This is a genomic window from Bacillus sp. SIMBA_026 (assembly GCF_046535335.1).
In the GTDB taxonomy this organism is placed as follows: Bacteria; Bacillota; Bacilli; order Bacillales; family Bacillaceae; genus Bacillus; species Bacillus velezensis.
The window spans coordinates 1,546,975-1,776,774 of the sequence record NZ_JAWRWX010000001.1; the positions used below are offsets into that span (position 1 = coordinate 1,546,975).

The 229,800-nt window shown below is 45.2% G+C and carries 250 protein-coding genes, 1 tRNA gene, 8 pseudogenes, 1 riboswitch and 1 other annotated feature (2 of these 261 cut by a window edge); of the genes and pseudogenes, 51 read left to right on the forward strand and 208 right to left on the reverse strand.

Annotation, left to right across the window (positions count from 1 at the left end; genetic code table 11):
• Positions 1–703, reverse strand: the 5' portion of a protein-coding gene (gene artP, locus SB847_RS07270; protein WP_082998722.1) for an arginine ABC transporter substrate-binding protein ArtP. 65 nt of this gene lie to the left of the window's left edge; the window shows 703 of its 768 coding nt (coding positions 1–703); the start codon lies at positions 701–703; its stop codon lies beyond the left edge, outside the window.
• A gap of 245 nt (positions 704–948) precedes the next feature.
• Entirely contained in the window at positions 949–1,386 is a 438-nt protein-coding gene (brxB, locus tag SB847_RS07275; RefSeq protein WP_003153223.1) for a bacilliredoxin BrxB, read from the reverse strand.
• Between the two features lie 178 nt (positions 1,387–1,564).
• On the opposite strand from brxB, the gene SB847_RS07280 reads away from it, so the two are divergent.
• A complete protein-coding gene (locus SB847_RS07280) occupies positions 1,565–2,461 on the forward strand; it encodes a YegS/Rv2252/BmrU family lipid kinase (RefSeq protein ID WP_410577496.1) in 897 nt (298 codons plus the stop codon).
• Between the two features lie 43 nt (positions 2,462–2,504).
• Here SB847_RS07280 and SB847_RS07285 read toward each other — a convergent pair whose 3' ends face one another.
• From SB847_RS07285 to SB847_RS07320, 8 genes are all read right to left on the reverse strand, one after another.
• Positions 2,505–3,767, reverse strand: coding sequence for a dihydrolipoamide acetyltransferase family protein (locus tag SB847_RS07285; RefSeq protein ID WP_410577498.1), 1,263 nt, complete (start codon positions 3,765–3,767; stop codon positions 2,505–2,507).
• 21 nt (positions 3,768–3,788) lie between these two features.
• Entirely contained in the window at positions 3,789–4,772 is a 984-nt protein-coding gene (bfmBAB, locus tag SB847_RS07290; RefSeq protein WP_032874088.1) for a 3-methyl-2-oxobutanoate dehydrogenase subunit beta, read from the reverse strand.
• A 12-nt stretch (positions 4,773–4,784) separates the two neighbouring features.
• A complete protein-coding gene (locus SB847_RS07295) occupies positions 4,785–5,777 on the reverse strand; it encodes a thiamine pyrophosphate-dependent dehydrogenase E1 component subunit alpha (RefSeq protein WP_032874085.1) in 993 nt (330 codons plus the stop codon).
• A gap of 22 nt (positions 5,778–5,799) precedes the next feature.
• Positions 5,800–7,221 carry a dihydrolipoyl dehydrogenase gene (gene lpdA / locus SB847_RS07300; RefSeq protein ID WP_410561547.1) on the reverse strand — a complete coding sequence of 474 codons (1,422 nt, stop codon included), beginning with the start codon at positions 7,219–7,221 and terminating at the stop codon, positions 5,800–5,802.
• Positions 7,211–8,326, reverse strand: a complete 1,116-nt coding sequence (gene buk / locus SB847_RS07305; RefSeq protein ID WP_014721483.1) for a butyrate kinase — start codon at positions 8,324–8,326, stop codon at positions 7,211–7,213. The genes lpdA and buk overlap by 11 nt, the downstream gene beginning before the upstream one ends.
• Positions 8,327–8,343: 17 nt before the next feature.
• Positions 8,344–9,438, reverse strand: coding sequence for a branched-chain amino acid dehydrogenase (gene bcd / locus SB847_RS07310; RefSeq protein ID WP_007612452.1), 1,095 nt, complete (start codon positions 9,436–9,438; stop codon positions 8,344–8,346).
• 13 nt (positions 9,439–9,451) lie between these two features.
• Positions 9,452–10,345, reverse strand: a complete 894-nt coding sequence (gene yqiS / locus SB847_RS07315; protein ID WP_015417787.1) for a phosphate butyryltransferase — start codon at positions 10,343–10,345, stop codon at positions 9,452–9,454.
• 122 nt (positions 10,346–10,467) lie between these two features.
• Positions 10,468–12,537 carry a sigma 54-interacting transcriptional regulator gene (locus SB847_RS07320; RefSeq protein WP_410561545.1) on the reverse strand — a complete coding sequence of 690 codons (2,070 nt, stop codon included), beginning with the start codon at positions 12,535–12,537 and terminating at the stop codon, positions 10,468–10,470.
• A 153-nt stretch (positions 12,538–12,690) separates the two neighbouring features.
• Here SB847_RS07320 and SB847_RS07325 point away from each other — a divergent pair, with 153 nt between their 5' ends.
• On the forward strand, positions 12,691–12,933 hold the full coding sequence (locus tag SB847_RS07325; protein ID WP_007408378.1) for a DUF2627 domain-containing protein: 243 nt from the start codon (positions 12,691–12,693) through the stop codon (positions 12,931–12,933).
• A gap of 28 nt (positions 12,934–12,961) precedes the next feature.
• Here the strand turns inward: SB847_RS07325 and prpB are convergent, their stop codons facing one another.
• The 10 genes from prpB to ytaF all read right to left on the reverse strand — a co-directional run bounded on the left by prpB (position 12,962) and on the right by ytaF (position 22,536).
• The gene (prpB, locus tag SB847_RS07330) at positions 12,962–13,867 is read right to left on the reverse strand and encodes a methylisocitrate lyase (protein WP_410561543.1); all 906 of its coding nucleotides are present in this window, start codon (positions 13,865–13,867) and stop codon (positions 12,962–12,964) included.
• Positions 13,868–13,885: 18 nt separating this feature from the next.
• Positions 13,886–15,313 carry a bifunctional 2-methylcitrate dehydratase/aconitate hydratase gene (locus tag SB847_RS07335; RefSeq protein ID WP_410561541.1) on the reverse strand — a complete coding sequence of 476 codons (1,428 nt, stop codon included), beginning with the start codon at positions 15,311–15,313 and terminating at the stop codon, positions 13,886–13,888.
• A 25-nt stretch (positions 15,314–15,338) separates the two neighbouring features.
• Positions 15,339–16,436, reverse strand: coding sequence for a citrate synthase (gene mmgD / locus SB847_RS07340; protein WP_410561539.1), 1,098 nt, complete (start codon positions 16,434–16,436; stop codon positions 15,339–15,341).
• A 23-nt stretch (positions 16,437–16,459) separates the two neighbouring features.
• The gene (locus tag SB847_RS07345; protein ID WP_105937532.1) at positions 16,460–17,593 is read right to left on the reverse strand and encodes an acyl-CoA dehydrogenase; all 1,134 of its coding nucleotides are present in this window, start codon (positions 17,591–17,593) and stop codon (positions 16,460–16,462) included.
• Positions 17,594–17,622: 29 nt separating this feature from the next.
• Positions 17,623–18,474: a 3-hydroxybutyryl-CoA dehydrogenase gene (locus SB847_RS07350; RefSeq protein ID WP_410561537.1), complete on the reverse strand. Its 852-nt coding sequence runs from the start codon at positions 18,472–18,474 to the stop codon at positions 17,623–17,625.
• 19 nt (positions 18,475–18,493) lie between these two features.
• On the reverse strand, positions 18,494–19,675 hold the full coding sequence (locus tag SB847_RS07355) for an acetyl-CoA C-acetyltransferase (protein ID WP_410561535.1): 1,182 nt from the start codon (positions 19,673–19,675) through the stop codon (positions 18,494–18,496).
• 140 nt (positions 19,676–19,815) lie between these two features.
• Positions 19,816–20,553, reverse strand: a complete 738-nt coding sequence (locus tag SB847_RS07360; RefSeq protein WP_045208214.1) for a glycerophosphodiester phosphodiesterase — start codon at positions 20,551–20,553, stop codon at positions 19,816–19,818.
• Positions 20,554–20,640: 87 nt separating this feature from the next.
• Complete coding sequence (locus SB847_RS07365) at positions 20,641–21,267, reverse strand: N-acetylmuramoyl-L-alanine amidase family protein (protein ID WP_410561533.1); 627 nt, start codon at positions 21,265–21,267, stop codon at positions 20,641–20,643.
• Between the two features lie 18 nt (positions 21,268–21,285).
• Complete coding sequence (locus tag SB847_RS07370) at positions 21,286–21,603, reverse strand: hypothetical protein (protein ID WP_014721488.1); 318 nt, start codon at positions 21,601–21,603, stop codon at positions 21,286–21,288.
• 309 nt (positions 21,604–21,912) lie between these two features.
• Positions 21,913–22,536: a sporulation membrane protein YtaF gene (gene ytaF / locus SB847_RS07375; RefSeq protein ID WP_017418120.1), complete on the reverse strand. Its 624-nt coding sequence runs from the start codon at positions 22,534–22,536 to the stop codon at positions 21,913–21,915.
• 146 nt (positions 22,537–22,682) lie between these two features.
• Between ytaF and SB847_RS07380 the strand changes: the two genes are divergently transcribed.
• The 6 genes from SB847_RS07380 to alr all read left to right on the forward strand — a co-directional run bounded on the left by SB847_RS07380 (position 22,683) and on the right by alr (position 26,993).
• Entirely contained in the window at positions 22,683–23,315 is a 633-nt protein-coding gene (locus tag SB847_RS07380; RefSeq protein ID WP_130570806.1) for a helix-turn-helix domain-containing protein, read from the forward strand.
• A gap of 296 nt (positions 23,316–23,611) precedes the next feature.
• Entirely contained in the window at positions 23,612–23,749 is a 138-nt protein-coding gene (locus SB847_RS07385) for a hypothetical protein (RefSeq protein WP_014470646.1), read from the forward strand.
• Between the two features lie 93 nt (positions 23,750–23,842).
• Positions 23,843–24,961 carry an NADH-dependent flavin oxidoreductase gene (locus tag SB847_RS07390; RefSeq protein WP_032863662.1) on the forward strand — a complete coding sequence of 373 codons (1,119 nt, stop codon included), beginning with the start codon at positions 23,843–23,845 and terminating at the stop codon, positions 24,959–24,961.
• 126 nt (positions 24,962–25,087) lie between these two features.
• Positions 25,088–25,300 carry a spore germination protein gene (locus SB847_RS07395; RefSeq protein WP_007408362.1) on the forward strand — a complete coding sequence of 71 codons (213 nt, stop codon included), beginning with the start codon at positions 25,088–25,090 and terminating at the stop codon, positions 25,298–25,300.
• A 125-nt stretch (positions 25,301–25,425) separates the two neighbouring features.
• On the forward strand, positions 25,426–25,638 hold the full coding sequence (locus SB847_RS07400; RefSeq protein WP_038459145.1) for a spore germination protein: 213 nt from the start codon (positions 25,426–25,428) through the stop codon (positions 25,636–25,638).
• Positions 25,639–25,811: 173 nt separating this feature from the next.
• Positions 25,812–26,993: an alanine racemase gene (gene alr / locus SB847_RS07405; RefSeq protein WP_017418123.1), complete on the forward strand. Its 1,182-nt coding sequence runs from the start codon at positions 25,812–25,814 to the stop codon at positions 26,991–26,993.
• Positions 26,994–27,140: 147 nt separating this feature from the next.
• Here the strand turns inward: alr and spo0A are convergent, their stop codons facing one another.
• The 26 genes from spo0A to SB847_RS07535 form a co-directional block, all read right to left on the reverse strand.
• Complete coding sequence (gene spo0A / locus SB847_RS07410) at positions 27,141–27,941, reverse strand: sporulation transcription factor Spo0A (RefSeq protein ID WP_003153177.1); 801 nt, start codon at positions 27,939–27,941, stop codon at positions 27,141–27,143.
• 280 nt (positions 27,942–28,221) lie between these two features.
• Positions 28,222–29,502, reverse strand: coding sequence for a SpoIVB peptidase (gene spoIVB, locus SB847_RS07415; RefSeq protein ID WP_007408360.1), 1,281 nt, complete (start codon positions 29,500–29,502; stop codon positions 28,222–28,224).
• A gap of 163 nt (positions 29,503–29,665) precedes the next feature.
• Positions 29,666–31,396 carry a DNA repair protein RecN gene (recN, locus tag SB847_RS07420; protein WP_410561530.1) on the reverse strand — a complete coding sequence of 577 codons (1,731 nt, stop codon included), beginning with the start codon at positions 31,394–31,396 and terminating at the stop codon, positions 29,666–29,668.
• A 31-nt stretch (positions 31,397–31,427) separates the two neighbouring features.
• Positions 31,428–31,877, reverse strand: coding sequence for a transcriptional regulator AhrC/ArgR (gene ahrC, locus SB847_RS07425; RefSeq protein ID WP_003153173.1), 450 nt, complete (start codon positions 31,875–31,877; stop codon positions 31,428–31,430).
• Between the two features lie 96 nt (positions 31,878–31,973).
• Positions 31,974–32,819 (reverse strand): TlyA family RNA methyltransferase, encoded by an 846-nt coding sequence (locus SB847_RS07430; protein WP_410561529.1) that lies wholly within the window; start codon positions 32,817–32,819, stop codon positions 31,974–31,976.
• The gene (gene dxs / locus SB847_RS07435; RefSeq protein ID WP_410561528.1) at positions 32,816–34,717 is read right to left on the reverse strand and encodes a 1-deoxy-D-xylulose-5-phosphate synthase; all 1,902 of its coding nucleotides are present in this window, start codon (positions 34,715–34,717) and stop codon (positions 32,816–32,818) included. Before dxs ends, SB847_RS07430 begins: the two co-directional genes overlap by 4 nt.
• Before the next feature lie 143 nt (positions 34,718–34,860).
• Positions 34,861–35,751, reverse strand: a complete 891-nt coding sequence (locus tag SB847_RS07440) for a polyprenyl synthetase family protein (protein WP_007408353.1) — start codon at positions 35,749–35,751, stop codon at positions 34,861–34,863.
• Positions 35,741–35,995, reverse strand: coding sequence for an exodeoxyribonuclease VII small subunit (locus SB847_RS07445; protein ID WP_007408352.1), 255 nt, complete (start codon positions 35,993–35,995; stop codon positions 35,741–35,743). Before SB847_RS07445 ends, SB847_RS07440 begins: the two co-directional genes overlap by 11 nt.
• Complete coding sequence (gene xseA, locus SB847_RS07450) at positions 35,992–37,338, reverse strand: exodeoxyribonuclease VII large subunit (RefSeq protein ID WP_015388015.1); 1,347 nt, start codon at positions 37,336–37,338, stop codon at positions 35,992–35,994. The genes SB847_RS07445 and xseA overlap by 4 nt, the downstream gene beginning before the upstream one ends.
• 123 nt (positions 37,339–37,461) lie before the next feature.
• Positions 37,462–38,313, reverse strand: a complete 852-nt coding sequence (gene folD / locus SB847_RS07455) for a bifunctional methylenetetrahydrofolate dehydrogenase/methenyltetrahydrofolate cyclohydrolase FolD (RefSeq protein WP_410561526.1) — start codon at positions 38,311–38,313, stop codon at positions 37,462–37,464.
• Positions 38,314–38,324: 11 nt separating this feature from the next.
• Positions 38,325–38,717, reverse strand: a complete 393-nt coding sequence (nusB, locus tag SB847_RS07460; protein ID WP_007408349.1) for a transcription antitermination factor NusB — start codon at positions 38,715–38,717, stop codon at positions 38,325–38,327.
• 264 nt (positions 38,718–38,981) lie between these two features.
• Positions 38,982–39,389, reverse strand: a complete 408-nt coding sequence (locus SB847_RS07465) for an Asp23/Gls24 family envelope stress response protein (protein WP_003153156.1) — start codon at positions 39,387–39,389, stop codon at positions 38,982–38,984.
• 21 nt (positions 39,390–39,410) lie between these two features.
• Positions 39,411–40,763, reverse strand: coding sequence for an acetyl-CoA carboxylase biotin carboxylase subunit (gene accC / locus SB847_RS07470; protein WP_007612508.1), 1,353 nt, complete (start codon positions 40,761–40,763; stop codon positions 39,411–39,413).
• 14 nt (positions 40,764–40,777) lie between these two features.
• A complete protein-coding gene (gene accB, locus SB847_RS07475) occupies positions 40,778–41,257 on the reverse strand; it encodes an acetyl-CoA carboxylase biotin carboxyl carrier protein (protein WP_007612510.1) in 480 nt (159 codons plus the stop codon).
• Positions 41,258–41,410: 153 nt separating this feature from the next.
• Complete coding sequence (locus SB847_RS07480; RefSeq protein WP_007408346.1) at positions 41,411–42,061, reverse strand: SpoIIIAH-like family protein; 651 nt, start codon at positions 42,059–42,061, stop codon at positions 41,411–41,413.
• A 3-nt stretch (positions 42,062–42,064) separates the two neighbouring features.
• Complete coding sequence (gene spoIIIAG, locus SB847_RS07485) at positions 42,065–42,757, reverse strand: stage III sporulation protein AG (RefSeq protein ID WP_014418358.1); 693 nt, start codon at positions 42,755–42,757, stop codon at positions 42,065–42,067.
• On the reverse strand, positions 42,750–43,370 hold the full coding sequence (gene spoIIIAF, locus SB847_RS07490) for a stage III sporulation protein AF (protein ID WP_003153146.1): 621 nt from the start codon (positions 43,368–43,370) through the stop codon (positions 42,750–42,752). Before spoIIIAF ends, spoIIIAG begins: the two co-directional genes overlap by 8 nt.
• Positions 43,371–43,386: 16 nt before the next feature.
• Positions 43,387–44,595, reverse strand: coding sequence for a stage III sporulation protein AE (spoIIIAE, locus tag SB847_RS07495; RefSeq protein WP_003153145.1), 1,209 nt, complete (start codon positions 44,593–44,595; stop codon positions 43,387–43,389).
• 32 nt (positions 44,596–44,627) lie between these two features.
• A complete protein-coding gene (gene spoIIIAD / locus SB847_RS07500) occupies positions 44,628–45,017 on the reverse strand; it encodes a stage III sporulation protein AD (protein ID WP_076982559.1) in 390 nt (129 codons plus the stop codon).
• A 12-nt stretch (positions 45,018–45,029) separates the two neighbouring features.
• Positions 45,030–45,236, reverse strand: a complete 207-nt coding sequence (gene spoIIIAC / locus SB847_RS07505; protein WP_003153142.1) for a stage III sporulation protein AC — start codon at positions 45,234–45,236, stop codon at positions 45,030–45,032.
• 22 nt (positions 45,237–45,258) lie between these two features.
• Entirely contained in the window at positions 45,259–45,774 is a 516-nt protein-coding gene (gene spoIIIAB, locus SB847_RS07510) for a stage III sporulation protein SpoIIIAB (protein ID WP_032874046.1), read from the reverse strand.
• Positions 45,768–46,691 carry a stage III sporulation protein AA gene (gene spoIIIAA, locus SB847_RS07515; RefSeq protein ID WP_012117969.1) on the reverse strand — a complete coding sequence of 308 codons (924 nt, stop codon included), beginning with the start codon at positions 46,689–46,691 and terminating at the stop codon, positions 45,768–45,770. Before spoIIIAA ends, spoIIIAB begins: the two co-directional genes overlap by 7 nt.
• A 77-nt stretch (positions 46,692–46,768) precedes the next feature.
• On the reverse strand, positions 46,769–47,050 hold the full coding sequence (locus SB847_RS07520; protein ID WP_003153124.1) for a YqhV family protein: 282 nt from the start codon (positions 47,048–47,050) through the stop codon (positions 46,769–46,771).
• 147 nt (positions 47,051–47,197) lie between these two features.
• On the reverse strand, positions 47,198–47,755 hold the full coding sequence (gene efp / locus SB847_RS07525; RefSeq protein ID WP_003153123.1) for an elongation factor P: 558 nt from the start codon (positions 47,753–47,755) through the stop codon (positions 47,198–47,200).
• 24 nt (positions 47,756–47,779) lie between these two features.
• Positions 47,780–48,841, reverse strand: a complete 1,062-nt coding sequence (locus SB847_RS07530; protein WP_032874041.1) for a M24 family metallopeptidase — start codon at positions 48,839–48,841, stop codon at positions 47,780–47,782.
• Positions 48,842–48,972: 131 nt separating this feature from the next.
• The gene (locus SB847_RS07535; RefSeq protein WP_410561522.1) at positions 48,973–49,503 is read right to left on the reverse strand and encodes a YqhR family membrane protein; all 531 of its coding nucleotides are present in this window, start codon (positions 49,501–49,503) and stop codon (positions 48,973–48,975) included.
• Between the two features lie 221 nt (positions 49,504–49,724).
• Between SB847_RS07535 and SB847_RS07540 the strand changes: the two genes are divergently transcribed.
• The gene (locus SB847_RS07540; protein ID WP_007408341.1) at positions 49,725–50,681 is read left to right on the forward strand and encodes a DUF1385 domain-containing protein; all 957 of its coding nucleotides are present in this window, start codon (positions 49,725–49,727) and stop codon (positions 50,679–50,681) included.
• 34 nt (positions 50,682–50,715) lie between these two features.
• Positions 50,716–51,111, forward strand: coding sequence for an SA1362 family protein (locus SB847_RS07545; RefSeq protein ID WP_007408340.1), 396 nt, complete (start codon positions 50,716–50,718; stop codon positions 51,109–51,111).
• Here SB847_RS07545 and SB847_RS07550 read toward each other — a convergent pair.
• From SB847_RS07550 to SB847_RS07560, 3 genes are all read right to left on the reverse strand, one after another.
• Entirely contained in the window at positions 51,108–51,983 is an 876-nt protein-coding gene (locus SB847_RS07550; protein WP_410561519.1) for a patatin-like phospholipase family protein, read from the reverse strand. The genes SB847_RS07545 and SB847_RS07550 overlap by 4 nt on opposite strands.
• Before the next feature lie 114 nt (positions 51,984–52,097).
• Positions 52,098–52,526 (reverse strand): transcriptional regulator MntR, encoded by a 429-nt coding sequence (gene mntR / locus SB847_RS07555; RefSeq protein ID WP_007408338.1) that lies wholly within the window; start codon positions 52,524–52,526, stop codon positions 52,098–52,100.
• 100 nt (positions 52,527–52,626) lie between these two features.
• Positions 52,627–53,463, reverse strand: coding sequence for a lipoate--protein ligase family protein (locus SB847_RS07560; RefSeq protein ID WP_003153114.1), 837 nt, complete (start codon positions 53,461–53,463; stop codon positions 52,627–52,629).
• 192 nt (positions 53,464–53,655) lie between these two features.
• Between SB847_RS07560 and SB847_RS07565 the strand changes: the two genes are divergently transcribed.
• The gene (locus SB847_RS07565; RefSeq protein ID WP_007408335.1) at positions 53,656–54,036 is read left to right on the forward strand and encodes a rhodanese-like domain-containing protein; all 381 of its coding nucleotides are present in this window, start codon (positions 53,656–53,658) and stop codon (positions 54,034–54,036) included.
• A gap of 51 nt (positions 54,037–54,087) precedes the next feature.
• Here SB847_RS07565 and gcvPB read toward each other — a convergent pair whose 3' ends face one another.
• Genes gcvPB through gcvT form a run of 3 tightly spaced genes read right to left on the reverse strand, consistent with a single transcriptional unit; the run spans position 54,088 to position 58,017 of the window.
• Positions 54,088–55,563 carry an aminomethyl-transferring glycine dehydrogenase subunit GcvPB gene (gene gcvPB, locus SB847_RS07570; RefSeq protein WP_410577500.1) on the reverse strand — a complete coding sequence of 492 codons (1,476 nt, stop codon included), beginning with the start codon at positions 55,561–55,563 and terminating at the stop codon, positions 54,088–54,090.
• Complete coding sequence (gcvPA, locus tag SB847_RS07575) at positions 55,556–56,902, reverse strand: aminomethyl-transferring glycine dehydrogenase subunit GcvPA (protein WP_410577502.1); 1,347 nt, start codon at positions 56,900–56,902, stop codon at positions 55,556–55,558. Before gcvPA ends, gcvPB begins: the two co-directional genes overlap by 8 nt.
• A 14-nt stretch (positions 56,903–56,916) precedes the next feature.
• Positions 56,917–58,017, reverse strand: a complete 1,101-nt coding sequence (gcvT, locus tag SB847_RS07580; protein ID WP_012117974.1) for a glycine cleavage system aminomethyltransferase GcvT — start codon at positions 58,015–58,017, stop codon at positions 56,917–56,919.
• 178 nt (positions 58,018–58,195) lie between these two features.
• Positions 58,196–58,296, reverse strand: a riboswitch (glycine riboswitch).
• Between the two features lie 144 nt (positions 58,297–58,440).
• On the opposite strand from gcvT, the gene SB847_RS07585 reads away from it, so the two are divergent.
• From SB847_RS07585 to sinR, 4 genes are all read left to right on the forward strand, one after another.
• Positions 58,441–60,111, forward strand: coding sequence for a DEAD/DEAH box helicase (locus SB847_RS07585; protein ID WP_410577503.1), 1,671 nt, complete (start codon positions 58,441–58,443; stop codon positions 60,109–60,111).
• A 21-nt stretch (positions 60,112–60,132) separates the two neighbouring features.
• Positions 60,133–60,927, forward strand: a complete 795-nt coding sequence (locus SB847_RS07590; RefSeq protein ID WP_014418368.1) for a YqhG family protein — start codon at positions 60,133–60,135, stop codon at positions 60,925–60,927.
• Positions 60,928–61,103: 176 nt separating this feature from the next.
• A complete protein-coding gene (sinI, locus tag SB847_RS07595) occupies positions 61,104–61,277 on the forward strand; it encodes an anti-repressor SinI (protein WP_007612543.1) in 174 nt (57 codons plus the stop codon).
• 33 nt (positions 61,278–61,310) lie between these two features.
• Positions 61,311–61,646 carry a transcriptional regulator SinR gene (gene sinR, locus SB847_RS07600; protein ID WP_003153104.1) on the forward strand — a complete coding sequence of 112 codons (336 nt, stop codon included), beginning with the start codon at positions 61,311–61,313 and terminating at the stop codon, positions 61,644–61,646.
• A 47-nt stretch (positions 61,647–61,693) separates the two neighbouring features.
• On the opposite strand, the gene tasA is transcribed toward sinR, so the two are convergent.
• The 3 genes from tasA to tapA all read right to left on the reverse strand — a co-directional run bounded on the left by tasA (position 61,694) and on the right by tapA (position 63,771).
• Complete coding sequence (tasA, locus tag SB847_RS07605; protein WP_044802563.1) at positions 61,694–62,479, reverse strand: biofilm matrix protein TasA; 786 nt, start codon at positions 62,477–62,479, stop codon at positions 61,694–61,696.
• A gap of 64 nt (positions 62,480–62,543) precedes the next feature.
• Positions 62,544–63,128, reverse strand: coding sequence for a signal peptidase I SipW (gene sipW / locus SB847_RS07610; protein ID WP_015240205.1), 585 nt, complete (start codon positions 63,126–63,128; stop codon positions 62,544–62,546).
• On the reverse strand, positions 63,100–63,771 hold the full coding sequence (tapA, locus tag SB847_RS07615) for an amyloid fiber anchoring/assembly protein TapA (RefSeq protein WP_375004235.1): 672 nt from the start codon (positions 63,769–63,771) through the stop codon (positions 63,100–63,102). Before tapA ends, sipW begins: the two co-directional genes overlap by 29 nt.
• 258 nt (positions 63,772–64,029) lie before the next feature.
• Between tapA and SB847_RS07620 the strand changes: the two genes are divergently transcribed.
• Complete coding sequence (locus SB847_RS07620) at positions 64,030–64,359, forward strand: DUF3889 domain-containing protein (RefSeq protein ID WP_410561511.1); 330 nt, start codon at positions 64,030–64,032, stop codon at positions 64,357–64,359.
• Between the two features lie 40 nt (positions 64,360–64,399).
• On the opposite strand, the gene SB847_RS07625 is transcribed toward SB847_RS07620, so the two are convergent.
• The 9 genes from SB847_RS07625 to SB847_RS07665 form a co-directional block, all read right to left on the reverse strand.
• Positions 64,400–64,579 carry a YqzE family protein gene (locus SB847_RS07625; protein WP_410561510.1) on the reverse strand — a complete coding sequence of 60 codons (180 nt, stop codon included), beginning with the start codon at positions 64,577–64,579 and terminating at the stop codon, positions 64,400–64,402.
• 56 nt (positions 64,580–64,635) lie between these two features.
• Entirely contained in the window at positions 64,636–65,013 is a 378-nt protein-coding gene (comGG, locus tag SB847_RS07630; protein WP_410561509.1) for a competence type IV pilus minor pilin ComGG, read from the reverse strand.
• Positions 65,014–65,409: a competence type IV pilus minor pilin ComGF gene (comGF, locus tag SB847_RS07635; RefSeq protein ID WP_410561507.1), complete on the reverse strand. Its 396-nt coding sequence runs from the start codon at positions 65,407–65,409 to the stop codon at positions 65,014–65,016.
• Positions 65,410–65,422: 13 nt separating this feature from the next.
• Positions 65,423–65,737 (reverse strand): competence type IV pilus minor pilin ComGE, encoded by a 315-nt coding sequence (gene comGE, locus SB847_RS07640; protein WP_174738084.1) that lies wholly within the window; start codon positions 65,735–65,737, stop codon positions 65,423–65,425.
• A complete protein-coding gene (gene comGD / locus SB847_RS07645; protein WP_410561505.1) occupies positions 65,721–66,158 on the reverse strand; it encodes a competence type IV pilus minor pilin ComGD in 438 nt (145 codons plus the stop codon). The genes comGE and comGD overlap by 17 nt, the downstream gene beginning before the upstream one ends.
• The gene (gene comGC / locus SB847_RS07650) at positions 66,148–66,456 is read right to left on the reverse strand and encodes a competence type IV pilus major pilin ComGC (protein WP_410561503.1); all 309 of its coding nucleotides are present in this window, start codon (positions 66,454–66,456) and stop codon (positions 66,148–66,150) included. Before comGC ends, comGD begins: the two co-directional genes overlap by 11 nt.
• Positions 66,457–66,460: 4 nt before the next feature.
• A complete protein-coding gene (gene comGB, locus SB847_RS07655) occupies positions 66,461–67,498 on the reverse strand; it encodes a competence type IV pilus assembly protein ComGB (protein ID WP_410577504.1) in 1,038 nt (345 codons plus the stop codon).
• Positions 67,485–68,555 carry a competence type IV pilus ATPase ComGA gene (gene comGA, locus SB847_RS07660; RefSeq protein WP_310527547.1) on the reverse strand — a complete coding sequence of 357 codons (1,071 nt, stop codon included), beginning with the start codon at positions 68,553–68,555 and terminating at the stop codon, positions 67,485–67,487. The genes comGB and comGA overlap by 14 nt, the downstream gene beginning before the upstream one ends.
• Before the next feature lie 196 nt (positions 68,556–68,751).
• A complete protein-coding gene (locus SB847_RS07665; RefSeq protein WP_032874012.1) occupies positions 68,752–69,702 on the reverse strand; it encodes a magnesium transporter CorA family protein in 951 nt (316 codons plus the stop codon).
• Positions 69,703–69,847: 145 nt separating this feature from the next.
• On the opposite strand from SB847_RS07665, the gene SB847_RS07670 reads away from it, so the two are divergent.
• Positions 69,848–71,149: a hemolysin family protein gene (locus SB847_RS07670; protein WP_346987923.1), complete on the forward strand. Its 1,302-nt coding sequence runs from the start codon at positions 69,848–69,850 to the stop codon at positions 71,147–71,149.
• A 37-nt stretch (positions 71,150–71,186) separates the two neighbouring features.
• Here SB847_RS07670 and SB847_RS07675 read toward each other — a convergent pair whose 3' ends face one another.
• On the reverse strand, positions 71,187–72,017 hold the full coding sequence (locus tag SB847_RS07675; protein ID WP_038459190.1) for an STAS domain-containing protein: 831 nt from the start codon (positions 72,015–72,017) through the stop codon (positions 71,187–71,189).
• A gap of 71 nt (positions 72,018–72,088) precedes the next feature.
• Here SB847_RS07675 and SB847_RS07680 point away from each other — a divergent pair.
• A tRNA-Gln gene (locus tag SB847_RS07680) sits at positions 72,089–72,159 on the forward strand.
• Between the two features lie 63 nt (positions 72,160–72,222).
• Here the strand turns inward: SB847_RS07680 and SB847_RS07685 are convergent.
• Positions 72,223–72,603, reverse strand: a complete 381-nt coding sequence (locus SB847_RS07685) for a Spx/MgsR family RNA polymerase-binding regulatory protein (protein WP_003153079.1) — start codon at positions 72,601–72,603, stop codon at positions 72,223–72,225.
• A 236-nt stretch (positions 72,604–72,839) separates the two neighbouring features.
• Here SB847_RS07685 and SB847_RS07690 point away from each other — a divergent pair, with 236 nt between their 5' ends.
• Positions 72,840–73,085 (forward strand): DUF2626 domain-containing protein, encoded by a 246-nt coding sequence (locus SB847_RS07690; RefSeq protein ID WP_003153078.1) that lies wholly within the window; start codon positions 72,840–72,842, stop codon positions 73,083–73,085.
• A 38-nt stretch (positions 73,086–73,123) separates the two neighbouring features.
• On the opposite strand, the gene SB847_RS07695 is transcribed toward SB847_RS07690, so the two are convergent.
• Positions 73,124–73,762, reverse strand: coding sequence for an MBL fold metallo-hydrolase (locus tag SB847_RS07695; protein ID WP_044802556.1), 639 nt, complete (start codon positions 73,760–73,762; stop codon positions 73,124–73,126).
• A gap of 154 nt (positions 73,763–73,916) precedes the next feature.
• On the opposite strand from SB847_RS07695, the gene SB847_RS07700 reads away from it, so the two are divergent.
• On the forward strand, positions 73,917–74,090 hold the full coding sequence (locus SB847_RS07700) for a DUF2759 domain-containing protein (protein ID WP_003153076.1): 174 nt from the start codon (positions 73,917–73,919) through the stop codon (positions 74,088–74,090).
• 33 nt (positions 74,091–74,123) lie between these two features.
• On the opposite strand, the gene SB847_RS07705 is transcribed toward SB847_RS07700, so the two are convergent.
• The 5 genes from SB847_RS07705 to SB847_RS07725 all read right to left on the reverse strand — a co-directional run bounded on the left by SB847_RS07705 (position 74,124) and on the right by SB847_RS07725 (position 77,969).
• Positions 74,124–74,438 (reverse strand): MTH1187 family thiamine-binding protein, encoded by a 315-nt coding sequence (locus SB847_RS07705; protein ID WP_003153073.1) that lies wholly within the window; start codon positions 74,436–74,438, stop codon positions 74,124–74,126.
• Positions 74,439–74,443: 5 nt separating this feature from the next.
• On the reverse strand, positions 74,444–75,481 hold the full coding sequence (locus SB847_RS07710; protein WP_410561498.1) for a YqgU-like beta propeller domain-containing protein: 1,038 nt from the start codon (positions 75,479–75,481) through the stop codon (positions 74,444–74,446).
• A 72-nt stretch (positions 75,482–75,553) separates the two neighbouring features.
• On the reverse strand, positions 75,554–76,681 hold the full coding sequence (locus SB847_RS07715) for a M14 family metallopeptidase (RefSeq protein ID WP_410577505.1): 1,128 nt from the start codon (positions 76,679–76,681) through the stop codon (positions 75,554–75,556).
• Between the two features lie 81 nt (positions 76,682–76,762).
• On the reverse strand, positions 76,763–77,725 hold the full coding sequence (gene glcK / locus SB847_RS07720; RefSeq protein ID WP_410577506.1) for a glucose kinase GlcK: 963 nt from the start codon (positions 77,723–77,725) through the stop codon (positions 76,763–76,765).
• A gap of 34 nt (positions 77,726–77,759) precedes the next feature.
• The gene (locus SB847_RS07725) at positions 77,760–77,969 is read right to left on the reverse strand and encodes a YqgQ family protein (RefSeq protein WP_007612586.1); all 210 of its coding nucleotides are present in this window, start codon (positions 77,967–77,969) and stop codon (positions 77,760–77,762) included.
• 197 nt (positions 77,970–78,166) lie between these two features.
• Here SB847_RS07725 and nhaC point away from each other — a divergent pair, with 197 nt between their 5' ends.
• Positions 78,167–79,531, forward strand: coding sequence for a Na+/H+ antiporter NhaC (nhaC, locus tag SB847_RS07730; protein ID WP_308825945.1), 1,365 nt, complete (start codon positions 78,167–78,169; stop codon positions 79,529–79,531).
• Between the two features lie 75 nt (positions 79,532–79,606).
• On the opposite strand, the gene SB847_RS07735 is transcribed toward nhaC, so the two are convergent.
• The 3 genes from SB847_RS07735 to rpmG form a co-directional block, all read right to left on the reverse strand.
• On the reverse strand, positions 79,607–79,780 hold the full coding sequence (locus tag SB847_RS07735) for a hypothetical protein (protein ID WP_007408311.1): 174 nt from the start codon (positions 79,778–79,780) through the stop codon (positions 79,607–79,609).
• A gap of 70 nt (positions 79,781–79,850) precedes the next feature.
• Positions 79,851–80,405, reverse strand: coding sequence for a 5-formyltetrahydrofolate cyclo-ligase (locus tag SB847_RS07740; RefSeq protein ID WP_088461127.1), 555 nt, complete (start codon positions 80,403–80,405; stop codon positions 79,851–79,853).
• A gap of 78 nt (positions 80,406–80,483) precedes the next feature.
• The gene (gene rpmG, locus SB847_RS07745; protein ID WP_003153056.1) at positions 80,484–80,633 is read right to left on the reverse strand and encodes a 50S ribosomal protein L33; all 150 of its coding nucleotides are present in this window, start codon (positions 80,631–80,633) and stop codon (positions 80,484–80,486) included.
• A 346-nt stretch (positions 80,634–80,979) separates the two neighbouring features.
• Between rpmG and SB847_RS07750 the strand changes: the two genes are divergently transcribed.
• Both SB847_RS07750 and SB847_RS07755 read left to right on the forward strand, forming a co-directional pair.
• A complete protein-coding gene (locus SB847_RS07750; protein ID WP_003153047.1) occupies positions 80,980–81,333 on the forward strand; it encodes a hypothetical protein in 354 nt (117 codons plus the stop codon).
• Positions 81,330–81,794, forward strand: a complete 465-nt coding sequence (locus SB847_RS07755) for an endolytic transglycosylase MltG (RefSeq protein ID WP_007408308.1) — start codon at positions 81,330–81,332, stop codon at positions 81,792–81,794. The genes SB847_RS07750 and SB847_RS07755 overlap by 4 nt, the downstream gene beginning before the upstream one ends.
• A 99-nt stretch (positions 81,795–81,893) precedes the next feature.
• On the opposite strand, the gene pstB (SB847_RS07760) is transcribed toward SB847_RS07755, so the two are convergent.
• From pstB (SB847_RS07760) to SB847_RS07800, 9 genes are all read right to left on the reverse strand, one after another.
• Positions 81,894–82,676, reverse strand: coding sequence for a phosphate ABC transporter ATP-binding protein PstB (gene pstB, locus SB847_RS07760; protein ID WP_003153040.1), 783 nt, complete (start codon positions 82,674–82,676; stop codon positions 81,894–81,896).
• An 11-nt stretch (positions 82,677–82,687) separates the two neighbouring features.
• A complete protein-coding gene (pstB, locus tag SB847_RS07765) occupies positions 82,688–83,494 on the reverse strand; it encodes a phosphate ABC transporter ATP-binding protein PstB (protein WP_410561492.1) in 807 nt (268 codons plus the stop codon).
• An 18-nt stretch (positions 83,495–83,512) separates the two neighbouring features.
• Positions 83,513–84,397, reverse strand: coding sequence for a phosphate ABC transporter permease PstA (pstA, locus tag SB847_RS07770; RefSeq protein ID WP_007612597.1), 885 nt, complete (start codon positions 84,395–84,397; stop codon positions 83,513–83,515).
• Positions 84,397–85,326, reverse strand: a complete 930-nt coding sequence (pstC, locus tag SB847_RS07775) for a phosphate ABC transporter permease subunit PstC (RefSeq protein ID WP_012117997.1) — start codon at positions 85,324–85,326, stop codon at positions 84,397–84,399. The genes pstA and pstC overlap by 1 nt, the downstream gene beginning before the upstream one ends.
• 48 nt (positions 85,327–85,374) lie before the next feature.
• Positions 85,375–86,277: a phosphate ABC transporter substrate-binding protein gene (locus SB847_RS07780; RefSeq protein WP_410561490.1), complete on the reverse strand. Its 903-nt coding sequence runs from the start codon at positions 86,275–86,277 to the stop codon at positions 85,375–85,377.
• 155 nt (positions 86,278–86,432) lie between these two features.
• Complete coding sequence (gene pbpA / locus SB847_RS07785; protein ID WP_032873993.1) at positions 86,433–88,580, reverse strand: penicillin-binding protein 2A; 2,148 nt, start codon at positions 88,578–88,580, stop codon at positions 86,433–86,435.
• 101 nt (positions 88,581–88,681) lie between these two features.
• On the reverse strand, positions 88,682–89,971 hold the full coding sequence (locus tag SB847_RS07790; protein WP_007612614.1) for an MFS transporter: 1,290 nt from the start codon (positions 89,969–89,971) through the stop codon (positions 88,682–88,684).
• A gap of 119 nt (positions 89,972–90,090) precedes the next feature.
• Positions 90,091–90,696, reverse strand: a complete 606-nt coding sequence (gene sodA, locus SB847_RS07795) for a superoxide dismutase SodA (protein ID WP_003153025.1) — start codon at positions 90,694–90,696, stop codon at positions 90,091–90,093.
• Between the two features lie 165 nt (positions 90,697–90,861).
• The gene (locus tag SB847_RS07800) at positions 90,862–91,344 is read right to left on the reverse strand and encodes a DUF456 domain-containing protein (RefSeq protein ID WP_015387996.1); all 483 of its coding nucleotides are present in this window, start codon (positions 91,342–91,344) and stop codon (positions 90,862–90,864) included.
• A gap of 158 nt (positions 91,345–91,502) precedes the next feature.
• On the opposite strand from SB847_RS07800, the gene SB847_RS07805 reads away from it, so the two are divergent.
• From SB847_RS07805 to ispG, 3 genes are all read left to right on the forward strand, one after another.
• Positions 91,503–92,267, forward strand: a complete 765-nt coding sequence (locus SB847_RS07805) for a DUF1189 domain-containing protein (protein WP_014418394.1) — start codon at positions 91,503–91,505, stop codon at positions 92,265–92,267.
• A gap of 92 nt (positions 92,268–92,359) precedes the next feature.
• Positions 92,360–92,662 carry a LysM peptidoglycan-binding domain-containing protein gene (locus SB847_RS07810; protein WP_025285006.1) on the forward strand — a complete coding sequence of 101 codons (303 nt, stop codon included), beginning with the start codon at positions 92,360–92,362 and terminating at the stop codon, positions 92,660–92,662.
• 132 nt (positions 92,663–92,794) lie between these two features.
• Positions 92,795–93,907, forward strand: a complete 1,113-nt coding sequence (ispG, locus tag SB847_RS07815) for a flavodoxin-dependent (E)-4-hydroxy-3-methylbut-2-enyl-diphosphate synthase (RefSeq protein ID WP_410563141.1) — start codon at positions 92,795–92,797, stop codon at positions 93,905–93,907.
• Between the two features lie 33 nt (positions 93,908–93,940).
• Here ispG and SB847_RS07820 read toward each other — a convergent pair whose 3' ends face one another.
• On the reverse strand, positions 93,941–94,318 hold the full coding sequence (locus SB847_RS07820) for a DUF308 domain-containing protein (RefSeq protein ID WP_087920773.1): 378 nt from the start codon (positions 94,316–94,318) through the stop codon (positions 93,941–93,943).
• Between the two features lie 133 nt (positions 94,319–94,451).
• On the opposite strand from SB847_RS07820, the gene SB847_RS07825 reads away from it, so the two are divergent.
• Positions 94,452–95,033, forward strand: coding sequence for a hypothetical protein (locus tag SB847_RS07825; protein ID WP_007612626.1), 582 nt, complete (start codon positions 94,452–94,454; stop codon positions 95,031–95,033).
• Between the two features lie 30 nt (positions 95,034–95,063).
• Here the strand turns inward: SB847_RS07825 and zur are convergent, their stop codons facing one another.
• Positions 95,064–95,474, reverse strand: coding sequence for a zinc uptake transcriptional repressor Zur (gene zur / locus SB847_RS07830; protein ID WP_007612627.1), 411 nt, complete (start codon positions 95,472–95,474; stop codon positions 95,064–95,066).
• Positions 95,475–95,597: 123 nt separating this feature from the next.
• A complete protein-coding gene (locus tag SB847_RS07835; RefSeq protein WP_007408296.1) occupies positions 95,598–96,479 on the reverse strand; it encodes a YitT family protein in 882 nt (293 codons plus the stop codon).
• A 118-nt stretch (positions 96,480–96,597) separates the two neighbouring features.
• Here SB847_RS07835 and SB847_RS07840 point away from each other — a divergent pair, with 118 nt between their 5' ends.
• Positions 96,598–96,852, forward strand: a complete 255-nt coding sequence (locus SB847_RS07840) for a DUF2624 domain-containing protein (protein ID WP_003153013.1) — start codon at positions 96,598–96,600, stop codon at positions 96,850–96,852.
• Between the two features lie 32 nt (positions 96,853–96,884).
• On the opposite strand, the gene SB847_RS07845 is transcribed toward SB847_RS07840, so the two are convergent.
• Both SB847_RS07845 and SB847_RS07850 read right to left on the reverse strand, forming a co-directional pair.
• Positions 96,885–97,778, reverse strand: a complete 894-nt coding sequence (locus SB847_RS07845) for a deoxyribonuclease IV (protein ID WP_038459221.1) — start codon at positions 97,776–97,778, stop codon at positions 96,885–96,887.
• Positions 97,779–97,789: 11 nt separating this feature from the next.
• Positions 97,790–99,106 carry a DEAD/DEAH box helicase gene (locus SB847_RS07850; protein WP_038459223.1) on the reverse strand — a complete coding sequence of 439 codons (1,317 nt, stop codon included), beginning with the start codon at positions 99,104–99,106 and terminating at the stop codon, positions 97,790–97,792.
• Positions 99,107–99,271: 165 nt separating this feature from the next.
• Between SB847_RS07850 and vrrA the strand changes: the two genes are divergently transcribed.
• Positions 99,272–99,967 carry a VrrA/YqfQ family protein gene (gene vrrA / locus SB847_RS07855; RefSeq protein ID WP_410561484.1) on the forward strand — a complete coding sequence of 232 codons (696 nt, stop codon included), beginning with the start codon at positions 99,272–99,274 and terminating at the stop codon, positions 99,965–99,967.
• Positions 99,968–100,089: 122 nt separating this feature from the next.
• On the forward strand, positions 100,090–101,034 hold the full coding sequence (locus SB847_RS07860; protein WP_029326068.1) for a 4-hydroxy-3-methylbut-2-enyl diphosphate reductase: 945 nt from the start codon (positions 100,090–100,092) through the stop codon (positions 101,032–101,034).
• Between the two features lie 19 nt (positions 101,035–101,053).
• On the opposite strand, the gene SB847_RS07865 is transcribed toward SB847_RS07860, so the two are convergent.
• The 25 genes and pseudogenes from SB847_RS07865 to rpsU form a co-directional block, all read right to left on the reverse strand.
• Positions 101,054–102,175, reverse strand: coding sequence for a Nif3-like dinuclear metal center hexameric protein (locus SB847_RS07865; protein WP_406528189.1), 1,122 nt, complete (start codon positions 102,173–102,175; stop codon positions 101,054–101,056).
• Complete coding sequence (locus SB847_RS07870) at positions 102,168–102,872, reverse strand: tRNA (adenine(22)-N(1))-methyltransferase (protein ID WP_410563139.1); 705 nt, start codon at positions 102,870–102,872, stop codon at positions 102,168–102,170. The genes SB847_RS07865 and SB847_RS07870 overlap by 8 nt, the downstream gene beginning before the upstream one ends.
• A gap of 125 nt (positions 102,873–102,997) precedes the next feature.
• Positions 102,998–103,360 carry a cytochrome c550 gene (gene cccA / locus SB847_RS07875; RefSeq protein WP_003152999.1) on the reverse strand — a complete coding sequence of 121 codons (363 nt, stop codon included), beginning with the start codon at positions 103,358–103,360 and terminating at the stop codon, positions 102,998–103,000.
• A 349-nt stretch (positions 103,361–103,709) separates the two neighbouring features.
• A complete protein-coding gene (rpoD, locus tag SB847_RS07880; protein ID WP_003152998.1) occupies positions 103,710–104,831 on the reverse strand; it encodes an RNA polymerase sigma factor RpoD in 1,122 nt (373 codons plus the stop codon).
• Positions 104,832–105,023: 192 nt separating this feature from the next.
• The gene (dnaG, locus tag SB847_RS07885) at positions 105,024–106,835 is read right to left on the reverse strand and encodes a DNA primase (protein ID WP_410561481.1); all 1,812 of its coding nucleotides are present in this window, start codon (positions 106,833–106,835) and stop codon (positions 105,024–105,026) included.
• Between the two features lie 21 nt (positions 106,836–106,856).
• Positions 106,857–107,363, reverse strand: coding sequence for a YaiI/YqxD family protein (locus tag SB847_RS07890; RefSeq protein ID WP_007612647.1), 507 nt, complete (start codon positions 107,361–107,363; stop codon positions 106,857–106,859).
• A gap of 255 nt (positions 107,364–107,618) precedes the next feature.
• Positions 107,619–108,431 (reverse strand): pyruvate, water dikinase regulatory protein, encoded by an 813-nt coding sequence (locus SB847_RS07895; RefSeq protein ID WP_003152991.1) that lies wholly within the window; start codon positions 108,429–108,431, stop codon positions 107,619–107,621.
• 25 nt (positions 108,432–108,456) lie between these two features.
• Positions 108,457–109,095, reverse strand: coding sequence for a transcriptional regulator CcpN (ccpN, locus tag SB847_RS07900; protein WP_014470676.1), 639 nt, complete (start codon positions 109,093–109,095; stop codon positions 108,457–108,459).
• Positions 109,096–109,195: 100 nt separating this feature from the next.
• On the reverse strand, positions 109,196–111,235 hold the full coding sequence (glyS, locus tag SB847_RS07905) for a glycine--tRNA ligase subunit beta (RefSeq protein ID WP_410561478.1): 2,040 nt from the start codon (positions 111,233–111,235) through the stop codon (positions 109,196–109,198).
• On the reverse strand, positions 111,228–112,115 hold the full coding sequence (gene glyQ / locus SB847_RS07910) for a glycine--tRNA ligase subunit alpha (protein ID WP_003152984.1): 888 nt from the start codon (positions 112,113–112,115) through the stop codon (positions 111,228–111,230). Before glyQ ends, glyS begins: the two co-directional genes overlap by 8 nt.
• A 301-nt stretch (positions 112,116–112,416) precedes the next feature.
• On the reverse strand, positions 112,417–113,184 hold the full coding sequence (recO, locus tag SB847_RS07915; RefSeq protein ID WP_410561477.1) for a DNA repair protein RecO: 768 nt from the start codon (positions 113,182–113,184) through the stop codon (positions 112,417–112,419).
• A gap of 36 nt (positions 113,185–113,220) precedes the next feature.
• Positions 113,221–113,364 carry a YqzL family protein gene (locus SB847_RS07920; RefSeq protein WP_007408286.1) on the reverse strand — a complete coding sequence of 48 codons (144 nt, stop codon included), beginning with the start codon at positions 113,362–113,364 and terminating at the stop codon, positions 113,221–113,223.
• A gap of 155 nt (positions 113,365–113,519) precedes the next feature.
• Positions 113,520–114,425 (reverse strand): GTPase Era, encoded by a 906-nt coding sequence (gene era / locus SB847_RS07925; RefSeq protein WP_007408285.1) that lies wholly within the window; start codon positions 114,423–114,425, stop codon positions 113,520–113,522.
• Positions 114,406–114,816: a cytidine deaminase gene (locus tag SB847_RS07930; protein WP_003152976.1), complete on the reverse strand. Its 411-nt coding sequence runs from the start codon at positions 114,814–114,816 to the stop codon at positions 114,406–114,408. Before SB847_RS07930 ends, era begins: the two co-directional genes overlap by 20 nt.
• A 123-nt stretch (positions 114,817–114,939) precedes the next feature.
• A complete protein-coding gene (locus SB847_RS07935; protein ID WP_224182218.1) occupies positions 114,940–115,314 on the reverse strand; it encodes a diacylglycerol kinase family protein in 375 nt (124 codons plus the stop codon).
• On the reverse strand, positions 115,295–115,768 hold the full coding sequence (gene ybeY, locus SB847_RS07940; RefSeq protein ID WP_410561474.1) for an rRNA maturation RNase YbeY: 474 nt from the start codon (positions 115,766–115,768) through the stop codon (positions 115,295–115,297). Before ybeY ends, SB847_RS07935 begins: the two co-directional genes overlap by 20 nt.
• Entirely contained in the window at positions 115,769–117,901 is a 2,133-nt protein-coding gene (locus SB847_RS07945) for an HD family phosphohydrolase (RefSeq protein WP_007408284.1), read from the reverse strand. It lies immediately after the preceding gene.
• Positions 117,902–117,981: 80 nt separating this feature from the next.
• Complete coding sequence (locus tag SB847_RS07950; protein WP_007408283.1) at positions 117,982–118,941, reverse strand: PhoH family protein; 960 nt, start codon at positions 118,939–118,941, stop codon at positions 117,982–117,984.
• Positions 118,905–120,129 (reverse strand): annotated as a pseudogene (gene yqfD / locus SB847_RS07955) (sporulation protein YqfD). The gene SB847_RS07950 and the pseudogene yqfD overlap by 37 nt, the downstream one beginning before the upstream one ends.
• A gap of 17 nt (positions 120,130–120,146) precedes the next feature.
• Complete coding sequence (yqfC, locus tag SB847_RS07960) at positions 120,147–120,428, reverse strand: sporulation protein YqfC (protein WP_308825952.1); 282 nt, start codon at positions 120,426–120,428, stop codon at positions 120,147–120,149.
• A gap of 56 nt (positions 120,429–120,484) precedes the next feature.
• Positions 120,485–120,919, reverse strand: a complete 435-nt coding sequence (locus tag SB847_RS07965; RefSeq protein ID WP_130570779.1) for a hypothetical protein — start codon at positions 120,917–120,919, stop codon at positions 120,485–120,487.
• A 27-nt stretch (positions 120,920–120,946) separates the two neighbouring features.
• Complete coding sequence (floA, locus tag SB847_RS07970; RefSeq protein WP_014418409.1) at positions 120,947–121,939, reverse strand: flotillin-like protein FloA; 993 nt, start codon at positions 121,937–121,939, stop codon at positions 120,947–120,949.
• A gap of 24 nt (positions 121,940–121,963) precedes the next feature.
• Positions 121,964–123,280, reverse strand: a complete 1,317-nt coding sequence (locus SB847_RS07975) for an NfeD family protein (protein WP_410561470.1) — start codon at positions 123,278–123,280, stop codon at positions 121,964–121,966.
• A gap of 122 nt (positions 123,281–123,402) precedes the next feature.
• On the reverse strand, positions 123,403–123,849 hold the full coding sequence (locus SB847_RS07980; RefSeq protein WP_410561468.1) for a GatB/YqeY domain-containing protein: 447 nt from the start codon (positions 123,847–123,849) through the stop codon (positions 123,403–123,405).
• 14 nt (positions 123,850–123,863) lie between these two features.
• On the reverse strand, positions 123,864–124,037 hold the full coding sequence (gene rpsU, locus SB847_RS07985; RefSeq protein ID WP_003152957.1) for a 30S ribosomal protein S21: 174 nt from the start codon (positions 124,035–124,037) through the stop codon (positions 123,864–123,866).
• 171 nt (positions 124,038–124,208) lie between these two features.
• Between rpsU and SB847_RS07990 the strand changes: the two genes are divergently transcribed.
• Entirely contained in the window at positions 124,209–125,135 is a 927-nt protein-coding gene (locus tag SB847_RS07990; RefSeq protein ID WP_007408277.1) for a Na/Pi symporter, read from the forward strand.
• A 39-nt stretch (positions 125,136–125,174) separates the two neighbouring features.
• On the opposite strand, the gene mtaB is transcribed toward SB847_RS07990, so the two are convergent.
• The 12 genes from mtaB to gpr all read right to left on the reverse strand — a co-directional run bounded on the left by mtaB (position 125,175) and on the right by gpr (position 139,095).
• Entirely contained in the window at positions 125,175–126,530 is a 1,356-nt protein-coding gene (gene mtaB, locus SB847_RS07995) for a tRNA (N(6)-L-threonylcarbamoyladenosine(37)-C(2))-methylthiotransferase MtaB (RefSeq protein WP_410561466.1), read from the reverse strand.
• Positions 126,530–127,300, reverse strand: coding sequence for a 16S rRNA (uracil(1498)-N(3))-methyltransferase (locus SB847_RS08000; protein ID WP_007408275.1), 771 nt, complete (start codon positions 127,298–127,300; stop codon positions 126,530–126,532). The genes mtaB and SB847_RS08000 overlap by 1 nt, the downstream gene beginning before the upstream one ends.
• 22 nt (positions 127,301–127,322) lie before the next feature.
• A complete protein-coding gene (gene prmA, locus SB847_RS08005) occupies positions 127,323–128,258 on the reverse strand; it encodes a 50S ribosomal protein L11 methyltransferase (protein WP_014418413.1) in 936 nt (311 codons plus the stop codon).
• A 23-nt stretch (positions 128,259–128,281) separates the two neighbouring features.
• The gene (gene dnaJ / locus SB847_RS08010; RefSeq protein ID WP_003152895.1) at positions 128,282–129,409 is read right to left on the reverse strand and encodes a molecular chaperone DnaJ; all 1,128 of its coding nucleotides are present in this window, start codon (positions 129,407–129,409) and stop codon (positions 128,282–128,284) included.
• A 186-nt stretch (positions 129,410–129,595) separates the two neighbouring features.
• Positions 129,596–131,434, reverse strand: a complete 1,839-nt coding sequence (dnaK, locus tag SB847_RS08015; RefSeq protein ID WP_007408273.1) for a molecular chaperone DnaK — start codon at positions 131,432–131,434, stop codon at positions 129,596–129,598.
• Positions 131,435–131,458: 24 nt separating this feature from the next.
• Positions 131,459–132,034: a nucleotide exchange factor GrpE gene (grpE, locus tag SB847_RS08020; protein ID WP_003152892.1), complete on the reverse strand. Its 576-nt coding sequence runs from the start codon at positions 132,032–132,034 to the stop codon at positions 131,459–131,461.
• A 59-nt stretch (positions 132,035–132,093) separates the two neighbouring features.
• Positions 132,094–133,125, reverse strand: coding sequence for a heat-inducible transcriptional repressor HrcA (gene hrcA / locus SB847_RS08025; protein WP_003152889.1), 1,032 nt, complete (start codon positions 133,123–133,125; stop codon positions 132,094–132,096).
• A gap of 80 nt (positions 133,126–133,205) precedes the next feature.
• Entirely contained in the window at positions 133,206–134,345 is a 1,140-nt protein-coding gene (gene hemW / locus SB847_RS08030; protein WP_038459254.1) for a radical SAM family heme chaperone HemW, read from the reverse strand.
• 59 nt (positions 134,346–134,404) lie between these two features.
• Positions 134,405–136,240 carry a translation elongation factor 4 gene (gene lepA / locus SB847_RS08035; protein ID WP_044802532.1) on the reverse strand — a complete coding sequence of 612 codons (1,836 nt, stop codon included), beginning with the start codon at positions 136,238–136,240 and terminating at the stop codon, positions 134,405–134,407.
• A 132-nt stretch (positions 136,241–136,372) separates the two neighbouring features.
• Positions 136,373–136,711 carry a YqxA family protein gene (locus SB847_RS08040; RefSeq protein ID WP_007408270.1) on the reverse strand — a complete coding sequence of 113 codons (339 nt, stop codon included), beginning with the start codon at positions 136,709–136,711 and terminating at the stop codon, positions 136,373–136,375.
• A 16-nt stretch (positions 136,712–136,727) separates the two neighbouring features.
• Positions 136,728–137,921 (reverse strand): stage II sporulation protein P, encoded by a 1,194-nt coding sequence (spoIIP, locus tag SB847_RS08045; protein ID WP_063094721.1) that lies wholly within the window; start codon positions 137,919–137,921, stop codon positions 136,728–136,730.
• A gap of 67 nt (positions 137,922–137,988) precedes the next feature.
• The gene (gpr, locus tag SB847_RS08050; protein ID WP_007408268.1) at positions 137,989–139,095 is read right to left on the reverse strand and encodes a GPR endopeptidase; all 1,107 of its coding nucleotides are present in this window, start codon (positions 139,093–139,095) and stop codon (positions 137,989–137,991) included.
• A 202-nt stretch (positions 139,096–139,297) separates the two neighbouring features.
• Here gpr and rpsT point away from each other — a divergent pair, with 202 nt between their 5' ends.
• The gene (rpsT, locus tag SB847_RS08055) at positions 139,298–139,564 is read left to right on the forward strand and encodes a 30S ribosomal protein S20 (protein ID WP_003152876.1); all 267 of its coding nucleotides are present in this window, start codon (positions 139,298–139,300) and stop codon (positions 139,562–139,564) included.
• A gap of 16 nt (positions 139,565–139,580) precedes the next feature.
• On the opposite strand, the pseudogene holA reads toward rpsT, so the two are convergent.
• Both holA and SB847_RS08065 read right to left on the reverse strand, forming a co-directional pair.
• Positions 139,581–140,622: pseudogene (holA, locus tag SB847_RS08060) on the reverse strand (DNA polymerase III subunit delta).
• Positions 140,623–140,661: 39 nt separating this feature from the next.
• A pseudogene (locus tag SB847_RS08065) lies at positions 140,662–140,813 on the reverse strand (hypothetical protein).
• Positions 140,814–140,853: 40 nt separating this feature from the next.
• Between SB847_RS08065 and SB847_RS08070 the strand changes: the two are divergent.
• The gene (locus tag SB847_RS08070) at positions 140,854–140,988 is read left to right on the forward strand and encodes a YqzM family protein (RefSeq protein WP_003152870.1); all 135 of its coding nucleotides are present in this window, start codon (positions 140,854–140,856) and stop codon (positions 140,986–140,988) included.
• A gap of 18 nt (positions 140,989–141,006) precedes the next feature.
• Here the strand turns inward: SB847_RS08070 and SB847_RS08075 are convergent, their stop codons facing one another.
• The 3 genes from SB847_RS08075 to SB847_RS08085 all read right to left on the reverse strand — a co-directional run bounded on the left by SB847_RS08075 (position 141,007) and on the right by SB847_RS08085 (position 144,609).
• Complete coding sequence (locus SB847_RS08075) at positions 141,007–143,358, reverse strand: DNA internalization-related competence protein ComEC/Rec2 (RefSeq protein WP_410561456.1); 2,352 nt, start codon at positions 143,356–143,358, stop codon at positions 141,007–141,009.
• Entirely contained in the window at positions 143,359–143,928 is a 570-nt protein-coding gene (locus tag SB847_RS08080) for a ComE operon protein 2 (protein WP_003152868.1), read from the reverse strand.
• A gap of 66 nt (positions 143,929–143,994) precedes the next feature.
• Positions 143,995–144,609 carry a helix-hairpin-helix domain-containing protein gene (locus tag SB847_RS08085; protein ID WP_007612692.1) on the reverse strand — a complete coding sequence of 205 codons (615 nt, stop codon included), beginning with the start codon at positions 144,607–144,609 and terminating at the stop codon, positions 143,995–143,997.
• A 58-nt stretch (positions 144,610–144,667) separates the two neighbouring features.
• Between SB847_RS08085 and comER the strand changes: the two genes are divergently transcribed.
• On the forward strand, positions 144,668–145,489 hold the full coding sequence (gene comER, locus SB847_RS08090; RefSeq protein ID WP_012118027.1) for a late competence protein ComER: 822 nt from the start codon (positions 144,668–144,670) through the stop codon (positions 145,487–145,489).
• Positions 145,490–145,557: 68 nt separating this feature from the next.
• Here the strand turns inward: comER and SB847_RS08095 are convergent, their stop codons facing one another.
• The 8 genes from SB847_RS08095 to SB847_RS08130 are packed head-to-tail and all read right to left on the reverse strand — an operon-like array spanning position 145,558 to position 150,563.
• Positions 145,558–146,295, reverse strand: a complete 738-nt coding sequence (locus tag SB847_RS08095; RefSeq protein ID WP_032873951.1) for a class I SAM-dependent DNA methyltransferase — start codon at positions 146,293–146,295, stop codon at positions 145,558–145,560.
• Positions 146,292–146,648, reverse strand: coding sequence for a ribosome silencing factor (rsfS, locus tag SB847_RS08100; protein WP_007408260.1), 357 nt, complete (start codon positions 146,646–146,648; stop codon positions 146,292–146,294). The genes SB847_RS08095 and rsfS overlap by 4 nt, the downstream gene beginning before the upstream one ends.
• A 17-nt stretch (positions 146,649–146,665) precedes the next feature.
• A complete protein-coding gene (yqeK, locus tag SB847_RS08105; protein ID WP_014418422.1) occupies positions 146,666–147,226 on the reverse strand; it encodes a bis(5'-nucleosyl)-tetraphosphatase (symmetrical) YqeK in 561 nt (186 codons plus the stop codon).
• Positions 147,216–147,785 carry a nicotinate-nucleotide adenylyltransferase gene (locus tag SB847_RS08110; protein WP_007408258.1) on the reverse strand — a complete coding sequence of 190 codons (570 nt, stop codon included), beginning with the start codon at positions 147,783–147,785 and terminating at the stop codon, positions 147,216–147,218. The genes yqeK and SB847_RS08110 overlap by 11 nt, the downstream gene beginning before the upstream one ends.
• A 10-nt stretch (positions 147,786–147,795) precedes the next feature.
• Complete coding sequence (yhbY, locus tag SB847_RS08115) at positions 147,796–148,086, reverse strand: ribosome assembly RNA-binding protein YhbY (protein ID WP_007408257.1); 291 nt, start codon at positions 148,084–148,086, stop codon at positions 147,796–147,798.
• Positions 148,080–148,922: a shikimate dehydrogenase gene (aroE, locus tag SB847_RS08120; protein ID WP_410561451.1), complete on the reverse strand. Its 843-nt coding sequence runs from the start codon at positions 148,920–148,922 to the stop codon at positions 148,080–148,082. Before aroE ends, yhbY begins: the two co-directional genes overlap by 7 nt.
• 19 nt (positions 148,923–148,941) lie before the next feature.
• Positions 148,942–150,042 carry a ribosome biogenesis GTPase YqeH gene (gene yqeH / locus SB847_RS08125; protein WP_033574151.1) on the reverse strand — a complete coding sequence of 367 codons (1,101 nt, stop codon included), beginning with the start codon at positions 150,040–150,042 and terminating at the stop codon, positions 148,942–148,944.
• 2 nt (positions 150,043–150,044) lie between these two features.
• Positions 150,045–150,563 carry a YqeG family HAD IIIA-type phosphatase gene (locus tag SB847_RS08130; RefSeq protein ID WP_007408254.1) on the reverse strand — a complete coding sequence of 173 codons (519 nt, stop codon included), beginning with the start codon at positions 150,561–150,563 and terminating at the stop codon, positions 150,045–150,047.
• Positions 150,564–150,920: 357 nt separating this feature from the next.
• Between SB847_RS08130 and sda the strand changes: the two genes are divergently transcribed.
• Entirely contained in the window at positions 150,921–151,061 is a 141-nt protein-coding gene (gene sda / locus SB847_RS08135; RefSeq protein ID WP_003152850.1) for a sporulation histidine kinase inhibitor Sda, read from the forward strand.
• Between the two features lie 132 nt (positions 151,062–151,193).
• Here sda and SB847_RS08140 read toward each other — a convergent pair whose 3' ends face one another.
• From SB847_RS08140 to SB847_RS08150, 3 genes are all read right to left on the reverse strand, one after another.
• On the reverse strand, positions 151,194–151,328 hold the full coding sequence (locus SB847_RS08140; protein WP_254894354.1) for a hypothetical protein: 135 nt from the start codon (positions 151,326–151,328) through the stop codon (positions 151,194–151,196).
• A gap of 75 nt (positions 151,329–151,403) precedes the next feature.
• Positions 151,404–152,135: an SGNH/GDSL hydrolase family protein gene (locus SB847_RS08145; RefSeq protein WP_410561447.1), complete on the reverse strand. Its 732-nt coding sequence runs from the start codon at positions 152,133–152,135 to the stop codon at positions 151,404–151,406.
• 69 nt (positions 152,136–152,204) lie between these two features.
• Entirely contained in the window at positions 152,205–152,939 is a 735-nt protein-coding gene (locus SB847_RS08150; protein ID WP_007612700.1) for a polysaccharide deacetylase family protein, read from the reverse strand.
• A gap of 234 nt (positions 152,940–153,173) precedes the next feature.
• Here SB847_RS08150 and SB847_RS08155 point away from each other — a divergent pair, with 234 nt between their 5' ends.
• Positions 153,174–153,800 (forward strand): TVP38/TMEM64 family protein, encoded by a 627-nt coding sequence (locus SB847_RS08155; RefSeq protein WP_012118035.1) that lies wholly within the window; start codon positions 153,174–153,176, stop codon positions 153,798–153,800.
• 38 nt (positions 153,801–153,838) lie between these two features.
• Here SB847_RS08155 and SB847_RS08160 read toward each other — a convergent pair whose 3' ends face one another.
• Together SB847_RS08160 and SB847_RS08165 are read right to left on the reverse strand one after the other, a co-directional pair.
• Positions 153,839–154,216, reverse strand: a complete 378-nt coding sequence (locus SB847_RS08160) for a GNAT family N-acetyltransferase (protein WP_410561445.1) — start codon at positions 154,214–154,216, stop codon at positions 153,839–153,841.
• Positions 154,182–155,438, reverse strand: a complete 1,257-nt coding sequence (locus SB847_RS08165; protein ID WP_410561443.1) for an MFS transporter — start codon at positions 155,436–155,438, stop codon at positions 154,182–154,184. The genes SB847_RS08160 and SB847_RS08165 overlap by 35 nt, the downstream gene beginning before the upstream one ends.
• 455 nt (positions 155,439–155,893) lie before the next feature.
• On the opposite strand from SB847_RS08165, the gene sigK reads away from it, so the two are divergent.
• A complete protein-coding gene (gene sigK, locus SB847_RS08170; RefSeq protein ID WP_170919558.1) occupies positions 155,894–156,619 on the forward strand; it encodes an RNA polymerase sporulation sigma factor SigK in 726 nt (241 codons plus the stop codon).
• A 49-nt stretch (positions 156,620–156,668) separates the two neighbouring features.
• Here the strand turns inward: sigK and SB847_RS08175 are convergent.
• The 6 genes and pseudogenes from SB847_RS08175 to SB847_RS08200 form a co-directional block, all read right to left on the reverse strand.
• Positions 156,669–156,866, reverse strand: a pseudogene (locus tag SB847_RS08175) (DUF2634 domain-containing protein); the annotation flags it as partial.
• A gap of 100 nt (positions 156,867–156,966) precedes the next feature.
• Positions 156,967–157,665 (reverse strand): aspartate/glutamate racemase family protein, encoded by a 699-nt coding sequence (locus SB847_RS08180; RefSeq protein ID WP_032873937.1) that lies wholly within the window; start codon positions 157,663–157,665, stop codon positions 156,967–156,969.
• 93 nt (positions 157,666–157,758) lie between these two features.
• Positions 157,759–158,025 carry a DUF2577 family protein gene (locus SB847_RS08185; protein ID WP_045555123.1) on the reverse strand — a complete coding sequence of 89 codons (267 nt, stop codon included), beginning with the start codon at positions 158,023–158,025 and terminating at the stop codon, positions 157,759–157,761.
• Between the two features lie 60 nt (positions 158,026–158,085).
• Positions 158,086–158,198: pseudogene (locus tag SB847_RS08190) on the reverse strand (recombinase family protein); the annotation flags it as partial.
• A 49-nt stretch (positions 158,199–158,247) separates the two neighbouring features.
• Positions 158,248–158,390: pseudogene (locus SB847_RS08195) on the reverse strand (class II fumarate hydratase); the annotation flags it as partial.
• Entirely contained in the window at positions 158,380–158,487 is a 108-nt protein-coding gene (locus SB847_RS08200) for a winged helix-turn-helix transcriptional regulator (protein ID WP_074534277.1), read from the reverse strand. The gene SB847_RS08200 and the pseudogene SB847_RS08195, both read right to left, overlap by 11 nt.
• 216 nt (positions 158,488–158,703) lie before the next feature.
• Between SB847_RS08200 and SB847_RS08205 the strand changes: the two genes are divergently transcribed.
• On the forward strand, positions 158,704–159,546 hold the full coding sequence (locus SB847_RS08205) for a sialate O-acetylesterase (RefSeq protein WP_410561441.1): 843 nt from the start codon (positions 158,704–158,706) through the stop codon (positions 159,544–159,546).
• Positions 159,543–160,070 (forward strand): PadR family transcriptional regulator, encoded by a 528-nt coding sequence (locus SB847_RS08210; RefSeq protein WP_410561440.1) that lies wholly within the window; start codon positions 159,543–159,545, stop codon positions 160,068–160,070. The genes SB847_RS08205 and SB847_RS08210 overlap by 4 nt, the downstream gene beginning before the upstream one ends.
• 289 nt (positions 160,071–160,359) lie before the next feature.
• On the opposite strand, the gene psiE is transcribed toward SB847_RS08210, so the two are convergent.
• From psiE to yrkP, 3 genes are read right to left on the reverse strand one after another with little or no spacing between them, the layout of a single operon-like run.
• A complete protein-coding gene (gene psiE, locus SB847_RS08215; protein WP_012118039.1) occupies positions 160,360–160,776 on the reverse strand; it encodes a phosphate-starvation-inducible protein PsiE in 417 nt (138 codons plus the stop codon).
• 45 nt (positions 160,777–160,821) lie between these two features.
• On the reverse strand, positions 160,822–162,120 hold the full coding sequence (yrkQ, locus tag SB847_RS08220) for a two-component system sensor histidine kinase YrkQ (protein ID WP_410561437.1): 1,299 nt from the start codon (positions 162,118–162,120) through the stop codon (positions 160,822–160,824).
• Complete coding sequence (gene yrkP, locus SB847_RS08225) at positions 162,107–162,802, reverse strand: two-component response regulator YrkP (RefSeq protein ID WP_015417875.1); 696 nt, start codon at positions 162,800–162,802, stop codon at positions 162,107–162,109. Before yrkP ends, yrkQ begins: the two co-directional genes overlap by 14 nt.
• A gap of 264 nt (positions 162,803–163,066) precedes the next feature.
• Between yrkP and SB847_RS08230 the strand changes: the two genes are divergently transcribed.
• Both SB847_RS08230 and SB847_RS08235 read left to right on the forward strand, forming a co-directional pair.
• Positions 163,067–164,284 (forward strand): DUF418 domain-containing protein, encoded by a 1,218-nt coding sequence (locus SB847_RS08230; RefSeq protein WP_285979225.1) that lies wholly within the window; start codon positions 163,067–163,069, stop codon positions 164,282–164,284.
• Between the two features lie 477 nt (positions 164,285–164,761).
• Positions 164,762–165,318 (forward strand): annotated as a pseudogene (locus SB847_RS08235) (GNAT family N-acetyltransferase).
• Positions 165,319–165,786: 468 nt separating this feature from the next.
• On the opposite strand, the gene SB847_RS08240 reads toward SB847_RS08235, so the two are convergent.
• From SB847_RS08240 to SB847_RS08280, 9 genes are all read right to left on the reverse strand, one after another.
• On the reverse strand, positions 165,787–166,323 hold the full coding sequence (locus SB847_RS08240; RefSeq protein WP_007612719.1) for an ATP-binding protein: 537 nt from the start codon (positions 166,321–166,323) through the stop codon (positions 165,787–165,789).
• Between the two features lie 197 nt (positions 166,324–166,520).
• Positions 166,521–166,706 carry a hypothetical protein gene (locus SB847_RS08245; protein ID WP_032874143.1) on the reverse strand — a complete coding sequence of 62 codons (186 nt, stop codon included), beginning with the start codon at positions 166,704–166,706 and terminating at the stop codon, positions 166,521–166,523.
• Between the two features lie 98 nt (positions 166,707–166,804).
• Positions 166,805–168,181: a Tet(L)/Tet(K)/Tet(45) family tetracycline efflux MFS transporter gene (gene tet, locus SB847_RS08250; protein WP_410577509.1), complete on the reverse strand. Its 1,377-nt coding sequence runs from the start codon at positions 168,179–168,181 to the stop codon at positions 166,805–166,807.
• A 33-nt stretch (positions 168,182–168,214) separates the two neighbouring features.
• A complete protein-coding gene (locus tag SB847_RS08255) occupies positions 168,215–168,277 on the reverse strand; it encodes a tetracycline resistance efflux system leader peptide (protein ID WP_134816631.1) in 63 nt (20 codons plus the stop codon).
• 428 nt (positions 168,278–168,705) lie between these two features.
• Positions 168,706–169,389: a hypothetical protein gene (locus SB847_RS08260; RefSeq protein WP_065180888.1), complete on the reverse strand. Its 684-nt coding sequence runs from the start codon at positions 169,387–169,389 to the stop codon at positions 168,706–168,708.
• Positions 169,390–169,939: 550 nt separating this feature from the next.
• Positions 169,940–170,413, reverse strand: a complete 474-nt coding sequence (locus SB847_RS08265) for an SMI1/KNR4 family protein (RefSeq protein WP_065180889.1) — start codon at positions 170,411–170,413, stop codon at positions 169,940–169,942.
• A gap of 21 nt (positions 170,414–170,434) precedes the next feature.
• Entirely contained in the window at positions 170,435–172,363 is a 1,929-nt protein-coding gene (locus tag SB847_RS08270; protein WP_410561431.1) for a T7SS effector LXG polymorphic toxin, read from the reverse strand.
• Between the two features lie 254 nt (positions 172,364–172,617).
• Positions 172,618–173,442, reverse strand: coding sequence for a hypothetical protein (locus SB847_RS08275; RefSeq protein ID WP_410561430.1), 825 nt, complete (start codon positions 173,440–173,442; stop codon positions 172,618–172,620).
• A 14-nt stretch (positions 173,443–173,456) separates the two neighbouring features.
• Positions 173,457–173,822, reverse strand: coding sequence for a hypothetical protein (locus tag SB847_RS08280; RefSeq protein ID WP_410561429.1), 366 nt, complete (start codon positions 173,820–173,822; stop codon positions 173,457–173,459).
• A gap of 681 nt (positions 173,823–174,503) precedes the next feature.
• Between SB847_RS08280 and SB847_RS08285 the strand changes: the two genes are divergently transcribed.
• Positions 174,504–174,725: a DUF2188 domain-containing protein gene (locus SB847_RS08285; RefSeq protein WP_065180893.1), complete on the forward strand. Its 222-nt coding sequence runs from the start codon at positions 174,504–174,506 to the stop codon at positions 174,723–174,725.
• A 472-nt stretch (positions 174,726–175,197) separates the two neighbouring features.
• Here the strand turns inward: SB847_RS08285 and SB847_RS08290 are convergent, their stop codons facing one another.
• From SB847_RS08290 to SB847_RS08330, 9 genes and pseudogenes are all read right to left on the reverse strand, one after another.
• The gene (locus tag SB847_RS08290; RefSeq protein ID WP_410561427.1) at positions 175,198–176,751 is read right to left on the reverse strand and encodes a hypothetical protein; all 1,554 of its coding nucleotides are present in this window, start codon (positions 176,749–176,751) and stop codon (positions 175,198–175,200) included.
• 12 nt (positions 176,752–176,763) lie between these two features.
• Positions 176,764–177,834 (reverse strand): hypothetical protein, encoded by a 1,071-nt coding sequence (locus tag SB847_RS08295; protein WP_410561425.1) that lies wholly within the window; start codon positions 177,832–177,834, stop codon positions 176,764–176,766.
• Positions 177,835–177,983: 149 nt separating this feature from the next.
• A complete protein-coding gene (locus SB847_RS08300) occupies positions 177,984–178,796 on the reverse strand; it encodes a hypothetical protein (RefSeq protein ID WP_410561423.1) in 813 nt (270 codons plus the stop codon).
• Positions 178,797–179,125: 329 nt separating this feature from the next.
• A complete protein-coding gene (locus SB847_RS08305; protein WP_410561422.1) occupies positions 179,126–179,374 on the reverse strand; it encodes a hypothetical protein in 249 nt (82 codons plus the stop codon).
• 205 nt (positions 179,375–179,579) lie between these two features.
• A complete protein-coding gene (gene satA, locus SB847_RS08310) occupies positions 179,580–180,101 on the reverse strand; it encodes a streptothricin N-acetyltransferase SatA (protein ID WP_029326061.1) in 522 nt (173 codons plus the stop codon).
• 161 nt (positions 180,102–180,262) lie between these two features.
• On the reverse strand, positions 180,263–180,763 hold the full coding sequence (locus tag SB847_RS08315; RefSeq protein ID WP_410561421.1) for a DinB family protein: 501 nt from the start codon (positions 180,761–180,763) through the stop codon (positions 180,263–180,265).
• Positions 180,764–180,980: 217 nt separating this feature from the next.
• The gene (locus SB847_RS08320; RefSeq protein WP_342496995.1) at positions 180,981–181,259 is read right to left on the reverse strand and encodes a DUF2651 family protein; all 279 of its coding nucleotides are present in this window, start codon (positions 181,257–181,259) and stop codon (positions 180,981–180,983) included.
• A 230-nt stretch (positions 181,260–181,489) separates the two neighbouring features.
• Positions 181,490–182,291: pseudogene (locus tag SB847_RS08325) on the reverse strand (HAD-IIB family hydrolase).
• A 32-nt stretch (positions 182,292–182,323) separates the two neighbouring features.
• Complete coding sequence (locus SB847_RS08330; protein WP_410561420.1) at positions 182,324–183,136, reverse strand: Cof-type HAD-IIB family hydrolase; 813 nt, start codon at positions 183,134–183,136, stop codon at positions 182,324–182,326.
• 236 nt (positions 183,137–183,372) lie between these two features.
• On the opposite strand from SB847_RS08330, the gene SB847_RS08335 reads away from it, so the two are divergent.
• Positions 183,373–184,098 carry a MurR/RpiR family transcriptional regulator gene (locus SB847_RS08335; RefSeq protein ID WP_410561419.1) on the forward strand — a complete coding sequence of 242 codons (726 nt, stop codon included), beginning with the start codon at positions 183,373–183,375 and terminating at the stop codon, positions 184,096–184,098.
• A gap of 95 nt (positions 184,099–184,193) precedes the next feature.
• On the opposite strand, the gene manA is transcribed toward SB847_RS08335, so the two are convergent.
• From manA to SB847_RS08365, 6 genes are all read right to left on the reverse strand, one after another.
• Positions 184,194–185,141, reverse strand: coding sequence for a mannose-6-phosphate isomerase, class I (gene manA / locus SB847_RS08340; RefSeq protein WP_410561417.1), 948 nt, complete (start codon positions 185,139–185,141; stop codon positions 184,194–184,196).
• Positions 185,142–185,155: 14 nt separating this feature from the next.
• On the reverse strand, positions 185,156–187,114 hold the full coding sequence (locus tag SB847_RS08345; RefSeq protein WP_410577511.1) for a fructose-specific PTS transporter subunit EIIC: 1,959 nt from the start codon (positions 187,112–187,114) through the stop codon (positions 185,156–185,158).
• A 152-nt stretch (positions 187,115–187,266) separates the two neighbouring features.
• A complete protein-coding gene (gene manR / locus SB847_RS08350; protein ID WP_308825970.1) occupies positions 187,267–189,219 on the reverse strand; it encodes a mannose transport/utilization transcriptional regulator ManR in 1,953 nt (650 codons plus the stop codon).
• Between the two features lie 229 nt (positions 189,220–189,448).
• Entirely contained in the window at positions 189,449–190,366 is a 918-nt protein-coding gene (locus SB847_RS08355; protein WP_130570758.1) for an MBL fold metallo-hydrolase, read from the reverse strand.
• Positions 190,367–190,412: 46 nt separating this feature from the next.
• On the reverse strand, positions 190,413–190,895 hold the full coding sequence (gene ybaK / locus SB847_RS08360; RefSeq protein WP_012118054.1) for a Cys-tRNA(Pro) deacylase: 483 nt from the start codon (positions 190,893–190,895) through the stop codon (positions 190,413–190,415).
• Positions 190,896–190,962: 67 nt separating this feature from the next.
• Positions 190,963–191,847, reverse strand: coding sequence for a LysR family transcriptional regulator (locus SB847_RS08365; protein ID WP_015240269.1), 885 nt, complete (start codon positions 191,845–191,847; stop codon positions 190,963–190,965).
• A gap of 124 nt (positions 191,848–191,971) precedes the next feature.
• Between SB847_RS08365 and SB847_RS08370 the strand changes: the two genes are divergently transcribed.
• Positions 191,972–193,180 (forward strand): MFS transporter, encoded by a 1,209-nt coding sequence (locus SB847_RS08370; RefSeq protein WP_310527652.1) that lies wholly within the window; start codon positions 191,972–191,974, stop codon positions 193,178–193,180.
• A 149-nt stretch (positions 193,181–193,329) separates the two neighbouring features.
• Here SB847_RS08370 and SB847_RS08375 read toward each other — a convergent pair whose 3' ends face one another.
• The 7 genes from SB847_RS08375 to SB847_RS08405 form a co-directional block, all read right to left on the reverse strand.
• Positions 193,330–196,491: a bifunctional cytochrome P450/NADPH--P450 reductase gene (locus SB847_RS08375; RefSeq protein ID WP_410577513.1), complete on the reverse strand. Its 3,162-nt coding sequence runs from the start codon at positions 196,489–196,491 to the stop codon at positions 193,330–193,332.
• A gap of 27 nt (positions 196,492–196,518) precedes the next feature.
• Positions 196,519–197,085: a TetR/AcrR family transcriptional regulator gene (locus SB847_RS08380; RefSeq protein WP_410561414.1), complete on the reverse strand. Its 567-nt coding sequence runs from the start codon at positions 197,083–197,085 to the stop codon at positions 196,519–196,521.
• Between the two features lie 209 nt (positions 197,086–197,294).
• The gene (locus tag SB847_RS08385; protein ID WP_007408228.1) at positions 197,295–197,834 is read right to left on the reverse strand and encodes a class I SAM-dependent methyltransferase; all 540 of its coding nucleotides are present in this window, start codon (positions 197,832–197,834) and stop codon (positions 197,295–197,297) included.
• A 172-nt stretch (positions 197,835–198,006) separates the two neighbouring features.
• Positions 198,007–198,162 (reverse strand): hypothetical protein, encoded by a 156-nt coding sequence (locus SB847_RS08390; RefSeq protein ID WP_007408227.1) that lies wholly within the window; start codon positions 198,160–198,162, stop codon positions 198,007–198,009.
• 172 nt (positions 198,163–198,334) lie between these two features.
• Complete coding sequence (locus SB847_RS08395) at positions 198,335–198,475, reverse strand: YrzI family small protein (protein ID WP_003152787.1); 141 nt, start codon at positions 198,473–198,475, stop codon at positions 198,335–198,337.
• A gap of 389 nt (positions 198,476–198,864) precedes the next feature.
• Positions 198,865–199,665 (reverse strand): formate/nitrite transporter family protein, encoded by an 801-nt coding sequence (locus tag SB847_RS08400; protein WP_007408225.1) that lies wholly within the window; start codon positions 199,663–199,665, stop codon positions 198,865–198,867.
• A gap of 266 nt (positions 199,666–199,931) precedes the next feature.
• The gene (locus SB847_RS08405) at positions 199,932–200,300 is read right to left on the reverse strand and encodes a Na-translocating system protein MpsC family protein (RefSeq protein ID WP_045208324.1); all 369 of its coding nucleotides are present in this window, start codon (positions 200,298–200,300) and stop codon (positions 199,932–199,934) included.
• A 306-nt stretch (positions 200,301–200,606) separates the two neighbouring features.
• On the opposite strand from SB847_RS08405, the gene fdhF reads away from it, so the two are divergent.
• Both fdhF and SB847_RS08415 read left to right on the forward strand, forming a co-directional pair.
• Positions 200,607–203,549, forward strand: a complete 2,943-nt coding sequence (gene fdhF, locus SB847_RS08410; RefSeq protein ID WP_087920802.1) for a formate dehydrogenase subunit alpha — start codon at positions 200,607–200,609, stop codon at positions 203,547–203,549.
• 17 nt (positions 203,550–203,566) lie between these two features.
• On the forward strand, positions 203,567–204,058 hold the full coding sequence (locus SB847_RS08415) for a helical membrane plugin domain-containing protein (protein ID WP_410561410.1): 492 nt from the start codon (positions 203,567–203,569) through the stop codon (positions 204,056–204,058).
• Between the two features lie 38 nt (positions 204,059–204,096).
• On the opposite strand, the gene SB847_RS08420 is transcribed toward SB847_RS08415, so the two are convergent.
• The 5 genes from SB847_RS08420 to SB847_RS08440 form a co-directional block, all read right to left on the reverse strand.
• On the reverse strand, positions 204,097–204,327 hold the full coding sequence (locus tag SB847_RS08420; protein ID WP_007408222.1) for a YrhC family protein: 231 nt from the start codon (positions 204,325–204,327) through the stop codon (positions 204,097–204,099).
• Between the two features lie 83 nt (positions 204,328–204,410).
• The gene (locus tag SB847_RS08425) at positions 204,411–205,553 is read right to left on the reverse strand and encodes a bifunctional cystathionine gamma-lyase/homocysteine desulfhydrase (protein WP_410561409.1); all 1,143 of its coding nucleotides are present in this window, start codon (positions 205,551–205,553) and stop codon (positions 204,411–204,413) included.
• A 1-nt stretch (position 205,554) separates the two neighbouring features.
• Positions 205,555–206,478: an O-acetylserine dependent cystathionine beta-synthase gene (locus SB847_RS08430; RefSeq protein ID WP_015387961.1), complete on the reverse strand. Its 924-nt coding sequence runs from the start codon at positions 206,476–206,478 to the stop codon at positions 205,555–205,557.
• A gap of 47 nt (positions 206,479–206,525) precedes the next feature.
• Entirely contained in the window at positions 206,526–207,221 is a 696-nt protein-coding gene (gene mtnN / locus SB847_RS08435) for a 5'-methylthioadenosine/S-adenosylhomocysteine nucleosidase (protein ID WP_007612774.1), read from the reverse strand.
• Positions 207,222–207,241: 20 nt separating this feature from the next.
• Complete coding sequence (locus SB847_RS08440) at positions 207,242–207,883, reverse strand: class I SAM-dependent methyltransferase (protein ID WP_044802506.1); 642 nt, start codon at positions 207,881–207,883, stop codon at positions 207,242–207,244.
• A 183-nt stretch (positions 207,884–208,066) separates the two neighbouring features.
• Between SB847_RS08440 and SB847_RS08445 the strand changes: the two genes are divergently transcribed.
• Positions 208,067–208,270 carry a YrzA family protein gene (locus SB847_RS08445; RefSeq protein ID WP_003152771.1) on the forward strand — a complete coding sequence of 68 codons (204 nt, stop codon included), beginning with the start codon at positions 208,067–208,069 and terminating at the stop codon, positions 208,268–208,270.
• 39 nt (positions 208,271–208,309) lie between these two features.
• On the opposite strand, the gene SB847_RS08450 is transcribed toward SB847_RS08445, so the two are convergent.
• The 13 genes from SB847_RS08450 to SB847_RS08510 form a co-directional block, all read right to left on the reverse strand.
• On the reverse strand, positions 208,310–209,026 hold the full coding sequence (locus SB847_RS08450) for a YrrS family protein (RefSeq protein WP_014418462.1): 717 nt from the start codon (positions 209,024–209,026) through the stop codon (positions 208,310–208,312).
• A 63-nt stretch (positions 209,027–209,089) separates the two neighbouring features.
• Positions 209,090–210,844, reverse strand: a complete 1,755-nt coding sequence (locus tag SB847_RS08455) for a peptidoglycan D,D-transpeptidase FtsI family protein (protein WP_044802505.1) — start codon at positions 210,842–210,844, stop codon at positions 209,090–209,092.
• 53 nt (positions 210,845–210,897) lie between these two features.
• Positions 210,898–211,371: a transcription elongation factor GreA gene (greA, locus tag SB847_RS08460; RefSeq protein WP_003152766.1), complete on the reverse strand. Its 474-nt coding sequence runs from the start codon at positions 211,369–211,371 to the stop codon at positions 210,898–210,900.
• 253 nt (positions 211,372–211,624) lie between these two features.
• Complete coding sequence (udk, locus tag SB847_RS08465) at positions 211,625–212,260, reverse strand: uridine kinase (RefSeq protein WP_003152763.1); 636 nt, start codon at positions 212,258–212,260, stop codon at positions 211,625–211,627.
• A 6-nt stretch (positions 212,261–212,266) separates the two neighbouring features.
• Entirely contained in the window at positions 212,267–213,535 is a 1,269-nt protein-coding gene (locus SB847_RS08470; protein WP_003152759.1) for a peptidase U32 family protein, read from the reverse strand.
• 17 nt (positions 213,536–213,552) lie between these two features.
• Positions 213,553–214,482: a peptidase U32 family protein gene (locus SB847_RS08475; RefSeq protein WP_410561406.1), complete on the reverse strand. Its 930-nt coding sequence runs from the start codon at positions 214,480–214,482 to the stop codon at positions 213,553–213,555.
• 6 nt (positions 214,483–214,488) lie between these two features.
• The gene (locus SB847_RS08480; RefSeq protein ID WP_007612793.1) at positions 214,489–215,142 is read right to left on the reverse strand and encodes an O-methyltransferase; all 654 of its coding nucleotides are present in this window, start codon (positions 215,140–215,142) and stop codon (positions 214,489–214,491) included.
• A gap of 151 nt (positions 215,143–215,293) precedes the next feature.
• A complete protein-coding gene (gene mltG / locus SB847_RS08485) occupies positions 215,294–216,385 on the reverse strand; it encodes an endolytic transglycosylase MltG (RefSeq protein WP_032873884.1) in 1,092 nt (363 codons plus the stop codon).
• Between the two features lie 110 nt (positions 216,386–216,495).
• On the reverse strand, positions 216,496–216,777 hold the full coding sequence (locus tag SB847_RS08490; protein WP_003152751.1) for a DUF1292 domain-containing protein: 282 nt from the start codon (positions 216,775–216,777) through the stop codon (positions 216,496–216,498).
• Between the two features lie 13 nt (positions 216,778–216,790).
• On the reverse strand, positions 216,791–217,207 hold the full coding sequence (gene ruvX / locus SB847_RS08495; RefSeq protein WP_003152750.1) for a Holliday junction resolvase RuvX: 417 nt from the start codon (positions 217,205–217,207) through the stop codon (positions 216,791–216,793).
• An 8-nt stretch (positions 217,208–217,215) separates the two neighbouring features.
• A complete protein-coding gene (locus SB847_RS08500) occupies positions 217,216–217,482 on the reverse strand; it encodes an IreB family regulatory phosphoprotein (protein ID WP_012118070.1) in 267 nt (88 codons plus the stop codon).
• A gap of 84 nt (positions 217,483–217,566) precedes the next feature.
• On the reverse strand, positions 217,567–220,203 hold the full coding sequence (gene alaS / locus SB847_RS08505; protein ID WP_410561403.1) for an alanine--tRNA ligase: 2,637 nt from the start codon (positions 220,201–220,203) through the stop codon (positions 217,567–217,569).
• 80 nt (positions 220,204–220,283) lie between these two features.
• Positions 220,284–220,491 (reverse strand) — a binding site (T-box leader).
• Between the two features lie 43 nt (positions 220,492–220,534).
• The gene (locus tag SB847_RS08510) at positions 220,535–221,596 is read right to left on the reverse strand and encodes an AI-2E family transporter (RefSeq protein WP_410561402.1); all 1,062 of its coding nucleotides are present in this window, start codon (positions 221,594–221,596) and stop codon (positions 220,535–220,537) included.
• Positions 221,597–221,816: 220 nt separating this feature from the next.
• Here SB847_RS08510 and SB847_RS08515 point away from each other — a divergent pair, with 220 nt between their 5' ends.
• From SB847_RS08515 to SB847_RS08530, 4 genes are read left to right on the forward strand one after another with little or no spacing between them, the layout of a single operon-like run.
• Positions 221,817–222,545 carry an amino acid ABC transporter ATP-binding protein gene (locus SB847_RS08515; RefSeq protein ID WP_045208339.1) on the forward strand — a complete coding sequence of 243 codons (729 nt, stop codon included), beginning with the start codon at positions 221,817–221,819 and terminating at the stop codon, positions 222,543–222,545.
• A gap of 20 nt (positions 222,546–222,565) precedes the next feature.
• The gene (locus SB847_RS08520) at positions 222,566–223,393 is read left to right on the forward strand and encodes a transporter substrate-binding domain-containing protein (protein ID WP_410561400.1); all 828 of its coding nucleotides are present in this window, start codon (positions 222,566–222,568) and stop codon (positions 223,391–223,393) included.
• Positions 223,394–223,449: 56 nt separating this feature from the next.
• On the forward strand, positions 223,450–224,100 hold the full coding sequence (locus tag SB847_RS08525; RefSeq protein ID WP_044801639.1) for an amino acid ABC transporter permease: 651 nt from the start codon (positions 223,450–223,452) through the stop codon (positions 224,098–224,100).
• An 18-nt stretch (positions 224,101–224,118) separates the two neighbouring features.
• Complete coding sequence (locus SB847_RS08530) at positions 224,119–224,775, forward strand: amino acid ABC transporter permease (protein ID WP_015417903.1); 657 nt, start codon at positions 224,119–224,121, stop codon at positions 224,773–224,775.
• Positions 224,776–224,810: 35 nt separating this feature from the next.
• Here SB847_RS08530 and SB847_RS08535 read toward each other — a convergent pair whose 3' ends face one another.
• The 6 genes from SB847_RS08535 to mnmA all read right to left on the reverse strand — a co-directional run.
• Positions 224,811–224,942, reverse strand: coding sequence for a YrzQ family protein (locus SB847_RS08535; RefSeq protein ID WP_003152741.1), 132 nt, complete (start codon positions 224,940–224,942; stop codon positions 224,811–224,813).
• A 21-nt stretch (positions 224,943–224,963) separates the two neighbouring features.
• A complete protein-coding gene (locus tag SB847_RS08540; RefSeq protein WP_003152738.1) occupies positions 224,964–225,155 on the reverse strand; it encodes a hypothetical protein in 192 nt (63 codons plus the stop codon).
• A gap of 12 nt (positions 225,156–225,167) precedes the next feature.
• A complete protein-coding gene (locus SB847_RS08545; RefSeq protein WP_410561398.1) occupies positions 225,168–225,623 on the reverse strand; it encodes a PRC-barrel domain-containing protein in 456 nt (151 codons plus the stop codon).
• A 117-nt stretch (positions 225,624–225,740) separates the two neighbouring features.
• Positions 225,741–228,119: an SF1B family DNA helicase RecD2 gene (gene recD2 / locus SB847_RS08550; protein ID WP_017418224.1), complete on the reverse strand. Its 2,379-nt coding sequence runs from the start codon at positions 228,117–228,119 to the stop codon at positions 225,741–225,743.
• A gap of 18 nt (positions 228,120–228,137) precedes the next feature.
• Positions 228,138–228,758 carry a tetratricopeptide repeat protein gene (locus SB847_RS08555; protein WP_088461189.1) on the reverse strand — a complete coding sequence of 207 codons (621 nt, stop codon included), beginning with the start codon at positions 228,756–228,758 and terminating at the stop codon, positions 228,138–228,140.
• An 87-nt stretch (positions 228,759–228,845) separates the two neighbouring features.
• Positions 228,846–229,800 carry the 3' portion of a tRNA 2-thiouridine(34) synthase MnmA gene (gene mnmA / locus SB847_RS08560; RefSeq protein WP_082998784.1) on the reverse strand. Its footprint extends 161 nt past the window's final position, so only the last 955 of its 1,116 coding nucleotides appear in the window; its start codon lies beyond the right edge, outside the window; the stop codon is at positions 228,846–228,848.

Below are 229,800 nucleotides of genomic sequence, written 5' to 3' on the forward strand. Positions count from 1 at the left end.
TCAGCGCTTTGTTGAACTTCGCTGTCAGATCACTGTCTTTGCGGAACGCAATCGCGGAACCCGATTCGTCTGATTTCGCATCTGCTGACGCAAAGCCCTGCAGATCTTGATTTGAACTGAAATAGCCTTGTGCTACGATGTCTTCGATAATCGCGGCATCAAAACGCCCGGATTTGATCTCTTCGGTTAAGTCTGAGATCCGGTTGCGGTCTTCGAGCTGAAAACCGTATTTCGAAGCGAGCTTCTTGCCTTTTTCCTCTTGAATGGAGCCGAGCTGAACACCGATGGTTTTGCCTTTCAGATCATTCAGGGATTTAATGCTGCTTCCCTTTTTCGTAACGATCATATTGTTAGCAGTATAATAAATATCAGAAAAATCAACTTGCTTTTTCCGTTCCGGCGTAGGTGTCATTCCAGATAAAATCATATCTACCTGCTTGGACTTCAAGGCTGTAATCAGGCTGTTGAAGTCCATGTCCTGCACCTCAACGTCATAGCCGGTCTTTTTGCCCAGAGCTTTTGCCAGATCAACGTCAAACCCGGTGATCTGATCGCCGTCTTTATATTCAAATGGTTTATAGTCAGCCGATGTACCCATAATCAGCTTGTTCTTTCCGCCTTCTGAGCCTGAATTGCCTGATCCGCAGGCGGACAGCGCAAAGGTGATACATGCGGCAGCTAATACCAACAGCCATTTCTTCATGATTCATTTCCCCCATATCTACTGATCTCTTAAATTTGAATATTTATTCGTTAACTTGTATTTTAAACACTTTTTAATTGTGATGCAATACTATTTTTGAAAAATATATTTTCCTTTCTGTGTTTATTATAGTCATTGTTTTTCAGATTAGTGACAGCTGAACACCGATGTATAAATATTTATATTTATACAGATTCCATATAAAAAAACCCCGCAAGCGCTTGGCTCCGGGGTTTTTCTTTCACTTATACTTCTTCACAATATTCTTCAAATGCTTCCTGCAGTTTTGTGACGACGGCCATCGGCTCATGGCCTTCAATTTCATGGCGTTCCACCATTTTCATGATTTTCCCGTCTTTTAAAATGGCAAATGACGGAGAGGACGGCGGATAGCCTTCAAAGTATTCTCTCGCTTTGGCTGTCGCTTCTTTATCCTGTCCGGCAAATACCGTCACAAGCTGATCCGGGCGTTTATCGTAATGTACGGAATGGTACGCGGCAGGCCTTGCAATACCGCCTGCGCATCCGCACACAGAGTTGACCATGACGAGTGTCGTTCCTTTTTTCGAAAGCGCTTCGTCCACTTCCTCAGCGGTTTTCAGCTCTGTATACCCGGCGGCCGTGATTTCCTGGCGGGCTTGACGCACGACATCATTCATAAATAAATTAAAATCCATATTCAACTGGGACCTCTCCTTTTTGATCATCTCTTCTTATGATAGCAAGGAACCTCCCTATCGGCAAATGACACCGCTCATATCCAATTGTTTTTTGTCCCTTTTATGTTCCCGATGTAAGTTTATGACCCTTTAAAAACGGGAAACTTGGTAAGGAGATTGTCTGAAATAAAGGAGCAGTCATATGAGCCAACGGAAAGCAGTTTTAATTTATAACGGAAACGCCGGTCAAAAGCAGATTGATAAAACGCTCGGCACGGTCATCCCCATTTTGGCCCAGTCAGCTGACGAACTTCTGATTAAACCGACCAAACATCAGGATGACGCCCGTCAGTATTGTGAAAATCTCGACAGTTCAGTTGACCATTTATATATTTTAGGCGGAGACGGCACTGTGCATCAATGCATCAACAGCATCAGCAAGCTTGATCACAGACCCGCTGTCGGCATTTTGCCGGGAGGAACGTGCAACGATTTCTCCCGGGCGCTCGGCATCCCGCAAAACCTCCAAAAGGCCGCTGAAGCGCTCGCGGCCGGACGTAAACGGATGATTGACGTCTGTAAAACGGATGACGGCTATTTTCTGAACTTCTGGGGCATCGGACTGATCACCGAAGCATCAAGCCATATCAATGAAACTGAAAAAGCATGGCTTGGTAAAATCAGCTACTTCACGAGCGCCTTGCGGACGATGACAAGTGCGAACCCGTTTCCTGTCAAATTGACGATTGACGGCGAGGTGAAAGAAGACGAAGCCGTAATGGTGCTTGTCATGAATGGGCATTATATCGGGACAAACAGAGTTCCCCTGCCTGATGCCAGCCTCCGGGACGGCTTAGCCGATGTGTTAATCTGCCGCAACACAAGCCTTGCCGCGCTGCGGGAGCTGATGACGATGGAGCAGGGTTCGTTTGATGATTTCAAAGGGGAGCTGTCCTATATTCAGGCCTCCAGGATTGAAATCGAAACCGGACGTGAAATGGACGCGGATACAGATGGCGAGGTATACGGAACAACACCTTGTACGATCGAAGTGAAAAAACATCATCTCACTATGCTTGTTCCCGAGGATTCACAATAAAAATAAAAAAGCTCCTTTTGCCGCCCGGGCAAAAGGAGTTTTTTTAATAGACGGAAGTATGTTCATCAATGTTTTCTAAGATCTCTTTGACGCGTCCTAGGAATCGGCCGCACACGAGCCCGTCGAGCACCCTGTGATCTAAAGACAGGCAAAGATTAACCATATCACGAACGGCGATCATCCCGTTATTCATGACAACCGGACGTTTGACGATAGATTCTACCTGAAGAATCGCCGCCTGCGGATGGTTGATAATGCCCATAGATTGAACTGAGCCGAAAGATCCCGTGTTATTGACGGTAAATGTGCCGCCCTGCATATCTTCCGCAGTAAGTTTTCCGTTTCTCACTTTTTTCGCAAGATCCGTTATTTCTCTGGCTATGCCTTTAATCGTTTTTTCATCAGCATGCTTAATAACCGGAACAAACAGCGAATCTTCCGTGGCAACGGCAATGGAGATGTTGATGTCTTTCTTTTGGACGATTTTGTCTCCCGCCCACATGCTGTTCATCTGCGGGAACTCTTTGAGAGCCTGCGCCGCCGCTTTTACAAAGAAAGCGAAAAATGTTAAATTAAAGCCTTCTTTCTGTTTAAATGAGTCTTTAATGCTGTTTCTGTACGCCGTCATGTTCGTGACGTCGACTTCCATCATCGTCCAGGCATGCGGAATTTCTGTTTTGCTTTTATGCATATTGGCGGCGATGGCTTTTCTGACGCCTGTAACCGGAATTTCAATATCACCGGCTGACAGAGCTGGTGCCGGCGCTTGTTTTTGCTGTTGTTTCGGCGCTTGTTGCGTTGTTTGAACGGCAGCCGGCGCCGGTGCTTCCGACTTCTGCTGTATTCCCGAATCAATGATTTTTTGAATGTCTTTTCGCGTAATTCTTCCGCCTGCACCCGTTCCTTCAACTTCTTCAAGCTGAATGCCGTGTTCTCCCGCTAATCTGAGCACGGCCGGCGAATAACGCGCTTTATTTGACTGGTCTTTACCTTGACGGTTTGCACCGGTGTCTGAAGGGGTATTCTGCTCTTCTTCCCGCTTCGGCGCCGCTTCGGTTTCCGTTTCTTCTGTTTCAATTTTGCAGATGATCTCGCCGACTGCAAGAGTCTGGCCTTCTTCTCCTACAAGTTCTGTAATCGTACCGGTAAAAGAAGACGGCACCTCCGCATTCACTTTATCTGTCATGACCTCCGCGATGGGGTCATATTTATTCACTTGATCACCGGGGGATACCAGCCACTTGCTGATCGTCCCTTCCGTCACGCTCTCTCCGAGCTGAGGCATAGCCATTTTTTCAATCGCCATGTCAAAAACCTCCTTACGTCTTTAAAACTCCGCTAATTCTCTCATCGCGGCTTCTGCTTTGTCAGGATTCATCATGAAGTATTTTTCCATTGCCGGCGCATAAGGCATTGCCGGAACATCAGGACCTGCAAGCCGCTTGATCGGCGCGTCTAAATCAAATAAGCAGTTTTCAGAAATAATGGCGGCGACCTCGCTCATAATACCGCCTTCTTTCGTATCTTCTGTGATCAGCAATACTTTTCCTGTTTTAGACGCGGCTTCAATGATGGCTTCTTTATCTAACGGATAAACCGTACGCAAGTCTAATACGTGTGCGGAAATTCCGTCTTTTTCAAGACGCTCGGCAGCCTGCAGAGCAAAATGGACGCATAATCCGTACGTAATGACAGTAATGTCGCTGCCTTCGCGTTTTACATCCGCCTTTCCGATCGGAAGGACGTAATCATCCGCAGGGACTTCGCCTTTAATCAGACGGTACGCCCTCTTATGTTCGAAAAACAGCACCGGATCTTCGTCACGGACTGCAGCTTTCAACAGCCCTTTTGCGTCATAAGGAGTTGAAGGCATGACAATTTTAAGGCCCGGCTGGTTGGCAAAAATGGCCTCCACAGATTGGGAATGATACAACGCGCCGTGCACGCCGCCGCCGTAAGGCGCTCTGATGACCATCGGACAGCTCCAATCATTGTTTGAACGGTAGCGTATTTTTGCCGCTTCTGAAATGATTTGGTTGACCGCAGGCAGAATGAAATCAGCAAACTGCATCTCGGCAATCGGGCGCATGCCGTACATCGCGGCGCCGATCCCGACACCGGCAATCGCTGATTCAGCAAGCGGCGTATCCATCACCCGCTCTTCTCCGAACTGTTCATAGAGACCCGCCGTGGCTTTAAACACGCCGCCTTTTCTCCCGACGTCTTCCCCGAGAACAAACACGCGCGGATCTCTTTCCATTTCTTCTTTCATTGCTGCATTAATACTGTCAATATAAGACATTACAGACATAAGTATTCCTCCCTACTTCGCATAAACGTGATCAAGCGTTGATTCAGGAGATGCGTATGGCGCTTTCTCCGCTTCGTCTGTCGCTTCGTTTACGATAGCCATGATGTCATCCAGCATGGTCTTTTCTTCTTCTTCACCTAGAAGCCCGGCTTCTTGCAAGTATGCTTTGTATAAAAGAAGCGGATCTTGTTTCTTCGCTTCTTCTACTTCTTCGCGTTCTCTGTAGCTGCTGTCGTCGTCATCGCTGGAATGCGGCGTCAAACGGTAGGAAACCGTTTCTATTAATGTAGGGCCTTCGCCTTTAGACGCCCGTTCGCGCGCTTCTTTTACGACTCGGTAAACTTCCAGCAGGTCGTTTCCGTCAACAGTGACTCCCGGCATGCCGTAGCCTGCCGCCCGGTCGGATATTTTCTCGCACGCCACCTGTTTGTCATACGGGACAGAAATGGCATACTTATTGTTTTCACACATGAAAATGACCGGCAGTTTATACACGGCGGCAAAGTTTGCCCCTTCGTGAAAATCCCCCTGGTTGGAAGATCCTTCTCCAAAGGTAACAAAAGAGACGATATCCTTTTTATCCATGCGTCCCGCAAGCGCGATTCCGACTGCATGAGGAACCTGCGTCGTAACAGGGGATGAGCCCGTTACGATTCTGTTTTCCTTTTGCCCGAAGTGGCCCGGCATCTGCCTTCCGCCTGAGTTCGGGTCAGCTGCTTTCGCAAAACCCGACATCATCAAATCCTTTGCAGTCATACCGAATGCAAGCACAACCCCTATATCTCTATAGTACGGAAGCACATAGTCGGTATCACGGTTTAAGGCATAGGCCGCGCCTACTTGTGCCGCTTCCTGTCCTTGACATGAAACAACGAACGGAATTTTGCCCGAGCGGTTTAAGAGCCACATTCTTTCGTCGATTTTTCTGGCTAACAGCATGGTTCTATACATTTCAACGGCTTCTTCGTCAGAGAGCCCTAATGCTTGATGGCGGTTTGTAGTCATTCAAACCCCTCCTTCTTTCCTTTTAAAAATGAATCGCGTTTCCGTCTGCGGCTAACGCAGCTTCTCCAATCGCTTCTGACAGCGACGGATGCGGATGTATGGATTGGCCGATTTCCCAAGGCGTCGCGTCGAGCACCTTGGCAAGCCCCGCTTCAGAGATCATATCGGTGACGTGCGGGCCGATCATATGAACACCGAGAATATCATCTGTATTCCGATCGGCGACGATTTTGACAAAGCCGTCGCTTTCTCCGTATACAAGAGCCTTTCCGATCGCCATGAACGGAAACTTCCCGATCTTCAGGTCATGCCCTTTTCGAAGAGCTTCCTCTTCTGTCAGACCGACGCTCGCCGCTTCCGGATTTGAATAAATACATTTCGGCACAAGAGCGGCATCAAGCGGAGCCGGATTAAGACCCGCCATATGCTCAACGGCAATGATGCCCTCACGGGAGGCCACATGCGCAAGCTGCAGCCCGCCGACAACATCACCGATCGCATAAATGTGCGATTCCTTCGTCTGCCCGGCTTCGTTCACGATGATAGAACCGTTTTCCGCTTCAATATCCGTGTTTTCAAGCCCGATCCCTTCAATGTTCGGCTGGCGGCCGATGGAAACAAGCATTTGTTCCGCGTGATACGTTTCTTTTTTTCCATTCTTTTCAGCGGCAATTGAAACGCCGTCCGCTTTTTCCAATGTATCCGGAAGCACTTTCGCACCCGTCACGATCTTAATTCCTTTTTTCGTTAACAGTTTTTCCATCTCGTTTGAAATATCACGGTCTTCCGTCGGCAAAATGCGGGCCGCATATTCAATCACAGTGATATTGACGCCGAAATCGTTCAGCATAGATGCCCATTCAATTCCGATGACACCGCCGCCGACGATCATCATGGAATGGGGCAGACGTTCAAGCTCTAACGCTTCATCTGATGTCAGAATATATGTACCGTCTGCTTCTAAACCCGGCAGCATTTTCGGCCTTGAACCGGTTGCGATAATCAATTGTTTCGGTATCAGCATGTCGTTTTCTTCACCATTTGCGTATTCGACGGAAACCGTACCGGGAAGAGGTGAGAAGATGGAAGGGCCGAGCATACGTCCGTACCCGTTGAATACATCAATCTTCCCCTTTTTCATCAAGTGGGCGACACCGCCGGCCAGCCGGTCAACGATTCCCTGCTTTCGTTTTTGCACGCTGTCAAAGCGGAGGGAGACACCTTCCGTTTCAATGCCGAATGCTGCCGCTTCCTTTGCGGTTCGGTACACTTCCGCGCTTCTTAACAGCGCCTTACTCGGGATACATCCTTTATGCAGGCATGTTCCGCCGAGCTTTTCTTTTTCTACAACGGCCGTTTTTAAGCCGAGCTGGGCCGCTCTGATGGCGGCTACATAACCGCCCGTGCCGCCGCCCAGAATGACCACATCATACTCAGTCGCCATTTGTTTTCACTCCTTCGCCGATCTGATATTGCTTTGACTGCTCCTCACCGGCTAAAACCCGAAGCGCGCCTTGCGCGAGAGATTGCAGTTCATTTTCTCCCGGGTACACCAGTACATCCGAAATCCAATCTATGTACGATCTGATGGCGGATACGAAACTTTTCCCGTACGCCAATCCGCCCGTCAGGACGATAATGTCTACTTTTCCTTTTAAAACGGCGCTTGCCGCCCCGATTTCTTTTGCTACTTGATAAGCCATTGCGTCATAAATGAGACGCGCGTTTTCATCTCCGGCCTGAATGCGTTTTTCCACCTTCACTGCGTCCGTTGTTCCCAGGTAGCCGGAGAGTCCGCCCGTGCCGACAAGTTTTTTCATCATATCGGCTTTTGAATACTTGCCGGAAAAACACATTTCCACCAAATCACCCGCCGGAACGGTTCCCGCGCGCTCCGGGCTGAAGGGTCCTTCTCCGTGAAGCCCGTTGTTGACATCCGTCACCCGTCCGCAATCATGGACACCGACTGTGGTGCCGCCGCCCATATGAGTGACGATCATCTTCATCTGTTCATACCGTTTGCCGAGGGACGCCGCCGCCTGACGGGCAACAGCTTTTTGGTTCAAAGCATGGAAAATGCTTTTCCGCTTGATTTCAGGCATTCCTGATACTTTAGCGAGCGGAGTCATCTCATCCACCACGACCGGATCGACGATATACGCGGGGATATTTAATCCGTCAGCTATTTCCCTGGCAATAATTCCGCCCAGATTAGAAGCATGCTGGCCGTTGTAGCCGTTTTTCAAATCAGTGATCATGGCGTCATTTACTTCATATGTGCCGCCCTCAATCGGTCTGAGCAGGCCGCCCCTGGCACAAACGGCATCGAACTTTGAAATGTTGATGCCCTGTTCGTGCAAAGACTCAAGAATGCTTATTTTTCGAAATTCGTATTGGTCGATAATGCTGTTAAATGTTTTCAGCTCTTCTTCGGGATGCCGCAGCGTCTTTTCAAAGATACAGCGTTCATTGTGAAAGACACCGATTTTCGTTGATGTTGAGCCTGGATTCAGAATGAGAATGCGTTTTTCCTTTTCGAACATTTTCATACCTCCAGATCAAATTCCTATCGTCTGCTTAATATACTTTGGCCGTTTTGCAGAAACTGGCTTCTTGAACGGCGCATGCGCTCAATTCGTTCCTCAGCCAGACGGTCAGCCGCTAAGTATGTCGGAATGCCGTCACGCGCGGAAATATCGAGCACCCGCTCAATGTTTGCATAGATGCCTTCAACCTTTTTCAAAGCCCGCTCAGCATTGTAGCCGTAAAGCTCATCGGCCACATTGATGACGCCGCCTGCATTGATGACATAATCCGGAGCGTACACGATTCCCATTTCATGAATGGTATCGCCGTGACGTGTTTCTTTCAGCTGGTTATTGGCCGCTCCCGCAATGACTTTCGCCTTCAGCTGTTTAATCGTGTCATCGTTAATGACGGCGCCGAGAGCACATGGGGCATAAATATCGCACGCCTGTGAGTAAATGTCGTCGGGATCAACTGCGCGGGCGCCGAAGTCCTCAACGGCACGTTTAACAGATTCTTTATTGATATCCGTTACGATTAAAGAAGCGCCTTCTTCGTGAAGGTGGCGGCATAGATTGTAAGCCACATTTCCCACGCCTTGCACGGCAATTGTTTTACCTTCCAGTGAATCAGTGCCAAACGCCGCTTTCGCTGCGGCTTTCATCCCTTTGTAGACGCCGTATGCCGTAACCGGGGACGGATTTCCTGATGAACCGAATGCCGGAGAAATTCCGGTTACATAGTCTGTTTCATCATGAATGATGTCCATATCTTCAACGGTGGTGCCGACGTCTTCCGCCGTAATATACCTTCCGTTTAAGCCTTGGATGTAGCGGCCGAACGCGCGGAACATTTCTTCATTTTTATCTTTGCGCGGGTCTCCGATAATAACCGTTTTCCCGCCGCCTAAGTTTAAACCGGCAGCCGCATTTTTATAAGTCATGCCTTTTGCGAGTCTTAGTGCATCTTCAATCGCCGCTTCTTCACTGTCATATGTCCACATTCTTGTTCCGCCGAGTGCTGGGCCGAGCGTCGTATCATGAATCGCGATGATCGCTTTTAATCCGGATTGTTCATCTTGGCAGAATACCAATTGTTCGTAATCATAAGTCTCCATATATTTAAAAATTTCCATAGGTTCGTTCCTCCTACTGTTCTTGTGATGCGCAAATCGCAAGCGCAATTGAATACAGTTTATTTTCTGCGGTATCCGCTCTGCTCGTTAATGCGATCGGCGCTTTTGCACCGGCGATGACGGCAGCAACATTTGCTTTCGCAAAATAAATCATTGACTTATAAAGCATATTTCCGGCCTCGATTGAAGGAACCAAGAGAATATCCGCCTGGCCCGCTACGCTTCCGGAAATCCCTTTTTGCAGCGCAGCCGCTTGGGATACGGCATTATCCAAAGCAAGCGGTCCGTCCGCAATGCAGCCGGTAATCTGTCCTCTGTTGCACATTTGGACGATCGCAGCCGCGTTCAGCGTCGCCTCCATTTTCGGATTAACCGTTTCAATAGCGGCAAGGACTGCGGCTTTCGGCATAGGGTTCCCTACTGAATGTGCGACGTGAACCGCATTTTGCAGAATATGCCCGAGCTCTTCAAGAGACGGGGCAATGTTCAGCGCTGAATCAGTCACATACATCAGCCGGTCATAGTCCGGCACCTCAAAAACGGCTACATGTGACAACACCCTTTTTGAACGAAGCCCTTCATGGCGGTTTAAAACCGATTTCAGAAGAGTTGAGCTCGGGAGATTCCCTTTCATTAAAACGTCCGCCTCTTGTTCACGCACTGCGCGCACTGCTTTTGCCGCAGATTCTTCGGGTGAATCAGCGTGGATGATTTCAGCATTGAACTTCGGCTCATTTGCCAGAAGCTCTTTCAGCTTTCCGCTGTCACCCGTCAGTAAAAATCGTGCCGACAAGTGTTCTGCCGCCATTTTGACGGCCTGGATCACTTCTTTATCTGCTGCGTGGGCCACTGCAATGGTTTTTGCGTTTTTTGCCGCGGCTTTTTCAACTAGGTCTCTCAGCTTCATTTTGTACCACCTTCCTTGTGCGAATCCGCTTTTAACAATGCAAGTTCCGTGCCAAATATGCGGGAGGGTTTATTCCGGCTTTTTTCAAGAAAACATGCAGCTGTTTGCGCTTTCTCTGCAATTTATTGCATGCCGTCATTTGCAAGGCCGTACTTGTCCATTTTGTAGTACAGGTTCCGAATGCTGACACCAAGCGCTTTTGCCGTTTTGGTTCGGTTGAATTTATGCTTTTCAAGCGTTTTTTGAATGACGTGCGCTTCAAATTTTTCAACAGCCTGAGACAGCTTTTCCCCTTCCACATCCGGAAAATCACTTTGGGTGCCGTTTTTTTCATTCAGCTCTGATTCAAAAACAGGCAGATGCTGCTGTTCGATCCGTTCCATGTGCGGCTCTAAAAATATCATTGCCCGTCCGAGAACATTTTCAAGCTCCCGGACGTTTCCCGGCCAGCTGTAGGCTGATAAAGCTCGCAGCGCGTTCGGCGTGAGCCCCTTTACATTGCGGCCGTAATCCTGATTGATTTTTTCAATGAGCCGAATGCTCAGCGCTTCAATATCTTCTTTGCGCTGCCGAAGCGGCGGGATTGAGATCGGATAGCGGTTAATCCGGTAATACAGGTCTTCACGGAACGCGCCTTCCGCCATGGCCTTTTCGATATTGACGTTTGTCGCTGCGATAATTCTGACATTGACAGAAATCGCTTTAGCGCCGCCGACTCTGATAATTTCTTTTTCTTGCAGAACTCTGAGCAGCTTTGCCTGGGTGCTTTGGGTCAGCTCTCCGATTTCATCTAAGAAAATGCTGCCGTTATTCGCTTCCTCAAAAAGTCCTTTTTTGCCTCCGCGCCTCGCGCCCGTAAACGCGCCTTCCTCATAGCCGAAAAGCTCGGATTCTAGCAGGGATTCAGACAAGGCCGCACAATTGACCCGAATGAACTTATTGTATTTTCGGTCGCTTTCATTATGGATGGCGTGGGCGAAAAGTTCTTTCCCTGTGCCGGATTCACCCCGCAGCAGAATCGTCGCCGGCGTTTTCGCCCCGAGCTTCGCCTGTTCAAGGGCGACGAGCATTTGTTCACTCGTGCCGATAATGTCATCAAACGTGTATTTCGCTTCAAGCGTGCGGATGATCTGGCGCGCCCGATTCAGCTCAGCAGTCAGCGTTTTAATTTCTGACACATCGTGAATGACGCCGACGCTGCCTTTTAAAATACCGTCCACAATAACGGGGGCAACATTTACGATGACATCCTTTTTATTGGGGCCGACCTTCATCCTCACACCCCGCACGGGCCGCCTTGTCCCCAATACTTTCAGGTGCATGCTTTCCCCTTCTGAGATATCGGTGGAAGCGGGTTTTCCGATGACTTCGCTTTCTGACAGCCCGGTCATTTTTGTATACGCTTTGTTGATTAACATTCCGATGCCGTTTTCATCAACGACAGAAATGGCCTCGTCTGATGATTGTATAATCGCTTCAAGCATGGTGCGGATTTGTTTTAAGTTCGTGACCTCTTCCGCCAGTTCAACTGCGTCGGTGATGTCTTTAAACACGCATAACGCGCCGAGAAGTTTTCCGCCTTCATCAATGATCGGCAGTCTTGTCGTGACAATCTGCAGGTGCTTTCCGAGAAGCTGCTTCTGGTTATATTCCGGCTCTCTCGTTTCCAGAATCCGCGGCAGCTTTGTGTTCGGCACTACATCTTTAATTGGGCGGCCGATGACATCCTCCCGTTTTTGGCCGACCATTTTTTCTGCCATCTGATTAAATAAAATGATCGTTTCGTTGACGCCTATAAATATCATGCCGTCGTGCGTTGAATTAAAAATCCGGTCATGCTTATACGTCTGCGACTTCAGCATTTGGATAAGCTGCTGTTTTTCCTCCATCAGCTGAAACACCATGTACGCCAATTTTCCCGGCATGACGATGGTTTGTTCTTTTTTTTCATGGAGCAGCTCATCCATGACCGCTTTATCGCCTGTTGTATGGATGATAATATCTATATCTTCAGTTATGTAGGGTTTCCAATCTGATGAGGTTGCAATTCCATATTTCCGGGCTTCTTGCAGCCCTTGCGCCTCCGGATCTTGATCAACCACCGCAATAATCCGGATCAGCTTTGTTTTCATCAAAATCTGTAGGAGCGCCGTGCCTCCTTTACCAGCACCTATAATCAGCACCTTCTGCATCCCGATACCCCTTTATATGAAAAAATTTGCACACCTGTATTTCCCGTTGCAATAATTTGCACAACCCCTATGTTACCACGTTTTGATCTCTTGACAAAATATTTTTTCGATTGGACAATAAAGGAAATCATATCGTAAAGGGGTTTTCTGAATATGAGCCGGCTTGTTGCGCTTTTGATTCTGGTCCTCCCCGGCGCTGTCGCGGCGCTCGGCATTAAGCTGATGAGAGATGCATTATTCGGGCATGCGTTTTCCCCGTTTCCGTCCCTTTTTCTTCAGGGGGCGGCCGGATTGGCGTTTTTTTTGTTCGGCCTTTATGTTCTGGCCGGGTTTATTCTGTACAGAGATCGGAAACGCAATCAAGTCAGCCCGCGGTTCAGGAAAAAAAAGCTGTAAAAAAAGCCCTTGCAAAAAAAGGGCTTTTTCAGTCGTCCGGCAGTATTGTTTTGGCAATGGATTGATCCAGTTCTTCATAGTCATCGTAAGCGATCGTTTCATATAATTCTTTTCTCGTCTGCATATCCGAAAGCCCCTCTTTTTGCGAGCCTTCTTCTTTCAGAAGGCGGAAAATACGCTCAAAAGCCTTGGCCGCCGTTCTGAGTGACGTGACCGGGTAAATGACCATCTGACAGCCCATATCGGAAAATTCATCAGCACTGTAATACGGCGTTTTTCCGAATTCAGTCATGTTTGCAAGAATCGGCACACTGATTTGTTTGGAAAACGCTCTGAATTCACTATCGGATTGGAGCGCTTCCGGAAAAACAGCGTCAGCACCCGCTTTTATATAAGCGGACGCCCTTTTTAATGCCCCCTCCAATCCTTCCTGCTGTCTGGCGTCTGTTCTCGCAACAACAAGAAGAGTCGGCGCGGCCCGCTTGACCGCTTGGATTTTTTGCGCCATTTCTTCAATCGGCACGAGCTGCTTCCCATTCAGATGTCCGCATTTTTTCGGCAGGCGCTGATCCTCCATCTGGACGGCGGCCGCGCGCGCTTCATACATTTCTTTCGCCGTCCGGGCGGCATTCAGCACTCCTCCGAAACCCGTGTCAATATCGACAAGGACGGGCAGATCAGACGAGCGGACCAGATCTTTAACCCGTTCAGCCATTTCCGCCGACGTGATGATCCCTAAATCGGGCAGCCCTCTGCTCGCCGTGTAAGCCGCGCCTGATAAATAAAGAGCCGAAAACCCCGTTTTTTTGGCGATAAGAGCGGCCATCGCATCGTGAGCGCCGGGGATCTGCAATAGATCAGGCGCTGCCATCAGCGTACGGAACCGCTCTGCAAGCTCCTCTTGAGACGACTGCTTGCTGACGATCCACGTCATGTTTGTCACCCTCCTATTTTATACGAGAAATAAGTCCATAAATTCACTAACGCTGAGCTTCTGCATTCGGCCGCTATGTTCGCAGGCCTCTTCGATTTTACGCTGCTGCTTCAATGAAAAATGAGTACTGATGTTTGCTGAAAACTTGGCAAGAATCTTCGGAACGGCTTCTTTTCTGCGGAACCGGTGCCCGAGCGGGTATTCACATTCAATCCGTCCCGTAGCCGTGCCGTCTGTAAAATGCACCTGTACGGCATTTGATATGGATCGCTTATTCGGGTCTAAATAATCTTTTGAGTACGCTTTGTGTTCCGTCACCTCCATTTTGCTCCGCAATGTATCAATTCGCGGGTCAGACGCCGTTTCCTCTTCATAATGATCCGCCGTGATATCTCCGAAAAGCAGCCCGATTGCCGTAATGTACTGGAGGCAGTGATCCCGGTCAGCCGGATTGTGAAGCGGCCCTTTTTTATCGATAATCCGGATTGCCGACTCATGCGTCATAATCGTGATCCTGTCAATGTCTTCGATGCGGTCTTTCACCTCCGGATGAAGCCTGACCGCGCATTCCGCCGCTGTCTGGGCATGGAATTCAGCCGGGTAGGATACTTTAAACAAAACATTCTCCATCACATAAGACCCAAGCGGGCGGGCAAGCTTTATTTCCTGCCGGTTAAATAATACGTCTTGAAATCCCCACCCAGATGCGGTCAGAGCTGTCGGGTACCCCATTTCACCTTTTTGCGCCATAAGGGCCAAATATACGCCTCTGCTCGTCGCGTCGCCGGCCGCCCATGATTTGCGTGATCCGGTATTCGGCGCATGACGGTACGTTCTGAGGCTTGAATTATCAATCCAGGCATGAGATACGGCGTTATTGATTTCCTCTTTTGAGCCGCCCAGCATTTGCGCGCAAACAGCCGCAGTCGCCACTTTCACAAACAGCACATGGTCAAGCCCCACTCTGTTTAAGCTGTTTTCCAAAGCGAGAATCCCTTGAATTTCGTGCGCTTTGATCATTGCGCAAAGCACATCGCGCACGATAAGCGGTTCTTTCCCTTCTGAAATCCGCACTCTGGATATATAATCCGCACAAGCCAATATGCCTCCGAGATTGTCAGACGGATGACCCCATTCCGCAGCAAGCCACGTATCATTATAATCGAGCCACCTGTTGATACAGCCGATATTAAAAGCAGCCGTGACCGGGTCTAAAACAAAAGGCGTGCCCGGGACTCTGCTGCCGTTGGGCACGGAGGTTCCCGGGACAATCGGGCCGAGCAGCTTTGTACATTCGGGATAGCTGAGCGCCAAAATTCCGCAGCCTATCGTATCAAGAAGCACATGTCCTGCCGTAGCGAAAGCTTCTGAACTGTCAATCTCCTGATGGAGCACGTAGTCAGAAATCTCTTCGATTACAGCGTCCATTCGGCGGGGTTCTGTCATGTTTTCATCTTCCTTTCTCATCTGTTTACAGGCGCGCTCCGGTATAGCGGACACGCGGGCGGAAAAGCCGGTTTCGGCTGTGCTGTTCAATGACGTGGGCACACAGGCCGACCGTGCGTGCGCTGAAGAATATAGGCGTGTACAGCGGTATTGGGATGCCGAGCATGTAATAGACCGGCGCTGCGTAGTAATCTAAATTCGGATAAAGGCCCTTTTTCTCCCGCATGACGGTTTCGCCGGCTTCACACATATTATAAAGACGGAAATCACCTGAAAGATCAGACAGCTTTTTTAACGCTTCTTTCATCATGAGCGCCCTCGGGTCCATTTTTTTCATGTAGACACGGTGGCCGAAACCCATGATTTTTTCTTTGTTTGCGAGTTTTTGAGTTAATAATTGTGTAAACCCGTCTGCATCCTTCGCTTCCTCAAGCATGTACATAACCGCTTCGTTCGCGCCGCCGTGAAGATTTCCCTTAAGCGAGGCGACGGCTCCGGTCAGAGCGCCGTAAATATCCGATTGCGTCGAAGCGATGACACGGGCCGTAAACGTTGAGTTCGGCAATTCATGCTCACTGTATAAAAGAAGCGACCGGTCGAAGATTTCTTCTTCCAAAGATGACGGCGTTTTTCCGGTAATCATATATAAAAAGTTTGCGCTGTATGATAAGGTTCCGACCGGCGCCAAAGGCTCCAGCCCGTTGATGACTCGATAGCTGTTGACCGTCAGATTCGGCATTTTGCCTATCAGTCCGCGTACACGGTGCTGATTTACAGAAGATGAACGGTCATCGATGTCCTTGTCAAAGCCTCCAAGCGCGGACAAACCCGTCCTCAGTCCGTCCATCGGGTGAGTATGTTCGGGCAGCAGACGGCATATGTGCAAGATTTCCTCGGGAAGGTGTCCGCCGCGCCGAACGTCTTCTTCAAGCGTTGCCTTCTCTTTCGCATCAGGAAGTCTGTCTTCCAATAAGAGATGAACAATGTCCATATAGCCGGCCGTTTTAGAAAGCTCAATCAGATCGTGGCCTTTGATTAAAATACTGCCCTGCTGTGTATCCAGGAAAGAAATCCCCGTTTCCACCGCAATGACGCCATCTAAACCGGGAGAATAAGATTCCATGGTTTCGCTCCTTTGCGCACTTTTTATTGAAGAAGATACTTAGAAATAATCAGCCTTTGAATCTCATTGGTTCCTTCATAAATTTGCGTAACTTTCGCATCCCGAAATAAACGCTCCGCGGGATACTCTTTCATATAGCCGTAACCGCCGTGAATCTGCACAGCCTCCACCGCCGCTTTCATCGCCGCATCGGACGCGAATTGCTTCGCCATAGATGCTTCTTTTCCGCACGGAAGCCCTCGCTGATACAGATCAGCAGCATGATAGACCAATAATTTGGCAGCTTCCGCATTCGTCGCCATGTCAGATAATTTAAATGAAACAGCCTGATTCGAAGCGATGGGTCTGCCGAACTGGCTGCGGGTTTTGGCGTACTCCACCGAGCAGCCGAGCGCCGCTTCAATAATCCCGAGCGCCTGAGCCGCTATGCCGATCCGTCCGACTTCAAGGTTTTTCATGGCGATTGAAAAGCCTTCGCCCTCTTCGCCGAGCCGGTTTTCAATCGGAATTTCCGCTTGGTCAAACTGTAATTCGACAGTATTGGAACCTAACAATCCGAGCTTTTTTTCTTTTTTTCCGATAGAAAAACCGGGTGTGTTTTTTTCAACGATAAACGCTGAAATCCCCTTTCTCCCCTTACCCGGATCGGTTATGGCGAATGTCAGATACAGATCTGCCGCTCCGCCGTTTGTAATAAAGATTTTTGAACCGTTCAGAATATATGAACCGCCTTTTCGCACGGCCGTTGTTTTCAGGCTTCCCGCATCAGATCCGGATTGAGGCTCAGTAAGCGCAAATGCCCCAATATATTCGCCCGCTGCCAGCTTCGGAATATACGTTTGTTTTTGGGCTTCTGTCCCGAAATGCAAAATCGGGATTGTCCCTACCGATGTGTGGACGGATAAAATGACGCCGACGGCCGCGCTGACTTTTGATATTTCATGAATCGCTAAAATGTAAGATGTTGTATCAGCACCCGCCCCGCCGTAAGCTTCCGGGACGGGAATGCCCATCAATCCCGCTTCGCCCATTTTTTTAATCAGCCGCTCCGGAAATTCATCTGTTGATTCCATGAGCTCAACCACCGGCGCGATTTCCTTGCGGGCAAAATCACGCACCATTTTTCTCATCATGATGTGCTCTTCTGTAAAATGCATGGCTGCCGTCTCCCCTCATGATCTTTACGTCATCTGCCGTACTCATAAAAACCGCGCCCGCTTTTTTTGCCGAGCCAGCCGGCGCTGACATATTTTCTGAGCAGAGGGCATGGGCGGTATTTCGGATCTCCGAGCCCCGCATAGAGAACCTCCATAATGGAAAGGCACGTATCCAGCCCGATGAAGTCAGCTAATGTTAAAGGACCCATCGGGTGCCGCATGCCGAGCTTCATCACCGCATCAATCGCTTCCTTTGAAGCTGCTCCTTCGTAAAGGCAATAAATGGCTTCGTTAATCATCGGCATTAATATGCGATTAGATATAAAGCCCGGGAAGTCATTGACTTCGACAGGGGTTTTATTCATCCGGACGGCAAGCTTCTTTACTGTTTCCGCCGTTTCTTCCGATGTGGCGAGTCCTCTGATGACCTCGACAAGCTCCATGACAGGAACCGGATTCATAAAATGCATGCCGATTACTTTTTCAGGCCTTTTTGTGGCCGCGGCAAGTTCTGTAATGGGAAGAGAAGACGTATTGCTTGCCAATACGGCATGAGGGGGACAGATTTTATCAAGTGTGTCAAACAATTCTGCTTTTGCTTTTTTGTTTTCGGCAATAGCTTCAATTATAAAATCAGCATCTTCCGCTTCTGTGAGTTCTGCCGGGGAAATACGGCTGAAAACGGCATCTGTCTCCTGCTGTGACTTCCGTCCTTTTGCCTGCTCTTTCTCCAGGTTTGTCTTTATGCGGTGAAGACCTTTTGTTACCGTTTCCGGCTCCCAATCGTATAACTTGACGGCAAACCCGGCTTCTGCAGCCGTCTGCGCGATGCCTGCTCCCATCTGACCCACACCTGCGACCATGATTGTTTTCATCTTCATCCGGCGCTCCCTCCTTTGATCAGTACACCTCAAGCAGGACGGCATCTCCTTGAGCCGCTCCGCTGCATATAGCAGCTACGCCTAAACCCCCTCCGCGACGCTTTAATTCGTATATTAAACTCATGATGATTCTCGCTCCGCTTGCGCCGATCGGGTGGCCGAACGCGATTGCCCCTCCGTTTACATTCACTTTTTCCCGGCTGAACCCGGCTATTTTTTCACTCACCAGCACGACGGACGCAAATGCTTCATTTACTTCAAACAAATCAATATCGTCAACGGACAGTCCGGTTTTTGTCAAGAGCCGGCTGATGGCCTCTCCCGGCGCGCTTGCCAGCTCGGACGCTTCCAGTCCGACTGACGCAAAGCCAAGTATCGCTGCGAGCGGCCTGACATGCTGCTTCGCGGCTTTTTCCTCTGACATCAGCACAAATGCTCCGGCCCCGTCATTTACACCGGGAGCGTTTCCGGCTGTAACCGTTCCGTCGGCTGTAAAAATTGGCTTGAGCGCTGCAAGCTGCTTAAGGCTCGTATCAGGACGCAGCCCCTCATCCGCTTCAACAGTATGCTGTTTACCCTTTTTGCCGATCCAGGTGACGGGGACAATTTCTTCACGCAATTTGCCCGCTTCAGCCGCCTCTGCCGCACGTTTCTGGCTCAAAAGAGCGTAATGATCCTGTTCATCCCGGGAAATGCCGTACTTTTTGGCCGCAGTGCTTCCGTGGACAGCCATATGCACCTGGTCGAACGCACAGGTCAGCCCGTCATGAACCATTAAATCCTGAAACACCCCGTCCCCCATCCTCACACCCCAGCGACCGGCCGGAATGGCGTACGGGATGTTGCTCATGCTTTCCATTCCGCCTGCAATCAGCACGTTCGCATCTTTCGCCCGAATCATTTGATCACAGATGGTAACGGCCCTGAGCCCTGATGCACAGACCTTATTAATGGTTTCAGCCGGAACGGACCACGGAAGCCCGGCATATCTTGCAGCCTGCCGTGCCGGAATCTGCCCGGCACCCGCCTGGACGACCATTCCCATCACCGCTCCTTCCGCTTCGCTTTCACTGATAGCGGCGCGCTTGATTGCTTCTTTTATGGCAATGCCGCCAAGCTCGGCTGCCTTTACCTCTTTTAATGCGCCGCCAAATTTTCCGAACGGCGTTCTTGCCGCACTGACGATAACCGTTTTTCCCACAATTTTGCCTCACTTTCAATAAGATAAAAGATAACGCTTACACAAAACGCCCTGTTACAATATATGAACCGGCTGACCGAGTTATGAGTGCACCGCCTTTTTCCCGCCCATAAAAAAAGAAGACTGTCTGAACAGTCTTCTCAGCTGCGGCATTCTTCTTTTATAGAAACAGCCAGCTTTGGATAATCGGTAAAAATTGCGTCTGCTCCCGCTTTCATCAGCTGCTTCATATCCTCAGGACGATTGACGGTGAACGGACGGAGCGCCGCTTGGTGTTTTGCAAGATGTTTGATCACTTCAGCGCTCACCGCCGGCGTACCGAGCTTCGGATGATAACCCGAAGCGGGAATGGCGGCAAGATACCGTTCAGGCCGGTACAGTACATCCATTGTCAGCACCGCCCGTTCAATTTCAGGTGCCAGGGCGTGGCAAACCGCGAGACTCTCATGATTAAATGAAGAAAAAATAACGCGCTTTTCCAGTCCGTAATATCTGACTTTTTTAATCACTTCTTCTTCCATTCCTTCGTAACGGAATACACTGTTTTTCAGCTCAATGTTTATCAGAAAATCAGCACGTTCCGCAAAACGCAGCACATCTGACAAAAGCGGAATTCTGACACCTTTAAAAGCATCTTTCCATTTTCCGGCGGCATCGGCGATTCTGATTTTGTCATACGCCGTATCTTTCACAAATCCTTTCAAAGACGTCGTGCGGTCGAGGGTTTCATCGTGAATGACCACGATCCGGCCGTCTTTTGTCATCTGTACATCAAGTTCGATTCCGTCAGCCCCGTCCTCAATCGCTTTTTTGAATGCAGGCATCGTATTTTCAGGGCAGTCGCCCGACGCCCCCCGGTGGGCAAAAATATTCGTCATATGTGTCACCTCAGGTGTTTGTCATCGGTTTTCTCTATTATAATCGTTATGCACACAAGGAGGGCGCTATTTACACATATTTTATCATTACTGTCCGCTGTAATAGGTTTCGATTCCGTTTACAACGGCGTCAGCGGCGTGCTCTTGGTCGTTATCGCTTTTCAGCTTGTCCGCATCTTGAGGATTTGTGATAAAACCTAATTCAGCCAGCACACTCGGCATCTTTGAATATGTAATGACATAAAAAGGAGCTTCTTTTACGCCTCTGTCCCTCATCCCTAAAGACGTGACAAGCTGCTGCTGGATGTCGGAAGCAAGCCTTTCGCTGTCTGCTCCTTCATATGTCGAATTAAAATACGTTTCCGTGCCCGATGCCGTTGAGACGGCTGAATTCGTATGGAGGCTGACGAATAAATCGGATTGGCTGGCGCTTGCTTTCGCCACCCGCTCGTCCAAACGTAAAAAAGTATCGTCAGTCCTTGAAGCTACAGGTTTTGCGCCTTCTGTCTCCAATTTGGCGATCACCTTGTTTGACACCGCTAAATTGATGTTTTTCTCAAGCAGTCCATTTCCGCCGGCCCCGCTGTCTTCTCCGCCATGTCCGGCATCGATATAAATGGTTTTCCCTTGCAAAGGTTCAGCTGCATAAGCAGACGGCGCAAGCAGAAGCAGAGCGGCACCGAAGGCAGCAGCGCTTTTTGTCAGTAAACCCACGTTTTTTCCTCCCCGTTTTCACATATCTGTTTCTTTTTTCAGTTCCTCAAGCCGTAATTGTCCGTTGCTCTCTTTTTTATAGGTGATTTGCACCGCCGTATGTTCAGGCAGAGACTGACATTCAAACCGCTTAGCGAAAGGCACCTTCACCTCTTGCCTTTCTCCGTCAATTTCGACCGCGATCGTATCGTTTCCAGCCGCTTTTATAAATGTTCCTTCCTGTGTAAATGACGGCGCCGCATCAGCCTCCGCGGTATACTCGCAGCCTGATAACAGCCATGCGGTGAAGATCAGAAGTATGACAGACTTCACACAGATCACCTCACGTTTTCTCATTCGGCTTTATCTTTGAACAGAATGGCCGATTTGTAAAGGGAGCCTCCATTCCTCCAGCGCTTTTCCATATTTGGAATGAAGGCTATCTGACCTGCTGTTTACCTGAACTTAGAAAGAAAACAAGCTGATCAGTCTATGAAAAAGGTTCTGTCTGAAGGCCGAATATGCAGAATTTAACGGAAACGGACGACTTTCTGTTCATTTTGAAAAAATATCAGATCGGCAAAAAAAAGAGAGCCGCGTCATGCGCTCTCCCGAATAGAAACATTCATATTTATTTTGAGCTTTTCATAAAATGAACGGGACAACTTAAAAGAGCAGCGTATTGGCAGCAATGATGAGAATAATCACTCCGCTCAGCACCGTGCTGAACTGTCCGACGTGAAAAGAACCGATGCGCAATGATGCGGCTTTTTTTCCAAGCGAGCAGCCGACCCATATGGTCAAAAAGCTTCCGACCGCCGCAGTGATGGAAATGGCAGCGGGAGAAAGCCCGATCAAACCCGCGCTTAATCCGTTGGTCAGCGCATTTGCGGATACGGCCACCCCGAGAACCATGGATTCCAATATACCGATTTCTCCCGAACCGTCGGCATCCGCTGCCTCCGGATTTTGCAGCAGACCGGCAAAACGGCCTTTTTTTCCTGACGCGCCAACACGCGCTGTTTTTCTCGGCACAGCCAGCAGAATGATGCGGATACCGATGACAGATAAAATAAACGCCGCCAGCAATACAGGAAGAAAGCCCGGTAAAACGGCTGAAATCCATTTGCCGAAATAAATTCCGATATAACTGAATACAAAACAGATAAAAGCGATCATCATATTCGACGCATGCGATATTTTGATTTTTCTGATGCCGTATGACATCCCCACTCCTAAATTATCAATGCTCGAGGACACTGCCAAACCTAAAATCAATAACCAAGCCATGTTCGTTTCTCTCCATTCTTTGATGTCTTTTCAACATGTTGTGCCGTTGAATCTACACTATCCTATTCAGCCGCACAGAAAAGGTACCTTTTCTGCAAAAATTATTGATTAATGATCATCATTCCGGCGGAAACGAGGTGACACCCTTGACAGAAAATAAAAATAAGACACTGGGGCCCCTTTTAAAATCACTGCTTGATAAGCACTCGCTCTCCATGAGAAAACTCGGCGCCTTAACAAATATTGATACGGCCACCATCTCCCGGATTATAAACGGCAAGCAGAAGGCCAATTTAAAGCATCTTCAGGAATTTTCAAAACATCTCCGCACTCCGCTGGAGGAATTGCTTGAGGCGTCAGGCATAGACATCGGCCATGAAAAAGAAGCGGCGCCGCAAGACCCGATGCACGCGATTCAGGATATGCTGAATATGGCCGAGATGTTTGATCAGCCTTTTTCCCGGGAGCAAATCGAGCGCGAACTGACCAGATATGAACAATATGCCAAAACCCAGCAGGGCCATCGCCTGATTTGCGATGAGTTTCAAAAGAAAATGGACAATGAAGAAAGCGTCGGCCCTTTTATTGATCATTTGAAAAACATGCATCATCGGTATATGGATGAATCAACACCGGCTGAAGACCGCGCGATTCTCGGGAGCGCGCTGCTGTATTATATTTTAGCGACCGACGTCATTCCGGATTACATGTTTCCGATCGGCTACCTGGATGACGCCATCGCCGTTCAAATCGCTTTGAACCGGCTGAAAAAAAAGTAAAGGCGCTTAAAAAAGCGCCCTTTTTGTGTTGAAAAATATGAAACACCGCATTACGGTTTTGTCAAAACAGAGACAGCTGTCATATGATACATCAACCTAACAAAAAGGAGGGTGTCTTCTATGGACAGCAACACAGTTGTGGCAGTGTGCGCTCTGTTAAGTGTTGTGATTCAGATCGGAACGATATTCGCCGCAGGAAAGTGGAAAAAAGAATAAATAAAAACAAATTGACGGTTTTTTCGCACAAGCGTATGCTTATAAATAACCTTGTGAAAGATAAGAAAGAAGATATGCATATGAAAAAAATCATTCTCCTCTTCGCCGCCGCTGTCATATTCAGCTCGATCGGCCATCAAATTTCAGGAGGATATAAAGATCCTGAAAAGGAACGGAGAAAACCGTTTCATTCGTTTAAATGGTTCAGCCGGTCATAACCTCAGGAAGAAGAACAAGCAAAATAATTGCACACAATTAAAACATAAGCTAGAATACGGACGAGTTAAACTCCTAAGGAAGAAGGCGAAATGATGAAGCAAACTTATAAACCGCTGTTTGAACCTTTTACGTTCGAAAGCGGCGTCACCATACCAAACCGTATTTCAGTCGCGCCGATGACACACTATTCATCAAATGATGACGGAACGATTTCCGACCGTGAATTAAGCTACATTACTCCCCGTTCAAAAGAAATGGGCATGGTCATTACGGCATGTGCAAACGTAACGCCGGACGGCAAAGCGTTTCCAGGCCAGCCCGGCATCTATGATGATTCTCACATTCCCGGCTTGAAAAAACTCGCTCAGGCGATCCAGTCTCAAGGAGCGAAAGCCGTTGTGCAGATTCACCACGGAGGATTGGAATGCCCTCCTGAACTCGTGCCAAACAACGACGTCGTCAGTCCGAGCGGCTCAGAAGAAGACGGGAGACAAACGTCCCGGGCTCTCACCGAACAAGAAATTGAGCACATCGTGAAAGCATTCGGCGAAGCGACACGCAGAGCGATTGAAGCCGGCTTTGACGGTGTTGAAATTCACGGGGCAAACGGGTACCTGATTCACCAATTTTATTCACCGAAAACAAACCGGCGCACAGACCGCTGGGGCGGAAGCGATGAAAAGCGCCTTGCGTTCCCGCTTGCAGTCGTTGACGCTGTCAAACAGGCAATTGATACACACGCTGAAAATCCATTCGTTCTCGGCTACCGTCTGTCACCGGAAGAGCCGGAAACACCGGGGCTTACAATGAAAGAAACATTCATGCTCGCCGACGCGCTTGCAGAAGAGAACTTGGATTATCTGCATATTTCACTGATGGATGTCAATTCCAAAGCCCGCCGCGGGGCGGATACTTCACGGACGCGGATGGATTTATTAAACGAACGCGTCGGTCATAAAGTGCCGCTGATGGCCGTCGGTTCCATCTATACCGCGGACGAAGCGCTTGCCGTATTAGAAAGCGGAATTCCGCTGGTGGCTCTGGGACGTGTCATTTTGATTAACCCCGAATGGGCGGTGCTGGTCAAAGAAGGCCGCGAACAGGAAATCGAAAAAGCCATTCAAGCATCTGAAATTGAGAAATACCGACTTCCTGAACCGTTATGGGAAATGATCCAGAATACAGGCGGCTGGGTGCCGTTTGAAAAGTAGACTAAAAAAACTGCCGGATGTCCGGCAGTTTTTTTGATTCACAAGTTTTTACCGCTTTGTTTACTTCTATTTCTTACACACAGCGTACATATAGTAAATAGATTAATAGAAAGGAGACCGTATATGATGGCTGGTTTTCCTATTACGATTAACAGTCTTTCCGGAAACGGGGTTGTCAATGTCGGCGGTGCGTTTTCGATAAGTCCTTTAACCGTATCAAAAACCGTCTACGGCTCAGGTGGGGGAAATACAGGGATGGTCCTGCAAATGAATCAATCCAGTACCTCTCAATCTTCAAGCTCTCAATACTCTGATCAAAATGTAACGAAAACACTATGACATCTCCATTCCCCTCCCTTTCCGGCTGGCAGCAGCCGGATTCTTTTTGCCGTTTTGTTTAATCTTATTCCATATTACAGCGTACATATAGTTAGTAGACTGTGAGAGAAAGGAGAAAAAATAGAATGAGCGGTTGCCCGATTACGATAAACAACGTATCAGGAAACGGAGTTGTCAATGTTGGCGGCGCCATATCCATCAGTCCGCTGACTGCATCAAAAACCGTTTTCGGTGCCGGAGGGGGAAATATCGGCATTGTCATTCAAAACAATGCTGTGAGCCACTCCAAAATGTTTGAACATCAATTTTCAGATCAGAATATTGTAAAGTCAATTTAAGGGCTGACAAGCAGCCCTTACTGCATAAATAAGCAGGCTCACTGATTTCCCGAAAACTAGATTTTTAAACATCAGCGATCACCTTCCCTTGTTTTGAATGATTTCAGTTCAAGATGAATAGAATGCAGATTGAAAGCGAGTACTGAATCTCATTAAGGAAAGAAGGAATCGTGATGAAAAAACTTTGCCGGGAAGTTTGGATTGAAGTTGACCTTGATGCGATAAAAAAGAACGTACGGGCGATCCGCCGCCATATTCCGAATACGTCTAAAATTATGGCCGTCGTAAAAGCCAACGCTTATGGCCACGGGTCTGTGGAAGTAGCGCGGCAGGCACTGGAAAGCGGGGCGAGCGAGCTCGCTGTCGCCAGCGTCGAAGAGGGAATTGTGTTACGGAGAGCGGGAATTACGGCACCTATTCTTGTGCTCGGCTTCACAGCTCTCAGCTGTGTGAAAAAATCTGCCGTTTGGAACATAACATTATCAGCGTTTCAGGTCAGCTGGATCAAAAAAGCGAATCGGATATTGGAAAAAGAAGCAGATTCGAAACGGCTGTCCATTCATATCAATGTGGATACCGGAATGGGCAGGCTGGGTGTGCGTACGGAAGAAGAACTTTTAGCAGTGGTGAAAGCGCTCAAGTCGAGTACATACCTGTCATGGGATGGCATCTTTACACATTTTTCAACAGCGGATGAACCGGACACTGAGCTGACGATGCTGCAGCACGAAAAGTTTATCAGCTTTCTCAGCTTTTTAAAAAATCAAGACATTACGCTGCCTACCGTGCATATGTGCAACACAGCCGCCGCTATCGCATTCCCGGAATTCAGCGCCGACATGATCCGTTTAGGCATTGGGTTATATGGTTTATATCCGTCCGCCTCGATAAAGGAACTGAACCTCGTGGATCTCACACCCGCACTAAGTTTAAAGGCGCGTATCGCTTATGTGAAAGCCATGGTGACAGATCCCCGGACCGTCAGTTATGGCGCCACATATATCGCCGAACCGGGTGAAATCATCGCGACGATTCCGATCGGCTATGCTGACGGTTACTCCCGCGCCCTGTCCAACCGCGGGTTTATTCTGCACCGCGGCAGACGGGTGCCGGTAGCGGGGAGAGTGACAATGGATATGATCATGGTCAGTTTAGGTGAGAATGAGGGCAAACAAGGAGAAGAAGTCGTCATCTACGGTAAACAACAAGGAGCCGAGATTTCCGTTGATGAAATTGCCGAAATGCTCGGTACGATCAGCTACGAAGTCTTATCTGTGTTAAGCCGCCGCGTCCCCCGCTTTTATTTCAGAGACGGCAAAATCATTAAAATATCAGCACCGGTATTATACGTGTAGACGTCATAGATCCCGCATTTATGTATAGAACAAGTAACGGCGTGAGTGATTCCCATTGTTTTCGTCAGCAAAATTTCAAAACGCCTTCTCTTCCGCGTTCATGCACGGAAAAGAAGGCGCGAAAAAGGCATTTAGCCAAAAGCTTTGTTACGAAGCTTTATGCTCCAATCTCAGCTTGTCAGCAACCATCGCGATGAATTCTGAATTGGTTGGTTTTGCTTTTGTCATGCTTACCGTATATCCGAACAGTGAAGAAATGGAATCAATATTTCCCCTGCTCCATGCGACTTCAATGGCGTGGCGGATGGCCCGTTCTACACGGCTTGCGGTCGTGTTGAATTTTTTGGCGATGTCGGGATAAAGGACTTTTGTGATGCTGCCGAGGAGTTCAATATCGTTATACACCATGGAAATGGCTTCACGCAAATAAAGATAGCCTTTGATATGGGCAGGCACACCGATCTCATGGATAATGCTTGTAATGCTGGCATCGAGATTTTTCCGCTTCGGCTCCGGCTGGCTGCGGATAATGCTGCTTTGCGCAGACGGCGCACGGTGTGTGACACTGCTGACATTTCCGCTTACCTGGCGGATATGGCCGACAAGGTTTTCCATATCAAACGGCTTCAGGATGAAATAGGACGCGCCTAAATCGACGGCTTTTTTCGTTACGTCTTCCTGACCGAATGCCGTCAGCATGATGACGTTCGGCTGCTTCTCGAGCTCTGATTCCCGCAGACGCTCCAAAACCGCAAGTCCGTCCAGATGCGGCATGATAATGTCTAAAACGAGCACATCGGGATTCTTATCTTTAAACAAAGAAAGACATTCCTGTCCGTTATAAGCAACGCCGATCACTTCCATATCATCCTGTCCCTCTATATATTCACTCAACAGGCTTACAAGCTCTCGATTATCATCAGCAACACAAACTTTAATTTTCTCCACGTTTCTTCCTCCCCCAATGTATTAACAGGACGCAACCCATTTGACTGCTATATGTTACATTCGACAAAACCACTACTTCCCCTTTTAAAAAATCCATATTTACCAATAATAGTGGTATATCTTTGTTATTCTAGCATTTTCTAGGTTTTTCGACTAAAAATTAAGTTTGACAAATCAGGAAACGTGAATTTGTCGAAAAATCTTCATGTCTTATTTTACATGAATCCCGGAAAGAAGTGAAGAACGCATCACATAAAAAAACTGCCGGATCATCCGGCAGTCAGCTTGCTTTGTCTTTCCCGTAAACATCAACACCCGCTTCAGACAGCATCCATTCGATATGAACGCCGTAGCCGCTTGTCGGATCATTGACAAATACGTGGGTTACGGCTCCGACGACCTTTCCGTTCTGGATGATCGGGCTTCCGCTCATCCCCTGAACGATTCCGCCGGTTCTTTTCAGCAGTTTCGGATCTGTCACTTTCAACACCATTCCCTTTGTCGCCGGGAATTTTTGCGGCGTGGTGCTGACGATTTCAATATCAAATTTCTCTACTTTATCGTTTTCAATAACCGTCAGCATTTGCGCAGGTCCTTTTTTTACTTCATTTGACAAAGCAATCGGAAGCGCTTTGTCGGAAATGTTGTTTTTAATCGGCTGATGCAGTGTCCCGAAAATGCCGAACGGGCTGTTGCGGTTAATATCGCCGATCGTTTTCCGTTCTGACGAAAACCTTGCCAGTTTTTCGCCGGGATTGCCGCCTTTTCCTTTTTCAATCGATGTTACAGTTGAACGGACGATTTCTCCGTCTTCTACAACAATCGGTTTTTTTGTATCCATATCAGAGATGACGTGGCCCAATGCGCCGTATTTTTTTGTTTTCGGTTCAAAAAATGTCATGGTGCCGATGCCGGCTGCCGAATCGCGGATATAAAGGCCGATTCGATATTTCCCCTCGGCTTCGTCCTTTGTCGGAATCAGCTTTGTTTTGATTTTTTGCTTATCGCGTTTCACCAATAAGTCCAAAGATTCACCGGTTTTGCCCGCTTTTTGAATAAACGGAGCGATGTCGCTCATTTTTTCAATTTTATGTCCGTTCATTTTAATAATGATGTCGCCAGATTCAATTCCCGCTTGTTCTCCCGGAGACTTTTTCCCATCCTTTGTCATCACCTGGTGAAAGCCGACGACCAAAACACCGACTGAATGCAGTTTTACACCGATGGACTGTCCGCCCGGAATGACCTTCAATTCTGGAAGGACACGCACTTTTGTTTTTTTAATGGGAAACCCGGCAAGATCATATACTACTTCTGACCGGCCTTGTGTTTGCCCTGTTATGTTTGCATGGCCGTGCTCTTCTTTCAGCGTAAAGGCTTCTGATAATTCGCCCTTTTCAGCGCTTATTGATGCATTGACCGGAACGGCCTGTGTCTGGTTTTCAAAGACGCTCATTTCTGACGGAATCAGTAAATATTCTTTAAACGGCTTAAAAAAGCCTACACTTAGTAAAGAAACAAGGAGAATTACACCTATTGCTTTCCTCATGTTATCGTGCATTCATTCCTTCACTCTCCTCGCTCCTATCCCACACCACTTTCTTTTTCTGCTACATCTATACTTTTGCCTTCCTGCGCTTGATTTATAACCGGCATACGAAGAAAAACATTGGATACACTGTTAGAGAAATGGAACAAAAAAATAAGCTGCCTGTATCAGCAGCTTATCCTGTCGTTTTTACCTGTCCGGCCTGTTTTAAAAGCTCTTGTGCATGCCGTTTTGTCAGATCGGTCACTTCAACGCCCGCAATCATGCGGCCGATTTCCGCTACCTTGTCCTGTTTGGAAAGCGACGTGACATGCGTTGTCGTCCGGCCGTCTTTGAATTCTTTTGCGATCAGAAGGTGCGTATCCGCCATGGCGGCAACCTGCGGCAGGTGTGTAATGCAGAGCACCTGTGAACCGGTCGATACTTTATGGATTTTTTCCGCAATGGCTTGGGCAACCCGCCCGCTTACACCGGTGTCCACTTCGTCAAAGATGATGGAGGTGACATCCTGCTGGGAAGAAAAAATACTCTTCATCGCCAGCATCACCCTTGAAAGCTCGCCTCCGGAAGCGACCTTTGACAGCGGTTTTAAAGGCTCACCGGTGTTTGTTGAAATTAAAAACTTCACAAGGTCAATCCCCTTTTGGGTAAGCTGCACGGGCTGCCCGTTGACAACCGGTGCTTCACTGGCTGACGGATCGGTTTTCACGAGAAATTCCGTATCAAACGTTGATTTGCCCATATACAGACTTTTTAATTCCTGATGAATCGCTTCTGCCAGTTTCTTAGCCCAAGCTTTTCTGATTTTTGATAAATTGGCGGCTTCTACGGCCACATCTTTGCCGACCGACTCCAATTCCCTCTTCAGCGCTTCAAGGTGGCTGTCGCGGTTCTCGATTTGATCGATTTCCTCTTCTATTTTGGAGCCGTATTCCAAAATGTCTTCTACCGTCGCTCCGTATTTGCGCTTCAGCTGTTTGATCTCATTTAAACGGGTTTCAATAAAATTCAGCCGTTCCGGGTCATATTCCAGATCATCTAACAGATTGCGCATCTGAAAGGTTGCATCCTCCAGCAGATAATAAGAACTTGACACACTTTCTGACAGCTTTTGCAGCGGTTCATTGATATCCGAAATATCTTCAAGCTGGGCAGAGGCCATTCCGACCCAGTCAAGCCCCCTCTGCTCGCTGCGGAGCGCATTATAGGCGTTTTGCAATGATTCATAAATTTTTTCAAAGTTGGATATCTGCTTCCGCTCTTCCTGAAGAAGGTCGTCTTCATTCAATTCAAGCTTCGCCGACTCGATTTCTTCAAGCTGAAATTGAATCAGGTCTAACCGATGCGCCATTTCCTGCTCGCTTTCTGACAGCTTCTTCACTTTTTTGAGCAGCTTCATATAACGCTCATAGCCTTCATGGTAAGCCTGAAGCGCGGATTCGGCCTCAGCGCCCGCAAACCTGTCCAAAAGCTCCAAGTGTTTGTCATCTTCCATTAACAGCTGGTTATCATGCTGTCCGTGAATATCTAATAAAAGTCTGCCGATTTCCCTTAAAGCCGCAATCGTCACTAATTTTCCGTTGACACGGCAGACGCTTTTTCCTCCGGCATTGATGTCCCTTCTCATGACAATCATGTCATCAGATGCGTCTATTCCCTGCTCACGGCATACATCAAAAACGGGATGACCGCTGTCCAAAAGAAACAGTCCTTCAAGCTCGGCCTTTGTTTCACCGTAACGGACAAATTCAGACGAGCCGCGGCCGCCGACTAATAGGGAAACGGCGTCTATAATAATTGACTTGCCGGCCCCTGTTTCTCCCGTCAGGACGGTGAGCCCCCGTTCAAACGAAATCGTCAGTTCCTCTATAATGGCAAAGTTTTTTATTGATAGTTCAGCTAACAAACAGCATTCCACCTTTTATCTGATAATTACGCTACAGCAGCTCCAAAAGACGGCTTTGAACGCCTTCCGTATCTTCAGGCGTTCTGCAGATGATTAAGATCGTGTCATCTCCGCAAATCGTGCCCATGATTTCTTCCCATTCGAGATTATCCATCAGAGCGCCGATTGCCTGAGCATTCCCCGGCATCGTTTTTAATACGATCATATGGCTTGCTGAGTCAATTTTTACGAACGCATCCATTAATGAACGCTTCAGTTTTGACAGCGGATTGAACCGCTGATCCGCCGGCAGGCTGTATTTGTAGGAGCCGTTGTTCGTCGGCACCTTTACGAGATGCAGCTCTTTAATGTCTCTGGAGACAGTCGCCTGAGTTACCTTATATCCTTCTTCTCTCAGCATGTCAACTAAGTCATCCTGCGTTTCAATCTCATGGCTTGTAATAAGCTCTCTGATTTTTATATGCCTTTGGCCTTTTGTCATGTAAGCACCTCTGTTTTCAAGCTGTTCTTGTCATTATGTTAACCGCTTCTTGATAAAAAGTACATGATGGCAGAAAAAAGGAATAATAGCCCCCTATTATTCCGGTACATCTGTCTTTTTGGCTTTTAATGTTTCATGTGCTTCGCGGACGGTACGGAGAATGTCTTCTTCCGGCAGTTCAGCGCCGTTTCCGTCTTCTCCGCCCCATTCCAAATGAAGCAGAAACTCAATATTGCCGTCTCCCCCTGTAATCGGTGAGAAGGACAGTCCTTTCACTGTATATCCTTCAGAAGCGGCAAATTGATTCATGCGGCGGAGAACGTCAGTATGAACGCCGGGATCTCTGACAATGCCTTTTTTTCCGACGGATTCCCGTCCGGCTTCAAATTGCGGCTTTACCAGTGCAATACAATCGCTCCCCGGTACAAGCAGCGTTTTTAAAACCGGCAGAATGAGGCGGAGTGAGATGAAAGAAACATCGATTGTCGCAAATTCCGGCAAACCCTCTGTGAAATCGGAAGGCTCGGAATAGCGGAAATTCGTCCGTTCCATGACGACGACCCTCTCGTCCTGTCTGAGCTTCCAAGCAAGCTGATTATAGCCGACATCCACTGCGTAGGACTGCTCGGCTCCGTTTTGGAGGGCGCAATCCGTGAATCCCCCTGTAGACGAGCCGATGTCAATCATCGTTTTGCCTTTTACCGAGACGGGAAACACTTCCAGGGCTTTTTCAAGCTTTAATCCGCCTCTGCTGACGTATTTAAGAGGGTTTCCTTTTACCGTTAACGGAAGATCCCGGGCGATTTTTTCACCCGGTTTGTCCAATCGGTTTTCATTTGAGTATACGATGCCCGCCATAATGGCGCGTTTCGCTTTTTCCCGCGTTTCCGCAAGGCCTTTTTCTACAAGAAGTACATCTAATCGTTCTTTTTTTGCTGTCATGATCCAATTCCTTTATGTGTCTTCGGCGGCATCAGCAGTTTTATCCGGTTCATAACCTCAGCCTTCGTGAGACCGATTTCTTCAAGCAGGGCGGTTACGCTGCCGTGTTCAATAAACCGGTCTGGGATGCCCATTCTGTCAATCGGTGTATGATACATGCCGAGGTCATGAGCGAATTCGAGAATCGTGCTGCCGAATCCGCCTTCAAGCACGGCTTCTTCTATCGTTAAAATCGGCAGACCTTCATTAAGAATGGCCTTCATCATTTGTTGATCAATCGGTTTTATGAACCGCGCATTCACGACACGCACGGACAGGCCTTCTTTTTGCAGTTCTTCAGCCGCTTCCAGCGCCATTTCAATGGTCGTACCGAATGTTAAAATGACCGCGTCTTTTCCGGGACGGAGCACTTCCCATGTTCCGATCGGAATGGTTTTCAGCTCTTTATCCATCTTTACGCCGAGTCCGTTTCCGCGCGGGAAGCGCATCGCAATCGGACCTTTCTCATAGGAAAGGGCTGTATTGACCATATGGCGGCCTTCATTTTCATCCTTCGGCATCATTAAAACGAGGTTCGGTATATGCCGCAAAAAGGCGATGTCAAAGACGCCTTGATGCGTCTCCCCGTCAGCGCCGACCAAACCGGCGCGGTCAATGCCGATAAATACATTCGCGTTTTGACGGCAGATGTCATGGACGACCTGATCGTACGCCCGCTGCAAAAAGGTCGAATAAATCGCAAGGAACGGCTTCATACCCTGAAGCGCCATTCCAGCCGCCATCGTCGCCGCATGCTGTTCTGCAATTCCGACGTCAAACATGCGCTCAGGAAATTCTTTCGCAAATCCTTCAAGCTTAGAGCCGACCGGCATAGCCGGTGTAATCGCGACAATTCTGTCATCCTCGCGCGCCAGCTCCTGCACGGTGCCGCTGACAAGTCCGCTCCATGAAGGCGCCGCGGCTTTCGGCTTGACGAAATCACCCGTATTGATTTTATAAGGACCCGTTCCGTGCCATGTGCCGATTGTGTCGGTCTCAGCCGGTTTATAGCCTTTGCCCTTTTTCGTAATGACATGTAACAGGACAGGACCTTTCGTTTTTTTGGCGTATTGCAGGTTTTCAAACAGTTCGTGGTAGGAATGACCGTCAACCGGGCCTAAATACGTAAAGCCCAGCTCTTCAAAAAACATGCCTGACACAAGCATATATTTTAAGCTGTCTTTTATCCGTTCAGCTGTGGCAGCCAATTTTCCGCCGACGGCCGGGATGCGCTTAAATAAATATTCAAGCTCGTCTTTTACCCATTGATATTTACCGGCCGTGCGAAGCCGTCCCAGCATAGAATGAATCGCCCCGACATTCGGCGCAATGCTCATCTCATTATCATTCAGGATGACGATCATGTCTTTTTTCTCATCACCGATATGGTTCAGCGCTTCAAGCGCCATTCCTCCGGTTAAAGCGCCGTCTCCGATAATCGGGATGATATATTCTTTCGATCCTTTAATATCACGGGCGGCAGCCATTCCCATCGCGCCTGAGAGCGAGGTTGAGCTGTGGCCTGTTTCCCATACGTCATGTTCGCTTTCGCTGCGTTTCGGGAAACCGCAAAGCCCTTTATATTGGCGCAAGGTTTCAAACTCCTTGCCGCGTCCGGTTAACAGTTTATGAACATAGGACTGATGTCCGACATCCCATAAAAATTTATCTTTCGGACTGTCAAATTCTTTGTGAAGCGCAATTGTCAGCTCGACAACCCCGAGGTTCGGCCCGATATGGCCGCCAGAGGCAGACAGCGATGTGATGAGGAAATTGCGGATCTCCTCACTCAGCTCTTCCAGCTGTTCAATTGACATCTTTTTAAGAAATGACGGGTCCTGTATTGATAAAAGATCCAAAGCGGATCAACTCACTTTCAGCATGAATTTCTGCAAATTAAACAGTGTCTTTTTGAAAAAAGAAAAAGACTCCCTTTGTATTTTCATCGAAACTGCTTACATTTTACCATAGGAGCGGCAGCCCCTTCAAATCAGGATCGTTTTTAATGATCTCTCGCCGCGATTAAATCACAGAGGTCATGCAGCAATTCTTTCTGAAGAGAAAGGCCGCTGATGATCTGTTTCGCCTCGCTGATATGATACGCAAGCTTTTCTTTCGCGCCTTCAAGCGTTAAAAGCGACGGATACGTTGATTTTTCGTTCGAGGTGTCTGAGCCGACCGGTTTGCCGATCCTCTCCTCATGCCCTTCAATATCAAGGATGTCGTCTCTGATTTGAAATCCGATGCCGATATGGCTGCTGAACAAACGGAGCTTTTCGACTTCATCCTCCGGCGCATCTGCCAAAATGGCGCCCGCCGTCACGGAAAAACCGAGGAGCTTGGCCGTTTTCCGCTCGTGGATGGATTCCAGCTCCTCAAGCGTTATCCGCTTTTGTTCCGCTTCCATGTCGGCAGCCTGCCCGCCGACCATTCCTTCCGTTCCCGCTGCACTGATCAGCTCATCGACGAGACGGAGCCGTTTTTCTGCTGAAACCGCCTCAGACACATGAGATGTGATCAATTTAAAGCTTTCTGTCAGAAGCCCGTCTCCGGCCAATACGGCTGCCGCTTCTCCGAAGACTTTATGGTTTGTGGGCTTTCCCCGGCGCAGATCATCATCGTCCATGCAAGGCAGATCATCATGTATTAAAGAATACGTATGAATCATTTCGACAGCGCATCCGACCGGAATCCCGTCTTTTTCATCTTTTCCGTAAGCATTCAGAACGGCTAAGACGACGAGGGGGCGCAGCCTCTTTCCGCCCGCTTCCAAAGAATACAGCATAGATTTTTTGAGGGTTTCCGGCATCGCAAGCCGTTCTGTATACAAAGAAAGCTGCTGCTCAATCAGTTGTTTGCGCGATGCTAAAAATGCGTCCAGTTTATTTGTCACCTTCGTCTTCCTCCTGAACGCTGAAAGGTGCAAGTTCTCCGTTATCTTTTAAAATAAAGTCCATTTGCTTTTCGACATGCTGAAGCTTTTCATGGCACATTTTTGAAAGGGCCATCCCTTCCTGAAAATAATTAATCGCCTGCTCCAGCGGCACGTCTCCTTCTTCAAGCTTTGCCACAATGCCTTCAAGGCCTTTCATCGCCTCTTCAAATGTCAGCTCTTCACTTTTTTTGGTTTCTGTCATTTTCGTTCGCCTCTCTTTTGCAATACTTCACACGTCAGAACGCCGTCTGTCATCTTTACTTCTAGCGTATCATTTTGTTCCACTTGATCAACGCTTTTGATCAGCTCTTTGTCTTTATAGGCCAGACTGTATCCTCTCTCCATCACCTGAAGGGGACTTAATGCATTCAGTTTACCAAGAACCGTCTGAAACTGCGAATGAAGCTGCTTCAGCTGGACATTCATGCTTCGGGCGAGCTGATTTGAGCGCTCCTCGTACCGTTTTTTCGCCTGTTTCAGCTGGGTTTCAGGGTGGAGCGCCGTTAATCTGTACGTATTCCGCTCCAGCTGCCTTTGTTTCATGTCCGTAAGCCCTGTGAGCTGTGATTGGAACTGCTGATACAAAAGGTCAAACTGCTGTTCTTTTTGGGTATACAATCGTTTCGGAAAACGGAACGCGTAGGATGACTGGAGCGATTGAACCCGTTCTTTTTTCTTGCTGATATGCTGCTGCATCGCTCTTGTCAGGCGGACTTCCGCCGTTTTTGTCCGTTCCATTAAGTCCGTCGTGTGGGGGACGGCGATTTCTGCCGCTCCTGTCGGCGTTGCCGCCCGGATATCCGCGACGAAATCACTGATTGTAAAATCTGTTTCATGTCCGACGGCTGATATAATCGGAATGGCGGAAGCAAAAATCGCCCGGGCCACGATTTCTTCGTTAAATGCCCACAATTCTTCGATCGAGCCCCCTCCCCTTCCGACGATCAGGACGTCACACATTTTTTGTGCATTGGCTTCTTCAATGCGCTTCACAATCGATCTGCTGGCATTTTCACCTTGAACGAGCGCGGGAAGCACAATGACTTTCACAAGGGGGTATCTTCTTTTGAGTGTGGTAATGACGTCTCTGACGGCTGCTCCCGTCGGTGACGTGACGACCCCGATCGTGGCCGGAAAAGCGGGGATGGCCTGCTTATGCCGGTCATCGAACAACCCTTCGCCGGCAAGTTTTTTCTTTAATTCTTCATATGCTAAGTAGAGCGCCCCCACACCGTCCGGCTGCATTTCTTTCGCGTACAGCTGATAGCTTCCGCTCGGTTCATAGACGGAGATGCCGCCTCTTACGATGACCTTCATTCCGTCTTCGGGCTTAAACGCAAGCCTCGAACTTTGCCTCTGAAACATGACGGCCTGCATGCGGGCATGCTCATCTTTTAATGTAAAATAAATGTGGCCTCTCGTATGAATTTTAACATTGGAGAGCTCACCCTTAATCCAAATGTCTTCAAGATGAGGGTCCACATCGAATTTTCGTTTAATGTATTTGGTCAGCGCGGAAACCGTGACATATGCCGCTTCACTCACATCCTGCACTCCTTTCATAAAGGCTTTTTGCCCTAAACTAAGAAAACCCGCTCTGGCTGAAAGGAGCCTTAAGAAGCGGGTATCGTGCTCATTGTCACACTTTTTGTGACTGTCTCCGGTTATCTATGATAACGTACGTCTGGCAGATTTAACAGTATTATGCGCAAGCATTGTGATGGTCATCGGACCTACTCCGCCCGGCACCGGCGTAATGAAAGATGCTTTTTCTTTCGCTCCATCAAACTGAACGTCTCCGCAGAGTTTTCCGTTTTCGAGACGGTTGACGCCGACATCAATGACAATGGCGCCCTCTTTGATTTGATCGGCTTTGATGAAGTTCGCTTTACCGACCGCTACCACAAGAATATCTGCTTTTTTCGTATGCTCAGACATATTTTTCGTGCGGGAATGGCAATATGTGACGGTCGCGTTTTCGTTCAGCAGCAGCTGGCCGACCGGTTTACCGACAATATTGCTTCGTCCGACTACAACAACTTCTTTGCCGGAAAGATCTACGTTCGTCTTTTTCAATAACTCGACAATTCCGTGCGGCGTGCATGGAAGAAATGTATCTTCGCCAAGCAGCATTTTCCCGACGTTGAGAGGGTGGAAACCGTCAACATCCTTATCAGGGGAGATCCGCTCGATTACGGCTTTTTCAGAAATATGATCCGGGAGCGGCAGCTGGACGAGAATGCCGTGGAATTCCGGATTTTGATTATACTGATCAATCACTGTTAAAAGCTCCGCCTCGGTTAAGCTTGAGTCAAAGCGGTCAAGCTTAAATTTCATTCCCATTGCTTCAGCGGCTTTTTTCTTGCCTGTCACATATGAAACAGAAGCGGGATCGTCTCCGATTAAAATGACCGCCAATCCAGGCACTACGCCTTGTGCTTTCAGCTCTTCTACTTCTTTTGCCAATTGTTCGCGTTTTTCTTTAGCCGTTTCTTTTCCGTCGATGATTGTTGCAGTCATTTTCTTTCCTCCTATGATTCGATATCAGTTTTAATGTTAGAAAGAACCCCGTTTACGAATTTTGCAGCTTTATCGTCGCCGAACCGTTTTGCCAGCTCGATCGCTTCGTTTAATGACACGTTAGCAGGAATGTCGTCAGAATAAACCATTTCATACACCGCCAGACGCAGGATCGCGCGGTCTACGTTTGCAATCCGGTCAAGCTTCCAATTGACGAGATGGCCGGAAATCATTTCATCAAGCTGAACCTGATGTTCGATCACTCCGTACACCAGCTGTTCAAAGAAGGCATCTGTTTTTTCACCATCAAGCGCGTGCTCAATGGCATCGTTCGGTGCAATATCGCTGACATCAATCTGAAAAAGTGCCTGCAAAGCTTTTTCTCTAGCTGTTCTTCTTTTCATTTTCTTTCTCCTTCAGATCCGCTTTATCCGCTTGTCGTTAAGCTTAAAGAGATCATAACATATTTTTTTCTCAATCGCATGTCGAAATTTAGGTTTTTTCACCCTAATGCCGAATATTTTCACAAACTGTATTAATTTCATTCGGATTTCACAGCATGAAGAAACTCGGCTGCCGTTTGTAAGCCGGCTTTCTTCATGCCTGAAATGACGGGAAACGTATAAAAAACCAAAGGGCTGCCCATCCCCTTGGTTTTTATACGCTCATTACATTTCTTCGTCGATTTCGACTTCTTGGGCTTTCGTGTCAAATTGAATGCCGACGATATGAATATTGATTTCATTAATGGTCAGAGACGTCATGTTTAATAAGGTTTGGCGGATATTCTCCTGAACGCTTGCCGCCACTTTCGGGATCGAGATCCCGAATTGAACGACGCAATAGACGTCGATGGTAATCCCGTCATCAGCTAAATCGACCTTTACGCCTTTGCCGTGATTGATTTTGCCGAAGCGTTCTACGACGCCCGTGGCGAAATTGCCGCGCATTTCAGCAACTCCTTCAACTTCGGAAGCGGCGATGCCGGCAATGACTTCAATGACCTCAGGAGCAATTTCAACCTTGCCTAAATGAGCCTCATCATGATCCATTTTAAGCACACTGTTGTCTTCCATTCAATTCACCTCCCGCAAAAATTATGAGCCCATTACATCATATGTTTCTAAAAACTTTGTATTAAACTCTCCGCTGACAAATGTTTCGTGTTCAAGCAGTTTCAAATGGAACGGAATCGTCGTTTCAATACCTTCAATCACGAATTCGCTCAGCGCGCGTTTCATCCGTGCGACTGCCTCATCACGCGTTGTTCCGTATGTGATGACTTTAGCAATCATACTGTCATAGTACGGCGGGATCGAGTAGCCGGGATATGCGGCTGAATCCACGCGTACACCGAGTCCGCCCGGCGGCAGGTACATGTTAATTTTACCGGGTGAAGGCATGAAGTTTTTCGCAGGATTTTCAGCGTTGATGCGGCATTCAATCGCCCAGCCGTTAAATTCAACGTCTTCCTGTCTGAGCGAAAGCTCCTGTCCGGATGCCACTTTGATCTGTTCTTTGATCAGATCCGTTCCCGTCACCATTTCTGTGACAGGGTGCTCTACTTGAATACGCGTGTTCATCTCCATGAAGTAGTAGCGCTGTTCTCTGTAGTCATAAATGAATTCTACTGTGCCGGCTCCCGTGTAACCGACAGCCTTCGCTGCTTTTACCGCTGCTTCACCCATCTGCTCCCTGATTTCAGAATCAAGCGCAGGTGACGGTGACTCTTCAAGAAGTTTTTGCAGACGTCTTTGGATAGAACAGTCACGCTCTCCGAGATGGATCGTGTTTCCGTAATTATCCGCAAGCACCTGAATTTCAACATGGCGGAAATCTTCTATGTACTTCTCGATGTACACACCCGGATTTCCGAATGCCGTAGCGGCTTCCTGCTGGGTAATCTCAATGCCTTTGATCAGTTCTTCTTCTGTGCGTGCGACCCGGATGCCTTTACCGCCTCCGCCCGCAGTGGCTTTTATAATGACAGGATACCCAATTTCACCTGCAAGCGAAACCGCTTCTTCTGTATTTTTTATGATTCCTTTTGAACCGGGCACAATCGGCACGCCCGCCAGCTGCATCGTGTCGCGCGCGATATCTTTTGTTCCCATTTTTGAAATGGCGTCAGCCGTAGGGCCGACAAACGTTACGTTTAATTCCTCGCACAGCTCGGCAAAGTCGGCGTTTTCAGCTAAAAACCCGTATCCCGGATGAATCGCATCCGTGCCGGTCAGCTTTGCGACGCTGACGATGTTCGTTACATTTAAATAGCTCTCTTTCGATGTTTTCGGCCCGATACAAAAAGCCTCATCGGCCATTTGGACATGCAGGGCGTCTTTATCTGCCTCAGAATAAACGGCTACAGTTTCAATGCCCATCTCTTTGCAGGCCCGGATGATTCTGACGGCGATTTCTCCTCGGTTGGCGATCAATAGCTTTTTAATCATAATAGCAGGTCTCCTTACTCAGCTTTTACAAGAAATAGAGGTTGTCCGTATTCGACCAGCTGGCCGTTTTCAACTAACACTTCAACGATTTCTCCTTTTACTTCGGCTTCAATCTCGTTAAAGAGTTTCATTGCTTCTACGATACAAACAACTGTATTTTCGCTCACTTTTGAACCTTGGTTTACGTAAGGGCCGGCTTCCGGCGATGAAGAAGCATAAAACGTTCCGACCATCGGAGACGTAATTTTGTGCAGGTTTTCGTCTTGTTTCGGCGCTTCCTGAGCAGGAGCGGCTTCACGCGCTTCCGGTTTTGCAGCCTGCGGAGCAGGTGCGTAAGCGGCGGGAACGGCTTGGGCTTGTCCCGTTACATTCACTGCCGGCGCTTCATTTTTTTTCAGTTTGAGGCTTACGCCTTCAATTTCGTAAACAAATTCGTCGATGGAAGATTCATCGATTCTTTTTATCAGTTCATGAATTTCGTTGATTTTTAACATCAGTTTCCACTCCTATGTATAAAAAATAGAAATTTATGGGTTGCTACTAAAAGTACATACTATGTTTATCTTACAGGAGCGCTTGTGTAAATTCAACACTGATCTAAAATGACATCAGAAAAGCCCGCAGCGGGTGCGGGCTTTTCAGGTCTCTTACTTTGTCGGTTCAAACGTGACGGCGACGTCTTTCATCGTCTTGATTTCTTTTTCCACCAGGTCAATGATAGCGGAAGCTTTTGCGTTTGAATGTTTGTCAGACATGACGGTAATGTTGATTTTGTCTCCTTCAGCATCCACGAGCGCATCTTTGTAGCCTTGTGTTTTAATCAGCGTTTCCAGCTGTTTTTCCGTCCCTTCAGCATTGCTTAGCGCCGTCATTTTATCGTAGGCTTCGCTTTTTTCCTTTGCGGTCGCATCATCGCTTGAAACAATGCTGTTTAACTGTTCCCTTTCTTTGCTTCTTGCGTCTTCAAGTTCCATACGGTATGCGGTAAATAAGTTTTCATCAGCTGTTTCTGTGGCGACCGATCCGTCTTTGTCCGATGCTTCGGCTGATGTTTCTTTATCCTCTTTTGTGCCTTTAGAATCTTTCGTTCCTTTTGTTCCGTCTTCTTTTTCCGTACCGCTTCCGCTCTTATCTTTCGTTTCAGGAGCCGGCGTTTTTTCAGTGGCGACTTCTCCGCTGCTTTTTTCGCTTTTCATCTGCACGGCATTTTTGCTTTCCGGCGACATAATATAATAAACACTTAATACCACGACGAGACTGAGCATTGTTAAAAGCCAAACCGTTTGTTTTTTCAGCATGATTTATGAATCCTCCTTGATTTTTTTAGGGGCAACCGCTACACGGTAGCTCGGAACATCAAGCACCCTTGTGACGGCATCAATGATGGTTTTTTTTATTTGAACGTTGTCCACTCCCTGAGCGACAACGAGTACACCGCGGATATCGGGCTTTTTCGTCTGGACGACGACCGGGGTTTCCTGGTCCCCGTTTCGAATCATGACAATTTGTTCTTCAGAGGTTTGATCGGTTACGCTTCTTTTGCCGCCTTCTTTATCGGTTTCTTCAGTGGTGGTGTCTTTTTTCGTTTTGTTTTTCTCAAACACTTTCAAAGATGTTGCGTCTACGTTTACGACAATTGAGACATCCTCCACGCCGATAATCGTTTCAAGGATTTCTTTCAGCTGGTTTTCATAGTCTCTTTCGTAATCATCGATTGTGGTTTTTGCGCTGCCGTCTTTCGATGCCTTAAAAACGGGTGCGCTTTTTTGCCCGCTTTTGTCTTCCGTTCGGCCGGACATGACGGTCTGCGCCGTTTGGTCCTTCCCGGTTTTCTCCGGTGAAGAGAACAGCTGGCTGACCAGCATAAAAGATACCCCGAGCACAAACACGAACAGAAAGTAATGATATTTTGTCAGTTTTGGTTTTTCTCCGTCTTTCGCCTGTCCGATCATCAGCTGTTTTTTGAGTATGGTCCATAGTCCGTTTTTATTCATGGCCGTTTTTCTCCCCGCCTTCCATATAAACCGTAATTTTCTCACTGCCGATTTCCCATATATCCGCAAGTTTTTCTTTGATGTCTGCGGCCTCTTTTTTGTCGGCTGCGCCTTCCGGTTCGTATTTGCGGTCTGTGCGGATGTCGATCGGTGCGACGGTTTGCACGGTTTTTTCAGAAGATGGGGCCATATACACGCTGATCGTTTTTACATCTTCTTCTGAACGAACCTGTTCTTCCGCTGTAAGGCGGATGTCGTCTATTTTGTATTCGTCATGACTGAACATCTCCTCCGCTTTCTTTTTTAGTTGGACAGCCATTTCTTCTAAAACATATGCGCGGTTTGATGCTTGTATTTCTTTTTTTTCTGATTTGATTTGATTTTTTATATCAGCGGATTGAGATTGCTCTTGTTTTGTCAAATAATCGAAGATGATTTCCGGGTCTGTTTTGAAAAGTTTGAATATCGGGTTGAGCATGACAATGATTAACAGCAGGCTGACAACCATCTTTGCATATTTTTGCATACTGGAGCTGGGCAGCAGCATGTCGATGACGATGGCGAATAAGATAAATAAAATAATGCTTGTCAGCCATTCTGTTAAAAAGCTCATATCCAATGGGCCTCCTTTATTTCATCATCATGGTGAGGTTGCCTGCTGTAATAATGACTGTGATGCTGAGGAAAAACATGAGAGAGACAATGGCGAGCGCCGCGAAAATATACAGTACGCTTCTGCTGATGACACCGAGACACGTAATGACGGGCCCGCCTCCGAGCGGCTGCAAAATAGCGGCCGCGAGCTTATAAATAAAAGCGAGCGAGAGCACTTTGATCGCCGGAAACGCGGAGATGCAGATCAAAATTCCGACTCCGAGGATTCCCACAGTGTTTTTTAATAGGAGCGAGGCGCTGATGACCGTATCCGTCGCATCCGTAAACATCCGGCCGAGCACGGGAATAAAATTGCCTGTTATAAATTTTGCAGTCCTGAGCGTAATCCCGTCCGTCACGGCAGCCGAAGCCCCCTGTACGGAGATGACGCCGAGAAACACGGTGAGGAATACGGCAAGCGCGCCGATCGCGATATTTCTGAGCAGATTGGCAAGCTGCGTGACTTTATATTGATCCGTCATCGTGCTGACGATACTTAAAATCGCTGACAGGAAGATAAGCGGCATGACGATGTTTTGAATGAGAAGGCCGCTCGTATTCATCAGAAATAAAATAACGGGGTGAAAAAAAGCTGCGGAGACGGCTCCCCCGGAAGACGCCAAAAGCGCGAGTAAAAGCGGGATGAGCGCGAGAATGAAGCTTGTCATCGTCTGGATCGCTTCACTGGCATAATTGACGGCAACATGAAAGCTGTTTAAAGCGAGAATAATCAGCACCATGTAGACGATTGCATAAGCCACTTTGCTGACGGTGCTCTGCTGGAACGCATTTTGCAGGAGCTGCAGAATGACACAAAAAATGGTAAGAAGAATCAAAGTTCCCAGAAGCTTTCCGTTTGCGAGCACTTCATGAAACAAGTATGAAAATAAAGCCTTCAGCCATGCCTCCGGTGAGAACGTTTTTTCACCGTTAATAAAGTCGATGATGCTTCCCTTTTGGCTTTCAGGCAGAAGACCGCCGTATTCTGTCATGATGTCGTCCCAAAACTTTCCGATGCCTTCTGTTTTCAGCGCTTCGGCCTGCTTTTTCGCCACTTCATCAGCGGATTCTTGGTGAACTGCGGTTTCCTGCGACGCACCGTCTGTTCCGGCAGCTTGTACACATTCAGTCTGAAAAAATAAGAGGATGAACAAAAAAGCTCCCGCCCACCGAAAGCGCTTCATTTTTTGTGCCCCCCTTTCCATTTTATTTATGATCATGAAGGAATAAGTCCGAGAATCGTTTCAATAATGACGGTGAGTATCGGCACGGCCATTACCAGTATCAAAATTTTTCCGGCCAGCTCTATTTTCGAAGCAATTGCTCCCTGGCCCGCATCCTTTGTAAGCTGCGCTCCGAATTCAGCGATGTAGGCGATGCCGATAATTTTTAAAATGGTTTCCACATAGACCATATTGACATTTGCATTGACGGCTATTTTTTCTATCATTCTGATAATGTCGTAAATCTGGTCGACGAGATAAAGAAAAATTACGCAGCCGCTGAAGACGACAATCATAAACGCGAAAGTCGGTTTCTGTTCTTTTACGATCAGGGAGAGAAATGTGGCGATCAGGCCTAAACCTACAATTTGAACAATCTCAATCTGTAAGCCCCCCTATCCTTGGAATAGAAACACAGCTTTGATCTTTTTGAACAGGTCATCGACAATCGTCGCCACCATAAATAAAATATAGATAAAGCCAAGCAGCGTCACCCATTGGGCGTATTCTTTTTTTCCCATTTGGTCAAGTATGGTGTGCAGAAACGCAACCACGATACCGACTCCGGCGATTTGAAAAATGACATTTACGTCGACTCCCATTTAATGTTTGCTCCCCTCATGTTTACATCAATAGAAGAATGAGTAACAGTCCGGCTAAAAATCCTAAGCTTTTCACCATTTTTTCATTTTTCGCCTGCGCCCGTCCGGCATCCGCTTCCGCCGCTTCCAAATGTGTAAGCGCAAGCTTGATATGTTTCTGCTGAGAAACACGGTCATGGAGCCCGAGCGTCTCTCCGAATTGCTTCAGCACATCATATTCGCTTTTTTTCATCGCCATGGAAGGCCAGTTATGTTTCAAGCTCTGTTCCCAAGCCGTTTTGGCGGAATCACTTCCCTGCTCAAGCCTTCTGCTGAAAGCTTGAAACAGTAACGATACAGGTTTGGAAAGCTGTGCGGCAATTTGTCCCGAGGCGGTATGCAGCGGTGTATGCCCGAACATGATTTCCGCTTCAAGCGATTGGAGCGCCGCGCGCAGCTGACGGATCTGCCTCGGCCTTTCAATATACATTTTGGCGATCTCAAACCCGGTCCAAGTCGTCGCTGTCAGAATAAACACGGCACCCAAAAGCTTCAGCATGTCATCACGCTTTCAGCATGCGGAACAGGTTCCCCGTCCTTTCCGTACATCCTGCTGATCGTTCCCGGACCGCGGCGCCTTGACAGTTCAACATACCGGTCAAACACGTTTTCCTCCCAAAGCATTTTCAGCGACGGCCTCTTTACCAAGTCTTTCATGTCCCACCCGTGCGCAGATACGATAACAGATACGCCCGCATGGAGCGCCTCCAGCAGCGCTTGTGAGTCTTCCATTCTCCCGATTTCATCCACAATTATGACATCAGGACTCATAGAGCGAATCATCATCATCAGCCCTTCCGCCTTCGGACAAGCATCAAGGACATCGATTCTGCGGCCGAAACTGTGCTGGGGAATGCCCCGCAGGCAGCCGGCAATTTCCGACCGTTCATCTACGATACCTGTCTTTTTCGCCGGGATGCGTTTTGATCCGGTGCTGGAAAGCCGGGCCAAATCACGAAGCAAGGTCGTTTTCCCTGTTTGCGGAGGCCCGATGATCAGCGTGTTCAGCCAGTTTTCTTTCCATAAGAAAGGAATGAGCGGTTCTGCGATCCCCAGCTTCTCCCGGGCGATTCGGATATTAAAAGAAGTAATATCCCGGAGTCCTTTGACGGCTCCGTTTTCGACGATGACTCTTCCGGCCAGCCCCACACGGTGGCCTCCTCTGATTGTGATGTATCCTTTTTTCAGCTCTTCTTCCAGCGTGTACATACTGTAATTGCTGAGCCGGCTGAGGATCAGCTGTGCGTCGCCGGCCGTGCACACATATGACAAATACAAAGGTTGTCCTTTTTGGATCAGTTCAACCGGCCTGTCGACGCGGATTCTGATTTCTTCTGTATCCCGCCTCGCTTCTTCGGGCACGGCGGAGATGGCATCTCTCAATAATTCAGGGAGAACCTCTGTAATTTCATTCAATAGAGTCTCCTCCTTTTTTACCGATTGGCTTCTTTAAAATGTATGATCCGGGACAGACTTTATGACACCCCGGCCCTCTATTTATGCACACCGGCCAAAATCAGCACCACTCCCGCAAAAATCAATATTAATTTTGCATATGAGAGCTGTCCGGCAATCTGATAAATGCCGATCGTCATCGTGATGATAAAGATCAGCGGCCCGACGATTGCCAAAATACTATTCACCACAACCGCTTTTCTGATGTCGTTTGTCAAAAGCATGATAATAGCGGCCGATAATTCAATGAGCGAGGACAAAACTCGTAAACCGGCCATCGTTAAAACAGTAGAATTGATTGAACCAAACAAAAATTTCATTGCAATCCCCCAACTTCAAGCATTTTGTTACACTATATGCTCTAGCTGACGGAAGTAGTCTCACTATTTTCATATAGAAGAAAGATTCTGATGCAGAACGCAAAAAAAGCCTGCCCCCTAAAAGGAGCAGACTCCGTATTTCTATAACTACGCTCTTGAGACGTAAGAACCGTCTGATGTATTTACAACTAGCGTATCGCCTTCGTTCACGAAAAACGGAACGTTTACGACAAGACCTGTTTCCGTTTTGGCAGGTTTTGTGCCGCCTGACGCCGTGTCGCCTTTAATTCCCGGCTCAGTTTCAACAACTTTCAGTTCAACTGTGTTAGGCAGTTCAATACCGAGCGTTTCAGACTGATACATCATGATGTGCACAGACATATTTTCCAGAAGATATTTTAATTCTTCTTCGATTTGGTTTTCGTTCAATTCAAGCTGTTCATATGAGCTTGTATCCATGAACACGTGCTGATCGCCGTTGGCATAAAGATACTGCATCGTTTTTGTTTCGATTTGAGCTTTCGCGACTTTTTCACCTGCACGGAATGTTTTCTCCTGAATAGCGCCCGTGCGCAGGTTACGCAATTTAGAACGGACAAATGCCGCTCCTTTTCCCGGCTTTACGTGCTGGAAGTCAACGACGCGCCAAATGCCGCCGTCTACTTCAATCGTTAGTCCTGTACGAAAATCGTTAACTGAAATCATGTTTGATGTCCTCCTATATTCCGATCACAAAATAATTAATTCTTTAGGGGAATGCGTAATTGTCCGGTTGCCGTCCTCAGTGATGATGATATCATCTTCGATTCTTGCGCCCCCAACATCCGGTATGTATATGCCCGGCTCGACCGTTACCGCCATGCCCGGCTCAAGAACGGCCGATGACCTGAAAGACAGCCCCGGTGATTCATGGACTTCCATTCCGAACCCGTGTCCTGTCGAATGGCCGAAATACTGTCCGTAGCCTTTTGCGGTGATGTGATCCCTCGTCAGGGCGTCCGCTTCTTTTCCCGTCATGCCGGGTTTAATATGCAGGACACCAAGCGCTTGGGCATCGTATACGACCTGATAAATCTCTTTCAGTTTATCACTTGGCTCTCCGACCGCGACGGTGCGTGTGATATCAGAACAATAGCCTTTATAATAAGCGCCGAAATCGAGCGTGACCAAGTCTCCCTTTTCAATCAATTTGCCGCTTGCCACTCCGTGGGGAAGGCTGGATCTGACTCCCGAGGCGACGATCATATCAAAGGAAGAGCCGTCTGCTCCTTGACGTCTCATATAAAATTCAAGCTCGTTTGCAACTGAAATCTCTGAGATGCCCGGTTTGATAAACGTCAGAATATGTTCAAACGCATCATCCGCAATCTTCGCAGCTTCCTCTAATATCTTAATCTCTTCACTTGACTTAATCAAGCGCAACTTTTCAACGGAATCCGCGACGGGAACCATCTCCGCTTCCTGCAGCACAGCTTGGTAGGATGCATATGTTCCGTACGTCATGCTGTTTTGCTCGAAGCCGAGTTTTTTAATGCCGTACTCAAGAATCGTATCCGCAGCCGTTTGGATTAAGCTTCCGCCGTGCTCGATAATGTCAAAACCCTTCACTTGCGTCTTCGCCTGCTCGGTGTAACGGAAATCCGTGATAAATGCCGCACGTTCTTTCGATATGACCGCAAGGCCTGACGAACCCGTAAATCCCGTCATATACTGCAGATTGGCGGAGCTTGTCACCAATATTCCGTCTATATCCAGCTGACCGAAAAGATTTCGCAATTTCTCAAGTTTCATTCCCTTTCTCCTCCTCGCCGATTCTTGACTGCCGCCTGACAACGCGGGAGCATCCCCGCTCGGTTTTCAGCATAAAAAATGTTCACTTCTCGTGAACATTTTACCATACCGGACAGGGATTATACACTTATTCACTTGTTGCCGAGCGCCCTTGCAAGCTTGTCTGACGTAAGTTCATTGTAGTTGAAGGAAATTGAGTAGCCGACAAACAAACCGTACAGAATGTAAAGGCAAAGCGTCGTCACGATTGTATCTGATTTCAATTCAGTGACGGATTTCACATCTTCGAAAATCGGATTGAATAAGAAAAAAACCGCACACCATAAAATGACGCCGTACACCATCCCCGGCCACATCGTTTTAAAACGCTTCAGGCAGACGAAATAAATAAACGCCCCGGCAATTGAAATTAATCCGATGATAACGATGCTGACCATCGTGCCGAGCCATTGTTTTTTCCATTCTCCGATCATAAACGGCTGAAGAATCATGTTGGGGCTGATCTCTGAAAAATGAAAGACATACCCGAGATAGCCGATCAAACTCCAAAATACACCGCCGGCAAATCCGATACCGCAAATTCTGCCGGTAAATGAAACAGGCTGCTGATCATCATCCTGCTTCTTTTTTTCTTCCTGTTCTGAATGTTGTTCGCTTGTCATCATGGCACCTCCAGTCATAGACTGCCCCAAAATTGAAAAGTCATAAAAAGCTGCGCCATATTTTCATTCAATGAGTAAATTCTAAAAAAACAGGGTATACTGCATGTAGAAAAAGCATTGATTTTCCGGCTGTCTAACTAGAGGTTTACCGAGGTTTCCTGTACAATAGAGTGAAAGGAAATGGTTAGTAAATCCTAAGAAAACAGGCAGGTTGATAAACAATGTCCAAACAAAAAACGCCCCCTGCATACGGCGGGCAGGCTGTCGTTGAAGGAGTCATGTTCGGCGGCAGAAAAAATTATGTTACCGCCATCCGCAGGAATGACGGAAGCATTGATTTTTTCAAGCTTCCGAGAGTGCCGAACGCCAAGCTTTCGGCTTTAAAAAAGATTCCTTTTTTGCGGGGAATCGTCGCCATCATTGAGGCGAGCGCCAACGGCACAAAGCATTTAAACTTTTCCAGCGAACGTTACGGGCTTGATCCTCAAGATGACGCCAAACTGGAGCAGGAAGATAAGAAGGGTTCGGGCTTATCGATGTTTTTCAGCCTGGCGGTGATCGGCGTTCTGTCGTTTTTGTTCAGCAAATTCGTTTTTACGCTCGTCCCGGTCTTCTTAGCGGAGCTTGTAAGACCCGTATTTTCCTCAGACGCCGCGCAGATCGGAATCGAAAGTCTGTTTAAGCTGATTCTGCTTCTCGGCTACATTTATTTTTTATCAATGACGCCGTTAATTAAAAGAGTGTTTCAATATCATGGAGCCGAACATAAGGTCATAAACTGTTATGAACAGAATTTGCCAATTACAATAGAAAATGTTCAGAAACAGTCACGGCTTCATTACCGTTGCGGTTCAAGCTTTATTTTATTTACGATCATTGTCGGCATGTTCATCTATTTACTCGTTCCGACAGATCCGCTTTGGGTGCGGATTTTAGACAGGATTGCGCTTATACCGGTCGTTCTCGGCATCTCCTTTGAAGTGCTCCAGCTGACGAACAGAGTGCGGAATATCCCCGTTTTGAAAGTGCTCGGTTATCCCGGCCTGTGGCTGCAGCTTTTAACGACAAAGGAACCGGCGGATGACCAGGTCGAGGTTGCCATAGAAAGCTTTAACGAGCTTCTCAGACTGGAAGACATTTCAGAACAGAGCGAAAAGCCGTCTCACAACGTAATCTGAACCGTTACCGTTATTATTTTGGAGGTGGGCAGTTATGAATCATCGTGTACAACCTTTTTTTGCTGTATTGATAGCGCTTGGCGCATTCGGTTTCATTTATGCGGCGGTAACCAACCCCGGGCAGATGATTTCAAGAGCGATCACCGTTATTATCGCAGGCATCATTATTTATTTTATCGTGAGGACGGTCCTGAACCGCCGCACCGGCCGTGACGGAACCGCTTTCAGAAAAGCGGCCAGACAATCGCGGCTCCGAATGAAGGAGCAAAAAGCGAAGCACCGCGCCGGACACAGAGGCCGGGTCAGCCATTTGCGGAGCGTGCCGAGCAGCAGCAGACCGAAGCCGATGATTCTTAAGAAAAAAAGCCAGACCCAGCTTACCGTCATAGAAGGTAAAAAGAATAAAAAGAAAAACAGAGCGCTTTTTTAATAGCTCCATTGCTTCAAAAATTGCTCTGTTCTGCTTTTTCCTAGCTCAATGAGAGCTAGTTTTTTTTGCGGTGTGAGATGAAACTCCGTCGCCATCACATGTTCCACCGGAATAAAAATAATATTCTGTTCGTACTTTGTCGCGATATGCCTGGCATCATGAGCGTCTTTCATCGTTTCAAACAAAGCCCCGAACAGCTCAAAAGCGTTGCGGATTGATTTTTTCGGGCGCTCTTTTTCGTTGGGCGAAAGCGAAATTCCGATGACCGGCCGTTTGCGTTCTTTTGAATACAGCCAAATCGGGAAATTGCTTAACACGCCGCCGTCAACGACCGTCGAGGTGCCTTTTTCGGTCTTCAGTTTTATCGGTTCAAAAAAATAAGGAATACTGCAGCTCATTCTGACGGCTCTGGCAACCGGGAACATCTCCGGATTTAATCCGTAGCGGGGAAGATCGTCAGGAAGCACGATCATCGTTCCGTTCGTCAGATCTGAAGCGATGAGACGGAGCGAGCCTTTTTTCAAATCGCCGAACGCGATGATGCCCTTCGCTTTTAATTTATCCGCAATCCATTTTTCCAGCATATCGCCTCTGTATAGTCCGAGGCGCCAATATATCGACACCCACCGCAGGATTTTCAGCGGGAGGAATGAGTATCTCTGATCAAGCAATTGCCTTCCGTCCACCTCATCTATGATCGAATGAACCTCTCTGCTCGTATAGCCCGCAGCGATTAATGCGGCAATAATTGCGCCGGCGCTTGTTCCGGCGAGCCTTTCAAAGCGAAAGCCCTTTTCTTCCAGCGCTTCATAAGCGCCGGCAAGCGCCACCCCTTTTATCCCCCCGCCCGAAAATACGCCGTCAATCTGCATAGCGCGCCCTCTCCCTTCCATCTCAAGGTGTATTATTATTTTAAGAAACGGCTGGGCGAAATAGACCAAAGAATGAAGACATTAAAAAAAGGGCGCCCCATTTCGGGCTGCCCTTTATTCACCGGGATTTTCGGTTTTTTTCTGTACGGATTTCAATTCTTTTTTCCGGCTTTCGTCATCTTCAAAATACTGAACGAGGTCGCCGATACGGTCAATACTGTTCCAGCTCAGATGATGTTCGATTCCTTCAACATCATTGTAAATCTTCTCTTCATCAACACCAATGATTCTTAAAAACTGCTCAAGCAATTCGTGTCTGTATACGAGCCGTTTGCCGATCTTTTTACCTTTTGACGTCAATACGAGCCCGCGATATTTTTCATAAATCAAATACTCGTCTTTATCTAGTTTTTGAACCATTTTCGTTACAGAGGAGGGGTGGACTGCCAAAGCTTCCGCGATATCAGAAACCCGTGCATATCCTTTTTCTTCTATCAGCATATAAATCTGTTCAATATAATCTTCCATACTTGGTGTTGTCATAAGTAACCCTCCCAAAAAGCACCTTAACTTTTATAAACCATTACAAGTTTACACTAACGGTCATGAAAAAACAAGGATGCTTCCGGTCTGTCAAGCCTTATCAGCGCTTATAATTCCATTCATCAGACGCGTATTTCGTCTCAGCCAGCTCATTGACAAATGCAAGCTCTTCAGACGTGAGTGTGTAAGGCTCAAGATGAATGTTCAGCCCTTCCTCAAAACCGGCTTTAAAAGCGATTCTGGCCTCATCCATCGTTACCCGTTTCGGCGCTAAGGCGTTGATGGCTACCGCTTTGTTTTTGAAATTCCGCTGCATGCGTTCACGGACTCTGTCGCTCGGATATAAAAACAGATCAAACAGCTTATCCTCATCAATGTCAAGCAGGATGGAACCGTGCTGAAGAATGACGCCTTTTTGGCGTGTCTGTGCGCTTCCGGCAACTTTCCGTCCTTCGACGACCAGTTCATACCACGAAGGCGCATCAAAGCAGACGGACGAGCGCGGATTTTTCAAGCTTTCTTTTTCTTTCTCCGTTCGCGGAATCGCAAAGCAGGCATCAAGTCCAAGGTTTCTGAATCCCTGCAGAATACCTTCTGAAATCACCCGGTACGCCTCTGTCACCGTGGCCGGCATTTCCGGGTGATCCTCTGAAACGATTACGCTGTATGTCAATTCTTTATCATGCAGAACACCCCGTCCGCCTGTCGGTCTTCTGACAAACCCGAGGCCGTGTTTATGTACTGCGTCAAAGTTAATTTCCTTCTTAATATTTTGAAAATACCCGACAGACAAAGTTGCCGGATTCCAGCCGTAAAAACGGATCACCGGAGGAATTTTTTTTTGGCTGTGCCAATATAAAAGCGCTTCATCCAGCGCCATGTTAAATGCCGGGCTTTCATTCCCTGAGTCAATAAACCGCCATGTTTCTTTTTCCATACACTGAACCCTTCTTTATCGTTTTAATAAAATCAGTTTAACAAACTGCCTTGAAAATGAAAAATATTTCGTTTCATTAAGGATGACAATCGCTTCATGCTTTACTATAATAGTATTTGTCCCAAAACGTCCGGTAAGCCTTGTTTTCAGGAAGCAGGGTTTTATTTTATAAGCTAAAGGAGTAGAATCGCATTGTCTAATATGATTGCTTTAATTATTGTTGCGGCGTTTATCGTTTATATGATCGTGTCGTATTTTTACCAGCAGCGTTTAATGAAAACACTTACGGAAGAGGAATTCCGCGCGGGCTACAGAAAAGCGCAGCTGATTGACGTCCGTGAACCGAATGAATTTGAAGGCGGCCATATTCTCGGCGCGCGCAACATTCCGCTGTCACAGCTGAAACAGCGCAAAAGTGAAATCCGTCCTGATAAACCCGTTTATCTGTACTGCCAAAACAATGTCCGCAGCGGACGCGCGGCACAGACGCTCCGCAAACACGGCTGTAAAGACATTTACAACCTGAAAGGCGGATTTAAAAAATGGGGCGGAAAAATTAAAGCAAAAAACTAATCATAAAAAAGAGCTGTCCGTTTTATACGGAAGCTCTTTTTTTACACCGTGTCAGCGGCTGACGTGAGGTGTATGTTCGTACTTTAAAACCGGCTTTCTTGCCGCCTTGGTTTCATCCATTCTTTTGACAACTGTTGTATGCGGCGCCTCCTGAACGATTTCAGGCGATTCCTCCACTTCCCGCGCAATTTGAATCATGGCATCTATAAACGCATCAAGCGTTTCCTTTGATTCCGTTTCCGTCGGTTCGATCATGATGCTTTCTTCAACATTGAGAGGAAAATACACAGTCGGCGGATGATAGCCGAAATCCAAAAGCCGTTTGGCAATATCAAGCGTTCGTACGCCGAGCTTTTTCTGCCTTCTTCCCGATAACACAAATTCATGCTTGCAATGACGGTCATACGGGAGATCATAATAAGGCGCGAGTCTTCTCATCATATAATTTGCATTTAAAACCGCGTGTTCGGTCACGGCTTTTAAGCCGTCAGGCCCCATGGAACGGATATACGTGTAGGCTCTGACATTAATGCCGAAGTTGCCGTAATAAGGTTTTACGCGCCCGATCGACTGCGGCCGGTCATAGTCAAAAGTCAAACGGCCCTCTTTTTTCGTGAGAACGGGTTTCGGCAGATACGGAATGAATTCTTTTTTCACTCCGACCGGCCCTGAGCCAGGTCCTCCCCCGCCGTGCGGCCCGGTAAATGTTTTATGCAGATTAAGGTGAACGACGTCAAATCCCATATCTCCCGGTCTTGCTTTACTTAAAACGGCATTTAAATTCGCTCCGTCATAATAAAGCTTTCCGCCGGCCTGATGGACGATTTCAGCCATTTCCGTAATGTTTTCCTCAAATAACCCGAGGGTGTTCGGATTCGTCAGCATCAGCGCCGCTGTTTCTTCATTTACCGCTCTTTTCAAATCTTCAATGTCAACCAGCCCGTGCTCATTTGACTTGACGGTAATCGTTTCAAAACCGGCGACCGTGGCGGATGCCGGATTCGTACCGTGGGCTGAATCAGGGACAATCACCTTCGTCCGTCCGAAGTCTCCCCGCGCTTCGTGATAGGCGCGGATCATCATCAGGCCGGTCCATTCGCCGTGAGCGCCCGCCGCAGGCTGCAGCGTCACCTCGTCCATGCCCGTAATCTCCTCCAAGTGTCCGCTTAAATCGTATAAAAGCTCAAGCGCCCCCTGAACAGTATCCTCGTCCTGAAGCGGATGAATCGCGGAAAAACCTGCGATCCGGGCGATTTTTTCATTTAATTTCGGATTGTATTTCATCGTACAGGAGCCGAGCGGATAAAAGCCTGAATCAACTCCGTGGTTTCTCCTAGAAAGAGCGGTATAATGCCGCATAATATCAAGCTCTGATACTTCCGGCAGCTTTGCGTCTTCATCGCGGATATAGCCACCGGGAAGAAGGCTTTCAAGCTCTGTTTCCGGCACATCAAGCTCCGGAAGGCTGTAACCGACACGCCCTTCGCGGGACATTTCAAAAATAAGCGCCTGATCTTGATTATTCATGTTGATCCCCCAATCCCGCAATAAGCGAATCGATCTCTTCTTTTGTTCTCAGCTCTGTGACGGCAATGAGCATATGCTGATTCAGTTCCGGATACGCAAGGCCTAAGTCATATCCGCCGATGATGCCGTCTTGCAGGAGCCGCCGGTTTGCTTCCTTGACGGGAAGATTCAGCCTGACGGCAAATTCATTAAATATCGGGCCATCAAATGCTACGTGTAAGCCGGCTTTTTCCGCTTGGCGTCTCGCGTAATCAGCTTTCAATATATTTTGGCGGGCCATGTCTTTGACGCCGTTTTTTCCGAGCGCCGTCATCGCGACTGAAGCCGCTAAAGCATTCAGCGCCTGATTTGAACAAATGTTAGACGTGGCTTTGTCTCTTCTGATATGCTGCTCGCGCGCCTGAAGAGTGAGAACAAAACCTCTTCGCCCGTTTTCATCCTCCGTTTGGCCGACAAGCCGGCCCGGCACCTTTCTCATCAGTTTTTTCGTTACTGCAAAATAGCCGCAATGCGGGCCGCCGAACGCCGCAGGTATGCCGAAAGGCTGCGCGTCCCCGACGACGATATCAGCTCCGTATGCCCCGGGCGGTCTCAAAATACCGAGCGCGAGCGGGTTTGAAGAAACAATCAGCTGGCTGTTTCCTTTATGTGCAAGCGGCTCAATGTCCTTTAACGGCTCGATTTGTCCGAAGAAGTTCGGATATTGGACGATCACGGCGGCCGTTTCATCACAAATGGCATGTTCCAATGCTTCAAGATCTGTGACGCCGTTTTTCGCAGGCACCTCTACAACCTCAATATATTGGCCCTTTGCGTATGTTTTCAAAACATCCCGCGATTCCGGATGAACGGCTGCGGAAATGACGATTTTTTTCTTTTTCGTATGGCCCGACGCAAGCATCGCCGCTTCCGCCAGCGCCGTTCCCCCGTCGTACATAGAGGAGTTTGCGATATCCATTCCCGTTAATTCACAGATCATCGTTTGAAATTCAAAAATCGCCTGCAGCTCTCCTTGTGAGATTTCAGGCTGGTAAGGCGTATATGCGGTGTAAAACTCTGATCGGGATATCACATGATCGACGATAACCGGCTGGTAGTGATCGTACACTCCTGCCCCCAGAAAAGATGCATATGTAACAGCGTCTTTATTTTTCGCCGCAAGCTTCGTCAGCTCTCTCGTCAGCTCAGTTTCTGACTTTGCTTGTTTAATTTGGTAGTCTTTTTGAAACCGTACATTTTCCGGAATATCGGCAAACAGTTCATCAATTGTTTCTGCGCCGATGGCTTTCAGCATTTCTTTTTTATCCTGTTCTGTCGCGGGCAAATATCGATGCTTCATATGACTCTCCTTTTTCAGCTCTGTTTTGGACGTTTATAAAACGGTGTGCGGACAATCTTCGCTTTTACCGTTTTTTTACGGATTTCCACTTCTACTTCCGTTCCGACTTCACTGAATTCCGTTTTGATTAAGGCAAGGCCGATATTTTTCTTTAAAGTCGGAGATTGCGTGCCTGTCGTGACTTCACCGATCGGAACACCGTCTTTTTTCACGGCGTACCCGTGTCTCGGAATCCCTTTTTCAATCATCTCAAGTCCGACCAGCTTTCGCGGGGCTCCTTTTTCTTTCTGTTCGCGCAATACTGATTTCCCGAAAAAATCGGAATCTTTCTTGTGTTTCACGGCAAATCCGATTCCGGCTTCAATCGGTGTAATATCTTTCGTCAATTCCTGACCGTATAAAGCAAGCTTCGCTTCAAATCTCAGCGTATCACGGGCGCCGAGGCCGCACGGAACGAGGCCTTCATGCTCTCCCGCTGCAAGTATCTCCTTAAATAGATGAACTGCATCTTCATTACGGCAATATAACTCAAACCCGTCTTCACCGGTATAGCCTGTTCTTGAAAGCAGGACTTGGCGTCCGGCAACGTCCGCCTTATCAATAAATGTAAACGGCTTTAAGGAGGACAAATCACATTCAGTCAGCTTCGCAAGAACCGACTGAGCATTCGGCCCCTGAACGGCAAGCAGTGAAATCCCGTCAGACTGATTCGTCAGCGTGACGTCGCCTTCCGTATGTTCCGTCAGCCAAGCGATGTCTTTTTCAATATTAGACGCGTTAATCACGAGCAGATAGCAGCTCTCGCTTTTCTGATAGATCAGCAAGTCATCGACCGTACCGCCGTCAGGATAACACATGGCGGTATAGAGCGCGTTTCCCGGCTTTAAATCGGCAACGTCATTTGTCATCATTTTTTGGAGAAAAGACAGGGCGTCTTTACCGGATACTTCGACTTCCCCCATATGGGACACATCAAACAGGCCCGCTTTTGTGCGGACGGCTTCATGCTCCTCTTTAATAGAAGAAAATTGAACCGGCAGCTCCCATCCTCCAAAATCAATCGTTTTTCCGCCGTATTCTTTATACACGTCATAAAGCGGTGTTCGTTTCAGCATCATCTTCCCCCTTCAGTCATTGGCGCATTGTAAAAACATATAAAAAAGGACAGAGAAACACCTCATGAAAATGAAGGTTTCTCTGTCCCGGCACCTGAAAGTTTACTTTATGAACATATCATAAAGACGTCCCCTTTGGTGGCCTGCTTCTTCTAAACGCAGACACTCTCCAGAGTTGCGTCGAGCAAGAGTTCTTTTGCCTGAGAGATTCACTCCGCAGTTTGCTCCTTCGGCGCCCGGACGCCCATCTTCCGTCCGAGTCTCTCCCCTTGCTGTCATCCGCTCATATTTACCAATTTTATGGACATACTAAAGCAATATCTTTTAGTGAAATCATTACTTATATCCTACCACCCTCACTTACGTCCGGCAACAAAAATTATGATAAATCAGTTTTTTAAAAGAAAGGCGGTTTTGTTACATATGACAGCAGAGATCATATTTGATGCAAACTGGCCGGGAGAGTTTTCTGAGCGGCTGAAAACGGACGGTCCCTGGTCAAATTGGGAGATGTACAAACTGTCGGCCGAAGTCCAGCAGACCCTTGCCATTCCTGAATTTGAAGGATTGAGGGCTCCTTTATACCTTCCCGATTTCACTCCGCTTCCCCATCAGCTTGAGGTCGCGCAGAAAGTCGTTGAAAAAATGAATGGCAAGGCAATTTTGGCTGATGAAGTGGGGCTCGGAAAAACGGTGGAAGCGGGCCTGATTTTAAAAGAATATATGATTCGCGGGCTGGCCAAAAAAATCCTGATTCTTGTGCCGGCATCACTCGTTTCCCAGTGGGTGAAAGAGCTTCAGGAGAAGTTTTTAATACCCGCTGTTGAACAGAAGAAAAGCTATGTGTGGGAACAGTGCGATATCGTCGTTTCTTCTATTGATACGGCCAAACGCTCGCCTCACAAAGACATTGTGCTTTCTATTCCGTATGATCTCGTCATTATTGACGAGGCGCACAAGCTCAAAAACAGCAAAACGAAAAATTATGAATTTGCGAGAAGTCTTGTGAAGAAATACTGCCTGCTTCTGACGGCGACACCGATTCAAAACCGGATCGAAGAAATCTTCAATTTAGTGTCACTGTTAAAACCCGGCCATTTAGGAAACGAAAGCGGATTTCAAGAAACCTTCAATCGGAAGGACGGGATTGACGCTCATGAGCATTTGAAAGAGCTCGTCAATAAGGTAATGATCCGCAACACGCGGAGCGACACCGGCCTTACATGGACGAAGCGCCATGTGGAAACAGTGCCGATCACCTTTTCACCGACGGAACAGGCGCTTTACGATGACATCGTCGCACTGAAAAACGGCACGGAAAAGCCCGCAAGCGCATTTTCCATTATGACGCTGCAAAGAGAGTGCTGTTCAAGCAGGGAAGCCGTGTATATGACGCTCAAAAAAATGCTTGACCAAAAAGACAAACAAGCGCCCGCATTCGATGATCAGACGATCGCTAATTTAATGGACCGCATTAATCAAGTCACGCAAAACTCAAAAGCGATTCAAGTTGTTGACTTGATCCAAAAGATTAATGATAAAGTCATTATTTTCACTGAATACAGGGCAACACAGATTTACCTGCAATGGTTCCTTCAGCAGAACGGCATAAGCTCCGTTCCGTTCAGAGGCGGATTTAAACGCGGAAAAAAAGACTGGATGAAGGACCTCTTCCGCGGCAAAGCGCAGGTGCTGATCGCTACAGAAGCCGGAGGCGAAGGGATCAACCTGCAATTCTGCAACCATATTATCAATTATGACCTCCCGTGGAACCCGATGCGGCTTGAACAAAGAATCGGAAGGATTCACAGACTCGGTCAGGAAAGAGATGTCCATATCTACAATATGGCGACAAAACACACGGTGGAAGAGCATATCTTAAAACTTCTGTATGACAAAATTCATTTATTTGAAAATGTCGTCGGAGAATTAGATGACATCTTAACCAAAATCAAAGTGAGCAATTTCGAAGACCATTTGCATGATATTTTATGCCATTCGCTGACAGAGGAAGAAATGAGAATCAAAATGGACAATCTCACCTCTTTTCTGTCGTACGGTACGGGAAAGCCCGCCAGAAAAAAAGGATCTTAATCTAAAAGGAGGAAGCGCGACATGAGACAGCAGGAGGTTCACGAATTTTTACTGCGATTTTTTGAAGCGAACCACTGTCCGATTACAGAACACGGGCCGGGTTTTATGACGGTTCAGTTGACGGTCGAGATGGACAAACAAATTATGAACCGCCCGTTTTATTGGCATTGGCGTGAAAAAACGGGCGGCGAACCGAACCCGATGAAGATTACGTTCATCACTGATAAAGAAACGGCTCCGGAGGATATGGACGGCGAATTTATTTACTTTGGAGCCCCGCGCCTCTTTCAAATCTTTCAAGCAGTTAAACAAAATGGGAGATTTACAAGAATATATGAGAAAATTGTATCAGCCGGAGCCAGAGTTCCGCTTCAGCCCTGGCTTGGATTAAATGTAGTGATTTCATACCAATCCGACATGAAAAAAGACAGACTTTTGTCTTTAGGCCTGCATCTTGTTTCTGGAACAATTATAGAAGGGTTTCAGCAGAAGCTTGCACCGCTTCCGCTGACCTCACAAATATCAGACTATTGCTTTACCATATCGCCGATGATTAAGCCGGAAAGCGGGATTAAAAGGATGGAGCATTACTTAAAAGACGCTGCCGCCAAAGAGCCGTCAGACTGGGCTGACAGCGCGATCGCCAGATGGAAAAAGGACCTCAGGCTGCTCGATCAGTTTTATGAGCAGACAGAGGAAAAACCTGAGGAATACCATTTGGAAAAACAAGCGCTGAAAGCCTTATATCAGCCGAAAATTCACATTCAGATCGAAAACGGCGGTTTATTTTTCCTGCAAAGTAATTTTTCTGGATAAGCGTTATCCATTCGACACCTTTCCCGTTTTTTCTGGAAATTCTATATTATAATAAAAGTATATAGAAAAAATTTCTGGCGTTTCGCATGCGATGAATCACTTCCAGACATGTAAAGAAAAGGTCATGGGCGGATTGGCTGAAATACATAAACAAGTATTTTAGGAGGAGAAAATGCATGAAAAATGCAAAAATGGAATTTTCGCAATTAGATAAGGAATGGGTTGAGCTGATATTAGAAGCCCAAAAAGCAAATATCAGCCTGGAAGAAATACGCAAATACCTGCTTTCGAATAAAAAGTCTTCTCAACATATCCAGGCAGCCAGAAGTCATACCGTAAATCCTTTCTGAATGTGCTATAATATCACAAGGAAGGTGATGACATTGATTGGCCAGCGTATTAAACAATACCGAAAAGAAAAAGGCTACTCACTATCAGAACTAGCTGAAAAAGCTGGGGTAGCGAAGTCTTATTTAAGCTCAATAGAACGAAATTTACAGACGAACCCCTCCATTCAATTTCTCGAAAAAGTCTCCGCTGTTCTGGACGTCTCGGTTCATACTTTACTTGATGAAAAACATGAAACCGAATACGATGGTCAATTAGATAGTGAATGGGAGAAATTAGTTCGCGATGCAATGACATCCGGGGTATCAAAAAAACAATTTCGTGAATTTTTAGATTATCAAAAATGGAGAAAAGCGCAAAAAGAGGAGTAGTGCCGCCATATGTGCACAACTCCTCTTTTAACTGTCCGACTTTCGGATTAGTTTTTATCCTCACTGTGAGCCTTTTCATTTTCCTTGACGTAACCGTCTTTATCCGTATGATCTTTCGTAATGGTCAAGCCGTTCCATTGCGTTGCTTCAAAAGAGAATTGAAGAGAAATCGCATTGCCTTGGAACTTGTTTTGCACACTTAATCCGTCCGCAGTTTTAGCGGTGTCATTTTTAAATTTGATTTCCATTCTCACCTGATCATAATCAGCAGGCGTTTTCGGAACTCCGTCGTACTCAGGAGCTGTTTTGCCGTTAATGGTTGCTACATTGACTTTTCCGCTCTCACTCAAGAATTTCGGATCAATGTGCTTGCTGATCGCTTCGGCAGCTGCTTTATCCTGTTTTGTTGACATTAAGTATAAGTCTTTCAGGCTGGCCGCCTTCAAAATGATATTTTTAGGATAGCCGTTGCCCCCTTCTTTGCCGACTGTCAGAACCGTAATTTCAAACTGGCTGAGGAAATCCTCCGCAGATTCATTTCCTTTCTTTGCTCCTTTAAAGTCAGTAAAATTCAAAGCCATCAGCACTTCTTTAATGGCAAGTGAACCGTTGTTTCTGAATTCGAAATCTTTCGTCAATTTATCGCCTGGTTTTAAGTTTGACAAATTGACATTGGCTGATTGTTCTTTAGCCGATAAATCAAGTGTTCCTGATGCAAATGTAGCGTCTGTCGACTTCACATCATTAAATGCGGCCCATGTGCCTCCTCCTACTAATGCTAAACCGAGTGCGGCTGAGGCAACGCCCAAGCTTAATTTCTTTTTCATACCCATGTTTGTACTCTCCCCTTACTTTTTAGTTTTGTTATCAAATCCTGTCGCCAGGTTGCAACCGTATTCATGTAGAGATGGTTCCCTTTTTCGCATGTTCTTCCAGCGCTTTCGTTTTCCGCTCAATATCGCGAAGGGCGCTGACAATGACTGTTATGGAGTAAATCAAAAGCATGACGCCGGGAACGATTAACAGAATCGCCGTTCCGATCGGCTGGCTGGCCAAATGGATGACATATCCGGCATACGGAAGCTGATATCCCGTATACTGGGCCGCCACTTTTTCAGCTTGAACGGGTGCGGCATCCGGGGCGGCATTATGATCCCCTTTTGTCTCAAACAGCAGGTTCCCGTCCTTTTTTGTGATCCCGATTATTCTGTGTGTGACGGCTGTTCCGTCATCTTGCGTAAAGGTGATCACATCCCCTTTTTCTAAGTCATTCACGTCGGAAATTTTCTTTACCGCTATGAGCGAACCCGTCTTAAATTCCGGGTCCATTGAACCCGACAGCACGGATTTCAGCGTGTAGCCGAAGATGGCCGGCTCACCCCCGGAAGCCCGGGTCGAAATCACCGTTAACGTCAGCACAATAATCAAGCTGAAGATGACGGCATACAAAATATTACTGATCAGTTTCAGCGTTTTTTTCATGTTCTTCCCCGCTTTCTTTTACCGGCTCTGCCGGCTCTTTCTCCGTTTTCTTTAGATCGGAAACGGTCGCCTGTTCCCGGCATTTGACGAGTTTCATTGGTTTTGACCACTCAAATTTTTCTTCGTCCGCCGGATACCCTTCAGGCTTGTAAACCTTGAATGCGTATATGCCCGGCTTCAAAGACCGCTTTGACTCAATTTTATAAATCGTTTTGCTTTTTTTATCAGTAATAAGCCCTTTATCCACAACATTGCCGTTTCGTAAAGGCTGCTGCGGAGAAGCGATTTTATGGAGCTCCCATTTCCAGTCAGAAACAGTCCGCTCTTTTCCCTTATTCTCCAGCTCGGCATAGAGCTGAAGCGGCGCACACACGGTGCCTGACGTATCAGTTTGATTTGTTATATGTAAATCACTTTGATCCCAGCGTTCGTCATAACGGCAATCGTCATCCGTATATTGAAAATCTCCGCACGTTTGAACCGGGAGACTGAAGCTTTTCACATCATTGAAGGAGGAACTTGTATCACCTGTGAACTGAGCACATATCGTCACAGACAGGCAAAAAATGAACGAAAGCCGTAAAAATAGCATCATCCGCCATCTCACCTTGCCCTTTTTTTCCATTCGCAACAATCGGAACATGCCTTACCCCCTGTAAAACTGTTAATAAATATGACAACCGTTCTCTTTAAAGAACCGTATGAACAAAGTATAATCAAGGATTATCGTCTTGAAAAATGTCAAATTCGGTCAAATTGTTCGTTTTTGAGAATGGTATCTTTCAAAAACATCGTTTTGCTTCAAATTACACACCTTTTTGGAATTTTTTCTAATAAAACGTGAGAAAATAACGAGGTGCCTAGCACAAAATGGAAAGTATATACAGCGAAAGGACGAAGAATGATGATCAAACAAAGTCTGATTTGCCTTTCTCTTCTTGTTTTCGGGGTTTCAGGAACAGCTCAGGCGGAAACGGTGCCTTATTATGCTGTTCACCATAAATCAAAATGGGAAAAGTTAGCAGAAAAAGAAGCTAAAAAAAGATATCCGCTCGCCCAAACGTTATTTATTCAAAAGGTGTGGGATCGGAAAAGAAAGGACGAAGCAGTCAAGCAATACCACTTGACATTGCGGGATGGCGCAAAAGAATTTGGTGTGTTTGTTACGATTTCTTTTAATCCCTACAGCCAAAAGGTAAATAAAATTGCCGTCATTGAGGAATACCAATAAGGCCCTCCTGTATCAGGAGGACCTTTCGGGTGATTCAACTTTATTTTTTCCGCTTCATCCACAGCTTAAAACTGTACGGCAATATTCCGAACCAGTGCTGAGAAGCCGGTACTTTCTTTTCTTTCCGCACTTCTTTTCGCTCTTTCCGTTCCTGTTTCGGCGTATCGAAATATTTAACGAATTGCTCTGTCATATATTTTACATAATCATTTGTTTTCACGGCTCTCACCTCATAGTGCTGTCTTTACTATGAAGTGTTGTCCCGCCGCCTCTTTTTTATACTTCCGTCCATTGAATCAGCTGTTTCTTCTTCTGATCGAACAAAAGGTGAGCCTCCCGTCTCGTGCCTGTCGTGGTTTCCGCCTGAATTGTAACCTGAACCGTTTCCCGGCGATCACTCCCGGTGATGTGGAAGGAAACAGTTCCGTACGGAAAACGCTGTGTACCAGCCCGGGCCTTTTTTCCCTGTGCCATATGGCGGCTTGACAGCAGCGCGCCGTTTTGGAGCAGGTTCTCTCCGATCCAGTACTCCCCGGCCTCTTTTGCAAATGTTTTTCGGGTGATGAAATCAGATGAAGTATAGCTGATGACAAGTAAAACTGCGGCAGAAACAAACAGAACCGCGGGATATATAAAACCGTCAGATTTGCACATTTAATCACCTTTAAAAGAGCTGTAAACCGGAATGACCGCCTGCTTCTTTTTACCTGCAACGCTTGAGATCTCTAATAAGATCAGACCGTTTTTCACATCAGCCGTTAATGATGCCGCGTTTTGCAGGATCGGCACGTGGCCTTTTCCGTTTACTCTTTTCCTTATCATCTTATGATAAATTTCAAAACGCACTTCTTCGCCTCCTGTTTTCCGGCATGCTAACGCCCGTCCGCCGTCCGCCGGCTTCACAATCTCAGCCTGTTTACATTCGTTCATGATCTGCTGAACGGCAATTTGATGCTCCCGGCTGTCTAATCCGCCGTTATCGGCCCGGTTTGATAAAAATAGATGTAAAATCGGGCCCAGGGTTCCTGATAGGAAAAGACAGACTGCCAAGGAGAACAAAACATTAAGAAGCGTAAAGCCAGTCTGTTTTGAGAATACTGAGGCACATTTCTTTTTCACCGCGGTCAGCCGCACACACTTTGTAATACTCACCATCCTCCTTCCACTTCACATCGGGAGACGGCGGCTTTTTTCCGGTCATCATATAAGTGCTGATATGTTTTTGAAGAAGCTGGTACGCTTCCTGGCGATCTTCTATTTTCAGACCATCTGTCAGCATGTCCGTCCAGACCGGAATGATAGACGTCATAAGGAACAGCCAAATGGCCATTGCTGATAGTGTTTCAATAGTAGAGAACCCCTTATTTCCGTTTAGCATGGACATTTCCGCTCCCTAAGTAAACTGTTATCTCATAGGTGAACCCGGCGCTCTTCAATTGAATCTTTCCTCCCGAATTCGGATGGCCTTTTTCGTTAAATTCAAGGCTCTCCGGTAAAGTCACAAGTGTAATATGAAGCGAATCAAAAGAACGCTCGACAATCCTTCCGCCTGACTGCAGTTTGTATTTATGCTCTTTTGGAAGAAAAGTGATTTTTGTTCTTTTATGTTCTGCGATAGCCGTTTCCTGAGCAAGCTGAATATCTTTTTGGAGCTGTTCTGTTTTTTGCCGCACGGCAAGGTGGGTGCAGACCGCCGGAACTGTCGTGAACAAAACCGTCAGCAGGACGGACGCCAGGCTTAACACAATCAGGCTTTCAAGAAGGGTAAACCCATTTTCTGTCCGCCTGTTATTGTTCAACTGTAACTTCTCCGCCACTAATTAAGATCTGTTTACCATTCGGGCAGGCTGTATTCTTTTTGATATACCCCTCTGATTGTAAATCGTTCATATCCGGCATTTTACCGTCATGATCGATTTCGTACGCCGTCACTTGGGCTTTCACCATATTCTGCAGTCCTTCACAGCCTTTATGCTGAATGCTTTGATTATGTTTTGTAACGTTAGGAATGGTAATTAAAAGCAGAATGGAAACGATAAATAAAACGATCAGCATTTCAATTAAAGTAAATCCATCTTGATTTTTCAGACGAAGCACTCCCTTACATTTGGTTCATCATCTGGTACATCGGCATCAGCATTGACATGTAGACAATTAAAATCATACCGGCCACAACACCGTAAATGACAGGCTGGAGAATGCCGGTATACTTCGCCGCGTTTTGTTCAAGACGCTCCATCATAAACTGGCTGTAAGTATAAAGTTCGCGGTGAAGCAGGCCGTTTGCCTGTCCGTGGCTGACTGCAGCCGCAAGATCTTTTTCATAACACGGATGCCCGGAAAGAGCGGATTCTATGGTTTCTCCGGCTTTCAGACGTGTAATGAGCATCTCTGCTTCTTCACGATAAAAAGGCAGAAAAGATTGTTCTTTAAAAGCTGTTAAGCTGTCATAGATAGAAAGGCCGGATTTCAGAAGACTGCTGAGCTGTAAAGAGAAAAAGTAGCTGTTAAAAAGAACGGCCGCTTTTCCTATGAGGGGTATTTTCACAACAATCAGCATTTTATCTTGCGGGGATTTTTTCTTACATAAGAACCAAACGTACAAAAACAAGCAGAAAGCGGCGGACAGCGCCAGTGCGCAGGCTTCATGAAAATGCCGAAAAAACGCAAAGATGAAAGCAGTCGCACCGGATGTATTCATATTCATTGATTGATAAATCCCAGAAAACTGCGGAATAATTAAACTTTGCAGGATATAAAACATGACACAGACGGAAGATATTAAAAACATCGGATACCGGAGCATTTTTTTGATTTGATTCGTCTGCATGAGCTTTCTCTGTAACAAGTCGCCGCTTTGTTTCATCGCCCCCGGCAATTCCCCGTGTTTCTCAGCGAAATAGCAGATAGAGACGGCTTCTTTATGAAAAGACAGTGCCTCAAGCACTTGGTAAAACGCATCACCTTCCCTCAGCCGGCGGATTCCGTCCGTCAGCTCTGCAAGCTGACGTTTATGCAGCTGGAGTTTCAGCAGTCTTAGCCCTTCAATCAGACTGTATCCTTTTTCCGTCATTTCACCGAGCCTTTTCAAAAAAGCCGCTTGATCCTTCAACGGCCAGGTTCGTTTAATCCGCTTCATGATACACCCACCGATCGTAATTGTCGGTCGTGACATAGCCGAGCGCGATTCCTTTTCTGATCAGCCTGCGGAGCGTCTGATATTGAAAATTGGCGTGCTCTCCCTTTGCTTCCTGAAAGCATTGGGTGAGGTTTTTCCCGTAGAGCAATTCATAAATGCCCGCACGGCGTGTCTCCCTGTACATCCGGCAGTACACGGAACAGTTTTCCTCTTTGCAGAACGGACATGTTAAATCAACCAGACGCTGAGCGGCAATGGCAATGACGGTTTGTTCAATTTCTGTCATGTTCACGCCGAACTCCAGCAGCCTGTATATGGCGCCCTTAGCATCTCTTGTATGCAGGCTTGAAAGAACGAGGTGTCCCGTCATGGCCGCGCGGACTGCGATTTCAGCCGTCTCGGCATCCCTGATTTCCCCTAAGATGATCATATCGGGATCATGTCTTAAAATCGCTTTTAAACCGGCGGAATATGTGACTCCGGCTTTTTCATTCACCTGAACTTGCAACACATCCTCATCTCTTGTTTCTACGGGGTCTTCAAGCGTGACAATACGCCGGTTGAAATGCCTTTTTGCATAGTTGACAAGCGAGTAAAGAGTGGTCGTTTTTCCAGATCCGGTGGGGCCGGTAAACAGAAGCAGGCCGTGCGAATGCTTCAGAAAGGACAATAATGCGGCGCCCGCCCCCCGAAATAAGGACAATTTATCCAGAGGGGGAATCTGCCGCTTAGGCAAAAGCCTGATGACAAGACTTTCATCATTCATTGTCGGCAAGGTTGACATTCTCAAATGAACGGTTTCCGCCGGAAGCGGCAGAGACAATGACCCGTTTTGCGGCTTACGTCTTTCTCCTATATCCATGGCCGATAAAAACTTAAAATGAGAAATAAGCCTTACGCATTCCTCTTTTTTTAAGACTCTTTTTTTCACAAGAGCATGGCCGATGCGAAAATGAATGAAAGCATCCTTTTCTCTCGGCACAATGTGTATATCTGAAGCCCTTGCCGTATAGGCCTCGTTTATGATGTTCCTGCTGTATGTTTCAATATTTTTCACAAGACTTCCCTCCTTCCGCACGTATTGTAAATCAGATACACAAAATCCGGCAAAGGAGAGATTATGCGTTTTACAGTGTGTAAAACGTAAAAAAATAAATAATAAGCCCCCTGACTTTGATTTACCGAATGAAATCGGGAACCATTCGGCCATTTTCAGCCAGCCATCAAAAAAAGCAGGCGTTTGCCTGCTCTTCTTAGCGTTTCTTTTCTTTCCGCAAATATTTTTTTTGATGCTCCCTCAAAATGTCCCCTGTCCAGCCTTTCTGCCGCAGATAAATATAAATCAGCAGGGTTGATACAATAATGAGCACGATGGAACAAATATACGCATATTTCCAATGAAGCTCCGGCATGTTATCAAAGTTCATCCCCCAGAGAGCTCCAAGCGCCGTCATCGGTGTAAAGAGAGTTGTAAAGATCGTCAAGGCTTTCACAATTTCATTTCCTCTTTGGGAGGTAATGACTTCCTCGGCGTGCAGCAGATTGCTCAATTCCTGATCAAACTCATTGATATATGTAATTCCTCTTTCCATCTTTTGATGAGCTCTCAGGTAATCTTTCTGCCTGTCATTTTTCGGGAGAAAAGCTTCTTTTAAAGCCATTTCCACTTTTTTAGCCCCCAGTGTAAGGCCTTTCCAAATGAACAGCTCATGGCGCAGTTTATGCACATTTTCCAAGATTCCTTTGCTGTTGTCATCATGAATCTGCCATTTCAGCGTCCGCTGCTTGACTTCAAATTCATCCAGTCCGATCAGATATGAATTCATCAGCTCTCCCAGCAGAACAAAAAAGCCTTCAATCGGATTTTCACAGGTTTGAATCTGCTGTGTGGCATGCTTTTCTTTTACACCGCGCAGCAGCGAAAAATCAAAATTAATTGTAAAAAAGAATTCTCTCGTAATATAAAAGTGAAATACGGTATGGTTTTTTTCATCATCTAATCCTTGATGATAGATTAAAGAACCGAAAACCGCTTCATTATTCTGATCATTTGTATCTGAGCGCAGAAAGTTTATATGATTTTCATGTTCAAACCACTTTTCGCATTGCGGCCAGTGATTGTGATGGATCATTTTTTTCGCTTCCGTTTTTTCATGCGGACCGAGCTGGTACCACAGCCAGTCCGCTCCCGAATGTACCTTCATCTCTTGTCATCCTCCAGTATCGCTTTCTTGTTTTATTACCGTAAATGAAGCAGGCTAAACCAGGTTCGATGTTTGAGCAGCTTTCTACAGTGGTATTATTCCGAAAAAAGGGAGGTGCAAGCCTTCCTTCGCGGAAGGCGTTACATTGTATATCATCAAACTATCTGCCATCGTACTATTTATTTTATTAACGGCGTGTTTTGTCGCCATAGAGTTTTCAATCGTTAAAGCAAGGCGCTCCCGCATTAATCAGCTCATTGAGGAAGATGTAAAAGGAGCAAAAGCAGCCAAGCATGTCATTACACACCTCGATGAATATTTATCGGCGTGCCAATTGGGTATCACCGTCACCGCTTTGGGAATCGGCTGGCTGGGTGAACCGACAGTCAAAGCAATGCTTCAGCCGTTGTTTTTAAAGACCGGAGTTCACGAAGCGGTTGCCCAAGTCCTGTCATTGATCATCGCCTTTCTGCTGGTTACATATGTGAATGTCGTCATCGGCGAACTCGCCCCGAAAAGTTTTGCTATCCAAAAAGCCGAGCGGATTACACTTTTGTCTGCCAGACCGATGATTTTGTTTTATAAGTTAATGTTTCCGTTCATCTGGCTGCTCAATCATTCCGCCCGCCTGATTACAGCCATGTTCGGCTTGAAGCCTGCTTCCGAACATGAAATGGCTTATACGGAAGAGGAATTGCGGGTGCTCCTTGCCGAAAGCTATCGAAGCGGCATGATCAAAAAAAGCGAGCTCCATTACGTAAATAACATTTTTACATTTGATAAGCGCACTGCCAAAGAAATTATGGTGCCCCGGAATGAAATGGTGAGCCTGCCGTTAGACAGCGGATCGGGACATATGCTCCGGGACATTATCAAAACAAATAAATATACCCGGTATCCTGTAGTAAAAGGAGATAAAGATCATGTAGTCGGCATCATCAATATAAAAGAAGTTTTATTCAGATTCCTGTCAGAAGGAGCGGCGTTTACAAAACACGAACTCAGCCCTTACATCCAGCCGGCAATCCATGTGATAGAGACGATTCCGATTTATCAATTATTCGTTAAAATGCAGCGGGAACACGCCCATATGGCTATTCTCATTGATGAGTACGGCGGAACCGCGGGATTAGTAACGGCGGAAGATATCATTGAAGAGATCGTCGGCGAAATCCGCGACGAATTTGATACGGACGAAACACCTTCCGTTCAAAAGCTTGGGAAGAACCGCTATCTCCTGAACGCCAAATTGCTGATCAGTGACGTCAATGATTTACTCGGAACAGAGATTACGGCTGATCAAGTCGATACACTCGGGGGCTGGTTTCTTACTCAGCATATTGACGCGAAGCCCGGGAGCACCATTGATTTTGAAGGCTACACATTTACGGTAAAAGAAATCGACAGCCATCATATCATTACGATTGAAGCTGACAAAGCTGAATAGCTGAGGGAGAAATCCCTCCCGGCCATTCAGCTTTTTATCATCTTAATGATTCTTTTACGATAAATCCGTTTTTTGCCAGTGCTTTCGCCAGACTCTGCTCCGTTTTCACCTGAGAAAAATCGATTCCGAGCTTCACGACGGTCTGCGCGATTTCCGGCCTGATGCCTGAGATTGTCGTTTCTATGCCAAGAAGTTTTGTGCTGTCAATCACTTTAAAAATCTGATAAGCGACCATCGTATCCACAATCGGCACACCTGATATATCTAAAAATAAATAAGAAAGACGGAGTGAAGAACATTGATCAAGCACCGATTCCAAAATCATTTTTGCCCGGTAGGTGTCAATTTCGCCGACGAGCGGCAAAATTCCAATACCGTCGGCAATCGGCATAATCGGCGCGCTTAGTTCGTTAATCATTTCTTTTTGGGCGTTTAATTGTGTAACCGTCACTTTATAATATTCCTCTGTAAATACTTCAATCATATGGTCAATTGCTTTGTTCAGCTTCTCTCCCCATTGGAATACCGCATTCGCCCCAGGCTTCTCAGACATCGTTTCACAGCATGTCTGTATGCGGTTCCAGACCAATCTCCGGAATTCTTTAAAGCTCGTGACGCTTTCATAGACCGGTACTTCATGGACGGCCCGGTCCCTTGCGAACTGAAGCGCCCATTTTGTCAGCTCCTCTTCCCCGCCGTCTTTTTCCGATAGAATGCCGGCAACGATTTCAATTAACAGACGGTGCTGCATTTCCGCTTTCTGATCATCTGAAGGCCGCCCCGATTTTGGTATGAGCAGCCACTGGCGTGTGATTTCACCTGATTCTTCAATTAAGGTTCGAGATAATGTTTCATTCAAATGTTTCACAGGTCTCCTCCATTCAAATTCCTTTGTATGTATAAATCGGCGCCTGACGCACATACTGTAATTACATCCGATGGGCTATAGCCAAGCGGTAAGGCAATGGACTTTGACTCCGTGATCGTTGGTTCGAATCCAGCTAGCCCAGTCCCGCAACCGCAAAAAACGAAGATTAGCTGATAAATTTGATCAGCGGATCTTCGTTTTTCTCTTATGATACAGATTGATGTACCGTTTTTTTCTTCGTCAGCTTCATCAGTTCCCCTGGATTGTATCCGATAACGAGCTTATTGCGATCGATCAGAATCGGACGCCGCAGCAGTTTCGGCTTCTCAGTCAAAAGCTTCAGCACTTCATTTACAGTCATTTCTTCAATGTTCAGGTTGAGATTTTTAAATGTTTGGCTTCTCGTCGCCAATATTTCATCAATTCCTTCGGTCGTTAATGATAGGATCTGCTTCAATTCATCAATTGTCGGTGTCTCCCTGAATAGATGGCGCTCTTGAAAGTCAACATTGTGGGCTTTTAACCAATGTTTCGTTTTTCGGCATGATGTGCAGCTCGGGTATGAATAAAAAATAAGTTCTTTCATTTTTAAAAATTCCTCCCTCGGATAATCCGTCTCTTTGTTAACATAAGTACCCTGAACTTTTTTTCATTAAACATATTTCAAAAAGATTTTTCGGATCTTTTTCAGAGAGCGGCATAAGATATAAAACACAGGGAAAGACATAAATTCCACAATAAATATAATCATGAAAATGTTTACATTTTGAGTGCCGATCTATTATAATAAACTTCAGATAGACTCTCGGGAGGGGATAAGGAATGAATCGCATGTTCCGGGTGTTAGGATTTTGGACGGGGATATTTGCAGTCATGTTTTTTTTAGGGGGCATGAAAGACGCTTCACTTTTGTTTTTTGGACAGACGATCTTTTTCGTATTTCTTTCTTATTTGAATCTGACTGAGCGGATGTATATTTATATTTTCGGAGCTTACTTAACCGTATTTTTCGCCGGATTTACATATTACTCTATTTTTATTATGACACCGGGCGGCGGAACCCACTGACAGAAAAAGACAGACCATTATGGTCTGTCTTTTTTCATTTACAGTGAAAAACCATTGATAAACGGGTTTCGCTCCTGCTCTGTCTGGATATCCGTTTCCGGCCCGTGCCCGCTTAATACAAGTGTATGTCCGGGAAGTGTGAGCAGTTTTTGATGAATGGAATCAAGCAATAAGTCCTGACTTCCGCCGTGTAAATCAGTTCGGCCGATGCCTCCCTGAAAAAGCACATCACCTGAAATCACCAGATCAGCGTCCTTCACATAATAAGAAACGCTTCCCGGTGAATGTCCCGGCGTGAACAATGTCTCCAAATGGAAAGGTCCGATGTCCAATATGCCGTCGCCTTCAATCAGCCGTTCGGCGGGCCGTGCCGTTACGGCGATGCCCCGCAATATGCCTGATCCGTTTAAGGAAGAGTCCTCCAGCCACTTTTCTTCATTTTTGTGAAGATATACGGGAACATCCCATCTGTCTCTTACTTCATCAAGCGCGCCGATATGGTCAAAATGAGCGTGCGTCAGTAAGATGGCCAGCGGCTTCAGATTGTTTTCTTTTATGTAATTGTTGATTTTGTCCGCTTCCCCGCCCGGATCAAAAATAAGACAGGACTGATCCTCACTGACAAGAAAATACGCGTTTGCCTGAATCGGACCGGCCGGCATTCGTCTCCATTTCACTTTCATCACCTCTTTATGTATATGCCCTTATTATGAAGGTTTTCTGCGGAAGATTCAATGAATGCGTCCGGGAAAACGCTATCGACAAACAAAATGAAAACGGTTAAAATGAAATGGAAAGATTTTCAGGTTCCAATGACAAAGGAGGAGCATCATGTTACTTGTTGTAATCTTCGGCCTTGTCGCATTATTAGCTGTATTAGGAGTCCTGCGGGCTGTCAGACAGAGAAATATCCTGGGATTTTTGTTAGCCGCCGCCACGCTGGGCGTGTTTGGCTGGTTTACCGTAATGACTGTTGTAACCAGCGGCTATCCGACTGCACATTAAAAGCCTGTATCCAATGGATACAGGCTTATTTTTTTATTGCTGCAAATGTTTGCTGACACTTTTGATTTTGCTCTCCAGCGTCGTTTCTTTATCACGTCTGTCATCAATGCGGATATTTGTCGCCACTCTGTGCAGCCCTTTTTGGAACGGGGCTTCGTGAATGTCCTGAATGACTGCGAATAAGTCGCTCAGCTCACCTTCAATCAACGTGTTCATCGGCGTAAGCTGAAATTTGATTTTGCCGGCAGCTTTGTAACCCTCCAAAATGTTTTGCACATCCGCTACGTACTCACTGACGCTAGGTGTTTTTGTTCCGATCGGAATGATTGTCACATCTGCAATTGCCATTTGGTTCAAACTCCTTTTTCATTTGTTATGATTGGTTCTGTCAGGCCTGTTTTCAGTGAAATCAGACGGTCATACGTAAAGCCGTATAAAGCGTATTCCCCGTTCGGAGAGATCTGAATCGGCTCCATTTCCGTGTTTTTGAGCACCGTCCGCTCCCGTTCGTCTCCTAAGTCAAAGCTGATCAGATTGTAAGAGCGGCCTTCAGGCTTGAATATGTAAAACCGCTTGTGTGTCTGATCGTAATCATATTCCATCGGCGCAAAGCTCTCATACTTTTCTTGGAGAGGAAAGCGGTGTGTCACGGATGCCGGCTTTTGGAAAAGGAACTCGCCGTCTCCGTCCGATTGCTCCGTTTGTCTGACGGCAATCGTCATGCCCGGGCGGGAATCGGCCCAGATGACGTGATGAAGCACTCTTTTTTCTTTTTTTGTCTGCAAGTCATAAGAATATAAAGGACCCTCTTCCTCCGTTTTTCCTTGCTTGATATATTGGAATTCATCAGTGGAAGTCCAATGGACAAAAGGGGCCTGAACGGGACTCTTTTTTAAAATGCCGTTGTTCATATCGGCCGTATAGGCTGTGAAGTCCCATGTTTCAGTAAAAACGGTAATCATCATTTGATACGGGTCATACGGATTCCAAGCCGTCTCCAGCTCATAAGAGTTAAAGGCTTTGTGATAAAGTCTTTTCCCCTGCTTGTTCATAAGCACAAGCTCAGTCTGACCTTTGCTTGTCACCTGTACGAGAATCAGCTGTTTTTTCCGGCTGATCTTTACATTGACAATATTGCCCTTTGTTTCATAGAGCCGTTCGGATTTTCCGCTGAAAAGATCATATTTCATCAGCTGATGATGTGCTGTATACAGGATCGTTCTGTTATCCAGCCATCCTTCCGTTTTCTCCGCTTCCTTTTTACTGAGCGGAACGATTTTCTGTTCTGCCGATTTTTCCGAAACGCCTGTGTCTTGCTGCTGATGAGATGGTTCACAGGCCGCTAAACACAGAACGAATGCGGACAGCAGAACACAAACCAAGTATCTCACCAGCCTTCCCTCCATTCTTTTCTATTGTCCCATATTTGTTTATGTAAACAAATGAGAAATTTCACAGATGTCTCAAAAAACAAGCGACCTCCACAAAATACCTTCCGTCGCTTGATAAATATCAGCAAACTGATGAAAAGGCAAAGGGTTTTTTCCCTTCCCGAGCTCAATGGTATAGCCCTCTTTTCCATACTGCTGTATAAACCAATCCCTAAAACCGGCATGGCTGTCAATGGTTTTAACGCCTTGATAGCGGTTTCCGCTTATCGCTTCAAACTCCCGAATCATCCGGGATGATTGCTCCGGTTCACATCCTTCGTATCCCCAATAAATCTCTTCTCCCTGCGTATGAAGCGCGATCAGCCTGTCAGGCGGCTGTTCCGTTATCAGCCGGTGCATCGCCTGCGCCTCCGGTTCAGTGAGCGGCGCCGTCCCCGGAAAATCACGGTATGAAGGGGCTTTCGGTTTGCGCCTCTGTTCAATATCCCAATTGGATGGGAAATGTTTATTTAAATCCACACCGTTTATATTCGCCTTCCATTCGCGGAAATCCGGGCGGTGCTCATTTAATTGATGAAGAAATTCATTTTTTTCTGATAAATCTCCACATCCGTAAAGTACGAGATCAACCCCGTCGGGATTTACGAGCGGAACGAATGACAATGATGTCCGGCTGAATATATCAAGCGCAGAGTGCCTGAAAACGGTTTTATTTTCGCATAATGCCGCGCAATATTCTTTATACCATTTAAGCGCGACCGAGGTGGTGATCCATTCATTGGCATGAAATGAGGCGTTTACATGGACTTTTCTTTCGGCCATATCCGCACCTATTTTCAGCTCATATAGCGGCTTTCCCAATACGGAACTGCCGATTTTACGGCATGTGACAAACGGAAAGACATCCGTTATTTTCTCAATTTCTTCATAAACCGATTGGGAGCCGTACACCTTTTCTTCCTTCACCCATTGATCAGCGGAAAGAATCCTTTCACAGTGCCGGATGTATCGCGAAAGCCCGCTCAGCGTCTCAAGCGGCGGACCCTCTGACTGCCCGCTCACGGCAAAGCCGGGACAAAATAATTCATCGTTTTCCGCCGTTTTATCAGCGGCTTTCAACAGTTTTTCATCAATTGAAAGCACCTTTGCAATATCTGTCATATGCTGTTTCAATTCAGGTTTGACACGAATTCCCGCCATGTTCATCCCCCTTTTTAAAAACTATATGACAGGGGAGATAAAAAAAGAAAGCCGCCCGCGATATGGGCAGGCAGACTTTCTTCAACAGTTTTGATGTTTGAGCCATTCATTTTTGGCAATCCACGCCCCGCCGATGACTCCGGCGTCATTTCCAAGTGCCGCAATCGAAATATCGGCCGCTTCCGCAGAACGCGGGAACGCGGTGATTTTGAAAGTCTCTTCCACTTTTGACCGCAGGATTTCACCCGCTTTAGAGACCCCTCCGCCGAGCACGATTTTCGTCGGGTTCATGGCGCTTGCCAGATTTCCGAGCACGAGGCCTAAATGTTTTGCGACATAATCGACGACTTCAAGCGCTGTCTTATCCTGCTGTTTAGCCGCTTCGAACACGTCACGTGCCGTCAAATCATCCACTTCTAAGAGCGAAGAGTCGGAAACCGCCGCAAGCTTTTCTTTCGCGATGCGGACGATGCCTGTTGCGGACGCAATCGTTTCGATGCAGCCGGATTTTCCACAGTTGCACGGAGCTCCTCCTTCCGGAATACTGCAAATATGACCGATTTCTCCGCCGGCCCCGTTTTTACCGTGAACGATTTCTCCGTTGACGATGATGCCTCCGCCGACTCCGGTTCCGAGCGTCACTAAAATGACATCTTTGGCCCCGTCACCTGCACCCTTCCACATTTCTCCGAGCGCCGCGATATTGGCATCGTTTTCAATGACGGCCGGAATACCCGTTTCCGCCTCGAGATGGTCTTTCAGCGGATAGTTTTTCCACCCCATATTTGTCGTCTCATAGACCACTCCCGTCGCCATTTCCACGGGTCCGGGCGCTCCCATTCCGATCCATTTTACGATCCGTTTCGGCTTGTTCAGTTCTTCCAGCTTCTGATCAAGCGCTTTAGCGATCGTGACCGTAATTGTGTTTCCTGATTTATCGGTCGGAACTTCCCATTTATGCTGAATTTCACCGTACATGTTGATGAAGGCCAGCTTGATGGTTGTCCCGCCAAGATCAATCCCCGCAAACCATGTATCTTCCATAATAATCTCCTTTTCTTATTAAAATCCTGCTGTGTTATCTGCCTTTGATCCGCTCCGATTCTCTCTGAAGAACACCGGCGGCTTTTTGCCATAATTCTCTTTCAATCACGTTTGACAAGTACATTTCCTTTAATTCATCTTTCATAAAGTCAATTTCGGCTTGCCTGTCACCGAAATAAACGATATGTCCGAATGACTTAAACAGCTGCTGCACGTCATAAAATGAATTCATCTGCTTCACCATTTCTATTCTTCTTAATATAAGCGTATTTCATCACTGATCCGGGCGTCAAGCAAAAAACGATTGGAGAAAATATCCTTGTGTCATTTTCATAAATTGTATATTCATAATTGTAAAAAAACACTCATTTATGCGTTTTTCTGTTACAATACTTTCGTGCCCAAAAGCACAAAAGGATTAAAGTTTGATGGGGTGTTGTTTTGAAACAAGAAAAAAGGCTGACGTTCATCTCAGCCATCAGTTTATTTGTCTTGATGTTAGCAGTCATTATGTCCTGCCTGTTTTTCTTTCATACAGAGCCGCATATGCCGCTGTTCTTTTGCGTCATTATTCTGTCTCTGGCAGGTTTGTGGCTCGGTTTCTCGTGGGACAGTCTTGAAAAAGGAATTGTCAGCGGATTGAAAAACGGTGTGCAGCCGATTATCGTGCTGGCTTTGATCGGTGTGCTGATCGGCGCCTGGATGTACAGCGGCGCCATTCCCACCGTCACCGTTTACGCTTTGTCAATTATACAGCCGAGTCAGCTGCTTTTGACCGCATTATTTTCCTGCATGATCATCAGCACGCTTGTCGGCTCAAGTCTGACAACTGTCAGTACAATCGGCGTCGCGCTGTTAGGGGTAGCAAGCGCGGCGGGAGTTCCGCTCGAATGGACGGCGGGAGCAGTCATTTGCGGGGCTTGTTTCGGTGATAAAATGTCACCGATGTCCGACACGACGAATTTTGCCGCCGGAATCGGCGAAATTCCGATTTTTAAGCATATTCGCCATATGATGGGCACTACCGTTCCGGCACTGCTGATCACGATTGTTCTTTTTTATATTCTCGGTTCATCGGTTTCAATAAATGCCGCTTCAACGCAAAATATTGAGGCTGTCATTTCCGGAATGAAAGAGGCCGTGCACGTTACGCCTTGGTCGCTTCTTTCACCTCTGTTGGTGATCATTTTAGCTGTGAGACGGGTTTCCGTGATTCCGGTGCTTACCGCCGGTATTATTTCCGCAGGGCTTCTGACTGCTGTTTTTATTCCTGACAGCAGCATTCAAGGATTTATATCCGCCCTGCAAAGCGGGACGGCGTTTAAAACCGGCGACCAGGCTGTGGCCAGCATTATCAACAGAGGCGGGCTCCAATCGATGATGGGTTCAGTCTCTCTGATCATGATCGCCTTTGCGCTCGGCGGCCTGATGGAAAAAACGGGCCTGATCGCGGCGCTGCTTCAAGGATTGATAAAAGGCGTGCATACGAAAGGACGTCTTGTCATGGCGACCGTCTTCTCAAGTATAGGCGTAAACCTTGCGACAGGTGAGCAGTACTTGTCGATTTTAATTCCGGGTCAATCTTATAAACCTTTATATGACAGGCTCAGCATTAAGCGGATTCACCTCGCGCGGTCGCTTGAGGACGGCGGAACATTGATCAACCCGCTGATTCCCTGGGGAGTAAGCGGCGCTTTTATGGCAAGCGCACTAGGGGTTTCCGTCATCGACTACCTGCCGTTTACCTTTTTCCTGTACATTTCTCCTATGATCTCAATTCTGATCGGTTTCCTGAAAAAAAGCTGACAATACGAGAAAACCTGCCGTTTTTTACCGGCAGGTTTTCTTATGCAAAAAATCCCGCTGAAAAACGGGATTTGTTTAAAATGCCTGCTGAATGAATTTGTTTCTGATAAACGGTATTTTTAAAAAGAAATGAATGAATGACCGTCTGATCCCCGGCTGGCTGAGCACGCTGTTCATCAGACGATAGCGGTTTTGGTAAACGGCTAAAACAGATACGGCGCATAATGAGTAGATCAACAATTTTTTCATCTTATCCCTCCTGCCCCTATCGTTTGTCAAACAGCGAGAATTATTCCGGTGCAAGAAGTTTTTTATGCGATTAAGCGATGGTTTCAGATTCAGTCACGATCATATCGACCGGAATATCGTGGGGCATGCGGGGAATGCGGTCTGTCAGCTGGCAGTCAAAGAGAAGCGACACGGTACGGCCTTTATAACCGGACAGGTACCGATCATAATATCCTCCGCCGTATCCGATTCTGAAGCCTTCCCGGTCAAAAGCCACGCCGGGCACAATCACAAGGTCAATGTCATTTTGGGCGGCTTTTTCCGTCAGGCTCTCGATCGGTTCACTGAGGCCCGCATATACGGTTTCCAGCTGATCATACGCAGAAAATGTACGGAACTCCATCGCTCCCGTCTGCGGAAAGCATTTTGGGATACAGACTTGTTTTTTCTCATTCCAGGCCTGTTCAATAATCGGCCGTGTCGGAATTTCCAAGCGTGTCGAGATGGTAACGGCGATCACGCGGGCCTGTTTCCATTCTTTTAAAGAAAACAGCGTTTCACGCATGCTGCGGCATTTTTTCTCCCATTCACTTTCTGTCATGTCAGAAAGCTTTGCTTTTATATCGGTTCTGATTTGTGCTTTCACGTTTCTCAAACCTCCCTGAAAGACAAAAAAGCCAGAACTTTATTGAAAGCTCCAGCTTTTTCCGCCGTTTTAAACAGCTTATTTTGTTTCACGGTGTAACGTAGATTTTTTATCACGTGGGCAATATTTTTTAAATTCAACGCGGTCCGGATTGTTGCGTTTGTTCTTTTTAGAAATATAGTTACGCTCACCACATTCAGTGCAAGCCAAAGTAATATTAACGCGCATTATTTTCCCTCCAAACTAAATATCATTTACTTATTCAGACTTATATATAATACCACTATAATGGACGGAATGCTAGAGTGATTTACATGAAATGTTGTTTAAGTGCAGAAAACATCAGTTTATGCTTCTGATCCTCTGAATGAGCTTGCGTCAGATGAAGGGAAAATATGACGAAACAGGACAAAAAAGGGCTTTAAGATGCGAAATCTATAGAGAAATAACCGTTTGCTCCCCGAATAAAAAAGATTTCCCGACAAAATTCCGTTTTTTTCTCTATTTCCTTTAGAATGGCGGCGTTTTATGGTATAAAAAAGAAGGGCAAATTAATAATAGAAGGTGATGAAACGTGGAAATTGCTATTATTGCGTTGTTTATCGTCAGTATAGCGCTTATTGCATTCTCATATTCTCAAAGAGATCCGATGAAAGATGTAGAACAGGAGCTTGAAACGCTTCAGCTTTCCGCCATGCAGGAAATTTACAAGCTGAAAAAGAAAATGACGGTGCTTGAAGAAGAATTGCTGGAAACCAACCTCGTGATCCGCAAAGCCAAAAGCAGCGGCATTAATCAAAAAATCGCCAAACAAATCATTTCAAAATATAACAACGGAATGTCTGCGGAAGCCATCGCAAAAGCGGAGCACGTGTCTGTCGAGGACGTCAATACCATTATTAAAGATAATGAGAAGGTGCTCGTATGACAAAACGGGGCATTCAGGCTTTTGCAGCAGGCATGATTTTAGCGACGGCCGTCCTCGCCGCTGTCTTCTACTTGACTGACCATGACCAGGCAGCCGCCGTTAAAACCGAAAAAACAGCATTGACAGAAAAAGAAGTAAACAGCTACCTCGACGATCAGCAAAAAGTCTCCGTCAACCGGGATGACTATCAAAAACTGCTTGATTCTAAAGAAAAATCGTTAAACAACGACCAAAACACAGACGCCAAAAAGAAAAAAGTAACATACAAACTGACGATTAAAGACGGAATGAGCACTGCTGATGTGTCATCCATTCTTGAAAAAGAAGGGATTATTCCTTCAGCGAAGGACTTTAATGATTACGTCATTGACGCAGGCTACCATAAAGAAATCCGCGCCGGCCATTTCAAAGTCGACTCAGATATGAGCTTTAAAAAAATCGTCAAAACATTAACCCGCTAAAAAAGCTTGCAGGCATCGTCCATTCAGATGGATACGGCCGGCAGGCTTTTTTAATAGACAGTATAAAACGGACCCGGTCAATGGCCGGGCCCGTTTTTTTCATCCGAATTTTCCGGTGATATAATCATGTGTTTTTTGATGATCCGGCTGAGAAAATATTTTGCCCGTATCGCCCCACTCTACCAGTTCGCCCATATAGAAAAACGCGGTTTGATCAGAGACCCTCGCAGCCTGCTGCATGTTGTGCGTCACAATGACGATTGTATACTTTTCTTTCAATGTCAAAATCAGCTCTTCTATTTTCCGCGTGGACACGGGATCAAGAGCAGACGTCGGTTCATCCATCAGAAGGACGTCCGGTTTTGTAGCGAGCGCCCTTGCGATGCACAGCCGCTGCTGCTGACCGCCTGACAGTGAAAGCGCCTGCTGGTGAAGGCGGTCTTTCACTTCATCCCAGAGCGCAGCTGCCTTTAAAGATTCCTCGGCGATTTCAAGCAGTTTCTTTTTATTTTTTTCGCCGTGAATTCTCGGACCGTACACGACATTCTCAAATATCGACTGGGGAAACGGATTGCCTTTTTGAAACACCATACCGATCTGTTTTCTTAATTCTGCCGCATCCGTCTTTTCTTTCAGCAGATTGCGCCCGTTATAGATCATGTCGCCTGTCACTTTGACATTCGGGGCCATTTGCAGCATTAAGTTTAATGTTTTAATAAAAGTGGATTTCCCGCAGCCGGACGGACCGATGATCGCAGTTACCTTCCGCTCCTCAAAACCGATCGTAATGTCTTTTAAAGCCTGATGGGCTCCGTACCATACGTTCATGCCGTGAATATCAAATAAATTCTGTGTGTGCACCGCTTCCTTCACAAGGCTCACAGTCCTTCCCCCTATCCGAACTTTCCGTTAATGTAATCATCTGTCTTTTGCGCTTTAGGACTCGTAAAAATTTGTTCTGTCTGCCCGTATTCCACCACTTCCCCGTTTAAAAAGAAAGCCGTTCGGTCAGACACCCTAAGCGCCTGCTGCATGTTGTGCGTAACGATAATAATCGAATAATCTTTTTTCAGTTCTGTCAAAAGCGTCTCGATTCTGGCGTTTGAAATAGGGTCCAGAGCTGAAGCGGGTTCATCTAAAAGAAGTACGGCAGGTTTCATCGCAAGCGTACGGGCGATGCAAAGGCGCTGCTGCTGGCCGCCTGATAACGACAGAGCCGATGAATGAAGCCGGTCTTTGACTTCATCCCAAAGCACAGCCTTCGTTAAGCTTTCTTCGACTGCATCATCCAAAACGGCTTTTCTGCGTTCACCCGCATACTTCAGCGCATGTGTGATGTTATTGTAAATGGATTTCGGGAATGGATTCGGTTTTTGAAACACCATACCGATCTCCCGTCTGAGAGACACGACATTAATCGCTTCCCCCAAAATATTCAGCCCTTCATAAAGGATCTCTCCCTCGCTTCTTGCCGAAGGAATGGCATCGTTCATTCTGTTAATCTGTCTCAAAAATGTTGATTTCCCGCAGCCGGACGGACCGATCAGAGCCGTCACCGCATGTTTTTCAATATCCATGTTTACATCTTTAACCGCTTGTTTTTCACCGTAATAAATTGATAGATGCTTCACTTCCAAAATCGAAGACTCCGGCGAACGCTTTGTCTGTTCCGCATGTTCCCTGATGATGTGATCAATCATGTTTTCGCCTCTTTCCGATTAATTTGCCGTAAGCTTTTTATAAATGACAGATCCGAGCCATCTTGCACAAAGGTTAAACAAGAGCACCGAAATCACCAGCACCGCCGAGCCGCCGTTTGCAATCGCTTCGGCGTCAGGGATGATTCCCTGCGTATTGACACTCCATATATGAACCGCCAGCGTCTCAGCCGGCCTGAAAATGTTGAAAGGAGATGCTTCAGAAAACGGGTTTAAATCGGTAAAATTCAGCCGCGGCGTTGTCAGTCCCGCTGTAAATAACAATGCGGCCGCTTCTCCGAATACTCTTCCTGATGCGAGAATGGCTCCGGTTAAAATCGAAGGAATCGCACTCGGAATCAGCACCGTTTTGACGGTATGCCATCTCGATACGCCTAAAGCGAGAGAAGCTTCTTTCAGCTCCTTAGGAACTGCAGTGAGCGCGCCTTCTGTCACCCGGACCATAACGGGAAGGTTAAAGACCGTTAATGCGAGCGCGCCTCCGATAATCGTGTAGCCCCATCCGGTCAGGTTTACAAACATCAGCATGCCGAACATCCCGATGACAATGGACGGAAGCGAAGACAGCACCTCAATACACGTTCTGATAAAATCGGTGATTTTATTTTGGGGCGCATATTCAGCCATAAAGACGCCGCCCCCCACACCAAGCGGTATCGTGATCAGCATGGTGATAAACAGAATGTAAAAGGAGTTAAAAAGCTGATCCCGTATTCCGCCGCCTGACGCAATGGCGCTCGATTTTGACGTAAGAAAATGCAAGGAGATTTCAGAGACGCCGTGAATAAGAATGTACAAAAACAATCCTGCCAAAATCGCCGCGATTACAGCGGCGCATAACCCGAATACACCGGTGGCCAATTTATCCGTTATTTTCCGGTTCATTACACTTTCCTCCTAGATGACAAGTAGCGTATGAGCAATATAAACAGAAACGACATGATGAGAAGAACAAGCCCCATAGACCATAACGTATTATTTTCAATACTGCCGTATGTGGTATGGCCCATGTTTAACGTAATAATCGTCGTTAATGTTCCCGCCGTATCAAGCAGGCTTTCCGGCAGAAGCTTTGTATTTCCGATAACCATCTGTACGGCGAGTGCTTCTCCGAACGCTCTTGCCATCCCGAGCACGACGGCGGTCAGCAATGTCGGAAACGCCGCCGGGATAAGCACCTTTCTGATTGTCTGCCACCTCGTCGCACCAAGCGCGTATGAACCGTCGCGAAGATGTTTCGGAAGTGACGCAAGCGCATCAGCGGAAATCGATGTAACAGTCGGCAGAATCATTACCGAGAGTACGATCGTCCCCGCCAGAAGGCTGTGACCCGTTCCGCTTGATTTAAAAGAGCCGATAAACGGAACCAATACTGTAAGACCTATGAATCCATAAACGACGGACGGAATGCCGACAAGCAGCTCAATTACCGGCTGCAGCACCTTTTTCCCCCAAGTCGGCGCAATTTCCGTCATAAACACGGCACCCGCAATACCGAGGGGCGCTGCGATCAGAGCCGACAGAACCGTGACCGCAAATGATCCGAAAATAAAAGGCAGCGCGCCGAACTCAGGTTTTGCCTGGGTTGGATTCCAATTCAGACTTGTTAAGAACTCAATCGGGCTTACACCATTTACAAAAAAAGATTGCAGCCCCTTTATGCCGAGAAAGATTGTGATCGCCGCTGATGCCGCAATGATAATCGCGGCACACACAGACACAATCACCCTTCCGCGGACTTCATCCATTTGCCTGTTTTGTTTTGAGCTTATTAAGCGTTCGCTTACAGACTCTTTTTCTCTGTGATTTATCATTTGTTTACACTCCTATAAAGAAGAAGAGGCGGGGAGCCCGCCCTCCCCTCAGCTTTGCTTGCCGTTTGCGTCACGTGTGACTTTCATATCAGAGATCGGAATGTAGCCTTGATCTTTTACGATACTTTTCTGTACTTCATCGCTGTTCATATAGTCAAGAAACGTTTTTGTAAGGCTTGACGCTTCACCTTTCGTATAAGAGTGCTCGTAAGCCCAAATCGGATACTCGCCTGTGATGACGTTTTTCTCTTCCGGTTTGATGCCTCCGATCGATAAAGGCGTTACTTTGTCATCGTTTATATAAGAGAATGCCAGATAACCGATAGCTCCCGGCGTTTCCGCAATGATTTTTTTGACTGTATTGGAGGAATCCTCTGTAATGCCCTCAGCAGGATCTGCTCCGTCAAGCGCGTATTTGACGAACGTAGCGCGTGTTCCTGATGAATCAGGACGGTTCACGAGTGTAATTTTTTGATCTTTACCGCCAAGCTCTTTCCAGTTTTTAATTTTGCCTGTAAAGACGTCTGTCAGCTGTTTTTTGGTTATATCCTTTACGCCCGCACCGGGGTTGACCGCAGCCGCCATCGCCACTACCGCTACTCGGTGGTCTTTTAGGGCTTTTGCATCAATGCCTTCCTTTTCTTCAGCAAAGACATCTGAGTTGCCGATTTGCACTGCCCCTTCAGACACTTGCGAAAGACCTGTTCCTGAACCTCCCGCTTGCACCTGCACATCAGCATCCGGATGTTTTTCCATAAACTTTTCCGCCGCTGCCAGTACTAACGGCTGCATGGCTGATGAACCAGAAATGGTTAAAGAACCTGATGCTTTTTTATCCTCACTTGCAGATTGACTGTCTGTCTTGCCGCTTTCCTTTGCATTTCCGCATGCTGCAGCAACAATCATAACAGCAGCCATCAGAAGCATAAGCATCCATTTGTTTTTTTTCATTTCCTGAATTCCCCCTGCATTTAATGTGTAATTTGTCCTACAGGTCTAGAGTAAAGGGTTCTTGTAAAATGCGTATAAATCAAGTGTTAAGGTTTTGTAAATCCGGATGTTTTTTTGTATAAAAAAAACGCTCACAAGTTGTGAGCGTTTTTCTGTTAGTGATTTGTATTGCCGTTTTCAGCGTCTTCCTGAATTTTATCTTCGTTTTTCTGCTTCGTATTATTATCTTCTTGTTTCTTTTTCAGCTCAAAGTATTTGTCCAGAGCTGCTCTCCCTATATCATTCGTAATCGAATATCGATCGCTGTAATCAATATAGGCCCAAGGAACGACTACAGAAATAGCCACTTCCGGATTATCCGCAGGTGCATAAGCGACAAGAGTCGTATTATACGTTCCTTCACCCGTCTCTGATTTGTCCGGACCGTCATAGAAAGATTGCGCCGTACCCGTTTTACCGGCAGGACTGTATGTCGCCGTCGCAAAATCAGTTGCGGCTGTCCCTTTTGTCATGACGCGTCTGAAACCCGCCTGCACTTCTTTAATATCTGCATTATTCATATCAATCTTGTTCAGTACTTGGGGCTGAACAGACTCTACAACGGCTCCGATTCCTTTTTTCGAATCAGGCTGCCTGACCTCTTTTACAAGCTGAGGCTTCAAACGATAGCCTCCATTGGCGATTGTAGATACATACTGCGCCATTTGCAGCGGTGTAAACGTATCATACTGTCCGATGGCAAAGTCTAACAGAAGACCGGAAATTCGCTGTGATCCTTGGTACCCGGTCGCTTCATTCGGGAGATCAATTCCCGTCTTAACTCCGAGTCCGAACTGATTGAAGTAGTATCTGAAAGTATCGAATGCCTTCATATCAAGCGGCAGGGACTGGCCTTTTTTGTACTCCCCTTTACCGACAGCAATCGCCGTTTTGAACATGAACACGTTTGATGATTCCTGAAGCGCTTTTTCGATATCTACGGGACCTAAATTCGTCCATGATTTTTTCGGGTTTTTACTTCCCTTGAAATACATAGGTTCATCCTGAAAAACGGTGTTCAAATTAATCGCGCCCGTCTGCAGTCCGGTCAACACCGTCGCTCCTTTGACCGCCGATCCCATTGCGTAGGAGGAAGTCATTGCGCCGAGGGCATAATCATTAATTTTGTACTTTCCATGGTCATTCGTAATCTGTTTGCCGGCCATCGTCAGCACTTCTCCGTTTTTCGGGTTCATCATGACGACGAAGGCCCGGTCAAGAAGCTTCGTGCTCGGTCTCGCTTTTGCCGATTTTAAATTTTTCTCAATGATTTTTTCAACGGATTTCTGCAGGTCCATATCAATGGATAAAACAAGGTCTTTGCCGGCCTGTCCTTTTGAAATCACTTTGCTGCCCGTGACATTTCCGGATGAGTCGGTTAAATTCTGCACTTTCTCTTTTTGGCCCTGCAGCAGGCTTTCATATTGATATTCTAAATAGCTTTTTCCGACCCTGTCATTCCGGCTGTAGCCGAGTGACAGATAGTGATCCAGCAGGTTGGACGGAAGACCTTCGTTCGAACTGGATACACTGCCGAGCAATGTCCGGATCAGGCTTTTATAAGGATAAGACCGTTCCCAGTCAGACGTCACGTCAACCCCCGGCAGTTCATCTAAATGTTCGCTGACGACGGCCATTTCTTTTGCCGACACCCCTTCATTTTTGATGTATTGAGGCGTCAGTGAGTAGCCTGAATCCATCTGCCTTTTAATCGCAAGGATCTGCATGTCTTTTGAAGTGAGCTCATTCAGCTGTTTGTCTGTGATGCGTTTCAGCTGAAGCTGATATAAATCATCGTCAGACAGTTTTTTGTCTTCAGCTTTTTGCTTTTCTTCGGCCGTAATCAGTTTTTTCGCTTCATCAGGCCTCGTTAACATCCAATAGTCTTTTTTATCCCGCTCAGTCACCTTTTTGGTGCTTACCTTAATCATACCCGACAGTTTTTTTGCGATTTTTAAACGCTGCGCCTGGGTGGTTGAGGCTGAACGTGTATATGTAATCGCATTTAATGCTTTATTCGTTACGATGGGATTTAGGTTCCGGTCGTATATTTTCCCTCTCGGAACCGCCGTGCTGACATCAGACTCCTCCTGCTTATTGGCGGCGTTTTTATAATCATCACCCTGAACGATCTGCTTGATGCCAAGCTCGACGATAATCCAAGTGAAAATAAGAAACGCGGCCAAAAACAAAAAATTAAGCCGGATCGGCAGTGATTTTTTCTTTTCTTTGTTTACAGCTATTTTCTTTTTATTTCTCCTCATGACATCACCTTTTCTTATTTACAGAAAGAAATGACACCTTCTGTTCAGGTGCCATTTTTCATTCTAAAGGTTTTTTCGATATTTTTCTACAGATAACCCTTTTATCTTTCTCCTTTTATAAAATTCGGTTCCGCCGCCTGTTTTTGTCGGTCTTCTTCTACTGTTTCATCAGAAGTTTCCGTATCCAGTTTGATGTCTTTTATAAAGTAATAAATCAGCGGATGGCCGGCTCCGAGCAGCACGAGCGCCGCCGGTATTCCCACTTTTTCCTTGAATAATGTAACGATTACAAGGAAACAAAGGATGGAAACGATCCGGCCCGCATTTAAAAATAACTCCCTGAGCACAATGTATTCAATTCTGGCTTTTCTGGCAAGCCGCGCCCGGCCTATCACATCATATGTAAGCGAGACATACGGCACGAGCAGAACTGGATAGCCGATCGCAATAAACACTCCGTACAAAAGGAGCGTCGTGAAGCTCATTTTAAAAATGATGAGAAACAGGGCGCCGTACAAGATCAATCCGCCGATAAGAATCGCCTTTTTCCGCGCTCTTTTTTTGATGAGCCTTGATGCAAAATAATAGGCAAAAAAAGAAACCGCGGAATTGACGAGGCCGAATGTTCCGAGCGCCAGCTCACTGTTTGTCGCAATGAATACAAATACGCTGATTAAAAAAACAAAAATCCCTTCTCTCAAGCCTTGAAAAAAGTGCGCGTTGGTAATCCGGCGCCAATTCAGATTCGTGTGGCGCTCATCAAAAACTTTTTTCAGCATAAACCGGCCTTTCGACTCCCTCCGCTTCAGAAAAAAGCTCATGACCACGGCAAGGGCAAATAAGCCGAGCGACAGGCTGAAAATGATTGTATAACCCGTATTGTTTTCAAGTCTTGAAATGACATATCCGGCCACAATCGGACCGATCATGCCCGCCGATGAAGACAAAATGCCTAAAAACCCGTTAAAAAAATCTCTCGTTTCCGGTTCCGTGATTTCGAAAGTCAGCACATTAAAAGCCAGCCAGTAAAAGCCGTATCCAACTCCGAGCACAGCCCCTATCAAAACGAGACGGGAAGCCGCAGTTTCTCCTGCAAGCAGCACACTTAAATAAAAAGCGGCCAAAAAGATAACGCCGAACCTGAGAATAAACACCCTGTCAATTTTTTTAGCCAGCCGGCCAGCCAGCAGAAAGGTAATCGGCTGCATCGTTACGACCGACAAATTGTATATGGCCAAATCAATAAATTTTCCCGACTGCTTCCACAAATACACGTTGACAAATGTATTTGACAGCGCGATGCCCAATGAGTAAAGGCCGCCAATCGTCAATAGCAGCAGCAGCCCTTTATTTATTTCGATGTCGCCGATAATTTTTTTTATTTTGCTCATCATTGACTCCCCTTTACTACACATTAGTTTGTCTCACTCAAACTGAGATATGTAAAAGGAATCAAAGTCAATAAAAAAACAAGGCCTCCCGCGGGAGACCTTGTGATCATTCAACTCAATTATTTTGCTTCGCTGTAAAGACGGGCAACTTCATCCCAGTTCACAACATTCCAGAAAGCTGAAATGTAATCAGGACGGCGGTTTTGGTAGTTCAGGTAGTAAGCGTGCTCCCAAACATCAAGACCGAGAACAGGTGTTTTACCCTCTGAAAGCGGTGAATCTTGGTTTGGCGTGCTTGTAATTTCAAGTTTGCCGTTGTTTACAACGAGCCAAGCCCAGCCTGAACCGAAACGGCCTGCAGCTGCTGCCGCGAATTTTTCTTTGAATTGATCGAAGCTTCCGAACGTGCTTTTGATCTCTTCAGCAAGCTCACCAGTCGGTTCGCCTCCGCCGTTCGGAGATAAAAGAGTCCAGAATAAAGAGTGGTTTGCATGTCCGCCGCCATTGTTGCGGACTGCCGTGCGGATGTCCTCCGGCACTGCGTTCAAATCAGCAACAAGCTCATCTACAGATTTCTCTGCAAGCGCTGATCCTTCGATCGCTTTGTTGAGGTTTGTCACGTATGTGTTATGGTGCTTCGTATGGTGAATCGTCATCGTTTCCTTATCGATATGAGGTTCTAAAGCATCATAAGCGTAAGGCAATTCTGGAAGTTTGTAAGCCATAATTTTTTCCTCCTTTAAATATATGTACTGAAATGCCGCTTAACGCGAACTTTTCTAATCTCAATGTAACAAAAGAAAGCGTGGTAATCAATGAAAAAGCTCACAATCCGGCGATTCCAGCAGACATATTACACTTTATCCGTTCATGGCCGAAATTAAACCTTTCTAAAGCACCGTCCACAAGAAATATCCGATCATAAAGAGCTGAATGACGCCTTTTGCCGCCACGCTTGTTAAAAAGCCGATTAACGAGCCGAGCCCCACTTTTGCCGCGGACTTGATATCCTTTTGATGAACAAACACCTCAGCGCAGACAGCACCGATAAACGGGCCTAATATAATGCCTGCCACGGGAATGACGAAGGGTCCGATCAATAATCCGATCGTGCTTCCCCAGATCGCCGCCCTGCTTCCTCCGTACCTTTTAACGCCAAGTAAATTTGACACATAGTCAGCTGCGAATAAAACGGCCGCAAATACCGCCTCAATGAGCCAAAACAGGTAAGAATATGGACTGAAGGAAAACAAAAATCCGTAGAGAAGAAAACCGGCCACAATAAAAATAACGCTTGGAATCACCGGATATACAAGTCCGATAAAAGCAATGACGAAGACCGCAATGATAATCAGCCAATACAAAACACTCATGACAAAAACACCCTCCTTTGTTTTGCGGGCGATCACCGCTTCCCGCTTTATCTTATTATGTATGATTCCTTATCACCGCTTTAAATACTCTCACTTGTGTTCATCCCCTGTGAACGATACAATAAGCAACATATACCAGTTTAGGCTAGGAAGTGAAGATGTTGAACATATTTACGGCTTTATTGAAAAGTACATACTCTCCGGCGGATATTGCAAAAACACGGTTTCAGGGGATAGGAAAAGCGATCCTTTATGTATTTTTGCTGTCTGTCCTTTTTACGCTGCCAAGCGCTTATTACCTTTGCTCCGGCACCGTAAACTCAATGAACGGTTTCAAAACCGTGTTAAAGAAAGATTTCCCTGATTTCAGCATTTCAAACGGAGAATTGCAGACGAAAGCGTCCGCCTCTAAGGAAACGGAAGCGAACGGCTTTGTCATCGTGTTTGATCCGACAGATGCTTACGGCGCGAAACAAATAGCGGCGAAACAAAACGCGATCGGCATTTTGAAAAATAAAATGGTGCTTGCTGTAGACGGACAGGCGACAGAAATGAATTATTCGCTGATGCCTGCTGATATCACAAAAAAAGAAATCATATCAGCATTAAACCAAAATAAAACAATGATCGTCACCGTCCTGTCCGTTTTGCTGTTCATCATGACAGCGGCCGGAAAATTCATTGAAGTATCATTTCTTGCCGTCATCGGCCTGATATTGAAAAATGCGCAAAGAAAGACATTGAATTACCAGCAGCTCTGGAAGCTTTCGGCTTATTCCATTACACTTTCGACCATATTCTTTACGATCATGCGAGCGCTTGTTATTACAGTGCCGAGTGAATTTTTAGTGAATTGGTTTGTAAACTTTATCATCCTTTTCCTCGTCTTAAAAGAGATACCGCCAAGAAAAACAGCTGTGTAACAAAGACTGCCCCCGGCGGTCTTCTTTTTTTGTCATGAACAAAATGGGACAAGCATACAATGAAGTAAAAATGTATGCGGGAGGCGGTTGGAATGAAGCGGCTTACTTTTGTATTCGGCAGTTTATTTGTGATATTCATTATCTTTTACGATCTTAAAATCGGCACGATCCCTTCTCAAGACCTTCCAGCATACGCAGCGGCGGCACAGCCAGCAAAACAGGAAGCTTCATACAGAACGGTTACGGTCAAAAAAGGCGATACGGTGATGTCGATAGTCGGCGCGCATAAAGCGCCAGATGATATTGCACAAGATTTTGAAGCGCTGAATCCGAATGTAAAAGCAAATGCCATTCGGGCAGGCACCGCTTATAAATTCCCCGTCTACCGCAATTAAACGTTAATTTCTTGTCAGTTCGGCAAATACACTGTTACAATATAACATGTAAATAGAAGTTGCCTGACATGTAAAAGGCTCAGCCTGCAAAAGCGGTAACTACAATTAAGGAGCGATTGACAAGTGAGTGAAATCACACATCGTACAAAAACGCGTCCCGTCAAAGTGGGACCTTTAACAATAGGCGGAAATAACGAAGTCGTTATTCAGAGTATGACGACGACCAAGACACACGACGTAGAAGCAACAGTTGCGGAAATCAACCGTTTAGCCGAAGCCGGCTGCCAAATTGTCCGGGTAGCATGTCCGGACGAACGCGCCGCTAACGCGATTGCCGACATCAAAAAACAAATTTCCATCCCTCTCGTTGTCGATATTCATTTTGACTACAAGCTTGCATTAAAAGCAATTGAGGGCGGCGCCGACAAAATCAGAATCAACCCGGGTAACATCGGCCGGCGCGAAAAAGTGGAAGCCGTCGTAAAAGCGGCGAAAGAAAAAGGAATTCCGATCCGGATCGGCGTAAACGCGGGTTCTTTGGAAAAACGCATTTTAGAAAAATACGGCTATCCGACTGCTGACGGAATGGTTGAGAGTGCGCTTCATCATATCAAAATCCTGGAAGACCTTGACTTTCACGACATCATCGTCAGCATGAAAGCGTCTGACGTCAATCTCGCCATAGAAGCATACGAAAAAGCGTCAAAAGCATTTGATTATCCGCTCCACCTCGGAATTACAGAATCGGGCACGCTGTTTGCCGGAACGGTAAAAAGCGCGGCCGGACTCGGAGCGATTTTAAGCAAAGGAATCGGAAACACGCTCCGGATCTCTCTGAGCGCCGACCCGGTTGAAGAAGTAAAAGTAGCCAGAGAACTGCTGAAATCATTCGGTCTCGCTTCAAACGCGGCTACGCTTATTTCATGCCCGACATGCGGACGGATCGAAATTGATCTCATCAGCATCGCAAATGAAGTGGAAGAATACATTTCTAAAGTCAAAGCGCCGATTAAAGTAGCGGTTCTCGGATGTGCCGTTAACGGACCGGGTGAAGCAAGAGAAGCCGATATCGGGATTGCCGGCGCGCGCGGCGAAGGACTTCTTTTCCGCAAAGGCCAAATCGTCCGCAAAGTTCCTGAAGAAACCATGGTCGAAGAGCTGAAAAAAGAAATCGACAAGCTGGCAGAAGAACACTACGCAAAGCTTGAAGCGGAAAAAGCAGAACAAGAAACACAAAAAGCTTGACGGATATTCCGCCAAGCTTTTTTTTGCGTTGTGTTAAAAAAACGGTGTAATGAAGATGCCGAGCACAAGGGAAACAATACCGATTCCCATCGCCCATCCGCCTAAAGCGCCTGCTCCTCTTCTTCTGGCGATATAGCCGACGATAATGCCGCATGCCCCTAATAAAACAGGGAGCACAAACAGGGAAATGATAGAAATAGCCAATGCTGCATACCCTATCCCCCGGCCTTCACTTACTCCGTCCCGGTTATCATCACGGTCTGCTGCCCGGTCAGAAGCACGATATGGCTCTGAGATTTCAGCCGCTGTTTCTTCTGAATAAACATCACGCGTGATATCGGTTCCTTCCGATCCATGATCCACATAGTAGTCGTTGCCTTTTCGATTTTCGTAATCGTATGCCACCTTCAATTCCCCCTTTTTCTTTTATGAAAGGAGCTTTTTTAGTTTCCGCGTTTTTTACGGATTCATGTTTGCTAAACTTTTCTGGTATTGTTAATTGTTTATGTTACACTTGAAGGGATGAATTTATAGGAGTGTGGACATGTTACGGTTAGGTATAGATATTGACGGCACAGTTACGGCACAGGATACATTTGTCCCTTATTTAAACCGCTCATTTCATCTTTCCATTACCTTGGATGATATGACTGATTATGATCTGACGAAGCTTTTGAACATTACAGACGAGGAATTTTGGGAATGGATGAACGTTCATGAAGCAGCCATATATAAAGAAGCCAAACTCGCGGAATTTGCCAAGCAGGCACTGGACGGACTGAAAGAAGAGCACCGTCTGATCTACATTACGGCAAGACGCGGCCACTTAGAAGATGTTACGCTGGACTGGTTTGCAAACCAGAAAATTCATTACGATCACATTGAGCTTGTCGGAGGCCATCACAAAGTGGAAGCCGTCAAAAAACACGGCATTGATTTATTTTTCGAAGATCACCACGGCAATGCGACAATGATCGCAAAAGAAGCAGGCATTCCGGTTATCCTTTTTAACTCCCCATATAATCAGCTCCCCATCGATTCCAATATTATCAGGGTGCAGAATTGGCTTGAAGCCGTCGCCTGGATTAATAAAAACAAACATAGCTTTCAGCATGTTAAAAGCTGAAAAAAACCTCCTGTATAAGCAGGAGGTTTTTTATCGGCACGCCGGACAGGTGCCGTAAATTTCAAACTTATGGCCGCTGATGTCATACCCTTCCAAATCATCGTGCAGCTTATCCATCGGACAGGACTCAATTTCCTTCGTTTTCCCGCAGGTTAAACAGATAAAATGGTGATGATGATGGGTATAAGAGCATGTAAAACGGAACAGTTTTTCTCCGGAAAGCTCCGTCGTTTCCAAAATGCCGAGTTCTTCATATAACGAAAGATTTCTGTATATGGTATCAAAGCTCAGACCCGGATAGTCGTCATTTAATGCGGCAAGCACGTTTTTGGCGGTCAGATATTTATCAGAATCAGCAAAAAGCTGCAGCATGTCTTCTCGCTTACTCGTATATTTATACCCTTTTTCTTTCAGCAGGTTCAACGCTTCTTGTACGTTCATGAGGACCTCCCCTTTACAACACGGTATCGCTCCAAAAAGAAAATGGCAGCTGTCTGAACAGCAGGCCATTTTCTTATGATGTATCAAATTATACCTATAAAATGATGAAAAGTAAATGAAAGCCTAGTGAATCGCGGTTTTGAACTTACCGCCCCTCGTTTCATGGGTATTCATGATCGTAATAAAGGCGTTTTTATCAATTTCAAACACAATGGATTTCAATTTAGTCACTTCAAGCCTTGTCACGACCGCGTAAATGACTTCTTTGGTTTCATCCGTATATCCGCCTTTGCCCTGAAGCTTGGTGGTTCCCCGTCCAAGCCGGTGCAATATAGCATCTGAGATCTCAGCATATTGCTCTGCAACAATAATGACCGCTTTTGTTTCATCAAGCCCCTGGATGACGGCGTCAATCGTTTTCATGGCAATATAATAAGTCATGAAAGAATACATTGCCTGCTCCGGACCGAACACAAAACCGGCCCAAATGAAAATAAACACATTGATGAGCATAACGAATTCCCCGACTGAAAAGGGCAGCTTTTTCGTGAGAAGGATACCGAGGATTTCAGTACCGTCCATCGAGCCTCCGTTTCGGATGACAAGGCCTACCCCGAAACCGAGCAAAAGCCCGCCGAATACCGTCGCCAAAATAGGCTGGGTCGTAATGGCCTCCACATGGTGCAATGAGGATTCAATCAGCGCTAAACCGACGATTCCGATAACAGTAGAGATGAGAAATGTTTTTCCGATATATTTATATCCGAAAATCATAAATGGAATGTTGAGTAACACAACGAATAAGGCAAAATTGAGGAGGGGATTGGACATAAAGAGGTGGTCTAAAATTAATGAAACACCGATAATGCCTCCGTCGATAAAATTATTAGGGACCAGAAACAATTCAATACTTACGGCGGCTGAACCCGCCCCGATCAGAATCATAATGACCCTGAAGATAAAGTGTAAAAATGATTCTCTTTTATGCTGTTTATTTGGGGTCATAAAATCTCCTTTCCTATAATAACTATTTTAAACAGTAAGCAACTTTATTTTACCATTAAAAGCTGTAACATTTTAATGATCTGCTCAATACATTATGTCTAAAGAGGTGAAAGTATCGATGATTTTAATACAAAGAATTATTTTGCAGCGGCTCAATCAAGTCACTGCGGACGATCTGCTGAAATATTCCAAGCAATACGGAATCAGCATTACAAGAAGTCAAGCGGCTGAGGTAGCGGCTCTGATGCACGGAAAAAACATTAATATTTTTGATGAACAGGAGCGGCTGCGCCTGCTGAAAAAAGTGGAAACGATAACCTCAAAAGAAACGGCACGGAAAGTTGACGAACTTTTCAATCAATTCTCAGGGTAAGAAAGGAGGGACACCCGCCCCTCCTTTCTTTCTTATTGAGCTGATATTTTTTCAAGAAGCTCCTTATCAAACTGCTTTTCTTTCAGCATTTCGATTTCAAAACGGTACGGCGGCTTCTTATTTTTCTTGTCTTCGCCTACATACGGTGTTTCGAGGATTTTCGGAATATCGGCAAGCTGCTCGTGATGAACGATGTACTGCAGAGCGTCAAAACCGATCTCTCCGAACCCGATATTTTCATGGCGGTCTTTCCGGGCGCCTTTAATATTTTTACTGTCGTTAACATGAAGGACTTTTATCCGATCGATGCCGACAATTTTATCAAACTCGTTAAGAACACCGTCAAAATCATTAGCGACATCATACCCGGCGTCATGGGTGTGGCAAGTGTCAAAGCAGACGGATAGATGTTCATTATGCGTGACTCCCGCAATGATCTCGGCCAGCTCTTCAAAGCTTCTCCCGCATTCTGAGCCTTTGCCCGCCATTGTCTCCAGCGCAATCTGCACGTTTTGCTCGGGAACAATCACTTCGTTTAGACCTTCAATGATTTTTTTGATGCCCGTTTCAGCTCCGGCTCCGACATGCGCTCCTGGATGAAGCACGATCTGTCTCGCGCCGATCGCTGCCGTTCTTTCAATTTCAGAACGCAGAAAATCAACGCCCAGCTCAAATGTTGCCGGATTTGTCGTATTTCCGATGTTAATGATGTACGGCGCATGCACGACAATCTCGTCGATGCCGTTTTCCTTCATATGGGCGCGGCCCGCTTCGATATTCAAGTCTTCAATTTTTTTGCGGCGCGTGTTTTGGGGAGCGCCCGTATAGATCATAAATGTATTCGCCCCGTACGAAACAGCTTCCTTGCTCGCGGCAAGGAGCATATGTTTTCCGCTCATTGAGACGTGTGAGCCTATTTTCAGCAACCCGATTCCCCCTACTTTCCTCTGTTAGATTTGTTTCTTCTCTGCTTCTTTTTAATTTTTTCCATTTCGTAGCTCATTTTCTTTTTATAGCCCGGCTTTACTTTTTTCGGCTTTTTCACGAGGCGTTTCGCAATTTGGTCAGCCTCATTTGCCGTCTTTTTGCGATTTTTACGGCGGTGGCGGTCATCGCCTTTCTTCCATTCGCCGTTTACAAGCTCCGCATAGTCAAACACAATGCCCATCTTTTCGAGTCTTACGAGCGCATCTTCGTCAGAAAGCTCATAAATGGTCAGTGCTTGGCCTGATGAACCGGCGCGTGCAGTTCTCCCGACGCGGTGAACATAAAAATCCAGATCGTCCGGAAGCTCGTAGTTGATGACGTGGCTTACGCCTTTAATGTCAATTCCTCTAGCCGCAAGGTCTGTCGCAATGACATAAGTGAACTCCAGATCATTAATCTGCTTCATTACCTTTTTGCGCTCACGCGGCGTTAATCCCCCGTGCAGAAGACCGACCCTCATTCCTTTTTCAGTCAGGTATTTCGCAATATGGTCAGCCGTGTTTTTCGTATTTGCAAACACAATGCCCAGATAAGGATTCAGATGAGACATCATATCAAAAAGCAGTTTGTCTTTATCACGCTGTTTAGAAGGAACCAACACATGTTCAATCTTTTCGGCTGTGATTCTTTTCGGCTCAACATGCGCGTACTTCGGATTTTCCATATACTTTTTCAAAAACGGCTTCAGCTTTTCCGGAATCGTAGCTGAGAACACAAGCATCTGCAGTTCTTCCGGCATACGCGACCCGATGTAATCAACGTCTTCTAAAAAGCCCATATCAAGCATCAGATCAGCTTCGTCAATGACGAGAGACTGCGCTTTATAGACGTTCAATGCCTGCGCCTTAATCAGATCCGCGATCCGGCCCGGCGTTCCGACGACCAGATGCGGCTGTGTTTTCAGCTTATCAATTGATTTTTGCTTGTCCGTCCCGCCGATGAAGCATTTTGTCCGGATCGGCTCATCTTCCGCACCCTGTGTGATTTTGAGCGCTTCCTGATGAATCTGATTGGCAAGCTCTCTCGTCGGCGCCGTGATAACGGCCTGTACCGTATCAGAACCCGGATCAATCCGATTCAAAATTGGCAATAAATAGGCGTGGGTTTTCCCCGTCCCCGTCTGGGACTGCCCGATCACGCTTTCGTTTTTCAGTACGGCAGGTATCAGACGCTTTTGAATATCTGTCGGTTCATAAAAACCAAGGCGGTGAACTGCATCTATAATAAACGGTTTTAAGTTGTATCCATCAAATTTAGTTTCTTTCATTTTTCCCAGCTCCTTAAAGCGGCACATTCTGTGTCCATCATCACATTATAACCGATTTTACTTAAAAACACCATGTCTTGGGGGAATCCTGTTTTCGAGACAGAAAAGCAAATGCCCCCTCCGATGCATATTGTAATAGCAGAGAGACAGAAAGGAGGTACAAGTATGTTTCCACAGCAGCCGATGAGAAATATGGCGCAGCAGGGCCGGCCGTTTATGAATCCGCGTATGATGATGGGAGGAAGACCGTCATTGCCGAGCCGGCAGCTGATGCAGCAGGGCCGGCAGCTTTTCCCTCAGCAGCAGATTGCCGGAGCGGGCCTGAGAAACGCAGGCACGGGCGGCGGAGGGGGCTTAAAAGGGATGCTTTCCCGTTTTTTACCCGGTTCAGGAGGAGGAAGCGCTGCCGCGTCGGCACCGGCGGCGGCCAGCGGAGGAGCAGGTGCAGGACTGCAGGGAATACAGAACCTGGCAAGTCCGGCATCCCTGTCGAGCATGCTCGGCAACGTTCAGAAGGTGCTCGGCGTGGCGCAGCAGGTTACGCCGATGATCCAGCAGTACGGTCCTTTAGTACGGAGTCTGCCCGCCATGATGAAGCTTTACAGCCAATTAAGCAGCAGTGATGACGAGAATGAATCTGACGAGACGAAAGAAACAGACGAACAGGACAAAAAGGATGAAGCTGAAAAAACAGATGAAACAGAAGATGAAAACAAATCAGACGCCTCATCCAAAACATCAAAAAAGACGTCTGAAAAAGCATCCGCTTCAAAAGAAAAAGACGCCGAACAGGCAGACTCAGCGGAACAGCCGCGTCCAAAAAGAACATCGGGCAGATCAAAGCCGAAATTATATATTTAACATTCTTTGATATCTCACGAAAGATTAGCTATAATGAGATCAGAAGAATGCAAGATTTGAGCCGTTTAACTACGGCTTTTTATATTGCCTCTACACTCACTTTTGATAGGAGGACATCTACATTGGACGTTATCAAAATATCGCCGCGCGGCTACTGTTACGGCGTTGTTGATGCCATGGTCATAGCCAAAAACGCGTCACTCGATAAAACACTGCCAAGACCTATATATATACTGGGAATGATTGTTCATAATAAGCATGTCACAGATGCGTTTGAGGAAGACGGCATTTACACGCTTGACGGCACAAACCGTCTGGAGATTTTAAAGCAGGTGGAAAAAGGAACCGTTATTTTCACGGCTCACGGGGTATCTCCGGAAGTAAGAAAAGCCGCTGAGGAAAAAGGGCTTGTTACGATTGACGCCACATGCCCGGACGTCACGAAAACACATGACTTAATCCGAAAAGTAAAAGCTGAAGGCTATCACGTCATATACATCGGTAAAAAAGGCCACCCCGAGCCTGAAGGAGCCGTCGGCGTCGCTCCTGAAATCGTTCATCTCGTTGAAACAGAGGAAGACGTGAGAAATCTCGATATTCAGGCTGAGAAATTAATCGTTACAAACCAAACGACAATGTCCCAGTGGGACGTCCACGATATTATGGAATCAGTCAAAGAAAAGTACCCGTACGTGCAATACCATCAGGAAATCTGCCTGGCCACACAGGTTCGTCAAGAAGCTGTATCAGAGCAGGCAAAAAAAGCGGACTTAACCATTGTTGTCGGTGATCCGAAAAGCAATAACTCCAACAGACTGGCGCAAGTGTCAGAAGAAATCGCCGGAACAAAAGCCTACCGAATCGGAGACATCAGTGAACTGAAGCTCGAATGGCTGAAAGACGTCAATACCGTCGCCGTTACCGCAGGCGCATCAACACCGACACCGATTACAAAGGAAGTCATCCGCTTTTTAGAGCAGTTTGACCACAACGATGAATCGACATGGCAGCTTGAACACAGTGTGCCGCTTAAAAAAATCCTTCCGAAAGTAAAAATAAAAAACTGAGGCCCGAGGCCTCAGTTTTTTATAAGAAGGTAAATGGGTTTGTATCTGTTTCGGAAGCGAAAATGCGCACATCATAGTTTTTCTCTCCGGCCATTGCCGTAAGCTTCTCAGCCGTGCCTTTTCTCATGATCTTTTCAGCATAATGCCCCGGGTCCACGACGTTTAATCCCATCATCATCGCATCATGCGCTACATGGAAATAAAGATCGCCTGTCACGTAAACATCTGCACCCTTCCGCTTTGCCTGATAAATATATTTATTTCCGTCACCGCCAAGAACCGCGACTTTTTTCACCTTGCTGTTTCGCTCTCCGACCATCCGGACTCCGTTAACGTCAAACTTTTCTTTCACAAACAGCGCAAACTCTTCAAGCGTCATGTCTTGCTGAAGTTTTCCGATGCGGCCGAGCCCTTTTTTAAGCGGAGACTGCTCCACCGGATAAATATCATATGCCACCTCTTCATACGGATGGCTTTTTTTCAGCGCTTTTACGACGGTTCTCTCCATACTTGCCGGAAAAACGGTCTCAAGTCTCACTTCATGGACGAGCTCCAGTTCTCCCGTCTGCCCGATAAACGGTTCTGCCCCGTCCAGCGGCTTAAAGCTGCCGATTCCCTCAGAGGAGAACGCGCAATGGCTGTAATTGCCGATATGTCCCGCTCCGGCGTTGCCAAGTGCAGTTCTTACAGCTTCTTCATAGTCTTTCGGAACATATACGGCAAGCTTTTTCAGCGGGTCCGAATATGTCGGGACGAGCACCTCTGTGTCTGTCAGGCCGAGAGCTTCGGCAAGGAGATCGTTCACACCGCCGTCCGCTACATCAAGATTCGTATGAGCCGCATATACGGCAATATCATGCTTTATACATTTCTCAATCAGTCTTCCGCCAGGCTGATCAGTGGTGATCTGTTTAAGCGGCCGAAAAATCGGCGGGTGGTGGGCGATAATTAAGTCAACTTTTTTCTCAATGGCTTCATCTACCGTTTGTTCCAGAACATCCAGTGTCACCATGACATTTTTCACCGGCTTATTCAATGTACCGATCTGCAGCCCGATTTTATCTCCTTCCACCGCAAAAGCCTTCGGTGAAAATTGTTCAAACAGCTGGATGATTTCCTGTCCGTTCACATGTTTAGGCATGTCCGATTACCTCCTTCAGCAGAGAAATCCGCTCTTTCAATTCAGCTAATTTTTCATGATTTTCATGCTTTGCGCTGCGGCTGATCTGTTCATAAATTTGTTCAGTATGCTTAAGTTCCTGGCTCCATTTCCGAAGAAACACTTCATTCCTCTCTTTTAATAAAAACGGACCCGCAAGCATTCCGGCAGCCATCGGCACGTCCCGATACGGCGCATCACGGTCGCCAGTTTCCGCAACGAGGATTTCATAACACTTTCCGTCTTCTTCGAGAATCACTTCATCAATCAGTTCATAACCTTCCTGATACAGCCACTCTCTTATATGAACGGCATGAATATTCGGCTGCAGAATCAGCCGTTCACGCCCCGTCAATTTCGTTTTTCCGGACTCCAAAATATGAGCGATCAGCGCTCCGCCCATGCCAGCGATTGTAATGGCGCCGGCTTCTCCTTTTTCAAGGACGCTCAGCCCGTCACCTTTCCTTACGGAGATAAGAGTGCTTAAGTCCAGTTTTTCCACCTGCTGTTTGGCGGATAGATACGGCCCGTCTGTAATTTCACCGGCGATTGCCCGGCTTGCCAATTGATTCAAAACGGCATAGCAAGGAAGATACGCGTGGTCCGATCCGATATCAGCAACCAGGGCACCCGGAGGGATATATTCCGCCACAGACTGCAATCTTTTAGATAACTTCATTTCATTCACAATATCACAACTTTTCTCAGGTTCTTTTTCCTTTACTATCATATAAAAAAACCGCCCGGAATCCAAGCGGCGGATAGAGTTTTTCATATGTCTTTTATATAGGGACCGGTAAAGCTTTATTTAATGTCAGAAACCCATTTTGCCATGTCATCCAGCTTTTCGGCCGGCACAAGGCCCGCGGGCATCCCGTTGCCGCCTTTTTCAATTTTTGTTTTAATCTCAGCGACATCTTTTCTTTTGCCGACGCCTTTTAAGTTCGGCCCTGACACACCTTCATAGTTTTCCCCGTGACAGGTGATGCAGTTCGCTTTATAAATCTCTTCAGGTGAAGCGTTTGCAGTTTCCTTCTCGGCATTTTTGCTTTCACCGCCGCTTGCGATCTGATGCGCATCTCCATTGCCTTTTACAGCTAAAAAGAAAGTCAGCCCTATTCCCAGCACTGCAATGAGCAAAAAAGGAATCAGCGGATTCCACTTCATATCTCCATCCCCCTTTTTCATTCTCCCCCTATGTAAACACTTCTAATTCTAACTTATTTTTACAAAAAGTAAATGGTCTTGCTCAGCAATTTCATTGATTTCACAATTTATACAAAAAGCAAAATAACTGTTTTGTTTATCACAAAATTATCTTTATTCTATTGTATAATGAATTGTATACGCTTACAATAAAGAATATAAATAAACTTATCTCATTTTCCCCATTTCAGGACATGCCGCATTTTTTCTGAACTCATTTGCAAAACATATGCTTATCCAGTAAAATAAAGGTATATTATCCATATATCTTATACATAAAAAAGAACGGATCAAAAAGACCCGTTCCATTCTATTCGAGAAAATCCTTCAGACGTTTGCTTCTGCTCGGATGTCTCAATTTGCGAAGCGCTTTTGCTTCAATTTGGCGAATACGCTCTCTCGTTACTCCAAACACTTTGCCGACTTCTTCCAAAGTTCTTGTGCGCCCGTCATCCAGACCGAAACGGAGACGCAGCACGTTTTCTTCACGATCTGTCAACGTATCCAGCACATCTTCCAGCTGTTCTTTTAAAAGCTCATATGCCGCATGATCCGACGGAGATGTCGCTTCCTGGTCTTCGATGAAGTCACCGAGATGTGAGTCGTCTTCTTCACCGATCGGCGTTTCTAAAGAAACAGGCTCTTGAGCAATTTTTAATATTTCACGGACTTTTTCAGGCGTCAGATCCATGTCTTCAGCAATCTCTTCCGGTGTCGGCTCTCTGCCAAGATCCTGAAGAAGCTGACGCTGCACCCGGATTAATTTGTTGATGGTTTCCACCATGTGAACCGGGATACGGATTGTTCTCGCCTGGTCAGCGATGGCGCGTGTAATCGCCTGTCTGATCCACCAAGTCGCATACGTACTGAATTTATATCCTTTACGGTAGTCAAACTTCTCGACTGCTTTCATGAGACCCATGTTTCCTTCTTGGATCAAGTCTAAGAAAAGCATGCCGCGGCCGACATACCGTTTAGCAATGCTGACAACTAAACGAAGGTTTGCTTCAGCCAGTCTGCGTTTAGATTCCTCGTCACCCTCTTCAATTTTTTGAGCGTAGGTGATTTCTTCTTTAGCAGAAAGAAGATTTACCCGTCCGATTTCCTTAAGGTACATGCGGACTGGATCATTGATCTTTACACCAGGCGGTACGCTGAGGTCATTAAGGTCAAATTCTTCTTCGGCTTTGGCAAGCTGTTGAATATTAGGATCTTCCGTTTCTTCATTTTCACTAATTAATTCAACACCTTGTTCTCCTAAAAATTCATAATACTCATCCATTTGGTCTGATTCAATTTCAAAGCTGGACATGCGTTCAGCAATTTCTTCATATGTTAAAACGCCACGTTTTTTTCCAGTTTCAGTAAGCTGCTCTTTTACCTGGTCTAATGTAAGTTCTGTTTCTGTTTCGTGGGTTTGTTTATCAGCCATTATGGATCCCTCCTTCCAAAGCTTGCAACGAATTCTAAAAGCGGTATGTTTCTTATCCGACCCGGAAGCCTTCTCTCTTTTTCAGCATGCAGGGCTGCGGATAATAAATGACAATTCATGATGAGGTTAAGCGATCTATTTGCTCCTCCGCAAGGAATCATTGCCAATCAGAACGCAAGCCTCTTTTTGGTGTTACTTTAATGATCGGTTCAATGCAACAATTTCTTGAGCCAGAGACGCAGCTTTCACGAAGTCTTTCTGCCTCTCCGCATCCGCTCTTTCTGCTTCTTTTTCCTTTATCATTGACCATTTTCGGTGATCCAACACTTTTTTTACGTAATCGGATAACTCGGCCTCTGAGAGCTCCTCGTTTACTTGGAGCATCCCTATATCTGAAAGCAGCTGGCTGATTTCCTCATCCTGCATTCTCGCCATAAGATGCTGCGGCGTCATGTCAGCGCCCTCTTCATAAACAGCGTACAGGTATGCTGCCAGCGCACGATGTCCGTCAATGTTAAATTCAAAGCCGACACGCTCAATCACTTTCTTTATGACGTTTCGGTCTCTCAGCATATGAGCGAGCAGAAGTCTTTCCGCGTTCTCATAGGCGGGACGGAGACGGCGCCGTTTCGCTTTTGTCGTCACCCTGGCCCGTCTTGTCTGCGGTTCGGCGTTTTTGTCGCCGGGGGCGTTTTGTCTGGCGTAGATGGAAAGCTGTTCCGTCAAAGATTCTACCGAAAGAGAAAATTCCGAGGCGAGCTGCTTCACATACATTTCCTGCTCAAGCGACCCGGAAAGAGCGCTGATTTCTTTCAGCACTTCTTTCATGTAAGCGAGCCGGTCTCCTTCGTCAGATAAGTTTTTCCCTTTGCGGAAATACTGCATTTTAAAAGCCATGACCGTAACGCTTGCATCAATGATATCGGTCCGGAATTTTTCTCCGCCCCGGGTTCTGATATAATCATCAGGATCAAGCCCGTCAGGCAGCATGCTTACTCTTACCTTACAATCGGCTTTCTGGAGCAGGCCGGCCGCTTTCAGCGTAGCTTCGTACCCGGCTTTATCCGAATCGTAGCAGAGAATGACCTCCTGAACATTTCTCCTGAGGATTTTCACATGCTCTTCGGTAAGCGACGTCCCCATTGTGGCGATACTTTCTTTTACGCCTGAGCTGACGGCGGATATGACGTCAGCGAAGCCTTCAAACAGAACGGCTCTCTCCTCTTTCCTGATCGGCAGGCGCGCTTTATGAAAGTTATACAGCAGCTTAGATTTATGAAACAGCGGCGTTTCCGGGCTGTTCATATATTTCGGCTGCTGGCTTCCGAGCGCCCTTCCTGAAAAAGCCGCCACGGCTCCGTGGTGATCATGAATGGGAAACATAATTCTGTTTCTGAAACGGTCAAAATACCCGCTGCCGTCTTCCCTTCTGATCAGCAGACCCGCTTTTTCCATCAGTTCTTCCTCAAAACCGCGCTTTTTCAAGAATTTCGTCATGAAATCCCAGGAATCCAGCGCGTAGCCGATTTCAAACTCATCTATGAGCTCTTTCGTAAAACCCCTTGATAAAAGGTAATCTAACGCTTCCTGGCCTTCCTTTGTATTTATTAGCAAATGATGGTAAAATTTCTTCAGAAGCTCGTGGGCTTCCGCCATCTTCTGCTCTCCGGAAGATTCAGGCCTGGATGCAGAGTGAATCATTATATCATCAGGGAAATCAATCTGATATTTATCCGCAAGGTGAGAAACAGCTTCCGTAAATGAATAGCCTTCCATCTGCCGTAAGAAAGAGAAAACGTTCCCGCCCGCACCGCATCCGAAGCAATGAAAGATCTGCTTATCGCTGGAGACGGAAAACGAGGGCGTGTTTTCCCCGTGAAACGGACAGAGCCCAAAGTAGTTGCGGCCTTGCTTTTTCAATTGGACATAATCACCTATGACTTCAACAATGTCTGCTGACTGCTGCACCTGATTAACTACTTCATCTGGTATGCGGTTTCCCATCTTATAACACTCCGTCGTACATTATTCGATGCTTTGATTTGAAATCCCTTCATCATTCGACAGGATTTTTTTAAGCAGGGTAACAAATCGATTCCGATCTTCTTTATTTAATTTTTTAGGTCCTTTGGAATGAATGCCGCTTCTTCTCATTTTGCCTGACATATGACGGCTCATCAGAGCGAAGTCAATCGTGTCTTCAGTATAAGAACGGCCCCTTTCCGATAAGACGGCAATATTTCTGTTCAGCAAAAGAGAGGCTAAACCGATATCCTGCGTGACTACGACGTCTCCCGATCTCACATGGTTTGCGATATATAAATCTGCCGCTTCTTTATGAGGATCAACGTATACCCAGTTCTCGTCTTTGCTTCTGGAAAGCTGGTAGTGTTCAAATGATGCGACGAAAATAACCCGAACGCTGTATTGCGATGCAATGAGCATTATTTCCTCTTTTACGGGGCATGCGTCTGCATCGACAAAAATCGTCTTTTCTTTTTCATTTAGAAGACTAATTCTCCATCCCTCCATCAATCTCCTGCATAAAAACAAGCGAAATCGCATATGCTCCATGACTGCGGATCTATTTTGAGCTTTGTCGAAAAATTTCCGGGAGTTATTCTTGACATCTTACCCATAATAGTTTATTCGTATCACACGAAGCTTAAACCTAAAAATAAACATTTTATCACAATTTTTTATTATAATACAAACTTCGCGAAGATGCCATCCTTTTTGTTTATTCCCTATTTGCATACCCAAAAACCCAGGATAAAGCGTCCTGAGTTATCGGCCCTTTGTTTTGAGATGATGAATGATGTTCGCTGTTTCCTCGACCGCTTTATTCGAAACGTCAACGACTTGGCAGCCGATCCGGTCCACGATTTTCTCAAAATACTCCAGCTCTTCTTTAATTCTGTTGATATTGGCGTAAATGGCTTTGTCATTTAAGCCGAGAGATTTTAACCGTTCTTTTCGTATATGGTTCAGTTTATCAGGGCTGATTTTTAAGCCGATGCATTTTTTCGGATCAACGCTGAACAGTTCTTCCGGCGGATCGACCTCAGGAACGATCGGCACATTGGCCACTTTCAGACGCTTATGGGCAAGATATTGTGATAATGGGGTTTTAGACGTTCTGGATACTCCGAGCAGGATGATATCGGCTTTTAAAATGCCTCTTGGATCCCTGCCATCGTCATATTTGACGGCAAACTCGATCGCCTCGACCTTTTTGAAATAATCTTCATCAAGCTGGCGGACGCGGCCCGGTTCATATTTTGCGGTCAGACCGTAAGCTGATTCCATTTTATCGATGAGCGGACCGATAATATCGTAATACAGCACATTCGCTTTTTCCGCTTGTTCAACCAGGTATTTGCGCATTTCAGGAACAACGAGCGTAAAACAAATAATGCCGCCGTCCGCTTTGGCGAGAGACACGACTTCATTAATGGTGCCGATATCTTCCACATAAGGTATTCTTCTGATATGCGTATCATCGGCTGAGCCGTTAAACTGGCTGAGCGAGGCTTTTACAACGAGTTCGGCGGTTTCTCCGACTGAGTCTGATACTACATAAATGATGCGATTGTCCATGTTATCCCCCCGTTAGTTTTCAAGCTTATATGATTTCATTTTCTGATAAACTGACAAGTATCTTAGTCATATTCGTTTTGGTAAACCGGCCGATGACCTCAAAGCCTTTATCCGTATCTTTAATAACGGGCAGGGCATCGATCTGTTTTTCAATTAAAAACTTGGCGATGTCCATCACATAATCGTCACGCCGGCAGACGGCGATATTCGGCATTCTTGTCATGATAATATGAACCGGTATTGAGGCAAGTTCCTGCTGGCCGATGCTCGCCCGCAGCAAATCTTTGCGTGACAGCACACCGACTAAGACAGCATCACGATCTACGACAAATAACGTGCCGACATCTTCTAAAAACATGGTGCAGATGGCATCGTATACCGAGACATTCTCATTGATGACAACAGGGATCGATTGAAAATCTTTCACTTGCAGCTTTTTCAGTTTATCCGCAAGCAGCTGATTTCCCGTTTTCCCCGTATAAAAATAACCGACCCGCGGACGGGCCTCTAAGAAGCCTGACATGGTGAGTATGGCCAAGTCCGGCCGCAGCGTAGCCCTCGTTAAATTGAGCTGTTCTGCGATATGCTCTCCGGTAATCGGGCCGTTTTCCTTTACAATCTGTAAAATTTGTTCTTGCCGTTTATTTAATTCGATCGTACTCACCACCTTTATGGAAGGGTTTCTTTATCTATGTTTTCATTCTGTGATGTTTATGTAAAAGGGGAAAAGACGATTGCCGATCACACAGCAACCGTCTTTTTCTTTATTTTACAATAAGATGATTCATATTAGCAAAAGACTTGATCACATCTGCAAGAGCGGTCATTTGCGCTAAACGGTTGGTTTTTAATGCTTCATCTTCAGCATTTACCATCGTGTGATTAAAGTAGTCTTCGATCGGCTCCTTTAATCCGCTGAGCACGGCAAGCGCCTCTTCATAGTTTTTGGAGGCAAAGCTTTCCGCGACACTGTCTTTTGTTTTTTGATAAGCGTCAAACAGCTTTTTCTCCTGTTCATTTTCAAACAGATCCGGCTTGATATCACGGCTCTCGCCTTTTTTGCTGATGGAGATGACCCGGCCGAGTGATTCAGCCGTTTCTTTGAAGCCGGGTGTGCCGAGGTGCTTCTCAAGCACTCTTGCCTTATGAACGGCTGCATACGGCTCAAGCTCTGTGCTGTCCAGAACGGCTTCAATAACGTCATGACGGATGTCTTCAGCGTTTAAGACGTATTTCAGACGCTGTGTAAAGAAATCAAGGAGCTCATTTTCTTTTTCCGTTTCTGTCAATGACAGCAGCTCTTTAAACGAAATGCCCCAATTGCGGTCGATCAGAATGGAAACGATGCCGCTTGCCTGACGGCGCAATCCGTACGGATCCTGAGAACCTGTCGGAATTACGTCAATGCTGAAGAAGGAAGCAATCGTGTCCAGTTTATCAGCTAACGCCACGACCGCGCCGGTAAAGGTTGAAGGCACTTCTCCCCCGGCCGCTCTCGGCATATAGTGCTCATTGACAGCGGCAGCGACGGCATCATCTTCACCGAGCATGCGCGCATATTTTTCTCCCATTACGCCTTGAAGCTCAGGGAACTCATAGATCATATGTGTAACCAGGTCAAATTTAGAAATCTCTGCGGCGCGCTTCACAAGTTTTTGCGTCTGTTCATCCGCTTTCAGGCGGACGGCAAGTTTGCCCGCAATGGCGGCCACTCTTCTTACTTTATCTCCAAGGGAGCCGAGCTCTTCATGGAAAACGATATTTTCCAGTTTCTTCACGTTTTCATCAATGTTCAGCTTTTGGTCTTCTTTGTAGAAGAACGCAGCATCTGAAAGTCTTGCTCTCAGCACTTTCTCGTTTCCGCGGGCAACATTTTCAATTGCATGGCTGTTCCCGTTTCTTACCGTAATAAAGTGAGGCAGCAGATTCCCGTTTTCATCTTTTACCGGGAAGTAGCGCTGATGCTCTTTCATTGTGGTTACAAGCACTTCTTCAGGGATAGAAAGAAATTCGGATTCAAAAGATCCGTAAAGCGCTGTCGGGTATTCCACCAGATGGTTGACTTCGTTCAGCAGGTCCTCATCGATCGGAATATTCCATTTCTTCTCGGCCGCAAGCGCGTCCAGCTGGCTTTGGATCATTTGTTTGCGTTCTTTCGGGTCAGCAATGACGCTTTGTTCTTTCAGCAGCTTTTCGTATGATGCCGGTGCATCAACAGATACTTCTTGGCCGAGAAAGCGGTGTCCCTGCGTGTGCCGGCCCGTCTCGACATTTGTGATTTCAAACGGAATGACGTCTTTCCCAAAGAGGGCGGCAATCCATTTGATCGGACGGATATAGCGCAGATCCTGCGCGCCCCAGCGCATGTTTTTCGGAAAATGCAATCCGGCAATCAAATTTTCCAGCTGCGGTAAAAGTGTCTTCGTTTCTTGTCCCGCCTGGAATTTTTGAACGAAGACATATTCCGTGCCGTTTACATCTTTTATATACAGGTCATCCACTTCGGCGCCTTGGCCTTTTGAAAATCCGATAGCGGCTTTTGTCCAGTTTCCGTCAGCATCCTGAGCGATTTTTTTCGCCGGGCCTTTTGCTTCTTCCTGAATATCAGCCTGTTTTTCTGCTACGTCTTTTATATATACTGCCAGACGTCTCGGCGTATTAAAAAGTTTCACTTCGCCGTGGGCGATATTTTTTTCAGCCAGCCAGCCGGTCAGCTTTTCACCGAGCTGCACCATGCTGTCATGTAAAAACCGCGCCGGCATTTCCTCGAGTCCGATCTCTAAAAGCAAGTCTTGTTTACTCATGGGAAGAGCCCTCCTCTTTAAGCATTGGGAACCCTAATTTTTCCCGTTCTTCATAATACGTTTTTGCCACTTTTCTCGCTAAGTTGCGGACACGGCCGATATAACCCGTCCGCTCTGTCACCGAGATCGCGCCTTTTGCATCGAGCAGATTAAATGTGTGAGAGCATTTCAGCACATAATCATAGGCCGGATGCACGAGCCCGTTATCCATTTGTCTGATCGCTTCTTTTTCATAGGTGCTGAACAAATGGAAAAGCATATCCACGTCAGATGTTTCAAAAGTATAAACGGAATGCTCATATTCAGCCATCATAAATAAATCTTTCACAGTAAATCCTGACGTCCATTCAAGATCAAAGACGTTTTCTTTATCCTGAATATATGACGCGAGACGTTCAATACCATATGTGATTTCAACGGATACCGGTTTACATTCAATTCCGCCCACCTGCTGGAAGTATGTAAACTGAGTAATTTCCATCCCGTCAAGCCATACTTCCCAGCCGAGACCTGCACAGCCTAAAGACGGGTTTTCCCAGTTGTCTTCTACGAAACGGATATCATGTTCAAGCGGGTCAATGCCGAGCGCACGCAATGAATCAAGGTAAAGCTCTTGAATGTTATCAGGCGACGGCTTAATAATGACTTGGAATTGGTGATGCTGATAGAGCCTGTTCGGGTTTTCACCGTACCGTCCGTCCGCAGGCCGTCTGGACGGCTCAACGTAAGCCACTCTCCACGGTTCCGGCCCGATGCTTCGTAAAAATGTATACGGGCTCATTGTGCCTGCGCCTTTCTCCACATCATACGACTGCATGAGCACACAGCCTTCATTCGACCAGTGCTTCTGCAAGGTTAAAATCATATCTTGAATGTTCATTTCAAGCACCTCCACTTTCTCCATTCTTTTACAAGTGCGGCGGCAACCAAAAAACTCCCGTCTCTATGCTTGCCGGCCGCAAACATAGGGACGAGAGTTCTCCCGCGGTTCCACCCTAGTTGCTGAGGATGTGAATCACTCAGCCTCTTTTTAAAGGGTTGCTCGAGAATGCCTTTCGTTGCGCGCTCATCCTTAGCTTACACTGCCCTAAGGTCGCTTGTATGAGTTGGACGCAAGTACTTCTTTCTGTCACTGCAACATATTTTATAATAAATGATCATATAAAAAGATGGGCAGAATGTCAACTTTTGTTTTCATCCAAAAGGTTCTTCATGCTTTCCATCTGATCTAAAAACCGTTTTGACTTTAAATAAAGTCCTGAATATTCCTCGTAATACAGATCAATGACCCGTTTAATTTCGTTTTTGGTTTTCTGTTTTAACGAGACGCTGCCAAGCCTTCCGATATCAAAGTAATAAAAAAGCCTTAGCAGCCTTGCCGTTTGCGGCGAAATCGGAACTCTGTACGGATCCTTTTCAAAGCAGCGGTGGCAGATAAACCCGTTATCTCTTATCGAAAAATGAAACGTCCCTTCCCCGCTTTTGCAGTGGACACAATGATTCAGCTCCGGATACAGCCCCATGACGCCGAGCATTTTCATCTGCACGATGAAGGTGATCACGTCCGGGTCAGTCCCGTCATTCAGCCTCTTAAAGGATTCGAGAATCAATTCGAATAAATAGGGGTTCGGTTTCTTCTCTTCCGTTCCTTTGTCAGTGAGTTCAGCGATAAAAGCGGCATACGCCGTCAAAAATAAATCTTCTCTGATCGTTCTCATGCTGAGAATCATTTCACCCTGCTGGAGCGTGCCGAGTCCGGATGTTCTTTGCATTAAAAATGACCCGTACAAAAACGGCTGGCTGACTGCTGACAGCCGGCTGGCTGACTTCCTGGCGCCCCTTGCCATGACGCCGATTTTGCCGTGTTCCCTCGTCAGCAATGTCACAATTTTATTCGTCTCCCCGTAGTCATTCGTACGGAGCACGATTCCTTCACATTTAGTCAGCATTTCCGCACCTTCCAACAACGGGAGGGGCCAAGAGGTTTACAAAATTGGAAAATCAATTCGGGCTAGCTCATCTTCCGGTTCTTCGGGTCTTTCCAGGTTCTCTTTTTCCAGTTCTTTAAAAAGAAGGTACGTATCAACACTTCCTGTTTGAGAAAATACGTTCCAGGTAAAATTCAACACAAAAAACCCACCTTTCATCATTAAACTAGCTTTGCAATCCAAATTCTTACCCTTATCTTGACCTGATGTCCTCCTTTTCATGTTAAACAAATTTTGCTAACGAATCCCTGCTTCTGTGAGGTAATCTCACACCTCAGGCATGCGCCTTAGATGAATTAATATTCATCCTCTTTGAAGCCGAAATCACGCAGCTGAGACATTTTATTCCGCCAGTCCTTCTGCACCTTCACCCATAATTCCAGGTAAACGCGTGAGCCCAAAAGAGCTTCAATATCAGCCCGCGCTCTTTTGCCGACTTCTTTCAGAAGCGCTCCTTTTTTGCCGATGACGATGCCTTTTTGAGAATCCCGCTCGACCACAATGGTGGCGGCGACATGGACGGAGCCGTTTTCCTGCCCTTTAATGGACTCGATAGCGACAGCGATGCTGTGCGGCACTTCTTCCCTTGTCAGATGGAGCACCTTTTCCCTGATCAGTTCAGAAATAATGAACCGCTCGGGATGGTCAGTCACCTGATCGCTCGGATAGAACTGAGGCCCTTCCGGTAAATACGCTTCAATCTGCGCGAGAAGGGTTTCGACGTTGTTCCCTTCCAAAGCTGAGATCGGCACGATTTCCTTAAACGGATAGCGCGTACGGTACTCATCAATTAAAAGAAGCAGCTGGTCAGGGTGGATCTTATCAATTTTGTTTACGATCAGAAAGACCGGCGTGGACGTCTGTCCGAGCTTTTCAATGATAAACTCGTCGCCTTTTCCGTACCCTTCTTCGGCGTTAATCATAAATAACACCAAGTCAACTTCTTTCAGCGTATTCTGCGCCACTTTCATCATAAAGTCGCCAAGCTTGTGCTTTGGTTTGTGAATGCCCGGTGTATCAATGAAAATGGTCTGCGACGTGCCGGTTGTCAGCACCCCTTGGACTTTATTTCTTGTCGTCTGGGGTTTGTCGCTCATGATGGCGATCTTTTGACCGATGACCCTGTTTAAAAAGGTAGACTTTCCTACGTTCGGTCTTCCGATGATAGATACAAATCCTGATTTAAAGCTTTCGTTCGTCATGTAAATCCTCCGATGAAAATGCGCCCGGCAATAATTCTTCCGCAGTCATTTCTTTTATTTGTCCTTGTAAGTTGGTCAGAATAACAAGCATATCCTTTGAGCACAGCTCGGAAATTACTTGCCTGCAGGCTCCGCACGGCGAAACCGGTCCCGGAGTATCCGCAGCCACGGCGAGCATCGCAAATTCCGTATCCCCCTCGGAAACAGCTTTGAATATCGCCGTGCGTTCAGCACAGTTGCACATGCTGTATGCCGCATTTTCAATGTTGCAGCCTCTGTACACTTTTCCGTCTTTGGTAAGAAGAGCGGCTCCCACTCTGAAATTTGAATACGGCACATACGCTGTGTCCCGCGCTTTTAATGCTTCTGCAATCAATTCTTGTCTGTTCATGTGTACTTAATTCCTCTCTTACCTTTATCCTGTATGATACCGCTGTCACTTTTATTTTACATAATTATGATTGGTTTTTCACGCCCATTTTTGGCAATGTAAAATAATTGTAAGAATCTTCTGCTAACATATCTTCGGCAAGAAGATGAGTAAACCAATGATACACGATATCACGGCAAAGACGCAAACGGCTCCGGCGGCCGCGTCCTTTGCCGCTTTTGCGAGCGGGTGATACTGATCGGTAACTAAATCCACAACATGCTCTATCGCCGTATTTAACAGCTCCAAAGCAAGCATCCCTCCGATCAGCACCAAAACAACGGCCCATTCGGCTGTGCTCAGCCCGGTGAGAAAACCGCAAACGATAACGGCGCAGGCCGCGGTAATATGAAATTGAAAATTCCGCTCTGACCGCACCGTTTTCCAGATTCCCCTCCATGCATGGACAAAGCTCTTCAGGAACCTGCTCCACTCGTTTTTATGATCTCGTGAGTCCATACTCATCCAGCAAATCCTTTTGCTTTGAAAACATTTCTTCCTCTTCTTCTTTTGTCATGTGATCATAGCCAAGCAAATGCAAAAAACCGTGCACGGCCAGAAAACCGAGCTCTCTCATAAATGAATGGCCGTACTCTTCCGCTTGCTCTTTCGTTCTGTCAGCGCTGATGATAATATCTCCTAAAACAGGCGGCATGTCGGCGCCTACGATTTCAACCTCGTCTTCGCCTTCTTCTTCAAGCGCAAACGAAATGACGTCAGTCGGAGTGTCTTTTCCCCGGTAGTCTCTGTTGATTTCTCTGATATCCTCATTTGTCACTATCGTGACCGATACTTCAGCCTGATCCTGAACGCCTTCTTTTTCCGCCGCGAATTGGAGCAGCTTCTCCACTTCTTGGAGCGCATCAGCTGAGACGCTGTTCGTTTCATCAACAATATCTATGAGTAAACCCATTTATTTCACCTTCTTCGTAGCCTCCGGATATTCAATCCGGGAGTGGAAAATTCCTTTTAAAGTCGCACATAGTGTTTTTGCGATCGTATCCAGTTCTCGGAACGTGAGATCACATTCTGAGAATTGTCCGTCCTGAAGCTTATCGGATATAATTCCCCGCACCAGTTTTTCGATCCGCTCGGGATTGGGATTATGCATGGAACGGACGGCGGCTTCAACGCTGTCGGCCACTGAGATAATAGCCGCTTCTTTCGATTGCGGCTTCGGCCCCGGGTAGCGGAACTCTTTCTCTGTAATCTGGTCGCCCTTTTCTTTCGCTTTATAATAAAAGAATTTCAAAAGGGACGTTCCGTGATGCTGCTCCGCGATATCCACAAGCTCTTTCGGAAACTTATAGCTTCTGAGCATATTCGCACCGTCTGTCGTATGTGCGATAATGATATTTTTGCTGAGCTGCGGAGACAGCTTGTCATGCGGATTATCCATATTCATCTGATTTTCAATAAAATATTGCGGACGTTTCGTTTTGCCGAGATCGTGATAATACGCTCCGACCCGTGCTAAAAGACCGTTTGCCCCTACGGCTTCACAAGCCGCTTCCGACAGATTTGCCACCATGACGCTGTGATGATATGTACCGGGTGTTTCCGTTAAAATCTTTCGAAGCAGGGGATGATTCGGATTAGACAGTTCAATCAGCCTCATTGTTGAAAGAATGCCGAATCCCGTCTCAAAAAACGGCATCAGACCGATAATCAAAACGGATGAAGCAAGTCCCGAGACGACCCCCATCAGCATCAGCGTTCCGATTTCAACCGGTGACAGCGCCGTATTTTGTATTAATAAAAGCGACAGCACGATAATCATATTAATAAATGAGACGAACAGTCCCGTCTGCAATATTTTTGATCTCGCATTATGTTTTCCTAAAAACAGAATGCCTGAAATGCTGCTGATTAAATAGTAAATGCCGATGACGTAATTAAATGTTCCCGTCACACCCTGATTAAACATCATACTGCCGCAGATCGCCAGAATGATGCTTCCTAAAATGGCGAGCCTTTCATTGAGCAGCAGCCTGATTAAAATCGCGCCGGCGGCGATCGGCACAAGATAGCCGATATTGGTGTATTCAATCTTCTGAAAGAGACTGACGACTTCCATAATGACGAGAATAAGCGTTGTAATAATAGAAAACAGCAAAAGAGATTTATTTTTCAGCTTAAGCTCCTGCTGCTGTTTCTCAAAATAGTAGACAAGCGTGGCGATAAACAGACCGATCATCAGAAGCAGACCGCTGATCGGTTTTAACAGGTTGGAATTATTCAAAAGACCCGTCAGTTCAAGCTTCCTGTATACTTCCCGGTCGATCAGGTCATTCTCTTCCACGAGAACCTGTCCCTGTTTGATCTGTACCGGCTGGACGCTGTCTGACGCTTCCTGGCGTTTTTCATCGGTCGCTTTCGGATCAAATACGTAATTCGGGATGACCGCGTATTTTCCGATTTCAGTCGCAGCCGCTAAATATTTTGACGGCACAGAAGCGCTTTTCAGCTCTTTTGCGACCTTATCCTTCGCTTCAGCAAGCTTTTCAGAAGGAATTTCACTGCTCATCACCGTATTCACCGCGGTAATGACGGAATCCCTCACAAATGAGAAATCTTCATTGTTTGCATGGAGAAGCGATTTAATGGCATCTTCCGAGACGGATTCATTGACATCCTGTGTCAGCTTGTTTTTCACCGATTTTACCAGTGATTTTTCCGAAGGTGACTTTTTGTCTTTTTCCGCATCTTTTTTCACTTCGCCGATGCTGTCAAAAATGGAAGTGATCAGGTCAAGCCGGTTGTCGGTATAGCCTTTTTTCAGAGTGTATTGATCTTCCACCGCATCTTCGGCCGCCTGCTTTTTCGATTCCGTCGCCTGCTGATCTTCCACTGTGGCGGGCGCGTAAATCGTCTTATCACTGACTGCAAACAAATCCAAATTAAGTGATTCAGGTTTTACATGAATAAAGAGCAAACCAAACATGATCGCTGAAAGCAGCAGGTACAGCAGCACATGGGCTGAGCGGGCATGTCTGAAACTGCGGAACCGTTCCCGGGCGCTTTTACCCTTTCCCTTCTTTTTCAAAACAAGAACCTCCTCCCTGAAACATCAGGAACACATCATATAAAAATGACCCGATAACGGGAGATCGGGTCATTTTTGCATTACTTTTGCTTATCATAAGCTTCAATAATTTTTGCAACAAGCGGATGCCTGACCACATCTGTCTGGTCAAGTTCAATCACGGAGATGCCGTTTACGTCCTTCAGCATGTCCTTCGCTACTGCAAGTCCCGATGTGACGCCTTTCGGCAGGTCAATTTGGCTTACGTCGCCCGTAATGATCATTTTAGAGCCAAAACCCAATCTCGTCAAAAACATTTTCATTTGAGCGGGAGTGGTATTCTGGGCTTCATCAAGAATCACATACGCGTCGTCAAGCGTCCGCCCTCTCATATAGGCAAGCGGGGCGATTTCGATAACCCCTCTTTCCATAAGACGCTCCGTATGGTCGCTTCCGAGCACATCATGGAGCGCGTCATACAGCGGGCGCAGATAAGGATCTACTTTTTCCTTTAAATCTCCGGGCAGAAAGCCGAGGCTCTCGCCGGCTTCCACAGCGGGTCTTGTTAAAATGATTTTTTTAATGTGGCCGTTTTTTAAAGCGTGCACCGCTTTTACGACCGCCAAATAAGTTTTGCCGGTTCCCGCCGGCCCGATGCCGAACACCATGTCGTTTTTCTTCATCGCCGCCACATATTCTCTTTGGCCGATGGTTTTGACACGGATCGGTTTGCCTTTTGCCGTTTTCGTTATTTCCTCTTCATACATGCTTTCAAAATAGTCCAGTTCATCTTTTTTTGCCATTTTCACGGCATACAGCACATCACGTTCCGAAATCTCGATCCCCTTGCGAATTAAAGTAAGGAGCGAGCCCAATAATCTGTCAGCGATCTCAAATGTTTCATCATTCCCGGAAACGTAAATGGTTTCACCGCGTGTGATGAGGCTAATGCCCAGATCCTTCTCCATTAAATGTAAAAAGGCATCTTGGCTGCCGAACAAAGAAAGTGCTTCGTCCGGGCTTTTCAGTTTGTGATTAATCGCAAGTAAATGTTCTGCCATTCTTTAGTCTCCCTGAACAATAGGTGTGGTTTGAACGATATCTTCTATAACTTGGTAGAGAATAATCAACTTTACTTTACCATTCTCAACGGATTGGTGCAAAACTTTTTCACTTTCCACCTCTCCGCTGCCGTTTAATCGCTTTTCTACATCTTGTCTTCCCATTTTGATACCGGCCTGAACCGCTTCGCCTTTCGTATAAGTCCGCACGGATGTTTCACTTTCTCTTGTCTGTTCTTGAACGTAAGAAACCGGAAGCTTCATCCCCAGAAATTGAAACGGATGCTTTTCTTCCTCTGTTTTCGGATGTTTCAGCGGCTTCTCATTAAATTCAAAGCCCCAAAAAGGCACGCCCCATGATCCGAAAGACAGCTTGTGCTTCGTCCTTACTTTACCCGTATATAGCGTAAATGATGTTTCAAGAGGCACGGTTACTTCTGACTTGTACCATGTTTCTCCGTAAATTTCCGCTTTTGAGGCGACTTTCCGGTCTTCATTTCCGATCAGTCCTGAGACGAGGAGCTGTCCTTTGTCAACATGATCGTTCACAAAAGCCATCGGCTGCCCCTTTTGCACGAACATCCTTTTGATGACCGCCTTCTTTTTGGCAACGATATGGCGGGGGCTCACGTACTTTTCTTTTGTCGGTTCGTTTTTTTCGACCACTTTCATATGAAGGGCTGTCCCGTTCAATTCCACACCGACCCACGTAATATTATCGATACCGTTTGTTAATGATTTTTGAATTTTCTCCGGCGTCATCATTAAAAATTGCAAACGGCCTTTTTTCACACCGATTTCTTCAAGGTGCTTTACCATCTGATGCTCGGTTTCTGGCTTGGCCCCTTTAATATCAATTTCCCAAATCATGTTGGACAAAAGAAACAATATAACAAAAAATATCACAAATCCCGCAGTGAAACCCAGATTTAATTTTGATTTGAGAAGCAGAAAGGGAAGACCCTTTCTTTTTGTAAAGCTTGCTTTGCATTCATGTTTTCTGATGACTCTTCTGAAAGCATGTACATCTTGAAGCTGAATCATCAGCAGAACACAGTCTTGCTTTTTTTTCACCGCAAAGATGGCGATTCCGTTTCTCGTGCATTCATTCAGCAGCCGTTCAATTCCTTTTCCTTTGACTTCCATTTGGACTTTACCCGAAAAAAATGACAGCCATTTGTTTTTCACATTATTTCCCCCCGGCTTTATGAATCGACATATCGTACGTGATCTATCGTGCCTTCCAAAAGGATTTCTTCAGGAAGGATTGCCTTAATGACCAAGTTTTTTCCTGATATGATACACTGCCCCCGCTTGAGCATCAGCCTGACTTCTTCTTCGCTGAACAGCAGGAGGCCTCTGTGATTCTCTATGTAGATATGAAGTCTGCCGACCATCGTAATACGAGGCAGATCCATCATAACGTCCGGGGGAATTTCCAATGCTCTTGTCAGCCATGCCTTTACACGATTCTTTCTTTGCCCCATAAAAAAAGAACCCCCTTTCATCTCATATGTATGATTTGAAAAGGGGTTCTAACACTTTATTTTTTACCGATGTTCCGCATGGTCCGGTGCGGTTTTTTTGCACGGGGCGGACCCAAAACCTCACTGAATATAATGCCTTGGACCGCAGTTTCTTTATTTATTTTGAGGGCTGATTTCTTCAGAGACGCGTTTCGTGCGCGTGGGGATGTCAGCTTATGTTCAAGCCCGTTAAACATCTGCTCCGTCTCCGAAAGGCGCTGTTCAGCTTCCCTTCTTTTTTGCTCAAAAGGGTTCTCTTCTGAAACGGCAGGCAATTCTTCCGCTTCCGGCTTATGCTCTTTCTGCGGCTGTTTTTGATCCTGCTTTTTTGCCTGATTTCCGGGACGTGTACCCGGCGGACGTTTTTCATCTTTGTTTTTCTTGCCGAATATTGCCGATATAATGCCGATGACGGCGGCAATGACGAGCGGATTTGTCAGAATCTCGTGCATATAGCGGCTCCCTCCTTAATAGAGAGGTTATTGTTGGTCTTCATCTTGCTGGTCATTCGTCAGCTTGCCGATAGAATCCCTCATGTCCGTATCCGCGTCGATATTTTTTATGTTCATATAGTCCATGACGCCGATGTTTCCTTCACGCAACGCTTCTGCCATCGCAAGCGGCACTTCGGCTTCTGCTTCCACGACTTTCGCACGCATTTCTTCTACGCGAGCGCGCATTTCCTGCTCTTGGGCGACCGCCATGGCGCGGCGCTCTTCGGCTTTGGCCTGCGCAATGTTTTTGTCTGCTTCTGCCTGATCCGTCTGAAGAATCGCTCCGATGTTTTTGCCGATATCAACGTCGGCGATGTCAATCGAAAGAATTTCAAATGCAGTGCCTGAATCCAGCCCTTTGCCAAGTACGGTCTGCGAAATCATATCAGGGTTTTCAAGTACTTTTTTATGATTGTGTGAAGAACCGATTGTCGAGACAATCCCTTCTCCGACACGGGCGACAACCGTCTCTTCTCCCGCTCCTCCGACAAGGCGCTCAATATTGGCTCTTACCGTGATTCTGGCTTTTGCTTTTACTTCAATTCCGTCCATGGCGACACCCGCGATAAACGGTGTTTCAATGACCTTCGGATTGACGCTCATCTGTACGGCTTCCAATACATCACGCCCGGCCAGGTCAATGGCTGCGCAGCGTTCAAATGTCAGCTCAATATTGGCGCGCTGTGCCGCAATCAGGGCATTGACCACCCTGTCGACATTACCTCCGGCCAGATAATGGCTTTCGAGCTGATTTGTTGTTGCGGATAGGCCGGCTTTGTGCGCTTTAATTAACGGATTGACAACGCGGCTTGGTATGACGCGCCGCAGCCTCATCCCGACCAAAGTGAAAATGCTGATTCTGACTCCTGCCGCAAGCGCCGAAATCCATAGCATCACCGGTACAAAGGTGAAGAATATGGCTAACACAATAATGGCAGCAGCAACTAATGCTAAAATCGCCAAACTTGACAGTTCCATCTAATTCCTCCTCAAGGTTATCATCTATATTTCTCTCACGACAATGCGTGAGCCTTCCGCTTTCACTACTTTCACCTGTCTGTCTTTTTCAGTGAATGATCCTTCCGAGACGACATCCAGACGTTCATCATCAATAATGACGGTGCCTGACGGTCTGAGGGCTGTAGCGGTAATGCCGACTTTTCCCAACAGCTCCGTCCGGTTCTGATTTGAAACATAACCGCTCTCCGTGCTTGTTGAATCAGTTAATATTAATTTTTTAAAGAATTTCATTCGTTTCCCCAACACCCTTGTTAATATGATAAAGGCTGTAATAGACACAGCAATGGCGATCAAGAGAGAAACCGCCATTACGGTAAAGCTGCCCGCAGCGAGAAAGAGGCTCGCGATGACGCCTGCAATACCGATAAGACCGATTATGCCTCCGGGCAGAAATATCTCTAAAAGGATAAAAACCAAGCCCGCGCAAAATAAGAATATGCTGTCATAGCCGGCGAATCCGGCAGCGATATGCCCGGTGAAAAACAGCAGCATGGCCGTCAGTCCGACGGCACCCGGTATCCCGAGGCCCGGCGAGAACAATTCAATGGTCAAACCAAGCAAAGCAAGCGTTAATAAGACGGGGACAACAAACGGATTTGTAAGCCATCGGCCCAGTTTGCCGACGAAATCTTCTTCTGCATGGTGAACATCCGCTTTGTCAAAACCGAGCTTTGTATATAGAGCATCAAGGTTTGAAACCGTGCCCTCCGAATATCCGACTTCCTTGGCTTTTTCAGCTGTCAGTGTCAGCAGTTTTCCCTTTGGGGCGCCCGCTTCCTTTGCATTGATGGCGGGATCTGCCATGGCCAGGGCGTATTTCGGATTTCGATTGTTTTTAACCGCTGCGTCCTCCATTTCTGCATGCCACAGTGATTGGGCCTTTTTGTCCGCCGCGTTTCCTTTTCCGTCGATGATGGCTGCGGCACCCATTTTTCCGCCCGGCGCCATATAGATTTCATCTGCCTGAAGCGCTATATACGCTCCCGCAGAAAGCGCCCGTTTATTAACGTAAGCGGTAACAGGCACATCCGCGCGGCCGATGATATCCGCAATATCCAAGGCTGATTGAACGGCGCCTCCCGGTGTATTGATGTCAAGAATAATGTGTGACGCGCCGGACTCCTTCGCTTCTTTGAAAGAACGCGATAAAAACGAGGCGAGCCCCTGTTCGACATTTTTCTCAACCGGGATGACATAAACCGATGGGTGATCAGCTTTCGCGTTCAATTGAACCCCTAATAAAGATAATACAAATAAGCCCAATAGAGCAACAGCAATTCCGGTTTTTTTTCGGAACAAGGCAAATATACCCTCCTTCCCGTTTCGTTCTTCTTTATATACGTAACAAATGTACTTTAGTTTCATTTTTTTATGTATAAAAAAAGACATCTCTCAAGGAAAGATGTCTTTTTTCTTGTCAATTAAGATAATTGACTGCTGACGAGTCTGTTAATTACGCTGCCGTCAGCTTTACCTTTTACTTTAGGCATAATAGCACTCATCACTTTGCCCATGTCCGCTTTGGAGCTCGCACCGACTTCAGCGATGGTTTCATTTACGATTGTCTGCAGCTCTTCTTCAGAGAGCTGCTTCGGTAAATAAACTTCTAAAATGTCCAGCTCTTTTTGAACTTTATCTACTAAATCTAAACGATTAGCGTTTGAAAATTCATGGAGGGAGTCTTTACGTTGCTTAAGTTCACGAGATAGGACAGTAAGTTCCTCATCCTCGGTCAAACTGTCTTTCTTAAGCTTAATTGCTTCGTTTTGAAGTGAAGCTTTCACCATTCGAACGACAGTCAGTTTGTTTTTCTCACGGCTTTTCATATACAGCTTCATATCTTGGTTAAGTCGCTCAAGAAGACTCATAAATCCACCCTCTTTTAGAATTTGCGTTTTCTAGCAGCTTCTGACTTTTTCTTGCGCTTTACGCTAGGTTTTTCATAAAATTCGCGCTTTCTTGCTTCTTGCAAAGTACCTGTCTTTGATACACTGCGTTTGAAGCGACGAAGAGCATCTTCAAGCGATTCGTTTTTTCTAACGACCGTTTTTGACATTCTCTTTCCCTCCCTCCGAATACACCAATCGACTACCTTTAAAAAGATACATATATAAACATGTACTTTGACATTATAATATAAGCCATCAGTCAGGTCAACTAAGCGAGCTCACTTTTCCGTCATGAATAAGGCTGCTTGTCTATATAATGATGGAAAGGGGTGTTTCGTTTGATGATACTGATTCTCTTTACCGCACTTATCCTGGTTTTTTTACTCGGAATGAGCCTGCTCAGGCAGGGGCTGATCGCATTAACGTATTCAAAAATTGAGAAGAGCCTGCTCTTATTTACCGACCACCCTTTGAAAGCTTTTCTCATAAGCATCGTATTCACTGGTTTTCTTCAGAGCAGCTCAGCCTTCATGGTCATTGTCATCGGCTTTGTCAGCGCAGGCGCTTTATCTTTTAAACGGACTATTCCGATGATTCTCGGCACGAATGTCGGCTCCACGTTTACGACAGAGTTTTTAGCCATAAAGATGGATGTGCTCATTTGGGTGCTTTTTATCGGAGGCCTTGTGTTTATCCTCCTCCGTAAATATCCGTTCAGGCAGATCGGCATAAGCTTCCTCGGTCTCGGCATCATCTTTTTTTGCATCACATGCTTCAGCCGGCTCGCCGTTCCGCTGACAGAAATGAAGGCGGGGGCGGAGGTTTTGCGACATGTGAATGATTCGAGCTGGTCCGCTCTTTTTATCGGTATGATATTGACGGCAATCATTCATTCAAGCTCCGTCTGCATCGGCATTTTGATGAGTTTTATGAACGAAGGGGTGATCGGCATTGAACAAGCGGTCAGCGTCGTTCTGGGATCTAATATCGGGACATGCGTCACGGCCGTCATGGCTGCTGTTTCAGGCGGTTATGCCGCCAGACAGACCGCCGGTGCTCACGTTGTGTTTAATATTCTCGGCGTGCTGCTCGTATTTCCCTTCCTGTCCGCATCAGCAGGTTTTACGGAGCGCCTGTCTGATGATCCCGCGCAGATGATTGCGCATTTCAGCCTGTTATTTAACGTAGTCACCGCCCTATTGTTTCTGCCGTTCACACATTTGTTTTACCGGCTGATTGACAGGCTGATTCCTCCGAAACCGTAAAAAAACCGATGCGGGAAGGCACCGGTTTTTTTAAATATGTTATGAAGACATGCGCATGTTTCGGGTCATTTCATCCTCAACGACGCGGACGAATTGTCCTTCATTGTACGGATAGCCCGCTTTTTGAATTTTGACTTTGACAAGTTTGCCGATTAGATCTTCCGTGCCTTTGAAGACGACTTTCATGTAATTGTCCGTATAGCCGACGAACATGCCGTCTTCATCAGACTCTTTAAACGTCTCTTCCGGAATGATTTCCAGAACCTCTCCTTCATAATCAGAGGCGTATTCTTTGGCAAGCTGGTCTGACAGCGCGATCAGCTTATGCACCCGTTCGTTTTTCACGTTCTCGTCAACCTGGTCTTCCATTCTGGCCGCAGGTGTTCCGGTGCGTTTGCTGTAAGGGAATACGTGAAGCTCTGAAAACTTATGTTCTTTAATGAACCGGTATGTTTCCATAAATTCTTCTTCCGTTTCACCCGGGAAACCGACGATGACATCAGATGTGACGGCCAGACCCGGCAGCGCTTCTTTCAGCTTATTTAAACGGTCCGCGAAAAATTCCATCGTATATTTGCGTCTCATCCGTTTCAGAACGGTGTTTGATCCTGACTGAATCGGGATATGAAGGTGACTGACGATTTTATCAGACGCATCCAGCACTTCAATTACTTCATCAGTGATTTGGCTTGCTTCAATAGATGAAATTCTGATCCGCTTCAGTCCTTCTACACGTGTATCAAGCTCGCGGAGAAGCTTGGCGAAATTATAATCTTTCATATCTTCGCCGTAGCCGCCCGTATGAATCCCCGTCAGGACGATTTCTTTATAGCCGGCATCCACCAGCTGCTGCGCCTGTTTAATGACTTCTTCCGGATCGCGGGAACGAAGCAGGCCGCGCGCCCAAGGGATAATGCAGAACGTACAGAAGTTGTTGCAGCCCTCTTGGATTTTTAACGACGCTCTTGTGCGGTCAGTAAAAGCGGGAACATCCAGCTCTTCAAACACGCGTGCTTTCATAATATTGCCGACGCCGTTGATCGGCTGACGCTCTTCCCTGTACTGCTCAATGTAACCGAGCATTTTTTCACGATCCTGCGTGCCGACGACGATGTCAACACCCGGGATGGCCATAATTTCTGCCGGAGAGGTTTGCGCATAGCACCCTGTTACGCAGATGACGCCGTCAGGATTTTGGCGGATCGCCCGTCTGATGACTTGACGGCTTTTTTTATCTCCCGTGTTTGTTACCGTACATGTATTAATGACATATACATCTGCTGTCTGTTCGAATTCTTTTCGTTCATAACCCGCATCTTTAAACAGCTGCCAGATTGCTTCTGTTTCATAATGGTTGACCTTGCAGCCAAGGGTATGAAAAGCAACAGTTGCCATTACTGATCACCTCTTAATAACTCTGTATGATAGGAAACTGCGCTTAACGCGTAAAGAGGCGCAGTTTCAGTCCGTAAAATTCTCGGTCCGAGGCCGCATAAGACGGCGCCTTTTTCTGAAAGCTGATGAACTTCAGACTCAGTCAGACCGCCTTCAGGGCCGAATACGATTAAAAGAGACGAACCTTGCGGAAGGCTTTTGAGCTCCGCGGCGAAAGCGCCCGTTTCTCCCTGCTTTGATGACTCCTCGTATGCAACGACACATTTATCGACATTCTCCGCCATTTCAAGCAGCTGCCGGAACGTATGAACGGTTTTCACTTCGGGAATTTCATTGCGGTACGATTGCTCCGCCGCTTCCTTCGCGATTTTCGCCCATCTCTCCCGTTTTTTCTTTGCCTTTTTGTCGTCTAACTTAACGACGGATCTGGCGCCTTGAAAAGGGATGAACATACTTGCCCCCAGCTCGGTCCCTTTTTGGATAATCCATTCAAGCTTATCGCCTTTCGGGAGGCCGCTTGCGATCCTGATCTTCAAAGGCAGTTCACGGTTTTCACCCGTCCACTCAGCAATGCTGCATGATATATGATCTTTAGAAACCTCTTTAAGCAGGCATAACGCTTCATGGCCGTCTTTCGAACAGCAGATAATCCGGTCTCCCGCACTCATTCTCATGACGTTCGCTATATGGTGGACGTCTTCCCCCGTGATTTGAAAATCAGGAGTTTCGTCCATCTCCTGCTTCGTGAGCTCGATAAAATATCGTTGCATACGCTGTGACACCTACTAACTGTTATTTTTTTGCGATGATGCTGACCCAATCTTCCATAGACAGAATTTCTATGATGGTAAAGCCGGCTTTTTCCAACGCTTCTTTTACTTCCTGTTTTTTCTGGCCGATAATGCCTGAAGTAATAAAATGGCCTCCGTCTTTGAGCAGGTCGTACGCCTGTGATGTAAAACGGAGAATCACTTCTGCCAAAATATTTGCGACAATGACATCATGTTCGCCCGTGATGCCGTCTAACAAATTGTTCTGCTTCACTTCGGCCGTATCACTCACTTTGTTCAATTTCACATTCAGACGCGCGCTTTCAACAGCGACCGGATCAAGGTCATACGCATGAACCGATTCGGCCTCAAGCATGGCGGCCGCGATGCTTAAAATTCCTGAACCGGTGCCGACATCAATGATACGGTCGCCTTTTTGAACGATACGCTCAAGCGCCTGAATGCACAGAACTGTTGTCGGATGCGTTCCCGTACCGAATGCCATACCCGGATCCATTTCGATAATCAGTTCATCTGTATGAACAGGTGTGTACGTTTCCCATGTGGGAACGATCGTGAACTTTTCAGAAATTTTCACAGGATGATAATACTTTTTCCAAGCTGTCGCCCATTCTTCTTCATTCACTTCAGAAATGGTGATTTTGTTTCTGCCCAAATCAATGTCGTACAAAAGCAGATTATTAATCGTCTCTTTAATGCCGTCCACCGTTTCGCCGAGGAAACTGTTGATCGGCAGATACGCTTTGACAATGACACCCTCATCGGGGTAATCATTGGGGTCGAGCTGGTAGATTTCCCCGTAAACATTCTCACGCTCTTTCATTAAATCAAGCGGATCTTCGATGACAACCCCGCTCGCACCAGCTTCATGCAAAATATTTGAGATGGGTTCGACCGCTTCATGTGTTGTGTGAATGCTGATTTCGGACCATTTCAAAACTACCAACTCCTATCCAATCATTACTCGCCTTTAAATGCGCGTTTTACTTTGTCAAAGAAACTCATTTCTTGTTCATCCGGCAGGTTTCCGCTGACTTCAGCGAACTCGCGGATGATGTCTTTTTGTTTGTCTGTCAGATTCGTCGGTGTGACGACGCGGACGACAATGTGCTGGTCGCCTTGTCCGTAGCCCCGGACGTTCTGAACGCCTTTGCCTCTTAATCTGAATTTCGTGCCTGTTTGTGTGCCGGCAGGTATTTTCAATTTCACTTTTCCGTGAAGCGTCGGCACTTCCACTTCGTCTCCGAGTGCCGCTTGGGCAAACGTTAACGGCATTTCGCAATAAATATCGTCTCCGTCGCGCTCAAAGAACTCGTGGGCGCGCACATGGAATACGACAAACAGATCTCCCGCAGGCCCTCCGTTTACGCCCGGTTCACCTTGGCCCGGAACGCGCAGCTGCTGTCCGTCATCCACACCGGCAGGAATCGTGACATTGATTTTTTTCCGTTTTTTCACTTTGCCCGTGCCGCCGCAGTCAGAACACTTGTTTTTGATGATTTTTCCTGTTCCTTCACAGTGGTGGCAGACTCTTCGGTTAACCACTTTGCCAAACGGCGTGTTCTGTTCGACGTTCAGCTGACCTGAACCTCCACAGTGCGAGCACGTATCCGGCTTTGTTCCCGGCTTCGCGCCAGACCCTTTACATGTTTCGCAATTCTCTTCGCGCGGAATTTCAATGATCGTTTCTTTTCCGAAAGCCGCGTCTTCAAATGACAGGGTCATTGTATACTGCAGATCCGCGCCTTGCCGCGGCGCATTCGGGTCACGGCGTCTCGTGCCGCCTCCGAAGATGCTTGAGAAAATGTCATCGAAACCGAAGCCGCCGAAGTCTCCGCCGCCTCCGAAACCGCCGCCGAATCCCTGGTTAGGGTCTGTATGGCCGAATTGGTCATATTGAGCGCGTTTTTGGTCGTCTGAGAGCGCTTCGTACGCTTCTTTTACCTCTTTGAATTTTTCATCTGCTCCGGATTCTTTATTGATATCAGGATGATATTTTTTTGAAAGCTTCCGATAGGCTTTTTTGATTTCATCCTTTGAAGCGCTCTTACTTACCCCAAGCACTTCATAGTAATCACGCTTACTCATCTCGCTTCACTCTCCCGAATTTCTCACATAAATTAGATTGTATCATTTTGAATTATGTTTTTTCAATTCCTTTTATCCCGGGCAAGAAAAAAAGTCAAAGCCAAGAGATGCCTGACTTTGACTTTCTGTCTGTTGAATCAGAATATGCTGTGTGTTCTTCCGCCTATAGCCTATGCGGGAAAGAACTTATTTTTTCGTTTCGTCGTCTTTTACTTCTTCGTATTCCGCATCGACAACGTTGTCGTCCGCTTTTTTGCCTTCAGCGTTTGCTCCGCCTTCAGCCTGCTGCGCTTTCGCCGCTTCTTCGTAAAGCTTCATAGAAAGCTCTTGAACGATTGTTTGAAGTTCATCTTTTTTCGCTTTGATGTCTTCAATTTCGTTTTTCTCGATAGCGGCTTTCAGCGCGTCTTTCGCGTCGTTTGCTTTTTTCACTTGCTCTTCGTCCACTTTGCCTTCCAGATCTTTTAATGTTTTTTCCGTTTGGAACACAAGCTGGTCAGCTTCGTTGCGGACTTCGATTTCTTCTTTTCTCTTCGCATCAGCGTCAGCGTTTTCTTCCGCTTCTTTTACCATGCGTTCGATCTCATCATCAGAAAGACCTGAAGAAGATTTGATTGTAATGTTTTGTTCTTTTCCTGTGCCTAAATCTTTCGCTCTTACATTTACGATACCGTTTTTGTCAATATCGAAAGAAACTTCGATTTGCGGTACGCCGCGCGGTGCAGGCGGGATATCAGTAAGCTGGAAGCGGCCGAGCGTTTTGTTGTCGGCAGACATCGGGCGCTCACCTTGAAGCACGTGAATGTCAACAGCCGTTTGGTTGTCAGCTGCAGTTGAGAATACTTGAGACTTGCTCGTCGGAATTGTCGTGTTGCGGTCGATCAGTTTCGTGAACACGCCGCCCATTGTTTCAATACCGAGAGAAAGCGGTGTAACGTCAAGAAGAACAACGTCTTTTACGTCTCCAGTGATGACGCCGCCTTGAATCGCTGCACCCAGCGCTACAACTTCATCAGGGTTTACGCCTTTATGCGCTTCTTTACCCGTTTCTTTTTTGATTGCTTCCTGTACGGCAGGAATACGTGTTGATCCGCCGACAAGGATAACTTTATCGATTTCGCTTGCAGAAAGATCCGCATCTTGAAGAGCCTGACGGACAGGAGCCATTGTGCGCTCAACAAGGTGAGCGGAAAGCTCTTCGAATTTAGCGCGAGTCAGTGTCAGCTCAAGGTGAAGAGGACCTGCTTCTCCCGCCGTGATAAACGGTAAAGAAATTTGTGTGGATGATACGCCGGAAAGATCTTTTTTCGCTTTTTCAGCCGCATCTTTTAAACGCTGAAGCGCCATTTTGTCTTTTGAAAGATCAATGCCGTTTTCTTTTTTGAATTCTGCTACGAGATGATCGATGATGACTTGGTCAAAGTCGTCCCCGCCAAGACGGTTGTCACCGGCAGTTGAACGGACTTCAAACACGCCGTCGCCAAGTTCAAGAACAGATACGTCAAACGTACCGCCGCCAAGGTCGTAAACAAGAATTGTTTGGTCTTCATCCGTTTTATCAAGTCCGTATGCAAGCGCTGCTGCAGTCGGCTCGTTGATAATACGCTCTACTTCAAGACCGGCGATTTTACCGGCATCTTTTGTCGCTTGGCGCTCAGCATCGTTGAAGTATGCAGGAACCGTGATAACGGCTTTTGAAACTGTTTCGCCGAGGTAGCTTTCAGCATATGCTTTCAGATGCTGAAGGATAATAGCTGACACTTCTTGAGGCGTGTAGTCTTTTCCTTCAATTTCCACTTTATAGTCAGTACCCATATGGCGTTTAACAGACATGATTGTGTTAGGATTTGTGATTGATTGGCGTTTCGCCACTTCCCCTACTTGGCGCTCGCCGTTTTTAAATGCAACGACTGACGGAGTCGTACGGTTTCCTTCAGCATTGGCGATGACTGTAGGCTCTCCGCCTTCAAGCACTGCCACACATGAGTTTGTCGTACCCAAGTCAATTCCGATTACTTTACTCACTTTGAATTACCTCCTGCTATGTAGTTATTGATTCACTTTTACCATTGAAGGACGGATGACGCGATCCTTCAGTTTGTAGCCTTTTTGCAGTTCTTCGATAACAATATTGCTGCCGAAGTTTTCATCTTCCACCTGCATGACAGCTTGGTGAAGGTTCGGATCAAATTCCTGACCGACAGCTTCGATGGCTTCAACGCCTTCTTTTTCAAGTGCGTCCATCAGCTGGCGGCGGACCATTTCCATACCTTGCAGCAAGCTTTTTGTCTGCTCGCTTTCAGCTTCTACCTGTAATGCCCGTTCAAAGTTGTCGAGAGCCGGAAGGATTTCCGTTACGACGTTTTGAGAACGGTATTTCTGAGCAGCTTCCATTTCAAGGCGGCTGCGTCGTTTATAGTTTTCAAAGTCTGCTTGAACACGCAAAAGCTTGTTTTCTTTTTCATCAAGCAAACCCTGCAATTCATCAATTTGGTGCTGAAGGGCTTCTTCCTGACCTGCCGTTTCTTCATGCTGCTCTTGTGAAGCGGCTTGTTCTGCCTGTTCTGTCACTTCTTCTTGTTCTGCTGCTTCAACCTGTTCTGCGGTTTGTTTTTCTTCTGACATTGTGTTCACCTCCCTCAAATGCTGTAAAAAGATGACTGAAAATGATTGCCAAAATTCCCTTATTCATCATACAAACTTGTGAATGCTTTTGACAAGTCCGAAGTCACGTGCTGCAGCAGGCTGACGACTCTTGAATAATTCATGCGCGTCGGCCCGATAATCGCGATTGATCCGATCTGTTTCGTATCAACTGTATAGGTGGCCGTGATTAAACTGCAGTTTTCCATTTCTTCGTAGTCGTTTTCTTTCCCGATTTTGATTGAAATCCCGGCTTTTGATGACTGAAACAGCTTCAGAACATCCTGCTCTTTTTCAATTAAAGATAAGAGCGAGCGGACCCTTTCAATATCATGGAACTCCGGCTGATTCAGCATGTTGATCTTTCCGCCGAAAAACAATTTCTCGACGTGGGCCGCCGGATGGAATGTGGAGCGGAGCGATTCAAGTATGCTGTCATAGTTGGCGATATGCTGCCTTAAATATGTGACAACCTCTTTGAAAATGCGCTCATTCAGTTCGTCCATCGGCACGCCCGCTAATCGATCGTTTAATATATTGACCAGTTTTTCAATATCGGCCAAATCCACTTTAGCCGGGAAATTGATGGTGCGGTTTTCGACATGCCCCGTGTTCGTGACGAGGATGGCGACCGCCTTATCCGGCTGGATCGGAACGATTTGAATCTGTTTAAGATAGTTCTCGCTCAGCGTCGGCCCGAGGACAATCGATGTGTAGTTTGTCAGATCGGACAGGATTTGCGCTGATTTTTGGACTGTTTTTTCCAGCTCGAAGATTTTTTCTTTAAATATCGAGTGAATTAAATCCAGATCGGTTTTTGTCAGCTTGACGGGTGACAGCAAATGATCGACATAATACCTGTACCCTTTTTCCGACGGAATCCGTCCTGAGGATGAATGGGTTTTTTCAATAAAGCCCAATTCCTCCAAGTCAGCCATCTCGTTTCTGATCGTTGCAGAGCTGAATGTAATCTCGTCTTTTTTTGAAAGAGTTCTTGATCCTACAGGCTGCGCTGATTGTATAAAATCATTAATAATCACTTGCAGGATCAACAGCTGACGATTTGTTAACATCATCATCACCCCTGTTAGCACTCAAGGTCAGCGAGTGCTAATTCTATATCAAAAGTAACAAACCAAAAGAAAAATGTCAATTATAACTCACCCAAAAAAGCGCCAAAAACCTCATTTCCTAATAATTTGCCCTCATGCGTTAATGCAACCGATTCTTCCGCGTCACAGATCAGGCCTTTTTCGGTTAAATCTTTGAGAACATCGGGAAACAGTTCGTCGACCGAGCGTCCGAATTTATCGAGAAAAGCTTGCTTTTGTACGCCGGACATTTTTCTGAGACCGAGGAACATTTCTTCTTCAATCTGCTCCTCACGTGTCACCTTGTGCGTGTCACGGTAAGGCAGCCCCTTTTCTTCGATGAGCTGCATGTAATGTTTCACAGGCCCGGCGTTGACGGTGCGCGTGCCGCTGATATATCCGTGAGCGCCTGCGCCAAAACCGAAATACTCTTCATTGCTCCAATACGTCAGATTATGCTGGGACTCGTATCCGGGCTTTGCAAAGTTACTGATCTCGTATTGACGGATGCCCGCCTCACTCATCTGTCTCATGACCGTTTCATACATCTCGGCCTCTTGTTCTTGCGCCGGGAGATGCAGGCGGCCTTTTTGCATTAAATTATAAAACACCGTTTTCGGCTCTACGATCAGCGAGTAAACGGAATAGTGCTCCGCATCAAGAGACAAAGCCGTTTTGACGGAATTGTCAAGATCGGCCAGCGTCTGACCCGGCAGGCCGAACATCAAATCGAGACTGATGTTGTCGAAGCCGAGAGCCCTCGCACGTTCAAAGGAAGTGAATACGTCCTTTTGTTTATGCACTCTGCCGATTTTTTGTAAAAGCTCATCTTCAAAGGTTTGAACACCGAAGCTCAGCCGGTTGACACCGGCATTTTTCATGATTTTTAATTTTTCCGGGGACAAATCATCCGGATTCGCTTCCGCGGCAAATTCTATGAGTCCGTCAGAAGGCTTCAGCACGCGGTGAATGGAATCCATCAATTTTTCCAGCTGGACGGGTGAGAGCGATGTCGGCGTGCCTCCCCCGATAAAGATCGTACGGAGATCAGGGCGTCCCGTCCGTTCTATTGTATTTATCATTTCCTTTTCGAGTGAGTTTAAGTACTCATCGACAGGCTGGCTCTGAATAAAATATTTATTGAAATCGCAATAATGGCAGATATGCTCACAAAACGGAATATGAATATAAGCTGATTTCATTTTGAAACACCTTCTTCTTTACAGAAAGAAGCCGCAGCGCGGGACTGCGGCGGCTTCCGTTATTTTTTCGGGCTGTCATCCATTTTAAGAACGGCCATAAACGCTTCCTGCGGCACTTCTACTGAGCCGACCTGCTTCATCCGGCGTTTTCCTTCTTTTTGTTTTTCAAGAAGCTTCCGTTTCCGCGAGATGTCTCCTCCGTAACACTTTGCAAGGACGTTTTTCCGCATGGCCTTAATGGTTGAGCGGGCCACGATTTTCTGTCCGATCGCCGCTTGAATCGGTACTTCAAAGTGCTGGCGCGGAATAAGCTCTTTCAGTTTTTCCACAATTACTTTTCCGCGTTCGTACGCGTAATCGCGATGCACGATAAATGAAAGGGCGTCGATTTTTTCTCCGTTCAGCATAATATCCATCTTGACAAGTTTAGACGGTTTGTAGCCGATCAGTTCGTAATCAAAGGACGCGTAGCCTTTTGTGCTTGATTTCAGCTGATCAAAAAATTCATATACGATTTCCGCTAATGGCATGTCATAGACAATGCTGACACGATTTGCGTCTAAATATTGCATGTCGATAAAATTGCCGCGTTTTCCTTGGCAAAGCTCCATCACCGCACCGACATAATCGTTCGGCACCATCATTGTCGCTTTTACATAAGGTTCTTCCACCCGCTCTATTTTTTGGGGATCAGGCATGTTTGACGGGTTATCCACGATGACCTTTTCGCCGTCCGTCATATATACGTCATAAATAACGCTCGGCGCGGTCGTAATAAGATCAATTTTAAATTCCCGTTCAATCCGCTCTTGAATGATCTCCATGTGAAGCATTCCTAAAAAGCCGCAGCGGAAACCGAAGCCGAGGGCTTGTGACGTCTCCGCCTCGTATTGAAGAGATGAATCGTTCAATTCAAGTTTTTCCAGAGCCTCGCGCAAATCATTATATTTGGCTGTGTCAATCGGATAAAGTCCGCAGTATACCATCGGATTGAGTTTGCGGTAGCCAGGCAATGCTTCGGCAGCCTGATTGGCCGCGCTTGTTATCGTGTCACCGACGCGTGTGTCACCGACATTTTTAATCGCAGCAGTTAAAAAGCCTACATCGCCGACAGTCAGTTCATCTGTCGGAGTTGCTTTCGGCGTGAACACACCGACTTCTGTCACTTCAAACTCTTTTCCGGTTGCCATCATTTTAATTTTCTGGCCCGGTTTGACCGTTCCTTCTACGACTCTGATATACGCGACGACTCCGCGGTACGCGTCATAAAGCGAGTCAAAGATGAGCGCTTTCAGCGGAGCTTCCGGGTCTCCCGCGGGAGCCGGCACTTTTTCTACGATCTGTTCTAAAATGTCTTCGATGCCGATGCCCGCTTTCGCTGAAGCGAGGACGGCGTCTGAAGCGTCAAGGCCGATAACGTCCTCAACCTCTTGACGCACACGTTCTGGCTCTGCGCTCGGAAGATCGATTTTATTAATGACAGGAAGAATCTCAAGATCATTATCAAGCGCCAGATAGACGTTCGCCAATGTCTGCGCTTCTATTCCCTGAGCCGCATCAACAACGAGAATCGCGCCTTCACAGGCAGCCAGGCTTCGCGATACTTCATATGTAAAGTCGACGTGTCCGGGCGTGTCGATGAGATGGAATATATATTCTTCTCCGTCTTTTGCTTTATATTTCAGCTGAACGGAATTTAATTTGATGGTAATTCCCCGTTCGCGTTCAAGGTCCATTGAATCAAGCAATTGTTCTTTCATTTCCCGCTGGGTGATCGCCGATGTTTTTTCTAAAATCCGATCCGCCAAGGTCGATTTGCCGTGGTCTATGTGGGCGATGATGGAGAAATTCCGGATTCTTGACTGCCTCTCTAAACGCTTTTCTTTATCTGTCACAATCTATCACTCCTACTATTAAACGCAAAATACACTAGCTTAGATTATATCAATAGGATTGTAAACATTCAATTAAAACAAGAAAGAGAAAAGCTTCCTTTAAGGAATCATCCGCTTTTCTCTTCATCAATGCTAACGGTTCAGTTTCGAAACCCACTCATACATCGCCTGCGCCGAGTCCGTCACGGTATTTGAAAGGGTTTCCCCGGCTTTTGAAAACAAGTTGAAGGTTTCCGCCTGTTCCAGCTGTTTTTGTTTTTCTTCCAGATCTTTCGCCGTAACGGTTTGCCCCAAAATGGAAGCTTCTTTTTCCTGTCCTTCTCCGCCGCCGAGCGTAAATGCTCCTTTTAAAGAAGGGTCTTTGTATCCTTTCATATCAAGCATTCCGCTGTTTGCCTGCTGCATGCCGAACAATACGCCGAAAAACATGACAATGGCGATCAGCAGGCATTTGCCGGTAAAACGGATCATTCGAATCACCTGATTTCTATTGTTTTTTCTTCTCTCCTGATTGCGAGCTGACCTTTTCTGCATCCCAGTACAGTTCGCTGAACACATCGGCCACGGCATCCGATGCGCGCCTCAGTTCTTCAAGATTGTTATCCACGCCCCCGAATTCCAGCAGAAGCGACCGGTCGTTTAAATCTTGGTTGTATACTCCATTATCTCCCGGAGAGCCTTTTGATAAAACACCGACGCTTAAGCCGGGGTATTTTTTCTCCATGAGCTTATGAAGTTCACTTGCGAGTTTATAGTTTTCTTCAAAATTAGCGCTTTTTTTGCCGACGACGATGGCGACTCTGGCATAGCTTTTTCCTTTGATGTCGGCTGTCGTATTTTTCTTGCGGCGGGAATCCCGGTGAATGTCTATGGTATATTGCAGGTTTTTATTTTTAGTGAGCGCGCTTTTTACGACCGGCCTTGATTCGTCGTAGCTTCGCGCATAATTTAAGCCGTCTTTGTTCAGGCGGGCCTGAATGTCGGTTTTATCTACGGTCGCTCCTACACCTTGCGCTTCAAGCGCTTTTCCGAACATATCTCCGACAAGCGTGACATTGGCCTTCGAATGGCGGGCGTTATCCGGATTTGTTTCCCCCTTTAACAGAGGAAGATAGGATTCGGTATTATGAGTGTGGTAAATAAAAACGACTTTTTTGCTGCCTGTTGAATGTTTCGGCGGCGCCGTTTCTTCTTTTTTCGTTTTGTTTTCGATTTCTGCCAGGTTCACTTCTTTTTCTTTTTCCATCACCTTTGACGGCGGCGGAGATTCAGCCGGCATATTCGTATAATCCGTCCCCTGCCCCGCCAGAAGGATCTCCGTATCATATTGGGCAAATCCCGGCAGCTCACGTCCCAAGAAACTCCGCGGGTCTTCCATATTAATGCTTGTCGCCAGTTTTAAGGAAAGCCGGGACAGCTGAAAAGAGTCTTTTTCAGGAAGCTCTGAGGCGAAATAATGATTTTCCATGCCGAGGAGGTGCGCAAACGCGTCACCCGGAAGTTCTCCGGCAATTCCGTGAAGAGAATCCGAAGAAAGCCTCAGTTCAGGGCGAAGCGATGTGAGCACACCCGATAATACGAAAATAACGATAAGGCTTGTCATAAACAAAAACATGCCCTTGAGCGCATTTCCACCGTTTACTGCAACGACAATTTGACGGTTTCTGCGTTTTTTTCTCATGATTTGAATCCCTCCAGCGCTTGTCTAGTAATTACTCTATGAACAAGCTAGAGGAGGTAGAACCATTTTAATGATTATAAGAACCTTTGTTATCTTGTGACACTTTTTCATGAAGGGCGGTGTTTAACCCGTTTGCAAGCACGTTCGCCATATCATCAATAAAGGTGTCAATCTCCTTCGGCGTGACCATCAGATTATGGCCGAGCGGAGAAAGCACTTCATGAATCAGCTGGCGTTTTTCGTTTTCGTCCAGCGTGCCGACAATACCGAGAAAGGATTGGCGTTCTTTTTCTCCGGGAAGGTCTTCGTCTGTCAGCACCTTCTTTTTGCCGAAGTTCATTCCGGCGGGCACCAGAGATCTTGACGGGCTGTCATCTTTCATCTCTCTGCCGAAATGTTTTAATATATAATCCACCGTATCGCTTGCGATCGTAACCGCATCAACAACAGTCGGTACCCCGATTGCGATGACGGGAATGCCGAGCGTTTCCTTGCTTAATTCTTTTCTCTTATTGCCGACGCCTGATCCCGGGTGAATGCCCGTATCAGAAAATTGGATGGTCGTGTTCACCCTTTCAACGGCTCTTGCCGCAAGAGCGTCTACCGCGATCACAAAATCCGGCTTTGATTCTTTGATGACACCTTGAATAATATCGCTCGTTTCAATTCCCGTTAATCCCATCACACCGGGAGCAAGCGCGCTGACCGGCCTGTACCCTTCCTGCACATTTTCAGGCTGAAGCCTGAACAGATGCCTTGTCACAAGAAGGTTTTCGGTCACGAGAGGGCCGAGCGCATCCGGCGTCACATTCCAGTTGCCGAGACCGACGATCAAACAGCTTGCATCCTTTGGAATCTTTAATGCCGACAGATAGGCGGAAAATTCCTCGGCAAACACTTCCGTTACTTTTTCCTGCATGTCAGAGTCGTGTTCCCGAACCCCTTGAGCCTCGATCGTGACATAGCGTCCCTGCTTTTTCCCCGATAGCTCGGCGCCTTCTTTGGTAATATCGACGGTTCTGACTTTAATGCCGCCCTTGTCGCGTTCTTTTTCAATAAACCCGTTTATTTCTTTTTTCTGACCGGCTTGTCCGTCTTTTACCGCCTGTTTCGTTTCTACCGCTAAATCCGTCCGTATCAGAAATTGATTGACATCCAGTTCGTTGTTTTTCACAGGGAAGACCTCCTTCAATCATCGTGGTACATAGTGTGGCCATTTACAAAACGAATCATGCGAATTTACCCATCAACGAAAAATACTTTACATTTATATTGCAATCTAAAGTTCTGTTTGATAGAATACAATTTGTTCTATTGTGAAGAAGATTTAACCTTAAGACACTGTGCTACAGGTTGTATCTTAGGAGGTGAAACACATGCCAAACATTAAATCAGCGATTAAACGTACAAAAACAAACAACGAACGCCGCGCTCATAACGCGACAATCAAATCTGCTATGCGTACTGCAATCAAACAAGTTGAAGCTTCTGTTGCTAACAACGAAGCGGATAAAGCGAAAACTGCTCTTTCTGAAGCAGCGAAACGCATTGATAAAGCAGTGAAAACAGGTCTTGTACACAAAAATGCCGCAGCTCGATACAAATCTAGACTTGCGAAACAAGTGAACGGACTTTCTGCATAATACAAAAACGATCCCTTTAACGGGGATCGTTTTTTTCATTCAGTCCGGAGAAGCTCAAGGAGAAAGAGCTCCAGCAAAAGCTGCTTGTCCTTTTTCCCCGTTTTCATTTCATAATCCATCACTGCGAGTCTTTCTATAATACGCCGCAGCTCTTCTTCAGAAAAAAGCCTCGCCTGATCCATCGCCAGCTTTACCCGGAAGGGGTGGACCTTTAAGTTGGAAGCGATTTGCTTTTGGCCGTATCCTTGTCCTGCAAAATACTTTGTCTGCATAATCAGACGGAATTGGTTGGCGATCAGCGCCATAATTTTGATCGGTTCTTCGTTTTGTTTTAAAAGATCATAAAATATTTGAAGACTTTCCGTCCGTTTTCGGTTCACGATTTTGTTGATCAGCTCAAAAATATTCTGCTCCAAACTTCTTGCGACGAGCTCCCGGACATCTTCAAGCGTGATCTCATGTCTGTCACCGGTGTAGGCGGAGAGTTTTTGTATTTCCTGATATATGGAAGACAGATGGCCGTTTGCAAGCAGAACCAAATGCTCGGCAGCTTCTGTATCGATCGTTTTATTTTCGGATTTCGCCAGATTAATCGTAAAATCAGTCGTCTCCTTTGCATTCAGCTCCTTAGCTTCAATCATAAGGGCTTTTTGCTTCAGCGCTTTCGTCAGCTTTTTCCGTTCGTCCAGTTTCTCATACGGAGCCACAATCACAAAGACAGTGTAAGGTGCAGGCTCCTTCAGATAAGTCTCCAGAGCGGCTGTATTATGCTCTATTTTTTCTTTCTTTTTTTCCCCTGTTAAAAAAGACGGATTTTTTACGATGACCAGCCGCTTCTCTCCCATAAACGGAAACGTTTCCGCATCGGTTACGGCCTGGTCAAGCGGATCTTCTTCAAGATCAAAAACAGACAGGTTAAAATCCTTTGTCTCCTCATCAACGACAGCTTGTCTGATCCGGCTGACAGTCTCTTGGAGCAGATACGTTTCTTTTCCGTATAAGCAATAAACGGAGCGGACATCCCCTTTTTTCAGGGCTTTCCAAACATCAAATACCATGATCGTATGACTTCCTCTCTTTCTTGATCCCCTTCTATCCTAAATTGAGTTCGGCAAATAGTAAAGAGGAAGCTTTAAGGACAGCTTCCTCATTTATAATAAACGCCTGATTCACAAGCTCCCGGGTCTGCTTGTAAAAAGGCGATAATCACAAGAACAGAAAACGTTACCATCACTTCTAGATTTTTCAAAACAATTCCAGTATACTTAGGGAAGTCAGGAGGGATGAAATTGAATGATTTTGAAAAAAACGTTCAAAGCAAACGAAATGATGCTGTTGACTCAGCTGTCGGTTTTGTCGTGTCCTTCGGATTTTTCGCCTTTTTGTTCGTGATGGCAACAGCCATCCATCTTATCGGCTCTTAGCCGCATTCCGGGCTGCTGTCAATCGGCAGTCTTTTTTACTTCTTGCGCCCTGGTTTCTTCTATATCATATGGAGGGAAGACGGAAAACGTTCCGGCACCTTTTTTAAATCTGTATTGAATCGTTCCGCTGACATCGGTGCGAAGCACATTGACAGAGTACGCCTTCAAACGATCCAGCACTTCTTCATGCGGATGATGGTATCGATTCTCTTTTCCTGCTGAAATCAGCGCTGCTTCCGGCTGAAGCTGTTTCAAAAAGGCTTCACTCGTAGAGCTTTTGCTGCCGTGATGACCCGCCTTCAATATATCAGCCTTCAGATTCGGATACGTTTTCATCACTTCCATTTCGCCGTCCGATTCTAAATCTCCCGTCAAAAGCCAGCTCACTCCGCCTAAAACCGTCCAAAGCACCAGTGACGAATCATTTTTACTCCTTCCGTCAGACGACTCCGGAGACAGCACCTGAAACTGAAGATCACCGGCTGTAATGGTGTCGCCCCGCTTTGCTTCGGCAACGGGAATGTTGTTTTCTTTCGCCATATTTAATATGTTCTGATCCTTCGGTTCTTTTACGAATCCCACGGGGACAATTAACCGTTTGACTCTATGATTTTTGATTAACACTCCGGCTTCTCCGATGTGATCTTGATCCGCATGGGTTAAAATCAGCGCATCCAGCTTTTTCACCCCTTTTCCGTTTAAGAACGGAATCAAAACCTTCTCGCCGATAGAATACGGGTGGCGTTTTTCTTTCCATGATTCTCCGGGATAAGCAATCACTCCCCCTGTATCAACCATTACGGTCCCTTTGCGGTGCGGCGCGCTTATAAACAGTGAGTCTCCCTGCCCGATATCAAGCATATCCGCTTCTCCCCATGGACTGAAATACGGACGGCATATTAAATAAGCCAAAATCGCGCAGAAAAAAAGAGCCGATTTCCTGAGTTTTAAAAAACCTCCCTTTTCCAAAGCCGCAAAAAGCGTAAAAACGGAAACCGCAAGCAGAAGAAGGGAAACAAAGTCAGGCTTTGACACAATCATAGTAAATAAATCAACTGATGCCGCATATGTAATGAAATCATGCACAGGCTTCATCACAAGGTCGAACATATCAAACAAACATTCTCCCATCTGCCTTGAAAGTAAAAGAAGAAGGAAACCGATGACAGAAACCGGAATGACAAATAACGTATAAAATGGCACCATCACCATATTCATCGGAAAACTGACAAGTGAAATCTGCTGAAAATGGTAGAGAAGAAACGGAAGTGAGCTGAGCTCCGCAATGAATGAAGCCATCGCAAGCCCGGCAAGTCTGCTTTTCCCCGCTTTCTTTAAAATGGAGGATGACAGAATTAAAGAGGCGCTCACCGCAAAGGAAAGCTGGAAGCCCGCCTGCCAAAGGAAGTAAGGATTAAACAGCAGGAGCAGCAGATAAGACAGGGACAATGCAGCAGAGGAATGAATGCCGCGTTTAACAAGAGTTCCGGCGATATAAAATCCCAGCATGAGGGATGCGCGCAATACGGATGGGGCGGCACCGCTCAGCAGCGTATACACCGGCAAAAACAGCAACAGCAAAATTCCCGCTTTTTCTCTTGTCAGCCCGATTCTGATCAGAGCATAAAATAATCCCGCCGTAATAAGACCGACATGCATTCCGGAAATCGCCATTAAATGAACGACTCCCAAATTTTGATATGCACTCAGTATATCGTCCTCTATAGAAAATTTTTCACCTAAGGTCAGCGCTTCAACAATTCCGGCGGAAGATTCAGGCACGTGATTCCGAATGATCGAAATCAAATTTTTTCTGATGTTCAGCAGTTTAAACAGCGGCTGTTTGGATTTTTCACACTGCTGAATGGAAGTCACGGAAAATAACCAGTGAATCTGCTGAGAGTAAAGATATTCTTTATAATCAAAACCTCCGGGAACCGTCGCATGTGCAGGCTGTTCCAGAGAGCCTGTAAACGTGCAGCGCATCCCCGGTTCAAGCTGTTCAATAAGTCTCTTTTCCTCAAGTGAACGGATTTTGTACGAAGCCGCCCATTTTTCCTTGTCATGTGTACGGATAACAGCTGACATTTTCGCTCCGTCAACCTTCGGAATATTAGTGATGACGGCCTGTTCAGTATAACTGCCGGCCTGATACCGCGTTACATTCGCAGCGTCACAAACCGTATAAAGAAAGAAATAAAGACAAAAAGAAACGAGGCAGACGATAACCGGAGCATACTGCTTTGTTTTTACAATAATAAAGAGAAGAAACAGAAGAAAAAGGAGCAGAACCCAGAAGACATGAGCGGCGGCAATTCCCGCAGTTGCAGAAACCGCCGCCAGAGGCAAAAGAAGGTATTTATATTTCATTTATACGTAACTGGTAAACAGCTCATTGGCCTGTTCATGAATTTTTTTCAGTTCATCTGCCTTAACCCCCGCATCAGATAATTGCTGAATCAGACCTGCTACAAAAGACAATTTTTCACGGTTTTTCAGATCGATGATCATTTCATCAAGTTCGACCTGCTCCACCTTGACTCCGGCTTGGCTGAACAGCTCTTTTGCATAAGGCTGTGTTTTGTAATCTTCGGCATAATAAACCGTTTTGATGCCTGCCTGGATAATTGATTTACAGCATTGAATACAAGGATAATGCGTCACATAAATTTCGGCGCCCTCCGTCGGAACACCGAACTTAGAACATTGCAGAATCGCATTCATCTCTGCATGTATGGTCCGCTGGCAATGATTATCTATTAAAAGACATCCTTCATCAGCGCAATGGACGCCGCCGGCGATTGAGCCGTTGTATCCGCCGGCAATCATCCGCTTATCTCTGACTACGGTTGCCCCGACTGACAGTCTCGGGCATGTGCTTCTCAGCGCCAGCAAATGGCTTTGCGCCATAAAATATTGATTCCATGAGATTCGTTCCACAAGTGTTCCCTCCAAAAAGTCTTGTTGCTTTTCTAAGTTTACATAGATTTAAGCAGAACCGTCAATTCACTTTACCGTAATGGAAGTTTTTATCCGCTCAAATGACTTTTCTCCAAAGCCTGATACATTCATCAAATCTTCAGCAGTCTGAAACCGTCCTTTTTCTTCTCGGTAGGCGATAATCGCTTCCGCTTTTTTCTGCCCCACCCCGGAAATCGCCTGAAGTTCGTCCAGAGATGCCGTATTGATATTGACAGCTGCATTCTCCTTTTCACCCGCTGCTGTTTTCGGGCGATTCTCCTCTTCGCCTTCACTCGGAATATAAACAATCGTCCCGTCCTGCAGCTGCTCTGCTAAATTAACTTTCAATTCATCCGCCTTTTTCTTCAGGCCGCCGGCTTTTTCAATGGCTTGAGTCACTCTGTCTCCCGCTTTCATTTCATACACGCCGGGATTTCGGACCGCGCCTTTCACATCAATCATAATCTTGTCGTCTGCGGTGTCTTTTTTGTCCGCGACGGATGCTGAGGCTGTTTGGCCGAGCACGGACTGCTGTTTGACCGGCTCTTCCTTTTCAGAACGAAACAGCCAAATGCAGATAAAAACCGCCCCTGCTACAAGACAAGCGCCCAGAATTTTCAGGTTCCGCCGCAGCCGCTCCGTCATCATCGCTTTCGTCATATTGCATTGCCTCCCCGCATAAGGTTTAGAGGATTAAGGGAAAAAGGAGGGGAATTCATTGAAAATAGGCTTTATCGGCACCGGAAACATGGGAACGATCCTGATTGAATCGTTTATCGAATCAAACGCTGCCGATCCCTCACATATCACCATCACAAACAGAACAATCGAAAAAGCATTAAAACTAAAAGAACGTTTCAGCGGCATCCATGTCACCGAGGATCAGGAAAAGCTCGTACAGGAAAATGAAATAATATTCATTTGTGTAAAACCGCTGGATATATATCCTTTGCTGAAGAAACTCACACCGCATTTACGGAAAGATCACATTTTAATCTCCATTACCAGTCCCGTTCAGACGGATCAGATTGAACATACGGTTCCGTGTCAGACGGCCCGCGTCATTCCGAGCATTACGAACCGCGCCTTGGCCGGCGTCTCGCTTGTTACGTTCGGCAAAAGCTGCAGCGAGTCTGCAAAAGCGGATATTCAAACGCTGTTCACTCATATTTCAAAACCTGTGGAAATCAGCAGCGGCATTACAAGAGCGGCGTCAGACATTGTCAGCTGCGGGCCCGCTTTTATGAGTTATCTCGTTCAGCGCTTTATTGACGCGGCAGTGGAAGAAACGGACATCACCAAAGAAGAAGCCGTGATTATGTCGACGGAAATGCTTGTCGGTCTCGGAAAGCTTCTGGAAACAGGGCATTACACGCTTCCCGCCTTGCAGGAAAAAGTATGCGTAAAAGGCGGCGTCACCGGAGAAGGACTGAAGGCTCTCGAAAGCGGTGTTCAGGATATGTTCAACCGTGTCTTTCAGCGTACACATGACAAATACGATGAAGATATATCGTTAGTGAAGAAGCAATTTCACGTGTAACTGAGTATGCCATAAAGTACTTTAGCGCACCAATCGCAAAAAATGCATTTTAAAAACCATCGTTCCGTTTAAACGATGGTTTTTGGTTTGCCTGCCGTGAAGAAAAGACGTTCAGACTCTGTTGAAGGAGGCCGGTCTGTAAAATCAGCCGTCACCTTCTTCAGTTCAAATCCGGTCTCTGCAAGCATTTGTTCATATTCTTCAATGTAAAATGTTTTTTGCTCATGCGTCTCGTCATAACGGTCATAAGATTGTCCGTTCCATACGAAAAAGGACATATCATGGATGACAGAAAGCTCTTCATCGCCGGCAAAGCTTTGCCAGATATAGCTGATCTGCTCATCCTGATCCGCATGGGTGCTGTCCGGAAAAAGCTCCGTCATTTTATATGGGGAATGGACGTCAAACAGAAGCAGGCCGTCCTCCTTCAAAACTTGAAAAACACTTTTGAAGGTGCTTAAGACATCATTTTTCGTTTTTAAGTAATTTAGGGAATCACAGCAGATGACAACGGCATCAAACTGTTCTTCAAAACCGGAAAGCTCTCTCATATCCTGCTGGAGAAAAAGAATCGGCTTTCCCGTTTTTTTCTGCTGGGCACAGCTCAGCATATCTTCACTCAAATCAATCCCCGTGACTTCGCAGCCTTTTTCAGCAAGCCTGATGGATATTTCTCCGGTTCCGCAGGCAAGATCAAGCACCCTTCCCTTTTCCGGAAGAGACGCTTCGATCCAGCCCGCCCATTCATCATACGGCGCATGTGACATTAACTCGTCATATACGCCGGCGAAGCCTTGGTAAATCATGAGTTCAAGCCGAGCTCAAGCTCTGCGAGCGGCGCGTCGCCCCATAGCTTTTCAAGATTGTAGTAGCTTCTTTCATCTTTATGGAAAACGTGGACAATGACGTCGCCGAGATCAACTAAAATCCAGCGGGCCTCATCAAACCCTTCCATCTTTTTGACATCAATGCCGTTTTCTTCTGCCTGATCTTTAATTTCACGCGCAATTGCCTGAACCTGCTTATCAGAATTCCCGTGGCAGATTAAAAAGTAATCCGCTATAAGTGAGATTCCTTCCATGTCCAGCGCTAAAATATCTTCTGCACGTTTATCGTCGCATGCTTTTGCCGCGATTTTTAATACGGAAGCTTGATTCATTCTTCAAATTCCTCCTGTCAATTTTGAGACACCAGCCAATTATAGGTTGCAAACGTCTCCGGAAAGACCGGCTGGTTTTTTTTCATCAGAAATATCATTGTATTTTTCATTGCTTGTATGAGCGCTTCGTTCAGATCTGTTTCCGCCAGACGGCGCACCTCTTCCACTCCGGGAAAATGGCGGCCGGGTTCAATGTAATCCGCAACGTAAATGACTTTGTCTAAAAGGGTCATTCCCGGACGCCCTGACGTGTGATAGCGGATTGCATCCAAGATCTCAGGATCAGTGATCCCCGCTTCTTTCTCAGCCAAATACGCTCCCACAGGGGCATGCCACAGCTCGGCATTGTAATCCAAGAGCTCAGCCGGCATTTTTTCCCGCACGATGATCTGCTTCATTTCTTCTTTCGGCCGGAATTTCGCATAATCATGAAAAATAGCAGCCATTTCCGCTTTTTTCGGGTCTGCTCCGAACCGGCCTGCGAGAATAACCGCCGTATCTGTCACGCCGATTGTGTGGATGTAGCGATGCTCGGTCAGCTGTTCTTTGACGCAGGCAAGTGCTTCCTCACGATTCATATAAATCATTCTCCTCTATATACTGCCTCACTTTATCCGGCATTAAGTATTGCGTCGGCTTTTTTGCTTTGAGACGTTCTCTCAGCATCGTTGACGAAACGTCAAATTCCGGAACGTCGGCAAAAAGCAGCGGGTACGGGGTCTCAATATGATACCCCGGGCGCCGCACTCCGATAAATTGAATGAGCGTGAGCAGTTCGTCCAGTTTGTACCATTTCGGCAGATATTCAATCATATCCGCCCCGATAATAAAGAAAAGCTTGTCGTTCGGGTGCCGCTCCTTCAGTAAACGGACAGTATCATAGGTATAAGAAGGGCCTTTCCGGTCCATTTCCGCAAGCTCAAGCTTAAAGCCGGAATTCGAGCTGATGGCAAGCTTCAGCATCTCCACCCGGTGCCGGCTGTCTGTAAAGTCTTCATTCTGCTTATGCGGAGGGATTTTATTGGGCATAAACCAAATCTCATCGAGCTCCGCCTGATGAAGGACTTCATTAGCCATCAGAAGATGTCCGTTGTGCGGAGGGTCAAATGTGCCCCCGAATATTCCGATTTTCTTCATGTCAACCACCTTACGGAAGCTCGATTTGTTTATTTTCCTTTGATTCCTTATACAATACGATCGTATTTCCGATCGTCTGCACCAATTGTGAGCGGGTGCCTTTCACAAGGGCTTCTGCGACATCGTTTTTATCGTCTTCGCAGTTTTGAAGCACGCTGACTTTAATCAGCTCTCTTGCTTCTAAAGCCTCGGCAATCTGTTTCACCATGTTTTCGTTGACTCCGCCTTTTCCCACTTGAAAAATAGGCGTTAAATGATGCGCTTTTGAACGCAAAAACCGTTTTTGTTTTCCTGTTAACATTGTGTTCCTCCTAGTTTTCCTTCAACAATTGCTCTCATTAAGCCGCTGTCAGGCTCTTGTTCCGTCCACAGCTTGAAAGACAGTGCGGCCTGTTCCACAAACATGCCGACACCGTAAAGGGTTGTTAAACCTCTTTTTTCAGCTTCTTTTAAGAACGCCGTTTGAATCGGGTTGTATACGATATCACAAACGATGGCGCCCGTTTTGGCCCGTTCCAATGAGAGCGGCACGGCATCCGTTTTCGGATACATGCCGACAGATGTTGTATGAATAATGACGTCATATTGTTCAAGCTGATTTTCAGCTTCTTTTAAAGTAAGGGCGCGTTTCTGCTGAAAAGAGGGAGCAGCCGCAATCAGACTTTCTGCTTTTTCCGGCGTGCGGTTGCAAACGTCAAATTGTTTCGGCTCTCTGCGGACGATCGTCGTAAAAATCGCTCTTGCCGCTCCTCCCGCCCCAATCATAAGGATGGAGAGCTCTGATATCGGTTTGTCCAATACTTTGACTAAGGATTTATAAAACCCATCTCCGTCAGTATTATACCCGATGAGCCTGTCTCCCTCTCTTTTGACGGTATTTACGGCCCCGAGTACTTTCGCGCTTTCATGTATTTCATCCAGATGCTCCATGATCGCGACTTTATGCGGGACTGTGACGTTCACTCCGCAGATGCCAAGCGCCTTGATTCCGTTAACGGCGTCCTTGAGATGATGAGGTTCCACCTGAAACGCAAAATACTGCCCGTTGATGTTCTTATCTTGCAAAGCCGCGTTATGAATATCGGGTGACATTGAATGCCCGATCGGATTTCCGATTACTCCGTACAATTGTTTCATGCTCCCTCTCCCCTTCTCTCTATATTAATGAACGGCGGACAAATACGTGTACGCCTTTCGGAGCGTATGCCGTTATTTTTTTATCTGCTTGCTGCACCGTGACCCAGCCGAGACCGGAAAAAACGATATCCGTCTTTCCTTCTTTAATCGAAAACGTATGGGGTGTAAGCTCCGGAAATTCATCCAAATGATCTTTTCCGGGCGGGGTAAGCAGTTCTCCCGCATGCTTTTCGTATAAGGCATCAGCATTTTCAAGCTTTGTTCTGTGAATCATCAATTCATTCGGCATATAGCAGACAAACGCCGTTTTATCGCCTGATACATAGTCAAACCGGGCAAGCCCGCCGAAATAAAGCGTTTGTTTTTCATTCAGCTGAAAAGTGCGCGGCTTCAGTTCTTTTTTCGGTGTCAGCACCTTTAAGTCACGCTTGTCCACGTAATGCGCCATCTGGTGATGGTTAATGATTCCCGGCGTATCATAAAGCGCAGATCCGTCATCAAGCGGGATTTCAATCGCATCAAGCGTCGTGCCCGGAAATTGAGAGGTAGTAATAATATTCTCTTCCCCTGAGACCTCTTTAATAATCCGGTTGATAAATGTGGATTTGCCGACATTGGTACAGCCCACCACATACACATCGCGGCCTTCGCGGTAATGTTCAATGGCGTCAATGACTTCTTTCATCCCTTGTCCGCGGGAAGCGCTGATTAAAAAGACATCAAGGGGTTTTAAGCCGTATTCTTTCGCTTCGCGTTTCATCCATTGAACGAGCCGTTCCCGTTTTACGGATTTCGGCAGGATATCGGCCTTATTACCGACAAGAATGATCGGATTACCGCCGACAAAGCGGTTCAGCCCGTTTATCCAGCTTCCGTTAAAATCAAAAATATCAACGACTTTGACAATAAGAGAGTCAGTATCGCCGATTGTGTGCAAGATATTTAAAAAGTCATCATCCGTTAATGAAACATCTTGAATTTCATTGTAATTTTTCAGTCTGAAGCAGCGCTGGCAGATGACATTCTCCTTTGTGAGAGATGCCTTTGGCGCGTATCCGAGACCTTGTTTATCCTCGGTTTGGATCGTTACTCCGCAGCCGATGCAAACAACCTTTTCCATTTCTAATCCTCCCACTGAATATGGCCTTTACGTTTCAAAGAACTCAATATTCTCCGTTCAATCCGGCGGTTAAAGCGCGTCATGACTCCGTCAGAGGAAGCGACAGGCACGACGAGGATCGTATGATACCCGTTTCTGTTTCCGCCGAGAACATCAGTAAGCAGCTGATCGCCGATGACCACACAGTCTTCTTTTTTCAGATCCATGCTGCTGACGGCTCTTTTAAAGGCGCGCCCCATCGGTTTTCTTGCCTTATAAATAAACGGTATGCCAAGCGGCTCCGAGAATAATTTCACTCTTCGTTCATTATTATTGGAGACGATCGTGACTTTAATGCCGTGCTCCTTCATTTCTTCAAACCACTCGATTAATCGAGGTGTCGCACTCGGTCTGTCCCACTCCACAAGCGTGTTGTCAAGGTCTGTAATAATCCCTTTCACATTGCGTTCTTTGAGCTTTTCCGGTGTGATATGAAATATATTTTTCACAAATTCGTCAGGTAAAAAAAACTTTTTTAACAAAACCCGCACCCTTCCTTTTCTTTCTATCATCTATATGTCGAAACCTGTCAGATTTAAAAACAAAGTCGGACACAGTAAAAAAATTTCGACAAAAATTGGGTTTCTTCACCAGTTGTGGATAAAATTACACACATTATCCACTCTTATTACATCCGGATTTATCCAGATTATAAACAAGATACTAACAAGTTATCCACGTACGAGTGTGGATAACAGAACGATTGTTCTTATTTGTATTTCATGGTAGATTAAAGATAACCTCACCATGATTGAAACGCAACCTTCCATCATATGCTTGCGTCTGATGATTGATTACAATTGTAAGGAGGTGCCACTCCCATTAATTGGGTCCCCGGCATGAGAAAGCTTTCTGATGAATTACTAATAGAATCTTATTTCAAAGCCAATGAAATGAATTTGAGCCGTGAATTTATCGAGTTAATTGAAAACGAAATCAAAAGAAGATCGCTCGGACACATTATTTCCGTTTCTTCTTAAACAGAAAAAAATTCCCGGGCGAATTTCCTTTTTTTACTCAGATGACTGATATTATATCACTTCGGTTATGCGCATTACTACCACTTTCAACAAAAAACACCCCTAAAATAGAGGTGTTTAAGAGGACGGCTGCTATATATTGAACCAATACAGACCGCCCAGGACGAGAATGACGACGAGCAGCACAACAAAAAATGCGTACCAGTACCCCGCATTCACCCGAGGAGGCGGGCATACAGGATGTTGCGGAGGGAAACCGCGGTTCATAGCAATCGCCTCCAAAAAGATGTTTTTTCTACAGCCTATGAAGCAGAAGCAAAACGGTTTAGGCAGCTGACGGCGTCAGCGTTCCAAAACCCGCCCATTTTTTATGCCTTCAATTAAGATTCTGGCGCCTTTTGGCGTCATATGATTTCCGGAGGGATCTATCAGTCCGGATTGGATCAGCGCCCGGTCTGTATCTTTGCCGCCGTCCGCGCGTATAAAGTGTTTCCAGTTATCCACCAGCGGCACTTTCAACTCAGCTGCAACCTGCCTCGTAACGCCGTTATAGGAATTATGCCATTTTCTCGCGCCGCCTTTTTCTTTAAAGGCTGAGGCTTTATATCTCGAATAGTAATAGAGATGATGCGTTCCGTTTCCTTCTATAACCGGGATGCACGTCATTAAAATCGGCTTTATGCCGTGATTTCTGCTTTCGTTTATGAAATAAGTCAGGTTTTCTTTAAACCGTTTCTTTGATACCCGCGGCTGATCGCCCGTCAAAATGCCCGCATCATTTGTTCCGAACATGATAAATAAATATTGGGGCTTACGGTCCAGCACGTCGCTTTGAAAGCGCAGGCGCGCATCCTCAGTCGTCTGGCCGCCTATTCCCGCATTTATAACCGTAAGACGGCCGCGTTCCGCTGTTTTTAAAATGTTTACCCACTGCTGCGCCTTCGGATAATCACGATAATCCCAGTTGGAACCTCGCGTATTGCTGTCGCCGAACGCGACAACACTTTTTTCTTTGCCCGCGACGCATCCTGATAACAGACAGATTATCGTAATAAAAAGAACAGCAAACTTCATTTTCTCTCCCCCCAAACCTTACCTCCTATGGTACACATCTCTTTGGCGGCTTTCAACGCGGCGCTCTCTTTACTGGATATGAAAAGGACCGGAATCCTGTCCGATCAAATCCGAAACCTTAACAAACGTGTAGCCCTGCTTTTTCAGCTTGGGAATGATTTCTTTCAAAGCCTCAACCGTCTGGCGCCGGTTTCCTCCGCCGTCATGCAGAAGAACGATATCTCCATCTCTGGCATGTGAAACAACGTGCCTGACGATTTTTCCTTTCCCGGGCCTTTTCCAGTCTCTCGGGTCTTGGTTCCATGACCACATGATGATATGATAGCCCTCTTTTAAGATGCTTTTGAAAGCCGTATGATTCAGCGACCCTCCCGGCGGGCGGAATAACTTGTCCCCTTCCGGCTGAAGCGATGTGATATGATGCGCGGAGCTGTGAAGCTCTTGTAAAATGTCTTTGCGTTTCAGACGGTGAAAATAAACATGGTTCATCGTATGGTTGCCGATTTCATGCCCTTCTTCAACGATGCGTTTTGCCGTTATGGGGTATTTGTCTATACGGCTCCCGACACAAAAAAAGGTTGCTTTAACATTGTGCTGTTTCAGCACGTCTAACACAGCCTCCGTATAGACAGGATGGGGGCCGTCATCGAAGGTTAAAGATAGTTTCTTTTTTTCAGACCTTATATCCCAGTACACGTTTCCCGTCTTCTCCATGTCACTTCTTTTTAAAGATTTCGCATCGGCGGACACGGCCGTGAGACTCGTGAGGACGCATATCATGATGATCAGATGAAAGCATCTCAACGTTTACACCTCCAGTAAACACTACTGTTAACGTGTCCCCTTTTATAAAAAATGATTCTCTGCATCAAATGATTTACATCACCCGCTTCCCGCTTGTTTTTGTCCAAATCCGGGTGCAGCCGTTTCTCATCAAACGGCAAATGCTGATAAACAAATACGCTTATCGGACAGCTTATTTTAATAGAAGGAGATAGATTTGTGCTGTATACTAAATGAAAAGAGGTGAACGTGCAGATGATAAAAAAGGGATTCAGTCTTGCCGTCATCATTGCTGTCGTAATGATCGGCTTTATGCAAAAAGACGTCTGGCTCAGCATGATTCGCGCGGGCGGCATGTACGCCGTGCTTATGAGTATCCTTCTGGTCGCAGCTGACGTATTTTTTCCGATCGTTCCATTCGCCATTATCGCGGCCTTAAACGGAGCGGTTTTCGGGATTGTAAACGGGGTGTGGATTACATTGTCAGGCGCGATGCTCGGAACAATGGCATTGTTTTTTCTCGTCCGGTACGGATTCAGAGACTGGGCCAGAAAAAAGCTGCTGGCTTACCCGGCAGCGGCCCAATATGAAGATTCATTTCATCAGCACGCGTTTACGGCGGTGCTTTTCGGGCGGCTGATTCCAATTATACCGTCGCTTGCCATGAATACCGTCTGCGGGTTGAGTAATATCCGATGGCCGATCTTTTTTTCTGCGTCGGTGCTCGGCAAAATTCCGAACATTGTGATCGTGACCGTCGCAGGCGCTTCATTTACAAGCAACAAACTGCTGTCTTTCGGGATTTACGGAATGTATATGCTCGTCTTAATGGCGGTCATTTATAAGAAGTTTCCCGGCCTTTTAAAAACAACGAAAAAATGAAGCGCGTACCGCCCCCTATTCCGGCGGTACGGCTCCTCTCATTCTGAACCGACCACTACCATGTTTTTCTTTCTGTAAAATGACAATGCCGCTCTGAAAAACTGACTCACGTATTGATGCAGTTTCGTTCCGCACCCCCTTCCCCTCTGCTGCTCAGCAATATAGTAAAGGTGCACATAACCGATTTTTTGGCTGCGGTAAAATTTGATGGAAGCTTCAAGCTGTCCGATCGGCTGCCCGTTATGAAAAAGCAGCATAAAACCGTCGGGAAAGCATTTGATTTGGGATGACAGCCACCTGAGATATTCATCCTTATTAAAATGATCCGCCGTGCCAAAGCTGACGAAAAACGAATCCTCACGAAACGAAACGGCCGTCTCTTTATGTTTGTTTAAATTGATCCGCTTGAAATACATCAGGAGTCCTCCTTTTTGCGGCCGCAAATAAGAACGAGCATAAAACGGCTGCCAACGCCAGCATAACAGCAGCGCCTGCGATGACAATGCCGCGGACGGAAGAACTGACAGAAGCCGCTCCGAAAACCGCCGTTACTACTATAATGAAGACGGCTTCGACTAATGAATAAAAGCTCCCCACTCTCCCCATGATGTCCACCGGAACATTCTTTTGATAAAACGTCAGAAAGCCTGTATTGGCAAACGCCAGAAAAAAAGCTAGAAGGAAAAATCCGAAAGCAGCCATCCAAAAAACGTCAGAAAACGCATAAATCATATATCCGGCCGCTGTGAATAAAGAGCCCATTCCCATCAATAAAGAAGCCGGCATTTTTTTATTAAAGAACACATTGACAAGCGCCCCCGCAATAATGCCTGCCCCTGAGACACTGACGAGAAAACCGTAATCGGCATCAGTCAGCTGAAGAACCTCTTTTGCAAAAGCGGCTTCAAGCGAATCAAGCGCTGATGGCATAACGGTCATGACCAGACTGAATAAAAAATAAATGATCATGACGTTTCGCGCTGTTCGGCTGAAGCGATAGACGAGCTTCCAATCTTGTTTGTAAACTGCCAAAGAAAGCTTCTGTGCGGGAGAATGTACGTGAGGCTCATTTTCAAGGTTCGGCAGCATCATCGTAATGAAACCGGACAGCACTAAAGCCGCCGCATTCACCCAAATCGCAAAAATCGGCGTGCCGGCAATAAAAAGCAGCCCGGCCGCAGCCGGTCCGAGGAGAAAAGCCCCTGATTCCGACAAAGCCCTTAGTGAATTGAATCGTTTTCTCCTTTCAGCCGGGATAAGCATCGTCACATACGCCATGGAACACGGACGAAACATCGCATTGGCCATTTGAATCAAAAATACGATACAATAAACGGAAAATAAAGACCGTGCAGTAAACATCAGCGGCAGAACGGCAATGAGTGCAGCCCGGATGAAATCAAGCGACATCATCATATTCCGTTTGTTGCACCGGTCGATGATGCTGCCCGCCCACCCATTTGTCATCAAAACAGCCGCAGGCCTGATTAAATAAAGGATGGAAACCGCAAAAGCAGACCCCGTTTCTTTTAAGACAATAAGATTAAGAGACAAAAAATAAATCCATTCACCAATATTTGCTATCCCGATTCCGGTTAACAGAAGCATCGGGTACCGCCAAGACTTCAGGTTTTTCATCTTATCCCTCCCTTAGAAATAAAAAACGCCCTCAAGACAATAAAGTCTTGAGGACGGGAAACAGCCCGCTATGCCACCTCAATTCGGTTTGGTGCCGGCCTTGCCGGGTACAAAGCTTACTCGGTAACAGGAGTATCCGCCGCATCATCCTCGTGTTGCATGATTCCGATGCGAAGCTAAGAGGTTTGTTTCAACACATCCATTCATACTCCTTCACAGCTCCCGGAGCTCTCTGTCATGAATGATATCTGTCTACTCGTCTCTTCAGCGCTTTTCAGTTATATTGTTTTCACCCTTACTTTTTTTAACAATATACAGGCTCAATCAGCAAAAATCAAGAGGCTGTAAGAAATAAAACCCAATTTTGATTAATTTCCCTGTACAGACACAAACAGCCCTACCGACACATACAGTTACATATAGGCGATTGCCTACATAACTTTGTGGAGGTGAGGATGGTGACAGGTGTTTTTGCAGCGCTCGGGTTTATTGTGAAAGAACTTGTGTTTTTAGTATCATACGTGAAAAATAATGCCTTTCCACAACCGCTCTCAAGTAATGAGGAGAAAAAATACTTAGACCTTATGGCTGAAGGAGATGAACACGCCCGGAACATGCTGATCGAACATAATCTCCGTTTAGTCGCCCATATTGTGAAAAAATTCGAAAACACGGGAGAGGACGCAGAAGATCTGATCTCCATCGGTACAATCGGGCTGATTAAAGGAATTGAAAGCTATTCAGCCGGAAAAGGCACGAAGCTTGCCACATATGCCGCACGATGTATTGAAAATGAGATTTTAATGCATCTGCGCGCATTGAAAAAAACGAAAAAAGACGTCTCCCTTCATGATCCGATCGGCCAGGATAAAGAAGGGAATGAAATAAGCCTGATCGATGTCCTCAAGTCGGAAAGCGAAGATGTGATTGACACTATTCAGCTCAACATGGAACTTGAAAAGGTCAAAAAATATATCGACATTTTAGACGACCGCGAAAAAGAAGTCATCGTCGGCCGCTTCGGGCTTGATTTAAAAAAAGAAAAAACGCAGCGCGAGATCGCAAAGGAGCTCGGCATTTCAAGGAGTTACGTGTCACGGATTGAAAAACGCGCATTGATGAAGATGTTTCATGAGTTTTACCGGGCGGAGAAGGAGAAGCGGAAGAAGAAGGGAAAGTGAGCGAAAAGCCGGATCTGACATCCCGGCTTTTTCTATTTTATCTTTTTCAATCATGACTATAAACAGAATATGCGTAGCGCTCAGTATGAAGGGACAAATATACAAACTGTTTAATCGCGTCAAGGCCTGTGATGATTTCATTTGTGATACGGCCATTTTCAAAATCAATTTTGTAGGTTTGCGAGGTCTCTATAACTTCGCTGTCATCTTCAATATCATCAAATTCAATTTCTGAGGAAAGGGTCATGATAAGATCACTCCTATAATGTTCCTCCATTTATTGATTGAATGAACCATAATAAAAACCGCTCCTAAAGAGCGGTTTTAACATATAGGAAGTAATCATTCTAAGAAGAAATCGAAAGGGATTTATTTACTGCTTTTTGAGCATGGATTAAAGTCGTATCAAATAATGGCACTTTTGAATCCTCTGCCTTTACTAATAGGCCAATTTCAGTGCATCCAAGAATGATTCCTTCTGCTCCTTTATCCACCAAATTATTTATGATCTTCTTATAAATGTTTTTGGAAGACTGTTTAATTTCACCCAGACATAGTTCTTGATAAATAATATTATTTATTAATTCTCTTTCATCATCATCAGGAACAATGACATTAATCGCATGAGACGCAATACGTGATTTATAAAAATCTTGTTCCATCGTATATTTAGTACCTAGCAATCCTACTGAGCGAATGTCTTGTCTAATAATTTGTTCTGCAGTTGCATCGGCAATATGCAAAATAGGTATAGTGATCATTTCTTGGATATATCCAAGAACTTTATGCATAGTATTTGTACATATTACAATAAAATCTGCACCTGCTTTTTCTAATGATCTTGCAACTTGACCTAAAGCTTCACCTGCTTTATCCCAAGCTCCTATGGATTGATAATGTTCAATTTCCTTAAAATCAACACTGTATAAAAGGCATTTTGCCGAGTGAAGCCCTCCTAACTTCTTTTTTATTTCTTCATTGATAATTCGATAATACTCAGCTGAAGATTCCCAACTCATTCCGCCAATAAGACCAATAGTTTTCATAACCCACCTCGGATGAAATTTTCAAAATATTATAGTTATTCTATAGCATAGATTAGGTCTTTACAATTATTTATTTTTTCAGGATTATTATCATTAAATTTTATCGAGAATAAAAAATGATTGTCCGCCTTTTAAGGAGAAAACCATCAAATTCTCACCCATTTTCAGTTCTTCATCTTCTCCAGAGCGCAACCGTTTAGGAATAATAATCAAATCAGCAGGTATTATTAATTTGTCATTTTCATTAAGCCTTATTTCAATAGATGAAACGGAAATCACTTCAGCCGGCATAATATCCACCGGTGACTCACATTCAATAAAGTAAGAATATAGAAAAAGAGATATGACAGTTATGAAAATATCATTTTTCTCATTCGTTACTGCATTTTGGTATCAAATGACTTGACTTATAAGTCCTTAACTTGCGTCCTCTCTCAAACGATTCAACGCCGGGCGCTCTAAAAAGCTCCTCAGAAAATCCTTCACAGGCATACTTCATTCCCTGCTTTCTTTATGCAGACCTCGATCTGGCTGAAAGAAAAACTAGTTACTGATTAGTAACTAGTTTTTATCTTAAAAGATTCAAATATTAGGTTTCAGATTTTCTGGTTTAACCATCTCATCAAATTGTTCTTCCGTTAAAATGTAAGTTGCACGCAGTCTTTTTAGCATTAACCCTTCCTTATGAACAAACTTGGAATTTTCGAATAATTTTCATACCCGATAAGGTTCTAATTCTCTAAGTTTTCGTATCAATATTCTCTGTGTAATCCATGGGATTAACCTTTTAAGTTCATTAAACCTAACTGTTTTATTAGACAAAGCTTACAGGTCGAATTTCATGGCGCCTATCGATTTTACAATTTCTAGATCCTGGTACGACCCGAAAAGACTTTCTCCTTTATCAAGGGTGGAAATTTTTTCGATATCCTCTTAGCTCAACAAAAAAATAAAACCTAGTTGAAACTTTACAAGACAAGCTGAATTGACTATAGTCTAATTAGACTAAAATATTGATGTAAAGAAGTGAAAAATTAGATGATAAAGTCTTTTTTAATGTTGGGGCAGTCGAATATGGCGGGTCGTGGATTTTTGAATGAAGTAGACCCTATCTATAATGAAAAAATAAAAATGCTGCGCAATGGACAGTGGCAGATGATGACAGAGCCGATTAATTACGACCGTCCGGTTTCCGGTGTTGGCTTGGCGGCATCTTTTGCAGATGCATGGTCGAAAGCTCATCCCGATGAAGAAATTGGCTTGATCCCGTGTGCGGAAGGTGGCAGTTCATTGAATGACTGGCATCCGGAAGGCATCCTTTTTCAGCATGCTTTGTCCGAAGCCCGCTTCGCCCTCCGATCCAGTCAAATTTGCGGAATCCTTTGGCACCAAGGTGAGAGTGACAGTTATCGTTCGCTGCATGAATCTTATTACGAGAAATTAACTCTTATCATCAAGACGCTAAGAAACGAGTTGGAATTAGATGAGGTACCGTTGATTATTGGAGGGCTTGGTGACTTTCTTGGGAAGACCGGTTTTGGACAGCACGCGACTGAATTTCGACAGGTTAATGAACAATTGCTGCGTTTTGCTAATGAACAACAGAATTGTTATTTTGTTACTGCGGCAGGTCTGACTGCGAATCCTGATGGCATTCATTTAGACGCAGCTTCACAACGCAAATTCGGTTACCGCTATTTCGAGGCTTTTTCGAAAAAGCACCATATCCTGAAACCCATTTCGGGAGAGGAGCAATCACTGAAAGTGAATGGTGACTATTCTAAAACAGAACAGATTTACCTTCATAGTATGGATTTGGCTTCGGGTGAAATCACGTACGCGGAATTTGAGGCGCGGATGGCGAAGGTGATGAAACCATGATTCCCTTACTTATCCTTGGCTTGCTCATCCAAAACCCCGGAGCTCACGGCTATGAACTTCTGGCCTTAATGGAAAAACGTCATTACAAATACATTGTTAACTTCACGAAAGGTTCATTTTATTACAATCTGCAGCAACTTGAAGAAAAGTGTTTGATTGAACAGATTCAGCAGAAACCCTCAACCAGCGGGCGTGAAATCCGTAACTTTAAAGTCACAGATTCGGGAAGGGCAGAATTTGAAAAATTAATGATCAAATACGGCACCAAAACGGAATATGTGAACCTGCAATTTTATGGGGCGTTACTCTTTGCCGATGAATTCGACAAAAGTAAATTACTGGATCTGATCCAATCACAAATCGATCAGACTAAAACTCGAATCGAGCTCCTTGATGAATACCTGTCCACCACTCAAGAAATTCCCGGCACAATCAATTACTTTCGCCGTATGAACGAAAATTCCCGTTCACATCACTTGGTTAATTTAGAGTGGTTCGAGAAATTGAAAGCAGAAATAGAGTGAACTATTGCAAAATAAAAAATGCAATGTTGCATATATAAGAATATTAGTTACCTACATATAAAACCTGTGTCGCAGATATCTAGTAACACCATTGATACAGGTTTTATACTCCTTCTTTAATTAAACCAGTAATAGGGTTGTCAACACTTGCCCCAAACAAGAGCAAGTGAATCTGCTGCGTGTTCTTCTTTTTCAATCCGTATGAATAACCGCTTTTTTACACCTATTCAGTATTCAAGTAAGTCATAGGACATTGCAGTGGCGTATCGGTATAAAGTGAACTAATTTATTAATGTTCAACAACAGAATTTCGTCTATTGACAATAAAGAATGCACAAATCATTGCAAGAATGGCCATCGCCCACCAGAACGTTGAGATCGCCTGATCATGATCGATGATTATCAAACGAATGACAGCCGTGATGCCAATATAAATAAAGTAGCGAAGCGGGAAATGAAAGTCTGATTTGAAGTATTTGATAATCAAAGCAATGAACTCAAAATACATGAAGAATATAAGCAGTTCCCCAAGCATCTCATAATAGCTGTCCACTTTGTTGAACAGTGACTTGTATACGAATTGCACAATGTACCATGTCTCGCTGATCAGAAGTCCGCTTAAGGCTATCGCCAGGAAGAACAGGCAGACATTGAGAAGCGCTTGTAACAGGTAAGGCGCCTTTTTAAAATTGTTGGAAAATCTCATCTTGTTGTCTCCTATTTCAATATTTTCGTCGTTTTGATTCGCAGCCTACATCTTTCTGTTCCAAAATCGCAGCACGATGCAGTACTTGGAATTCTTTTGTATACTGTGAAACTGCCCCTGCATGCGGGACATCATTCGCGCAATGCTTCTTTCACCGAGTCCGTTGCTTTCCGGCGTTACATCCGCAAGTTTAATCGTATTGCTGATATGAATCTCAAATATTTCTTGATCCGATACAAACGTGATGCTGATTTCTTCTTCCGGATCTGCGTATTTAAATAAGTTTGACATCACATTATCAAATACACGACCAAGCTCCTCCAAATTCACGTTAATATAGGTTTCCGGCAGCTCGCCTGAAATATGGACCCGGAAATGCTCCTGATGAAGGATAGCAATCTGATCTGATATTAGATCGTAGATCACTTCTTTCACTGCAACGGTCTCCAGCTCGGCCTCATGTTCCTTATTCAGCAGGAAATACGCAAACAGATTGTCAGACAAGTTTTTTAATTGCAGTGCTTTACCATAAGCATTGGCTACATAACGATCTTTGCTGGCACCCGCTTCGCCTCCTTCTTTTTTGGCAAACTCCAGATTCATGATCAGCGACGTCAGCGGTGTGCGCATATCGTGCGACATTTCGGTAACCAGGCTGCGGCTCTCTGCTTGCAATTTCTCGATCGCTTTAAGTTTGTCCAAGAAAGCTTTCCGCAGATCCTCAATGCTCTTTGCAATCATCGCTAATTCATCATGCCCTTTTATCGTCATCTCGTAGTCCATCTGGCCCCCTTCAAGAATATGAATCTCTTGGTGAAGCGTTTTAAGGTAGCGAAGACTTTGGCGAATGCCCAAGAGAACAATGATTAAAAAGATGAGGGTTGCACCGAGCAAATCCAATGTAAAGGCCAGATCATAATATCGGGAAGAGTAGAAACCGTCGATAATGACTCGTCCTTCACCATCGCTGAACTTGACAGGATGTGAATGATTTTGAGCATACTGAGTCAGCTTTTCCTTTCCATAATCCGATTCGGAATAAACGGAATCATATTGCAGCTCCTGATCCTTGAATATGGTGAGGTTAATGTAATTTTCTTTTTTGACCCACTCGCCAAACGCTTTTCTATCCGATGTAGACAACCCATTTTCTGAAACGTACTGACTGAATTTTTGAATGTATCTCGCTGACTCCTTGTGATAATACTCATCCGAACTCAGATATCCCTCGATCAGATCATCTGTAATCTTTTGCAACGTCAGAAAGGTTACACCGCTCACAATCGCAGCAACCATGATCAGCAAAGCCAGTTTTTTGGTTAGCGTGAATTTACGATGTGCCAAATCGATATCCTCTTCCCCATTCAGTTTTTATATAAACCGGACGTGCCGGATCATCCTCAATTTTGGAGCGCAGTTTCCGAATATGCACCATCACCGTATTGTTAGAACAGTAAAAGTAAGGCTGTCCCCACACACTCTCATATATATTTTGAGCAGAAAATATTTTGTTGCGTTTGCTCATCAGCAGTTTCAAGATACGATATTCCAGATCTGACAGCTTGATTTGCTGCTCCTCTTTCCAAACCTCATTAAATTCTTCGCTCACTCTCAGTTTGCCCCCGATAAGAAATGTTTCTTCCTGTTCCTTCTTTTCCTGATAGATTGTATATCTGCGTAATTGGGCAATCACTCTAGCGTGAAGTTCCTCTTCCGAGAAGGGTTTAGTCATATAATCATCGCCGCCGGCGAGTAATCCCTCAGTTTTATCGAGTGTACTCGATCTGGCCGTCAGAAACAGAATTGGGACGTTAGAGGTTTCCCTGATGTGCTGACAGGTTTCGATTCCCGAAATGCCCGGCATCATAATATCCAAAATAACCAAATCAAGCGAATCATTCACAAGTTGCAATGCTCGCTTTCCATCCTTGGCTCTTAGCACCTCGTAGCCTGCTCGCATAAGGGATTCCTCCAAAAGATCACCAATATCATGATCATCCTCTACGACTAATATTCGATGGGTCATGCCTCTTTCACCTCATGATTCTTGATGTTATTTCTCGTGTGACCTTACTATATATCATTCATAAGTAACGTACGTTATAAGATACTACGTAAATCTTAACAGTTTATGAAAGCTGATGTCCGCCACAATTTTGTCACATTTTAAAAAAAATGATGAACCTTCATAAATTGTTAAGATTCTGTCTTTATATTTATCCATTGTAAGGCTCGAGTTTTTCAGATCCGCACTGCACATTGCAATGGTAAATGGGAAAGGAGTATTGATATGATTGTACAAAAAGAAGAACGCGGGCAACCAGTGAGTCTGCGGGAACGGGTTCATTTTCTGGATATCGTACGTGGATTTGCCTTGCTTGGCATTATTATTGTCAACTATTTTCTGATCGCAGATTCAGTAAAGGGATTCGAAATGGCCTCCGATGACGTCCTGCACAATCTGGTTTCCTGGTTTGCCGAAGGGAAATTCGTTACATTATTCTCCTTCTTGTTCGGAGTTGGGTTTATGATCTTTATGGATCGAGCCGCGCAGAAGGTAGATAGTCCCAACAAGCTGTTTGCCCGTAGGTTATCTATTCTGTTGGGATTTGGCATTTTGCACATCACATTTGTTTGGGTCGGTGACATATTGACCTTTTACGCCGTAAGCGGCTTCCTGTTACTCGCCTTCTATAAACGCACGGCCAAAACGGTGCTTAGATGGATTATCGCACTTATCGTGTTTCAATTCCTGACTCCTGTTTTCACAATGTTGTACAATGTCATCAATACTGCAGGGTCAAAAAACCCGAATTTTTCAGAGTTTACTTTATTTAGCCACACAAGCCTTACCTACATGGAATCCATCAGCACTCGGTGGACAGATATGGTCACGATGGCGGCTGGCTCTTTCTCTATGATCTATTCCATGTTTCTCATGTTTCTGCTGGGCGTGTACTTTGTTAAGATGGAATTTTTCAAAGACATGGAAGCGAAAAAGTTCATATGGAAGCGTATCTGGATCATCAGCACAATCGCTTTTCTAATAACACAAAGCAGTATATTACTAGACATGTTTAATCTTTCTGAGAATATGCTGTGGAAGGACATTTCCTCTGTCTTGGGTCAAAATGGCGGCTTAACCGGAAGTATGTTTTATATGAGCACTTTTGCAATGCTGTTTCTGTACGTTCCTCAGCTGCGAGGCCTTATGATGATCTTCACCAAAGTCGGACGGATGTCATTGACCTGTTATCTGCTTCACTCTATCATTGGAACAGTTCTGTTCCTCAGGTACGGATTCGGGCTTGCGGATCATATTCAATCCGCCGGCACGTTCATGTTCAGTCTGGCCGTGTACTTCGTGCTTATGAGCTTTAGTACATTGTGGTTGAAACGGTTTAAGTACGGTCCGATGGAATTGATATGGCGCAAGCTGACGTACGGCAATGTAAATGGAAGTCCTAAAGCAACTCCGCTGCATTCGGAAAAATCTATTCCGAAATAACCCCCTTGCACAGATTGCATAACTTCAAATTAGTGTTGTTGAATGAAGCGAGCATTAAACGGACAGATTTGATATATGGACTAGTTATTTTTATATCATTTAGGCTTCTTTGGGCTAATAAATCCACCAGAGTTTACTCAATGTGCATTGCTCATGATCGAAAGTAAATTGAATCTTTTACGCATGTTCATAGTCAAAGGCGGCCCATTCGACTATTTTTGTAACTTTTCGCAGGAAAAATTCGAGAATGATGACAAATCCCGCATACGACACTTAATACGGTAGTGAACGATAGTAAATAAGGGTTACATGCAGCTTGTTTTCCAATGAAACAAAGAAAAAATACAAAAAGACAGGAGAAAGCTTTTGAAGTATTTTAACGCCAAATTTACCGCGGAAGAAAAAGCGGCAGAGCAGCTGGAATGTTTTACTGAACGACTGAACTTGTTATTTCAGCAACTGAAGGAGTGAGCAATCATGAAAACAAAAAAGGAACCAAAAGTTATTCTGGAACCAGCAAAGGAATCTGATCTGCCAGAATTCCAAAAAAATTACAAGAAGCCTTTGCGATCGCCGTGATTGAAACGTTCGGTGATTGCGAAGATGGACCGATTCCATCGGACAATGATGTTCAGGAGACTTTCGACGCTCCCGGAGCAGTCGTATATCATATTCTTCGGGATGGTGAGAAGGTAGGTGGTGCAGTAGTACGTATCAACAGCGAAACACATCATAATTCGCTAGATTTATTCTATGTATCTCCAGAACATCACAGCCAGGGGATTGGTCTTTCTGCTTGGAAAGCCATAGAAGCACAGTATCCGGATACTGTGCTTTGGGAAACCGTGACACCTTATTTTGAAAAGCGAAATATCAACTTCTATGTGAATAAGTGCGGATTCCATATCGTAGAGTTCTACAATGAACATCACTCTGATCCGCATATGCATCGCAATGGACGCGAAGATGACAAGCCCCTGCCGGATGATGATGACTTTTTCAGATTTGTAAAGATTATAAAAAAAAAGGACTAAACAATTGAACACTGCGATATGCCGCAGAAAGTTGCCGGTAACTTTTTTAAAGATATTTGTTTGGATCGAAAAAATTCTAAGTTAACCAATAATTCCCTATGTTTACAGAGTTGATTAATAAACGATACGAGGGATAAACGGATAAAGCCTTCCCCTTCTTTTTGAGGAGAAAGTATTAAAGGTGGAAAGCCCTTCTCGTTATGAGAGGGCTTTAATTCGGTCTGAAAATGAAATGGAGAATAAAAATAAACAAAGAAATAATTAATTAAGTGATGAACGATTTATACGAATTTTAGAGAAATACTCCAACGGAGAACTTAACGAAGAACAAATCACTTCTCTATTGTGGGATGCTGCCGAAAATAAATCACTTCACAACAGAGAAACTGAAAGCGGTATAAAAAAACAGCTCCGTTAAAATGGCCGGAACTGCCTTTGAATTTTGGATTTTGCAGTTATCTCCATCCGTTAGTTTGAATTCAGATAATCCAAGACACGGTCAACTCTTTCATTTACTGAGTAATCTCCTTCAATTTTTAACAACGGACAAGATAAATCTGCCATCCAATGTTCGTGTAAAGCTTTGCTTCTAACTTCCATTCCGGCATTATCATATAAAGAAGCCCACTCTAAAAATGTTTTTGATTGTTCATATTTACTGCCGCCGGCTAACACTTCGTTTCCATAACGCTGAAATTCCCTCTGCCTTAATCTCTCAAGCCGTATATCTTGCGGAATCCATAAGAAGATGACAAGGTCAAAATAACTTTTTAGATCATCGCCCCAGCCGCACACTGCGCCAGAAAGAATCCATTTCTCATTTATTGTAAAGTCTTTTTCAAGCAGCTTTCTTCTTTCAGGAATTTCTCTTTTCTTAGTGAATTTATCTGTCCAATAGTAATCATCAGTATCAAGATGCGTATGAGGCAAATGCTTTGATAATGCAACACCCAATGTTGAAGTTCCGACTCCGGAGGCTCCCAGTATGTGAATATTTTTTTTCATAGTTCCCTCTCCTTATAAAGCAACGAAACTCCCTGTCCGCTGCACAAGGTTCTTACTATTATTTTAATATAAATCCCCAAAAACCTTTACTTTGCCAAGGGAATCCAAATGCGTGTTAAAACCATACTGCTTACGAACTTCATGGTCATTTTCAAACAGAATAATTAACTTTCTCTCCGGGTTATTTTAATATCCTCTTACACTTTCTCAAAAGTCTCGATTGGCAGTGAAAACTTGGTTGTTTTCTCGTTACGATAATTGATCATAATCTCAATTTGATTATTTTTTTGTTCAAACTCAATAAGTGCATTCTCCCATTTATCTCTGATTGAAATGATACAATTTCCATTTTTCTTTTCCTTTTTCTTATAAATGTAATTCACTTTAACTCCCTTTTCATTGATCGCCAAAAGGTTTCGGAATAAGGAAGCTCCTCAAAAAAAGGATCAAAACTTCTATCAAGTTTGATCCTTTTCCCTTTTTAGTCATTTCTTTGCGAACGTTTATAGACATTCACGGTTACCAGCCAGCTCATAACAACGATTCCTGCAAAAAGAATGAGCATATTACTGTACAAATAAGCGGAATGATCAGCGTTAACAGGCAGCAGCCTTTGATTCAGCAAGCGGATCGATAATAAACCGCCTGCAATCGAAATACCCGTCCCCTCTGATAAAAAGCTCGTAAAATTAAGCAGACTCATTCCGGCGCCGGCTTCCTTTTGTTTCAAACTGCCAGACACAATTGTAGATATAACCGTTTTTGTGAAGGAGAGCCCCCCAAAAACAAAAACGATTATAACGGTCATGAGCCAAGGTGCCGCATCTATGAAAAAGGCAGCGATTAAAAAACTGGAAGACATCAATGCAATCCCAATGGTCAGCACATATAAAGAACCTTTCCGATCAACAAGCCATCCTCCAATGTAACCGAAGATGATGACGCTCATCGTCCCGGGGAACATAATCCCGCTTCCAATTGCCGCAGTACTTAAATGGTGAACATCTTTCATCATATAAGGAACCATAGACACAAATCCTGCAGCAGTGCCAAATATCAGGCCTCCGCAAAGGACGCCCATCATAAACAAGACATTTTTCCCCAGTGCAGGGTCAACAAAGGGATTTTGAGTTTTCCTAATATGTTTCACAAATATCAGGAAAGCCAGAATACTGATGATCAGAAAAGACATTCTATATGACGTTGTAAACAGCAGAAAAAATACGATGCCTGCAGACATTAATATAATCCCCGCCATATCAAAGCGCCCGCTGATTCTTTCTTCCTTTTCCAGCAGTTTCATCAGGAATGGAACGGTGATAACTGTTGCTGTCGGAATAAGCAGCAAATATGACCAGTGAATATAATGAGCGATCATTCCGCCAATAGCTGGTCCGGCGCCTTCCCCCATTGCCACCAGCGACCCGATCAGACCAAATGCTTTACCCCTGTTTTCTTTCGGAATATAGCGTACTACTGCAACCATCACAAGAGCCGGGAATGCGGCTGCACCAGCCCCTTGAATAAATCGGGCCAGAATGAGTACAGGAAAGAAAGAGTGTCCGACAAATCCAATGATCGATCCGAAGCCATTTACCATAATTCCAAATAGGAGCAGCTTTTTGATGCCCAGCTGATCTGATAACTTCCCATACAGAGCAGTTCCGATGGAAAAGGTTAACATAAAGGCCGTGTTCACCCAGTTTGCACTCGCTGGCAGTTTATGAAAATCGTTGGCGATATCAGGTAATGAGACGTTCAAAACCATTTCATTGAATACGCTGAAAAATGACAGAACACAAAGCCAAATGAAAACTTGGTTGTGCCGTAAAGCTGACTGTGAATAAGACGTATTCACAACTTTCCCTCCATTAATGAGGGCAGACGCAGTTTATAGGGCCATTGATACGCTTCCCTCTTTTAATTGGACCCTGTTCATTTTTTTGCACTTCATACATAACTCCCCCTGCATTGATTGATATACCTTATTATATACAGACTAAGGTATATAACAATATGGCTCGTGTGCTAAAAAAGAAAAATCCTCAATGCGATTTTGAATACATTAGAACATACACCCGCTATATGAGCAAGATGATGAAACATCAAATACTGTTATATTTTTATATTAAAACACCTTAAAACACCTCAAAACACTATTCACCCTTACTCTACAAGGGTAAAGGCACTTGTTACACACGATACTGCATCCGTTCAGGATTTGTAATATTCTTTAGGTTATTGGTTATTGTTATACGCTAATAATTATATCATCATAGTTCAAAACCCAATCACTTTAATAAAGTTAACCAACAGCTCTCAATAAATGATTTTATCTTATGATTTAAAAAGGCGCCTTTATTAATGATCGTGCATGTTCACTCACAACTCTTCACTAATTCCCAAAATCACTTCAACTTCTTTAATATGTTCTAATTCATAGAACATAAAAAACTCAGCTTCTATTCGATTTGGACATTTCATTAAAATCTCTAAACGGTCAGAAAAATGAACACAAGAGATTATTCTCCAATTCATAGCTCTCATCTTCCGCAATTGCTTATAATCCTCTTGAAATTTTTCCTCTCGTTTTAATTTCTTTTCGTATATTTCATCTATTAAATTAAAGTTTTTATTTGTGTTGGAAACATTAATTCTTCTTATGAAAAGAGCAATAAAAACACATAACAAAATACCTAAAGCAATATAAACATAAGTATCAATTATATGTTCAGAAATATTATCGAAATCCTTTTGCAACTCATTGGAATTCTCTAGTGGTTTCAAATTATTAATATTGTATTTTTTGGAAAGTAAACCTAATCCATAGTTAAAATATGAATTAAAATAAGAGTTCAAAAATAAAAATACTGGCACAATCGTTATTGTAATAATTGAAGCTTTTGTGGAAAAGTTGGCAGCTCTTTCGTATTTATCTTTGGCATAAAGTCGAAGATCTGCAACTTGACTAAGATTTAATTTTTCAATTTCCTTTCTAAGGTTGGAAACATTCGTTGCTAATTTCAACTTAACTTTTGGATCTTCCAAATGTCTAATAATATGCATATAACCTCCTTGACTGAATAAATTTACTTCAACAATACAAGTGAACTCCGAACGAGTAATTCAAAAGTTCAAAAAACATCGTTTCAACTCTATCTTACTATGGCATCTAACCCCTATAATCAGTGAAGAGGTAAGTTTTATATCTCATGTTCGTTGTACATCTGATGAATAATCTTGAGTATATCGTCAGCAGCTTCCATTATAATTTGCTGTACGAGATAATTTTACTACCTCCACTTCCTTCTTCAATTGCTATTTGAATTAAGCCCTCAAACTCTGGAAAGTCGCCTTCAATTGGATAGGATTTAATTACAACCAAATAATTGTCTCCTCTCTATTAAAGCCTACACTGTTAACTTTCAATTAATCCTTTCAAAAATTATTTCCAATTCCTAATCACAAAATTTTCAGAATATATACCATTTGAATTATTCTGCATTTTTATCTGTTTCCCCCTTTTTTGATCTGCACTATAAAAGCAGTTCTTCCAGATAAAGATTTCACCTTAATTAAAAAAGACGAGGATTTCTCCCCGCCTGAATTGCAATCTTTATTCGCCTAACATTTCGAGAAATTCAGCAAAATTATTTGCCACCGGATAAGTTACAGGAGCAAACTCTCCTGATTCTTCATGACTCCATACACACACTGCAGGTTCGTTCCTATTTGATCTATAATCCAAACAAACAAAATCACCTGCAAAGAGAACGGCGATTGGCAAAATCTCAACTCCAATTAAATCCTCATCTTCAATTATTCTCTCATCTAACTGTGACATGGTAGCCCCTATATCATACCACTCGAGTTCATTTTCCCCAGTGACTTTTAAAATACATAGAAACCTATCAATAGCATAGTTATGCCCATTACATAAAAATTGGCTTTCTAAAGGTATTCCTCCACTATTTTGTTTAATAAAGGTTTTATAACTTTGAGGTAAGGTTATTCTCCATTTTCTTTCTTTTTCATCCAGCAGCTCGTCTGTTGGAAGTGGATTTATAATTGAATTTTCCTTCATATCCATAAGTCGTTACCTCCAAAATTTTTATCGTGGTGCATCCGCCCACATCCCTTTCGTTCTGCCTCCATTATGTATTGTAACATTATGAATGCCAAACGGGACTAACTCCATTATCCCAGGAAATTCTGTGTGATGCCAAGTCATGCCATCTCTGTGACCACCAATTGCCTTATCTAAATAATCAAATTGCACCTTATCAGAAGCATGCCACAATTCTTTTGGCAACGGAATTGTCTTTTCTACAACTCCAGCACCTTTGAAATCAGCAAACCCAAATGGCATCCTCTCTACTTTTGTTACTTTTATATTTGGGATTAACTGATTTGTAAGTGCTTTTTCTTTTATCAATTTCCTCTGCTTTCCTGTTAAATTTTCTCCACCTAAGATTGTATCATCCCAAGACCATGGTTTATTAGAGTTTACTGTTTCTTTATATAATTGTGCATAGTCGTCTACTACATCATCAAAATGTTTATTTCCACTAATAAACTCTTCAATATTTTTTGTTTCTGCTTTTTTAGCTAAGTCAGCTTTTTTAAGTCTTTGCGCGGGCTTTTTAGTAACTTTTACACCAGTATTAGCACTTTTAGCCATCATCATCAATTTGTCTTTTAAACCTAAGCCGTCAACCGCATTATAAGGGACCTTTCCTATTCCTGCACCTGCTAACTGATGTTTTGAGGCATAAGGAAGCCACTCTGCTAAAGATATGCCTTTAACAGTTTGTCCGGTCTTGGTCACACTAGTTTTTACTGCTACCTTTGTAGTCGCTACTCCTGTTTTGGTTATAGATCCAGCACCTTTTGTTCCAAATATTGAAGTTACAACAGTTCCTACAGCATAAGAAACCCAATGTGCTCTAGAATATGAATCTCCGTTTACCATATCTCGCTCATACGAGTCGGATATGGATTTTGCAATCATATTGTATGTATCAACAGGATGAATGACGGCCGTTACAACAGCTTCAACCGTACCTGCTGGATTGACCACCAAATCGTAGATGCCAGTGACAAAATCCTTCCCTACATCGTAAAGCCCAACCCCTACTCCTTTTGTAACGTTCCAGACCTGATTTCCTAATTCCTGTTGTGACTTTGCTTGAAGTAGTTGTCCATAGTAAAGTTTTTGATCAGACGTCAGGTTTTCATAACCGACTTCAGTTGCAATGTCGATATAATCCTCCATTGATAAATCCCCTGGCTTGTCCAATTTAGCCTTTAACTCTGTGATTCTACGTTTCTCTGCTTCTTCCTTTTTAATGCGTAAATATGTTTTCACTTCTGCATCAATATGTTTATGTGCTTTATATACTTCTGATTCATGAAACTTATTCGCATCATAATACATTGGCAATGCTGATTTTCCTTTACCTGTAGCAGCCATCAATGCAGAATAAAAAGATTTGATATGCTGCTCAATAGGTTCAGATCTGGCATATTCCGACACTAGTTCATGATCCAATTTATAAACAGCGTCTATTGTTTCTCTTCGGACTTTGTCAGCATCATTAAGTTGATCATTAACTGGCTCACTTGAAAACGGTGTTAAATGAATAATGTCGCTAATACTAGCAAATATTCCGGAAAGCTCCCGCTGTTGTTCGTCAATAATACTACGACTGTTTTTGATTCCCTGTTCTAATTGATTTTCGACAAAATGTTCATCAACAAATGTACCACCGGCAAGCCCCATATCTTCCAGCTTTCCTTCGATACTATTGAAAAAGACGATCTGCATCTCAGTGAAGTTCATATATGTTTCGGTGTACAATGCTAAATCGTTAAAAAAAGCTTTAATGCTATCTGCGCCTCGGCCAGTGAAATCATCACCCAGATTAGACACATCTTCTAATGATTTCTTTAAATCGGATAGTTCTTCACGAAGTTGTTGATATTCTTTGGAGCGTTGTTGTGAGGATGTAATAAGCGATTGTGCATCAAGGATTTTCATAAAAAAGGCTCCTTATGAGATATTCTTTAGGTTAAGAATATCACAAAAGGGAAAATATTCATTGAAATTTTCACCAGGCCATTAAAATATTTCAAATTATATCATCAACCAAATTTTACACTAAAAAGAATTAAAGAAAGTCTTCTCCTTCACTCAATGAATAGAATACTGACTTTAGAGGAGATACTGTTTTAAATCCTGTTATTTTTCGGTCAGTGCCCCTTAAATCTCATAAACTTCAGCCTTAAATCCCCTTATAACCGAGTTGCATCATTCAGAAAGAACCAAACAAAATCCTTTCCGAATTTCGACAGTTCAAATTTATCAGTTGATTTTATTTTAGGATCTTTTAAAGTAGGTAATCTCTTTTTGCCTTCTTTAATTGCTTTGAAATATTTATGAATATTAGATATTGATTGTGATAACTCTTCTATGTCATCAATAACTTTATAATCTTTTTTCGTCGTCAATAATCCAAATCTTAAGAGATTATGCCTAACTGACTCGTATTGTTCATACGATACTTCATATTCTTCAAGAATATCAATAATAGTAATTTGTCCTTCTTGATCATAATTTTTGAGTTTAGAATAAAATCTTAACACTGAAATATCAATTAGACGTAAATCTCTTAAAACATCGTAATATGTCAACACAAAATCTTCAGAAATATCTTCATGATGGCTGATGTTTATAAAACCATTAACCATGATATCGATTTTTAATTCTTGTTTTTCATCGATAACATAATCTAAAACATATGTAAATAACGTATTAATCTTATGTTGCTGAGTTTCACTTTTGTCCTCTAGGCTACTTTTCAAATCTTCAATTCTATTTGCAAGTCCTTCTACAAGTTTTTTAATATTTTTTTCAAAACGCACTCGTTTATACGAAGATACTGCACCACCAACTCCTGGTATTGCTGAGGCGCCTACCTCAACTAGAAATTCACCTACCAAATTAGACGTCAATTCTTTTACAACATCAGCACCGGTACTTGAAGCAGCATCAACAATTGCGTCAACAATTGTACCGGTTGATGTTTCGAGAATGTCTTTCTTTTTTTCATTATCCATTCTTTGTCCCCCATTTATATTTTATTTTCCCTGTTGAGTGTGATTCGTGTCATTGAATGGATTCTATGAAAATAATCAGATAGCTTTATAAGAGCCTCTTCTATCCCATTAAGATTTAATTGATTACTCCCGTGTGCCTCGACAACCTTTCCTTCATTATTCAAAAAAACCATAACACTTTCACCTGCCGAAGGATTTAGATTACTCGGCTCAATATTTATTTTTTTAACATCAAATTTTCGGCTATCAACATTTTGATTTTTAGTAAACGGATAACGAAAATAAGTGCTATCAATATCATAATTTCTTATTAACTCCACATATTTTAAATTTTCATCATTAATTATATTCCAATTCCCATCTGGCGCTTTCCTTTCCAAAAGAAGAATATTCTCCTTAACTAGATTAACAAAATTTTCATAGAGAGTAAGAATATCATGACATTTTGTGATATCTAAAGGATCTCCTCTCCTATCTTTAATCAAAGGAATATTATGTTTGGAAGATTGACCTTTACTGTAATCTATCTTGAATGTTCTATGATAAATTGTTATAAGAGATTTTAAATACAGCTCTATTGAATGTCTATAAAGATAGAAGGTGGGCATTGCTGCGTTATAGATGTGGTTTCCATAATTTTCATGAAGAATTCCGCCGATTCTCTAAATTTGTCGGCAGTAACCCCAAACCCCATATCGGTATGCGTTGATATATCAGTCAACCTCTCCCACATATCTGATCCCCCAATTCTCACAAATTATCACACCAACATTTACACTCATTTTTAACTATTCTTATATCTTTTTCCTTTAAAATATTTTAACATATATTTCAAAGGAGGTGTTACTAATGACATATCACACATATTAGTGGCAGAAACATTTCGTATAATTAATTATCAAATTAAAGCACACGCTGTTAAATTTAAAACAGCAAACCTGAATATTATACGCAGGGTCTTTAAAACCATCATTTCTTTCTTAGTACGTACTTAAGAACTAAAGCAAAAGCTAACGATAATTTATTAAGTTGCAAATACAAGAGGATAAGGAGATGTTGTTATGTCAAATCAGCATATTACACCAAGATCAGATGGGAAATGGCAAGTAAAAGGTGCGGGGAATGGACGGGCTACTTCTGTTCACGATACTCAAAAAGATGCAATTAATGCAGGAAGAGATATCGCAAGAAATCAAAAAAGCGAATTGGTTATCCACGGTAAGAACGGGAAAATTCGTCAAAAAGACAGCTATGGGAACGATCCATATCCTCCTAAAGGTTAATAGAACAAAGCAAAAGAGTTGCTTCGCAGCAACTCTTTCAAATAGAGAAGCTTTTTTAAAAAAGCTTCTCTGATTGGCTATCTAAAGAAAATGTGGTAAAATAGAAGAATCACAATCTAATTGAGAAAGTTTACATAAGGAGTTGATCACTATACCCGCTTTAAAACAAAATAACTTTCTGTTGAAAGAAGGATTACTTACTCTCTTGATGCTTGTTATCACGTGCATAGGAATCTTTCAATCACTAAAATTATGTCTTTTTTCAGTTTTAGGGATCACAGAGACTGTATCAAAATTATTTGTACAATCTCTGTAAAAATCTTGAAATAGAGTGATTTAAGGGATCACTCTATTTTTATTGTCTTATGATAACATCAAGTTAAACTTATGTACAGTCTTCATAGTTTAAATAAAAATATCCATTCGAATCCTAATATTATTAATTTCAATATACTGTTAACATATATATTTGTCAATACAGGAAGGTACCCAACTTAGAAAGATAAACAAAAACAACAAAAGTTTGTTCACTTGAGACTTTTAAATATAAGATTGCACCCATTAAGATAAGAATCTCAAGAAACCAAATAATTGAAAATAGCCAGATTTTATTCCTAAGAAATTTCAAATCCTCATTGTGTGCTATATCGTCATTAAAAATACCTCGAATATCCTCAGTATCTAATATATCTTTATACATCTCCTTTAACCTCTTATATTGAACCTTAAATCTTGCCCTTTCCATCCAAGCATACCACTTAGATGCTGCAAGGAATATAAGAGATATTAACAGTATAGCATAAGATATAATCGTAACATCTTTTGTGAAGATATCCTGAAATTTATCTGAGGAAAGGGCATTAAGGACGAGTACAGTACCAAAAAAGGTTGCTATTAAAAGTTGATTACTTTTTAATGATGCTGCAAGGCCATTTACTAGCTCACTGGTTTGATGAGACATACCAAGAAGAAGTTCAGAGACTGTATTTTTTATTTGTATATATTGTTCAATATTTTCTTTCTGAAAAACTTTATAGCTTGATAAGAGTGAATTAAATGCTTGTTTAGACAGCAAAACTTTATTATCTATCGTATTCAATTTAATTTGCCTTGTAATTACATTTCTCGCTAATCCAATTTTGTCTATTGTATGGTCACCAGTAAAAACCCATTTATAAAAATCAGTAAAGATCCATAAAGCGTCCAAGTTGAAGTTGGTATAATTTAAATCAAACTCAATGTCCCTGTGCCCTTTAAAAACATAATATGCATTATTGTGATCTTCATCTTTGTAAAAAGTTGTTATATCCGCCAAAAAACCAACAGATAATATCAAAAAAATTCTATTGAAAATTCCCTCAATGGTTCCAATCCCTGCATTCTCTAATAGTAAGAAGTCCTCTGGAATAACATCAAATTCAAAGTTCTTTTTGAAATTGCTAGCATTTCGACGATTTAATTCAATCTTTTTTCTATTAGATTGATTGATGTCTGGAAAATTTCCTGTAGAAGAAAACCAAAATGTTTCTGTACCAGCTTCGACCTCAGTATCATTTAAGACTTCAAATTTCAGCTGATTATATTGTTTCATATAGCTACAAAACCTTGAGAAAAAAGCTTTCATGCTTAAGCAATCTAAGAAATCTGCAAAAGCTTTTATATCATATACAGAAAGACATTGATCAACAACTTCTTTAGAAATAACAACCTTTATCTGAATTGACTTACCAACATCCTCATCATCATCATTAAATAATAAATACTGTTCTAATTGAACATCATCGATAAACTCGTTTAAATTATTTTGATCTCTAAAAATTAAAATGTCGCCGGAATCACCAAATTTAAACTCTACACGAAGTGAATCCCTATTGTGGATTTCAGCTAGCATCTCAGTTAAACATTCAAGATTATCTATAATAACCTTTCTTGTCTGTATATTAACTTCGACCTTTTGCAGATTTTCTTCTCTGTTTATTGATTCGATGTTACTTGCTAGTTTATTTAAATACGAGGTGATCTCCAATTTTTCACCTACTTATTCGCGATATTTAAATTGGCGATATGCTTTATTGTATGTTTCACTATTCTGTACTTTCAATACGATGATTTTTTCACCTGCGGCATCTTCATCTGAGTATATTTCGTCCTTATAGTCCTTTACAAACCCCTTTATTCTTAGCTCAACTTTTTCACTTATTGGTATCGTTTTTTTCATTCTATTCTTTATTACCTTACTCTCTATTTTGAAGTTAGTATCGAATCTGTCGTCTTTCATTACTTTTTTTAATTTCCCCTTCAAAGATTCCACGTCAACTTTATTAGGATTTTCAGGCTTATAATCTCCCAAAACATAGTCTATGACTCCATCTGAAGTGAAATTTTCTTGTGTCTGGAAATAGCCCAACAAGTTGTTATGTATTCGATTATAGTCAGATTCCGATTTCTTTTCTACATACGTTTTAATTTTTCTCAATAATAAGTTGAAAGCTTTTTTTGTATTTGCCTCGTCATTATTAAGTTCTTTTAATTCTAAGAACTCTCTATACCAATATGCTGCGATTGAATTATTCGAGTCTGTTACAATAATTTCTGATATGGCATCCTCCTCGTATTTAATGAGACAAGATTTTAAATTTCTAGTTTTTTTGTTAAAAGGGATACCCTTTTGGTTTTCTAAGTTGTAGGCATCTAAAAAATCTTCCTGTTCAACTTTTGTTATAAGAAAGTAAATATCTGAATCATATTCTAACAAGGACTGAATCAGATTACCTGTTTGAATTTCAGTCATATGATTTTTTTCTTGAGCAATAACATGTTTCTCTAAAGCCCTATTGGCAATAGTTTCACAAGTTTCTTTTAAGATAGCCTCATTTTTCTCTTCCTCAAGCTCATTTTCTGCAAATAAGCGCAGTGTCAAGGTGTTTATCTCAACTGAATCAGACATAAACTTATAATACCTTCTATTTTCTTTTGTTAGAATGTCATAAACTAAACCATGTAAGAATCTTTTTAAATCCTCCCCACCCATACCATCCTTTGCAAATATCTTTTTTTCTTGTATATCCATATGATGAATAACATCAAAAATCCTATTAGTTTCCCCCATGTAAAGTCACCCCATATTTAGTGTTTAAAGTATTATATCATTTAAATTTCATAATTCTCCAAAAAACAACAAAAATGTATTATAGAACAAAAGCACTCTTTAGTTTAGAGAGTAGGTTATAAAATTCAAAATAAGAAATTCAATTTTATCTAAGTTAAATGTTGTTTAACAACTTTAATCAACTTGTCATCGGTTAAGAATATGGTTTCAGCTTTTTTCCTATCTTCAGATTCATAAATAATAATAAAACAATCTTCATTCTCTATTACTCTCATTTCCCAATTGATTGTTTGATATTCGTATACCTTCTCTAACACTTCTTTTAATTCATCTTCGTATTTGTTTCTGTCTTCATATACTCTTTTTGCCGCAAAATAAAGTTTATTTATTAATCGTACTGTTAACCTTCGGTACAACAAATATAAACAGATTAAAACCACAAAAATGCCTATTATTTCTATGTGTTGCAGCATCGTGTCTATAACAAAAGAATCAACTTCTTTAATTGCCTCAGTTAATAACTTTTCTGTTTTTTCATCCGGGTTTAAAAACCCAGAATTGGCACTCACTTCTCCGCTTCGTCTCAGTTCTTTAACTTTATTTTCAATCTCGCTGGTGAATAAGTTTAATCTAATATTTACACGTGCTAAAATATATGACAGACACGCAGTAGCAGACGAAATAAAGGCTATACTTATAACAACAGATTTTGAAGTGAAATTATTTTTTCGTTCATATTCATCAGATAAGTCATCCACAATTTGAGCTAATTCTTTTATTTTTATTTTCCAAAAAAACTCTCTAATTTGATTCATACGTTCACTATTTAAAATTATCAAAGATAACATGTTCTTTTTTGTCTTATACAGAACATGAACTGATGCTATAGTATACGTTTTCTTTGTCTTCTTGTAATTCGAAATTAAAATATATAAAATAATCAGTACCACTATTGCCCACATTTAATATCCCCCTTTAAAAATATGATGACTAGTCCGTCCATTTATTTGATCGTCAAACTAAGATACCTTTTAAATACCTTAAAATAAGATAATATGAGATCTCTGTTCGTTTTTCCATCTTTCACTTCTTCATCAGTTATTCTTATAAATGATTCAAGAAGTCCATCTATATCCTTACTACAGAGGTAAACCGTTTCTATAACGATTTCTGCGTCTTCAATAAGAAAAAGAGAGCGTGCACACCACTACAGCTCCCTTTAATAAAACATTACGTATACTTAAATGTTATATCACAAGACTATTTTGGCGAATAATTTTGTGGTTTTTTGTCATTTTCTTGTTGCAAAAACATCCAAAAATTTTTTTGACTTCTTAAAATGCTCTCCATGCCACCTATCCTCATTGTCTGCAATATAGTCTAGCGCTTTCAACAAGACTCCAACAATCTCTTGCTTTGTCATCTTCATAAACTTTTTTTCATCAATTTTTTTATCTCTGCTGGATTTAATCTCCCTGAAGTAGGCATCATCAACTTCAAGTATTCGATTCTTTTTGTCATTAAACCGTTTCTTTTTCATTTACGATATACTGTATTCCTGATAATAACAATAAAGGTCAGTATTTGTTTTCACAGAGTTTGGATGAATTCCTTTACTTGTTGGATCAAGTTCCTTTGTTCGTTTACTTATACTCTGCCGGGTTACAGGCATTCCCTCTTTAACTAAGGAATGATCGCTTTTTTTCCTAGTTGAAAGGTACGATCCCACATTTTAGGTTTCTGTTTTAAAATTTACAGTACCAAAAAACCGCAATTTCATTTGCTGTTGAAAAATTGGAATAAAGCATTGTATCGACCGCTCCTATGACAAAGTTATTTTTGGCATAAAAATGACAAGCTGAAACATTAATATCTTGTGTTTCAAGCATAAGACCGCATAAATGATTCTCCTTTGCCCACTCAATCGCTTTATGTAATAAAGCCGTCCCGACACCATTTTTTCTATAATCTTTTGCAACGGCAATGTCTTCAATCAGTGCGTATCCATTCCAATTAGAACGAAGCTTACTCCGGCCGACACAGTCGTTCTCTGCGTAATAAAAAAAGACAGCTTTATCCTCTTCTTCAATATAACTGACATCAATGTCTTCATCGTCATATTTTTTGACATAAGGTTCAGCAAATTTCTCCTCTGTATATGTCCAAACATTGTCCTCAAATGAAGGGATGATTCTCCCTGAAACAACGAAAGGTTCGTTTGGTTTATTGAAGTCTTTCATATTGAATCGAGTCATTTTAGTTATCATCATAATCACCTTTCTGCATTTATTGACCTTAATTTACATCTTTTGAACTGTTGATTCGTCTGCATGTCATGGATACCGGTTTAATCACTCTAAGACTAAAACAAAAAAGATACCAACATCGATTGGTATCATCTATTCATTCGAGCCCTTACAACAACATCCTATTTCGGAGCTTCCAAACCGAATGTTGTCCATTCCTCTTTTGCCGGACCATAAATACCCGGAACAGGTAAACCTGCTTGTCTCATAAGGACAGTCATTTGTCCTCGATGATGGTTTTGATGTTGAATTAAAAATAGCAAAAGTGAACCATTCGGCAATTGCTGACCAATAAAGTTGACACATTCTTGAAGTGTATCGTCAGTCCATTGCGTTTTTAACGCCTGGACAAATGCAATACTGGCTTGATGATAACTCTCAGCAATAAACCGCGCCGAGGCAGGAACAGGATAATCTTCAGCCGGAGCGTGAAACGTTAAATCTGTGTTTGAGGTAATGATGTGAATGGCCGCGACAGTATGCCATGCAATACGGCCTAAAGTCCAATGTTGTGAAGTGATTTCTTGTTTAAGTGATTCATCAGTCAGATGATTCAGCAGTTTCTGTGTCGCATCGGCTTCGAACTCCCAAGATTTCAAAAAATGGTCTAAGGTTTGAAACATAAAAATCCTCCTTATCCTTTTTTGTTTTTCTATGTATCTACAGTTCAATTATAGTGCTCCGCTTAGTTAAAAAAGAACAAAACGATAGACAGACATTTTTAACAGAAAGCCCGATCTGACAACAACAGACAAAATATAAGAACATAACGGATAACTCTATCTTTCTTTTTCTTCAATCGACAAAAAAAGGATAGCTGTTCAAACAGGATTCTTCTGTCTAATATTTTCTCTTTGCAAAAGTCCATATCGCCTTAGTGATTGAACCGGAGACAAAACAGCTCCCCGTCATCATAGCCACCCAAATGAAAAATGTCGGCTCGGCACCTATTACAATAAACATGAATATCAAGGACAAAATGAAGACAATAACAACCATCATCCATACTTTTTTAAAGATGAAATACCCTAATATCCCTAACAGAAAAGAAGCTGCCGGAAGAAAAATGAGAATGATATACGCGGGACTCAACAGCGGGCTAATACAAACACCTCCCAATTTATTTAAAAACGAGGAAGTTCCTACTTTTTGTCTGATATGAAGTGATTTTTTTCATCTTGATATTATGCCGTTCCATTCATTTTATACATATTATACCAATGCAATCGAGTCAAATATAGATGTTTATTTATTTTTAACATATTTCAGGAAAATCAGGAGTGAATTAAAGTCTGAGAATAGCCCGCTTTTTCTTTCCCTAGTAATCCTGCCGCATTGGCTTTAGCCCATCATTGTTTTTGCAGCGCTAATATTCTCATAATCGTGTGCATGACGCTGCTTTCCTCATTTGATTTGATGACAAAGTGCGCTGCATCTTTTATTTCGTCAATGGCATTCTTAACCGCAAAGCTGTAGGATGCCGCTTCCATCAATTCTTTCATTGCGGCCGTCTCCGAACGCCATTGTTTCATCAGCCGAAACCCCTAATAATCGCTGCAGTTCTTGTACTGTTGTTCCTTTATGTATTCCGATATTTGATATGTCCATCCAGGTATCCTCTGATGCTACGATATATAATTGGTGAAAAAATTCATGCAGCTTTTCTCTCGTTTCCGGACAGTTGGCGTCGGGGTCATGAACCGTAATCTTGATAAAATCGTCTTTTATCTCAGTAAAATCAGTTATTCTCGTTACATGTGCATAAGAGGCATTTACATATTTCATCTCACTTTCAGACAGATTTTCTTTTACGATCGCGCCATTTTTTGTGCATGCGATAATGCTATGCCCGCAGCTGATTTTTTCTAAAGCGCCTATAATTGACAGTCCCGCTTCATTGCTGATCAAAGATTCATATACGAACTTGCCGTTCTTTTTTATACGTGTGGCACTGTCTCCTAAAATCCAAAAATCTTTCGCATCTTCTCCGAATAAAGCTTCCACCCTTTCACACTGCTTCCCGGTGCAGATGGCGAAAGCGACATGCTGTTCCTCCATTACTCGTTTTGTCTTTTCAAATAACGTTCTGTCAAAATCGCCTTGATTATTTAAAAATGTGCCGTCTAAATCCGTAATCACTAATTTAATCATCGTTCAGCACCTCCGCAGTTAAAATGTCTTTTTCAGACAAAGGGTTTTTCACATTTGAGAATGGAATCAATCGCATTTAAGACCCCTTCTTCATTGTTTGATTGCGTGATATACGCGGCAGCCTGTTTAATGCTTTCCTGCGCATTATCCATAGCGACTCCGTATTTCACGGCAGACACCATCTCCAAATCATTGCCGCTGTCTCCGAAGGCCGCGCATTCTTCATCATTTATCCCCCATTGTTTCTGGAGAAGCTTAATCCCGCTTGCTTTATGAAGCCCCGGTATGATCAGATCTATGTCACCGTGCCCGCTTGATACAGGCGTGACGAAAGACCCGATGGCGTCTTTTAAATGGCTCAGAAGTGCGGAACAATGTTCGGCGGGAAAGCTGATGGAAAATTTTAAAATGTCATCATCGATGTTTTCAAAATGCGGCACCCTTTTTAACACATAATAATACTTACTGGCATGCAGATATTCATCTTCACTGGCATTTTCATGAATATACGCGCTTTTTTTTCCGCAGACAATGACGTTTTTCACCTCATACTGCTCTAAAGCACGGATCACTGCTTTTATAGTGTCTTCAGACATGTTACCCGCGAATAATTCTTCTCCGGCATTCACGACGAAAGCGCCATTCTCGGCAACGAAAGCGATTTCACTTTCGATCTCCGGAAAAAAGGATGTAAGCTGCGCATATTGGTTTCCGCTTGCTACGGCAAATTTAATTCCCCGCGCTTTTAATTCAAGATACTGATTCATAAAACGCTCTTTGTTATATGCCATTTCATCATTCAAAAACGTTCCGTCCATATCAACTGCTATCAGTTTGATACTCATATTGTCCTCCTTTTTTCGGCCGCTTTTGTCAGAGACCCTTGAAGAGATCATGCATAAAGCGTATGAACGAATTATATCCGCAGTTGTTTTGCGCCGTAAATCATTGGCTGACGTCTTGTTTTGAATGACACAAAAAGTGATTTGTCACATAAATATAACACTATGTTTCTTTTAAAAATGATATGTTACGATTAGATGTACATTCACCATTCTCATAAAAAGGAGAATCCCCCTGCATGTTCACACACGAAATGATTGCTTCATTTAACGAGCTTGAAACTTCTTTATACAACTACATCTCCCAAAACAGCGAGAAAGTCGTCTATATGCGAATCCGCGAATTGGCAAATGAAACCCATGTATCTACGGCTTCTATTTTACGTTTCTGCAAAAAAATAAACTGTGAAGGGTTTTCGGAGTTTAAGGTGAAGCTGAAAATGTATACGGAGGCAAATAAAAAAACGATTTTAAAGAGTCCCCATCATTCCGTTGCCGAGTTTTTTGAAAGAACAGTAAGCGGAGGGATGGAAGAAAAGCTGAAGGAAGCAGCAGCCCTTGCGGCCGATGCAGAAAGCGTCATTTTTATCGGAGTGGGAAGTTCAGGAATTCTCGCCGAATACGGAGCCAGATATTTTTCGTGCTTAGGAAAACTTTCAATGTATATTAAAGATCCTTACTTTCCGGCCCATTCCCATTTCTGTCATAACAGCATCACGATCGCATTATCGGTTTCAGGTGAAGGAGATTCTACGGTGACTCATCTGAATCAGCTGAAACAAGAAGGCAGCCGGGTCATCAGTATTACAAATCATAAACATTCAACCATTGCCAAAATGTCCGATGTGAATATTTCATATTACGTGACGGAAGAATGGGTTGAAAATGCGAATGTCACCACCCAAATCCCCGCTATGTACATACTTGAATCGATGGCTCGGGAGATATACAAATTGAGAGAATAAATTCAGGAACGAAAACACTGATACGCTGAAAATTTCGGTATTTTTGCAAAAGTGATGAGAAACCCTTCTCTGATGCTAGAGAAGGGTTCTGAGGATCACAGATGAGACACAATACAATTTGCATGGCCCGCCAGTTTATATTCTCCCAAACCGGAAGGCAGGAGAATATGATCTCCTTTTCTAAAGGGATATTCATGCCCGCCTGCAATCATTATTCCGTCTCCTTCGATCACGCTGACAAGAAGGAAGGGATGATGCTGGAATAGATTTGCTTCACCTTTTACAACCCACTTTTCGACTGAAAAATAAGGACATTCTATTAAAACAGCTGCCAGCAGATCATCTGTTTGTTTATATTGAACGGTCGGCCGTTCACGGACAGATGGAATGTCTATCACGTCTATACTTTTTTCCAGATGGAGCTCGCGCATCCTGCCTTCCGCATCTTTTCTTCCGTAATCATACAATCTGTAAGTCGTATCTGAATTTTGCTGCGTCTCTAAAATAAGTGTGCCCTTTCCAATCGCGTGAACGGTGCCGCTTGGAACAAAGAAGAAATCTCCCGGCTTTACCTTAACTCTGTTCAGGAGCCCGTCCCATTCTCCGCGCTCAATCATGGATATCAGTTCTTCTTTTGTAGTTGCGTTGTGGCCGAAAATGATCTCCGCCTCTTTTGCACAATCAATGATATACCAGCATTCGGTTTTTCCAAGTTCCCCGTTTTCATGCATTTTGGCAAAGTCATCATTCGGATGCACTTGAACGGAAAGGTCTTGGTCCGCGTCCAAAATTTTTGTAAGAAGAGGAAAACGGTCTCCTTCTAGGTTTCCGAATAAATCTCTGTGATGCTCCCACAATTCACCGAGCGTACATCCTTTATACATGCCGTTTCGAACTGTGCTCTGTCCATTTTGATGAGCGGCGAAGGCCCAGCACTCCCCTGTCCGCTCGGACGGAATATTATAGTGAAAATCACGCAGGGCGGCGCCTCCCCAAATTCTTTCTTTGAAAACCGGATTGAAAAATATCGGTTCAGTAGACATGATCATCCCCCGCTTTATTCGATTTCTTCCAGAAGCTCATACGCCTCTTCTTTTGTCTGAACGGCGAGCAGCCTTTCCCGATAGCTGTCATCCATCAGTTTTCGGGATAACATCTGCAATATTTTCAGATGCTGATTTCCGCCGCTTTCCTTCGGTACGGCAATCATAAAAATCAGTTTTGCATCAGAACCATCAAGGCTGTTCCAGTCAACACCCGAACGTCTTATTCCGAATGCGACACCCGGCGTTTTGACGGCTTCAGACTTTCCGTGCGGAATGGCGATATTCATACCTATCGCCGTGGTTCCCTGCTGTTCCCGACTCAAAATGGCCTGCTTAAATCCGCTGTCAGACAGCAGCATACCTTTACGGGACATTTTCTCGATCATTTCATCGATAATGTCATCCCTCGTTTCGCCGGATAAATGCGGTTCAATCAAGTCCGTACTGATAATGTCAGTCAGTTTTTTGATTTCGGTCATCCCGGCTTTTCGGCTGTCAGCCTGAGATGGTTCCTTTGTTTCTTTTGCCGCTGCAGCTTCATTTGGTGCGGCAGACGGCAGCACCTCGCCGGGCGCGGGGGATTTCGCCATATCTTTCTTCAGTACATTAACCAACAGAGCGGTGACAAGAGAGCCTGCTGTTACAGCGATAAAAAACATCAGTACATGATCTACTGCTCCAAGTACAGCAACGATGGGGCCGCCGTGTGCCACTCTGTCCCCCACATGGCCGATCATCGCTATCACCGAGCCGGTCATAGAACCCGCCATAATACTCGGGATCACTCGAAGGGGATCTTGGGCCGCAAATGGAATGGCTCCTTCCGTGATACCGAAAAGGCCCATCGTAAATGATGCTTTTCCCATTTCTCTTTCTGCGGCGGCGAATTTTCTTTTTCCTAAAAACGTCGCAATCCCAAGCCCTATCGGCGGTATACAAATGGAAACGGCAATCGGACCCATAATTTCATAATTTCCTTCTCCGATCATTGCCGATCCGAAAAGAAAGGCCACCTTGTTTACGGGTCCTCCCATATCAAAGGAGATCATCGCTCCTAAAATCAATGCCAGGAGAATTGAGCTCGAACCTTTCATTCCCGCAAGCCACACCGTTAATGATGCGAAAATATGAGCGACGGGGGCGCCGATCAGAAATACAAACGCCAAACCGACGATCAGTGAGGCAAACACCGGAATAATAATGATCGGCATAATCGGCTGTATTGCTTTAGGAACTTTACATTTTTTGATTCCAAGCGCCGCATATCCCGCCAAAAATCCCGCAATGATTCCTCCGAGAAATCCTGCGCCGCTTGCACTGTCGTAAAAGCTGCCGGATGCCGCAATATATCCGCCGATCATTCCGGGAACAAGACCCGGCTTATCAGCGATGCTGAACGCGATGTACCCGGCTAAAATCGGGATCATGAATGAAAAAGAAGCACTGCCGATCTGTTCAATCGTTTTCCAAAAAGACTCGTCCGGAATGACTAAGCCCTTTGGTGTTTTTTCTCCTCCAAGCGTCAATGCAACCGCTATCAATAATCCGCCGACGACAATGAAAGGAACCATAAAAGAAACGCCGTTCATTAAATGACGGTAAATCGGGTTTTGTTTTTTGCCCTGCTGACTTGTGGATTCAGCTTTTGAAGCAGATTGATAGACCGGCACTTCACCGCTAAGCGCTTTTTGAATTAATTCTTCCGGTTTGCGGATGCCTTCCTGAACCCCGACAGCCAGCAGCTTTTTCCCCGCGAATCGGTCTTTGTTCACCGAACGGTCCGCCGCGATAATGATTGCGTCTGCTTCCCGGATTTCCTCTTCGGTCAGCCTATTTTCCACCCCGATTCCGCCCTGGGTTTCCACTTTGATCTCAACGCCTAATCTGCCGGCTGCTTTTTGTAAATTTTCAGCAGCCATATACGTATGGGCAATACCGTTCGGACATGATGTAATCGCTAACAGTTTCATATAAATCCTCCTTTGCAGTCTGAATTTCAAGATCTTGTCTCAACTTTATACTGAAATCAGCCTGTGATAAGCGCGTTTTTTTACCATAAGTTCCGGAAATAACGGCATTTTTCCCTATAAACAGAAAAAAAGCAGGGAGCCATTCCCTGCTTTTAATAGTTTAAATACGATAAAAACGTCATTACATTTTTTTCTTCCGTCAGTTTTTGAATAAATGCCGGCTGCTCGCTAAGATAGGAAAGCTCACTGAATAATTGCTTTACCTTGTTTTGATCTTCATGTTTGACGGCAAGCATAAAAACGAGCGACACCTTTTCCGTCCCCCACTCAATCGGCTCTTTTAAGGTGGCGATTGCAATGGCTGATTGTTTGATATATTTAGAGTTCGCGTGAGGGATAGCAATACCCGCCCCGATATTTGTCGCCGACATTTTTTCTCTCATTACTGCATGAATGCCATACTCTTTTTCTACATAGCCTTTTTCATACAAAGCCTGCGCCAGCTTTTCAATAACCTGATAACGGTGCTCTGTCTCTTGCTGTAAAAAAACGAGAAACGGAGTCGTATCGTTCAGCATTTTAAACGTTTTTTGCTCCCGGCGATGTGATGTATCAAGCTGTTGCATAAATGCGCTGAGCTTCTTTTCATCAGCAGACTCCAAAAGCGGTGATACGACAATATGAGGGATCGTTACATTTCCAAGCCCTATCGTAGAAATGACGAAATCTATATCTTTATGCTTTTTGATATACTCTGTCAGCTCCGCTTTTGCGATACAGTCTTTTACCGTAATGTGATGAAATTTGCGTTCAATTTTAGTCCTCAGCAATTGCGACATGCCAATGCCCATATGGCAGACGATGATCGTCCTCTTAGGATTATGACTGCTTCGGCGCAGCCGTTCGATCGCTGCCTGAAAATGCAGCGTCAAATAGGCCGCCTCTTCTTCAGGAATACAGAGATCAAATGTTTGATTGATGTCTTCTAAAACGTCAATGATAAGATGAAACAAATAAGGGTACATTTTTTTGATGTCGTGAAGCATGGGGTTTGAAACAGAGAGATCATAGCTCAGCCGCTTCAACACCGGATCGAGATGAATGTTCAATCCGTTGATCAGTTCCTGGTCTTTATGAAAATCCAGCATTTGCAGTTCTGAAACACGATTGATCAAATGCCTGACGACTTTGGAAAGCTCAGAATCTTCAAGATCAAGCTTCTTTTCTTGCTGCGATGGATAGCGGACTTTCCCGCCTATTATATGTAAAGTTAAATAGACGGCTTCTTCCTCAGGAAACCGTATGGCAAATACCGGCTCAAGCCGTTTTAAACAAGCCAGTGTCCATTCATATTCTTTCTTCTTTTTTACCGCGTCCAGCTGTCTTGCAGAAATGGCGACCGGCTGTTTCATTTTGATACGGCGGATAGTCAGCAATGTATGCAGCAGCAAACTTTCAAATGTTTCATCCGTAAAATAGATAGAATGGTTTTTTTGTAATAACTTGATTTCTTTTCTCACAAAGTCCGCTTCATGACTTAAAAACTTACTTTTTATAAATTGGCTTGTAAACTCCGCATTATCAATCAAATCTGAAATTCGCGCCAATGCTTTTCTTTTGTTTTTTTCGTCCCCTTCAATCTTTAAGCCGAGCCGCTGTTTAGATACCAGCGTGAGATCAAATCGCTTCAGCCACTCTTCAACCGCACTTACATCCTTTTTAATCGAAGCTCTGTTTACAAAATGCTGTGCGGCAATTTCTTTTGCGGAAACGGGCTTTGAATTCATTAATAAATCATAAGCGATGTGAAGTATTCTTTCTTCATCGGTCTTGTGCCTGCATGTAAAGTGCTCATTATAAATTTGCCGGCTTAACCGTGACCTTTCCTGTTCAGATATATGTAAATAGACGCCTAATCCCGGTTTGCGGATCAGCTGAGCTTGAGCATGTTCATTCAGAAAATCTTCAATCGTTTTCAAATCATTCCTGATCGTTTTTTCAGAACAGCGGACCCTGTCTGCGAAATCTTGCACAACTAAGTAGTCATCAGGTTCAGATAACAACAGATACAAAATCTTTTTCTGCCTTGAATTCATGTATTTCATCTGTTTTTCTATCCTTCCTGTCCGTTTCTGCTGGAGCGATTGTGATAGGTTAAATATACTGCGCATACGAAACCGTTTTCATTTTATAGTGAAACAAAAGAGTAAAAAGTTTTGTTTTTTACCGCAGGTTCCGGAAAAATCATGTTTTATACAGAGGCTGTTCACCTTTGATTGACAGCAAAACACCAACCGTTTTTAAACGATTGGTGTCGGCAGCGAAAACCTGCTGTTACAGCCAAAATGTTTCGCCAAGCGCTAATGCTTTCAGGTTTTCAGGAGGTAATGCAAGCCGGTCCCACTCGCCGTGCAGTCTGCTTAATGCTTCCGGGCCTGTATCATCAGCAAGCCGGAATGCCCCGTAATGCATGGGAATGAAACTGTCAGCCTTCAGCTCCAAAAACGCTTTCACGGCGTCTTCCGGATTGATATGTGACACTTGCATAAACCATTCCGGTTCGTATGCCCCGATCGGCATCAGGGCCGCCTTAATACGAAACCTCTCTCCGATTTCTTTAAAGCCTTCAAAATAGCCTGTATCTCCTGCAAAATAGATGGACTCGCCGTTTTCGCTTTCTATGACCCAGCCTCCCCAATGAGAGGTATCGGTATCCCAAAGCGTTCTCCGTGTCCAATGCTGGGCCGGAACAAATGATATATTGACCCCCCGCATCTCAAAACGATCCCACCAATTCATTTCATGAACGTTTTTGCGGCCTTTTTTGTTGAACAGCTTTTTCAATCCCGCAGGCACGTAAAAATCCGGGTTTCCTCTCAGTTTTTTTATACTCGGAAAATCAAGATGGTCATAATGCCCGTGTGAAATGAGCACGGCATCAATGTCAGGCAGTTCGCTCAATTCATATCCCGGCTCTGTCAGCCGTTTTTGAAAACCCATCCGCCGCGCCCATACAGGGTCGGTCATTATGTTAAGCCCCTGTATTTGGATCAGAAATGAAGAATGGCCGATCCATGTTATGGCGGTTTCCGTCCGATTGACGGCAACATCACGGACATCCCTAGTGACCGCTTTCGGAATGTTCTCGCTTAAGTCTTTACTTTTTTCTCTTCGTTCTTTCATCCATTTCCACATGTCCCTGAATCCATGTTCATTCTTCACGCCATTCAAGTTTTCATATCTATTTTTCATTATCATTCTCCCTTGACACGTGTATTCCATTAGATTCATCGGACATTTATACAATGTCTGTAAATACCGCCCCGCTTGCTTCGGCTAAATCTTGAGGCGCTGCTTTCAGCTGCATTCCGATTTTCCCCGCACTGACAATCATAAACTCCAGTGTTTCAGCGGATCTATCAATAAAAGTCGGAAACCTTTTTTTCATGCCGATCGGAGAGCAGCCGCCGCGCATATAGCCGGTTACTCCCAAAAGGTCCTTCATGGCAATCATTTCTATTTTCTTCTCACCTGCCGCCTTCGCAGCCTTTTTCAGATTCAGTTCTTTTGCAACGGGAACGACAAAGACGTAATAACGGTCAGTTCCTGCAGATGCCACTAAGGTTTTATAAACATATTCGGCAGCGTATCCGATTTTTTGTGAAACGGAAAGACCGTCTGCGGGCTGTCCCCCTTCTGTTTTGTAACCTAATAGCTCATAGGGAATGTTTTGCTGCTCAATGATACGGACAGCATTTGTTTTCACTGTTTTTTTCGCCATGGTTTTCCTCCGTCTTCTGTATTTCTTTCAGCTTTATTTTCAACTTCGATTTTAATAAAATGACCGCTCAGTTGCGTGCTTTGTAATACTCAAGTGCAAACTGTTTAAAACGCTCAGCAGCGGGAGAGAGAGCATGGTTTTTCAGCTGGGCTAACGCTATGGTGCGTTCGCATTGGTAATCTGCAACCGGAAGAAAAACGACCGGAAAGTATGAATGCTCCGCGGTTTTCGGCAGCACTGCAGCCCCCAGACCCGCGGCGGTCAGTCCTAATATGGTTGACACTTCCTCTCCTTCAAATGCGAGATGCGGGTGTATATTCAAATCCCGGCACATCAGATCAAACATATATCTCAGCCCGTATCCCGGTTTAAAACCCACAAAATCCTCGTCCTGCATCTCTTTCATTTGAATGCTTTTATTTCCTGCAAGCGGGTGGTTCTCAGGAAGCACCGCATAAAGAGGCTCTTTCTCCAGCACTGTCCATTGTAAAAGCTCACTGGGAAGCGGCGGGGAGCTGAGACAGATATCCGCATCTCCCGTTTCCACCATTTTGCGAAGCGTTTCATTTGCGCCTTGATAAAGCCGGAAGGTCACGTTTGGGTATAGCTTTTTAAATTCGGCAATCAGCTGAGGCATTAAGCGCAGCCCGAGCGTATGAAGAAATGATACAGATATTTCGCCGTGCTCCAGGCTCATATTCTTTTTCACTTGTTCAACGCCTTCATTTAAAGCTCGTCTCGCTTGTTTTGCTTTTATTAAGAACTGCTCTCCGTGCCTTGTCAGCCGGACGGCTTTTGTCTCTCTGTAAAATAACGGCGCGCCTAATTCTTCTTCGAGCCTGATAATCGATCGGCTTAATGCCGGCTGAGAAATCATTCTTTCTTTTGCCGCATTTGTGAAATGCTGATGAGCTGCCGCCGCAATGAAGTTGTCAATTTGATGAAGCTCCATTTTCTCCTTCTCCCCTTTCTTCATAACCTACACGCATTAATTCTATAGTTATTATAAATTAGACACATTGAAATGAAAAGCGTACGATACATATATAACCAACAGTGAGAAAAGAGGGACATTCATGACGTTTATTCAGCCTCATACAAAGGCTTACAGAAAGGCCAGCTTGGCTCTGTTTATCAGCGGCTTTGTGACATTCGCCACGCTTTACACGACACAGCCGCTTATGCCTTTGTTTTCGGAAGAGTTTCATATTTCCGCTGCGGCTGCCAGCTTAACTTTATCCATTTCAACAGCCGTTTTGGCATTTTCATTATTGGCCGCCGCTTCGTTGTCTGACGGATTCGGCAGAAAAAAATTAATGGTGCTGTCGTTAACAGCCACTTCTGTTTTAGGTCTATTAACAGCGTTCAGTCCGGCTTTTCCGGCGCTTTTGGCGATGAGGGGGCTGCTCGGTATTTTCCTGGCAGGCGTTCCGGCTGTCGCTATGACATATGTAGGCGAGGAGTTTGATCCGAAGGGCCTCGGGAAAATGATGGGCTTGTATATCAGCGGCACAAGCATCGGGGGAATGAGCGGCAGGCTGTTAACGGGGCTTCTGACCGATGTATTCGGCTGGCGGCCCGCGCTTGCCATCATCGGCATTCTTTCTATTGTATTAAGCTATTTGTTTTGGCGTTTTCTTCCGGCTCCGCGCCATTCATCTGAGCGGCATGCGGGCGTAAAAGCGGCATGTAAGGAATACGGAGCGGTCCTGCACCGCAAACGGCTGCTTTTGTTAATATCTCTGGGATTTATATTAATGGGGAGTTTTGTGACATTATATAATTATATCGGCTTTCATTTAATGGCGGCTCCTTATCATTTGTCGCAGACTGTGATCGGTTTTATTTTTATTGTCTATCTCGCGGGAACGTTCAGCTCGGTCTATATGGGGAAAAAAGCAGATCTTTTCGGAAGCGCGAAAATGATTAAGATTGCGATTTTTGTTATGCTTGCCGGCGCAGCGGTGACACTTTTGCCCCAGCTTGCGCTTAAAATCGCGGGGATTGCCGTCTTTACCTTCGGCTTTTTCGGCGCGCATTCGATCGCAAGCGCCTGGGTCGGCCGGGCAGCCGGTGATCATCGCGCGCAAGCCTCTTCATTATATCTGCTTGCATACTATATCGGTTCAAGCGTGGCCGGGTCTTGCGGCGGTTTCTTTTGGACGCATTTTCATTGGATCGGTATCATTTCATTTATTTCGGTTTTGCTATTGCTGTCTTATCCGATATTATTTCTGGCGGAATTCAGAAAAAAGGGACATAGCCGCCTGCATGTAAATCAATAAAAACATTAAAGATTTGTGCCTTTTGTCCGATACTAAAGATAAGGCCGGCACGATACTCCCTATAACTATTCCTTTTGATTCAGTAGATTTCAAATATCGTGCCGGCTTTCTTCAATTAAAAAACATTCTTCAGTTGTCTCACTCTTCTGTTACATACCTGCCCAAACATCTTTCGCATATCTTCCTTCCGCCTGCAGCTGTTCAAGCCACTCCAAGGAAACTTTTGAATCAGTGTTATGCACCTTTTCATACGCCTGAAGCAGTACATTTTCCACGGCCGGAGCCATTTTGCTTCCGTCACCGCATATATAGAGATGGCCGCCTTGGTCAAGAAGAGCAATAATTTGTTCAGCCTCGCGAAGCAGAACATCCTGTACGTAAACTTTACAGTCCTGATCTAACCTGGAATACGCCCGGTGCACGGTGACAAGGCCGTTTTTCTCCGCATGGTCGAATTCATCTTTGTACAGATCGTCTTCTTCAGGATGCCGGCAGCCGAAGTATAAATGAGCTTCGCCCAGGCTGTTACCGGACATTTTTTCGGCAGCGCGCGCCTGGATAAATCCCCTGAACGGCGCAATTCCTGTGCCTGCTCCGACCATAATGAGAGGCGTTTTCGGATTTTCAGGCAATGCGAAACCCGACTGCGGCGAGCGGATGAAACAGACGGCAGAATCGCCTTTTTGTAATCCGGCTAAATAGTTCGAAGCCACGCCCCGGTATTCCCCACGGCCGCTCCATGCCGGAGCCGTCACAACGCCGACCGTGATACTGAGCTCCCCGCTGGCTGCCTTCGGTGAGCTTGAGATTGAATAATAGCGCGCCTTTAAGGACGGCAGAAGTTCTAAAAAGCGCTCAAACGGCAGTTCACATGCAGGATAATCTTCCAGCAGGTCCAGCATGGTCATTCGTTTTTTCAGCACGTTTTCTTTATATGCCGTATCATCAGAATAAAGATGCTCCAATTCTTTTTGGTGCGGCGGGCACACGGTATGTGCGGCAAGTTCGCGAAGCTGGGCTCTCGTTGCCGGCTCCTGCAGCTCTACATAGGACGCCAAAAGCTCCGGCGCATTAACCGGCCGGTCCATCGGCAGATGAGGCAGCTGCCGGCCCTTGATCTTAAAGTGCTGGTTCGGATCAAGACCGAATCGGCGAATAACACGGCTGATCAGTTCCCCGCTGTTTTGCGGAAGCACCCCGAGATGATCTCCTTCCTGATACGTTTCTGTTTCGGGGAGACGCAGCTCAATATGCCGGACTGAGCGCTTGCTGCTTTCGGTATGAAGCTCTTTGTTCGTGATGACCTCCGCCTCAAATGCTTTGTACGTTTTGGCAATCGGCGTCTCGGCTGCTTCACTTACGTATTCGATTGATAACTGTGATTTGTTTGTCTGTTTTGGAGCGGCCTCTATATGAAAAGCCTTCATGATGTCCTTCCAGAATGAGTCTTCCCAGGCTTCCTGACTGTACTCAAAATCATCGGCATTGTCGCCCTCCCCGATAGAGGTCAGCCGTTTTGCCCCTTTTTCTTCAAGCACTTTGTCTATCAGGCGGGGGATCCTCTGGTAAGTGGCGGCCCAGTTGCGGTCTCCGCAGCCGAAAACGGCGTAAGAAACACCCTTTAATTCCTGATCTTCAAGGGTTTCCATCCATTTCACAAAACCCGCCGCATTATCAGGCGGCGCCCCGTTATAAGAAGCCGTAACAATAACGACCGCGCCTTTTACAGGCAGTTTCCCGGCATAATCATCGAGCGGGCCGGTTTCAGTTGAAAATCCTTTGCTTCTTCCGATATCAGCCAGCTCTTCCGCGATTCCTTCCGCAGTTCCTAAATTTGATCCGTAAAGAATGAGAAGCGGCGTTCCGTGGGACGGGATTTCTTTCGTTTCTTCTTTGTGACGGCTTCCTTCAGCTTTATGGTTTTGTACGGGCTGATGATTGGACACGTCCTTGTTTTTCACACGGATTTTAAAATCACCGGGCTTAATGGTTAAAGCTTCTTTAATCGTAAGCTCATAATCAGTATGATCAATCAGTTCAAAGTGTTTCAGGACAAGGCCTAGCACCATTGTCGCTTCCTGAAGGGCAAACTGCATCCCGATGCATGCTCGCTGTCCGTTTCCGAACGGCTTATACGCATCAGCCGGAATGGCCGCGGGATCACTGAACCTTTCCGGACGGAATGACTCGGCATCTTCTCCCCACGCGCTTTTATCCCGGTGCAGCTGCGGAGTCAGAATCGTCACCGGCTGTCCCTTCGCAATCGGATATTTCCCGCCGAGAACCGTATCTTCCTTCGCGTACAGAGAAAATGCCGGGGCAGTCGGATACAGCCGCAAAGTCTCGTTTAGCACCATGCGGATATATGTCAGCTGCTGAATCTGCTTATATTCAGGGGTCTCTCCCGTCAGCACCCGCTCGGCTTCCTGAACAGCTTTTTTCAATTTATCTTTATTTTTCAGCAGGCAGTATATCGCAAAAGAAAGCAGCCCGCTTGTGGTTTCATGCCCAGCGATCAAAAAGGTAATGATTTGATAACGGATATTTTCATCATCCAGCCTTTCCCCCGTTACAGGGTCTTTCGCTTCAAGCATCAATGCTAAAAGGTCAGACAGATTCTCATCCGGATTTTCCCTCCGCTCAGCGATGATCCGGTCTACAAGCGAATTCATCTCTTCAATATCCTGCTGGAACTGATGTCTCGTTTTGATCATCAGCTTGTCCTGCAGGCTGTGTCTCTGCGATTGGCGCATTGCCTCCTGCAGCGCACGAAGCATACTTGTGATAAAAGGATGCTGTGTGTCGCGGTAAAAGCTGTTAAAGCGGTAATGAAATCCGCACAGGCCGATTGTATCCAGTGTCAGGCGCGTCATATCTTCGGCAACGTCAATTTCTTCATTCGGATTTAATCTGCTCCACTTCTGCACGAGCTGCATGGCAATATCCAGCATCATTGAATGATAGCCTTTCATCGCCTTCTGGCTGAAGCTCGGCAATAAAATCCGATGCGCTTTCTGCCAGTTCTTTTCGTGAGTCCAGCTCGTAAATAGTCCGTCACCGCCAAACTCACGGACTTTCAGCAGGGCTTTGCTGAGATTTTTGTCAAATCGCTTTTCATCACAGACTTCTGCCGCGAGCTCGCGGCCTGATACGAAGACCCCGACAGAGCTCGGAAATTCAAAACGAAAGATCGGGCCGTATTCTTCGGCAATTTTCCAAAGCGATTGTGACAGGTTTTCTTTTTCCAAGTGAGGGAGATTTTTCAGAGGCCCGTATGTTTTCGGCTGCGGTATAGCGCTTAGCTGTTTCATATCGATCTTCCTTCCTTCGGCGTATAATTAATGAGTTCTGATGGCATCCCAAGAACATTGTTCCAATTCTTTCAGAAACGGTTTTGTTATTTCGACGCTTCCCGTCCGGACAAGCTGATAGAGTTTGAGATATGCCCCGAGCAGCAGCGCCATCAGCACATTGGACGGCAGATTGCGGAGCACGCCTTCAGACTTGCCGCGCTGAAAAAAGACGTCAAGCATCTGTGTTATTTCATCAAGAAGCTTACGGCTCGTTTCATTCAGAAAGTAGGCGTCCTTATTCGTTTCAAGAAAAAACAATGCATACTCACTTTCCTTCGTAAAATCAATCAGACAATAAAACAGGTGATGAAACCCTCCTCTTACAGATATTCCCTGAAAGTCTGTTTTGACTTTTTTCATAAAACGCTGCGCACTTTCCTGATACAGTACGTTCACAAGTGTCTCTTTACTGTCAAAGTAACGGTAAATTGTGCCGGTTCCGACATCGGCCTGAGCGGCAATCATCGGAATCGTCGTTGCGTCAAATCCTCTATCTGTAAACAAAGTAAGCGACGCTTTCATAATGAGTTCAACCTTGTTTGAAGCTGTCATTTCATCCCCCTTTCTAAATGCGGAATGAATATTCATTCCGTTTGTTCAAAATATTTAAAATGTACGGTCATCTGATTACCATTGTATAAGAAAAAAACTTTTTTTAATATAAAATATATGTGAAATAACCAAAAATAAGGAAATATGCCCAATTTCACAAAAAGAGCTGCAGTGACTTAAGCAGCTCTTTTTATTTCCCAAGAAATATTCTATTTAATGGCAGTAATAAAATGGAATGAATCTCTGCTGACAACTGAAATGTCTCTGAAATGCTGATCATAGAGCACCTCAATCACATCCTTCTCACTCATCCGCGAAGGTTTCAAAACCATATAGAAACACCCGTCAATTTGAAGAACGCGGTACACTTCTTTACATGCTGTCCGGTAATCGCTGACTGTTTCAGCAGTATGTAATGAGAAGACTTTATGAAAGCTGCGGTCGCGGAACGGTATGCTTTCCGGCCTTCCCTGCTGAATGTTTCCGAGCCCGGCTTTTATAACCGAACGGTTTGCGCGCTGTGTTTTCCGTATTTTACGTTTCGATGTTTCTATGCTTTTAAGACTGCCCTTTTCAAGCTGTCCGATGATTTGTTTAAACATTGAGCCGTTTCCGGTCCCGATTTCCAAAATGCGGTCGTATTCCTGTATGTCCATCAAGATTTGCTGAATGACTGACTCTGCCGGTTCTGATGCAGCAAAGTATTTCGCGCGCATTCGTTTTAATGCTGAAGATGTATGTTGCAACATTGTATAACACCCGCTTTTCCATTCCTGTGATTTATTATTCAGAAATAATATTACCTCGTATTAGTATGAGGTACTAATAAGACGCACTTCTCTTCATGAACGTTTCGATTTATTTGAAATTTATATTTGTTTTCATAAAAAAAAGACGGAAAACGTAGGTTTTCCGCCTGCTCTAGTACCAATAATACGGTGCTATATATCTTGTCTGCCGGGAAAGCGCCGCCATTCTCTGCCGGCGGTACGGGTTGCCGTAGCCGTGTTTAAATGAATGGGGCATTGACGCATACCCGTGCCCGATGGATGGAATTCTGTTCTGACCGCCTTGCATGCTATCACCCGCTTACCAATTTTTCTTTCTTTACCATGGTATGCAGGCCGTCTGCGACGTGACAGCAACATCCTCGCTAAACCTGGTCCTTCTCCATTGTGTAATGATTCAGCAGTTCAATTCTGAACATGATGATCTCCTCCTTCTCCTCCGTTTTGGCCCTTCGTGTCCGTTAGTTCATATAAAAATGTTTCAGCTGGCGTTCTTTCGCTTCATTATAAAACTCTTCGACCTGCTGTTCTCGTTCATACTCTTCCGCACTTTTAAAACGCTTTGAAATGGTCAGTGTTAAAAAGAAAAGATTGATGGTCATTATCGCTCACCCCCTTTCAATATCCGCACAAGCGAAAATAACCCGCAGCAAAGTTCATATGCGCTGCGGGCAGACTAAATCCGCAGACAAAAGAAGACGGTGCTTCTTTCCCTGCGGGGAGCTGCGAATGTCCTGATACTCCGAAATTAACGTGCTTGACAGGCAGAGGTTAAGGAAGGACACGAACTCTTCCACAGGCTGAATCGGTTCAATTGTAGATTTTGATTGCCGTTTAACGTCGTCATGTGATTCAACCTCCCTTTGCTTTTTTCTTACTTTGTAAGTATATCCATCAGCTTCCATTTTGTAAACATTTTTTTCAAGATTTGGACGGAAAATGTGCTGGCATTCCGCTTCAATTGTCCGTGTTTTCCGGCATCTTTCTTACCTCAGGAAACTCTTTTCATCCCTTGCTTTTTCTGATCTTTTTTTGAATATGCAATAAAATAAATAAGACCGACAAACACTGCACCGCCGATGACATTCCCAATAAAGGCCGGAATGAGATTGCCAATCAGATCACCCCACGAAAAAGAACCTGCAAAAATCGCAGCCGGGATGATAAACATATTGGCTACAACGTGCTGAAAACCAATTGCGACAAACGCCATAATCGGAAACCATATACCCGCGATTTTTCCGGCTCCGTCTTCTGCGCCGAAAGAAAGCCAGACGGCCAAACAGACAAGCCAGTTACAGCCGATCGCCGAAACAATGACTTTTCCAAACGGCATATCCAATTTGCCTTGTGCGACCGCAATCGTTTTTTCCAAATACGGTCCTGTTTCGGTTAATCCGACAACATGTCCGAAAAAGTAAGCGACAAACAGTGCGCCGACAAGATTCATCAACGTCACGATCACCCAATTTTTCACTAATGCACCGGCGGATATTCTTCTGGAAAACAGCGCCATGGATACCGACATCATATTTCCCGTAATCAGCTCCGCGCCGGCAAGAACGACGAGCACCAATCCGATGGGAAACACGGACGCCCCGATTAAACTCGACAGGCTTCCCCATTCTTTCGGAAGGTCGCCGATGACACGGATATCAAGCAAATAACCGAGTGCGATAAACGCTCCTCCCAAAAATCCTAATACAATCAGTGCTGAAAGCGGTGAATGCACCTTTTTCACCCCTGATTCGACCGCAAGCTCCGCTATTTCGTCCGGTTTACGAAAAGCCATAATAACCCCTCCATTTATCACTTCAGCCCGCAGTTTCCAAAGACGCCTAACAAAAAAGGCAGCATTCAACTAACCCGTCTGAAAAAACGGGGTTTGAATGCTGCCTAACTTGTATGCATACCCATACAACAATATCAAGCAGAATGAAAATATGCGGTATAGAATATGTACAGATCATGCACACATTCCATAAAAAATCGTCCTTAGGCCACTGCCGGCAGTTCATATCATATCAAATGTGACAATTTCGTGTCAATTGAATATTGTCAGCTTTTGATTTCTTCTTTATGCTCTTCAATTGAGCGGTCAAAGACAAACACCGATACGGCAATATTTTCCTCTATTTTAATATCTGAAAACAGATGCACAAGCTTTGCTCCGATGAGCTCTTCCATTCCGTCAGGCGTTTTTTTTGAATACAGCTCCTGAATTAAGCTGGTCCGCGCCGCATGAACCATTTCTCTTCCTTCAGGCGTGCGTGCGATAAACTGCTCACTTGCGCTTAGATTTCCGTAAAGTGTAGATACCGCCATGTTATCCACAAAAACGGTGTGAATTCGTTCAGGCCCCTTTCCAAATAATTCTTTGCGCAATTTCCGGATAATATCGTTAAATTCATGAATTTTTTTAGACATATTGTCCCCTCCGATTTTAGCCTATGAAAGACATTCCCGGTTCCCCTTTGTGACATTTCACCTGGTTAAAGTTTTCCTTTCGTATTGTATTATAATAAATATCACCTTATAATAAAAGCAGTGAAGATGGATTTGTAATAGGAAACGTGTTATGAGTCTATCGTTTTATACAAATAGGATTGGTCTGTTAGTAAGACTTGCTAGTGAACTATTCCGCCATGCGTATTTATACCGTTCTCCGGACAGGAGGCCGGTATCTATGTGCATGGCTTTTTTTCGAGTTTACAAGATGGAGGGGAATTGGAAGTGACAGACGTTCAGTCTATCCGTGTCAAAATTGACGGCACGGAGTATGAAGCACCAGAGGGGTCTAAGATTTTAGATATTTTAAACCAAAACGGAATTGAGATTCCGCAAATATGCCATGTACCGGAAGTGGATCCGATTCAAACATGTGACACCTGTATTGTTGAAGTAAACGGGAAATTGCAGCGCTCTTGTTCCACGGCTGCAGAAAACGGGATGTCCATCTCGCTTACGTCGGGAAGGGTAAAAGAGGCTCAGACAGAGGCCATGGACCGCCTGCTCGAGAATCACCTGCTTTACTGTACGGTATGCGATAACAACAACGGCAACTGCACACTGCATAATACAGCGGAAATGATGGGAATTGAGCATCAGAAATATCCGTATACGCCGAAAGATGATTCAAAGTGCGCGGTTGATATGTCTCACCCGTTTTACCGCTATGATCCGAACCAATGCATCGCCTGCGGCCAATGTGTGGAAGTGTGTCAAAACCTTCAGGTGAATGAGACCCTTTCAATTGATTGGGAGCGCGACCGCCCGCGGGTCATTTGGGATGAAGGCGTCGCCATTAATGAATCATCCTGCGTCAGCTGCGGCCAGTGTGTCACTGTCTGCCCTTGTAACGCACTGATGGAAAAATCAATGCTCGGCCAAGCCGGATTTATGACAGGAATAAAAGAAGATGTCATGGAACCGATGATTGATTTAGTAAAAAATGTTGAACCCGACTATACAAGCATCTTCGCCGTGTCTGAAGTGGAAGCGGCTATGCGCGATAAACGGACGAAAAAAACAAAAACAGTCTGCACGTTCTGCGGCGTCGGATGCTCTTTTGAAGTATGGACAAAAGGCCGTGACATCCTTAAAATTCAGCCTGTTTCCGATGCTCCGGTTAACGCGATTTCCACTTGTGTGAAAGGGAAATTCGGCTGGGACTTCGTGAATTCGGAAGAACGGATTACAAAACCGCTTATCCGGAAAAACGGCGCATTTGTTGAATCGTCATGGGAAGAAGCTCTTGATCTTGTCGCTTCAAGACTCGGTTCGATCAAGGCCGAACACGGAAATGGTTCTGTCGGCTTTATTTCTTCTTCTAAAATTACGAATGAAGACAACTATGTCATCCAAAAATTAGCGCGCCAAGTATTTGAAACCAACAACGTGGATAACTGCTCACGCTACTGCCAGTCACCGGCAACGGACGGCTTATTCCGCACCGTCGGTATGGGCGGAGACGCCGGCACAATTAAAGATATCGCAAAAGCGGGCCTCGTGCTCATCGTCGGCGCCAATCCGGCGGAAGGACATCCGGTTCTGGCCACACGCGTGAAACGCGCCCATAAACTGCACGGCCAAAAACTGATTGTTGCCGATCTGCGCAGAAATGAAATGGCTGAACGGTCCGACCTCTTTATCAGCCCGAAACAAGGGACTGACCAGGTCTGGCTCATGGCAGTAACGAAATATATGATTGACCAAGGCTGGCACGATCAAGCGTTTATTGATGAAAATGTCAACTACTTTGATGATTATAAAGAAACGCTGGAAAAATACACATTGGAATATGCGGAGCGCATCACCGGACTTTCTCAGGATACGATCATCCGTATTGCCGAAATGATTCGTGATGCTGACGGCACTTGTGTTCTTTGGGGCATGGGCGTAACCCAGAATACAGGCGGCTCTGATACATCAGCGGCGATTTCCAACCTGCTGCTTGCCACAGGAAACTACCGCCGTCCAGGCGCCGGAGCCTATCCGCTGCGGGGACATAACAACGTTCAAGGCGCTTGCGATATGGGAACTCTTCCAGGCTGGCTTCCGGGGTATCAGCATATTACCGATGATGCGGCACGCGCTAAATTCGAAAAAGCTTACGGTGTTGAAATTGACGGCAAGCCGGGTCTTGATAATATCGAAATGCTCCATGCGATTGAAGAAGGAAACATGAAAGCCATGTATCTTGTCGGTGAAGATATGGCGCTCGTCGATTCAAACGCCAACCATGTTCATGACATTTTATCCAGCCTTGATTTCTTTGTTGTGCAGGATATTTTCCTTTCAAGAACGGCGCAATACGCGGATGTCATCCTGCCTGCGGTTCCATCTCTTGAAAAAGACGGAACATTTACAAACACAGAGCGGCGTGTGCAAAGGTTGTATCAAGCGCTTCCGACACTCGGCGATGCAAAACCCGACTGGTGGATTATTCAGGAAGTCGCTAATCGTTTAGGCGCTGATTGGAATTACACGCATCCTAGCGACATTTTCTCAGAAATGGCGAGCCTTTCTCCGCTGTTCGGAAAAGCAAGCTACGACGTCCTTAGCGGCTGGAACAGCTTCCTGTGGGGAAGCTTTACGGGAGAAAGCACTCCGCTTCTTTATGAAGACGGCTTTAACTTCCCGGACAAAAAAGCCCGTTTTGCGCTGAGCGATTGGGTGGAGCCTGCTGTATTCCCTGAAGAATATGACCTGCATATTAACAACGGACGGATGCTTGAACATTTCCACGAAGGAAACATGACAAACAAGTCAAAAGGCATTCAGTCTAAAGTTCCGGATGTATTTGTTGAAGTATCGCCGGAGCTCGCGGCTGAACGCGGAATTTGCGACGGGACAATGATCCGGCTCGTCTCTCCTTTTGGAGCGGTTAAATTGAACGCGCTTGTGACAGACCGTGTCCGCGCAAATGAGCTTTATCTGCCGATGAACTCTACAGATAAAGATTCTGCGATTAATTTCCTGACCGGGCCTGCGTATGATTCACGGACACATACACCTGCCTACAAGCAGACAAAAGTCCGCATGGAAGTGCTCGGTTCCTGTGATACTCCGCCGCTTCCGAAAACGAATCCGCGGAACAAAAAACGTCATCCGCAAAACGGTGTGGAAGCTCAGCGAAAATGGAACCGTCCGGGCTATGTGCACTTAACTGATTAAGGAAAGGAGGAAACATTATGGCAAGCCCAATTACTGAAATTCAAAAAGAAACGAAAACAGAGGAACAGCTGAAAGCTGAAAAACTGGAAGAGCTGAAGACGCTTCTCGCAGAAAATGAAGAAGCCGTCGCGAAAACGATGTCCATCATGGCAGAGCTGAATAGCTTGGGCATTTTTGATGCCGCCGGCTATATGCTCCAGGCTAAAGAGGAGATTGCCAAAATTGCACTCGGACAGGTTTCCCGGGAACCTGTCACCAATCTCCTGAATACGATGATGGCCGCGGGAGGCGCGCTGTCAAAAGCTGATCCCGAATTTATGGGCAGACTTTTAGAAAGCGCCATGGCCGGCACGGATCAGGCGCAAAGATTTTTAAAAGAGGACAGGAAAGTCAGTATGTTTGAACTGATGAAAGCCGTCGGTGATCCTGATATTAACCGCGCGCTCGGCTTCGGGCTGCAGTTTTTAAAAGGAATGGGAAAAGAATTACGCGAAACCCCGTCTGAATAAGAAACGAAAAAGCCATTGTCAAAAGACAATGGCTTTTTTTATTCTTCGGCCTCTTCCAGCCTCTTTTTATAAATAAGTGAACGGTCAACGCAGAAATAAGCACCCGCTAAAAATACACAATCCGTTACAAACATCAGCATTTTCTGGCCCGCAGTCAGCCCTTGTCCGGGAAGAACCGCGCCGATATAAATGAAGGTGCTGACTGCAAGCAGAATAAATGCGTAATGCTTAAAATCTTCTATTAATGATTTCAGTCTTTTCTTCTCCATATAAGGTCACCTGCCAGTTTTATAGTCTACCAACATTATAATACAAGCTGACAGCCGACAGAGAATGTAAATCTATCCATTCTTTATAAAAGTGAATCAAGCGCCTGTTTCACATCCGCCGTTAAATCCTCAGTATCCTCAATACCGACTGAGATCCGTACGAGCCCGTCGGTAATGCCAAGCGCAAGCCGGCGGTCGCGCGGGATCGAAGCGTGCGTCATTCTGGACGGCACGGAGATTAAGCTTTCAACCGCTCCTAAACTTTCCGCGATCGTAAACAGGTTCAATTTTTCTAAAAACGCGTCGACGCGTTCGCTGCTGCCGACATCAAAGGAAATCATTCCGCCGAAACCGGAGCTTTGCGCTTTTGTCAGCTCATGGCCCGGATGTTTCGCTGATCCCGGATAGTAGAGCGTCTGAACGGCATCATGCGCTTCAAGCAGCTCGGCGATTTTCCCGGCGCTGTGATTGATGGCATCCATTCTGAGTCCCAGTGTTTTAATGCCTCTCATTAAAAGCCATGAATCCTGCGGTCCTAAAACGCCGCCTGTTGAGTTTTGCACGTAATGAAGCTTTTCACCGAGCTCTTTATCAGCCGTGACGACTAAGCCGCCGACGACATCGCTGTGGCCGCCGAGATATTTTGTTGCGCTGTGCAGCACGATGTCCGCGCCGAAGCTGAGCGGCTGCTGGAAATACGGCGTATAAAACGTATTATCGACGATAAGCAATACGCCCGCTTCTTTTGCGATGTCAGACATCAGTTTGAGGTCAGTCACTTTCAATAGCGGGTTTGTCGGTGTTTCGATATAAATGGCTTTCGTATTCGGGCGAATGGCCTTTTTGACTTTATCTTCACTGCTCGTATCAACAAAGTCCGCTTCAATGCCGAAGCGGTTCAGCACGCCTGTCATCACCCGGTAAGTGCCGCCGTATACATCATCCGTCAAAATAACATGATCGCCGCTGTCAAACAGCATCATGACGGCAGTAATCGCAGCCATGCCTGAGCCGAACGCATATCCCGCCGCGCCGCCTTCAAGCTCCGCAATTAAGCTTTCAAGCGCCGTCCGCGTCGGATTGGCCGTTCTTGAATATTCATAACCCGTGTGCTCGCCCGCTTTCGGCTGCCGGTACGTGCTTACTTGATAAATCGGTACGGAAACCGCTCCTGTTTTTTCATCTCCCGTAATTCCTCCATGCACCATCAGCGTTTTTTTCTTCATTTTACTGACCTCCTTGAAAAATGTTTTTGCTTATATATCGATCGCTGCCGTCAGGGAAAATAGTGACGATATTTGATCCGGCGGGCGCTTTTTTCGCTTCTTCAAGCGCTGCATAAAGAGCCGCCCCTGAGGAGCTTCCGATTAAGAGGCCTTCTTTCTCGGCCGCTTCTCTGACAAGCGAAAACGCCGTATCGTCTTCCACCGTGTAAATGGCGTCAAAATGGTTCTCGTCCATATAATCCGGGATAAACTCCATGCCGATGCCTTCCGTTTTATGGGCATGCGGCTCTCCGCCATTCAGGATCGAGCCTTCCGGTTCAACGATCACCGTTTTGACGGCAGGATTTTTCTCTTTTAAATAAGCTGCCGTACCGGCAAAGGTGCCGCCAGAACCCGCTCCTGCGACAAAAGCGTGGATATCCCCGCCGAGCGCGTTCCATATTTCGGGTCCGATCGTTTTATAGTAAGTCAATGGATTTACTCGGTTTTTAAATTGCAGAACGGCATAAGAATTATTAATCTCTCTCTCCAGTTCAAGCGCTTTTCGAATGGCTCCCTGCATGCCTTCTTCTCTCGGCGTATGCACGATGTCCGCTCCGAGAGCTTTCATAATTTGCTGCTTTTCTCTGCTGAAATGCTCCGGGACGCAAAAAACGGCGCGAAGCTGATGCTTTCTGGCGCACAGAGCGAGTCCGATCCCGGTGTTTCCGGCAGTCGCCTCAATGATAACGCCGCCCGGTTTCACCTTTCCCGTGCGAAGCGCATCTTCAATGAGCATCCCGCCCAGCCTGTCTTTAATGCTTCCGCCCGGATTCATCATCTCAAGCTTAGCATAAACCGCTGTTCCCTCCGGTATATCAAAATGCTTGAGACGGAGCAGCGGTGTATTTCCGATCAGTTCTGTAATATCTGTTATCACGTTCAATATGTGTCCTCCTCCTGGAAAAGCGGAGGAGAACGAGAATCCCCCGCTTAGTGAATTCGTTTGATGACATTCAGGACAAGCTCAGTTGAATGAACGGCAGCCTGTTCTAAAAATTTATCAAATGAAACGTCAGATTCTTTTCCGGCAATATCAGATAAAGCTCTGATGACAACAAAAGGCGTTTTGAACTGGTGGCACACCTGTGCGACAGCCGCAGCTTCCATCTCAACCGCGTACAAATCCGCAAATTTGGCGCGTACGTCTTCAACCCGCTTCGGATCATTCATAAAAGAATCACCCGTAGCGATTGTGCCTTTGGCGACTTGAATGCCGTTCAGTTCAGAAACCGCTTCCTCAGTAATACTGATCAGCTTTTCATCAGCTTTGTATGCTGCCGGAAGACCCGGCACCTGTCCGTATTCATAGTCAAACGCCGTCACATCCACGTCATGATGGCGGACATCTGTTGAGATGACGACGTCGCCTACATTCAATGTATGATGAAAACCGCCTGCTGAGCCTGTGTTAATCACATAATCAGGTTTGAAACGGTCAAGCAGAAGCGTCGTGCTGATCGCCGCGTTGACTTTCCCGATACCTGATTTCAGCAAGATGACTTCGATGCCTTCATAGCTGCCAGTTGTAAATTCACAGTGAGCGATCATCTCTTGTTTTGCGTCTTTCAGTTTGCTTCTTAAAATCGTAACTTCCTCTTCCATTGCTCCGATGACTGCCAGTTTCATTTATACACAATCCCTTCGATTTACCGTTTAATCGCCTCCATTATCCAGACAAAGTCATTTTGCTGCGTAAACCGCGCGGCAAATCCCTCTTCTGAAAAGATGTTTTTCATTGTCGCGAGTGTCGGATAATGTTCCGTCTTTAAATCGTCCGCTAATTGATGATAGCCCTTTCGGCTTGCTTTTTGAATGGCTTCATTATAAGCTTCATGATCTTTAAAGACAGTATCGGCAAACACTATTTTATCATGCTTCTGAAGGATTGCGCCATACTGCTTTACAGCCGTTCGCTTTTCTTCATCGGTTAAATGATGAAAGGCGTACGAGCTGACGATGGTATCTATTTGAAAAGGCGGAGCGGGAAACTCCAGAAAATCTCCGTCACTGAACACGGCTTTGTCAGAAAGCTTGTCAGCCGCCAGTTTTCTCATTGACGGAGACGGTTCTACACCAAACACCTTTTTGTCCGCGGCGGCTAATTTCGCCGTTAAATTCCCCGTTCCCGGTCCGAACTCTAAAACGTTTGAACCTGAAAGTGCGACAATGCTGTCAAGAATATTGTCATATCCTTTAAAAACAGCAGCATATTGTCTGTCAGCCCCGTGCACTGTGGCGTCATAAGTCGCTGCCCAATCTTCAAATAAAGGAATAAATTCACGGCCCATATTTTTCACTCTCCATATTTTATAATTCCTATGAGTATAGTATGGATTAATCGTGGAACAGTTCCTATCCTATCACAAAAAAGAATGGAAGGGTACTAAAATACTCTGGGATTATTGCGCAATTACGGCAGAAAGGCTTATACTTTCATTGACTCAGAAGAAAAATCAGGAGGATCTGTACTGATGAATTTTCAATTGGATTTAATCAAAGATAAAGTAGAATTTTTCGAAGCGGCATCTTTGCAGGAGCTTGAAAAGAAAATAAACGTTCAGATTGAAAACAACCAGGCGATTATGCTTCGCGTCCGTTCCGTATCCCATCAGGTGACGGCCGTTGACGGCAGAATCCTTTACAGCGCGTCGGTGCATTTTTCAGCTGACGTATGACAGAAAAAAGCAGCTGAATAATCAGCTGCTTTTTTGCGGTTATTTTAAGGTTTCTACTTTTGTCGGCTTCCAGCCTTTTTTGTCTTTCCAAGTGATGGTGACCTGATACTTTTTGCCGTTCGTTTTGTCTAAAACTTTACCCTTCGCATCTTGCGGACTTCCATTGTTTCCGAGCCACAGCACTGTCATGTGATCTTTTGACACGCCGGTTGCGTAAGAGATGGCGTCAAGCATTTCGGCCCAGTCTTCAGAGCTTGAGTCATACGTCGCCGCATGTTCTCCCGTCTGCTTTGTGCCGACCGCTTTCCATTTTGGGTTAACAATTGTTTTCTCGACATCGCTTGATGAGCCGCCCTCTGTTATTTTTGCGCCTTTAAAAGGATCGCTTGAATCAGAGTCTTTTTTGCTGCTGTCATCACTTTTCGATGAATCATCGTCTTTTTTGCTGTCAGAGTCTGAAGATGAATCAGATGTGTCCTTATCTTGTTTATCTTTTTTGTCATCGTCTGATGCCGTATCTTTTTTGCTGTCTTTTATGTCTTCATCCGATGTCTGCTTCGTCTTGCCTGATGCAGGTGTTTCCTGCTTCTGGCTCGTGTCCGCTTTTTCGCTCACGTCGCCCGACGGACTGTTGATGAAGAGGCTGACGGCAACGACGACAATAAGAATAGATACGATAGCAATTAAAATGTTAAGCACCATATTTGCTTTTCTGCGCTTATCACGGTTTTCAAAACGAGATTGTTTATTGCTCAATCATTCTGCACTCCTTTATCCCTCTTGCTCAGCATATATTTTAACATGGGCTGAGCGGTTGTTCTATGTCTGATTTATTTCATTTTCATGTACCTTTTTAACAATATCATAAAACACTGTATTTGTCAGAGCCTTATCCCCCGGCGTGTCCATGTGCAGCACCACGAGAGCGTATTTCGGCTTGTCCGCGGGAAAGTATCCCGCAAACCATTTGTGGTAAAGCGTCTGTTTTTCTTTTGTGAACATTCCCGTCTGGGCCGTTCCCGATTTGCCTGCTATCTCATACGGCAGATCCTGAAACCTTCGGCCGGTTCCTTTCGGTGAGGTGACGACTTCTCTGAGAATTTTTTGAAGCTGCTGCGCCGTATATTTGTCGATGTTTTCCCCTTTTAACGGCTGATCTTTGAATGACGCCATCGTCGTTTTGTTTTTGTATTCAATTTTGTCCGCGATTTTGACTTGTTTTTTTTCACCGCCGCGCGCGATCGCCGCCATCATATTGGCGACTTCAAGAGGCGTGACTTTCACGTTTTTTTGCCCGATCGCCGTCTGTGCGACGGCTTTTTTTACGGTTTTGTCTTTGTCATCTCCCCAAATGACCCCGCTTTTTTCATTATACAGCTGCCTGAATCCGTCTTCCCGGTACAGCTTGCCTTCCCAGCCCGCCCGCTGGGTGAGACCGAGTTTTTCCGCCATGTTTTCAATAACGGAATCATCTTTTTTGATCAATTTTTCCGCAAGACTTGTAAACGTATAATTGCAGCTTTGGGCAAAGCTTTCTCCAAAACTGAGCGTGCCTTTGTCATCCCCCGGCTCTCCGTACAGGTTGAGATTGCAGTTAAAGGATGTGCCCGGCTTCACTTCGTTTTGTTCTATTGCGGCTGCGGCGATCACCGTTTTAAATACTGATCCCGGATAAATCGGCGTCAGCATGTAATTTTGCAGTGTCTGCTGCTTTGACATGTCGGCGTCAGGCTTTGATACCATTCCGAGCACACTGCTTTTTTCAATGTCTAAAAGGACGGCTCCCCCCTTTTTTAACCCGCGGTCTTTCAATACATCTTCCATTGCTTTTTGAATATTGCGGTCGATGGAGGTTTTGACTTGCAGCGGATAAAACGCGTTTGCTTCAGCCGTATATTTGACGTCCATTCCGAATAAAGGGTTTCCCCTTCCGTCGACATGATACAAAAGTTTTGTGTCCTGATCCGCAAGTAAAAACTCATCAAACGTCCGCTCCATCCCGCTTGTCCCGATTTTTGCCGTGATCGGCAGTTCCTTCCTGCCGGGGTATTTCTTTTTCAAAAGCTCAGGGTCCTGGTTTGTCGCGCCAAACAAATGAGCGGCTATGTTTGTTTCTTTGCTGTCTTTCATATATACGCCGTAAATGCCGGGATATTTCAAAGAATTGATATTTGACACGGATTGTTTCGTCAAATGTTTTATTTTTCTGCTGTTCAGGATCACCGGTTTTTTTGCTTCCGTGAGCAGCTGCCTGAGCTCCCCTTGTTTCATTCCGAGAATGTTTGATACCCGGTCAACCGGCCAATCCTGCGTCACGAGAAAGGGAAACAGTATGACCGCAGGCTGCTTTTTTCCGGTCAGTTCTTTGCCGTTCCGATCAAGAAAAGAGCCGCGTCCGTCTGAAATAAGGACTTCTTCCGTCCGCTGCTTGACGCTCTCCTGAATCAGATTAATATTGGATTTTGAAAAAGATTCTGTGAAAAACAGCTGAATTTCAGCCAGCCTCGCAAGCAGAAAGAAAAACACGAGCAGAAAACAAATCACGGCCGCTTTCAGCCTTTTTGATACGATCATAAAAAAACACCTCATCCACATTTTGGACGAGGTGTTTCATTGTTAAACGGATCTTATGAAATTTTCACAATTTTCACGAGCATTTCTCCGCCTGGCGTCTGAACTGTCACTTCTTCGTCCACTTTTCTGCCGAGCAGGCTTTTGGCGATTGGCGAGTCGTTTGAAATTTTCCCTTCAAACGGATCAGCTTCAGCGCTTCCGACAATCGTGTAAGATTCTTCTTCACCGTCCGGCAATTCGATGAATGATACGGTTTTTCCCAAACCGACTACATTTGAACCGCCGTCGTCCTCGATGATTTTCGCATTGCGGATCATGTTTTCAAGCGTCGTGATGCGCCCTTCCACAAATGCCTGTTCTTCTTTTGCAGAATCATACTCAGAGTTCTCTGACAGATCTCCGAAGCTTCTTGCGATTTTAATGCGTTCTACTACTTCTTTACGTTTAACCGTTTTCAATTGCTCTAATTCTTGTTCAAGTTTTTGTTTTCCTTCGTGAGTCATCGGAAAAACTTTTTCTTGTGCCATGTTCCTTCACTCCTTGGTGGTTGTCCCTCAACAATAACGTGTGATTATGTATGAGAGCATAAACGAAAAAATCAAGAATGAGAACACAGGGCAGTCCTCGTTCTTCTCTCCCATATAGGTACTGTTTATCTTAAACTGAATATGTGTTTTCTGCAAATGTTTCGGTTTATAAACAGGGAAAGAAGGGAACTGTCTCATTCCCTTCCAGCCTATACATAATATGGTCTGAGTTATTTATGTCTATGCTATGGTATTACAAAATTGCATTTTGTTCAAGGATCGTTTGAATCTTCGTGACCATCAGATCAATCGCGACGTGGTTTTGTCCGCCTTCCGGAATAATGATGTCCGCGTAGCGTTTCGTCGGTTCAACAAACTGATTGTGCATCGGTCTGACGACGGACACATACTGCTCAATGACAGAATCGATTGAACGGCCTCTTTCGTTAATATCTCTCATAATCCGTCTGATGATACGGAGATCCGCGTCCGTGTCAACATAAAGTTTCATATCCATGAGGTCGCGAAGCCTTTTATCTTCGAGAACGAGAATGCCTTCCAGAATAATGACATCCTTCGGCTCAACCGGAATGGTTTCCTCAGATCGCGTATGCAGTTTATAATCATAAATCGGCTTTTCTATCGGCCGGTAATTCAAAAGCTCTTGAATATGCTCGATTAAATAGTCATTATCAAATGCGAGCGGGTGATCATAGTTTGTGTTCAGCCTTTCTTCAAACGGAAGATGACTTTGGTCTTTATAATAAAGGTCTTGCTGGATCATTAAAATCGAGTGTCCTTTAAACTGTTCATAGATGGAACGGGTGACGCTTGTTTTTCCTGATCCGGAACCTCCTGCGATGCCTATAACTACAGGACTCTTACCCATTGGTGATTACTTCCCCTTTCTCATCATGTTGCTCGGATAAATCTTTTTGTCTACTTTAAATGTAACGATTTGCAGGGGATGGCGGGCAGCATCAAGCTCGTTTCCGTCTTCGTCCCAAATAGTGCCGATTGTGAATGTGAAATTGTCGATTTCAGGACCGAAAAATTCCACTTCGTCACCTTGTTTAAAGAAATTGCGCTGCTGGAGCGTCACCATTTGAGTTTCCTCGTTATACGCGAGCACGAGACCGGCAAAATCAAATGTTGTTTTCTTTCCGTGTTCACCGAACATCTGCTCTTCATACCCGGGCGTGCCTTCAAAGAAAGCAGGCGCGGTATCCCGGTTTGCACATTTGTCCAGCTCATCCAGCCATTCTTTTTGAATGACAAAGTTCTCAGGATCAGCGCAGTATGCGTCGATGACTTTGCGATACACGCTGACAACCGTCGCAACGTAATGAATTGATTTCATCCGGCCTTCAATTTTCAGGCTGTCGATGCCCATCTCGATCATTTGCGGAATGGATTCAATCAATTTTAAATCTTTCGGGCTCATCGCAAACGGAGCGTCTTCTTCGTCATAGAGCGCGACCGCGTTTGCACCGTCTGTCTGATACAGGTCATAATCCCAGCGGCAGGACTGACAGCAGCCGCCGCGGTTGGAATCCCGGGCCGTCATGTGATTGCTCAGCACGCATCGGCCTGAATAAGCGATACACATGGCGCCGTGGATAAAGGTTTCAATTTCAATATCCACCTTTTCCTTCATTTCTTTAATTTCCAGTCCGCTCGTTTCACGGGCAAGCACCACGCGGTCAAGCCCTTCTTCTTTCCAGAACTGCACCGCTTTCCAGTTGGAAAGGGACTGCTGTGTGCTGAGGTGAATTTCTACGTCCGGGGCCACTCTCCGGCATGTTTCAATAATCAGCGGATCAGCGACGATAATTCCGGCAACTTTTGCGTCTCCCAACGCTTTTAAGTATTCTTCCAGACCGTCCATATTTTCATTATGGGCGAAAATGTTTGTTGTCACATATATTTTCGCCCCGTATTTTTTGGCAAATTCTACGCCCTCTGCGATTTCTTCTATTGAGAAGTTATCCGCATTTGAGCGGAGTCCGTATTCCTGTCCTCCGATAAAAACCGCGTCCGCTCCGTAATGAACGGCAATTTTTAATTTTTCAAGGTTTCCTGCCGGAGCAAGGAGTTCAGGTTTTTTCGTAATGACGCGTTTTCCGTTTACGACTTTGGAAATGGTTTGATTTACGGCTGTCATTCGTTGCACCCTCCTTTTTAATAGACCGTTTCTTTAAAGAAGAATCCTGTGTCGATGCTTCTGTTCACAGGCTGAATGCTTTCAATCCGCTCTATCCAGCTCTCTTTTTTCTCTTCGTATGTCTCTCGGCTTTCGAAGCACAAATCGATTGCTTCTCTGTACATGCGGGTCACTTCAGTTAAGTATTCAGGAGACTTCAAAACTCCGTCGATTTTGAAAGAATCGATGCCGGCGTCCATCAGGTCCTCTAATTCATCAATCATGCACACATCGTTCGGGCTCATGATGTGCGTGCCGTTTCCATCTTCAAAAATCGGGTATTTATTACCCCGTTCCTTGTCATGCAGAAACATCCCCGCTTCTTTTTTCTTCTGTTCGATGTCCATGACTTTACCCTGGTATTCGAAGTAATGGCCCACTAAAGAACGCTTCGATTGGAACATGCACGTCATGCCGTGGATTTGAATTTCAATTTCCACTTCAGCGTTTTCTTTTATGTCAATGATGCTGTCCATATTTAATTCCTTAGCCAGTACTGCCCGCCGTGCCCCTTTGCGTCCCCAGTAATTGCAGGAATAGTAGTTGGTTCCCGTTGTTTCCGTGCTCCAGTGCAGTTTAAGCTCGGGAGCCGCTTCACGCGCCGCCATTAAAACGGCCGGATCACCGAAAACAGCCGCATCAACGCCGGCCTCCTGCAAAAAGGCAAGATAGCCGTTCAGCTCGTCCACTTTTTCGTTGTGAAAAATAGCATTGACGGCGGCGTACACTTTCGCGCCTTCCTGATGAGCTGTCTTTACGGCTTCTTTTATATCTTCTCTTGAAAATTCACCGGCCAGTCTCAGGCCGTATCTCTGTTCTCCGACTAACAGGGCCGTTGCGCCCGCTTGAATGAGCGGAAGAATATCCTGTACAGAAGTCGGAGTCACCAAAAGTTCAGGTTTTTTCATGATCCTTCACCTCTTCTTTTTACTGATGGCGATGCCGTCTCCGACCGGCAGTATGACCGTTTGATAGTCAGGCCGGTCCATCAGCCATTGGTTATATTGATCAATTTTTTCAACAAGCTTCCGTCTTCTTTTCGGCTCAATGTCCGAGTGATTTTGTGCCACCAGCCCTTTAAACAGAACATTGTCCGTAAAAATGACTCCATCCGGCGCAAGCATCGGTTCATAGAGCTCAAAAAAGTTCGTGTACTGGCCTTTGGCCGCGTCGATAAAAATGGCATCATAAGGAGCCGTGACACGGACAGACTCAGAAAGTTCCAGCGCATCCCCGTGCATTACGTGAATCCGGTTTTCCATTTCAAAGTCTTTTATATTGTTCACAGCTTCTTCATAGCGTTTGTCGTCCCGTTCAATCGTGTAAATATTCGCATCCGGAAGCTCAAGCGCCATCCGTATGGCGGAATATCCGATTGCCGCGCCGATTTCCAAAATGTTTTTCGCCTGTTGAATCGACAGCATTTGAAGCAGCACTTCAATGCCCGCTTCTTCCATAATCGGAACATGGTGCTCTTTTGCATAGGCTTCAAGCTTTTTCACTTTATCAGGCCGAGGCTTCAGCATCGCGTTTATATACTCGTTTATTTGTTCATACCGATCATTCACGGCAAACAGCCTCCGTTCTAAAAAGGAGTGCCCCTGACGAATCCGCGGGGACACTCTCTTAAGACACTTCTTTATCCATAAGTAAACAACCCGATATATTTTATCATAAAACCTTTCAGAATGGAATAAAAGGAGAGCTTTTGCCCTCCTTTTATTCGCTGTCTTTTTTGGAAATATACTTTTCCTTCGCTTTATTATGGTCTTTTAATGTTTTGGTGAAAACGACCTCGCCGTTTGATTTTGCAAGGAAATAAAGATAATCCGTTTTGTCAGGGCGGAGAGCCGCTTCCCATGATGAATCACCGGCATTTGCAATCGGTCCCGGCGGCAGCCCCTTATGTTTATACGTATTAAACGGAGAATCAATTTTCAGGTCTTTGTAGTAGACCCGGCTTTTATGCTTACCGGCCGCATATAATACCGTCGGGTCAGTCTGCAGCGGCATTTTTTCTTCGAGCCTGTTGTAAAAAACGCTGGCGATTTTGTGACGGTCGGCTTTGGCGGTGGCTTCTTCTTCAATAAGTGATGCCATCGTCAGCGCGTTATGGACGGAAAGTTTCTTTTTTTCCAGTTCAGATTTATACGTTTCGATACGGGTGTTTGTTTCCTGAACCATTGCCGTCAAAATCGTGTCAAGCGATGCATCCGGATCATTAAACGGATATGTGGCCGGATACAGATAGCCTTCGAGCGGATGCTTGAGCTTCTTGTTTGAAAGCGCGTCCGTTATCGTATCAGGAAACTGTTTTTTCAGTTTGCCGATGAATGTTTTGTCATCCAGTTTCGCCATGATCTCTTCTTTTGAATATGATGTTTCTTTTGCGATCGCATCCGCAATCTGCGTAAGCTGTTTTCCTTCAGGAACGGAAATCTGAAAGGCATATCCCGTTGATCCCGCGGTCAGTTTTTTGATAATCGCATCCGCATCCATTCCTTTATTCAGATGGTAAAATCCCGCCTGAAACCCGGAAGCGCCTTTATACTTCACATACAGCTGAAATGCTTTTTTGCTTTTGATGACATGCTGATCCTCAAGAATTTCAGCGATTGCCGAAACGGAAGAACCGCTCGGAATATTAATATTGACTGCCGTTTTGCTGCCTTTGTCAACCGGGGACAGCAGGGATTTTCCATAGAAAAAAGCACCGCAAATGATGATAAGCAGAGCGATCACGGAGGACAGTATTATCGTCGTTTTTTTGTTTTTACGCGGAAATGAATTTTTAGTCTGATTGATATTCATACAAGTATTTTCCTCCCAACAGCTCTTATACTACATGATTCATGTGCATTCGGCAATTTATTACAAAAAAAAGCCGAAGCGCATACGCGCTCCGGCTTTTTCCGTTCATTTTATTCTTCGTCTTCTTCCGCTAAAAACGTATTCAGCGTTTCTTCGATCATTTCCCACTCTTCATCGGTTTCAATCGGCATCAGTTCGCCGTCTTCACCGTTTTCGTTCGGTTCGAAACTTGAAGCGTGAATTTCGATTTCATCATCGTCTTGAGCATCAATCGGATAATAAAGTACGTAAGATTTGTTGAATGTGTCGTTTTCAAATGTGAACAGTACTTCGCAAAGCTGTTCGTTGCCTTGATCATCGACAATTGTAATGTGTTTTTCGCCGTGTTCCATTTCTTTTCACCTCTTAGTTTAAACTGTCCAGATATCCTTGAAGGATCATGACAGCCGCCATTTTATCAATGACTTTTTTTCGTTTTTGCCTGCTGACGTCAGCCGCGATCAGCATTTTTTCAGCCGCCATCGTCGTCAGACGCTCGTCCCATAGCACAACAGGGACATTGTACGCTGTTTCAAGCAGTTTCGCAAATGTTTGGCTGGCTTCGCCTCTCGGACCGATCGTCCCGTTCATGTTTTTCGGAAAACCGAGCACGATCTTCTCTACATTATAGTCTTTCATCAGCTCGGATAAACGGTCCAGACCGTAATCTCCTTCAGCCTCGTTTATTTTTATCGTCTCAATGCCCTGAGCGGTCCAGCCCATTTCATCGCTTAAAGCTACGCCGAGTGTTTTCGTTCCAAGATCAAGTCCCAATATTCTCATGAATGTATTTACGCCTCTTTATGCTGTTCTAGATAGGATTTTACCAATTCCTCAATTAATTCGTCACGTTCCAGTTTGCGAATTAAGTTCCGGGCGTCGCGATGCCTAGGAATGTATGCAGGATCTCCAGACAGCAAGTATCCGACAATCTGGTTGATAGGATTGTACCCCTTTTCCTGAAGCGCATCATATACCGTATTCAGCACTTCTTCGACGTTTGTTTCAGCAGAATCATCGGAGAAATTAAATTTCATCGTTTTATCAAACGAGCTCACCGTTTTGCACCTCTTTCCCAAATTCGCAGGCAAAGTTCAGCCTGAGGTCCTCATCTTATCATCATTCTACACTAGTTGAAAGGATTATAAAACGGATTTTATCCAATCTTCCGCAGATGCGAGCGCCTCTTCCAATTTTTCAGGCTGCTTTCCGCCGGCCTGCGCCATGTCCGGACGGCCTCCGCCTCCGCCTCCGCAGACTTCAGCCGCTTGTTTGACCATTTTGCCGGCGTGAAGGCCTTTTTCGATCAGGTCTTTCGTCACGCCTGCTGAAAGGTTGACTTTCTCGTTTTGCACGGCGCCGAGAATGATGACCGCAGAACCGAGCTTCGCTTTCAGATCATCCACCATAGTGCGAAGGTGGTTCATGTCTTTCGCATTTACTTTTTCAGCCAGCACTTTTACGCCGCCGATGTCTTTTACTTTAGACAAAATGGCTCCGGCTTCCACATTGCCAAGTTTGCTGAGCAATGATTCATTTTCTCTTTGCGCTTCCTTCAGCTCTGCTTGAAGAGACTGAATTCGCTTCGGTACGTCTTTTACGTTTGATTTCAGCTCGTCCGCAGCGTGCTGCAGAAGGCTGAGCTGGCTGTTCATTTCCTGATAAGCGCCTTTTCCTGTTCCGGCTTCAATTCTTCGCGTCCCTGCGCCGATCCCTGATTCCGATACGATTTTAAACAGACCGATTTCTGCCGTATTCGTGACATGGCATCCGCCGCAAAGCTCAAGGCTGTAATCTCCGACTTGTACGACACGGACGATATCGCCGTATTTCTCGCCGAACAGGGCCATCGCGCCCATTTCTTTTGCCTCATTGATCGGTTTTAAATCAATCGCTACCGGAATGCTCTCCCAGATTTTTTCGTTGACGATTCCTTCAATGCGTTCAAGTTCTTCTTTCGTCACTTGACCGAAATGAGAGAAGTCAAAACGCAGACGGTTTTCGGTAACGAGTGAACCCGCTTGGTTGACATGTGTGCCGAGAACGTCTTTCAGCGCCTGGTGCAGAAGGTGGGTTGCCGTATGGTTTTTCACCACGCCGCTTCTCATTTGATCTTCAACTTCAGCCGTCACGCTTGCGCCTTTTTGAATCGTGCCGCTAGCCACCGTGCCTTCGTGTACATGCTGACCGTTCGGAGCTTTTTTCACGTCTTTAATGGTTACGACAGCCTGCTCGCTTCTCAGCACTCCTCTGTCACCGATCTGTCCGCCGCTTTCAGCATAGAAAGGCGTTTTGTCAAGAAGGATTTGGACGGTATCCCCTTCATGCGCCTCGCTGATTAATTGCCCGTCATGAAGAAGCTCGATCACCTTCGCTTCAGCTTTTACGGCACTGTAGCCGACAAATGTGCTTTCTGCGGTAATGTCGCGCAATGCGCCGCCCTGAACCTGCATGCTTCCTACATCTTGGCGCGCATTTCTCGCCCGTTCACGCTGTTTTTCCATTTCGGCTTCAAAGCCTTTATGGTCAACCGTCATTTGCTCATCTTCCGCGTATTCCTCCGTTAATTCAACCGGGAATCCGTATGTATCGTACAGTTTGAATACGTCTTTTCCGGAGATGATGCCGCTGCCTTTTTCCTTCTCTTTCTTTATCACGTCGGATAAAATGGCCAGACCTTCGTTTAATGTTTCGTGGAAGCGCTCTTCCTCCGTTTTGATGACTTTGGCGATAAACTCTTGCTTTTCTTTCACCTCCGGATAGAAAGCGTCCATAATTCCTGCAACAGTCGGTACCAGCTCATACATAAACGGACGGCTGATACCGATGGTTTTCGCGTATCGCACTGCCCGGCGCAAGAGGCGTCTCAGTACATACCCGCGCCCTTCATTTGACGGCAGAGCTCCGTCGCTTACCGCAAATGCGACCGTTCTGATATGATCGGCGATCACTTTAAAGGCCGTATCCTTCACTGCATCCTTTCCGTAAGCATCTCCGGAAATGCGCTCTGTTGCTTCAATAATCGGCATAAACAAATCAGTGTCAAAGTTTGTCGGGACATCCTGAATCACGGAGACCATCCGTTCAAGCCCCATGCCCGTATCAATGTTTTTCTTCGGAAGCGGTGTGTATGTGCCGTCCGGGTTGTGGTTGAACTCTGAGAATACCAGGTTCCATACTTCAAGATAACGATCATTTTCGCCGCCCGGATACAATTCAGAATCTGACGGGTCATTGCCGTATTTCTCGCCGCGGTCATAGAAAATTTCCGTATTCGGTCCGCTCGGGCCTTCGCCGATATCCCAGAAGTTCCCTTCCAGACGAATGATTCTTTCTTCCGGAACGCCGATTTTTTCCGCCCATAGCGTATAAGCTTCTTCATCCTCAGGGTGAACCGTTACAGACAGCAGCTCCGGATCAAAGCCGATCCACTTTTCGCTCGTTAAAAACTCCCATGCCCACGTGATGGCTTCTTCTTTAAAATAATCACCGATGGAAAAGTTTCCGAGCATCTCAAAGAACGTGTGGTGGCGCGCCGTTTTCCCCACATTTTCAATATCATTTGTTCGGATTGATTTTTGCGCGTTTACAATTCTCGGATTCTCCGGCACAACGCGGCCGTCAAAGTATTTTTTCAGCGTCGCAACGCCGCTGTTGATCCATAATAAAGACGGATCTTCATGCGGAACCAATGAGGCGCTCGGTTCAACGGCATGGCCTTTTTCTTTAAAGAAATCTAAAAACATTTGACGCACTTCAGCAGAAGTTAAGTGTTTCATCTATATTCCTCCTTATCACTACCCGAAATTCTCTTTTGCGACAGCAAAAAAGCTCTCTCCCTATGCAAACCATGCGTTCACACAGGGACGAGAGCTGTCTCGCGGTACCACCCTGATTACAGGCCGAAAAAGGCCTGTCACCTTTCATCCCGTAACGCAGGACTGCGGCAGCCTTTAACTGCACTCAGGATTAGCTTCCGCCGATCTTCTGCTGAAGCTCCTTTCAGCGTATCGGAGCTTCTCTCTTAAACAGGGCTTCGGCGTACTCATATCCGTCACTCGAGATTCGTATGTATTCTACTCGAAATTATAGACAAGCAGAACCCGAATGTCAATGTTCCGTCCTGATCCGCAAAAAGTGAATGGCCGTCACTTTTAAAACGGCTGCCGCCGGAACAGCAAGAATCATGCCGGGAATGCCAGCGAGCTCTCCTCCGGCAAGGAGCGCAAGCATGATCACGACGGGGTGCATTCTGAGACTGCGCCCGACAATAAGCGGGCTCAAAATGTTTCCTTCTATAAACTGCAGAATAAAAATCGTGACGATTACGATGATCACAGCTTTAGCAGAAATCGCCAGCGAAAGGAGCAGCGCCGGTACAGCGCCGATAAACGGACCGAAATACGGGATGACATTCGTAATCCCGATGGCAAGACCCAAAATCAGCGGGTAAGGAAGCCCGAACAGCCAAAATGAAACGCCGGCTATTAACCCGAGCAAAAAACAAACGAGAAGCTGACCGCGGATGTAATCACCGAGAGAGTCGTCCACATCCCGCAGAAATTCACCCCCCCTTTTTCTCCAGGACTTCGGCGTCAAATACCAGACTGTCTTTTTCATGACGTCTATATCCTTCACCATATAGAACACGAGAAAAGGAATCGTCGCCGCGATCAGGATATAATCAAGCACGAAACGGATGCTTCTGATCGTGCTTTCAATCGTGCCGGCAAGAAACGTTTCTGTCTGCTGAATCATTTTGTCCATCCGATGGTGCATGCCGTCAGGCCAATGATCCGTGTGATTATGCAGATGCTTCAGCATACTGTTGTAGTTTTTGGCAAGACCGGGAATGCTCTCAGACAGATCCTGCAGCTGTTCAATTAAAACAGGAACCCCTTTATAAACCCCCCAGCCGATTCCGCCGAAAAACAGGCAATAAATCAGAAGCAGGCTTAAAGTTCTGGCCATCCCTTTTCTATGAAGCCATTCAGTAATCGGAAGTAAAAGATAAGCAATAAATACTGCGATGAATATAGGAATAAAGAGAGATTTTATAACAAGCCAAATGGGAGACCATAACATATCGAGCATGCAAAAGACATACACTGTTAACAAAACGAGCAGACATACAGCCGTCCACATTAAGAGCTGCAGCGGTTTTTGAAGCATGACGTTTCACCTCTTGCTTTATCTTTTGACAGAAAGCCGGAATTATTCCCGTTTCATAAACTCCGCCTTATGACGCAGACCTCTTGACGGAAATAATTATCAGAAATTACGAAATAATCTAAATAATATTCATAAAAATCTGTATAACCATCGTAATGTGTTAAAGGATTTCAAAAACTGTCCAGTCAATATGACTCATGTTTTTTTAAGGAGGATGGCCATGATTTCATTTCAGGATGTAAATAAGCACTACGGACATTTCCACGTGCTGAAAAACATTAATCTGCACATTAAAAAAGGGGAAGTCGTCGTTATCATCGGACCTTCAGGATCGGGAAAAAGCACGCTTCTCCGCTGCATTAATCAGCTGGAAACAGTTGATGGAGGCGCCTTAACGGTAAACGGCGTCTCCATCCATGACAAGAAAACGGATATAAATCAGGTCCGCCGCAATATCGGCATGGTGTTTCAGCATTTTCATCTGTACCCGCACAAAACCGTTCTGCAAAACATCATGCTCGCACCGATCAAAGTGCTTAAGCAATCAAAAGAAGAAGCAAAAGAAACGGCCTTATACTATTTGAAAAAAGTCGGTATACCGGAAAAAGCGGACGCTTATCCTTCACAGCTTTCGGGCGGCCAGCAGCAGCGTGTCGCCATCGCCAGGGGGCTTGCGATGAAGCCCGAAATTATGCTGTTTGATGAACCCACATCCGCGCTTGATCCGGAAATGATCGGGGAAGTGCTGGATGTCATGAAAACACTCGCAAAGGAAGGCATGACCATGGCAGTCGTCACACATGAAATGGGATTCGCAAAAGAAGTGGCGGACCGCATCGTGTTTATCGACGGCGGAGCCATCTTAGAAGAAGCTGCACCGGCTGAATTTTACGAAAGCCCCCGTGAAGAGAGGGCGCGTTTATTCTTAAGCCGTATTTTAAATCACTGAAAAGAAACGGAGGAGCGCTTATGTCACGCGTAACAAAATGGTTGTCATTCGGATTGATATCACTGCTGGCCGTCTTTATGCTGGCAGCCTGCGGAGGGAAAGAAACGTCCGGGGATTCAAAAGGAACGGGAAAAGACACGTTAGCCTCTATTAAAGACAGAGACAAAATCATCTTCGGCGTCAAAACCGACACGAGGTTATTCGGGCTGAAAAACCCAAGCTCCGGTGATATTGAAGGCTTCGACATTGATATCTCAAAACAGCTCGCAAAAGATATTCTGGGGGATGAGAAGAAAGCGGAATTTAAAGAAGTGACGTCAAAAACGAGAATTCCGATGCTGCAAAACGGCGATATCGACGCCATCACCGCCACGATGACGATAACGGATGAGCGGAAAAAAGAAGTTGATTTCTCAGATGTTTATTTTGAAGCCGGGCAATCCCTGCTCGTCAAAAAAGGAAGCAGCATCAAAAGCACCGAAGACCTGGGAAAAGGCTCAAAAGTATTGGCGGTAAAAGGCTCTACTTCCTCACAAAACATCAGAGAAAAAGCGCCTGATGCCTCAGTGCTGGAATTTGAAAATTACGCCGAAGCGTTCACTGCGCTTAAAGCGGGACAGGGAGATGCGCTCACAACCGATAATGCGATTTTATACGGCATGGCGGATGAAAATAAACAATATCAGCTGACAGGCGAAACCTTCACAAATGAACCTTACGGAATCGCCGTCAAAAAAGGCCAATCCGGACTCATCAAGGAAATCAACGCCTCTTTGAAAAAAATGAAAGCCGACGGCAGGTACGAAAAAATCTATAAAAAATGGATTAAAGAAGAACCGGCAAAATAGAAAGGACCGCGGGATGAGCAGCCATGCTCATCCCCGTTTTATAAGGAGTGACATAGATGAACTTTTCAATTTTAACGGAAAACTTTGATATGTATATGGACGGTTTCCTGCACACATTGCTTGCGAGCTTCATCGCGCTGGCAGGCAGTTTTGCGCTGGGCGTTCTGATCGCAGTCATGAGAATCACGGCTTTCAAACCCCTTCAATGGATCGGCACTGCGTATGTGGAATTTATCCGGAACATCCCGCTTCTCCTCATCACATTCGTTTTTTATTTCGGACTTCCGAACGCCGGGCTGAGACTGGACGGCTTTCAGGCGGGAACGATTGCGCTTACGATTTACACGTCGGCCTTTATCGCAGAAGCCATCAGAGCCGGAATTCAGACTGTCTCCAAAGGGCAGATGGAAGCGGCCAGATCGTCAGGCTTCACCTACAGTCAGGCGATGAGATACGTCATTCTTCCTCAGGCCGTAAAAATCGTGATTCCCCCGCTCGGAAACCAATTTCTCAACCTTGTCAAAAACTCATCAATACTCGGAGTGGTGGCGGGACTCGATTTGATGTATCAGGCGGATCTCGTTTCCTCAAGCACTCTTGTCGTGTTTGATGTCTATATTTTCGTCGCGCTTTTTTATTTGATATTAACGATCCCGCTCAGCATCGGGGTTCACTATTTGGAAAGACGTCTCGGAAAGAGTTATTAGAAAAGGAGAGTGAAAAACATGGATTTTAGCGGCGCCTATACACCTGACCATCTGCTGTTTTTATGGGACGGCTTTTTGGTCACACTTTATGTTGCGCTGATCTCCATTGTCCTGAGTTTTATTTTCGGGCTTGCCGCCGGCACTTTGCGCTATGCGAAAATTCCTATCGTCTCGGGCATTATAGCGGCCATTGTGGAAACCATCCGCAACCTGCCGCTGTTATTAATCATTTTCTTTACGTTTTTTGCCCTTCCGGAAATCGGGATCAAACTGGAAATTACCGCGGCCGCCATCACGGCGCTTACGATTTTTGAATCTGCCATGCTGTCAGAAATCATCAGAAGCGGTTTGCAATCCGTTGACAAAGGACAGATTGAAGCGGCGCGTTCTTCAGGACTGACGTACACGCAGACTCTTTTTCTCGTCGTCATGCCGCAGGCGCTCAGGCGTATGGTTCCTCCGATTGTGAGCCAGTTTATCTCCTTATTAAAGGATACGTCACTTGCGGTCGTCATCGCTCTGCCCGAACTGATTCATAACGCGCAGATTTTAAACGGACAAAGCGCTGACGGGGGATATTTTTTCCCGATCTTTCTGCTGGCGGCCCTGATGTATTTCGCGGTCAATTACAGCCTGTCTCTCGCAGCCAGACGGCTGGAAGCGAGACAAACGTAAAAAGGATACTTCCGGAGAAGTATCCTTTTTTCTGCTTAAAACATTTTCATGACTCGTCTTCTCATCCGTTTCATACCTTTTTTATTCAGCATATCGGACTGAGAAGCCATACGATACATAACGGCTCCAGCTCCTAAAGCCAACAGAGAGGTCATTGTTCTGCCCATCGCGCGTATCTCCTTTCAACTTTAAAAATTGATACTGCGTTCGTCTTCAGAAAACAAATCATCAAGACTGCTTAATGTGCCGTCTTCCTCTACTTGATGTGTCGCAATTTTGCCTTTGGCCACCGTCAGCTCAATGAAGCAGCCCCAGCAATAGTATTGGTTTACGCCGATTTTGCCGATATCTTTACTTTTGCAGTTCGGACATACAAGCACAGACTACACCTCTTATCCGTTCAGGACGATGCCTTCTTTCCCCGCTTCAATAAGCGTATCGGCGGCGCGGCGCACTTGGCGTCTGCCAGCCAGATCTGAAAAGAAGCCGTCCGAGAGTTCATATGCTACGATTATGCCCCTGTCCAAACAAAAGTATACATCTTCCAGTAAACCGAACATTTCACCATCAGGCGATTTCACCGGCTGCATCTTAATCTGTTCAAAGGTGAAACAGCTCTTCGGCAAAGGCTGCAAATGAGCATGACCGGAAGCTACGGCTTCTTGTTCCATCTCTTTTATATCACTTGCCTCTAAAAAAAGATGGCGGTTGTGAAACAGGCGTTTCTGCTCCAGAACGAAACCGAGAAACCGGCCGTCCAGAGAGAAACATACATCCGATATCATCCCGAGACTGCGCCCGTTTTCGTCATATACTGTTCGTCCTTCAGCTGCATGGCATGTTCTCAAAGTGTGATCAACCACCTTTTGTTGAACACGTATAGGTTTTGCCAAGAAGCCGGGCAGCATACTTTGAAATGACTTCCACAGGCGAAAACCCGGCGCATGTTTATGCTCCGGGTTTTTTTACGCTTTTTCTTCCATAAAGTCAAACGGCGTGATGCCTTCCATTCCGATGTTTGCATCATATACACTGAACGGCAGCTCTTTTTGCAGGGCGGCCAGTTCTGCATCCATCTCTTCAGTCTGCTCTGTGAGCCTGTTTTTAAGCGACGTCTGTCTGACGGTGGCATCATTGTTTTTGACGCCCCATTCAAGCGCTTCTTCTTCTCCGCAAAGAATCAGAAATTTTTTCGCTCTTGTTATGGCGGTATAAAGCAGATTTCTCCTGAGCATTCGATAGTAGCCTTTGACGACAGGCAGGACGACAATAGGGAATTCGCTTCCCTGCGACTTATGAATGGAACAGCAGTAAGCGTGGGTAAACTGGCTGAAATCCTTTTTCGTAAAGGTGATTTCGTTGCCGTCAAACGAGACGACGACCATGTCTTCTTTTTCCGTATTTTCTTTGGCATAAAAAATGGACACGATTTCGCCGATATCGCCGTTAAACACATTGTTTTCCGGCTGGTTGACAAGCTGTAATATTTTATCGCCCGTCCTGTAGACGACATCACCGAATTTCAGCTCCCGCCTTTTTTCTTTCGGCGGATTCATGATGTCTTGAAGAAGCATATTCAGCTCGTTAATTCCCGCTTTTCCCCTGTACATCGGGGCAAGCACTTGAATATCCCTGGAGGTATACCCCTTTTTTAACGCGTTCGAGACGACCTGATCCACGACTTCTTTAATCTGTGAAGAATTACAGCGGATAAATGAGCGGTCCTTTGTCGGCGCGGTCAGCCCCTTTGGAAGCAGTCCTTTTTTCATATCATGCGCAAGTTCCACAATGGATGATCCTTCAGCCTGACGGTAAATATCTGTCAGGCGCACGGTCGGCAGCACCTCAGAAGCCAAAAGGTCTCTGAGCACCTGCCCCGGTCCTACTGAAGGAAGCTGGTCTTCATCACCGACGACAATGAGCTGAATGTGCTTAGGAAGCGCCTTAAACAAATGGCTGGCGAGCCAGATATCGAGCATACTCGCTTCGTCTATAATGATCAGTTTCCCTTCAATCGGCTGATCTTCATTGTAGGTAAAGCCTTCAGCGCCATTCCAGCCGAGCAGCCTGTGAATCGTAACAGCCGGCAGACCCGTAGATTCGCTCATCCGTTTTGCGGCTCTTCCCGTCGGCGCGGCAAGCAGCACCGGGAACGTCTCGTCTTTTTTATAATCACCGGGGTCAAGCGATACTCCGTGCAGTTCACTGTATAATTCCACGATTCCTTTAATAACGGTCGTTTTCCCCGTCCCGGGTCCTCCGGTCAATAAAAGCATCGGTGAAGACAGCGCTTTTTGAATGGCATCCTTTTGGCTTGGTGCGTATTGAACATTCATCCGTTCTTCCAGTTCACCGAGTGCAAGCAGAAATTCCGATTCAGGAAATTGATCGGCATACTCCGTCTGAGCCGCAATGTCGAGCACGCGTTTTGCGACATTTTGTTCGGCGTAAAACAAGGACGGAAAATAGCAGCGCTCTCCTTCAATGACGATATCCTTACTCTCCCCGAGGGCGATGATGCCGTCAGCCGCATCCATTTCCGTGACGCGGCCGCCTTCAGCTGACTGATTCAGGAGCGTTTGCGTATTGATAATCAGCTGCTTTGTCTCTATGTACGTATGGCCTTCTGAAAGACAGGTCGATTCAATCGTATATAAGATTGCCGCTTTGATCCGCTCCGGGTGGTTTCCTGACAGACCCATTTTTCCGCCCAGCTCGTCAGCTTTCACAAAGCCGATGCCTTCAACGTCTTTCACAAGCTGATAAGGATTTTCCTGAATTTTCTCCAGGGTTTCCGTTTCGTAGGCCTGATATATTTTCATTGATAGCTGGGGCCCGAAACCGTATTGGTTCAGAGAGATCATAATCTGCTCAAGCCCCTGATGCCGCTGCAGCTCTCCGGCAAGCTTATCCGCTTTCTTTTTCGACATTTTCGGCACATCGTAAAGCACCGACGCATCCGTCAGAATTTTATTGAGCGCGCCGTCTCCGAGCTTTTTGACGATTTCCTCCGCCGTTTTTTTTCCGATTCCTTCAAACAGATCACTTGATAAGTAGTGAATGATCCCTTCTTTTGTGGTCGGAATTTCTTTTTTAAAGTGTTCAGCCTGAAATTGCAGGCCGAACTTAGGATGCGTGGCGGTTTTTCCGTAAAATGTGTAGGTCTCATCTTCTTGCAGCAGAGGGAAGTAGCCCGTTACGGATACGACCTTGTCTTCGATCGCCTCAGACGTTTCTGCAACTTTGACTTTCAGCACTGTATACAGGTTGGTGTCATTATGATAAATGACCGTATGAATGACGCCTTTTACATACGGCTGTTCTTCGATGTTCAGCTGATCCACGAGCCTTCCCTCCTTTTGTTATGACTGGGTGATAAGCTGTTTCGCATGAAGCGCAAGCATATGATCAGGCTGTATGCCGATTGCGCCTTCCAGCATCTCAAGCGCCTTTTCACGATTTTCTTTGTACGCGTAAGCGACTCCGGCATTATAAAATGCGTCCGCGTGGCTTGGGTCCTGCTCGATCACCGTCTCAAACTGCGCCAGAGCTTCATCCAGCATTTCTTCATTTGCGAGACACATTCCGAACTGGAAGCGTGCTTCCGTGTCATTTTCGTTTAATTCAACGGCACGCTGCAAATACGGCAGTGCAAGCTTCGGCCGCTCTAATTTAACGAGAACGGTCCCCAGCATATAAAACAAATCTCCGTTTTCCATTCCGGAGCGAAGCGCTTTTTCAAACATATCCTTCGCTTCGGAAAACGATTCTTTCATCACATATACGTTTCCCGCACCGTAATAAGCGGCTGCCGCCGAATTGTCCAATTCGAGCGCTCTGTTATAGAATGCAAGCGCCCGTTCGAGTTCGTTCACAGAAGAAAGCAGATTTGCGAAGTTGATATACGGCACCGGATCTTGCCCGTTTTCCTCAATCGCTTTCGTAAAAGCCTCTGCCGCTTTTTCAAAATCGCCCTCCTGCATGGCGTCAATCCCGATTTTATTATAATCCATTTTTAACTTCCTTTCGCTAAAAAACCCCAACATGCGAGTTGAGGTTTTTTACATGTGTTATACGTACCACAGTTTTGTTCCGTCTTTATAAACGTCGTCTATCGTTCCGCCGCCGAGGCACTCTTCTCCGTCATAAAAAACGACGGCTTGTCCCGGCGTAACGGCGCGTACCTGCCCGTCAAAAATGACTTCCGCTTCATCATCACCCGTCATTTTCACCGTTACTTTGTGATCTTCCTGACGGTAGCGGAATTTCGCCGTGCATGTCATTTCGCCGCCGCCCATCAGACCGGGACGCGTCCAGCTGACATTTGTCGCCGTGATCTTATCGGAATACAGAAGCGGATTATGGAATCCTTGATCAACATACAGAATGTTTTTTTCAAGATCTTTACCGACGGCGAACCACGGCTCGCCGCTTCCGCCAATTCCAAGACCGTGGCGCTGTCCGATTGTATAATACATCAGACCGTCATGACGCCCTTTTACTTCTCCGTCCATTGTCATCATATCGCCCGGCTGAGCGGGGAGATATTGGCTGAGAAACGTTTTGAAGTTGCGTTCGCCGATAAAGCAGATTCCCGTGCTGTCTTTTTTCGCAGCTGTCGCAAGTTCCGCTTCTTTGGCGATTTCCCGCACGCGGCTTTTTTGCAGATCACCGATCGGGAACATGACTTTGCTGAGCTGTTCCTGATTGAGCTGATTCAGAAAATAAGTCTGGTCCTTGTTTTCATCCAGGCCGCGGAGCATGCGCACTGTACCTGCGCTTCTGTCCACGCGGGCGTAATGGCCCGTCGCAAGATAATCCGCGCCGAGTGACAGAGCATGATCCAAGAAAGCCTTAAACTTAATTTCTTTATTGCACATGACATCCGGATTGGGGGTTCTTCCGGCTTTATATTCATCAAGGAAATATTGAAATACCTTTTCCCAATATTGCTTTTCAAAATTGACGGCATAATACGGAATTCCGATCTGGTTGCAGACCCGGATGACGTCTTCATAATCTTCC

Bases quoted from the DNA above. Each gene is read 5' to 3' on its own strand.
- SB847_RS08240 (WP_007612719.1), bottom strand. From the start codon at position 166,323: ATGAAAAAAAATATTCACATACTGGGAGCCTCCGGAGTCGGAACTTCA.
- yqfC (WP_308825952.1), bottom strand. From the start codon at position 120,428: ATGGGGCAAAGAAAGAATCGTGTAAAGGCATGGCTGACAAGAGCATTG.
- SB847_RS07530 (WP_032874041.1), bottom strand. From the start codon at position 48,841: ATGAAACTTGAGAAATTGCGAAATCTTTTCGGTCAGCTGGATATAGAC.
- SB847_RS07395 (WP_007408362.1), top strand. From the start codon at position 25,088: ATGGCTGGTTTTCCTATTACGATTAACAGTCTTTCCGGAAACGGGGTT.
- SB847_RS08110 (WP_007408258.1), bottom strand. From the start codon at position 147,785: ATGAAGAAAATCGGAATATTCGGGGGCACATTTGACCCTCCGCACAAC.
- comGG (WP_410561509.1), bottom strand. From the start codon at position 65,013: ATGTGCAAATCTGACGGTTTTATATATCCCGCGGTTCTGTTTGTTTCT.
- spoIIIAG (WP_014418358.1), bottom strand. From the start codon at position 42,757: ATGAATAAAAACGGACTATGGACCATACTCAAAAAACAGCTGATGATC.
- SB847_RS08530 (WP_015417903.1), top strand. From the start codon at position 224,119: ATGGATTTTAGCGGCGCCTATACACCTGACCATCTGCTGTTTTTATGG.
- SB847_RS08455 (WP_044802505.1), bottom strand. From the start codon at position 210,844: ATGATCGTATCAAAAAGGCTGAAAGCGGCCGTGATTTGTTTTCTGCTC.
- SB847_RS07360 (WP_045208214.1), bottom strand. From the start codon at position 20,553: ATGACGAATATTTTTGCCCACCGGGGGGCGTCGGGCGACTGCCCTGAA.
- lpdA (WP_410561547.1), bottom strand. From the start codon at position 7,221: ATGGCGACTGAGTATGATGTGGTCATTCTGGGCGGCGGCACGGGCGGT.
- SB847_RS08315 (WP_410561421.1), bottom strand. From the start codon at position 180,763: ATGTTTCAAACCTTAGACCATTTTTTGAAATCTTGGGAGTTCGAAGCC.
- SB847_RS07550 (WP_410561519.1), bottom strand. From the start codon at position 51,983: ATGCAGATTGACGGCGTATTTTCGGGCGGGGGGATAAAAGGGGTGGCG.
- SB847_RS08375 (WP_410577513.1), bottom strand. From the start codon at position 196,491: ATGAAACAGCTAAGCGCTATACCGCAGCCGAAAACATACGGGCCTCTG.
- SB847_RS08370 (WP_310527652.1), top strand. From the start codon at position 191,972: ATGACGTTTATTCAGCCTCATACAAAGGCTTACAGAAAGGCCAGCTTG.
- SB847_RS08230 (WP_285979225.1), top strand. From the start codon at position 163,067: ATGATTGTACAAAAAGAAGAACGCGGGCAACCAGTGAGTCTGCGGGAA.
- SB847_RS08000 (WP_007408275.1), bottom strand. From the start codon at position 127,300: ATGCAACGATATTTTATCGAGCTCACGAAGCAGGAGATGGACGAAACT.
- SB847_RS07725 (WP_007612586.1), bottom strand. From the start codon at position 77,969: ATGGTGAAGCAGATGAATTCATTTTATGACGTGCAGCAGCTGTTTAAG.
- glcK (WP_410577506.1), bottom strand. From the start codon at position 77,725: ATGGAAGATACATGGTTTGCGGGGATTGATCTTGGCGGGACAACCATC.
- manA (WP_410561417.1), bottom strand. From the start codon at position 185,141: ATGTCTACTGAACCGATATTTTTCAATCCGGTTTTCAAAGAAAGAATT.
- SB847_RS07285 (WP_410577498.1), bottom strand. From the start codon at position 3,767: ATGGCGATTGAAAAAATGGCTATGCCTCAGCTCGGAGAGAGCGTGACG.
- SB847_RS08525 (WP_044801639.1), top strand. From the start codon at position 223,450: ATGAACTTTTCAATTTTAACGGAAAACTTTGATATGTATATGGACGGT.
- yqeK (WP_014418422.1), bottom strand. From the start codon at position 147,226: ATGAATCGTGAGGAAGCACTTGCCTGCGTCAAAGAACAGCTGACCGAG.
- ybeY (WP_410561474.1), bottom strand. From the start codon at position 115,768: ATGGGTTTACTCATAGATATTGTTGATGAAACGAACAGCGTCTCAGCT.
- SB847_RS07935 (WP_224182218.1), bottom strand. From the start codon at position 115,314: ATGGACTCACGAGATCATAAAAACGAGTGGAGCAGGTTCCTGAAGAGC.
- SB847_RS08145 (WP_410561447.1), bottom strand. From the start codon at position 152,135: ATGAAGTTTGCTGTTCTTTTTATTACGATAATCTGTCTGTTATCAGGA.
- SB847_RS08300 (WP_410561423.1), bottom strand. From the start codon at position 178,796: ATGTGGGCAATAGTGGTACTGATTATTTTATATATTTTAATTTCGAAT.
- pbpA (WP_032873993.1), bottom strand. From the start codon at position 88,580: ATGAGGAGAAATAAAAAGAAAATAGCTGTAAACAAAGAAAAGAAAAAA.
- SB847_RS08260 (WP_065180888.1), bottom strand. From the start codon at position 169,389: ATGCATATTATTAGACATTTGGAAGATCCAAAAGTTAAGTTGAAATTA.
- SB847_RS07840 (WP_003153013.1), top strand. From the start codon at position 96,598: ATGATTTTAATACAAAGAATTATTTTGCAGCGGCTCAATCAAGTCACT.
- floA (WP_014418409.1), bottom strand. From the start codon at position 121,939: ATGGAACTGTCAAGTTTGGCGATTTTAGCATTAGTTGCTGCTGCCATT.
- SB847_RS08040 (WP_007408270.1), bottom strand. From the start codon at position 136,711: ATGATCCGTTTTACCGGCAAATGCCTGCTGATCGCCATTGTCATGTTT.
- folD (WP_410561526.1), bottom strand. From the start codon at position 38,313: ATGACTGCAACAATCATCGACGGAAAAGAAACGGCTAAAGAAAAACGC.
- SB847_RS08205 (WP_410561441.1), top strand. From the start codon at position 158,704: ATGATAAAGTCTTTTTTAATGTTGGGGCAGTCGAATATGGCGGGTCGT.
- manR (WP_308825970.1), bottom strand. From the start codon at position 189,219: ATGAAATACATGAATTCAAGGCAGAAAAAGATTTTGTATCTGTTGTTA.
- SB847_RS07790 (WP_007612614.1), bottom strand. From the start codon at position 89,971: ATGAGCAAAATAAAAAAAATTATCGGCGACATCGAAATAAATAAAGGG.
- SB847_RS08395 (WP_003152787.1), bottom strand. From the start codon at position 198,475: ATGACCATCAATCTTTTCTTTTTAACACTGACCATTTCAAAGCGTTTT.
- ytaF (WP_017418120.1), bottom strand. From the start codon at position 22,536: ATGGCTTGGTTATTGATTTTAGGTTTGGCAGTGTCCTCGAGCATTGAT.
- comGE (WP_174738084.1), bottom strand. From the start codon at position 65,737: ATGCTAAACGGAAATAAGGGGTTCTCTACTATTGAAACACTATCAGCA.
- spoIIP (WP_063094721.1), bottom strand. From the start codon at position 137,921: ATGAGAAAAAAACGCAGAAACCGTCAAATTGTCGTTGCAGTAAACGGT.
- mntR (WP_007408338.1), bottom strand. From the start codon at position 52,526: ATGACAACACCAAGTATGGAAGATTATATTGAACAGATTTATATGCTG.
- rpsT (WP_003152876.1), top strand. From the start codon at position 139,298: ATGCCAAACATTAAATCAGCGATTAAACGTACAAAAACAAACAACGAA.
- dnaJ (WP_003152895.1), bottom strand. From the start codon at position 129,409: ATGAGTAAGCGTGATTACTATGAAGTGCTTGGGGTAAGTAAGAGCGCT.
- SB847_RS08425 (WP_410561409.1), bottom strand. From the start codon at position 205,553: ATGAAGAAAAAAACGCTGATGGTGCATGGAGGAATTACGGGAGATGAA.
- SB847_RS07540 (WP_007408341.1), top strand. From the start codon at position 49,725: ATGTCCAAACAAAAAACGCCCCCTGCATACGGCGGGCAGGCTGTCGTT.
- SB847_RS07805 (WP_014418394.1), top strand. From the start codon at position 91,503: ATGTTGAACATATTTACGGCTTTATTGAAAAGTACATACTCTCCGGCG.
- yqeH (WP_033574151.1), bottom strand. From the start codon at position 150,042: ATGGAAAAGGTTGTTTGCATCGGCTGCGGAGTAACGATCCAAACCGAG.
- SB847_RS07345 (WP_105937532.1), bottom strand. From the start codon at position 17,593: ATGCATTTTACAGAAGAGCACATCATGATGAGAAAAATGGTGCGTGAT.
- SB847_RS08420 (WP_007408222.1), bottom strand. From the start codon at position 204,327: ATGGAGAAGAAAAGACTGAAATCATTAATAGAAGATTTTAAGCATTAC.
- gcvPA (WP_410577502.1), bottom strand. From the start codon at position 56,902: ATGAAGCATCGATATTTGCCCGCGACAGAACAGGATAAAAAAGAAATG.
- rpoD (WP_003152998.1), bottom strand. From the start codon at position 104,831: ATGGCTGATAAACAAACCCACGAAACAGAAACAGAACTTACATTAGAC.
- spoIIIAE (WP_003153145.1), bottom strand. From the start codon at position 44,595: ATGAAGCGCTTTCGGTGGGCGGGAGCTTTTTTGTTCATCCTCTTATTT.
- SB847_RS07870 (WP_410563139.1), bottom strand. From the start codon at position 102,872: ATGAAGTTATCTAAAAGATTGCAGTCTGTGGCGGAATATATCCCTCCG.
- SB847_RS08295 (WP_410561425.1), bottom strand. From the start codon at position 177,834: ATGGGGGAAACTAATAGGATTTTTGATGTTATTCATCATATGGATATA.
- aroE (WP_410561451.1), bottom strand. From the start codon at position 148,922: ATGAAACAATTGTACGGAGTAATCGGAAATCCGATCGGGCATTCAATG.
- prpB (WP_410561543.1), bottom strand. From the start codon at position 13,867: ATGACGTGGATCGTCAGCAAGCAGTCGTCTCAAGAGGAGCTTGCAGAG.
- SB847_RS07825 (WP_007612626.1), top strand. From the start codon at position 94,452: ATGTTACGGTTAGGTATAGATATTGACGGCACAGTTACGGCACAGGAT.
- SB847_RS07810 (WP_025285006.1), top strand. From the start codon at position 92,360: ATGAAGCGGCTTACTTTTGTATTCGGCAGTTTATTTGTGATATTCATT.
- SB847_RS07545 (WP_007408340.1), top strand. From the start codon at position 50,716: ATGAATCATCGTGTACAACCTTTTTTTGCTGTATTGATAGCGCTTGGC.
- SB847_RS07590 (WP_014418368.1), top strand. From the start codon at position 60,133: ATGAGACAGCAGGAGGTTCACGAATTTTTACTGCGATTTTTTGAAGCG.
- spoIIIAB (WP_032874046.1), bottom strand. From the start codon at position 45,774: ATGCTGAAGCTTTTGGGTGCCGTGTTTATTCTGACAGCGACGACTTGG.
- SB847_RS08210 (WP_410561440.1), top strand. From the start codon at position 159,543: ATGATTCCCTTACTTATCCTTGGCTTGCTCATCCAAAACCCCGGAGCT.
- sodA (WP_003153025.1), bottom strand. From the start codon at position 90,696: ATGGCTTACAAACTTCCAGAATTGCCTTACGCTTATGATGCTTTAGAA.
- dnaG (WP_410561481.1), bottom strand. From the start codon at position 106,835: ATGGGAAACCGCATACCAGATGAAGTAGTTAATCAGGTGCAGCAGTCA.
- buk (WP_014721483.1), bottom strand. From the start codon at position 8,326: ATGAAAATGTTCGAAAAGGAAAAACGCATTCTCATTCTGAATCCAGGC.
- sinI (WP_007612543.1), top strand. From the start codon at position 61,104: ATGAAAAATGCAAAAATGGAATTTTCGCAATTAGATAAGGAATGGGTT.
- alaS (WP_410561403.1), bottom strand. From the start codon at position 220,203: ATGAAACACTTAACTTCTGCTGAAGTGCGTCAAATGTTTTTAGATTTC.
- SB847_RS07465 (WP_003153156.1), bottom strand. From the start codon at position 39,389: ATGGAAGACAACAGTGTGCTTAAAATGGATCATGATGAGGCTCATTTA.
- psiE (WP_012118039.1), bottom strand. From the start codon at position 160,776: ATGAGATTTTCCAACAATTTTAAAAAGGCGCCTTACCTGTTACAAGCG.
- SB847_RS08445 (WP_003152771.1), top strand. From the start codon at position 208,067: ATGAATTTTCAATTGGATTTAATCAAAGATAAAGTAGAATTTTTCGAA.
- SB847_RS08085 (WP_007612692.1), bottom strand. From the start codon at position 144,609: ATGACGAAAGCGATGATGACGGAGCGGCTGCGGCGGAACCTGAAAATT.
- SB847_RS08165 (WP_410561443.1), bottom strand. From the start codon at position 155,438: ATGAAAAACCTGAAGTCTTGGCGGTACCCGATGCTTCTGTTAACCGGA.
- efp (WP_003153123.1), bottom strand. From the start codon at position 47,755: ATGATTTCAGTTAACGATTTTCGTACAGGACTAACGATTGAAGTAGAC.
- pstC (WP_012117997.1), bottom strand. From the start codon at position 85,326: ATGATAAATCACAGAGAAAAAGAGTCTGTAAGCGAACGCTTAATAAGC.
- SB847_RS07700 (WP_003153076.1), top strand. From the start codon at position 73,917: ATGTTACTTGTTGTAATCTTCGGCCTTGTCGCATTATTAGCTGTATTA.
- yrkP (WP_015417875.1), bottom strand. From the start codon at position 162,802: ATGACCCATCGAATATTAGTCGTAGAGGATGATCATGATATTGGTGAT.
- SB847_RS08180 (WP_032873937.1), bottom strand. From the start codon at position 157,665: ATGAAAACTATTGGTCTTATTGGCGGAATGAGTTGGGAATCTTCAGCT.
- vrrA (WP_410561484.1), top strand. From the start codon at position 99,272: ATGTTTCCACAGCAGCCGATGAGAAATATGGCGCAGCAGGGCCGGCCG.
- mtnN (WP_007612774.1), bottom strand. From the start codon at position 207,221: ATGAAACTGGCAGTCATCGGAGCAATGGAAGAGGAAGTTACGATTTTA.
- SB847_RS07430 (WP_410561529.1), bottom strand. From the start codon at position 32,819: ATGACAGCAAAAAAAGAACGATTAGATGTACTTCTTGTAGAAAAAGGC.
- SB847_RS08520 (WP_410561400.1), top strand. From the start codon at position 222,566: ATGTCACGCGTAACAAAATGGTTGTCATTCGGATTGATATCACTGCTG.
- nusB (WP_007408349.1), bottom strand. From the start codon at position 38,717: ATGAAAAGAAGAACAGCTAGAGAAAAAGCTTTGCAGGCACTTTTTCAG.
- cccA (WP_003152999.1), bottom strand. From the start codon at position 103,360: ATGAAGTGGAATCCGCTGATTCCTTTTTTGCTCATTGCAGTGCTGGGA.
- SB847_RS08515 (WP_045208339.1), top strand. From the start codon at position 221,817: ATGATTTCATTTCAGGATGTAAATAAGCACTACGGACATTTCCACGTG.
- gcvPB (WP_410577500.1), bottom strand. From the start codon at position 55,563: ATGAATAATCAAGATCAGGCGCTTATTTTTGAAATGTCCCGCGAAGGG.
- SB847_RS07690 (WP_003153078.1), top strand. From the start codon at position 72,840: ATGAATCGCATGTTCCGGGTGTTAGGATTTTGGACGGGGATATTTGCA.
- SB847_RS08440 (WP_044802506.1), bottom strand. From the start codon at position 207,883: ATGGGCCGTGAATTTATTCCTTTATTTGAAGATTGGGCAGCGACTTAT.
- SB847_RS07480 (WP_007408346.1), bottom strand. From the start codon at position 42,061: ATGCTGAAAAAACAAACGGTTTGGCTTTTAACAATGCTCAGTCTCGTC.
- SB847_RS07835 (WP_007408296.1), bottom strand. From the start codon at position 96,479: ATGACCCCAAATAAACAGCATAAAAGAGAATCATTTTTACACTTTATC.
- ybaK (WP_012118054.1), bottom strand. From the start codon at position 190,895: ATGGCGAAAAAAACAGTGAAAACAAATGCTGTCCGTATCATTGAGCAG.
- SB847_RS08095 (WP_032873951.1), bottom strand. From the start codon at position 146,295: ATGATTTACCAAGGCTTCGCCGGCGTATATGACGAGTTAATGTCACAT.
- zur (WP_007612627.1), bottom strand. From the start codon at position 95,474: ATGAACGTACAAGAAGCGTTGAACCTGCTGAAAGAAAAAGGGTATAAA.
- SB847_RS07620 (WP_410561511.1), top strand. From the start codon at position 64,030: ATGATGATCAAACAAAGTCTGATTTGCCTTTCTCTTCTTGTTTTCGGG.
- SB847_RS07715 (WP_410577505.1), bottom strand. From the start codon at position 76,681: ATGGCGGGAATTCGTGTCAAACCTGAATTGAAACAGCATATGACAGAT.
- SB847_RS07370 (WP_014721488.1), bottom strand. From the start codon at position 21,603: ATGAGAAAACGTGAGGTGATCTGTGTGAAGTCTGTCATACTTCTGATC.
- SB847_RS07865 (WP_406528189.1), bottom strand. From the start codon at position 102,175: ATGCCTAAACATGTGAACGGACAGGAAATCATCCAGCTGTTTGAACAA.
- mtaB (WP_410561466.1), bottom strand. From the start codon at position 126,530: ATGGCAACTGTTGCTTTTCATACCCTTGGCTGCAAGGTCAACCATTAT.
- SB847_RS07850 (WP_038459223.1), bottom strand. From the start codon at position 99,106: ATGAAAGAAACTAAATTTGATGGATACAACTTAAAACCGTTTATTATA.
- SB847_RS08155 (WP_012118035.1), top strand. From the start codon at position 153,174: ATGATAAAAAAGGGATTCAGTCTTGCCGTCATCATTGCTGTCGTAATG.
- SB847_RS07930 (WP_003152976.1), bottom strand. From the start codon at position 114,816: ATGAACAGACAAGAATTGATTGCAGAAGCATTAAAAGCGCGGGACACA.
- SB847_RS08475 (WP_410561406.1), bottom strand. From the start codon at position 214,482: ATGAAAAAACCTGAACTTTTGGTGACTCCGACTTCTGTACAGGATATT.
- spoIIIAC (WP_003153142.1), bottom strand. From the start codon at position 45,236: ATGGGAGTCGACGTAAATGTCATTTTTCAAATCGCCGGAGTCGGTATC.
- bcd (WP_007612452.1), bottom strand. From the start codon at position 9,438: ATGGAAATTTTTAAATATATGGAGACTTATGATTACGAACAATTGGTA.
- satA (WP_029326061.1), bottom strand. From the start codon at position 180,101: ATGATAACTAAAATGACTCGATTCAATATGAAAGACTTCAATAAACCA.
- glyS (WP_410561478.1), bottom strand. From the start codon at position 111,235: ATGAGTAAACAAGACTTGCTTTTAGAGATCGGACTCGAGGAAATGCCG.
- alr (WP_017418123.1), top strand. From the start codon at position 25,812: ATGAAAAAACTTTGCCGGGAAGTTTGGATTGAAGTTGACCTTGATGCG.
- SB847_RS08160 (WP_410561445.1), bottom strand. From the start codon at position 154,216: ATGTATTTCAAGCGGATCAATTTAAACAAACATAAAGAGACGGCCGTT.
- mltG (WP_032873884.1), bottom strand. From the start codon at position 216,385: ATGAATATCAATCAGACTAAAAATTCATTTCCGCGTAAAAACAAAAAA.
- mmgD (WP_410561539.1), bottom strand. From the start codon at position 16,436: ATGGAATCTTATTCTCCCGGTTTAGATGGCGTCATTGCGGTGGAAACG.
- SB847_RS07895 (WP_003152991.1), bottom strand. From the start codon at position 108,431: ATGGACAATCGCATCATTTATGTAGTATCAGACTCAGTCGGAGAAACC.
- sigK (WP_170919558.1), top strand. From the start codon at position 155,894: ATGGTGACAGGTGTTTTTGCAGCGCTCGGGTTTATTGTGAAAGAACTT.
- SB847_RS07685 (WP_003153079.1), bottom strand. From the start codon at position 72,603: ATGAAAGAACTTATTTTTTATTCATACCCGAGCTGCACATCATGCCGA.
- SB847_RS07780 (WP_410561490.1), bottom strand. From the start codon at position 86,277: ATGAAAAAAAACAAATGGATGCTTATGCTTCTGATGGCTGCTGTTATG.
- yhbY (WP_007408257.1), bottom strand. From the start codon at position 148,086: ATGTTAACAGGAAAACAAAAACGGTTTTTGCGTTCAAAAGCGCATCAT.
- SB847_RS07390 (WP_032863662.1), top strand. From the start codon at position 23,843: ATGAAGCAAACTTATAAACCGCTGTTTGAACCTTTTACGTTCGAAAGC.
- SB847_RS07735 (WP_007408311.1), bottom strand. From the start codon at position 79,780: ATGAAAAAATTGTTGATCTACTCATTATGCGCCGTATCTGTTTTAGCC.
- SB847_RS08385 (WP_007408228.1), bottom strand. From the start codon at position 197,834: ATGTTGCAACATACATCTTCAGCATTAAAACGAATGCGCGCGAAATAC.
- SB847_RS08335 (WP_410561419.1), top strand. From the start codon at position 183,373: ATGTTCACACACGAAATGATTGCTTCATTTAACGAGCTTGAAACTTCT.
- SB847_RS08400 (WP_007408225.1), bottom strand. From the start codon at position 199,665: ATGGCTTTTCGTAAACCGGACGAAATAGCGGAGCTTGCGGTCGAATCA.
- SB847_RS07665 (WP_032874012.1), bottom strand. From the start codon at position 69,702: ATGAAGGTACATTCGGGAGCGGACTGGCTGTGGTACCAGCTCGGTCCG.
- rpmG (WP_003153056.1), bottom strand. From the start codon at position 80,633: ATGCGCGTTAATATTACTTTGGCTTGCACTGAATGTGGTGAGCGTAAC.
- SB847_RS07705 (WP_003153073.1), bottom strand. From the start codon at position 74,438: ATGGCAATTGCAGATGTGACAATCATTCCGATCGGAACAAAAACACCT.
- SB847_RS07755 (WP_007408308.1), top strand. From the start codon at position 81,330: ATGACAAAACGGGGCATTCAGGCTTTTGCAGCAGGCATGATTTTAGCG.
- pstA (WP_007612597.1), bottom strand. From the start codon at position 84,397: ATGAACCGGAAAATAACGGATAAATTGGCCACCGGTGTATTCGGGTTA.
- ahrC (WP_003153173.1), bottom strand. From the start codon at position 31,877: ATGACAAAAGGCCAAAGGCATATAAAAATCAGAGAGCTTATTACAAGC.
- bfmBAB (WP_032874088.1), bottom strand. From the start codon at position 4,772: ATGTCTGTAATGTCTTATATTGACAGTATTAATGCAGCAATGAAAGAA.
- SB847_RS07980 (WP_410561468.1), bottom strand. From the start codon at position 123,849: ATGAGTCTTCTTGAGCGACTTAACCAAGATATGAAGCTGTATATGAAA.
- SB847_RS07295 (WP_032874085.1), bottom strand. From the start codon at position 5,777: ATGACTACAAACCGCCATCAAGCATTAGGGCTCTCTGACGAAGAAGCC.
- recO (WP_410561477.1), bottom strand. From the start codon at position 113,184: ATGCTGACTAAATGTGAAGGAATCGTGCTCCGTACGAATGACTACGGG.
- SB847_RS08365 (WP_015240269.1), bottom strand. From the start codon at position 191,847: ATGGAGCTTCATCAAATTGACAACTTCATTGCGGCGGCAGCTCATCAG.
- SB847_RS08490 (WP_003152751.1), bottom strand. From the start codon at position 216,777: ATGGAACACGGCGAAAAACACATTACAATTGTCGATGATCAAGGCAAC.
- accB (WP_007612510.1), bottom strand. From the start codon at position 41,257: ATGTTAAAAATCAACGAAATTCATGAACTGATAAAAAGAATCGATGAA.
- hemW (WP_038459254.1), bottom strand. From the start codon at position 134,345: ATGAAATCAGCTTATATTCATATTCCGTTTTGTGAGCATATCTGCCAT.
- SB847_RS07585 (WP_410577503.1), top strand. From the start codon at position 58,441: ATGACAGCAGAGATCATATTTGATGCAAACTGGCCGGGAGAGTTTTCT.
- SB847_RS08355 (WP_130570758.1), bottom strand. From the start codon at position 190,366: ATGAAAAATAGATATGAAAACTTGAATGGCGTGAAGAATGAACATGGA.
- SB847_RS08305 (WP_410561422.1), bottom strand. From the start codon at position 179,374: ATGAAAAAGAAACGGTTTAATGACAAAAAGAATCGAATACTTGAAGTT.
- SB847_RS07535 (WP_410561522.1), bottom strand. From the start codon at position 49,503: ATGACAAGCGAACAACATTCAGAACAGGAAGAAAAAAAGAAGCAGGAT.
- grpE (WP_003152892.1), bottom strand. From the start codon at position 132,034: ATGTCAGAAGAAAAACAAACCGCAGAACAGGTTGAAGCAGCAGAACAA.
- SB847_RS07350 (WP_410561537.1), bottom strand. From the start codon at position 18,474: ATGAAGATGAAAACAATCATGGTCGCAGGTGTGGGTCAGATGGGAGCA.
- tasA (WP_044802563.1), bottom strand. From the start codon at position 62,479: ATGGGTATGAAAAAGAAATTAAGCTTGGGCGTTGCCTCAGCCGCACTC.
- sipW (WP_015240205.1), bottom strand. From the start codon at position 63,128: ATGAAAAAAACGCTGAAACTGATCAGTAATATTTTGTATGCCGTCATC.
- SB847_RS07280 (WP_410577496.1), top strand. From the start codon at position 1,565: ATGAGCCAACGGAAAGCAGTTTTAATTTATAACGGAAACGCCGGTCAA.
- gcvT (WP_012117974.1), bottom strand. From the start codon at position 58,017: ATGCTGAAACGAACACCGCTTTATGACGTGTATAAAGAATACGGCGGA.
- SB847_RS08510 (WP_410561402.1), bottom strand. From the start codon at position 221,596: ATGCTTCAAAAACCGCTGCAGCTCTTAATGTGGACGGCTGTATGTCTG.
- glyQ (WP_003152984.1), bottom strand. From the start codon at position 112,115: ATGAACATTCAAGATATGATTTTAACCTTGCAGAAGCACTGGTCGAAT.
- SB847_RS07445 (WP_007408352.1), bottom strand. From the start codon at position 35,995: ATGACAGAAACCAAAAAAAGTGAAGAGCTGACATTTGAAGAGGCGATG.
- pstB (WP_410561492.1), bottom strand. From the start codon at position 83,494: ATGATTGATCACATCATCAGGGAACATGCGGAACAGACAAAGCGTTCG.
- comGB (WP_410577504.1), bottom strand. From the start codon at position 67,498: ATGAAGCGGATTAAACGAACCTGGCCGTTGAAGGATCAAGCGGCTTTT.
- SB847_RS08275 (WP_410561430.1), bottom strand. From the start codon at position 173,442: ATGGATAATGAAAAAAAGAAAGACATTCTCGAAACATCAACCGGTACA.
- greA (WP_003152766.1), bottom strand. From the start codon at position 211,371: ATGGCACAAGAAAAAGTTTTTCCGATGACTCACGAAGGAAAACAAAAA.
- hrcA (WP_003152889.1), bottom strand. From the start codon at position 133,125: ATGTTAACAAATCGTCAGCTGTTGATCCTGCAAGTGATTATTAATGAT.
- SB847_RS07965 (WP_130570779.1), bottom strand. From the start codon at position 120,919: ATGCACGAGATTCTGACAAATCCGCTCGTCATTGCCGCCGTCATCGGC.
- SB847_RS07890 (WP_007612647.1), bottom strand. From the start codon at position 107,363: ATGGAGGGATGGAGAATTAGTCTTCTAAATGAAAAAGAAAAGACGATT.
- SB847_RS07320 (WP_410561545.1), bottom strand. From the start codon at position 12,537: ATGCAGAAGGTGCTGATTATAGGTGCTGGTAAAGGAGGCACGGCGCTC.
- SB847_RS07400 (WP_038459145.1), top strand. From the start codon at position 25,426: ATGAGCGGTTGCCCGATTACGATAAACAACGTATCAGGAAACGGAGTT.
- SB847_RS07950 (WP_007408283.1), bottom strand. From the start codon at position 118,941: ATGGCAGAACATTTACTTGCGATTAATCACAAACTGAAAAGCCCGGAC.
- SB847_RS08555 (WP_088461189.1), bottom strand. From the start codon at position 228,758: ATGCAGGAGGGCGATTTTGAAAAAGCGGCAGAGGCTTTTACGAAAGCG.
- rsfS (WP_007408260.1), bottom strand. From the start codon at position 146,648: ATGAATCAAGCTTCCGTATTAAAAATCGCGGCAAAAGCATGCGACGAT.
- SB847_RS08380 (WP_410561414.1), bottom strand. From the start codon at position 197,085: ATGACAGCTTCAAACAAGGTTGAACTCATTATGAAAGCGTCGCTTACT.
- spoIIIAF (WP_003153146.1), bottom strand. From the start codon at position 43,370: ATGAGCTTTTTAACAGAATGGCTGACAAGCATTATTTTATTTATCTTA.
- SB847_RS08405 (WP_045208324.1), bottom strand. From the start codon at position 200,300: ATGTCTAAAAAAATTCATGAATTTAACGATATTATCCGGAAATTGCGC.
- spoIVB (WP_007408360.1), bottom strand. From the start codon at position 29,502: ATGCACGATAACATGAGGAAAGCAATAGGTGTAATTCTCCTTGTTTCT.
- era (WP_007408285.1), bottom strand. From the start codon at position 114,425: ATGACGAACGAAAGCTTTAAATCAGGATTTGTATCTATCATCGGAAGA.
- accC (WP_007612508.1), bottom strand. From the start codon at position 40,763: ATGATTAAAAAGCTATTGATCGCCAACCGAGGAGAAATCGCCGTCAGA.
- SB847_RS08470 (WP_003152759.1), bottom strand. From the start codon at position 213,535: ATGACAGCCGTAAATCAAACCATTTCCAAAGTCGTAAACGGAAAACGC.
- ruvX (WP_003152750.1), bottom strand. From the start codon at position 217,207: ATGAGAATATTGGGACTTGATCTTGGAACGAAAACACTCGGCGTAGCT.
- SB847_RS07800 (WP_015387996.1), bottom strand. From the start codon at position 91,344: ATGAGTGTTTTGTATTGGCTGATTATCATTGCGGTCTTCGTCATTGCT.
- tapA (WP_375004235.1), bottom strand. From the start codon at position 63,771: ATGTTCCGATTGTTGCGAATGGAAAAAAAGGGCAAGGTGAGATGGCGG.
- SB847_RS08140 (WP_254894354.1), bottom strand. From the start codon at position 151,328: ATGAACCGCGGTTTCCCTCCGCAACATCCTGTATGCCCGCCTCCTCGG.
- SB847_RS08415 (WP_410561410.1), top strand. From the start codon at position 203,567: ATGGCAAGCCCAATTACTGAAATTCAAAAAGAAACGAAAACAGAGGAA.
- SB847_RS07520 (WP_003153124.1), bottom strand. From the start codon at position 47,050: ATGAAATTTTTGTTTGGTTCAATCAATTCTACTGTTTTAACGATGGCC.
- SB847_RS08270 (WP_410561431.1), bottom strand. From the start codon at position 172,363: ATGAAAATCCTTGATGCACAATCGCTTATTACATCCTCACAACAACGC.
- SB847_RS08075 (WP_410561456.1), bottom strand. From the start codon at position 143,358: ATGAAATATAAATACCTTCTTTTGCCTCTGGCGGCGGTTTCTGCAACT.
- SB847_RS08285 (WP_065180893.1), top strand. From the start codon at position 174,504: ATGTCAAATCAGCATATTACACCAAGATCAGATGGGAAATGGCAAGTA.
- SB847_RS07335 (WP_410561541.1), bottom strand. From the start codon at position 15,313: ATGACAGAACCCCGCCGAATGGACGCTGTAATCGAAGAGATTTCTGAC.
- SB847_RS08265 (WP_065180889.1), bottom strand. From the start codon at position 170,413: ATGGATATGAAGGAAAATTCAATTATAAATCCACTTCCAACAGACGAG.
- rpsU (WP_003152957.1), bottom strand. From the start codon at position 124,037: ATGTCAAAAACGGTCGTTAGAAAAAACGAATCGCTTGAAGATGCTCTT.
- yqiS (WP_015417787.1), bottom strand. From the start codon at position 10,345: ATGAAGCTGAGAGACCTAGTTGAAAAAGCCGCGGCAAAAAACGCAAAA.
- SB847_RS08330 (WP_410561420.1), bottom strand. From the start codon at position 183,136: ATGAGTATCAAACTGATAGCAGTTGATATGGACGGAACGTTTTTGAAT.
- udk (WP_003152763.1), bottom strand. From the start codon at position 212,260: ATGGGTAAGAGTCCTGTAGTTATAGGCATCGCAGGAGGTTCCGGATCA.
- sda (WP_003152850.1), top strand. From the start codon at position 150,921: ATGAGAAAGCTTTCTGATGAATTACTAATAGAATCTTATTTCAAAGCC.
- SB847_RS07385 (WP_014470646.1), top strand. From the start codon at position 23,612: ATGAAAAAAATCATTCTCCTCTTCGCCGCCGCTGTCATATTCAGCTCG.
- SB847_RS08345 (WP_410577511.1), bottom strand. From the start codon at position 187,114: ATGAAACTGTTAGCGATTACATCATGTCCGAACGGTATTGCCCATACG.
- SB847_RS08535 (WP_003152741.1), bottom strand. From the start codon at position 224,942: ATGGGCAGAACAATGACCTCTCTGTTGGCTTTAGGAGCTGGAGCCGTT.
- SB847_RS07325 (WP_007408378.1), top strand. From the start codon at position 12,691: ATGAGCCGGCTTGTTGCGCTTTTGATTCTGGTCCTCCCCGGCGCTGTC.
- SB847_RS08390 (WP_007408227.1), bottom strand. From the start codon at position 198,162: ATGCAAGGCGGTCAGAACAGAATTCCATCCATCGGGCACGGGTATGCG.
- SB847_RS07560 (WP_003153114.1), bottom strand. From the start codon at position 53,463: ATGGAAAAAGAAACATGGCGGTTTATTGACTCAGGGAATGAAAGCCCG.